The organism is Flavobacterium sp. I3-2, assembly GCF_013389595.1.
In the GTDB taxonomy this organism is placed as follows: Bacteria; Bacteroidota; Bacteroidia; order Flavobacteriales; family Flavobacteriaceae; genus Flavobacterium.
Genome location: NZ_CP058306.1, coordinates 2,306,563 through 2,537,248, shown reverse-complemented (window position 1 = coordinate 2,537,248; position 230,686 = coordinate 2,306,563). Strand labels below are relative to the sequence as shown.

The 230,686-nt window shown below is 29.8% G+C and carries 228 protein-coding genes, 1 other RNA gene and 3 pseudogenes (1 of these 232 cut by a window edge); 163 read left to right on the top strand and 69 right to left on the bottom strand.

The window, feature by feature from the left end; translation table 11 throughout:
• Positions 1–431 precede the first annotated feature (431 nt).
• From HW119_RS12060 to uvrB, 3 genes are all read left to right on the top strand, one after another.
• Entirely contained in the window at positions 432–2,012 is a 1,581-nt protein-coding gene (locus HW119_RS12060) for a glycoside hydrolase family 10 protein (protein WP_177764741.1), read from the top strand.
• Positions 2,013–2,247: 235 nt separating this feature from the next.
• Positions 2,248–3,672 (top strand): glycosyltransferase, encoded by a 1,425-nt coding sequence (locus HW119_RS12055; protein WP_177764739.1) that lies wholly within the window; start codon positions 2,248–2,250, stop codon positions 3,670–3,672.
• Positions 3,673–3,839: 167 nt separating this feature from the next.
• The gene (gene uvrB / locus HW119_RS12050) at positions 3,840–5,843 is read left to right on the top strand and encodes an excinuclease ABC subunit UvrB (protein ID WP_177764737.1); all 2,004 of its coding nucleotides are present in this window, start codon (positions 3,840–3,842) and stop codon (positions 5,841–5,843) included.
• 25 nt (positions 5,844–5,868) lie between these two features.
• On the opposite strand, the gene HW119_RS12045 is transcribed toward uvrB, so the two are convergent.
• Genes HW119_RS12045 through HW119_RS12035 form a run of 3 tightly spaced genes read right to left on the bottom strand, consistent with a single transcriptional unit; the run spans position 5,869 to position 7,257 of the window.
• A complete protein-coding gene (locus HW119_RS12045) occupies positions 5,869–6,012 on the bottom strand; it encodes a hypothetical protein (protein ID WP_177764735.1) in 144 nt (47 codons plus the stop codon).
• A 59-nt stretch (positions 6,013–6,071) separates the two neighbouring features.
• Positions 6,072–6,470: a hypothetical protein gene (locus HW119_RS12040; protein ID WP_177764733.1), complete on the bottom strand. Its 399-nt coding sequence runs from the start codon at positions 6,468–6,470 to the stop codon at positions 6,072–6,074.
• Positions 6,471–6,489: 19 nt separating this feature from the next.
• Positions 6,490–7,257: a hypothetical protein gene (locus tag HW119_RS12035; RefSeq protein WP_177764731.1), complete on the bottom strand. Its 768-nt coding sequence runs from the start codon at positions 7,255–7,257 to the stop codon at positions 6,490–6,492.
• Between the two features lie 104 nt (positions 7,258–7,361).
• Here HW119_RS12035 and HW119_RS12030 point away from each other — a divergent pair, with 104 nt between their 5' ends.
• The 8 genes from HW119_RS12030 (at position 7,362) to HW119_RS11995 (ending at position 16,904) form a co-directional block, all read left to right on the top strand.
• On the top strand, positions 7,362–8,132 hold the full coding sequence (locus tag HW119_RS12030) for a sulfite exporter TauE/SafE family protein (RefSeq protein ID WP_177764729.1): 771 nt from the start codon (positions 7,362–7,364) through the stop codon (positions 8,130–8,132).
• A gap of 98 nt (positions 8,133–8,230) precedes the next feature.
• Positions 8,231–9,898, top strand: coding sequence for an OstA-like protein (locus HW119_RS12025; RefSeq protein ID WP_177764727.1), 1,668 nt, complete (start codon positions 8,231–8,233; stop codon positions 9,896–9,898).
• Between the two features lie 2 nt (positions 9,899–9,900).
• Positions 9,901–11,088, top strand: a complete 1,188-nt coding sequence (locus tag HW119_RS12020) for an aspartate aminotransferase family protein (protein ID WP_177764725.1) — start codon at positions 9,901–9,903, stop codon at positions 11,086–11,088.
• An 89-nt stretch (positions 11,089–11,177) separates the two neighbouring features.
• On the top strand, positions 11,178–12,572 hold the full coding sequence (locus HW119_RS12015; RefSeq protein WP_177764723.1) for a tetratricopeptide repeat protein: 1,395 nt from the start codon (positions 11,178–11,180) through the stop codon (positions 12,570–12,572).
• Positions 12,573–12,614: 42 nt separating this feature from the next.
• The gene (locus HW119_RS12010; RefSeq protein ID WP_177764721.1) at positions 12,615–13,343 is read left to right on the top strand and encodes a shikimate dehydrogenase family protein; all 729 of its coding nucleotides are present in this window, start codon (positions 12,615–12,617) and stop codon (positions 13,341–13,343) included.
• A gap of 99 nt (positions 13,344–13,442) precedes the next feature.
• Complete coding sequence (locus HW119_RS12005) at positions 13,443–15,314, top strand: DUF349 domain-containing protein (protein WP_177764719.1); 1,872 nt, start codon at positions 13,443–13,445, stop codon at positions 15,312–15,314.
• Positions 15,315–15,349: 35 nt separating this feature from the next.
• The gene (locus HW119_RS12000; RefSeq protein WP_177764717.1) at positions 15,350–15,892 is read left to right on the top strand and encodes a C40 family peptidase; all 543 of its coding nucleotides are present in this window, start codon (positions 15,350–15,352) and stop codon (positions 15,890–15,892) included.
• A gap of 49 nt (positions 15,893–15,941) precedes the next feature.
• Positions 15,942–16,904 carry a hypothetical protein gene (locus tag HW119_RS11995; RefSeq protein ID WP_177764715.1) on the top strand — a complete coding sequence of 321 codons (963 nt, stop codon included), beginning with the start codon at positions 15,942–15,944 and terminating at the stop codon, positions 16,902–16,904.
• 39 nt (positions 16,905–16,943) lie between these two features.
• On the opposite strand, the gene HW119_RS11990 is transcribed toward HW119_RS11995, so the two are convergent.
• The 11 genes from HW119_RS11990 to HW119_RS11940 all read right to left on the bottom strand — a co-directional run bounded on the left by HW119_RS11990 (position 16,944) and on the right by HW119_RS11940 (position 30,910).
• Positions 16,944–17,510 carry a PD-(D/E)XK nuclease family protein gene (locus tag HW119_RS11990; RefSeq protein ID WP_177764713.1) on the bottom strand — a complete coding sequence of 189 codons (567 nt, stop codon included), beginning with the start codon at positions 17,508–17,510 and terminating at the stop codon, positions 16,944–16,946.
• A gap of 710 nt (positions 17,511–18,220) precedes the next feature.
• On the bottom strand, positions 18,221–18,730 hold the full coding sequence (locus HW119_RS11985) for a hypothetical protein (protein ID WP_177764711.1): 510 nt from the start codon (positions 18,728–18,730) through the stop codon (positions 18,221–18,223).
• Between the two features lie 2 nt (positions 18,731–18,732).
• Positions 18,733–21,939: an ADP-ribosyltransferase gene (locus tag HW119_RS11980; protein ID WP_177764709.1), complete on the bottom strand. Its 3,207-nt coding sequence runs from the start codon at positions 21,937–21,939 to the stop codon at positions 18,733–18,735.
• Between the two features lie 418 nt (positions 21,940–22,357).
• On the bottom strand, positions 22,358–22,921 hold the full coding sequence (locus HW119_RS11975) for a hypothetical protein (protein ID WP_177764707.1): 564 nt from the start codon (positions 22,919–22,921) through the stop codon (positions 22,358–22,360).
• A 286-nt stretch (positions 22,922–23,207) separates the two neighbouring features.
• Positions 23,208–23,768 (bottom strand): hypothetical protein, encoded by a 561-nt coding sequence (locus HW119_RS11970; protein WP_177764705.1) that lies wholly within the window; start codon positions 23,766–23,768, stop codon positions 23,208–23,210.
• A complete protein-coding gene (locus HW119_RS11965; protein WP_177764703.1) occupies positions 23,768–25,120 on the bottom strand; it encodes a PKD domain-containing protein in 1,353 nt (450 codons plus the stop codon). The genes HW119_RS11970 and HW119_RS11965 overlap by 1 nt, the downstream gene beginning before the upstream one ends.
• A 104-nt stretch (positions 25,121–25,224) precedes the next feature.
• A complete protein-coding gene (locus HW119_RS11960) occupies positions 25,225–25,563 on the bottom strand; it encodes a hypothetical protein (protein ID WP_177764701.1) in 339 nt (112 codons plus the stop codon).
• A gap of 426 nt (positions 25,564–25,989) precedes the next feature.
• A complete protein-coding gene (locus HW119_RS11955) occupies positions 25,990–26,880 on the bottom strand; it encodes a helix-turn-helix domain-containing protein (protein WP_177764699.1) in 891 nt (296 codons plus the stop codon).
• A 208-nt stretch (positions 26,881–27,088) separates the two neighbouring features.
• Positions 27,089–29,065 carry a KUP/HAK/KT family potassium transporter gene (locus tag HW119_RS11950; protein ID WP_177764697.1) on the bottom strand — a complete coding sequence of 659 codons (1,977 nt, stop codon included), beginning with the start codon at positions 29,063–29,065 and terminating at the stop codon, positions 27,089–27,091.
• 101 nt (positions 29,066–29,166) lie between these two features.
• On the bottom strand, positions 29,167–29,847 hold the full coding sequence (locus HW119_RS11945) for a response regulator (RefSeq protein ID WP_177764695.1): 681 nt from the start codon (positions 29,845–29,847) through the stop codon (positions 29,167–29,169).
• Positions 29,840–30,910 (bottom strand): ATP-binding protein, encoded by a 1,071-nt coding sequence (locus HW119_RS11940; RefSeq protein ID WP_177764693.1) that lies wholly within the window; start codon positions 30,908–30,910, stop codon positions 29,840–29,842. Before HW119_RS11940 ends, HW119_RS11945 begins: the two co-directional genes overlap by 8 nt.
• Before the next feature lie 290 nt (positions 30,911–31,200).
• Here HW119_RS11940 and HW119_RS11935 point away from each other — a divergent pair, with 290 nt between their 5' ends.
• Positions 31,201–31,380, top strand: a complete 180-nt coding sequence (locus HW119_RS11935) for a histone H1 (RefSeq protein WP_177764691.1) — start codon at positions 31,201–31,203, stop codon at positions 31,378–31,380.
• Positions 31,381–31,520: 140 nt separating this feature from the next.
• Positions 31,521–32,372 carry an alpha/beta fold hydrolase gene (locus HW119_RS11930; protein WP_177764689.1) on the top strand — a complete coding sequence of 284 codons (852 nt, stop codon included), beginning with the start codon at positions 31,521–31,523 and terminating at the stop codon, positions 32,370–32,372.
• Positions 32,373–32,375: 3 nt separating this feature from the next.
• On the opposite strand, the gene HW119_RS11925 is transcribed toward HW119_RS11930, so the two are convergent.
• Positions 32,376–33,104, bottom strand: a complete 729-nt coding sequence (locus HW119_RS11925) for a biotin--[acetyl-CoA-carboxylase] ligase (protein WP_177764687.1) — start codon at positions 33,102–33,104, stop codon at positions 32,376–32,378.
• Positions 33,105–33,202: 98 nt separating this feature from the next.
• Between HW119_RS11925 and rsfS the strand changes: the two genes are divergently transcribed.
• The 9 genes from rsfS (at position 33,203) to HW119_RS11880 (ending at position 39,973) form a co-directional block, all read left to right on the top strand.
• Positions 33,203–33,580 (top strand): ribosome silencing factor, encoded by a 378-nt coding sequence (gene rsfS, locus HW119_RS11920; RefSeq protein ID WP_177764685.1) that lies wholly within the window; start codon positions 33,203–33,205, stop codon positions 33,578–33,580.
• A gap of 2 nt (positions 33,581–33,582) precedes the next feature.
• The gene (gene ftsH, locus HW119_RS11915) at positions 33,583–35,499 is read left to right on the top strand and encodes an ATP-dependent zinc metalloprotease FtsH (protein ID WP_177764683.1); all 1,917 of its coding nucleotides are present in this window, start codon (positions 33,583–33,585) and stop codon (positions 35,497–35,499) included.
• Positions 35,500–35,613: 114 nt separating this feature from the next.
• Complete coding sequence (locus tag HW119_RS11910) at positions 35,614–36,222, top strand: LUD domain-containing protein (protein ID WP_177764681.1); 609 nt, start codon at positions 35,614–35,616, stop codon at positions 36,220–36,222.
• 1 nt (position 36,223) lies between these two features.
• Positions 36,224–37,021, top strand: a complete 798-nt coding sequence (locus tag HW119_RS11905; RefSeq protein ID WP_177764679.1) for a phosphatidate cytidylyltransferase — start codon at positions 36,224–36,226, stop codon at positions 37,019–37,021.
• 3 nt (positions 37,022–37,024) lie between these two features.
• Positions 37,025–37,678, top strand: coding sequence for a phosphatidylserine decarboxylase family protein (locus HW119_RS11900; RefSeq protein WP_177764677.1), 654 nt, complete (start codon positions 37,025–37,027; stop codon positions 37,676–37,678).
• 18 nt (positions 37,679–37,696) lie between these two features.
• Complete coding sequence (locus tag HW119_RS11895) at positions 37,697–37,954, top strand: acyl-CoA-binding protein (RefSeq protein ID WP_177764675.1); 258 nt, start codon at positions 37,697–37,699, stop codon at positions 37,952–37,954.
• Complete coding sequence (locus HW119_RS11890) at positions 37,951–38,718, top strand: superoxide dismutase (protein WP_177764673.1); 768 nt, start codon at positions 37,951–37,953, stop codon at positions 38,716–38,718. The genes HW119_RS11895 and HW119_RS11890 overlap by 4 nt, the downstream gene beginning before the upstream one ends.
• Positions 38,719–38,996: 278 nt before the next feature.
• Complete coding sequence (locus HW119_RS11885) at positions 38,997–39,305, top strand: hypothetical protein (RefSeq protein ID WP_177764671.1); 309 nt, start codon at positions 38,997–38,999, stop codon at positions 39,303–39,305.
• A 65-nt stretch (positions 39,306–39,370) separates the two neighbouring features.
• Complete coding sequence (locus HW119_RS11880) at positions 39,371–39,973, top strand: hypothetical protein (RefSeq protein WP_177764669.1); 603 nt, start codon at positions 39,371–39,373, stop codon at positions 39,971–39,973.
• A 40-nt stretch (positions 39,974–40,013) separates the two neighbouring features.
• On the opposite strand, the gene ung is transcribed toward HW119_RS11880, so the two are convergent.
• Positions 40,014–40,679: a uracil-DNA glycosylase gene (gene ung, locus HW119_RS11875; protein ID WP_177764667.1), complete on the bottom strand. Its 666-nt coding sequence runs from the start codon at positions 40,677–40,679 to the stop codon at positions 40,014–40,016.
• 91 nt (positions 40,680–40,770) lie between these two features.
• Between ung and HW119_RS11870 the strand changes: the two genes are divergently transcribed.
• From HW119_RS11870 to pheT, 3 genes are all read left to right on the top strand, one after another.
• Positions 40,771–42,945, top strand: a complete 2,175-nt coding sequence (locus tag HW119_RS11870; RefSeq protein WP_177764665.1) for an endonuclease MutS2 — start codon at positions 40,771–40,773, stop codon at positions 42,943–42,945.
• A gap of 5 nt (positions 42,946–42,950) precedes the next feature.
• Positions 42,951–43,355 carry a thiol-disulfide oxidoreductase DCC family protein gene (locus HW119_RS11865; protein ID WP_177764663.1) on the top strand — a complete coding sequence of 135 codons (405 nt, stop codon included), beginning with the start codon at positions 42,951–42,953 and terminating at the stop codon, positions 43,353–43,355.
• Positions 43,356–43,424: 69 nt separating this feature from the next.
• Positions 43,425–45,860: a phenylalanine--tRNA ligase subunit beta gene (gene pheT, locus HW119_RS11860; RefSeq protein ID WP_177764661.1), complete on the top strand. Its 2,436-nt coding sequence runs from the start codon at positions 43,425–43,427 to the stop codon at positions 45,858–45,860.
• 126 nt (positions 45,861–45,986) lie between these two features.
• Here the strand turns inward: pheT and HW119_RS11855 are convergent, their stop codons facing one another.
• Together HW119_RS11855 and HW119_RS11850 are read right to left on the bottom strand one after the other, a co-directional pair.
• Positions 45,987–46,820 (bottom strand): restriction endonuclease, encoded by an 834-nt coding sequence (locus HW119_RS11855; protein WP_255497867.1) that lies wholly within the window; start codon positions 46,818–46,820, stop codon positions 45,987–45,989.
• Positions 46,821–46,831: 11 nt separating this feature from the next.
• Positions 46,832–47,233: an acyl-CoA thioesterase gene (locus HW119_RS11850; protein WP_177764659.1), complete on the bottom strand. Its 402-nt coding sequence runs from the start codon at positions 47,231–47,233 to the stop codon at positions 46,832–46,834.
• Positions 47,234–47,347: 114 nt separating this feature from the next.
• Here HW119_RS11850 and HW119_RS11845 point away from each other — a divergent pair, with 114 nt between their 5' ends.
• Positions 47,348–47,929, top strand: coding sequence for a PhnA domain-containing protein (locus HW119_RS11845; protein WP_177764657.1), 582 nt, complete (start codon positions 47,348–47,350; stop codon positions 47,927–47,929).
• A 109-nt stretch (positions 47,930–48,038) separates the two neighbouring features.
• Positions 48,039–48,467, top strand: a complete 429-nt coding sequence (locus tag HW119_RS11840; RefSeq protein ID WP_177764655.1) for a hypothetical protein — start codon at positions 48,039–48,041, stop codon at positions 48,465–48,467.
• A 76-nt stretch (positions 48,468–48,543) separates the two neighbouring features.
• On the opposite strand, the gene HW119_RS11835 is transcribed toward HW119_RS11840, so the two are convergent.
• Entirely contained in the window at positions 48,544–49,086 is a 543-nt protein-coding gene (locus HW119_RS11835; RefSeq protein ID WP_177764653.1) for a HutD family protein, read from the bottom strand.
• A gap of 3 nt (positions 49,087–49,089) precedes the next feature.
• Positions 49,090–49,704 carry a trimeric intracellular cation channel family protein gene (locus HW119_RS11830; RefSeq protein WP_410503957.1) on the bottom strand — a complete coding sequence of 205 codons (615 nt, stop codon included), beginning with the start codon at positions 49,702–49,704 and terminating at the stop codon, positions 49,090–49,092.
• Between the two features lie 127 nt (positions 49,705–49,831).
• On the opposite strand from HW119_RS11830, the gene HW119_RS11825 reads away from it, so the two are divergent.
• From HW119_RS11825 to HW119_RS11795, 7 genes are all read left to right on the top strand, one after another.
• A complete protein-coding gene (locus HW119_RS11825; RefSeq protein WP_177764651.1) occupies positions 49,832–50,632 on the top strand; it encodes a TrmH family RNA methyltransferase in 801 nt (266 codons plus the stop codon).
• 91 nt (positions 50,633–50,723) lie between these two features.
• Positions 50,724–51,401, top strand: a complete 678-nt coding sequence (locus HW119_RS11820; protein ID WP_177764649.1) for an outer membrane beta-barrel protein — start codon at positions 50,724–50,726, stop codon at positions 51,399–51,401.
• A gap of 111 nt (positions 51,402–51,512) precedes the next feature.
• Entirely contained in the window at positions 51,513–53,720 is a 2,208-nt protein-coding gene (locus HW119_RS11815; RefSeq protein WP_177764646.1) for a RelA/SpoT family protein, read from the top strand.
• Between the two features lie 74 nt (positions 53,721–53,794).
• Positions 53,795–54,250 carry a Fur family transcriptional regulator gene (locus HW119_RS11810; protein WP_177764644.1) on the top strand — a complete coding sequence of 152 codons (456 nt, stop codon included), beginning with the start codon at positions 53,795–53,797 and terminating at the stop codon, positions 54,248–54,250.
• A 21-nt stretch (positions 54,251–54,271) separates the two neighbouring features.
• Entirely contained in the window at positions 54,272–55,543 is a 1,272-nt protein-coding gene (locus tag HW119_RS11805) for an adenylosuccinate synthase (protein WP_177764642.1), read from the top strand.
• Between the two features lie 64 nt (positions 55,544–55,607).
• On the top strand, positions 55,608–56,348 hold the full coding sequence (locus HW119_RS16855; protein ID WP_177764640.1) for a methylated-DNA--[protein]-cysteine S-methyltransferase: 741 nt from the start codon (positions 55,608–55,610) through the stop codon (positions 56,346–56,348).
• A gap of 4 nt (positions 56,349–56,352) precedes the next feature.
• Positions 56,353–56,892: a DUF1697 domain-containing protein gene (locus HW119_RS11795; protein ID WP_177764638.1), complete on the top strand. Its 540-nt coding sequence runs from the start codon at positions 56,353–56,355 to the stop codon at positions 56,890–56,892.
• 16 nt (positions 56,893–56,908) lie between these two features.
• Here HW119_RS11795 and HW119_RS11790 read toward each other — a convergent pair whose 3' ends face one another.
• Positions 56,909–57,391, bottom strand: coding sequence for a hypothetical protein (locus HW119_RS11790; protein WP_177764637.1), 483 nt, complete (start codon positions 57,389–57,391; stop codon positions 56,909–56,911).
• A 166-nt stretch (positions 57,392–57,557) separates the two neighbouring features.
• Here HW119_RS11790 and HW119_RS11785 point away from each other — a divergent pair, with 166 nt between their 5' ends.
• The gene (locus HW119_RS11785) at positions 57,558–58,055 is read left to right on the top strand and encodes a hypothetical protein (RefSeq protein WP_177764635.1); all 498 of its coding nucleotides are present in this window, start codon (positions 57,558–57,560) and stop codon (positions 58,053–58,055) included.
• Positions 58,056–58,107: 52 nt separating this feature from the next.
• On the top strand, positions 58,108–58,548 hold the full coding sequence (locus tag HW119_RS11780; protein WP_177764633.1) for a hypothetical protein: 441 nt from the start codon (positions 58,108–58,110) through the stop codon (positions 58,546–58,548).
• A 54-nt stretch (positions 58,549–58,602) separates the two neighbouring features.
• Here the strand turns inward: HW119_RS11780 and HW119_RS11775 are convergent, their stop codons facing one another.
• From HW119_RS11775 to HW119_RS11760, 4 genes are all read right to left on the bottom strand, one after another.
• Positions 58,603–59,517 (bottom strand): tetratricopeptide repeat protein, encoded by a 915-nt coding sequence (locus HW119_RS11775; RefSeq protein WP_177764631.1) that lies wholly within the window; start codon positions 59,515–59,517, stop codon positions 58,603–58,605.
• 105 nt (positions 59,518–59,622) lie between these two features.
• A complete protein-coding gene (locus HW119_RS11770; RefSeq protein WP_177764629.1) occupies positions 59,623–61,791 on the bottom strand; it encodes a S9 family peptidase in 2,169 nt (722 codons plus the stop codon).
• Between the two features lie 100 nt (positions 61,792–61,891).
• A complete protein-coding gene (locus HW119_RS11765; RefSeq protein ID WP_177764627.1) occupies positions 61,892–64,321 on the bottom strand; it encodes a YfhO family protein in 2,430 nt (809 codons plus the stop codon).
• 124 nt (positions 64,322–64,445) lie between these two features.
• The gene (locus tag HW119_RS11760) at positions 64,446–64,745 is read right to left on the bottom strand and encodes a DUF4834 family protein (RefSeq protein ID WP_255497866.1); all 300 of its coding nucleotides are present in this window, start codon (positions 64,743–64,745) and stop codon (positions 64,446–64,448) included.
• 178 nt (positions 64,746–64,923) lie between these two features.
• On the opposite strand from HW119_RS11760, the gene hemN reads away from it, so the two are divergent.
• The gene (gene hemN / locus HW119_RS11755) at positions 64,924–66,285 is read left to right on the top strand and encodes an oxygen-independent coproporphyrinogen III oxidase (protein ID WP_177764625.1); all 1,362 of its coding nucleotides are present in this window, start codon (positions 64,924–64,926) and stop codon (positions 66,283–66,285) included.
• 186 nt (positions 66,286–66,471) lie between these two features.
• On the opposite strand, the gene mazG is transcribed toward hemN, so the two are convergent.
• The 3 genes from mazG to def (HW119_RS11740) form a co-directional block, all read right to left on the bottom strand.
• The gene (mazG, locus tag HW119_RS11750) at positions 66,472–67,245 is read right to left on the bottom strand and encodes a nucleoside triphosphate pyrophosphohydrolase (RefSeq protein WP_177764623.1); all 774 of its coding nucleotides are present in this window, start codon (positions 67,243–67,245) and stop codon (positions 66,472–66,474) included.
• 75 nt (positions 67,246–67,320) lie between these two features.
• Positions 67,321–67,827, bottom strand: coding sequence for a DUF5606 domain-containing protein (locus HW119_RS11745; RefSeq protein WP_177764621.1), 507 nt, complete (start codon positions 67,825–67,827; stop codon positions 67,321–67,323).
• A gap of 58 nt (positions 67,828–67,885) precedes the next feature.
• Positions 67,886–68,473: a peptide deformylase gene (def, locus tag HW119_RS11740; protein ID WP_177764618.1), complete on the bottom strand. Its 588-nt coding sequence runs from the start codon at positions 68,471–68,473 to the stop codon at positions 67,886–67,888.
• 165 nt (positions 68,474–68,638) lie between these two features.
• On the opposite strand from def (HW119_RS11740), the gene HW119_RS11735 reads away from it, so the two are divergent.
• The 3 genes from HW119_RS11735 to HW119_RS11725 all read left to right on the top strand — a co-directional run bounded on the left by HW119_RS11735 (position 68,639) and on the right by HW119_RS11725 (position 72,943).
• Entirely contained in the window at positions 68,639–70,849 is a 2,211-nt protein-coding gene (locus tag HW119_RS11735) for an FUSC family protein (RefSeq protein ID WP_177764616.1), read from the top strand.
• Between the two features lie 370 nt (positions 70,850–71,219).
• The gene (locus tag HW119_RS11730) at positions 71,220–72,263 is read left to right on the top strand and encodes a sensor histidine kinase (protein ID WP_177764614.1); all 1,044 of its coding nucleotides are present in this window, start codon (positions 71,220–71,222) and stop codon (positions 72,261–72,263) included.
• Positions 72,260–72,943 (top strand): LytR/AlgR family response regulator transcription factor, encoded by a 684-nt coding sequence (locus HW119_RS11725; protein ID WP_177764612.1) that lies wholly within the window; start codon positions 72,260–72,262, stop codon positions 72,941–72,943. The genes HW119_RS11730 and HW119_RS11725 overlap by 4 nt, the downstream gene beginning before the upstream one ends.
• Before the next feature lie 166 nt (positions 72,944–73,109).
• Here the strand turns inward: HW119_RS11725 and HW119_RS11720 are convergent, their stop codons facing one another.
• Genes HW119_RS11720 through HW119_RS11705 form a run of 4 tightly spaced genes read right to left on the bottom strand, consistent with a single transcriptional unit; the run spans position 73,110 to position 76,450 of the window.
• Positions 73,110–73,772 (bottom strand): DUF2461 domain-containing protein, encoded by a 663-nt coding sequence (locus tag HW119_RS11720; protein WP_177764610.1) that lies wholly within the window; start codon positions 73,770–73,772, stop codon positions 73,110–73,112.
• Between the two features lie 6 nt (positions 73,773–73,778).
• Complete coding sequence (locus HW119_RS11715) at positions 73,779–74,672, bottom strand: bestrophin family protein (RefSeq protein WP_177764608.1); 894 nt, start codon at positions 74,670–74,672, stop codon at positions 73,779–73,781.
• 3 nt (positions 74,673–74,675) lie between these two features.
• Positions 74,676–75,182 carry a metallophosphoesterase family protein gene (locus HW119_RS11710; protein WP_177766637.1) on the bottom strand — a complete coding sequence of 169 codons (507 nt, stop codon included), beginning with the start codon at positions 75,180–75,182 and terminating at the stop codon, positions 74,676–74,678.
• Positions 75,179–76,450: a M64 family metallopeptidase gene (locus HW119_RS11705; RefSeq protein WP_177764606.1), complete on the bottom strand. Its 1,272-nt coding sequence runs from the start codon at positions 76,448–76,450 to the stop codon at positions 75,179–75,181. The genes HW119_RS11710 and HW119_RS11705 overlap by 4 nt, the downstream gene beginning before the upstream one ends.
• A 79-nt stretch (positions 76,451–76,529) precedes the next feature.
• Between HW119_RS11705 and truA the strand changes: the two genes are divergently transcribed.
• The 11 genes from truA to HW119_RS11650 all read left to right on the top strand — a co-directional run bounded on the left by truA (position 76,530) and on the right by HW119_RS11650 (position 88,241).
• Complete coding sequence (truA, locus tag HW119_RS11700; protein ID WP_177764604.1) at positions 76,530–77,264, top strand: tRNA pseudouridine(38-40) synthase TruA; 735 nt, start codon at positions 76,530–76,532, stop codon at positions 77,262–77,264.
• The gene (locus HW119_RS11695; RefSeq protein WP_177764603.1) at positions 77,264–79,012 is read left to right on the top strand and encodes an ABC transporter ATP-binding protein; all 1,749 of its coding nucleotides are present in this window, start codon (positions 77,264–77,266) and stop codon (positions 79,010–79,012) included. The genes truA and HW119_RS11695 overlap by 1 nt, the downstream gene beginning before the upstream one ends.
• 160 nt (positions 79,013–79,172) lie before the next feature.
• Complete coding sequence (gene lpdA / locus HW119_RS11690) at positions 79,173–80,564, top strand: dihydrolipoyl dehydrogenase (protein ID WP_177764601.1); 1,392 nt, start codon at positions 79,173–79,175, stop codon at positions 80,562–80,564.
• A 99-nt stretch (positions 80,565–80,663) separates the two neighbouring features.
• Complete coding sequence (locus HW119_RS11685; protein ID WP_177764599.1) at positions 80,664–81,965, top strand: serine hydrolase domain-containing protein; 1,302 nt, start codon at positions 80,664–80,666, stop codon at positions 81,963–81,965.
• Between the two features lie 3 nt (positions 81,966–81,968).
• Positions 81,969–82,424 (top strand): hypothetical protein, encoded by a 456-nt coding sequence (locus tag HW119_RS11680; protein ID WP_177764596.1) that lies wholly within the window; start codon positions 81,969–81,971, stop codon positions 82,422–82,424.
• A 113-nt stretch (positions 82,425–82,537) separates the two neighbouring features.
• Positions 82,538–83,131, top strand: coding sequence for a glutathione peroxidase (locus tag HW119_RS11675; RefSeq protein ID WP_177764594.1), 594 nt, complete (start codon positions 82,538–82,540; stop codon positions 83,129–83,131).
• A gap of 48 nt (positions 83,132–83,179) precedes the next feature.
• Positions 83,180–84,835 (top strand): 2-succinyl-5-enolpyruvyl-6-hydroxy-3-cyclohexene-1-carboxylic-acid synthase, encoded by a 1,656-nt coding sequence (menD, locus tag HW119_RS11670; protein WP_177764592.1) that lies wholly within the window; start codon positions 83,180–83,182, stop codon positions 84,833–84,835.
• Between the two features lie 41 nt (positions 84,836–84,876).
• Positions 84,877–85,605 carry a DUF4197 domain-containing protein gene (locus tag HW119_RS11665; RefSeq protein WP_177764590.1) on the top strand — a complete coding sequence of 243 codons (729 nt, stop codon included), beginning with the start codon at positions 84,877–84,879 and terminating at the stop codon, positions 85,603–85,605.
• Positions 85,606–85,973: 368 nt separating this feature from the next.
• Positions 85,974–86,309, top strand: coding sequence for a hypothetical protein (locus tag HW119_RS11660; protein WP_177764588.1), 336 nt, complete (start codon positions 85,974–85,976; stop codon positions 86,307–86,309).
• A 2-nt stretch (positions 86,310–86,311) separates the two neighbouring features.
• Positions 86,312–87,169, top strand: a complete 858-nt coding sequence (locus HW119_RS11655) for a hypothetical protein (protein ID WP_177764586.1) — start codon at positions 86,312–86,314, stop codon at positions 87,167–87,169.
• A gap of 1 nt (position 87,170) precedes the next feature.
• Positions 87,171–88,241 (top strand): adenylosuccinate synthetase, encoded by a 1,071-nt coding sequence (locus tag HW119_RS11650; protein ID WP_177764583.1) that lies wholly within the window; start codon positions 87,171–87,173, stop codon positions 88,239–88,241.
• 49 nt (positions 88,242–88,290) lie between these two features.
• Here the strand turns inward: HW119_RS11650 and glmM are convergent, their stop codons facing one another.
• Positions 88,291–89,679, bottom strand: a complete 1,389-nt coding sequence (glmM, locus tag HW119_RS11645; RefSeq protein WP_177764581.1) for a phosphoglucosamine mutase — start codon at positions 89,677–89,679, stop codon at positions 88,291–88,293.
• A gap of 87 nt (positions 89,680–89,766) precedes the next feature.
• On the opposite strand from glmM, the gene HW119_RS11640 reads away from it, so the two are divergent.
• The 4 genes from HW119_RS11640 (at position 89,767) to HW119_RS11625 (ending at position 95,875) form a co-directional block, all read left to right on the top strand.
• Positions 89,767–90,369: an ACP phosphodiesterase gene (locus HW119_RS11640; RefSeq protein ID WP_177764580.1), complete on the top strand. Its 603-nt coding sequence runs from the start codon at positions 89,767–89,769 to the stop codon at positions 90,367–90,369.
• A gap of 71 nt (positions 90,370–90,440) precedes the next feature.
• Positions 90,441–92,222 carry a chloride channel protein gene (locus HW119_RS11635; protein WP_255497863.1) on the top strand — a complete coding sequence of 594 codons (1,782 nt, stop codon included), beginning with the start codon at positions 90,441–90,443 and terminating at the stop codon, positions 92,220–92,222.
• 81 nt (positions 92,223–92,303) lie between these two features.
• The gene (uvrA, locus tag HW119_RS11630; protein WP_177764576.1) at positions 92,304–95,135 is read left to right on the top strand and encodes an excinuclease ABC subunit UvrA; all 2,832 of its coding nucleotides are present in this window, start codon (positions 92,304–92,306) and stop codon (positions 95,133–95,135) included.
• A 14-nt stretch (positions 95,136–95,149) separates the two neighbouring features.
• Positions 95,150–95,875, top strand: a complete 726-nt coding sequence (locus tag HW119_RS11625; protein ID WP_177764574.1) for a TIGR00730 family Rossman fold protein — start codon at positions 95,150–95,152, stop codon at positions 95,873–95,875.
• A gap of 68 nt (positions 95,876–95,943) precedes the next feature.
• On the opposite strand, the pseudogene secF reads toward HW119_RS11625, so the two are convergent.
• Positions 95,944–97,101: pseudogene (secF, locus tag HW119_RS11620) on the bottom strand (protein translocase subunit SecF); the annotation flags it as partial.
• 233 nt (positions 97,102–97,334) lie between these two features.
• Between secF and HW119_RS11615 the strand changes: the two are divergent.
• Genes HW119_RS11615 through HW119_RS11590 form a run of 6 tightly spaced genes read left to right on the top strand, consistent with a single transcriptional unit; the run spans position 97,335 to position 100,473 of the window.
• Positions 97,335–97,625, top strand: coding sequence for a DUF2089 family protein (locus tag HW119_RS11615; protein WP_177764572.1), 291 nt, complete (start codon positions 97,335–97,337; stop codon positions 97,623–97,625).
• Positions 97,615–98,187, top strand: a complete 573-nt coding sequence (locus HW119_RS11610; protein WP_177764570.1) for a YIP1 family protein — start codon at positions 97,615–97,617, stop codon at positions 98,185–98,187. The genes HW119_RS11615 and HW119_RS11610 overlap by 11 nt, the downstream gene beginning before the upstream one ends.
• Before the next feature lie 23 nt (positions 98,188–98,210).
• A complete protein-coding gene (locus HW119_RS11605; RefSeq protein ID WP_177764568.1) occupies positions 98,211–99,194 on the top strand; it encodes an alpha/beta hydrolase in 984 nt (327 codons plus the stop codon).
• Complete coding sequence (locus tag HW119_RS11600) at positions 99,194–99,619, top strand: DUF3784 domain-containing protein (protein ID WP_177764566.1); 426 nt, start codon at positions 99,194–99,196, stop codon at positions 99,617–99,619. The genes HW119_RS11605 and HW119_RS11600 overlap by 1 nt, the downstream gene beginning before the upstream one ends.
• 6 nt (positions 99,620–99,625) lie before the next feature.
• The gene (locus tag HW119_RS11595) at positions 99,626–100,123 is read left to right on the top strand and encodes a DUF1648 domain-containing protein (RefSeq protein WP_177764564.1); all 498 of its coding nucleotides are present in this window, start codon (positions 99,626–99,628) and stop codon (positions 100,121–100,123) included.
• Between the two features lie 5 nt (positions 100,124–100,128).
• Positions 100,129–100,473: an SdpI family protein gene (locus HW119_RS11590; RefSeq protein WP_177764562.1), complete on the top strand. Its 345-nt coding sequence runs from the start codon at positions 100,129–100,131 to the stop codon at positions 100,471–100,473.
• 76 nt (positions 100,474–100,549) lie between these two features.
• Here the strand turns inward: HW119_RS11590 and HW119_RS11585 are convergent, their stop codons facing one another.
• The 7 genes from HW119_RS11585 to HW119_RS11555 all read right to left on the bottom strand — a co-directional run bounded on the left by HW119_RS11585 (position 100,550) and on the right by HW119_RS11555 (position 109,290).
• Positions 100,550–101,884 carry an MFS transporter gene (locus tag HW119_RS11585; RefSeq protein ID WP_177764560.1) on the bottom strand — a complete coding sequence of 445 codons (1,335 nt, stop codon included), beginning with the start codon at positions 101,882–101,884 and terminating at the stop codon, positions 100,550–100,552.
• Between the two features lie 91 nt (positions 101,885–101,975).
• A complete protein-coding gene (gene cmk / locus HW119_RS11580; protein ID WP_177764558.1) occupies positions 101,976–102,665 on the bottom strand; it encodes a (d)CMP kinase in 690 nt (229 codons plus the stop codon).
• A 24-nt stretch (positions 102,666–102,689) separates the two neighbouring features.
• Entirely contained in the window at positions 102,690–103,706 is a 1,017-nt protein-coding gene (gene porQ / locus HW119_RS11575) for a type IX secretion system protein PorQ (protein ID WP_177764556.1), read from the bottom strand.
• A 99-nt stretch (positions 103,707–103,805) separates the two neighbouring features.
• Positions 103,806–106,259, bottom strand: coding sequence for an endopeptidase La (gene lon / locus HW119_RS11570; RefSeq protein WP_177764554.1), 2,454 nt, complete (start codon positions 106,257–106,259; stop codon positions 103,806–103,808).
• A gap of 185 nt (positions 106,260–106,444) precedes the next feature.
• On the bottom strand, positions 106,445–107,035 hold the full coding sequence (locus tag HW119_RS11565) for a hypothetical protein (RefSeq protein WP_177764552.1): 591 nt from the start codon (positions 107,033–107,035) through the stop codon (positions 106,445–106,447).
• A 92-nt stretch (positions 107,036–107,127) separates the two neighbouring features.
• Positions 107,128–108,432 carry an MFS transporter gene (locus tag HW119_RS11560; protein WP_177764550.1) on the bottom strand — a complete coding sequence of 435 codons (1,305 nt, stop codon included), beginning with the start codon at positions 108,430–108,432 and terminating at the stop codon, positions 107,128–107,130.
• A gap of 48 nt (positions 108,433–108,480) precedes the next feature.
• A complete protein-coding gene (locus tag HW119_RS11555) occupies positions 108,481–109,290 on the bottom strand; it encodes a M48 family metallopeptidase (protein WP_177764548.1) in 810 nt (269 codons plus the stop codon).
• A 181-nt stretch (positions 109,291–109,471) separates the two neighbouring features.
• On the opposite strand from HW119_RS11555, the gene HW119_RS11550 reads away from it, so the two are divergent.
• The 9 genes from HW119_RS11550 to HW119_RS11510 all read left to right on the top strand — a co-directional run bounded on the left by HW119_RS11550 (position 109,472) and on the right by HW119_RS11510 (position 118,015).
• Complete coding sequence (locus HW119_RS11550; RefSeq protein ID WP_177764546.1) at positions 109,472–110,572, top strand: DUF695 domain-containing protein; 1,101 nt, start codon at positions 109,472–109,474, stop codon at positions 110,570–110,572.
• A gap of 47 nt (positions 110,573–110,619) precedes the next feature.
• Positions 110,620–111,930, top strand: coding sequence for a short-chain dehydrogenase (locus HW119_RS11545; protein ID WP_177764544.1), 1,311 nt, complete (start codon positions 110,620–110,622; stop codon positions 111,928–111,930).
• A gap of 9 nt (positions 111,931–111,939) precedes the next feature.
• Positions 111,940–112,329 (top strand): hypothetical protein, encoded by a 390-nt coding sequence (locus tag HW119_RS11540; RefSeq protein ID WP_177764542.1) that lies wholly within the window; start codon positions 111,940–111,942, stop codon positions 112,327–112,329.
• Between the two features lie 8 nt (positions 112,330–112,337).
• A complete protein-coding gene (locus tag HW119_RS11535) occupies positions 112,338–113,198 on the top strand; it encodes a DUF4240 domain-containing protein (protein ID WP_177764540.1) in 861 nt (286 codons plus the stop codon).
• A gap of 56 nt (positions 113,199–113,254) precedes the next feature.
• Positions 113,255–114,265, top strand: a complete 1,011-nt coding sequence (locus HW119_RS11530; protein WP_177764538.1) for an ATP-dependent Clp protease proteolytic subunit — start codon at positions 113,255–113,257, stop codon at positions 114,263–114,265.
• 74 nt (positions 114,266–114,339) lie between these two features.
• Positions 114,340–115,188 carry an RNA 2'-phosphotransferase gene (locus HW119_RS11525; protein WP_177764536.1) on the top strand — a complete coding sequence of 283 codons (849 nt, stop codon included), beginning with the start codon at positions 114,340–114,342 and terminating at the stop codon, positions 115,186–115,188.
• A 47-nt stretch (positions 115,189–115,235) separates the two neighbouring features.
• Positions 115,236–115,610 (top strand): hypothetical protein, encoded by a 375-nt coding sequence (locus tag HW119_RS11520; RefSeq protein WP_177764534.1) that lies wholly within the window; start codon positions 115,236–115,238, stop codon positions 115,608–115,610.
• A 38-nt stretch (positions 115,611–115,648) separates the two neighbouring features.
• Complete coding sequence (locus tag HW119_RS11515; protein WP_177764532.1) at positions 115,649–116,665, top strand: TQO small subunit DoxD; 1,017 nt, start codon at positions 115,649–115,651, stop codon at positions 116,663–116,665.
• Between the two features lie 102 nt (positions 116,666–116,767).
• A complete protein-coding gene (locus HW119_RS11510; RefSeq protein ID WP_177764530.1) occupies positions 116,768–118,015 on the top strand; it encodes a hypothetical protein in 1,248 nt (415 codons plus the stop codon).
• 72 nt (positions 118,016–118,087) lie between these two features.
• On the opposite strand, the gene HW119_RS11505 is transcribed toward HW119_RS11510, so the two are convergent.
• The 4 genes from HW119_RS11505 to HW119_RS11490 are packed head-to-tail and all read right to left on the bottom strand — an operon-like array spanning position 118,088 to position 122,073.
• Complete coding sequence (locus HW119_RS11505; RefSeq protein ID WP_177764528.1) at positions 118,088–118,801, bottom strand: response regulator transcription factor; 714 nt, start codon at positions 118,799–118,801, stop codon at positions 118,088–118,090.
• 26 nt (positions 118,802–118,827) lie between these two features.
• Positions 118,828–120,426, bottom strand: coding sequence for a sensor histidine kinase (locus HW119_RS11500; RefSeq protein ID WP_177764526.1), 1,599 nt, complete (start codon positions 120,424–120,426; stop codon positions 118,828–118,830).
• Positions 120,427–120,481: 55 nt separating this feature from the next.
• Positions 120,482–121,075, bottom strand: a complete 594-nt coding sequence (coaE, locus tag HW119_RS11495; RefSeq protein ID WP_177764524.1) for a dephospho-CoA kinase — start codon at positions 121,073–121,075, stop codon at positions 120,482–120,484.
• 2 nt (positions 121,076–121,077) lie between these two features.
• Positions 121,078–122,073 (bottom strand): glycosyltransferase, encoded by a 996-nt coding sequence (locus HW119_RS11490; RefSeq protein ID WP_177764522.1) that lies wholly within the window; start codon positions 122,071–122,073, stop codon positions 121,078–121,080.
• 97 nt (positions 122,074–122,170) lie between these two features.
• On the opposite strand from HW119_RS11490, the gene HW119_RS11485 reads away from it, so the two are divergent.
• The 5 genes from HW119_RS11485 to HW119_RS11465 are packed head-to-tail and all read left to right on the top strand — an operon-like array spanning position 122,171 to position 126,334.
• Positions 122,171–122,740 carry an anthranilate synthase component II gene (locus HW119_RS11485; RefSeq protein ID WP_177764520.1) on the top strand — a complete coding sequence of 190 codons (570 nt, stop codon included), beginning with the start codon at positions 122,171–122,173 and terminating at the stop codon, positions 122,738–122,740.
• Between the two features lie 10 nt (positions 122,741–122,750).
• On the top strand, positions 122,751–124,301 hold the full coding sequence (locus HW119_RS11480) for a bifunctional response regulator/alkaline phosphatase family protein (RefSeq protein ID WP_177764518.1): 1,551 nt from the start codon (positions 122,751–122,753) through the stop codon (positions 124,299–124,301).
• Positions 124,301–124,708 (top strand): tRNA (adenosine(37)-N6)-threonylcarbamoyltransferase complex ATPase subunit type 1 TsaE, encoded by a 408-nt coding sequence (gene tsaE, locus HW119_RS11475; protein WP_177764516.1) that lies wholly within the window; start codon positions 124,301–124,303, stop codon positions 124,706–124,708. Before HW119_RS11480 ends, tsaE begins: the two co-directional genes overlap by 1 nt.
• Before the next feature lie 8 nt (positions 124,709–124,716).
• Positions 124,717–125,913: an alanine dehydrogenase gene (locus HW119_RS11470; protein ID WP_177764514.1), complete on the top strand. Its 1,197-nt coding sequence runs from the start codon at positions 124,717–124,719 to the stop codon at positions 125,911–125,913.
• A 46-nt stretch (positions 125,914–125,959) separates the two neighbouring features.
• Complete coding sequence (locus HW119_RS11465; protein WP_177764512.1) at positions 125,960–126,334, top strand: DUF4258 domain-containing protein; 375 nt, start codon at positions 125,960–125,962, stop codon at positions 126,332–126,334.
• A 149-nt stretch (positions 126,335–126,483) separates the two neighbouring features.
• Here HW119_RS11465 and katG read toward each other — a convergent pair whose 3' ends face one another.
• Positions 126,484–128,691: a catalase/peroxidase HPI gene (gene katG / locus HW119_RS11460; protein ID WP_177764510.1), complete on the bottom strand. Its 2,208-nt coding sequence runs from the start codon at positions 128,689–128,691 to the stop codon at positions 126,484–126,486.
• A gap of 200 nt (positions 128,692–128,891) precedes the next feature.
• Here katG and HW119_RS11455 point away from each other — a divergent pair, with 200 nt between their 5' ends.
• Positions 128,892–129,629, top strand: a complete 738-nt coding sequence (locus HW119_RS11455; protein ID WP_218620355.1) for a dienelactone hydrolase family protein — start codon at positions 128,892–128,894, stop codon at positions 129,627–129,629.
• Here the strand turns inward: HW119_RS11455 and rnpB are convergent.
• An RNA gene (gene rnpB, locus HW119_RS11450) (RNase P RNA component class A) lies at positions 129,622–129,941 on the bottom strand. The genes HW119_RS11455 and rnpB overlap by 8 nt on opposite strands.
• 105 nt (positions 129,942–130,046) lie before the next feature.
• Between rnpB and murQ the strand changes: the two genes are divergently transcribed.
• The 4 genes from murQ to HW119_RS11430 are packed head-to-tail and all read left to right on the top strand — an operon-like array spanning position 130,047 to position 132,287.
• Complete coding sequence (gene murQ, locus HW119_RS11445) at positions 130,047–130,859, top strand: N-acetylmuramic acid 6-phosphate etherase (RefSeq protein WP_177764508.1); 813 nt, start codon at positions 130,047–130,049, stop codon at positions 130,857–130,859.
• Positions 130,859–131,101 (top strand): DUF6095 family protein, encoded by a 243-nt coding sequence (locus tag HW119_RS11440; RefSeq protein WP_177764506.1) that lies wholly within the window; start codon positions 130,859–130,861, stop codon positions 131,099–131,101. Before murQ ends, HW119_RS11440 begins: the two co-directional genes overlap by 1 nt.
• Before the next feature lies 1 nt (position 131,102).
• On the top strand, positions 131,103–131,477 hold the full coding sequence (locus HW119_RS11435; RefSeq protein ID WP_177764504.1) for a DNA topoisomerase IV: 375 nt from the start codon (positions 131,103–131,105) through the stop codon (positions 131,475–131,477).
• A 3-nt stretch (positions 131,478–131,480) separates the two neighbouring features.
• Complete coding sequence (locus HW119_RS11430) at positions 131,481–132,287, top strand: TerC family protein (protein ID WP_177764501.1); 807 nt, start codon at positions 131,481–131,483, stop codon at positions 132,285–132,287.
• Between the two features lie 39 nt (positions 132,288–132,326).
• On the opposite strand, the gene HW119_RS11425 is transcribed toward HW119_RS11430, so the two are convergent.
• Positions 132,327–133,403 (bottom strand): tyrosine-type recombinase/integrase, encoded by a 1,077-nt coding sequence (locus HW119_RS11425; protein WP_177764500.1) that lies wholly within the window; start codon positions 133,401–133,403, stop codon positions 132,327–132,329.
• A 668-nt stretch (positions 133,404–134,071) separates the two neighbouring features.
• Here HW119_RS11425 and HW119_RS11420 point away from each other — a divergent pair.
• The 15 genes from HW119_RS11420 to HW119_RS11350 all read left to right on the top strand — a co-directional run bounded on the left by HW119_RS11420 (position 134,072) and on the right by HW119_RS11350 (position 150,585).
• Positions 134,072–136,579, top strand: coding sequence for a cation-translocating P-type ATPase (locus HW119_RS11420; protein ID WP_177764498.1), 2,508 nt, complete (start codon positions 134,072–134,074; stop codon positions 136,577–136,579).
• 203 nt (positions 136,580–136,782) lie between these two features.
• Positions 136,783–137,484: a DUF6994 family protein gene (locus tag HW119_RS11415; RefSeq protein WP_177764496.1), complete on the top strand. Its 702-nt coding sequence runs from the start codon at positions 136,783–136,785 to the stop codon at positions 137,482–137,484.
• A gap of 210 nt (positions 137,485–137,694) precedes the next feature.
• The gene (locus HW119_RS11410; protein ID WP_177764494.1) at positions 137,695–138,393 is read left to right on the top strand and encodes a hypothetical protein; all 699 of its coding nucleotides are present in this window, start codon (positions 137,695–137,697) and stop codon (positions 138,391–138,393) included.
• An 811-nt stretch (positions 138,394–139,204) separates the two neighbouring features.
• The gene (locus HW119_RS11405) at positions 139,205–139,639 is read left to right on the top strand and encodes a hypothetical protein (protein WP_177764492.1); all 435 of its coding nucleotides are present in this window, start codon (positions 139,205–139,207) and stop codon (positions 139,637–139,639) included.
• Positions 139,640–140,273: 634 nt separating this feature from the next.
• Entirely contained in the window at positions 140,274–141,005 is a 732-nt protein-coding gene (locus tag HW119_RS11400; protein ID WP_177764490.1) for a hypothetical protein, read from the top strand.
• A gap of 231 nt (positions 141,006–141,236) precedes the next feature.
• Complete coding sequence (locus HW119_RS11395) at positions 141,237–141,701, top strand: GNAT family N-acetyltransferase (RefSeq protein WP_177764488.1); 465 nt, start codon at positions 141,237–141,239, stop codon at positions 141,699–141,701.
• Between the two features lie 214 nt (positions 141,702–141,915).
• Positions 141,916–143,439, top strand: coding sequence for a hypothetical protein (locus tag HW119_RS11390; protein ID WP_177764486.1), 1,524 nt, complete (start codon positions 141,916–141,918; stop codon positions 143,437–143,439).
• A 213-nt stretch (positions 143,440–143,652) separates the two neighbouring features.
• Positions 143,653–144,036: a hypothetical protein gene (locus HW119_RS11385; protein ID WP_177764429.1), complete on the top strand. Its 384-nt coding sequence runs from the start codon at positions 143,653–143,655 to the stop codon at positions 144,034–144,036.
• Between the two features lie 236 nt (positions 144,037–144,272).
• Positions 144,273–145,343 carry an adenylate/guanylate cyclase domain-containing protein gene (locus HW119_RS11380; protein ID WP_177764484.1) on the top strand — a complete coding sequence of 357 codons (1,071 nt, stop codon included), beginning with the start codon at positions 144,273–144,275 and terminating at the stop codon, positions 145,341–145,343.
• Positions 145,344–145,637: 294 nt separating this feature from the next.
• Positions 145,638–146,183 (top strand): hypothetical protein, encoded by a 546-nt coding sequence (locus HW119_RS11375; protein ID WP_177764482.1) that lies wholly within the window; start codon positions 145,638–145,640, stop codon positions 146,181–146,183.
• Positions 146,184–146,438: 255 nt separating this feature from the next.
• On the top strand, positions 146,439–146,897 hold the full coding sequence (locus tag HW119_RS11370; RefSeq protein ID WP_177764480.1) for a hypothetical protein: 459 nt from the start codon (positions 146,439–146,441) through the stop codon (positions 146,895–146,897).
• Positions 146,898–147,115: 218 nt separating this feature from the next.
• Positions 147,116–147,541: a DUF1493 family protein gene (locus tag HW119_RS11365; RefSeq protein ID WP_177764478.1), complete on the top strand. Its 426-nt coding sequence runs from the start codon at positions 147,116–147,118 to the stop codon at positions 147,539–147,541.
• A gap of 188 nt (positions 147,542–147,729) precedes the next feature.
• Positions 147,730–148,260, top strand: coding sequence for an O-acetyl-ADP-ribose deacetylase (locus HW119_RS11360; protein WP_177764476.1), 531 nt, complete (start codon positions 147,730–147,732; stop codon positions 148,258–148,260).
• A gap of 682 nt (positions 148,261–148,942) precedes the next feature.
• Complete coding sequence (locus HW119_RS11355) at positions 148,943–149,842, top strand: DUF1837 domain-containing protein (RefSeq protein ID WP_177764474.1); 900 nt, start codon at positions 148,943–148,945, stop codon at positions 149,840–149,842.
• Positions 149,809–150,585, top strand: coding sequence for a DEAD/DEAH box helicase (locus tag HW119_RS11350; RefSeq protein ID WP_177764472.1), 777 nt, complete (start codon positions 149,809–149,811; stop codon positions 150,583–150,585). The genes HW119_RS11355 and HW119_RS11350 overlap by 34 nt, the downstream gene beginning before the upstream one ends.
• On the opposite strand, the gene HW119_RS11345 is transcribed toward HW119_RS11350, so the two are convergent.
• A complete protein-coding gene (locus tag HW119_RS11345) occupies positions 150,506–151,414 on the bottom strand; it encodes an IS1595-like element ISBbi1 family transposase (protein WP_005807145.1) in 909 nt (302 codons plus the stop codon). The genes HW119_RS11350 and HW119_RS11345 overlap by 80 nt on opposite strands.
• A 12-nt stretch (positions 151,415–151,426) precedes the next feature.
• On the opposite strand from HW119_RS11345, the gene HW119_RS11340 reads away from it, so the two are divergent.
• The 41 genes and pseudogenes from HW119_RS11340 (at position 151,427) to HW119_RS11140 (ending at position 184,332) form a co-directional block, all read left to right on the top strand.
• Positions 151,427–153,097, top strand: coding sequence for a helicase-related protein (locus tag HW119_RS11340; RefSeq protein ID WP_177764470.1), 1,671 nt, complete (start codon positions 151,427–151,429; stop codon positions 153,095–153,097).
• Between the two features lie 230 nt (positions 153,098–153,327).
• Positions 153,328–153,795 (top strand): DUF4265 domain-containing protein, encoded by a 468-nt coding sequence (locus HW119_RS11335; RefSeq protein ID WP_177764468.1) that lies wholly within the window; start codon positions 153,328–153,330, stop codon positions 153,793–153,795.
• A gap of 321 nt (positions 153,796–154,116) precedes the next feature.
• A complete protein-coding gene (locus HW119_RS11330; protein ID WP_177764466.1) occupies positions 154,117–154,554 on the top strand; it encodes an N-acetyltransferase in 438 nt (145 codons plus the stop codon).
• 237 nt (positions 154,555–154,791) lie between these two features.
• On the top strand, positions 154,792–155,007 hold the full coding sequence (locus HW119_RS11325) for a hypothetical protein (protein WP_177764464.1): 216 nt from the start codon (positions 154,792–154,794) through the stop codon (positions 155,005–155,007).
• 46 nt (positions 155,008–155,053) lie between these two features.
• Positions 155,054–155,311, top strand: coding sequence for a hypothetical protein (locus tag HW119_RS11320; RefSeq protein ID WP_177764462.1), 258 nt, complete (start codon positions 155,054–155,056; stop codon positions 155,309–155,311).
• Positions 155,304–155,651 (top strand): hypothetical protein, encoded by a 348-nt coding sequence (locus HW119_RS11315; protein WP_177764460.1) that lies wholly within the window; start codon positions 155,304–155,306, stop codon positions 155,649–155,651. Before HW119_RS11320 ends, HW119_RS11315 begins: the two co-directional genes overlap by 8 nt.
• A gap of 230 nt (positions 155,652–155,881) precedes the next feature.
• Positions 155,882–156,373, top strand: coding sequence for a hypothetical protein (locus tag HW119_RS11310; protein ID WP_177764446.1), 492 nt, complete (start codon positions 155,882–155,884; stop codon positions 156,371–156,373).
• A gap of 224 nt (positions 156,374–156,597) precedes the next feature.
• Positions 156,598–157,047, top strand: coding sequence for a hypothetical protein (locus HW119_RS11305; protein WP_177764458.1), 450 nt, complete (start codon positions 156,598–156,600; stop codon positions 157,045–157,047).
• Positions 157,048–157,268: 221 nt separating this feature from the next.
• Positions 157,269–158,033 carry an RDD family protein gene (locus HW119_RS11300; RefSeq protein ID WP_177764456.1) on the top strand — a complete coding sequence of 255 codons (765 nt, stop codon included), beginning with the start codon at positions 157,269–157,271 and terminating at the stop codon, positions 158,031–158,033.
• A 667-nt stretch (positions 158,034–158,700) separates the two neighbouring features.
• Positions 158,701–158,928 carry a hypothetical protein gene (locus tag HW119_RS11295; RefSeq protein WP_177764454.1) on the top strand — a complete coding sequence of 76 codons (228 nt, stop codon included), beginning with the start codon at positions 158,701–158,703 and terminating at the stop codon, positions 158,926–158,928.
• Between the two features lie 17 nt (positions 158,929–158,945).
• Positions 158,946–159,347, top strand: a complete 402-nt coding sequence (locus tag HW119_RS11290; RefSeq protein ID WP_177764452.1) for an SMI1/KNR4 family protein — start codon at positions 158,946–158,948, stop codon at positions 159,345–159,347.
• A gap of 225 nt (positions 159,348–159,572) precedes the next feature.
• On the top strand, positions 159,573–159,860 hold the full coding sequence (locus tag HW119_RS11285; RefSeq protein ID WP_177764450.1) for a CPCC family cysteine-rich protein: 288 nt from the start codon (positions 159,573–159,575) through the stop codon (positions 159,858–159,860).
• A 374-nt stretch (positions 159,861–160,234) separates the two neighbouring features.
• The gene (locus HW119_RS11280; protein ID WP_177764448.1) at positions 160,235–160,966 is read left to right on the top strand and encodes an SMI1/KNR4 family protein; all 732 of its coding nucleotides are present in this window, start codon (positions 160,235–160,237) and stop codon (positions 160,964–160,966) included.
• Positions 160,967–161,212: 246 nt separating this feature from the next.
• Complete coding sequence (locus HW119_RS11275) at positions 161,213–161,704, top strand: hypothetical protein (RefSeq protein WP_177764446.1); 492 nt, start codon at positions 161,213–161,215, stop codon at positions 161,702–161,704.
• A 213-nt stretch (positions 161,705–161,917) separates the two neighbouring features.
• Complete coding sequence (locus HW119_RS11270; RefSeq protein WP_177764444.1) at positions 161,918–162,421, top strand: hypothetical protein; 504 nt, start codon at positions 161,918–161,920, stop codon at positions 162,419–162,421.
• Positions 162,422–162,595: 174 nt separating this feature from the next.
• Positions 162,596–163,141: a hypothetical protein gene (locus tag HW119_RS11265; RefSeq protein WP_177764441.1), complete on the top strand. Its 546-nt coding sequence runs from the start codon at positions 162,596–162,598 to the stop codon at positions 163,139–163,141.
• A 210-nt stretch (positions 163,142–163,351) separates the two neighbouring features.
• Positions 163,352–163,897, top strand: a complete 546-nt coding sequence (locus tag HW119_RS11260) for a hypothetical protein (RefSeq protein ID WP_177764441.1) — start codon at positions 163,352–163,354, stop codon at positions 163,895–163,897.
• Positions 163,898–164,122: 225 nt separating this feature from the next.
• Complete coding sequence (locus HW119_RS11255; RefSeq protein WP_177764439.1) at positions 164,123–164,740, top strand: hypothetical protein; 618 nt, start codon at positions 164,123–164,125, stop codon at positions 164,738–164,740.
• Positions 164,741–164,949: 209 nt separating this feature from the next.
• Positions 164,950–165,240 carry a hypothetical protein gene (locus tag HW119_RS16755; RefSeq protein WP_255497862.1) on the top strand — a complete coding sequence of 97 codons (291 nt, stop codon included), beginning with the start codon at positions 164,950–164,952 and terminating at the stop codon, positions 165,238–165,240.
• A gap of 416 nt (positions 165,241–165,656) precedes the next feature.
• Complete coding sequence (locus tag HW119_RS11245; RefSeq protein ID WP_177764437.1) at positions 165,657–166,211, top strand: hypothetical protein; 555 nt, start codon at positions 165,657–165,659, stop codon at positions 166,209–166,211.
• Positions 166,212–166,399: 188 nt separating this feature from the next.
• Positions 166,400–166,798, top strand: a complete 399-nt coding sequence (locus HW119_RS11240; RefSeq protein ID WP_177764435.1) for a hypothetical protein — start codon at positions 166,400–166,402, stop codon at positions 166,796–166,798.
• Positions 166,799–167,016: 218 nt separating this feature from the next.
• Entirely contained in the window at positions 167,017–167,499 is a 483-nt protein-coding gene (locus tag HW119_RS11235) for a hypothetical protein (protein WP_177764433.1), read from the top strand.
• A gap of 220 nt (positions 167,500–167,719) precedes the next feature.
• Complete coding sequence (locus HW119_RS11230; RefSeq protein ID WP_177764431.1) at positions 167,720–168,190, top strand: hypothetical protein; 471 nt, start codon at positions 167,720–167,722, stop codon at positions 168,188–168,190.
• 239 nt (positions 168,191–168,429) lie between these two features.
• Complete coding sequence (locus tag HW119_RS11225; protein WP_177764429.1) at positions 168,430–168,813, top strand: hypothetical protein; 384 nt, start codon at positions 168,430–168,432, stop codon at positions 168,811–168,813.
• Between the two features lie 257 nt (positions 168,814–169,070).
• Positions 169,071–169,379 (top strand): hypothetical protein, encoded by a 309-nt coding sequence (locus tag HW119_RS11220; protein ID WP_177764427.1) that lies wholly within the window; start codon positions 169,071–169,073, stop codon positions 169,377–169,379.
• A 213-nt stretch (positions 169,380–169,592) separates the two neighbouring features.
• The gene (locus HW119_RS11215; protein ID WP_177764425.1) at positions 169,593–170,468 is read left to right on the top strand and encodes a hypothetical protein; all 876 of its coding nucleotides are present in this window, start codon (positions 169,593–169,595) and stop codon (positions 170,466–170,468) included.
• 326 nt (positions 170,469–170,794) lie between these two features.
• Positions 170,795–171,445 carry a hypothetical protein gene (locus tag HW119_RS11210; protein ID WP_177764423.1) on the top strand — a complete coding sequence of 217 codons (651 nt, stop codon included), beginning with the start codon at positions 170,795–170,797 and terminating at the stop codon, positions 171,443–171,445.
• A gap of 230 nt (positions 171,446–171,675) precedes the next feature.
• Complete coding sequence (locus tag HW119_RS11205) at positions 171,676–172,491, top strand: ankyrin repeat domain-containing protein (RefSeq protein ID WP_177764421.1); 816 nt, start codon at positions 171,676–171,678, stop codon at positions 172,489–172,491.
• A gap of 302 nt (positions 172,492–172,793) precedes the next feature.
• Complete coding sequence (locus HW119_RS11200; protein ID WP_177764419.1) at positions 172,794–173,243, top strand: hypothetical protein; 450 nt, start codon at positions 172,794–172,796, stop codon at positions 173,241–173,243.
• 253 nt (positions 173,244–173,496) lie between these two features.
• Positions 173,497–174,495 carry a hypothetical protein gene (locus tag HW119_RS11195; RefSeq protein WP_177764417.1) on the top strand — a complete coding sequence of 333 codons (999 nt, stop codon included), beginning with the start codon at positions 173,497–173,499 and terminating at the stop codon, positions 174,493–174,495.
• A 237-nt stretch (positions 174,496–174,732) separates the two neighbouring features.
• Positions 174,733–175,593 (top strand): toll/interleukin-1 receptor domain-containing protein, encoded by an 861-nt coding sequence (locus HW119_RS11190; RefSeq protein WP_177764415.1) that lies wholly within the window; start codon positions 174,733–174,735, stop codon positions 175,591–175,593.
• A gap of 317 nt (positions 175,594–175,910) precedes the next feature.
• Positions 175,911–176,249: a DUF4844 domain-containing protein gene (locus HW119_RS11185; protein WP_255497861.1), complete on the top strand. Its 339-nt coding sequence runs from the start codon at positions 175,911–175,913 to the stop codon at positions 176,247–176,249.
• Positions 176,250–176,470: 221 nt separating this feature from the next.
• A complete protein-coding gene (locus tag HW119_RS11180) occupies positions 176,471–176,938 on the top strand; it encodes a hypothetical protein (RefSeq protein ID WP_177764413.1) in 468 nt (155 codons plus the stop codon).
• Between the two features lie 212 nt (positions 176,939–177,150).
• On the top strand, positions 177,151–177,606 hold the full coding sequence (locus tag HW119_RS11175; RefSeq protein WP_177764412.1) for a DUF5063 domain-containing protein: 456 nt from the start codon (positions 177,151–177,153) through the stop codon (positions 177,604–177,606).
• A 312-nt stretch (positions 177,607–177,918) separates the two neighbouring features.
• Positions 177,919–178,827, top strand: a complete 909-nt coding sequence (locus HW119_RS11170; RefSeq protein WP_005807145.1) for an IS1595-like element ISBbi1 family transposase — start codon at positions 177,919–177,921, stop codon at positions 178,825–178,827.
• A 71-nt stretch (positions 178,828–178,898) separates the two neighbouring features.
• Positions 178,899–179,714: a sulfonamide-resistant dihydropteroate synthase Sul2 gene (sul2, locus tag HW119_RS11165; protein WP_001043260.1), complete on the top strand. Its 816-nt coding sequence runs from the start codon at positions 178,899–178,901 to the stop codon at positions 179,712–179,714.
• A gap of 1 nt (position 179,715) precedes the next feature.
• A pseudogene (locus tag HW119_RS11160) lies at positions 179,716–180,216 on the top strand (IS1595-like element ISBbi1 family transposase); the annotation flags it as partial.
• A 220-nt stretch (positions 180,217–180,436) separates the two neighbouring features.
• Positions 180,437–180,742 carry a hypothetical protein gene (locus HW119_RS11155; RefSeq protein ID WP_177764411.1) on the top strand — a complete coding sequence of 102 codons (306 nt, stop codon included), beginning with the start codon at positions 180,437–180,439 and terminating at the stop codon, positions 180,740–180,742.
• 219 nt (positions 180,743–180,961) lie between these two features.
• On the top strand, positions 180,962–181,303 hold the full coding sequence (locus HW119_RS11150; RefSeq protein WP_177764410.1) for a DUF4265 domain-containing protein: 342 nt from the start codon (positions 180,962–180,964) through the stop codon (positions 181,301–181,303).
• 470 nt (positions 181,304–181,773) lie between these two features.
• A complete protein-coding gene (locus HW119_RS11145) occupies positions 181,774–183,225 on the top strand; it encodes an ATP-binding protein (RefSeq protein ID WP_177764409.1) in 1,452 nt (483 codons plus the stop codon).
• A 237-nt stretch (positions 183,226–183,462) separates the two neighbouring features.
• Positions 183,463–184,332, top strand: a complete 870-nt coding sequence (locus tag HW119_RS11140; protein ID WP_177764407.1) for a hypothetical protein — start codon at positions 183,463–183,465, stop codon at positions 184,330–184,332.
• Positions 184,333–184,587: 255 nt separating this feature from the next.
• On the opposite strand, the pseudogene HW119_RS16750 reads toward HW119_RS11140, so the two are convergent.
• Positions 184,588–185,043, bottom strand: a pseudogene (locus HW119_RS16750) (IS982 family transposase); the annotation flags it as partial.
• Positions 185,044–185,193: 150 nt separating this feature from the next.
• On the opposite strand from HW119_RS16750, the gene HW119_RS11135 reads away from it, so the two are divergent.
• From HW119_RS11135 to HW119_RS11075, 13 genes are all read left to right on the top strand, one after another.
• Positions 185,194–185,370: a WG repeat-containing protein gene (locus HW119_RS11135; protein WP_177764405.1), complete on the top strand. Its 177-nt coding sequence runs from the start codon at positions 185,194–185,196 to the stop codon at positions 185,368–185,370.
• 81 nt (positions 185,371–185,451) lie between these two features.
• Positions 185,452–185,658, top strand: coding sequence for a WG repeat-containing protein (locus tag HW119_RS11130; protein ID WP_177764403.1), 207 nt, complete (start codon positions 185,452–185,454; stop codon positions 185,656–185,658).
• Positions 185,655–186,197, top strand: a complete 543-nt coding sequence (locus HW119_RS11125) for a DUF4375 domain-containing protein (protein ID WP_177764402.1) — start codon at positions 185,655–185,657, stop codon at positions 186,195–186,197. The genes HW119_RS11130 and HW119_RS11125 overlap by 4 nt, the downstream gene beginning before the upstream one ends.
• A 155-nt stretch (positions 186,198–186,352) precedes the next feature.
• On the top strand, positions 186,353–187,054 hold the full coding sequence (locus HW119_RS11120) for a fatty acid desaturase family protein (RefSeq protein ID WP_177764401.1): 702 nt from the start codon (positions 186,353–186,355) through the stop codon (positions 187,052–187,054).
• Between the two features lie 122 nt (positions 187,055–187,176).
• The gene (locus tag HW119_RS11115; RefSeq protein ID WP_177764400.1) at positions 187,177–187,815 is read left to right on the top strand and encodes an RDD family protein; all 639 of its coding nucleotides are present in this window, start codon (positions 187,177–187,179) and stop codon (positions 187,813–187,815) included.
• A gap of 7 nt (positions 187,816–187,822) precedes the next feature.
• On the top strand, positions 187,823–189,184 hold the full coding sequence (locus tag HW119_RS11110) for a tetratricopeptide repeat protein (protein WP_177764399.1): 1,362 nt from the start codon (positions 187,823–187,825) through the stop codon (positions 189,182–189,184).
• 219 nt (positions 189,185–189,403) lie between these two features.
• Positions 189,404–190,141, top strand: coding sequence for a hypothetical protein (locus tag HW119_RS11105; protein ID WP_177764398.1), 738 nt, complete (start codon positions 189,404–189,406; stop codon positions 190,139–190,141).
• 4 nt (positions 190,142–190,145) lie between these two features.
• The gene (locus HW119_RS11100) at positions 190,146–190,637 is read left to right on the top strand and encodes a hypothetical protein (protein WP_177764397.1); all 492 of its coding nucleotides are present in this window, start codon (positions 190,146–190,148) and stop codon (positions 190,635–190,637) included.
• Between the two features lie 14 nt (positions 190,638–190,651).
• Entirely contained in the window at positions 190,652–191,149 is a 498-nt protein-coding gene (locus HW119_RS11095) for a hypothetical protein (protein ID WP_177764396.1), read from the top strand.
• A gap of 20 nt (positions 191,150–191,169) precedes the next feature.
• Positions 191,170–191,745, top strand: a complete 576-nt coding sequence (locus HW119_RS11090) for a hypothetical protein (RefSeq protein ID WP_177764395.1) — start codon at positions 191,170–191,172, stop codon at positions 191,743–191,745.
• Positions 191,746–191,783: 38 nt separating this feature from the next.
• Positions 191,784–192,749 carry a hypothetical protein gene (locus tag HW119_RS11085; protein WP_177764393.1) on the top strand — a complete coding sequence of 322 codons (966 nt, stop codon included), beginning with the start codon at positions 191,784–191,786 and terminating at the stop codon, positions 192,747–192,749.
• Positions 192,750–192,802: 53 nt separating this feature from the next.
• Positions 192,803–193,606 (top strand): class I SAM-dependent methyltransferase, encoded by an 804-nt coding sequence (locus tag HW119_RS11080; RefSeq protein ID WP_177764391.1) that lies wholly within the window; start codon positions 192,803–192,805, stop codon positions 193,604–193,606.
• Between the two features lies 1 nt (position 193,607).
• The gene (locus tag HW119_RS11075; RefSeq protein ID WP_177764389.1) at positions 193,608–194,399 is read left to right on the top strand and encodes a hypothetical protein; all 792 of its coding nucleotides are present in this window, start codon (positions 193,608–193,610) and stop codon (positions 194,397–194,399) included.
• Here HW119_RS11075 and HW119_RS11070 read toward each other — a convergent pair whose 3' ends face one another.
• The 4 genes from HW119_RS11070 to HW119_RS11055 are packed head-to-tail and all read right to left on the bottom strand — an operon-like array spanning position 194,400 to position 197,935.
• Positions 194,400–195,062 (bottom strand): DUF4328 domain-containing protein, encoded by a 663-nt coding sequence (locus HW119_RS11070; protein ID WP_177764387.1) that lies wholly within the window; start codon positions 195,060–195,062, stop codon positions 194,400–194,402.
• Positions 195,063–195,095: 33 nt separating this feature from the next.
• Complete coding sequence (gene def, locus HW119_RS11065; protein ID WP_177764385.1) at positions 195,096–195,692, bottom strand: peptide deformylase; 597 nt, start codon at positions 195,690–195,692, stop codon at positions 195,096–195,098.
• A gap of 2 nt (positions 195,693–195,694) precedes the next feature.
• Positions 195,695–196,168: a glutathione peroxidase gene (locus tag HW119_RS11060; protein ID WP_177764383.1), complete on the bottom strand. Its 474-nt coding sequence runs from the start codon at positions 196,166–196,168 to the stop codon at positions 195,695–195,697.
• Positions 196,169–196,171: 3 nt separating this feature from the next.
• A complete protein-coding gene (locus HW119_RS11055; RefSeq protein ID WP_177764381.1) occupies positions 196,172–197,935 on the bottom strand; it encodes an MFS transporter in 1,764 nt (587 codons plus the stop codon).
• 102 nt (positions 197,936–198,037) lie between these two features.
• On the opposite strand from HW119_RS11055, the gene HW119_RS11050 reads away from it, so the two are divergent.
• Both HW119_RS11050 and HW119_RS11045 read left to right on the top strand, forming a co-directional pair.
• On the top strand, positions 198,038–198,973 hold the full coding sequence (locus HW119_RS11050; protein ID WP_177764379.1) for a hypothetical protein: 936 nt from the start codon (positions 198,038–198,040) through the stop codon (positions 198,971–198,973).
• Between the two features lie 9 nt (positions 198,974–198,982).
• Positions 198,983–200,041: a hypothetical protein gene (locus HW119_RS11045; RefSeq protein WP_177764377.1), complete on the top strand. Its 1,059-nt coding sequence runs from the start codon at positions 198,983–198,985 to the stop codon at positions 200,039–200,041.
• 44 nt (positions 200,042–200,085) lie between these two features.
• Here HW119_RS11045 and HW119_RS11040 read toward each other — a convergent pair whose 3' ends face one another.
• From HW119_RS11040 to HW119_RS11005, 8 genes are all read right to left on the bottom strand, one after another.
• Positions 200,086–200,784: a sulfite exporter TauE/SafE family protein gene (locus tag HW119_RS11040; protein WP_177764375.1), complete on the bottom strand. Its 699-nt coding sequence runs from the start codon at positions 200,782–200,784 to the stop codon at positions 200,086–200,088.
• Between the two features lie 4 nt (positions 200,785–200,788).
• Complete coding sequence (locus tag HW119_RS11035; RefSeq protein ID WP_177764373.1) at positions 200,789–201,238, bottom strand: FixH family protein; 450 nt, start codon at positions 201,236–201,238, stop codon at positions 200,789–200,791.
• Between the two features lie 12 nt (positions 201,239–201,250).
• Positions 201,251–202,669: a cytochrome c oxidase accessory protein CcoG gene (gene ccoG, locus HW119_RS11030; protein ID WP_177764371.1), complete on the bottom strand. Its 1,419-nt coding sequence runs from the start codon at positions 202,667–202,669 to the stop codon at positions 201,251–201,253.
• Positions 202,670–202,777: 108 nt separating this feature from the next.
• Positions 202,778–203,722 (bottom strand): cbb3-type cytochrome c oxidase N-terminal domain-containing protein, encoded by a 945-nt coding sequence (locus HW119_RS11025; RefSeq protein WP_177764370.1) that lies wholly within the window; start codon positions 203,720–203,722, stop codon positions 202,778–202,780.
• Positions 203,723–203,724: 2 nt separating this feature from the next.
• Positions 203,725–203,916 carry a CcoQ/FixQ family Cbb3-type cytochrome c oxidase assembly chaperone gene (locus tag HW119_RS11020; protein ID WP_177764368.1) on the bottom strand — a complete coding sequence of 64 codons (192 nt, stop codon included), beginning with the start codon at positions 203,914–203,916 and terminating at the stop codon, positions 203,725–203,727.
• 11 nt (positions 203,917–203,927) lie between these two features.
• Positions 203,928–206,105, bottom strand: a complete 2,178-nt coding sequence (gene ccoN, locus HW119_RS11015; protein ID WP_177764366.1) for a cytochrome-c oxidase, cbb3-type subunit I — start codon at positions 206,103–206,105, stop codon at positions 203,928–203,930.
• A 2-nt stretch (positions 206,106–206,107) separates the two neighbouring features.
• On the bottom strand, positions 206,108–206,314 hold the full coding sequence (ccoS, locus tag HW119_RS11010) for a cbb3-type cytochrome oxidase assembly protein CcoS (protein WP_177764364.1): 207 nt from the start codon (positions 206,312–206,314) through the stop codon (positions 206,108–206,110).
• Positions 206,315–206,376: 62 nt separating this feature from the next.
• Complete coding sequence (locus tag HW119_RS11005) at positions 206,377–208,776, bottom strand: heavy metal translocating P-type ATPase (protein ID WP_177764362.1); 2,400 nt, start codon at positions 208,774–208,776, stop codon at positions 206,377–206,379.
• A 113-nt stretch (positions 208,777–208,889) separates the two neighbouring features.
• Between HW119_RS11005 and HW119_RS11000 the strand changes: the two genes are divergently transcribed.
• The 5 genes from HW119_RS11000 (at position 208,890) to HW119_RS10980 (ending at position 213,375) form a co-directional block, all read left to right on the top strand.
• Positions 208,890–209,579 (top strand): Crp/Fnr family transcriptional regulator, encoded by a 690-nt coding sequence (locus HW119_RS11000; RefSeq protein WP_177764360.1) that lies wholly within the window; start codon positions 208,890–208,892, stop codon positions 209,577–209,579.
• Positions 209,580–209,654: 75 nt separating this feature from the next.
• A complete protein-coding gene (locus HW119_RS10995) occupies positions 209,655–210,668 on the top strand; it encodes a DHH family phosphoesterase (protein ID WP_410503956.1) in 1,014 nt (337 codons plus the stop codon).
• Between the two features lie 2 nt (positions 210,669–210,670).
• A complete protein-coding gene (gene gldI, locus HW119_RS10990) occupies positions 210,671–211,219 on the top strand; it encodes a gliding motility-associated peptidyl-prolyl isomerase GldI (RefSeq protein ID WP_177764358.1) in 549 nt (182 codons plus the stop codon).
• Between the two features lie 6 nt (positions 211,220–211,225).
• Positions 211,226–212,296 (top strand): peptidylprolyl isomerase, encoded by a 1,071-nt coding sequence (locus tag HW119_RS10985; RefSeq protein ID WP_177764355.1) that lies wholly within the window; start codon positions 211,226–211,228, stop codon positions 212,294–212,296.
• A 2-nt stretch (positions 212,297–212,298) separates the two neighbouring features.
• The gene (locus HW119_RS10980) at positions 212,299–213,375 is read left to right on the top strand and encodes a peptidylprolyl isomerase (protein WP_177764353.1); all 1,077 of its coding nucleotides are present in this window, start codon (positions 212,299–212,301) and stop codon (positions 213,373–213,375) included.
• Between the two features lie 138 nt (positions 213,376–213,513).
• Here HW119_RS10980 and HW119_RS10975 read toward each other — a convergent pair whose 3' ends face one another.
• The 4 genes from HW119_RS10975 to glyA form a co-directional block, all read right to left on the bottom strand.
• On the bottom strand, positions 213,514–216,657 hold the full coding sequence (locus HW119_RS10975; protein ID WP_177764351.1) for a S41 family peptidase: 3,144 nt from the start codon (positions 216,655–216,657) through the stop codon (positions 213,514–213,516).
• Positions 216,658–216,715: 58 nt separating this feature from the next.
• Positions 216,716–217,879: a carboxypeptidase-like regulatory domain-containing protein gene (locus HW119_RS10970; protein WP_177764349.1), complete on the bottom strand. Its 1,164-nt coding sequence runs from the start codon at positions 217,877–217,879 to the stop codon at positions 216,716–216,718.
• A gap of 2 nt (positions 217,880–217,881) precedes the next feature.
• A complete protein-coding gene (locus tag HW119_RS10965) occupies positions 217,882–219,012 on the bottom strand; it encodes a hypothetical protein (protein ID WP_177764347.1) in 1,131 nt (376 codons plus the stop codon).
• A gap of 114 nt (positions 219,013–219,126) precedes the next feature.
• Complete coding sequence (gene glyA / locus HW119_RS10960) at positions 219,127–220,401, bottom strand: serine hydroxymethyltransferase (RefSeq protein ID WP_177764344.1); 1,275 nt, start codon at positions 220,399–220,401, stop codon at positions 219,127–219,129.
• Positions 220,402–220,513: 112 nt separating this feature from the next.
• On the opposite strand from glyA, the gene fahA reads away from it, so the two are divergent.
• Both fahA and HW119_RS10950 read left to right on the top strand, forming a co-directional pair.
• Positions 220,514–221,803, top strand: a complete 1,290-nt coding sequence (fahA, locus tag HW119_RS10955) for a fumarylacetoacetase (protein WP_177764342.1) — start codon at positions 220,514–220,516, stop codon at positions 221,801–221,803.
• An 83-nt stretch (positions 221,804–221,886) separates the two neighbouring features.
• Positions 221,887–222,582 carry a hypothetical protein gene (locus tag HW119_RS10950; RefSeq protein ID WP_177764340.1) on the top strand — a complete coding sequence of 232 codons (696 nt, stop codon included), beginning with the start codon at positions 221,887–221,889 and terminating at the stop codon, positions 222,580–222,582.
• A gap of 35 nt (positions 222,583–222,617) precedes the next feature.
• On the opposite strand, the gene ytxJ is transcribed toward HW119_RS10950, so the two are convergent.
• On the bottom strand, positions 222,618–222,947 hold the full coding sequence (gene ytxJ / locus HW119_RS10945) for a bacillithiol system redox-active protein YtxJ (protein ID WP_177764338.1): 330 nt from the start codon (positions 222,945–222,947) through the stop codon (positions 222,618–222,620).
• A 217-nt stretch (positions 222,948–223,164) separates the two neighbouring features.
• On the opposite strand from ytxJ, the gene clpB reads away from it, so the two are divergent.
• The 3 genes from clpB to HW119_RS10930 all read left to right on the top strand — a co-directional run bounded on the left by clpB (position 223,165) and on the right by HW119_RS10930 (position 226,737).
• Positions 223,165–225,750 (top strand): ATP-dependent chaperone ClpB, encoded by a 2,586-nt coding sequence (gene clpB / locus HW119_RS10940; RefSeq protein WP_177764336.1) that lies wholly within the window; start codon positions 223,165–223,167, stop codon positions 225,748–225,750.
• Between the two features lie 111 nt (positions 225,751–225,861).
• A complete protein-coding gene (locus HW119_RS10935; RefSeq protein ID WP_177764334.1) occupies positions 225,862–226,086 on the top strand; it encodes a DUF2007 domain-containing protein in 225 nt (74 codons plus the stop codon).
• Positions 226,087–226,242: 156 nt separating this feature from the next.
• Positions 226,243–226,737 carry a hypothetical protein gene (locus HW119_RS10930; RefSeq protein WP_177764332.1) on the top strand — a complete coding sequence of 165 codons (495 nt, stop codon included), beginning with the start codon at positions 226,243–226,245 and terminating at the stop codon, positions 226,735–226,737.
• A 177-nt stretch (positions 226,738–226,914) separates the two neighbouring features.
• Here the strand turns inward: HW119_RS10930 and HW119_RS16940 are convergent, their stop codons facing one another.
• Both HW119_RS16940 and HW119_RS10925 read right to left on the bottom strand, forming a co-directional pair.
• Complete coding sequence (locus HW119_RS16940; RefSeq protein WP_410503994.1) at positions 226,915–227,124, bottom strand: hypothetical protein; 210 nt, start codon at positions 227,122–227,124, stop codon at positions 226,915–226,917.
• Complete coding sequence (locus HW119_RS10925) at positions 227,096–227,257, bottom strand: hypothetical protein (RefSeq protein WP_410503993.1); 162 nt, start codon at positions 227,255–227,257, stop codon at positions 227,096–227,098. The genes HW119_RS16940 and HW119_RS10925 overlap by 29 nt, the downstream gene beginning before the upstream one ends.
• 589 nt (positions 227,258–227,846) lie before the next feature.
• On the opposite strand from HW119_RS10925, the gene HW119_RS10920 reads away from it, so the two are divergent.
• Both HW119_RS10920 and HW119_RS10915 read left to right on the top strand, forming a co-directional pair.
• On the top strand, positions 227,847–228,455 hold the full coding sequence (locus HW119_RS10920; protein WP_177764330.1) for a flavin reductase family protein: 609 nt from the start codon (positions 227,847–227,849) through the stop codon (positions 228,453–228,455).
• Positions 228,452–230,686 carry the 5' portion of a bifunctional salicylyl-CoA 5-hydroxylase/oxidoreductase gene (locus tag HW119_RS10915; protein WP_177764328.1) on the top strand. It continues 18 nt past the right edge of the window, so the window shows 2,235 of its 2,253 coding nt (coding positions 1–2,235); its start codon is at positions 228,452–228,454; the stop codon falls past the right edge of the window. Before HW119_RS10920 ends, HW119_RS10915 begins: the two co-directional genes overlap by 4 nt.

Below are 230,686 nucleotides of genomic sequence, written 5' to 3'. Positions count from 1 at the left end.
TAGTCAATAAAAAATACTCAAAAAAATAATTTTTTGAGTATTTTTTTTATCCGTTTGGGTCTTGAATTAAACTTTTTTCAATGTAATAAAGAACGAAATTCAATGTTTTTTTGTTTCAATTTAATTCAAAATTTATTTCTCTTTTATAATTTTTATGGTTTCAATACAAGATGAACAGTAAACCAAATATATTTTTTTGAATATTAAACATTTTAATAATTAGTAACTGGTAAATTAGATTAAACAAAAACTTTAAAAAAAATAAATTAATCACTAGTAATCAATACTTTACCCAATAACAATAACTTAAAAAAAGCATTTCTAAACCAAAAAAAATTTTGTCAAATCAAGGTTTAGAAAAAAGTAAAACAAATTTTAAAAATATTTTATATAATGCATGTAACTTACTATTTTTGAAGATATTTTTTAAAATGAAATCATATATATTAAAAATAACAACTTTAATAGGGATTGTTGTACTTTCAACAGTTTCATGTTCTGTTCAGAAGAACGAAGTTAAACTATATTCAGAGAAAAATTATGATAACGATTACTACATTCGTAATCCTAAAGAATTAAATATTGAAGAGTTTTCTAATTATAAAGTTCAATTACCTGAAATAAATCGTGAATTTAGAGGCGTTTGGATTGCGACTGTTGCCAACATCAACTGGCCTTCTAAACGTAATTTAACTGTTTTAGAACAAAAGTCAGAAGCCGTAAAACTACTTGACATGTTAGAAGAAATGAATTTCAATGCTGTGATTTTACAAGTTCGTCCTTCTGCAGATGCTTTATATCAAAGTAAACTTGAACCTTGGTCTTATTTTTTAACTGGAGAAATTGGAAAAACTCCAATTCCTTTTTACGACCCTTTGCAATTTTGGATTGAAGAATCTCATAAAAGAGGAATGGAATTACATGTTTGGTTAAACCCGTATCGGGCGCATCACTCAAATGGTGGAAAAGTTACCAATGAAGCAATGCCAAACAAAATGCCTGATGATATTGTTCGTTTAAAAAATGGTATGTATTGGTTTGATCCATCGAGCAAGAAAACTCAAGATCATGTTTCTAATGTGGTTAACGACATTGTCAAACGTTACGATATTGATGGTGTTCATTTTGATGATTATTTTTATCCGTATGCTTCATATAATGGTGGTGCCGATTTTCCTGATAATAAAACTTGGAACGAATACGTAAATTCAGGTGGAATTCTAAAAAGAGCTGACTGGAGACGACATAATGTAAATATTTTTATAGAACGTATTTATAAAGAAATCAAAGCTGAAAAAAGACATGTCAAATTCGGTATAAGTCCGTTTGGAATTTGGAAACCTGGTTATCCCGAAGGAACCGTTGGTTTATCGCAATATGATGAGCTTTATGCTGATGCTAAACTTTGGTTAAACAACGGCTGGATTGATTATTTTACACCACAATTGTATTGGCCAATTGATTCAAAAAGACAAAGTTTTACCAAATTATTAAATTGGTGGAAAAGTGAAAATACAAAAAATCGACATTTGTGGCCGGGATTAAATACTGTTGAAGTAAATTCCAAAGACAGAACAGTTGAAATTTCAAATCAAATTAATTTGACAAAAGAAATTTTATCAGAAAGTGCTGGTGTAGTTCATTACAGCATGGCCGGATTAACACAAAATCCATCTTTAATGAAAAATTTAAAAGAAAATATTTATAAAGAAAAAGCGTTAATTCCTGCTTCAGGTTGGTTACAATCTGAATATATTTATAAACCTACGTTGAGTATTCATAAAAACAATGAAAATGTAGCTGTTGATTGGTCGATAAAAAATCCAAAAGTCGTTGATAAATGGGTTTTATTTAAAAGATATGGTGATCAATGGGAAATGGAAATCTTGAAATCCAATCAAGTAACTTCGAATTTAGAAAATTATAAAAACGGAAAAAAACTAAATACTGTTGCAATTCGCGCTATTGACCGTCTAGGTAACGAAAGTGAATATGATGCTAAATCAATTTAATTAAAAAAAATGAAACTCTTTATTTTTGAACGTTAAGTCATCCAAAAATAAAGAATTTTTTTATTCAAATCTTGAGTACATTTACTCGAATTGATGACAAATGCAACACAATTCTACAATTGTTAAAAAACATAAATATTTAAAAAACAACAAGTTACACACAGGAACAACTTTTGAAAATTGATAATTGAGATAAAATCACAAAAATCGTCAATCCTATCAAAATATATTTCAAATGTTAGAAAATGTTCCATACAAAAGCAATTCTAAATCAGAAACTATTGATTTGTCAAATAAATTTAATGCTTCTTTATTTAGAAAAATAGATAAAAATAATTTTAGGTCTAAAGATTATTTCATCTTTTCGGTTACAGCATTCACTATTTTAGTAAGTCTTTTTTTGATTTACTATCTACAACATGATTTTGAAGAATTACACCTTTCAAGAACCAAAACAATTTGGGGACAACTGTTATTGGTTTTATCCTATTCATTATTGATTTATCAAATCATATTTATTTTTTACATCATCTATAAATTTTCAAAATACAAACCAATAGAATCTGTTTCAGATACTGAATTACCAACTTGCACAGTAATTGTTCCTGCTTATAACGAAGGTAAATTAGTTTTAGAGACTTTAAGAAGTTTAGTTGCCAACGATTATCCAAAAGAAAAACTTCAGATTATGGCTATTGATGATGGCTCAAAAGACGATACTTGGAAATGGATGGTTGAAGCAAAAAAAGAATTAGGTGATCGAATCGAAATTTTACAACAACCAAAAAACATGGGAAAACGACATGCCTTGTATCGTGGTTTCACAACCGGAACAGGTGATGTTTTTGTTACAGTTGATAGCGATTCGATTGTTAAACAAGATACATTAAGAAATTTGGTTTCTCCATTTGTCACAAATAAAAATTGTGGTGCTGTTGGTGGAAATGTTCGTGTATTAAATAAAAAGCAAGGATTAATTCCTAAAATGCTAAACGTTACATTTGTTTTTAGTTTTGAATTTATACGATCTGCGCAAAGTGTTTCTGGTTCTGTACTTTGTACACCAGGTGCATTAGCAGCCTATAAAAGAACAGCTGTTTTGAGCTGCTTAGAAAGTTGGATTAATCAAACATTTATGGGAAAAGCTTCTGATATTGGAGAAGACCGTGCCTTAACTAATATGATCTTAAAACAAGGATTACATGTACTTTTCCAAAGCAATTCGTTTGTTTACACAAATAGTCCTGAGAATTATAATCAATTAAACAAAATGTTTATTCGTTGGGAAAGAAGTAATGTGAGAGAAAACATTGAAATGACAAAATTCGCATTTTCAAATTTTAGAGAAGAACGTAAATTTGATGCACGTTTTTTACTTATTAATCAATGGATTAAAGTGATTTTATCAATACCGTTTACTTTATTGATGTTTTATTTGATAATTTCAAATCCAATTTTGTTCTTAAGTTCAACTTTTTTTGGAATCTTCATTTTCTCAACTGTTCAAGTTGTTCTATATTCAAAAAAATATAACTTCTTAGAATCCTTATGGTTCTATACATATAGTATTTTTTACACGTTTACCCTATTCTGGATAACACCTTACGCAATAATTACTGCTGGTAAAAAAGGCTGGTTAACACGCGAAATCACAAATTAAAACTTATGAAAAAGAGTTGAAATCTGCATTTGTTTTATTTACTCTGAAAGCTGTTTATTAAATTAAGCAGCTTTTATTATTTTTAAGATTTTAATGAATAAACCATTTTTTGAAATACTTTTTTTATTGTACAACAAATTGTAATTTTGTGAACATTAGAAAAAAATATGGGATTTCAACTAAAATCAGAATATAAACCAACTGGTGATCAGCCAGCTGCAATTGAAAAATTAGTAAACGGAATTGACAATAAAGAACAATTTCAAACTTTACTTGGAGTTACGGGTTCTGGTAAAACTTTTACAGTTGCAAATGTGATTCAAGAAGTGCAAAGACCAACATTGGTTTTAGCACATAATAAAACATTGGCAGCTCAATTGTATTCTGAATTCAAGCAATTTTTCCCGGATAACGCAGTAGAATATTTCGTTTCCTATTACGATTATTATCAACCTGAAGCTTATTTACCAGTTACAGGAACATATATCGAAAAAGATTTATCTATAAACGAAGAACTCGAAAAACTGCGTTTAAGCACAACCTCTTCTTTACTTTCTGGAAGAAGAGATGTTTTGGTTGTAGCTTCTGTTTCATGTTTATATGGTATTGGAAATCCTGTAGAATTTCAAAAAAATGTAATCACTTTAGAAAGAGATCAAGAAATTACCAGAACAAAATTATTACATCAGTTAGTTCAAAGTTTATATGCTAGAACAGAAGCTGAATTTTCTCACGGAAATTTTAGAATTAAAGGTGATACCGTTGAAATTTTTCCTAGTTATGCAGATGATCCATATCGAATTCATTTTTTTGGTGATGAAATAGAAGAAATTGAAAGTTTTGATAGAGAAACGTTGAAAGTTATTGAACGCTTTCCGATGTTAAATATTTATCCAGCAAACATGTTTGTTACTTCACCTGATGTTTTACAAAATGCAATTTGGGAAATTCAGCAAGACATGGTTAAACAAGTTGACTATTTCAAAGAAATCGGAAAACATCTAGAAGCAAAACGTTTGGAAGAACGTACCAATTTTGATTTAGAAATGATTCGCGAATTGGGTTATTGTTCTGGAATCGAAAACTACTCGAGATATTTAGATCAACGTTTGCCTGGGACGCGTCCTTTCTGTTTGTTGGATTATTTTCCAAAAGATTATTTGATGATTATCGATGAAAGTCACGTTACAGTTTCTCAAGTTCATGCGATGTATGGTGGCGATCGTTCTCGAAAAGAAAATTTAGTCGAATATGGATTTCGATTACCCGCTGCAATGGATAACCGTCCATTAAAATTTGAAGAATTTGAATCATTACAAAATCAAGTTATATTTGTTTCTGCAACTCCAGCCGATTATGAATTACAAAAATCAGAAGGTATTTATGTGGAACAAATCATTCGTCCAACTGGTTTATTGGATCCAATCATTGAAGTTAGACCAAGTGAAAATCAAATTGATGATTTAATTGAAGAAATTCATCAACGTGTAGAAATTGACGAACGTGTTTTAGTTACAACTTTAACCAAACGAATGGCCGAAGAATTAGCGAAATATTTCACAAAAGTTGGAATTCGTTGTCGTTACATTCATTCAGATGTAGATACATTAGAACGTGTTGAAATTATGCAAGATTTGCGTAAAGGAATTTTCGATGTTTTAATTGGAGTTAACTTACTTAGAGAAGGTTTAGATTTACCAGAAGTTTCTTTAGTTGCTATTTTAGATGCAGATAAAGAAGGTTTTTTACGTAGCGCACGTTCTTTAACACAAACTGTTGGTCGTGCAGCTCGAAACGTAAATGGAAAAGCTATTATGTATGCTGATAAAATTACGGCAAGCATGCAAAAAACAATTGATGAAACCAATTATCGTAGAGGCAAACAAATAACTTACAACGAAAAAAACAATTTAGTTCCTAAAGCATTAAATAAAAAGATTGATGATAGTATGAGTCGAGCTATTTCTGGAAAAGCTTCAAATTACAATCAAGATGATAATCAAAATTTAGCTGCAGAACCTGCAATACTTTACGACAACAATAAAGACATTGAAAAAGCGATTCGTGAAAAACGTAAAGCTATGGAAAAAGCAGCAAAAGATTTGGATTTTATGCAAGCTGCTAAATTGAGAGATCAAATCAAAGACTTACAAAATGCTCTTGAAAAATAAAAAATAACGATCTCAATTGAGATCGTTATTTTTTATCATACTTCTTTTCAGTTCCATCAGCATTGAAATCATCAGGAAAATACTCTCTTTCTTTCTTTTTACGAGTTAATGCTCTGTAAGCAAACATAACAACTACAACGACAGCCAAAGTTAAAAATACGAATTCCATTTCTTTATAATTTTTATCAAATTTAATGAATTTATAAAAAATACAATACAGATTAATTGTTATTCTACATAAATTATTTTAGTTATATATTCAGAATTAGAAGTATAAAAATTTAAAGTATAAACACCAGCTTCAGCAGATCTAAAGAAATACGTTTCTTGAAGATTTCCAGCTATTTCATTACATTGACAACCTTCATATTTTGCTTTCACTCTAATATTATAAACTTTATCATTGCGCTCTACTTCAAAACTGTAGAATGAACCACAAGAATTTTCAATAAAAAAACTCAAATCAATTGGTAAATCTTCATTCTTATTAATTGACATTTGTTCTGAGTACACAGTAGTGATAAATGCATGTTTGAAATCCAAACAATTTTCAGCTTTATCATCAGAATTACTACAACCGAATAATGTCAAACTTATAAACAAACTTAAAAGTACTATTTTTCTCATTTTTAATATTTTATATTTCCTAATTTAAAGTAATTCTCAAAAAAGTTTCATCACTTGAATCATCCGCATTCATTCGGTCAATTTTCAAATAAAAACTTCCATCATTTCCCCAAAAAGCATATTTTTCAAAATCAACAACCTGCCAATTCGTAAAAATTGCTTTAAAAGCATTTTTATAAAAACCGTTTGAATAATTATAAATTTCAAAATACGTTTTATTTTCAAATTCATTTGTTTTGCAAACTGTAACAAAATTTCCGTTCTGTGAAATAATCGGATAATCTATAAATGAATATTTAATTTCGCCCGAATTTTTATCTATCATTTTATAATCTAAACTATCTAAATATTCTCCTCGAATTAAATATTGATTCATTATCGGAAAATACCCCAAATAATTGTAAAATTCAGAACTTCCGTCTGTTGCAGATTTATCTGTTAAAACCGTTTTACCAATTTTAATTGAATTTTTAATTTTGATTAAAGCCAAAGTATCTTTCAAATAATATCTGTTTTTTTCTTGATTTGCCGATTCATATTCTTTTCCAGAAATAGTTTCAATCAATAAACCTTCATTCAGTTTAAAAGAATCTAAATTTTCCACTTTTTTCAGATTACCAATCTGATAATAATGAACTTGATATAAATCATTTTCATCCCATTGCGAAGGAGTTTTCTTTAAATAAGAAGATTTTTCTTGATTTTCATTTGTTATTGAAATTTCTTCTGAACAAGAAAATAAAAATCCAAAAGCAACCAAACTAATTACAGTTTTTAATAAATTCATTTTCAAATTGATTTAAAAAAACTAAAATACGAAATAAGTACAAACTTTAACCATAAATTCAAAAGTAAATCCAAACGATGCTGTAAATTTGCATTTTTATTATTATGACATTTGATATAATTGCGATTTTATGCTTGATTGCGTTCATCGCAGGTTTTGTTGATTCAATAGTTGGTGGTGGTGGATTGATTCAAACACCTTTATCTCTAAGTTTATTACCACAAATTCCGGTTGCAACTGTAATTGGAAGTTTAAAAATACCCGCATTTTCGGGAACTGCAATTGCACTTACTCAATATCTAAAAAAAGTTAAAGTTCATTGGAAACTATTTGTTTTGATGGCAATTGTTGCTTTTTTTTCGGCATATTTAGGTTCGTATTTTCTGACCATAATAAATAATGATTTCATGAAACCGTTGTTGCTTTTCATCTTAATCGGAATGGGAATTTTTACATTTCTAAAAAAGGATTTTGGATTAGCGACTGCACAAACAATTGAGAAAAAGAAATTGATTTTTTATTCCATTCTAATTTGTTTTATTGTTGGGTTATATGACGGTTTTATTGGTCCAGGAACAGGAACTTTTTTTATGGTTTGCTTTGTTACTTTTTTAAAAATGGATTTCTTGAGCGCCAATACACATGCCAAATTAGTAAATTTAGCAACCAATTTCGGTTCGATTTGTTTATTCTTAATCAAAGGAAAAGTGATTTGGGCAATTGCAATTCCAATGGCAATTTCTAACGGATTTGGTGGATATGTTGGTTCAAAATTTGCAATCAAAAAAGGAAATTCTATTGTTAGAAGCTTTTTGATATTCGTAATTTTTTTATCTATTTTACGTTTTGGATATGACATTTATCAAACTTTTTAATAATAAAAAAAACAAACTTCTACATTATAAGTATAAATTCTTCTTAATGAAAAATTAATCCCATTTTTTTCTGTAATTTTGAAGAAATTTTGACAACCTTGAAAAAACTATTTTTAGCTTATATATTTTTACTATTTAGTGGATATATTTCTTTATTCGCTCAGAATCAAACTCCTGTAAACAAAGGAAAAAAAATTGAAATTATTCATGCAGATTTTACAAATGCGGATCAAAACGAAATTCCAGGAGCAATTATTCTAACTGGAAACATCGAAGCTCAGCACGACAGTTTATATATTTATTGCAACAAAGCATATCTTTTTCAGGCTGAAAATTATATCAAACTGTTTGGGAATGTACATTTGATTCAAAATGATACACTTTCTTTAGATAGTAAATATGCAGAATATAACGGAAAAGACGGTGTTGCTTTTGCACAAGGAAACGTAGTTATGCGTTCTCCTGAATCTTCGTTGACTTCTGAAACTGTTTATTATGACAAAATAAATGGTGTTGCCTATTACAACAATCACGGAACTATTGTTAATAAACAAAATACGTTGAAAAGTAAAGTTGGAAAATATTTCACAACAGATCAACGTTATGAATTTAGAGAAAAAGTAGTTTTGACTAATCCTGAAAATGTTATTGAGACTGATCATTTAGATTTTTATGAAGTTTCTGGACATGCTTATTTATTTGGACCCTCAACAATTACAGGAAAAGAAGATTTTATTTATACTGAGAACGGTTTTTATGACACCCAAAATGATGTTGGTAAATTAATCAAAAATTCATACATCCTTCATGATGAAAAACGAATTGAAGGTGATGAAATTTATTATGATCAGAAAAAATCATATTCAAAATTAGTGAACAATGTAAAAGTTACTGATCCAAAAAACAAGATGATCATGACGAGTCATTTTGCTGAAGTTTTTCAAGATAAAGATTCTATTTACATTACAAAAAAACCACTTGTAAAAAGTTTAGTTGAAACCGATTCTGTTTATTTCTATGCAAAAAACATCATAATTACAGGACCTGATAAAGAACGACAAATTAGTGGTTTCAAAAATGCAAGAATGTTTAGAACACCCGATTTTAGTGCAAAAGGAGATTCTTTACATATGACTCAAAAGATTGGATTAACTGAATTATTTGGTAATCCAATTATATTTAAAGGCGAAAGTCAAATTACAGGAAAATTGATTCAAATTCTTAATAATCCTGAAACCGAAAAATTAGATTCATTAAAAGTTTTAACCGATGCGTTTGTAATTGAACGAGATACACTTGGCACAGGTTATAATCAAGCAAAAGGGATTAATCTGTACGGAAAGTTCAGAGATAATAAAATCTCTGAAATAGATTTAGTTCAAAACTCTGAAATGATTTATTATTTATACGATGAGGACGATGAATTAAGCGGAATAGACAAAGGCATTTGTAGTAAAATTCATTTAGAATTAGAAGATAATAAAATCACGTCTGCAACTCGATTCGTCAATCCTGAAGCTATGACTTATCCACCAGAAGAATTCCCAGAGAGCATTCGAAAACTCCGAGGTTTTAATTGGCGTGGTGATGAAAAAATAAATTCGGCTGAAGAAATTTTTCCTCCAGATGAGCTCGATGCAGAAATTGTAATTCAAGAAAAAGCCGAAGTTCAACAAGAAAATGCCGAAAAACCAATTGAGATACAAAAAGAAACTAAAAATTTCAAATCAAAAGGTAAAAAGAATATTATTAAAAAAGTTAAATAACAATGAAGCAAGATTTTTTTAAATATCAAGCTCAGACAACTTTATATCCGTTAGAAGTCGAAATATCTCACGCAAAAGGAAGTTATATATATAGCACCGATGGTAAAAAACATTTAGACTTTGTAGCTGGTGTTTCTGCTTGTACTTTAGGCCACAGTAATCCTAAGGTTTTAAATGCCATTACAGAGCAAATAAATAAATATATGCATGTTATGGTTTATGGAGAATATATCCAAAAACCTGCGGTGGAATTCTGTAAATTATTAGCAGAAAATTTACCGAGTTCATTAAATAAAACTTACTTAGTTAATTCAGGAACTGAAGCCGTTGAAGGTGCTATGAAACTTGCAAAACGAGTTACTGGTCGCAGTCAAATTATTTCGTGCGTTAACGCTTACCACGGAAATACGCAAGGCTCAATGAGTGTTTTAGGAAACGAAGAACGCAAAGGTGCTTTTCGTCCGTTGCTTCCGAATGTAGATTTTATTACATTTAATAACGAAGCTGATTTAGATAAAATTACAACAAAAACTGCCGGAATCATTTTAGAAACCATTCAAGGAAGTGCCGGATTTATTACGCCTAAAAATGATTTCTTAAAGAAAGTTCGTGCAAAATGTGACGAAACCGGAACTTTATTGATTCTAGATGAAATTCAACCTGGATTTGGTAGAACCGGAAAACTTTTCGGATTTCAAAACTACGATATGGTTCCTGATATTTTGGTTATGGGAAAAGGAATGGCTAGCGGAATGCCTGTTGGAGCTTTTACTGCTAACGAAAAACACATGGATTTGTTAGCTCACGATCCTAAATGTGGACATATTACAACTTTTGGAGGACATCCTGTAATTGCCGCAGCAAGTTTAACAACTTTAAAAGAATTGTTAGAAACCGATTTAATGGCGCAAACTTTAGTAAAAGAACAATTATTTCGTAAACATTTAATTCATCCATTAATAACCGATATTCATGGTTTAGGATTGATGTTGGCAGTTATGACTCCGTCTGATGAAATTACAAACCAGGTCATACTGAAATGTAAAGAAAAAGGATTGATTTTATTTTGGTTGATGTTTGAAGGAAAAGCGATTCGTATCACACCACCATTAACCATAAGTGAAGAAGAAATAAAATTAGGTTGCGATATGATTATCGAAGCTTTAAACGAAGTACAACAAGAATTATAATTGTTGATTATTTTGTTTATAAAACAATTTAAAATGCTAAGTCAAGCTATTGTTATTTTGTAAATTTAAAAAAAGCTAAAAGAGAAAATATGTTCATGAACGACGAAGACGAAAATCTAAATTTATCTTTATCTAGATTTGAATCCATGCTTAAAACTAATAAAGTGTTATTTTTTGATTCAGAAGAATTTGAAAATATCATCTTACATTATATGGATTCAGGTAAATTGAATTTAGCTAAAAAAGCTTTGAAATTAGCTTTAGAACAACATCCAAACTCAATCGGACTTAAATTAGTTCAGATAGAAATGCTTGTTTTTAATGATAGACTTGACGCTGCAGAAAAACTAATTCAAGAAATTTACAGAATAGATCCTAAAAATGAAGAAGCTTACATTCAACATGCAAGCATTTATTCAAAAAAAGGAGAACACAAAAAAGCCATTGATACACTGAATATCGCACTCGGATTAACGGATGATTTAGCTGACGTGTATTCTTTGATTGGAATGGAATATTTGTATATTGATGAATTAGAAAATGCTAAATATTATTTTATTAAATGTTTAGAAAATGACGATGAAGATCAAAGTGCTTTGTACAATATTGTGTATTGCTATGATTTTTTAGATCAGCCAACACAAGCGATAAAATTCTTAAATGAATTTATTGATCAACAACCTTATAGCGAAGTTGCTTGGCATCAAATTGGTCGCCAATATATGAATATAAAGGATTATCAAAAAGCTGTTCAAGCATTTGATTTTGCCACCATTATTGACGAACAATTTATTGGAGCTCATTTAGAAAAAGGTAAAGCTTACGAAAATTTAAAAGAATATAAAAAAGCTATCGAAAGTTACAATATTACGTTGGAAATCGATGATGCATCTTCATATGTTTTTCTAAGAATTGGAACTTGTTATGAAGCTTTAAATCAAAATCAAAAAGCTTTAAAATATTATTTAAAAACAGTTCACGAAGATCCACTTTTAGATAAAGGTTGGATTGCAATCACGGATTTTTATATCAAATTAGGTAACTTTCAGAAAGCCTTATTTTATGTCAACAAAGCAATTGCTATTGATGAACAAAATAAATTATATTGGAGAAGATTTGCTGTAATCAATAAAGAATTAAATTTCTTCGAAGAAGCTGTTCATGGATATTCAAAAGCAGTTGAATTAGGCGATTTGTTTTTAGACACCTGGTTATTTTGGGCAGACACTTTACAAATTTTAGGTGAATTTGAAGCAGCAATACAAAAACTTTTAGAAGCTTCTGAAATTCATAACGACGAGTTTGAAATTGAATATCGTTTAGCTGGTTTATATTTTATTGAAGAACAAAATGAAAAAGCATTTTATCACTTAACAAATGCTTTACATTTAAACTTTAAAAATCACACAATACTTGAAGAAAATTTTCCAAGTGTTTGGATAAATCCATTGGTACAAGAACATATTCAAAAACATAAAAACTAAATTAATGGTTATACAAAAAAAGTATAACCATTTCTAATTAAAATGAAAATATTTGGCTTAATAGGAAAAAACATCGATTATTCTTTTTCGAGAAATTATTTCAATACAAAATTCGAATCAGAAAAAATAAACGATTGTAATTATATAAATTTTGACATTCCTAAAATTGAAGATATCAAACTGGTTTTTGAAAAACAAAATCAAGGATACAATGTTACAATTCCATATAAAGAGTCAATAATTCCTTTTTTGGATAAACTGGATAACGATGCTCAAGAAATTGGAGCAGTAAACACCATCAAAATTCATACAGATGGAACCTTAGAAGGATTCAATACCGATTTTTATGGTTTTTATAAATCTTTGAAACCTCTTTTAAAAACACATCATAAAAAAGCTTTAATTTTAGGTACAGGTGGCGCAAGTAAAGCAGTTGCATTTGCTCTAAAAAAACTAAATATCGAATATCTTTTTGTGTCTAGAAATCCAAAGGTGAATGAAATTTCATATAACGAAATTTCAAAAAAAACATTTGAAGAAGCGACAATTATCATCAATACAACACCAATCGGAACTTTCCCAGATGTTGAAAACTCACCAGATATTCCCTACTCCTATTTTACGGAAAATCACATTGCCTATGATTTGATTTATAATCCAGGAGAAACTAAGTTCTTACAAAAAGCAAAAGAAAAAAAAGCAATCACAATAAACGGATTCGAAATGTTAGTATTTCAAGCTGAAAAGGCTTGGGAAATTTGGAATAGCTAAATTTTAATAAAAATTAACATAAATGAACTGTTTCCTTTGATAATAAAATTTGATTTATTATCTTTCAAAAAAATAATGTTAAACTTAAGCATTTAAACAATGTTAGAAGAAAGAAATGATAACCTGTTAAACACAGACGGAAGTGAAAACGAACAAAGTAATGTTCAAAATCTAGATGCCATTGAGTCAATCAATGAATCAAATGCTGAAGATCATGAAAATGAAGAAAGTATAGAACATGTAGATATTCCTACAAAAGATTACGAAACACTTTCGCTTGAAGAATTAGTTACTGAATTGGACAAATTAGTTACTAATTATAATGTTATGACGATTCGCGATCACGTTGAACAAATTAAAAAAGTATTTTCTAATAAATATTATATTTTCATTGAAGAAAAAAAACAAACTTTTCTTGATGAGAACGCTGAAAATACCATATTAGATTTCGAATACAATTCAGTTGTAAAAAATAATTTTGATGCTATTTTCAATACATATAGAAATAAGAAAAACAAGTATTTTCAATCTATTCAAGATAATTTAAAAAACAATTTAGCGAATCGAAAAGCTTTAATTGAAGAATTAAAAAACTTGATTGATAACACAGATAATATTTCAACAGCTTTAAAAGATGTTCAAAATATTAGAGAACGTTGGGGAAAAGCTGGTGCGATACCGCGAGATAATTACAACCATGTTTGGAATAATTATCATTTTTACATGGAACGTTTTTACGATCAATTACATTTAGATCGTGAAGCCCGCGATTGGGATTTCAAACAAAATCTTGAGAAAAAACAAAATTTAATTGAATCAGCTAAAAAATTATTAGAACAAAACGATATTCATAAAGCATTCAAAGAATTGCAAATTTATCACCGAATTTGGAAAGAACAAATTGGTCCAGTTTCAAAAGAACACAGAGATTTAATTTGGAATGAATTTAGTGATATAACCAAACAATTACATGACAAACGCGAAGCAATTTATGTAGAATTACGTTTAAAAGAAGAACAGAATTTAAACATAAAGGTTGAGTTTATAGCACAATTAAACGATTTAGCAAAAAACAACTCAAAATCGCACAATCAATGGCAGGATGCTATTGCTAAAGTTGAGGAATTAAGAGCTAAATTTTTCAAAACTGGAAAAGTGCCTACTGAACATAACGAGCAAACTTGGGATGCTTTTAAAGAAGCAACTCGCCTATTCAATGTTCAAAAAAATGCTTTTTATAAAGATATAAAACGTGACCAACAAGAAAACTTGAATCTAAAAATGGCATTGATTGAAAAAGCAAAATCATTAAATACAAGTAATGATTTTGATCGAGTAACGCCAATTATGAAACAAGTTCAAGAAGATTGGAAAAAAATTGGACACGTTCCAAAAAAATATTCTGACAAACTTTGGAAAGAGTTCAAAGAAGCATGTAATCATTATTTTGATCGTTTACATCAAGAAAGAAACAAAAACATTTCGGAAGAAATGGAAAATTTCGATAAGAAAAAAGCATATTTAGAAGATTTAAAAGATTTTCAATTGGTTGGAAATCACAAAACAGATTTAGATGCGATCAAACAACATATCGAAAATTGGAAAGCTATTGGTTCAGTTCCTCAAGTTCGAAGACATATTGAAGGCAAATTCAATAAGATTTTAGATGCTTTGTTTGACAAATTAAGCCTTTCTAAAAAGGAAACAGAATTGGTAAAATACAACAATCGTTTAGAGCAAATGGTTGAATCTGGTGATAAGCGAAAGTTGCAAAATGAAATTACATTTGTTCAACGTAAAATTGAGGAAATCACTTCTGAAATTTTCCAGCTTGAAAACAACATGCAGTTTATCTCAAATGCGAAATCAGACAATCCTTTTATTAAGGAAATAAACAAAAATATCGAAAAGCACAGAGATGAATTAAACATCTGGAAAGATAAATTGAATCAATTAAAAGAAATTTTATAAACACAAACCGGTTTTATGCCGGTTTTTTTTGCTGTATGAAAATATCAAACTTTATAAAAATATTTGTTTTATTAATACTTTTGAGTAGTTGTGTTTCTAAAAAAAACGCAACAGCTACCAAAAATACTTCTAGTTCAAATTATGTTTTAAAATCTAAGAAAAATAGTTTAGATGATTTTGCAAAATTTATGAATATTGAAAAAAAAGATTTAAAAAACGAAAAACTGTATTTTTATATTGACAATTGGTTAGGAACACCACATAAAATGGGTGGAACAACAAAATCTGGAATTGATTGTTCAGGATTTGTTAGTAACGTTTATACAGAAATTTATAACGAAAAACTTCCTCGCACTTCGCGAGAAATGGCTGATCAAATAAAATCAAAAAAACAAGACAAACTCAAAGAAGGAGATTTAGTTTTTTTTGCTTTTGGTGGTGGAAAAATTGATCATGTCGGAATTTATTTACATAACAATAGATTTGTGCATGTTTCTAGCAAAAAAGGAGTAATCATTTCAAATCTAGAAGAGAGTTGGTATTCGAAATACTTTGTTAAAAGCGGAAGTATTCTTTAAAATTTATTTTGTATATTTAGTCTTATTAAATAAATTTTAGATTAAAAAAATGAGATATATAAACATTTTTATCATTTTTATTTCGATAATATCACTTAACTCTTGTGCTACAGTTTTTAACAAAGATGAAAAAAAAATAACTGTAACATCTAAATATAAAGATGCGAAAATTATTTATAAGGATACGGTTCTAAACCTACCCACTCAAATTTCAGCAAAAAGAAAACGAGAAAATCTAAAATTAGAACTTATTACAGATTCAATAAAAACACCAATTGAGATTCCTTATTCACTTGATTCAAAATATAAATACGCTAATATTGGTGGATTATTATTTTCTCCAGTAGCTTATATTGTCGATTATTCTGGGAATAGAAAATTCAATTATCCATCAAAAATCGAATTAGATTTAAACAATAGTGAAATTAATTTAGCTTTAAAAAAACGAATAGAAAAAGACAGTTTAAGACAAACTAAATTTAAGAGAACAAAGGGAGATTTTATATTAAACATAAATTTACCTTCACCTCATTGGTTTAATATGGGAACTGAAAATAAGAATAGATATAAAGCTTCTGGTCTTCTTGGAACTGGATTAGGTTTAGATTATTATTATAGGGATAAAAAATTTTTAAATTTAGAATTTTCCGTAAAAACAAATGCATTCGATATTTTAATTTCTTCAATTAGTATTCAAGATAGATTTTATATTTATAGTTTAGTGTTTACTGATAATTATCGTTATAAATATTTTGAGTTTGGATACGGATTAAACACTTCTTTTAGTCATTTAAAAATTTATTCTAAAAATAAACAAATAGATTCATATTTATCACAAAATAGTAATCAATTTCATCTGGGTGTTTCTACTAGAGCATCTTATCAAATAATTGGAATATTAAATGTTGGTATTTTCTACAAACCAACATTTATAAAAATTACAGATTCAAAGACTCAAAATATTTTTGAATCTGTATATGGATTTGATTTACGATTTAAACTTAAATTATAAACAAAACGTAATTAAATTATGATTACCAAACGGTTCTGTCTAATAAAATTTGAACCAAAATTCATCAAATAAATCATTACCTGTAAATGGTTCATTCTCAATTAAGGTTTTTAAATCCTCAAAAGTTTCTATTCGGTAACCAAAGGTTTCACAAACTTCTCTGTTTTCTTCAAGTTTAGTAAAATCAGGAAACAACACAACAGAAATAATTTTGTTATTTGAATTACTATAAACATCAGATAAAACCCTAGAATATTTTTCTAACTGAGAAGCAGCAACGCTAGAATACCATTTATTTTCAATATTCAAAACATAATTTTCAATTTCATTTTTTTTGTTTAAAACTGTTATTTCTACTAATAAGTCAATATATCCAAGTTGCTTTTTGGTCTTGACACAGTCTATTTTACATGATCTAAACGCATCTTTAAAAAGTAAATACAGAAGAATTTGCTTGGCATAATTTTGAACTTTTTCATCAACCATTGCATACTGATCAACAGCACAACGCAAAGTCCAGCTCAAGAAAAAATCATGAATAGCTTCATATCCGTTATCTACTTTGTTTTCTTCATAATTAAAAAATTGGGGTAAAGAAATTGACATAATTGTTTTTTAGTTTTTGGTTAAGTTTTTTTTTGTGGTTTATAATTTTTAAAGAAAAGTTGCCTAATAATAAATCATTTGACAACTTTTCTTACTGTAATAAAAATGTGTAATAGATACAGTAAATGTAAAAGAAACAAAAAAAAAAGCATTAAGGGTTTACCCTGATGTTTAGTTAAATTTTCATTTATTAAATGTAAATTTAGTTAGTCTATCCAATCTTACAAAAAAATATAAAATAAACTAAACTTTATACAATTGACACTATTAATATCATATATCAAATTAAGACAGGATGTATCATAAAAAATCTATGATCTTCATGTCATAATTTTGCTTCCTTTAATATGGAGTTACAAAAATGCTGGTTGATTTTGAACCAATAAATCGGTGGCGTTTAAATGACGGGGCGTCCACGAAAAAATGATGTTCTTTTTCTTTTATCTGGGCAAACCATCCACTGCGTTCCTGACCGGGCTGTACGCACTCGCTTTTTACAAATTTACATTTGTAAAAGAGCTCAAACAAAGCTGCCATCCCTTTTGCACAAAAAAAACACAGACTTCTTTGAATGGAAGTCTGTGTTTTTTAATATCTATGGTTTAAAAACTTACAAAGTTTAATGTAAGCACGGATTGCACTCGAGGCTTTAACCGACTGAACAAAGTTAAATCCGCGCGATCGGGTCATATTCACAATTAAATTTAAATCTATTCATAAGGTTTTTCTAAAAATAAACTATACATTTTTTTATATGTTTCTAAAAGCTCACCTAATTTATATTTTTTATATTCTTCTGTGTCTTTCACTTGTTCGATTAACGGTTCTAAAATAAAAACTGGAATATGTCCTATTTTTTTTAAATCTTTATACATACATAAAAATTCAATTTCACAGAAAAACATAGAATACAACCTAAATAAATACTGGCTATCAATATGAAAGTTTTTATTAAAATGTATATTATCTAAAATATTTTTGAAAGACAAATGTATTTCATATACAAGTTTCAGATATGTATATTTTTTTTCTTGTATTAAATCATTATTAAAATGTTTTTCAGTATATAACATATCCTTACGTCTATACTCCAACTTCTCGTTTTTACTAAGAGAATTCCATCTTTCAATACTCTCAAGAAACCATAAAAAGGATTTTTCACCTCCAATTTCATTGAAATTATTTTTATTATATCCTGATAAAATATCATTTATGGTCATATCTATAATTCTTCTAAAATAAATAATTTAAATTTAATTGGAACTGCCCCATCTATTGCAACATCATCTAAATTTTCAATAAAGTTGGGATCAACTCCTTTTAATTTAAATTTACTTTTACTTTTAAATAAAATTTCCCACTCTGTTGCATCAGAAAATTTATCAATTTTTTTTCCATTTTTAGAAATAATTTCTATCATGGCTCCTTCTCCTGTTTTATCAAGATTGTTGAAATAAAACTCTAAGGCTTTTTCTCTTTCACTTGAAGTCGATATAAAATTGTTATACGAAACATCTTCTCCAATTTTTAATTTAGCTAATTTAGCTATTTCATCTTTACCAATTCCTCTATAATATGTACCAGGCGATGAAGGAATTTTGTCTAATGCTTGGTTTAATAATTTTTCTATTTCTAGAATATCATCCGCTTTACTATTAGCAATTAGAGCTTGATTAAATTTATAATATGATGTATTTGTATAAAATTTAAATACGGCTTCTTGCTCTAACGTTAATTCATTTAAAAATCTTCTTGGTGTTACTCCATTTTTTAAATCATTATAAATTTTCTTAAAATCATCGTTCTTTAAAAGTTTTACGATATCTATTTCAGAAATTGTATTAACAACACTCTTCCACCAATCTTTACCTAATTTGGTTTTGCTATAAGCTTTTAGCTCGGCTTCTACATCTAGTATTTTTTGCGCATCCTCTGAACCGTTTCTAGCCTCTGCAACTATTAAATTTTTTACAACAGGATTATCAGCCTCTTTAAAAAATCTTGCAACGATATTTTTACCAACACCTCCAGCTAGTGTAGTTATATTTACAATAGCTGTTACATTATTATATGTTTCAAGCGCTCCTTTTAGCTCTGGTTGTTCATTTAATGGACTATTTTTTATAGCTAAATTTGCACCAGCATTTACTTTACCCCATTTTTCAACAAAGGTGAACGTTTTCGCAATCCATTTTGGACCAGTAACTACTTTTGATATTGGTACTAGTAAAGTTACTACATCTAAAGTATTTTCAACATACGATTTTATATTATTATTTTCACCTTTACTACTTGCATAGTAAAGTAAAATTGCTGGCACAACCGATACTTCTTTGTCTACTCCTGGTAATCCTTCGATTAAATTAAAATCAGAATCGTTTGCAATTACTGTAACATCAAAAGGTTTAAGATATACAGGCTCTTGTCTTACAATCTTTTGAGTTGTTTCACATTCTTCATAACTACTATCTCCAAAACCTGATGTCCATTTACAATTTTGAGTTACTTCCCATACACCTTGAGAAATATATAATTTAGGACTGTTATATTGAAAATAAATATTAAATATTTTTTCATTATTTTTTGGTAATAGATAGCTATTTTGAACAACCGAGAAATTATCATAATCATTTACATTAACTCCATTATTTACGAGGTTTTTATTGGCACTATTAAACATAGTAACCAATGCTCCCATGAAATTGGCATAATTTTCTTTATCTTTCCAAAAATAAATTGAAACATCATCGATTTCAGCTATTAAATGCTTTAATAACTGGTTGTTATTTTGTTCTAATAATTTAAAAAAGGTCTGATAATTTTCAGAATCAATCGCTGTCATTAACCTCAGAATAGCTAATTCTGAAGCCTCTATTAACCTATCTTGAGAAGCTATTTTTGTAATTAAATCTTCTTTTTTATTATGATTTAGTTCTCTCAATGCACTTAAACAAACTTGATTTACAAGTTCTGCAACTTTTTCGCCATCCGTTTTTGTCAGAGCTGTTTCTAAAATAGCCAAACCTTGTGTTACATTTTCCAAAGAACAGGGTTGTCTATCCCTTGATAATATTTCTTGAGAAAAATTATTACTACACGACACATCTCTAACATCATAAGGCGATGGCAACCAACCTGTAAATGATGATGATTCTAATTTATTTTCTATTAATTCAGATGTGTTTGAAGCCTTCTCATTTTCAGATGTCCATTCAATTAAAGTATAATCATAGATACATTTATCATTATTTCTAGACTGATATACATTAACTTTATTATCTATTGTTACTTTAATTTTCTTAGTAGTAATAGTTACTTCTCCATTAACAAAAGCATCTTTACTTGTATTCCATTCATAAGTAATATTATCATACTTAATTGAATTAATTGTATAATTAGCAGAAATTAAATATGTAACACTAATTCTATCATTATTTAAGAAGAATTGGTCAAATATTTTTCCATTAGGAGTAATTCCTAAATGACCTAATGGATTATGTTCCCCATCACTCTGACTTTGGAACGCATATAATTTAAAGGCTGGGTCGTTTATTTGTTTCCAATCGGTAAACAAGAATTCAGTTGTTGGCGGATAATCCATTAAACTTTGAGTCGTTCCTTGGTTTACGCCTTTGTTTTTAAATTTATTAAACGGATGTTCTAACTTAAATGCGCCGTGAGCTAATTCGTGTGCAATGGTTGTTGCATTTTGGTCAAACACAAAACCAAATTGTCCGTTTAGTTTCATATAACCACTTTGCCCTGTACTTGAAGCTTTATCGGTTACAAAAACATAATAAGCTTGTTCAATTGTTCTATTCGGATGATTTTTAAATGCATCGATGATTGTGTTTTGCTCTTTACTGTAAGTTGATAAATCTCCAAAAGCATCTTCTGTGTCTATAACTTTTTTCTGAGTATCTTGTATTAAATCATTTATATCAAACTCATTAACTACAGAAACATCAACATCAATAGCTAATTGTTTGTAAATAGCTTTGATCTCCGCTTTCTTATCGTCAGAAATAGAAACGCCTTTTGTTGGAATTAAATTTAATTTCAACGTTTTTGGCGTAATGTGAACCATAGTAAACACACCGGCAATTTTGTATTTATCGCCTTGTTTTATGGTTGCTTGTACTTCTTCTAACGCAAATTTTTGTGCGCCTTTTAAGGTTAATACAAAATGGTCGCCTTCTTTTACTGCATCTACTTTTATTCCGTTTTGGGTTTTAAAGAAAATGCTGTCTGCCACAACATCGGTTCCTGTGATGGTTATTTTTGCCCAAAGTTTATCGGTCAAACCGTTTGGTACTGCTTTAAATGTAACAAAAGCATCATTCACTTTTTTGTAATCGCTTGTTAGCTCTTTGTTGTAAGCTATTGGGTCAAAAGCATATTGTGTATCGATATGTTTTTCAAAAACCACACGAACGCCTTCGGCTGTAAGTTCGGTTACTTCGCCGTTTTTGTTTACACCATCGGTGTTTTCTGGGGTTGGTTTTCCTCCGTTTGCAGTTTCTAATGGTCCAGAAACTTTACCATCTGCATCGACATAATAGTTTTTACCTTCACTATCGGTAATTACGGTGTCTTTTCCTCCAGGGAAGGTTTCGGTTTGTCCGTTTGGACCAGTAACTACAATGTCACCGCCATTATTTACAGTAATATCATTTGCGCTGTTAATTGGGAAATTTATAGTTTATGTCAATGAACGTGTGAAAATTTTAAAATAAAAAAAGCATCTTAAAACGTTATTTTAAAATGCTTTTTTGTGTTTTTTATAAATATAGTTTCTCCGTCGTCGTTCCGTCATCTCTCCGTCGAAAAGAGTTTTGTTTTTAGTTCTAAATAGTTTCTGTTTTTTCGGATAAATTATCTGGAATATCTGTTGCTTGAATGGTGATTTTGTCACCTGTTAAATCGCTATTGTTTGCCGTTGCAATATATACCCATTTTGTTCTTTGAAGTGTTGCATTGCCTTGTTCTACCAAACTACCATCTGCATTATTGATTATAACTTTGACAACTGCCACTTGAAAATCATCTATTGCGGTAACTACAATTGTATCGTTGATGTTACCATTATAATTACTCAGGTCGATTTCTTCAATTTTTGGTGCATTTAATAAATCTGCAACTGCAACGTTATAGGCACTAATGCCTTTTTCTGGTTTTGCTACTGCTGTATATAATGCTTTAGTAGTTTGGTCTTGTAAAGCTGTTTTTGCATAAATTACTGCTTGTTGAAATTTTGTAATTTGTTCTTTTTGCTTTTCAGAAGCTTCGCCTTTACGTTCTTTAGGTGCTTTTGACACTATGGTTTTTCCGTTTCGTTGGCTAAATACTAAGATGTCTCCAACTTTTCCACTCAAGCCGTGGGTTACGATATTATTTTTACTTTCTGCCATAATGGGTTGGTTTTTAAAATTATACAGAACTTAAATTACTCTTTTTCTTTAAAAACCAAACACTAATTTACATTATTTTAACAAAAAAAACACAGACTTCTTAAATTAGAAATCTGTGTTTTTTTTAATTTGAATGTATTGAAAAACCGCGTGGACAAGAAAGCTTTACTCTAAACTATAACTTACAAATTCTTCTCTTTTATCGTAGGGAATATCATAATGCAGAGATTTTAAGGTTAAAGTATTCCATGGTTTCCAAACATCTGAAAGCTCTGTGTGGGTTATTTTATAATGCTCTAAAATCCCTTCTACAAAATAATCTCTTAAAGGCATATTTAATTCTCTTTCGACCCCATCTTTGGCCAAGACTATCGTTTTGTTCTACGGCTTTTAAAAGTCTTCCACCCATAGCTTGATACTTAAATTTACCTTTTGGTGTAAGATCTACTCCAAGTCCACGAAACGGGTGTCCATTTAATGTATAATCAGAAAAAGTCATGGCGTTATCTCCGATATAAGCTTGAACCCATTTATATTTTGGACTTAAACTAAATCGATTAAAATCAAAAGGAACATTATAATCAAACAAACTTCCTTGATTAGTTAATGTATAACTAAAAGGCATGCTGAATGTCATATAACTAAGATTTACAGTACCTGTTAACATATAGGTAAAAGGATCTCTGTTTTGATCAGCATTCGAATTAAAAAACATGGCATTGGCATTAATTCCACCATTTACACGAAATTTTCGATCATTCATAACTGCTTCGAAATCGATATGCTGTGAAAAAACATTCAGACTTATCACAAAAAAGCCAAATAATAAAACTACCTTTCTCATCATTATTTCTGAACTTTTATATCGCAAACCATATAGGATTGATTGTTTCCAGCAGATACAAATTGCTTAATTTTAATAGCACCTTTTCTACCATCTTGAGTTTTGAATAAAACTATTCTCGGTAAATTATTTCCAAATTGTTGCTGACCAGCAATTGAATTTGGTATATTTAGATTTAGAAGTGGAGCTGCATTTGTGATTGCATCAAATTGCGCCTCACTAATATTTAAACCGCAATTACATATTTCTTGAGAATTTATAAATAAAGTTTGCGTTGCATTTGGAATTGAAGCAAAACCGTACTGATTGACTTCTGTTGGAGAAATAAATTTATTAAATGTAAAAGTGCTATTTTGCCCTTGAAAAGCAATATCAATTAATGGAGCAATAATACTTGTTATTTGATTGGCAGTAAAAGATTGTCGGAGTTTAGTTGAATAAAAAGCACCGAAAGTATTTGTATTATGTGCATAATTAATTCCTAATTTTACATTCTCTAAAATGTAAATACCAGAATCTGGAAAAATAGTAACTTGTTTTTGTAAAGTTTGGGAAGTTTTTCCGTTTGAAGCTATTAATGTGATTTGATATGTACCTGGTTGTGAATATATAACTTCAAGATTCTCGACTGTTGAACTTGATGGATTTCCTCCTTGAAAAGTCCATTGATAACTGATTGCATTTTCAGATTCGTTTTGAAAATGTAGTTTTACAGGTGCTTGATAATCGTAATCTTCCCAAGCTGTTTCCCATTCAAATGATGTAATTATATTTTCTCTGACAACAATAGAATCTTTTTTTACAAAAGATTCAAATCCATTAGAAACTGTTAATGAAACTAAATGTGCACCTGGATTTGGAAATATCACATTTTCAGGATTCTTTTCTGAAGAAGTATTAGGAATTCCGCCTTCGAATTCCCAAAGATAAGTTAAACCAACACCTTCTGTTTCGTTCGTAAATTTGACCTCAACTGGTGGATAATCACTTTGAATGATTTCTTTTCTAAAAACAATATTTATTGCATCTTTAATTTCTAACTGTTGTTCAAAAACATCAATTTCTCCATCAATATTGCTTACTGTAAGTTTGATTTTATAAGTCCCAGGTTGAGTGTAAAAAATATCTTTTGGATTTTTCTCTGTAGATGTTTCAGGAGTTCCACCTTCAAAAGTCCATTCATAAGTATCAGCTCCTTTAGAAAGGTTTTTTATTTCAATGTATACTGGAATTGACTCGTCTTGATTTAGAAACGAAGTGGTAAATTTTGCTTCAACAGGTATATAAGATTCTTGATAACAAGAATATAATAATAACGTAATTGCAAAAGATAGAATTGCAAATATTTTTTTCATTTTCGATAAGTGTTGGTTGGTTTGGTAAAGTATTTTTATTTCATATTTAAAAATTATTATGTTAAAAAAGTGTATTACTATAATGAATATAATTTCTTTTGTAATTACATCTTTCTAAATACGTGTTTTAATGCAACAACATTTCGGTCGTATTCTTCTTCTTGAGCTTTAGATAAAGGAGCTTGAATAATAAATTCAGAACTAGTTCCTTTCTTAATTTGATAAGCATATTCGAATTTACCATTTGGAGTTGAAACTGTTAAGGTTAATGTACTTCCAGATAAACTCCAAGTTTCGTGATTTACATTTCCAGAACATTGATTCGGATTTGTAGAAAAATCGTAATCTGTATTAAGAAGAACACCTTGTTCTCTAAAATCAAAAACGTCTAATGGACATTGTCCATTATCTTCAATATAAGTAGAAACAACATCATCGTTCATATCAATTGCTTCTTCACTGATATAATTCCATTTTCCAATTAATTGACTTGAATCTGAGAAACTACTATTCTCTTCATCCGAACACGATAGTAATGTTACTACTGAAGTTAAAACAAATACAAAAAAAAATCTTTTTCATTTAAATTAATCAATTAACTATATTTTTTTAACAAAATTAACATATTTTACAACATAAAAAAGCAAAAAAAATATTTTTTACTTTTAACAACTTTGCAAAACTATAAGAACAGTTTTACTTTGTACAAATTCATATTGAAGATTCTTAACTCAGCTAAAAGTACAAGTGTCTGTTTTTCTTTTGTAGAAAATGTTTTTTTAAATTTATTATTAGATTTATTTATTAGATTTCACATTTTCAAATAAAAAAACTGTCTGTAAAATAATTACGAGACAGCTTTATTATATTTAATTCGATGAATTGAAAATTATAGATGGTTTACGATTTAAGATTTTTTCTCGATATTGAGAAACCGTCATTTGGGTTAACCGTTTAAAAAAACGTAAAAAATTACTTATATCACTAAAATTAAAATAATTCGAAATTTCTTTAATAGATAAAGTTATGCTTTCTAATTTGTACTTGATTTGATGCAAGCATTTCAAATCTAAATAGTTTTTAACGCTAACTCCATAAGTTGATAAACAAAGTTTATTTAAAACACTATATTCCACACCAATCTTATCGCAATAATATTTTACACTTCGATTGTTTTTTACATTATCAACGATACTTTCATTAAACAATTTAAGAATTTTTTCTGCAAAAGTTTCTGATTTTGTATGATTGCATTTTGGAATACTACTATTAAAAATTGAAATTGATAATAACAATATTTGCTGTATTGTATTTTGCGTTAAAAGATGATTAAAGCTAGTTCGTTCATTCAACTGTAGATTAAAAAGTAACTCTAAATAATGATTGATAATTAATGTATGTTTCTCTTTTAATGATATTTTATTAAACATTTTTTCGGAATCAAATAATTTAGAACTCTTAATCATCATATTAATATCATAATTTTTGTCTATACAAGAATCTTTGAATTGAACAAAAGACAATTGAAAATCATCCATTGAACTTATTATCAAAGAAACATTCCGATTTATAAACAGACATTGATTTTTTTTCAATAAAATATTCAAACCATTAAACGTAATCTTAACTAAACCACTTTCAACTCTCAAAACTTTATACACATCGTTTTGTTCCATTGAAAACTTTGAAGCAAAATCATGGTTACTTATTGTTCCAGCAGAAAATCCTAAAAAATCATCTACAACGATTGAATTTATCATAATCTTTGACTTTTAAAATTGTTAAATTATTTGATATTAAAAGTTTTCTTCTAATAAAAAAATGTAAATAATCTTTCGTAGCTATAGCTAATCCAGATTTTTTAAATCCTTTTTATTATTGAAATAATCTTATAAGGCAAATTAATTCCAATTATAAAGTCGTCAATGTAGAACAATTTATAGTCGCTTGTAGAATTTGAACTACATTCTATTTTTTACGTTGCAAATTAAATGTTTTTGCTGGCTGATAAATCAAAGGAACATATTCTGTAATCACGTTATTTCTGTCTAAACCGAAAGCTTCTTGATCTTTTTGAGCAAATTGCTTCAAGAAGAAATATGATTTTAAAACGACACTTTCATTAAGCGAAAACACATTATCAACAGAAAGATAAGCTTGTAAAATAATAAACTTAAAATCAATTGTTGGATTGTATTTAGAGCTTGCATTATTTTTTAAATGTTGGTTTAATTCTTCGTTTTTAATCAAATCTTCGATTACTTTTTCGAAATACAATTCGGTTTTAGGTTGAATTTTAAATCCAATATTTAAAACAACTTTAATAACTTTATCATCAACTAATTCAGAAACTTCATAATCCAGAGTATATGGATTATTTGTTCTATTAATATGAAAAAACCAATAAACATCAGCTCGTTTAGGTTTTTTATCAAAAATCGATTTAATAATTCGGTCTTCAATTTGTTCTCGGCGGTCCGCTTTTGTTAAGTAAATTAAATGTGTCGCATATTTTGGAATATCTTGATCATTACTCAATGCAACAATCATTTTTGAAAACTTTCCTAAATCTTCAAATTTAGTATATGAATTATTAATCTTTCTTGCAAAATAACTAGAATACATTACAAAGAAAAATAAACCTCCAGCAATTACTGTTATATATCCACCTTCTTTGAATTTAACAACATTGGCAATGAAAAACGAAATTTCAATCATTAAAAAAATAGTTAAGAAAATTCCAACTAAAAATTTATTCCAATATAATTTAAACAATAAAAAATAAGAAAGTAAAATAGTAGTTGTAATCATTGCCAATGTAATAGCTAGACCGTAGGCAGCTTCCATATGAGAAGAATCCTGAAAATATAGAATTATTAAAATACAGCCAATCCACAAAATAGCATTTACACTCGGAATATAAATTTGTCCTTTAGTATCAGAAGGTTGCTTCACTCCTACTCTTTGCCAAAAATTCAAGTTCATTGCTTCGTTAATCAAAGTATATGAACCACTAATTAAAGCTTGAGCAGCAACAATTGCGGCTAAAGTTGCAATGGTAATTCCGGCCAGTAAAAACCATTGTGGCATCATCTCGAAGAATGGATTACGTTCATTTAAGAATGCTCCAGCATCATTTAGTAGCCAAGCGGCTTGTCCTAAATAATTAATAACCAAACATAATTTTACAAATCCCCATGTAATTCGAATGTTGTTTTTACCACAATGTCCTAAATCAGAATAAAGAGCTTCTGCACCAGTTGTACATAAAAAAACAGCTCCCAAAATCCAAAAACCATTTGGATAATATGTTAGAAGTTGATAAGCATAGTATGGATTTAATGACTGAATCACAGAAGGTGCTTCAATGATTTGTAAAATCCCCATAATCATAAGTAACAAAAACCAAATGGTCATTATTGGACCAAAGGCTTTTCCTACACAATGCGAACCAAATCTTTGAACGAAAAAAACTAATGAAATAACCAAGATAACAATTGGCACAACCGGAATGTGTTCAAATCCTTTGATACGCTCTAACCCTTCAATTGCTGATGTTACCGATATTGCTGGTGTAATCATACCGTCAGCCAAAAGTGCTGCTGCACCAATCATAGTTGGAATTACCAAGCGTTTACCAAATCTACGCACCAATGAATACAACGAAAAAATACCACCTTCTCCTTGATTATCTGCCTTCAGGGTCAACCAAACATATTTTACAGTAGTTTGTAAAACCAAGGTCCAAAACACACAAGAAACCCCTCCTAAAACTAACATTTCAGAGATTTCTTTTGTCCCAATAATTGCTTTAAAAGTATATAACGGACTTGTTCCGATATCGCCATAAATAATTCCTAAAGCCACCAATAACGATGCAAAAGTGACTTTACTTGTTATTTGATTTGAATTGTTTTTAGAATTTGCATTTAAAACCTCACTCATGATTTGTATTTTTAATCAAATACAAAGTTGCTCCAGAAAGTATCAAGAACGTATAAATTAAAACCAAGAGATATAAAGAAAATATAAAGAAAAATCAATTGTTATTGAAAACGATATCCAATTCCATTTTCTGTAATGATGTGAACTGGCTGATTTGGGTTATTTTCAATTTTTTTACGCAAAGTACCCACAAAAACTCTCAAATATTGTGTTTCTGTTTGATTGCCAACGCCCCAAATTTCTTTTAAAATAAATTGATGTGTTAAAACACTACCTTCGTGTTTTGCAAAAAGTGCTAATAAATTATATTCAGTAGTAGTTAATTTGATTATGATGTCATCTTTTTTTAATGTTCGAGAAATTAAATTCAACTCTAAATCATCAAAAGCCAATAGATGTTCTTTATTATCTATGTTTTGATATCTTCTAATCGCAGCGCGCATTCGAGCTAATAATTCGGCTGTTCTAAAAGGTTTACATAAATAATCTGTAGCGCCGTTATCTAATGCTGTTACGATGTCTTTTTCGGTATTTTGTACAGATAAAATAACAATTGCTTTATTAAACCATTGTCTAAGAGCCAACAGAACTTCATGTCCGCTAATATCAGGTAAACCTAAATCCAAAATTATAATTTCGGGTGCATGATTTGCAGCCAACAAAATACCTTGCTTTCCCGTTTCTGCTTGAAAAACTTTGTAATCGTTATTCAATAAAGTGATTTCTAAAAGTTTTCTGATTTGAGGTTCGTCGTCAATAATTAAAACTTCAACTTTATTCATTCTTTAATTTATTAATGTAACTTGTTTCTGCAGGAATTTTTATTGTAAATTTCAAACCGCCTTCAACATTATTTTCGGCAATAATAGATCCATTCAAAGCTTCAGTAAATCCTTTAACAATGGACAAACCTAAACCACTTCCACCAGATTTAGAATTAGAAATTCGATAAAATTTGTCAAATATAAATCTTAATTCATCTTCAGGAATTCCAGGTCCATTATCGCTTATTACAATCCAACAACAATTAGAATGATGTTCAATGTTCAAATTTATCCGAGTTTCATTTGGAGTATATTGAATGGCATTGTACAAAATATTAAATAAGATTTGCTCCATAAAACCAACATCAATTTTAAATAAAGGCAATTGATCAGATGAATTATACACTATTTGATGTCGATGTGAAGTATCCATTTTTTGAATAATCATGTAAGCTAATTCATCTAAATCACACCAATCTAATTTAGGACATAATATACCACTTTCCAACCGACTCATATTCAATATGTTTTCAACTTGTTTATTCAATCGAATACTTGCCAAATCAATATCGTTCAACAAATCGAACTGTTGTTCTTTATTCAAGCTGTTATTAAATGCTTTTAATGTATCGACCGTGCCTATTATTGTAGCAATTGGAGTTTTTAATTCATGTGACAACGAATTAAATAAAGTACTATAAAGCTTAATTGTTTTTTCTCTTTCTTCTTTATCTCTAGCTTTTTTCTCAATTTGTCTGATTTTAAAATTTAAAACGGCGTTTAATAAAGCAACAAAAAAATAAGATAAAAACATTAATAAATCTTCAGCATTACTTATGTCTAAAGTGAAAATGGGAGGAATAAAACAATAATTCCAAATAAAAGCACTTAAAATAGCTGATATCAAAACTGGTAAAATATCGTAAACCATGGCAATTATAGAAACGGTTAATAATAAAATCAATGCAACAATTCTATAATTTAAATGTGCTCGTAAAACAAAACATGCAAATGAGACAATTAAAATGCTTAAAATCCCTACAATATATTGCCTTTTATTGTTTGATAAAATAAAATCCATTTATTAATATTTTTACAAAATTAACTAAATATCTATAAAGAATTCATAAAGATTTACTATCTTAAAAATGTTTTTTTTACTTGGATTTTAATTTTTTTAATTAATTTATGCCAGAATAAATTCACAAAAAGACGAATTTCTAATTATATATTTACCTAATTCATATTATACATAAGAACGTCAAAAAAAAGTTAAAAAACTCAATTTAATAGCAATAGATGTGAATATTAAAAATTATCGTTTATATTTGCGAACCCTGATATTTAAAGGGAATTTAAAAATATAGTAAAATGGAAAAATTAAATTTATTAACTGAATTACACAATCAGGCTCAAAAAGAAGCGGAATCGTTTTATACTCAAGGAAATAAAGCTGCTGGAACTCGTTTAAGAAAAGTTATGTTAGAAATCAAAAAACTAACTGACGATGTAAGAAAAGATGTTCAAGCTATCAAGAACGAAGAGAAATAATATTACAAAAGATGAAATCAATCGTACTGATTTCATCTTTTTTTTTGAATTGTTCCGTTTATATGATTAAAAAAATTTAATACATAATCACATATAAACAAAAAACATTTAAATAAATTTGCATTAAACATGTAAAAATAATGACAAAGCAAAAGAAATCGCTTGAAACACCAAAATACATAAAAAAATCAGCTAAAGTACTTTCTTTTTTTTCTGAAAAATTAGCCACTCAGTTTTCCATGAAATTATTTGTAACTCCGATTAAATTTCCTACACCAAATAGAGAATTAAATATGGAAAAAAAATCAAATATTTTTCCGCTAGAACTACCAAAAGCTAAAAAAGATTTTGTGGTTTATGAAAATGGCAAAGGTAAAAAAAAGGCTTTACTCATTCATGGCTGGAACGGTCGCGGAACACAATTGGTTTCGATTGCAAAAGAATTATTAGATTTAGACTATACTGTCATTAGTTTTGACGCTCCTGGCCATGGAAAATCTTCTAAAAACATAACGGTTATGACTGAATTTATGGAAGCTGCTTTTGTTTTAGAACGTTATTACAAAGGATTTGATTTAATAATTGGTCATTCTTTGGGAGCGATGACAACAATCAACGTTTTGGGGCGTGGTTTTAAAGCCGAAAAGGCAATAACTATTGGAAGTGGCGATGAAATTATAAATATCATTAAAGATTTTGTAAAAAATATTGGTCTTAATGAAAAAATGGCTCCAAAACTTAAAGAAGCTTTTGAAAGTAAATATAATGAGAATATTGAAAATTATACGGTTCACGAACAAATAAAGAAAATTGATATTCCAGTTTTAATCATTCATGACAAAAACGATTTAGATGTTCCATATACTGCGTCAGAAAACATTCATAAATGTGCTAAACATTCAGAATTGTTGTTAACCGAAAAACTGGGGCATCGAAAAATTTTAGGTGATACAAAAGTAATTTCCAAAATCAAAAATTTTGTAACTAATTAGCAATTAATACAACATTTTAATTTCTTTCAAATTATAATAAATCAAATCATCAGCTTCATTTAAAACACCAAGCTGTCCCAATTGATTTACATCAGATATCATCCCAGTGAACTTTGTTTCGTTAATGGTTTCAAAAGTTACTGGGATATTTTTTTTAAATAAATATTGATGATAATAATTCCATTCATTCGTTTTATTTGCTTCTAAATTTAAAACCACTTCTTTAAACAAAGTTACAATCTGAATCATTAATTCATTTTTATCAACTAAAACACCATGCGATTTCAAAATTGAACTAGCTTGAGGCAATCCATCAAAATTCATTTGGCTTACATTAAGACCTACTCCAATAATAGATTGAATATCTCCATTAGCTTTAAGTTGATTTTCGATTAAAATTCCGCCAATTTTTTTATTATATGACATAATGTCGTTTGGCCACTTTATCCTAATCATATCTAAACCAAAACTTAACAAAACTTTATGTATTGCATTTGCAATTGAAACATTCAAAGTAAAAACATCTTCAACAGAAAACGTCCCATAACCTAACAAAACACTGAAGGTTAAGTTAGTAGAAGGTTCAACTTGCCATACAGAACCCATCTGTCCTTTTCCTTGCGTTTGGTTTTCAGCTACTACAATCGTGAAATCATTCAAAACATTCGAAACTGCCAATTCTTTAAGATAATCATTGGTTGAAGGTATGGCATTGAGTTTGATTATATCCATTAAGAAAATATTAAATGTATATTGAGACAAAATTAAACTTAAATACCATTTGATTTTAATAAATTTGCATAAATTACGTTTTTGTTAAAGAATTATAAATGACTAGAAAAAATAACCACGACGAGCTTTTGGCTTTAATTATTGATGGAATAGAAAATGTAAAAGGAGAAAATATTACGATAATGGATTTAAGACATATCGATAGTAGATCTGCAGATTATTACATTATCTGCGATGGAAATTCAAACACGCAAGTAAATGCCATTGCAGGTTCAATTCAAAGAACTGTTTCAAAACAAACAAGTGACAAACCTTGGCATGTAGAAGGAACAGAATTATCAAACTGGGTTTTAATGGATTACGTAAACGTTGTAGTTCATATTTTTCAGAAAGAAACAAGAGAATTTTATAACTTAGAAGATTTATGGGGTGATGCACTTATCACAAATATCAAAACTGATCAAACAATAAATTAAATATGTCGCAAATAAAAACAAATAAACCTCGCTATAATCCTTGGATGCTTTATGCAGTAATCATTCTGATAATAATAGGAATTAGTTATACATCAGGCGGATCAGGAAGCACAAAACAAATTAGCCTTTCTAAGTTTTATAATTTATTAGATCAAAACAAAGTTGAAAAGGTAGTTTTCAATAAAAATACTGCAAAAATTTATCTAAATAAAGAAGCAAAAGAAGAAACTGACAATAAATCAGAAAACCTTCCTAATCTTTTTGGCAGAAAAAATGACAGCCCTCAATATATTGTAGATGTTGCAAGTCCAGATTTATTTCAAAAGAAATTAGACGAAGCGCATTTATCTGGTAAATTAAAAGAATTTGGATCGGAAGCAGAAAGTAATTGGGGAGAAATTTTAACCATGTTATTACCCGTTATTTTAATAATTGCTTTCTGGTTTTTCATGATGAGAAGAATGTCAGGCGGAGGAGCTGGAGGTGGCGGAAGTCAGATTTTTTCAATCGGAAAATCGAAAGCTAAACTTTTTGACGAGAAAAATGATACTCGAGTTACATTTAAAGATGTTGCAGGATTAGAAGGTGCAAAAGAAGAAATTGAAGAAATTGTTGAGTTTCTAAAAAATCCCGAAAAATATACATCAATCGGAGGAAAAATACCAAAAGGGGCTTTATTAGTTGGTCCTCCTGGTACTGGAAAAACATTATTAGCAAAAGCAGTTGCAGGCGAGGCTAAAGTTCCATTCTTTTCTTTATCAGGATCAGATTTTGTTGAGATGTTTGTAGGTGTCGGAGCTTCTCGTGTAAGAGATTTATTCAAACAAGCAAAAGAAAAATCGCCAGCAATTATATTTATCGATGAAATTGACGCTATTGGACGTGCTCGTGGAAAAAGTAATATGTCAGGTTCAAATGACGAAAGAGAAAACACGCTTAACCAGCTATTAACTGAAATGGATGGTTTTGGTACAAATACTAACGTAATTGTTCTTGCAGCTACCAACCGCGCAGAAATTTTAGACAAAGCTTTAATGCGTGCTGGACGTTTTGACAGACAAATTTATGTTGACCTTCCGGACGTTCGTGAACGTAAACAAATTTTTGAAGTTCATTTAAGAAACATCAAAAAAGTTGAAGATTTAGATGTTGACTTCTTAGCAAAACAAACTCCAGGGTTTTCGGGAGCTGATATTGCTAACGTTTGTAACGAAGCTGCTTTAACTGCTGCTCGTAAAGACAAAAAAATGGTTGATAAGCAAGATTTCTTAGATGCAGTTGATCGCATTGTTGGAGGTTTAGAAAAGAAAAATAAAATCATTTCACCTGAAGAAAAATATGCAATTGCTATTCACGAAGCTGGTCACGCAACTGTAAGCTGGTTAACAGAACACGCAGCTCCACTAATCAAAGTAACAATTGTACCACGTGGAATGAGTTTAGGAGCAGCATGGTATTTACCTGAAGAAAGACAAATCGTCAGAACCGAACAAATGCTTGACGAAATGTGTGCAACAATGGGCGGAAGAGCTGCTGAAAGAGTAATTTTTGACAAAATTTCTACAGGAGCTTTAAGCGATTTAGAAAAAGTAAACAAACAAGCAAAAGCAATGGTTACTGTTTATGGGTTGAACGAAAAATTAGGAAATATCACTTATTATGATTCGTCTGGACAAAGTGATTATAACTTCTCAAAACCATATTCAGAAGATACTGCAAAGCTAATTGATAAAGAAGTTTCAGATTTAATCGAAAGTCAATACCAAAGAGCAATCGATCTATTAACAGAGAATAAAGATAAATTAATTCAGCTTGCAGATTTACTTTGCGAAAAAGAAGTAATTTTCAAAGAAGATTTAGAAACAATTTTCGGAAAAAGACCGTTTTCTAAAGAAGAAATTATTGTAGAAACAGTTTAAAAACAACTACATACACTTAGTTATAAAAAATCTTAGTTTAACATCTTGTTAAGCTAAGATTTTTTTTATCTTTGAATATTACAATATCTCCAAATAATTGAAGATTAACTAGACATGAATTTTTTTAAAAAGATATTAGGGAACATTGTACCATCTATGAAAGAAGAGAATTCTTCTGATAAAAATGAGAGTAAATACCTTCCCGAACCAGAAATACCGGTTGATGAACTTTTCACCTTTAATTTTAAAAATAATGGTGGGAAATTTATCTATTGCGAAAATGAATTGGAATTACAAGAATATTTTATTAGCATATTACAAGAAAATGATTGGTTTGAAAAAGAAGCGATTACTTTCGAAAAAAAACTACATCCGTTTTTGATTGAAAATAGAATAATTTTCCACAACGTTGTTGATCCAGTATTTTTTCTTTGTTCTTGTGAAAGTTTAATAGCTGATGACGGTTCTATTTTATTTTCATCACATCAACTTCTACATCACAAATCAAATGAACTTCCAAAGGACATCATTGTTATAGCAAAAACAAGCCAAATAACTCGTTCAAAAAGTGATGGCTTAAGAGGTATAAAATATAGGTATAGCTCAAATATACCTTCAAATATTACAACCTTACAAAATTTTAAAGAAGTTATAAACGACAATTTTTTACAATACGGAATTGCTCCTAAAAACTTATATTTATTACTATTAGAAGATTTATAATATGTCTGAAACTTTAACGAGATCAATTTCCGGAATTGTTTATATTGTATTATTAATCGGAGCAACTTTATTTTCCTATTGGACATTCAATACATTGATGCTCTTTTTTCTTTTTGTAGGAACTTATGAATTTAGTAAAATCTATAAAATTAATCTTGTAGGTAGTTTCTTAACCGCTTTGTTTTTTTCAATTCCGTTACTAACTAATAGTAGTGTTTTTGAAAAAATTATTCCTTATTCTTTACTTTTTGAAATTCCTTTTCTTGCTTTTTTGATTTTCGATTTATTTAGAGGTGAATTCAAAATCTACAAAAGCACTTTAGTAAAGTACCTATTTTTAATCGGTTATGTTATTTTACCTTTTATCATTCTCACACAATTACCTTTAATTAAAAATCAATTTGAACCAAAGATTGTTATCGGTATGTTTATTTTAATCTGGAATAACGACACTTTTGCTTATATTTGCGGAAAATCTTTTGGAAAGAGAAAACTATTTGAAAAAATGTCTCCTAAAAAAACTATCGAAGGTTTTCTTGGTGGGTTATTTTTCACTTTAATTGCTAGTTATATTTTAAGTATTTATTTCACCTTTTTTGATTTAGAAACTTGGTTACTAACAGCCATTTTAGTCAGTTCATTAGGTACTATTGGAGATTTAGTTGAATCAAAGTTCAAAAGACAAGCGAATATTAAAGACAGCGGTTCTATCATGCCAGGTCATGGCGGAATATTAGACCGTTTAGATAGCGTTATATTCGCAACACCATTTTTATTTTTAATTTATTTAATTCTGTAAATAATGTTTCACAAAGAAGGAGCAAAAATTATATTAGCCTCTGTATTTATTACAGTTGTTGTCATACTTTTAAGTGATTTTTTAATTCCAATTGATTGGTTAAAAAAAACCATCCAAGTACTTGCAGCAGCTTTCTTGATTATTGTTTTACAATTTTTTAGAAATCCTAAACGTCATGTTGATGACATCAAAGATCACACAATACTAGCACCTGTTGATGGTAAAGTTGTTGTTATCGAAGAAGTTTATGAACCTGAATATTTCAAAGATAAACGTCTAATGGTTTCGATATTTATGTCACCAGTAAACGTTCACGTTACGCGTTATGCTTTAAACGGAATTATTAAATACAGTAAATATCATCCAGGAAAATACTTAGTAGCTTGGCATCCTAAAGCAAGTGAAGAAAACGAAAGAACAACTGTTGTCATTGACAATCCTGTTTTTGGTGAAGTTATGTACCGTCAAATTGCTGGTGCATTAGCAAAACGAATTGTAAACTACGCCAAAGAGGGACATCGAGCAATACAAGGTGAAGATGCAGGTTTCATCAAATTTGGTTCGAGAGTGGATTTATATTTGCCAATCGGAACAAAAGTGAACGTTGTGCTAAACCAAAAAGCAAAAGGAAACAAAACCGTTATCTCTTTTAAATAATCTTTAAATTTTAGATAAATGGATATTGAAAAAGCTTTTGAGGAAGCATATGAAAGAGCATCTAAAACAGAAAAAGAATTAGCAGTAGATATTAAATTGTTAATTTATGCTTATTACAAGCAAGCTACTTCTGGTAGTGTTCATCAATTTAACTTCCCTAACAACAAAGATATCATTAGAGCTTTCAAGTTTAATGCATGGCAACAAATAAGTCATCTTACAAAAGAAGAAGCTAAAATAAAATACATCAATCTGATTAATTCAATCGATTTATGAAAACCAACCGTTTCTTATTAATCTATATTATTTCAACATTTATTATTTCTTGTGGTAAAAAAGAAGAACTATACGAAGTTGAAATCCCTGACAGTGTTTATATATCAGAAGAAGAAGTAGAAAATTCTCCTTCAAAAATTATAGCTAAAGATGGTTCGTTTAAAATGAAAGGTTTATCTTTTGAATATTCTGACTTAGAACCTATGATAGATGCACAAACCGTTGAAATTCATTATTCAAAACATCATTTGGCTTATCTAGAAAAATTAAATGAATTAATCAAAGGAACTGATTTAGAAGAAAAATCAATTGAAGAAATTATGACTTCGTTAGATTCTGATAAAAAAGCTTTAATAGAAAATGCTGGAGGTTATTTCAATCATAATTTATACTGGGAAGTTTTAACTAAAGGAAAAGAAAAAAAACCAACTGGTAAAATTGCCGATTTAATTAATCGTGATTTTGGTTCGTTTGAAGCTTTTAAAACTCAATTCAAAAAAGCTGGTATCGATTTAAATGGCTCAGGTTGGGTTTGGCTAATTCTAACTGATGACCAAAATTTAAAAATAAGTACAACAATCAATCAAAATAATCCATTAATGCCTTTTGAAACAATTAAAGGTTATCCGTTAATGAATTTAGATATGTGGGAACACGCCTATTATTTGAAATACAAAAACAACAAAAAGGATTATATCGATAACTATTTTAAACTTATAGATTGGGATAAATTAAATTACCGAATCGAACTAAAATCGAACTAAAAACCTCAAAGATTTAAAAACTTTGAGGTTTTTAAATTCTATACTACCAATAAATTGATTAACATGCATTTCTTCCAATAGAAATAAAACACTACTTTTAAAATTGATAAAAACAATCAACACTTAAATATGTAAATTTTCATATCAATAAACTCATATTTTTCATTAAATTTAAAGTTAATAAAGTTTGTTCTTTTTTTATTGAAGCTTTATCTTTCTTAATTAGTAAATTTTAAAAAATTAGCACTATTTTATATTTATTTTTAATTTAAAAAATAATGAAAAAAAAAGCATTTTATTTAATCATTTTCACCTTTATCTTAATAATTTCTTTTACTTCTGTATTTGGAAACATTTGGCTTTTACTAACTGAAAAAGGATATGAAATACCAAAAGAAAGTTCAATATTTACATTTGAAGCAACAAAAATGAATGATGGTTCTGGTGGTTGGTGGGTTTATGGCGAGGATAATGAAAAATATTATGCGCTTTCAACAGATTCAATAAATTCAATTTTATTTATAGATAAACTCCAATCTAAAAAAATTGAAAATTTTGATAAATTTAATTATGAAACTTGGAAATAAATAAAACATTTTGATGATTTATTTTTTTCAAACATTATAAAAATTTGTTTTTTATGAAATCAAAAATGATACTATATTTTCTGTTTTATGTATTTTTAGTTTCTTGTAAAGAACAAACTAAAAAAATTAATGAAATTGAAAACTCAAATCTAAACGTAGAAATTCCAAAAGTTGAAGCGAAATCAAAAAACAATGATATTGAAGAAGATACAATATCTGAAATTAACGAACAGATAATTCATAAAAAACAATTAAATTTTGACAAATTTAAAACCGATAAATATCATTTTACCAAAAAAGCAAATTTAGATTTTTCAAGTAATGAAGGTGCTAAATATTTTAAAACAAGGATTATTGATGCATATAAATCAAATGAAGTAGATTTTGCAAGTTATTATATTGGAGTCCTTTTTGGATGTGGAGCAGATTGTATTTATGGATATATTATAGATGTTAGAGATGGTAAAATTTATGATTTGCCATTAGGAGAAAGTTATTCTTGTTCTTATTCACAAGATAAAGCAATTTGCAAAAAAAACAGTAGATTATTTATTTCTAATGTTTGTAAAAATAACGAGGAAAATGATGAATTATATTATGACGCTTCATTATGGAATGAATCTAAAAAGGTTTTCGAAAAAATAGATGAAAAAGATATTACTTTATAAATCAAAAAAAGCTCGATTAAAAATGAATCGAGCTTTAATTTTACCAATCAATTGGTTTTCGTTTATATTTCTTCAAATATTTATTTGCTTTACTAAAATGCTTATTTTCAAACCAATGTCCCCGATTCGCACTTAAAGGCGACGGATGTCCAGTTTCTAAAATCAAATGTTTTTCGGCATCAATCAAACTAGCTTTTTTTCGAGCAAAACTTCCCCAAAGCATAAAAACAATGTGATTATAATCTGCTGATAATTTTCTGATGACTTCATCAGTAAAAACTTCCCAACCTTGCTTTTGATGACTTCCTGCTTTTGCTTCTTCAACGGTTAAAGTTGTATTTAAAAGCAAAACACCTTGCTCAGCCCAACGTTCTAAATTACCAGAAATAGGTAAAGGCAAATCTAAATCAGCTTCAATTTCTTTAAAAATATTAATTAATGAAGGCGGAAATTTTACGCCATCGTAAACCGAAAAACACAATCCGTTTGCTTGAGAAAAACCATGATACGGGTCTTGTCCTAAAATTACCACTTTTACATCTTGTGGTTTACAATAGTCAAAAGCAGAAAAAATAACTTCTTTTGGTGGATAACAAGTCGATTTTGAATATGCGTCCGATACAAATTCATTAATCATATTAAAATTATTTAGTTGAATTTCTGTATCTAAAACAAATTGCCAAGCATCTGGAATCTTTAAAAACATAAGTAAAATATTATCCTAGCAATATACAATTAATCTGTAATTCTCTCGTAAATTAATAGTATTTTTGTACTTATTTGATTTAAATTAAAGCATGAAATCTATTCATCAGAAAACCTTACAAGATTTAGAATTTTTAACTGTATTAGAAACCATTTCAAACTATTGTACCACTGAAATGGGTAAAGAATTGGCTCTTGAAATAGAACCTTTTCCTAATCAAGAAATATTAGAATATAAGTTAGCACAAACATCAGAATACAATTCGAGTTTCACGAATAATAACGTCATTCCGAATCATTATTTTGATGCCATTTTACACGAAATAAAGTTTCTGAAAATTGAAGATAGTTATTTAGATGCAAGTAGTTTCAAGAAAATTGCAACTTTAGTAACCACAACGAATGAATTGATTTTGTATTTAAAAAAATTCGAAGATTACTATCCTAAATTAAATCAAAGAAGCAGTGAATTAGAAGTCAATAAGATTATTCTTCAGAAAATTGACCAAGTTTTAGATAAATACGGAGAAATAAAAGATAATGCATCTGTTAATTTACAAAGCATTCGTCAAAATATAAATATCATTCGCGGAAAGATTAATCAAAGCTTTGGAGTTGCGTTACAACAATATAATAACGCCGGCTATTTAGATGATATCAAAGAAACTATTGTTGATAATCGTCGTGTTTTAGCTGTTTTAGCGATGTATCGCAGAAAAGTTAAAGGTTCGGTTTTAGGTCAATCTAAAACTGGAAGTATTGTTTATATGGAACCTGAAACTACTTTTCAGTTTTCTCGCGAATTATCGAATTTGGAATTCGAAGAACGCGAAGAAATTATGCGTATTCTTAAAAATCTTACAAATGATGTTCGTATTTATGTCAATGAATTAGAAGATTTTCAAAACTTCTTAGCTGAAATTGATGTCATTTCTGGAAAAGCAAAATATGCGACTCGAATCAATGGAATTTTACCGAAAATCAACAACGAAAAACGTTTGTATTTCCGTGAAGCCTTCCATCCTATTCTATATTTAAACAACAAAGCCAAAAAGAAAGTTACTTATCCGCAAACCATTGAATTGGCAAAAGATAATCGCATTATTGTAATTTCTGGTCCAAATGCAGGTGGAAAAAGTATCACTTTAAAAACCATAGGATTATTGCAATTTATGTTACAATCTGGTATTTTAATTCCGGTTCATGAACGAAGCGAAACTTTCTTTTTCGATAGAATTTTAACGGATATTGGAGATAATCAATCTATCGAAAATCATTTAAGTACTTACAGTTACCGACTTAAAAACATGAACTATTTTTTAAAGAAAGCCAATAAAAGAACGCTTTTTTTAATTGATGAATTCGGAACGGGTTCTGACCCAGAATTAGGAGGTGCTTTAGCCGAAGTTTTCTTAGAAGAATTGTATGACCGCGAATCGTTTGGAATTATCACCACGCATTACAGCAACTTAAAAATGTTAGCTAACGAATTACCGAATGCTACAAATGCTAGTATGCTTTTCGATGAAAAATCATTAGAACCGATGTATAAACTGAGTTTAGGTCAAGCCGGAAGCTCATTTACATTTGAAGTTGCTCAGAAAAATGGAATTCCTTATGGATTAATAAATCGTGCAAAAAAGAAAATCGAAACAGATAAAGTACGTTTTGATAAAACGATTGCCAATCTTCAAAAAGAGCGTTCGAAACTTGAAAAAACATCGCAAACATTAAAAGAAGAAGAAATTAGAGCGCGCGAAGAAAGTAAAAAACTTGAATCTACCAATACTAAAATTCAAGATAAATTAGAACGTTATCAAGAACTTTACGATGCCAATCAACGCTTGATATATTTAGGACAGCGATTAGATGATTTATCTGAAAAATATTTTAATAATAAGGATAAAAAAACACTTATTGGTGAAGTATTAAAAACAGTTGAAATTGAGAATTCCAAACGTAAAAAAATCACCGTTAAAGAAAAGAAAGCTAAAGAAATAAAAGAAAAAGAAATTTTAAAAGAAGTAGAAGTTAAAGTTGAGCAAATTCGTGTTGAAAAGAAAGAGAAAAAGGTTAAATTAGCCATTGAAGAAAAAGCGAATAAAACCAATTTTATTTTGAAAGTTGGTGACCGAGTACGAATGATTGACGGAAAAGCTGTTGGTACAATTGATAGTATCGAAAAAAATAAAGCAACAGTCAATTACGGAATTTTTACTTCGAAAGTAGCTTTGGAAGAACTAGAAATGGTTGAACGAAAAAAATAAGTAAAATGGAATTTCCAAAAGATAAACAAATCATTCTGTTTGATGGAGTTTGCAACTATTGTAACGACACCATAAACAAAATTATTGAAGCAGATACTAAAGATATTTTCCGATTTGTTGCCATTCAATCGCAAACCGGACAAGAAATAATTAAGTACATTGGAATGAATCCAAATATAGATAGTATTGTTTTATACAAACCGGGTTATGCATATTATGTAAAAAGCGAAGCTATTTTTAAAATTGTAAATCAACTAAAAGGATTTACTTTATTGAAGATTTTAAGCATATTTCCAAGCAGTTTAGCTAATTTAGGTTATAACTTTTTTGCCAAAAACAGATACAATTGGTATGGTAAAAAAGACGCTTGTATGATTCCGACTCCAGAAATAAAAGCTAAATTTTTATAAAATAATTACACCAAATAATTTCTATTAAAATAAGGCAATGCGTATATTTGCCTTTTAAAAAACAAATCGATGCAAATTTCATATAACTGGTTAAAACAATTCATCAAACTAGAAACATCAATCGAAGAAACAGCTGCTTTATTAACTGATTTAGGTTTAGAAGTAGAAGGTATTTATCCTTACGAAAGCTTAAAAGGTGGTTTAAAAGGTGTAGTTGTTGGACACGTTATTTCGTGCGAACAACATCCGAATGCTGACAAATTAAGAATTACAAAAGTTGATTTAGGAAATGGTGAAGCACCAGTACAAATTGTATGTGGAGCGCCAAATGTTGCTGCAGGACAAAAAGTTGCTGTAGCTACAATCGGAACGACTTTATATGACGAGAACGGAGAATCTTTCCAAATTAAAAAAGGAAAAATTAGAGGTGAAGAAAGCTTTGGTATGATTTGCGCTGAAGACGAACTTGGTTTAGGTAAATCTCATGACGGAATTATGATTCTTGATGCTGATTTAAAACCTGGAACTCCAGCTGCTGAAGTTTTTGAAATTGCTACAGACGAAGTTTTAGAAATTGGATTAACGCCGAACCGTGCCGATGCTATGAGCCATTTAGGTGTAGCTCGTGATTTACGCGCAGGAATGTTACAAAATAATCCAAATCAACATATTTCTGAATTACTAACGCCATCGGTAACTAAATTTAAAGTCGAAAAAAGAACTTTAAAATACGACATCGAAGTAAACGATAGTAAACAAGTTCCAAGATATGCTGGAGTAACAATTTCTGATATCGAAGTAAAACCATCGCCAGAATGGTTACAAAATCGTTTAAAAGCGATTGGAATTACGCCAAAAAATAATATTGTTGATGCTACTAATTATGTGTTACATGATTTAGGACAACCTTTACACGCTTTTGATTCGGCCAGAATTAAAGGAAATAAAATTTACGTTAAAAATCTACCAGCAGGAACTAAATTTGAAACATTAGACGGTGTTGTTCGTGAATTACACGAAGAAGATATTGTTATTTGTGACGATAAAGGTGCTTTAGCTTTAGCTGGGGTTTTAGGCGGAAGTTATTCTGGTGTTTCTGCAACAACAACTTCTATTTTCTTAGAAAGTGCTTATTTCAATCCGGTTTCGATTCGTAAAACAGCAAAAAGACACGGAATCAGTACCGATGCATCTTTCCGTTTTGAAAGAGGAATCGACCCAAACATTACAGAATATGCATTAAAACATGCAGCTTTGTTAATTATGGAAATTGCAGGTGGTGAAATTACTTCTGATATTATTGATATTTACAACAAAAAAGTAGAAGATTTCAATGTTTTCTTAAACTTTAATAACGTTAATCGTATTTTAGGTGAAGAAATATCTAAAGAAACAATCAAGAAGATTTTAGTTTCATTAGACATCAAAGTTAATAGTATTTCTGATTTAGGATTGGGTTTAACCGTTCCTTCATATCGTGTTGATGTACAACGAGAAATTGATGTAATTGAAGAAATTTTACGTGTTTATGGTTTTAATAACATCAAGACAGGTTCAAAATTAAATGCAACTATTTCTAACAGTTCAAAAACAGAAGATTATAAAGTACAAAACATTGTTGCCAATCAATTAGTAAGTCAAGGTTTTAATGAAATTATGGCAAATTCATTAACCACACCTACCTACTCTACTTTGGTAAACGAATTAAATGAAAACAATCAAGTAAAGATTTTAAATCCGTTAAGTAACGATTTATCAATCATGAGACAATCATTATTATTTGGAGGTTTAGAATCGATTGCATTTAATATTAATAGAAAAAATACAGACTTAAAATATTTTGAATTCGGAAAAACTTATGCTAAATCATTAGTCGGTTACGAAGAATTTAAACATATGGGATTATTTGCAACTGGGAATATAACGCAAGTAAGCTGGAATACCAAAGCAAATGCAATGGATTTCTTTACATTTAAAGGATATATCGAAGCTGTTTTAGAACGATTAGGAATAAATAAAACAAATCCAAAACCAACAGAAAGCGACATTTTTGCAGAAGGAATGGCATATTATATTGGAGATAGAAAAATCTTAGATTTTGGATTGGTTAAAAAAGCAATCACCAAACATTTTGATATTAAGCAAGACGTATTCTTTGCCGATTTTAAATGGGATAATGTATTGACACTAATCTCTGCAAAAATCAAATTCGCTGAGATAAATAAATTTCCGGTAGTAAAACGTGATTTAGCGCTTTTAATCAATTCGGATGTAGCTTTTAATCAAATCTATCAAACCGTAAAATTAGTTGACAAAAACATCATTACAGACATTTCGTTATTTGATGTTTATGAAGGGGACAAACTTCCAGAAGGAAAAAAATCATACGCAATTAGTATTAAACTTCAAGATGCCAACAAAACTTTAACCGATACTCAAATTGAGAAAATCATGTCTAAAGTTCAATCGCAATTAGCAACAGAAGTTGGTGCAGAATTAAGATAATAACAATAAAAGTCAGCCTTTGAAGCTGACTTTTGTTTTTTAAATTGAATATCATTTCATAAAAAAATTTAAAAATAAAGTTTTAAAAAATATAAATTATGTTCAATGTTAGAAAATCAATTATGCTTAATAATCGATAACTAAATCGTTTGCTTCTTCAAAAATGATTTTTTTTCTTTCGGAATCAAATTTGAAATGATCCATCAAAACAGGATTTGAAACAATATCTTTAATCAGAATACAATTTTTTTTAAGTAAAATATTTCTTTCCTCAATCGTCAAATTTGTCAAACAAGTTACAGGATAAAATTTATAATCATCAACCAATTGCTTGATATTTAGCTTTTCTGGATAATCCCAAGAAATCAATTGAATTCCGTATTTCTCTGCAAATGCAATACTGTCAGTAGTCATGTAAGCATTTGTTACCATATAACCTTCTGTCGGATTCAACTCTTTTCCAAAATATTCAAATTTTAAATTTTTCAAATCGTTAAATCGAGATAAAAAATACATCGGTGTAGTTACACTAATTTTGGCATCTACATCGTTTCGAAATTTACATTCGCATAAAACCAAACGTTCGTCCTTTGAGGCAACAACATCGATTTCATGTTTTACAGCTTCTCCTTGCAAATTTTGACCAGAAACAGCATGAAAACCTTGCGCTTGAAATAATTTTGTAACCCATTTTTCAAAATAATAACCTTCTGGTCCAAGATCTCGAAGTGCTTTTTTCAAACTATATCTCGCAGCATAAGAATGTTTTAAACTTCGTAATAATTCAAATGCTTTTTCATAAAGCATTCCGGTTGGAATTCCATCATAAAGAATTTTATTAATTTCTTCCATTACCGTTTCTATTTGTTCCTCGCTAGCACCAGATTTTTGAAGTGAACCTTTCAAACTTGATTCATCATAAGGTAAAAGTTCTCCAGATAATTTTTTCACATACAACATAACAAGCCGAATTAAATATTTGATTTATTTGCTAAACGTTCACTTACATACTCAACATTAGTTTTACCATGTGCTTTTGGTTTTCCATTTTCATCTAAATTGACCATCGTAATTTTATCAACCGTAATAATAGTTTCATGCGTCATTTTATTACGAACTTCACATTTCAAAATCAAAGATGAATTCCCAAATTTGACAACTTCCAATCCAATTTCAACAATATCACCTTGAACAGCAGAACTCATAAAATTGATTTCAGACATAAACTTAGTAACCACATGCGAGTTTTCTAATTGAATGATACTATACAATGCAGCTTCTTCATCAATCCAAGCAAGTAATTTACCTCCAAACAATGTTCTATTAGGATTTAAATCTTCGGGTTTAACCCATTTTCGTGTATGAAATTTCATAGTTTTATTTTTTATTTACAATTTAAAACTATTTTGTTAATTTTTACTTTCTTTTTTGATTTTCTTAAATCGATTTTATCAATTATATTTGATCTATATTTTATTTTATAAACCATGAAAATCGAAGAAAAATTAGCCGCAAGAAGTGGAAATGTTTGTGAATTATGTGAAGCATCAACAACATTAAATGTTTATGATGTTCCGCCAACTGCAAGTAATTTACCAAATCGTGAAATATATATTTGCGATACTTGTTTAAATCAAATTGAAAAAAAAGAAGAATTAAATAGTTCACATTGGTCGTGTTTATCAACATCAATGTGGAGCGAAGTCCCTGCAGTACAAGTAGTAAGTTGGAGAATGCTAAATCGTTTCAGAAATGAAAGTTGGGCTGCTGACAATATAGAAATGATGTATCTTGATGACGAAACTTTAGAATGGGCAAAAGCAACTGGTGATCATGAAGGTGATGGTTCGATTGATTTACATAAAGATTGTAACGGTAATATTTTAATTGGTGGTGACACAGTTACTTTGATTAAAGATTTAGATGTAAAAGGTTCTACAATCAATGCAAAAATTGGGACAGCTGTACGCAATATTCGATTAGTTCACGATAATACAGATCAAATTGAAGGAAAAATCGACGGCCAACAAATTGTGATTCTTACAAAGTATGTTAAAAAACAATCTTAAACAGATTAATAATCAACATTTTAAAGACTTAACCGAACGTTAGGTCTTTTTTTTGGCATAACCTTTGGTTACTTTTCTATAAAAGAACAACATTTAAAAGATTTTTACTATGAAAAGTTTCATTACAATCGCATTTTTAGCAATAGCAACAATTGCAAATGCGCAGCCAGGTCGTCACAAAGAAGAAAGAAGAGATTATAACAGAAATTCAAATAACGGTTATCAACATTCAAAGCACAAAAAAAACGATTACAAAAAAGGTAGAAAATACGATAAAAAACATAATCATAGAGATTGCGATTATCGAGTTGAACGAGAATTAAGCCGTTATGATTTTTTAAACCTTTCTAGAGATCAAAGATCAAGATTGCAAGTTTCTCTAAATTTCATGATTACAAACGATTACAATCAAAGAGAATACGAAAGAAGATTAAGATCAGATTTATATCATATCTTGAATAGAAATCAATATAGAAACTGGGAAAATAGAGCTTATAACAATTCTGGAAATACTTTTATTTTCAATTTCAATAGCTAATAATACAAACTAAAGTTTGAATTTTGTACAGAAATATCTAGATACAAAATTCAAACTTTTTTATTTTTGATGTCATTTAACTGTATAAAGTTGCAAAAATTAACTTAGCAGAAATTCTAATTTCAATTTCTAATTTTTCAGAATTTTCAATCAGTAAACAATCATTAGATATTAGTTTTTGTTCGATTTGATTAATATAAACAACTGTTTCACTAAGTGCAAAAAGAATAATCCAATCAGCATTAACAACTTTACTTCCTTGAAAAACGATCAAATCATGCTCTTGAATTCGATTAGAAATCATCAAATTAAAATCGTTACCTAAAGAATTAGAAATGATTTTTTCGTTTGAATGAAATTCGAAAATTTCGAGTTTCCCATATTCTTCAATACGATTGTTTCTTAAGATTTGTAACGAATTATCAAGCATTACCAAATATCTGAAATAGCCTTGAAACTGTGTAAAATTTGAAGGAATCTTTTCGATGGTTGCAGAACTAATTCGAAAATCAAAATTTCGGTTTACGTATTGAGAATCTTTTGGATAAATAAAATATTCGTAAGTCAAACCGCCATCCCATTGATTTGGTTGAATTTTTTGTTTCGAGATTTTAAGCATCTTTTATTTCATTTCGATTGGAGGAAATGACCATTTTTTTACAACAGCCAAAATGCGGATCACAATAACGGTTGCAGCTGTAAGTAAGTAAATTAAATCATCATTTAAGTTTAAATAGCGAAGTCCAAAAAAAACAAAACCTCCAACAATACAAGCTGTTGCATAAATTTCTTTACGAAAAATCACAGGGATTTCGTTACATAAAATATCGCGTAAAACACCTCCAAAACAAGCCGTTATAGTTCCTAACGAAATACAGATGAATGGATGTAAATTAATTTCGACACCTTTTTCCAATCCAACAAGCGTAAAAAGACCGATTCCGATTGTATCAAACAAAAATAAAGACGTTCTGAAAATACGTAATCGCTGTCTAAAAATTGTTGCCAAAATAGAACTACCTACAATTATATAAAAAGTATTTAAATTTAGTAACCAAGAAACTGGTGTATTACCAATTAAAACATCTCGTAAAGTTCCACCACCAATCGATGTTACTAAAGCAATAGTTAATACACCAAAAAAATCTAAACGTTTTTCAATCGCTGCTAATGTTCCAGAAACTGCAAACGCTACGATTCCCAAGAAGTTTAATATATCAATAAAGTTAAATATCATTGTAAAATTGAATTGCAAAGTGATAAAGATAAATCAAATGTTTGAAAATTAGAATTACTAATCTATAAATTCATTTTAGAATTAAAGTTTATTTAAATTTGCATTCTAAAATAAGTGAAAACCTAAAATGAAACAAATTTCAAGCATCCAAAATCCGATTATAAAGAATCTGGTTCAACTACAAGAAAAATCAAAAGTTCGTAAAAACACAGGAACTTTTATAATTGAAGGTCGTCGTGAAGTTTCATTAGCTTTGATAGGTAATTTTAAAATTCAAACGGTTTTATTCTGTTCAGATTATATTTCAGAACATGAAATCGTAACACTAATAAAAGATTCACAAACAATTTCACTTATTGAAATTACTAAAGAAGTTTATCAAAAATTAGCTTACAGAGATACCACTGAAGGTTTAATAGCGGTTGCAGAAAATAAATCAAATCAATTAAGCAATTTAAATCTTAGAGAAAATCCATTGATATTAATTGCAGAATCTCCAGAAAAACCTGGAAATATAGGTGCTTTGTTACGAACTGCCGATGCTGCAAATATTGATGCAGTAATCATTGCAAATCCAAAAAGTGATTTATATAATCCAAATGTAATTCGGTCAAGTGTTGGATGTGTTTTTACGAATCAAATCGCAATGGCAAGTTCAGACGAAGTAATTGCTTTTTTGAAAACTAAAAAAATTGACATTTATAGTGCTATTTTACAAGAAGCACAACCCTATTATACTCAAAATTTCAAACAAGCTAGTGCTATAGTTGTTGGAACTGAAGCTACTGGATTGAGTGAAATTTGGAGAAATGAATCTAAACAAAACATTATTATACCGATGGAGGGCGCCATAGATTCAATGAATGTTTCGGTTGCTGCAGCAATTTTGCTATTTGAAGCTAAAAGACAACGCGATTATTCCAAGTAAAGTTTGATTTTTAAAGATAAAAATATAAATTTGAGAATCGATTTTTTTTAATACTTTGAAATTAACTTTAAACATAAACTAAACTATAAATATGAAAAATAATTCTATTACATTAAAGTCAGGGAGTTTTATAAGAAAAAATTGGGGTAAAATAGCACTTACTGCTTTTATTTTTGGGAGCTCATTAAATACAAATGCGCAAGTTATTCATAAAGAAGAACGTTTTCTTAGTGATTACAGATGGAAATTAGGATTATCAATGAATAGTGTTAATGTCAATTTCGATAAAAGTGATCCATTAAAAACTTCAGATTTTAGTACAATGGCAATTCCATCAAAAGTTACTTTAGGATATGAGTTTGTAAATAATTTATCAGTTGAGGCTGCTTTTTCTTTTAATAAATTAAAACCAGGAAGTTTCACTAATGGAGTTCCTTTATATTCACATAAAGATATTTATACATTTAGTGGATCTCTTTTGTATAGTCTAGGTGGTTTATTTAATATTCCTGTTGTAGATCCATATGTAAAAGCTGGAATTGGTTATTTAAGTTTTGGAGAGCGTAACTATACTACAGGAGATTTTGGTGGAGGAATTAACTTCTGGATAGCAGATTTTGGATTTATGCAAGATTATAGATATCCAGCAGAAGCATGGTATAAACGTTTAGGAATTAATATAGAAGCTATGGCAAAGAAAAATATTACGAATAGTAAAGCCCTTGGATCTCATGTTCAATTTTCTGCAGGTGTTTTTTATGCTTTCTAAAAAGTAACTCTCATAGATTAAAAGCAAAGTTTAAAAGCTTTGCTTTTTTGATTTTTGTATTGCCAACCTACTAATAAAATACTATATTTAATACTTCAACCAAAAAGGATTATGACAGAATTAGAAATAGAACAAGAAAATAAAGCTATAGCTCGAGAATATAAAGAATTATTGAGCATAAGTTATCAAACACTTAACGACGACGAAAAAAAACTGATTCGAAAAGCGTTTGACGTCGCTGTTGATGCGCATAAAAATCAGCGCAGAAAATCGGGTGAAGCTTATATATTTCATCCAATTGCTGTTGCAAAGATTGTAGCTTCAGAAATTGGATTAGGTCCGACTTCTATTGCTGCTGCATTGATGCATGACGTAGTTGAAGATACTGATATTACAGTTCAGGATATTGAAAAGATGTTTAATCCAAAGATTGCTAAAATCGTAGAAGGATTAACAAAAATATCGAAATTAGAACCAGACCCTGAAGTTTCCATGCAAGCTGAAAATTATCGTAAAATGTTACTTACATTAAACGATGATGTTCGCGTTATTTTAATTAAAATTGCCGACCGCTTGCATAATATGCAAACTATGGAAAGCATGGCAGCTTATAAGCAAGCCAAAATTGCGTCAGAAACTTTATACATTTATGCGCCTTTAGCGCATCGTTTAGGATTATTTAATATTAAAACACAGCTTGAAGATTTAGGTTTAAAATATACCGAACCTGAAGTTTACAACGAAATAGTTAGTAAAATCAAAGAAACTAAACAAGAGCAAGAAGCTTATATTGAATCGATTACAAGTGTTTTAAAAGAATCTTTGACAAAAGAAGGTGTCGAATTTACAATTAAAGGCCGTCCCAAATCTATCTTTTCAATCCGTAAGAAAATGAAAGTTCAAAATGTGAGTTTTGAAGAGGTGTATGATAAATTTGCAATCCGAATTATTTACCATTCTTCACTTCATGATGAAAAATTCATTGCTTGGAAAATATATTCAATTGTAACAGATTTTTACCGTCCAAGTCCGAGTCGTCTTAGAGATTGGATTTCTTCTCCAAAATCAACAGGATACGAAGCCTTACACATTACTGTAATGGGACCAAGAGGACGTTGGGTTGAAGTTCAAATTCGAAGTGAACGAATGGACGAAATTGCAGAAAAAGGTTATGCTGCTCATTACAAATACAAACAAGGTGTTACGGAAGAAAACAGTTTGGACATTTGGTTAAACCAACTAAAAGAAACACTTGAAAATCAAGATGCTAATGCTATTGATTTCGTTGAAGACTTTAAATTGAATTTATATTCAAAAGAGATATATATTTTTACTCCAAAAGGAGAAATCAAATCATTACCTAAAGGTGCTACAACTTTAGACTTTGCATTTAGTATTCACTCTGAAGTTGGAATTCATACACGAGGTACAAAAGTAAACGGAAAATTGGTTCCATTAAATCATGTTTTAAACAGTGGAGACCAAGTTGAAATTATTACATCTCAAAATCAAAAACCAAGTATTCATTGGCTTGAATTTGTAACTACTGCTCGCGCTAAGAACAAAATCAAAAATGTTCTGAACGAGAATATGAAAAAAATTGGTGAAGATGGCAAAGAGTTATTGATGCGAAAAATGCGCCATCTAAAAATCAATTTGGATGAAAAAACAATTAATGAACTTGCAAGTTTCTTTAAATTAAAAACAAGTTTAGATTTATTTTATCGCATAGGAATTGGTGCCATTGACAATCAACAATTAAAAGAATTTGCAAATCAGAAAAACAGTAATGCGTTCTTCAACTTCTTTAAGAAAACAATCAAAAAGGGCGAAAATGTTGAAGTAATATCACCGTTTTCAAACTTAGATTTATTGGTTTTTGGTAAAGACGAAGATAAATTAGATTATAAATTATCAACGTGCTGTAATCCAATTCCAGGTGATGACGTTTTTGGATTTATTACGATTAACGAAGGAATTAAAGTACATAAAAAAGATTGTCCGAATGCCATAAGCATGCAATCAAATTACGCTTATCGAATCATTCAAGCCAAATGGATAGATTCGTCTGCACAAGAATTCAATGCAACTTTAAAAATTCGTGGTATTGACAGTATGGGATTAACCAACGAACTTACCAAAGTGATTTCTAACAACATGGCTGTCAACATTCGTAGTATTTCGTTGAGTTCAGACGCTGGTATTTTTAATGGAGAAATTACAGTAATTGTCAATAATATTTCAACTTTAAATAAATTGATTGATAATATTCAAAAAATAGATGGCATCGAAAAAGTATCGCGAGTAAACTCAAAATAACATAAGTTTTTATTAATAAAATTTTACTCTCAAAAAATAACACATATATTTGCAATTGATTAAGGAAGCATTCCATGGAAATAAACAAAAATCAAGATATTGTTAAAAACGTTTTTACGAAATATTTAGAAGATAAAGGGCACAGAAAAACTCCTGAACGCTACGCTATTCTTCAAGAAATATACGAAAACGAAGAACATTTTGATATAGAATCTCTTTATATTAAAATGAAAAATAAAAACTATCGCGTAAGTAGAGCGACACTTTATAACACGATAGAATTGTTATTGGAATGTGGCTTAGTTCGACGTCATCAATTTGGTCAAAATCAATCACATTACGAAAAATCGTATTTTGACAAGCAACACGACCACGTAATCATGACAGATACAGGTGAAGTTGTAGAATTTTGTGACCCAAGAATTCAGACTATAAAAAAGACAATTGAAGAAATCTTCAATATCGATATCCATAATCATTCGTTATATTTTTATGGAACAAAGAAAAAAGACAACACAACAGAAAATTAACACAATCTAACATACTAAACCATGACAGTAGATTTACTACTTGGCCTTCAATGGGGAGACGAAGGAAAAGGAAAAATTGTAGACGTTCTTACATCTAAATACGACATTATTGCTCGTTTTCAAGGTGGACCAAATGCAGGACATACATTAGAGTTCGACGGAATTAAACACGTTTTAAGAACGATTCCATCTGGAATTTTCCATAAAAATTCAATTAACATTATCGGAAACGGTGTGGTTATCGACCCTGTTGTTTTCCAAAAAGAAATTGAAGGACTTGAGAAATTTAACATCGACATTCAATCGCGTTTATTCATTTCAAGAAAAGCACATTTAATTTTACCAACACACCGTTTATTAGATGCAGCATCTGAAACTGCAAAAGGAAAAGCGAAAATTGGTTCTACACTTAAAGGTATTGGTCCAACATATATGGACAAAACTGGAAGAAATGGTTTACGTGTAGGTGATATTGAATTAGCTGATTTTAAAGAAAGATATCAAGCTTTAGCTGAAAAACATATTGAAATGATTGACTTTTATAAAGTTGATTTACAATATAACTTAGCTGAAATGGAAGCTGAATTTTTTGCTGCAATTGAAGATTTAAAAAAATTAAAATTCATTGATTCTGAAGCTTATTTAAATCAAGCATTAAAAGATGGAAAATCTATCTTAGCTGAAGGAGCTCAAGGTTCGTTATTAGATATCGATTTCGGAACATATCCGTTTGTAACATCTTCTAACACTACAGCTGCTGGTGCTTGTACAGGTTTAGGAATTGCTCCTAATAAAGTAAAAGAAGTTTTTGGAATTTTCAAAGCCTACACAACTCGTGTTGGTTCAGGTCCGTTCCCAACAGAATTAACTGACGAAATTGGTCAAACAATGGCTAAAGTTGGTAACGAATTCGGTTCTGTTACAGGACGCGCTCGTCGTTGCGGATGGTTAGATTTAGTTGCTTTAAAATATGCAGTTCAAGTAAACGGAGTTACAGAATTATATATGATGAAAGGTGATGTTTTATCTGGATTTGATACTTTAAAAGTTTGTACAGGTTACGAATATAAAGGTCAAAATATTGAGCATTTACCTTACAACATTGAACCAGAAAACGTAACACCTATTTACGTAGAGAAAAAAGGTTGGAAAGCAGATTTAACAGGTTTAACTTCATATGAAGAATTACCTGCTGAATTAAAAGAATATATTGAGTTTATTGAAAAAGAAGTTGAAGTGCCAATTAAAGTAGTATCAGTTGGACCAGACAGAAAACAAACAATCATAAAATAATACAAAGCCGATTCGAAATTGAATCGGCTTTTTTTATAAATTTAGATTTCTAAAATAAATGGCTATGAATACATCGATATTAGATATTTTAAAACAAATGAATTTACCTATTCGTAGTTTAAATCAAAAACTATTTGAACAACCGTTTCACGATGATTTAAAAGTACATTTAATGCAATTAAATATTACAAATTCTGAAGATTTTATACAAGAAATTTCAGTTGTGAAATCCATCGATAAATTAAAATCATTTGCTTTTACAGATTCGAATCATAACTTTAAATTAGTTCCATTTTCAAAACAAGGAGAAAATGAGTTAGATATTTCATACGAATATTATCAAACAAAAATTGGAACTCTTTTAATAGCTTCTACAAATTTAGGTATTTGTTATGTTGCCTTTGAAACAAAGGAAAAACCAGCGCTACCCTATTTAAAAGAAATTTATAAAAATGCTTATTTCAAAATAGAAAAAAATAAACAACATCAATACGTTCTAGATTTTATAGATGGTAATGAAAGTCAAGAAATTACATTTCATATAAAAGGAACAGATTTTCAAATGAACGTTTGGAACGCATTACTTGACATTCCGAAAGGTAGTTTAACTTCGTATGGTGAAATCGCAAAAAGAATAAATAAACCTAAAGCTTTTAGAGCCGTCGGAACCGCTATTGGAAACAATCCAATTAGTTTACTAATTCCGTGTCATCGTGTAATACAATCTAACGGAAGTTTTGGCGGTTATATGTGGGGATTACCTACAAAGTTTTTATTGATTGGCTGGGAAGGATTACAAAAATAAATTTATGAAAACCTATATTGCTTTACTTCGCGGAATTAATGTGTCTGGAAAAAACATCATAAAAATGGATGCTTTGAAAACATTTTTTTTAAATTTAGAATTTGAAAATGTTCAAACCTATATTCAAAGCGGAAATGTGATTTTTTCTACTAATAAAAATGACTCTCATTTGCAGCTAGCAGATTTAATTTCGGATAAAATTAAAGAAACGTTTGAATTAAATGTTCCAGTTTTAGTTTTAGAAAAGAACGAATTAAAAACTATTCTAAACCAATTACCGTTTACAGATTTTGATGAGAAAAATATGTATTTCACTTTTTTAAATCAAACTTCTAAAATAACGGATTATTCAAAAATCTTAGAAAAAAAATCTGCATCTGAAAAAATACAAATTTCAGATAAAGTTGTTTACTTAGATTGTACCATTGGATACGGAAATACCAAATTATCAAACAATTTTATAGAAAAACAATTAGACGTTTTATGTACTACTCGAAATTTAAAAACTTGTAAGAAGTTGTTGGAACTAGCGAACACAATATAATCTGATAAAAATTGAATTAATGAGATTTCTTAAATAAATTTTGAATTTTATCAGTTAACTGCTTGGGCGGATAAAGATGAAGCAACGAAAATGCAACAACAAACCATCCAGAAATGCTACATAATATATTTGGAATTTCTTTCAACACTTCGCCATCTTCGGTTTGATAACTAATATTTTCTTTAAGATTTGGAATAAATGCTAAAAATATCAAAACAAAACCTAGCAAAAGTCCAATTAAAGAAACGTAAAAATGATTTCTTAGCCAATTATTTATTTTAGAATTTAGACGAATTGGAAGTCCAATCAACGAACATAAAAAAATCGTAATTCCAGAAATCAGAATAGCAAAAATGGGCTGAATAATAAATAATCCGAAATAGTTTTCAAATCCAGAATCACTATCAATTAAAGCAAATATCATATAAATGTAAAAAAGAATTGCAAATGATGAAAACAATTGGATAACTAAAACAATTACGCTAAGAATTTTGTTCATTTTTAGAATAACTTAAAATTTAAGTTCGAAATTAATTTTCATGGCAATTTATTAGAAAAGTCAATAAAATCCAAACCACGTTGAATAATATAATTTATTAAGATTAAAAAAATATTTTATTAAAAAATTTATTATATTTATCTGTCTTTTAATCAAATACAAAAAAATGAGAACAAAAGTTTCGATAGTTTTGATGTTATTAATTTCGAATTTAATGCTTGCTCAAAATAAAAAAATCATTGAAATTTTAAACAAGCAATTACTTTCGGAATACAATAATTATTATGATGAATTTGAAAAAGAATCTTTTAAATTAATTGAGCCTTATAATATTGATACAAAAGGTATTTTAAGTTATAAATTTTCTGAAACACCAAATGATTATAATGGAAAATCGATTACAAAAAGAAGCGTTCCTTTGAACAAGATTATAAAAATAGATAAAGATATGAATCTTGTTTTCTTTACTGAAGGTGGAGATGTTTTAGAAGAGATTGAGGTTTTTGATGAAAACAACAAATTGATTGAAGAACGAATTAACCAGATTACTATTTTTCAAACTTACATTAACAAAGAAAAAAATAACGAACGTTTAAAAAAATCTATATTAAAAGCCTTTAAAAAAGCTGGTTATAAAGTTACAAATGAATATTGGTACGATTAAGAAACTAGAAAACCAACCAAAATATAATTTATATTAATTAAAAAATTTACACATGAAAAACTTATTTTATTTAATGCTTTCATTGTTTGTCCTAACAGGATGTTCAAACGATGATAACGATGTAATCGCAAACGATGTACAATTTACGACTGTCGGAAAAAACAGTTTAAACGGTGGCGAAAATATTCCGCAATCTAATTTTGTGTTTAATAACCAAGCAGATTGGAATAATTTTATTAATCAAGTTGATGCTATAAACAGTTTAAGCGGAACTTTTAATGAAACAAATATTGATTTCAATGCATTTACAGTTATTGCAGTAGTTGAAGAAATTAAAACTTCAGGATCAGAAATTAATATTGTTAATGTAATGGAAAACACCAACAATATTCATATTTCAAGCGAATTGACCATGTACGCTTCTACTGTAATAAGTCAACCGTTTCATATTATTAAAATTCCAAAAACAAACAAACCAATTATTTTTGAATAATTACAAAAAAAGGAAATTTCGAGATGAAATTTCCTTTTTCCATTTAATAAAAATTTATAAATTTTCTAAGTCTTTCAGTAAATTTTTGGAATCATACTCATATTCTTCAGGTAGAGAATCATTATTTATAAAATATTCATAATACAATGGAGGTAATCCTACTTCTTTTCGTCTTGTATCTAAGTTTTTTATGTCTTGAAAATTTTGTCCCGAACCTAAATTTCCTAGTCCATGTAATGTATAAATAGAACCATTATTAATGTCTTTAATTTTATTGGAAAATTCTTCAAAATCAACAAAAAAATCTTTTTCCAAATTTCCAGATTTAATTTCATTTCTTAAATAACTTTTAAAAAATTGCCAATAGATATTAGATTCATCACTATAAACTCCTCTTTGATGCCATAAAATCAACCATGATCTTGGTTCAAATCCATATTTTTGTGTTAAGATCATTAATTCATTAATATTTTCTTCGTCAATTTCATGAGTTAATTCGTCAAAAACTTTTTCATTCTGCCTTATTAATTGATCCTTAGTTATAAGATTCATAATACTTAAATAAGCAGCTGGATTTTTAAGATTCTGAAAATATTCTTTTTCATAGATATTGTAATCCTTCAAAACTACTTTAAACTCATTTAATTTTTTATAATCGCTCAATTTTTCATAAGAATCAATAAAATTATACGGAGCCAATTGGTAAGTAATACTTTTTACTAAAATTTCTTTTGCTTTTTTATTTTTTTTCAATTGAAAAGCAATAGCAGCAGCATTTAAATAATCGTAAGAATTTACAGAATTTGGACTCATTTTTATTGCTTTCAAATAGCAATCTAGTGCTTTTTTGTCGTTATTTATTTTGTGATAATATTCAGCTAAATAAATATTTTTTTGTGCAAAAAATACATTTTGAGAATAATTCTTTTGAATAAAAAACAATAAAACAAGTAATATAAGTTTTTTCATAATTTTCAACATATTCATTTTTAATTAAATATACAGTTTTTAAATTAATCATCTTATAAAACAAAAAAGGAAATTTCGAGATGAAATTTCCTTTTTATTTATTTTTTACTGTAAATGTAATTTAAAATAATCTGCAATTTTAGCATTTAAATGTATGCGATCTTTACCAGAAACGTTGTGTTCGTGTGTTGGATACAAGAAATAATCTACTTGCTTACCAGCTTTGATACAAGCTTCGATAAATTCCATACTGTGTTGCTGAACAACTACCGGATCTTGCGCTCCGTGAATCATTAGCAAACGTCCTTCTAAATTATTTACTTTATCTAATGTACTTGTTAAAGCATAACCTTCTGGATTATCTTGCGGTGTATCCATATAACGTTCGCCGTACATAACTTCATACCATTTCCAATCAATAACAGGTCCTCCTGCTACGCCAACTTTAAAAGTCTCAGGATAATTTAACATTAAAGAAGTTGTCATAAAACCACCAAAAGACCAACCGTAAACTCCAATTTTATCAGCATCTACAAATGATTTCGATTTTAAAAATTCAACACCTTTCATTTGATCTGCCATTTCGTTCTGACCTAAATTACGGTGAATAACCTGAACAAAATCTCGATCTCTCGCATCACTTCCACGATTATCTAAAGTAAACACCACAAAACCTTGTTGTGCCATATAATAATCAAACAACGAAGCACCTCCTAACCATTTATTTTGAACCAATTGAGCATGCGGACCTCCGTAAACATAAACCATAACTGGGTATTTTTTGTTCGGATCAAAATTAGCTGGATAAATAATACGTCCGTTTAAATCTGTTTTTCCGTCGGCTGCTTTGATTTTTACCATTTCCATTGTTGGAAGTTCTGCAACTCCTTGATATGGATTTTTAGAATCAACCAAAGTGGTTTCTTTTTTAGATTTTGCATCTACAATAGCAATCTTATTCGGAGTTTGCGTATTTGAGAATTGATCGTAATAGAACGTGTTGTCTGAATTAAACTTTGCGTTATGAAAACCTGAACCTGTGGTTATTTGTGTAGTTTTACCCGATTTTAAGTCAACATTAAACAACTGACGATCTAATCCATTATTCGTTACTCCAATGTATGAAACTGAATTTCCTTTAGCATCAAAATCTAACAAATCTTTTACAACAACGTTATTGTAACCTAATTTTTTAATTAACTTTCCGTTTGTATCATACAAATACAATTGATTAAATCCATCTTTTTGAGATTGATACAAGAACTGTTTTCCGTTTGGTAAGAAAGTTAATGGATTTTGAGGTTCTACCCATTTCGTCGATTTTTCTTCAAATAAAGTTGCAACTAATTTCCCATTAGCAGCATCATATTTATTCAATTTTAAATGATTTTGATCACGATTTAAAACTCCTATATAAATGTATTTACCAGACGGATCCCAAGTAATTTGAGTTAAATATTGTTCTTTTGGCTCACCTGTTTGAATGGTTACTGTTTTACCCGTATTTACATCGTAAATATTTAAAGTAACCTCTTCACTTTTCATACCTGCCATCGGATATTTTGTATTCTTTACTTCGGCAATACGAGTATCAAATTGAACTAATGGATAATCAGTAACCATGGTTTCATTCTTTCTGTAAAAAGCCAATTGACTATTTACTGGATTCCACCACATGCCTTTATCAATACCAAATTCTTGACGATGTGTATAATCACTTCCGTTTACTATTCCTTCACCATCATTTGTAACCTGAATTACTTTTCCGTTTGCATCAGTAATAAAAATGTTATTACCTTTAAGCCAAGCCATTGCATTTCCTTGTTCAGAAACAACCTGATTCAAAGCACTTCCGTCCATTTTAAAATAAGAAATAACCTTTTTTGAAGGAACATCAAAAGTTATTACATAGTTTGCTTCTGCTCCAGTTGCGTTGAATACTAGAGTGTTCGCATCTTTCCATTGGTAATCATACGGAAAAATTCTGAATTTAAATTGTTCGTCTTTAATTGTATTATTTAAAGCGTCAATCAAATCAGACTTTGAAAGCATTGTAGCTTCTGTCCAATTATTTGAAGCATTTCTACTCAATAAATTTTGATATGTACGATCTAAATATGTTAATGTTTTAGGATCTTTCCATTGCGCTGCAACCAAATTTTCAGGAGCAAATGTTGTATAGCTTCCAGAAGTTGCTTCTTCAATTGTTAAATTGCGTTGAGCAAATGTAAATTGAGCCGCAATTAAGAAGGCAAAAAGTGAAATTTTTTTCATTATTAGTTGAATTTTGGCTAAGGTAAAAATACTAATGTAAAACACAAAATTTGCACTGAAAAAAAGCTGTTACAAATTTTGCAACAGCTTTTTATGAATTTTAATTAATATCTTTTTTTCTCTTTTTAAACAAATATACTAAACTTCCGATTATTGATAATAAAATCAAAATACTTGAAATTAAAGCTATTTTGCTTCCTTTAGAAACAACTTCTGGATCAAACTTAAACTCAATGGTATGTTTTCCTCCAGGAATTAAAAGCGCACGTAAAACATAATCAGCTTCAAACATTTCTGTTTCTTCACCATCGATTGTAATTTTCCAACCTTTAGGATAGTAAATTTCAGAGAAAACAGCTACTCCTTCGTTCGGATTATTACTTTCGTATTTTAAATAATTAGAACGAGAATCTACCAATTTAATCGTCGCTAAGCTGTCAACAGTATATTCTGGTTTTAGAATTCTTGATGTATTACCTGTTTCGATTAAAGCTGTCGTTTTAGTTTTTACTTTTGATAATTCAATCATGATTTCATCAGCAGAAGGAAGCGTTTTTATTTCAGATACGAACCAAGCATTTCCGTTTGCTTCAGGATTTTGTAATGAAATAGGATTTTGATTTTCATCTTGAGAAATTACATATTTCACATTAAACATATTCAAAATCTCATAATTCTGTTTAGTTATCTGATAATCATAAAGCTCTTGAACTTTCTTAGGTTTAGCCGCATGATAACCGCCTAAAGCTTGATGGAAAAATACAGTTCTTCCACTGTTAAAAGGACTTTGCATATCAAAAACTCTAAAGTTTGATTTGTCTTGTAGAATTTTATCATCAACAATAGTTTTCACAAATGGATTTTTAACCTGAGAAGCATTTACGAAGTTTGATTTATTAACATAATTCCAATCAATCATAATTAAATCAATAATCATAACAATTCCAATGATAATTAAAGCTGATTGTTCTGATAACTTTTGCTTGATAAAGAAATATAAAGCTGCTGCAGCTAATGTGATAAAAAATAAGGTTCTGATTAAATCACTTACGTACATCGATTGACGATCTTCAATCAAAGCAGTGACATAACTTGGTCCAATTTCACCATAAACTTGCATGATATAGTCATCATTCGCACCTTGGAAATCTAAAAACAATTTACAAGCAAATAAGAAAACAACAATGGCACCTGAAACAATTCCTGATTTTTTTAAGGCATCTAATTGTTCTTCTTTTGATGACTTAAAGAAACTAGCTAAACCAATAATTGCTAAAGCCGGAATACATAATTCGGCAATTACTTGTATCGAGGTTATTGCTCTAAATTTATTGTACATCGGGAAGTTATCAATCATAAAATCGGTTAACGGGAAATTTTTTCCCCACGATAATAAAATAGATACAATTGCTCCAATTACAAAAATGTATTTGAATTTTCTTTTTTCAGTAAAAAGAGCTAAAATAAATAAGAAAATAACGATTGCTCCAATATAAGCTGGAGCTGCCACAATTGGTTGATCTCCCCAATAAGTCGGAGCTTGTTTGGTAAAACCTTCAACATCAGCAGGAGAAGCTCCTAAAGATGTAATAAAATCTCCAACATTCGAATCTGTTCCAATATCTTCAGCATTACCACCACCTAATAATCTTGGAACAAATAAATTAAATGTTTCAAAAACTCCATAACTATATTCGGTAATATATTCATGAGACATCGCGTTAGCTCTATCTTTTTCAGTACCATCTGGATTAAAAGTTAATTCACTTTTACTTCTTGTACTAAAATCAGAATATTCGGCAGTTGCTAACAAGTTTGTTGCATTTGCACCTATGGCTAAAATACCAGAAACAATGAAAATACCAATTATTTGAACTAACGATTTAAAATCTTTTTGTTTGATGTAAACTACAGTATAATAGATTGCGACAATCAACAAAAGAAGCAATAAATAATAAGTCATCTGAAAGTGATTGGTACTTATTTCAAGTGCAGCGGCAATAGTTGTTAGTATAAACCCTGTCAAATATTTTTTTCTAAATACTAAGAAAACACCAGCCAATACCATCGGCATATAAGCAATTGCATGAGCTTTTGCGTTATGACCTGCTCCAATAATTACGATTAAATAAGTTGAAAAACCAAATGCTAATGCACCAAAGAAAGCTTGTAAAGGCTTAATTCTAAACGAACAAAGTAAAATATAAAAACCAATGAAATAAATAAATAAATAATCTGCTGGACGAGGTAAAAAACGGATTACACTATCTAATGCTTTAATATAATTGTGCGGATATTTTGCTCCCAATTGATACGTTGGCATACCACCAAATGCACTATTATTCCAATATGATTCTTCGTTGTAGGTTTCACGAAATTCAACTTGTTCTTTTGACATGCCGGTATATTGAACAATGTCTGATTGGAAGATTTCTTTACCTGAAAGTACAGGCGAAAAATAAGCTAAAGCAACAATAATAAATCCGATAATTACAAGAACATGCGGAATAAAATTCTTTAAATATTTCATTAATTAGTTTTTAAAAAATGTATGCTAAAATAATAATAAAAGTTTAGTGATTAAATTTTTTCTACATTAAAAAAGCCTTATCCTAAATTTAGAATAAGGCCATCAATTATAGATAAACTTAAAATTATTTTATTTCTTCAAAATCAATATATTCTCCGACTTTTCGTTTCTCACGAGGAATGCCATTTTTAAAATTATCAGATTGATTTGTATTTGAGTTTGTATAAGTATTATCGTACGATTCATTATTTTGATTATAATAATCTTGTGTTCTTTGTTGAAAGTTTTGTTCGGCCTTACTAATCGCTTTTTTGATTAGAATTGGTCCAAAAAATCGAAATGCGAATTTAAAGAAATACCATATCGCAACGATAATGATAAGTGTTTTCAAAAATGCCATGTGATAAATTTTATATTTATTCAAATATACTATTTTAAATGTTTTTTTTAACAATCAAAATCTTAAAAAAAGTATAAAATATTCGAAACCGGTTCTTGAATAGTTTATTCAATTACAAATTTCAAACAAAAAAACTTGATATGATAAATATCATAAATTATAATCCTTTGTTTAAATACATTTGATTAAAATATTTAATACAATGTCTAGCTTAATTCAAAAATACAATGTTCCTGGTCCAAGATACACAAGCTATCCAACTGTTCCGTATTGGGAAGCAGCTTCTTTTTCTTTAGATTTATGGAAAAAAAATTGTAAAAAATGTTTTGATTTAACCAATTTCAAAGAAGGTATTTCTATTTATATCCATTTGCCTTTCTGTGAAAGTTTGTGTACGTTTTGTGGTTGTCATAAACGAATTACAAAACGCCATGAAGTTGAAATACCATATATAGATTTGTTGCTAAAAGAATGGCAATTATATTTAGATTTATTTGAAAACACACCCATTATTAAGGAAATTCATTTAGGTGGAGGTACACCAACTTTTTTTTCTCCAGAAAATTTGGAACAATTAATAACGGGACTTTTTGAAAAATCAATCATTCATAAAGATTGTGAAATGAGTTTTGAGGCTCATCCAAATAATACAACAAAAAAGCATTTAGAAGTTTTATATAACCTTGGTTTTAGAAGATTGAGTTTAGGAGTTCAAGATTATGATCCAATTGTTCAAAAAGTGATAAACAGAAATCAAACTTTCCATTCTGTTGCAAAAGTGACCATTTGGGCAAAAGAAATTGGTTATACATCTATTTCTCATGATATAATTTACGGTTTACCTTTTCAAACTTTAGAATCAATTAAAGATACAGTCGAAAAAACTAAATCTTTAAACCCAGACCGATTAGCTTTTTACAGCTATGCACATGTTCCGTGGATCAAAGGAAATGGACAACGTGGTTTTAATGATGAAGATGTTCCGAAAGATGAATTCAAAAGAGAGCTTTATGAATTAGGAAAAAAATTATTGCTTGAAAATGAATTTATTGAAATTGGCATGGACCACTTTTCTACATCAGAAGATGCTCTTTATCAATCATATATAAACAATGATTTAAACAGAAACTTCATGGGTTATACCTCATCAAAAACAGAAGTTTTGATTGGTTTAGGTGTTTCATCAATTAGTGATTCGTGGAATGCTTTTGCTCAAAACTCAAAAGATTTTAAAGAATATGAAGATTTAATTCATCAAGGAAAAATTCCTGTTGTCAAAGGTCACATTCTTAATAACGAAGATTTAATCATCCGAAAAGTTATTTTAGATTTGATGTGTCAATTTAAAACAAATTTAGGTTTGATTCCACATCATTACTTTGAAGAATTTAAAATTTTAGAAAATTTAGAAGAGTTTATACAAGATGGTTTAGTTGAAATTAAAGATACGGAATTATATATTTTAGAAGAAGGAAAACCATTTATTAGAAATATTTGTATGGTATTCGATTTTAAACTAAAACGAAATAAACCTAATACGCAATTATTTTCAATGACTATTTAATAAAAAAAACGAAAACACTTATAAATAATTTACGATTTGTTCAAATATTGTTTGTTTATTGTTGTACGGAACAAATCGGAGTAAATATTCGTTCTGAAATTTACTCAACTATTTTGACATTTTATTTTTCCTTAAAAAATGTCTGTAAAAAGAAAATCCTTCAATAACGAAGGATTTTCTTTTAGTTTATATTTTTTTAGCTTCATTCCAATAAACATCCATTTCTTCTAATGTCATATTTTCTAAAGACTTTCCATCAAGTTTTGCTTTTTCTTCTAAATACTGAAATCGTTTAATAAATTTAGCATTGGTTTTTTCAAGTGCATTTTCTGGATTAATGTTTACGAAACGTGCATAATTAATCAAAGAAAATAAAACATCTCCAAATTCAGCTTCCATATTTTCATGATTTTTAGCTAAAACCTCATCTTGAAATTCAACCAATTCCTCTTGAACTTTTTCCCAAACTTGATCAGCATTATCCCAATCAAAACCGACTCCTCTAGCCTTTTCTTGAATTCGATTTGCTTTAACCATTCCCGGTAAACTTTTTGGAACTCCGCCTAAAACAGATTTATTACCTTCCTTTAATTTTAGTTTTTCCCAATTTTGTAAAACCTGTTCTTCGGTTTCAACAATTTCATTTCCGTAAATATGTGGATGACGAGCAATTAATTTATCAGAAATTGCATTGGCAACATCAGCCATATCAAAAACTTTTTGTTCGCTACCTATTTTAGCATAAAAAACAATGTGCAACAACACATCACCTAGTTCTTTTTTGACTTCATTCAAATCGTTTTCGATAATTGCATCACCAAGTTCGTAAACTTCTTCGATTGTAAGATTTCTAAGCGATTCTAAAGTTTGCTTTTTATCCCATGGACATTTTTCTCGAAGTTCATCCATAATGTCTAACAAGCGATTAAATGCTTCTAGTTGTTGTTGTCTTGAATTCATAGCTTTATTTTTTTATGTAAAAATAAGAAATCCTGCGCAATTGGCAGGATTTCAATAATTATTTAGAATATACAATTATTCTTCTTCTTTTTTAGCTTTTGGTTTAGCAGCTTTTTTAGCTTTTGGTTTTTCTTCAACAGCAACTTCTTCTACAACTTCAGCTTCATCAAATACTGAACTTGTTTGAACTGGACCATTGAAAACAGCAACCATGTTAGCTTTTTGCATCATATTGTACCAGCTAAAAACTTTTTTAATATCCGAAACATATACTCTGTCTGCATCGTAATCAGGAACGATTTCAGAGAAATAAGCTACTAACTCAGGATCAGTTGCTTTATGTGAAATTGCAGGTCCGTTTGATTCTTTTCTTGCAATTTTTCCGAAGATTTCAAATAATTTAATTTCTCCAGTTTGAGTATATATTGAGATTTCTGATAATAAACTTACGTTACTTCTTAAACCAACTGTTAACTTTTTTCCATCAACTAAAGATTCAGCAATAAATCCTGATCTAGTTTGAATTTTTAATTCGTATAAACCTGGTTTCCCAGAAATAGCTAATACTTTTTCTACGCTCATTTTTCTTCTTTTATTAATACGGTCACAAATATCTTAATTTGAAATTAAAATGCAAATATTATCGACCTTTTTTGTTTATGAATTTCATTTTGTAATCAGGATGAACCTTCCCATCCATGATATTTTGTAATCTTTTAGCATTTAATTTCTTCTTCAATGTAGAAATTTTATCTGTAAATAATATTCCTTGAATATGATCGTATTCATGCTGAATCACACGCGCAGCAAAACCATCGTAAACTTCAGTGAATTTTTCAAAATTTTCATTAAAATATTCAATCGTTATAATTGGCTTACGCATAACATCCTCTCTCACATTCGGAATACTTAAACAACCTTCATTAAACGCCCATTCTTCTCCTTCTTCTTTCGTGATTTTGGCATTGATAAATGTTTTTCTAAGTGTTTTTAGAACATTTCTCTCTGCTTCAGATAAATCCTCATCTTCTCCAAATGGACTACAATCAATAACAAACAAACGGATTGCTAAACCAATTTGCGGTGCTGCTAAACCAACTCCTGAAGCATTTTCCATCGTTTGGAACATATTTTCAATAAGTTCTTGTAAATTTGGATAATCTTTTGCGATTTCTATTCCTTCTTTACGTAATACGGGATCGCCGTATCCAACTATAGGTAATATCATTTCGATTTAGTTTAAATTAAAACATCTAAAAATTTTAGACCGTGCAAAATTAAACATTTTTTATTGGATTGTTATTTGAATATGGATATAGTTTATAAAATATAATTGTTATATATTTCAAAAACGAAATTATATAATTCAAAATACCACTTTTTTAACAAATTTATGTACCAAAAAATAGTAAAAAAAATAAGCGATAATCATTTGTATGATGCTATAAAAATAGCAGTTGCAGGTAGTATTCCATTTATCTTTTTTCACGAACCAGACAATTTTTCAATTGCTTTTGCTATCTCTTTAGGAGCTATTTTAAATGCGCCAACTGACATTCAAAGTAGTTTAAAACATAAAATAAACGGTTTAATACTTGGAAGTTTTTGCATTGCTTTAATTACATTTTTACTAGGAGTAACTAAACCGTATCCTATTCTTTTTTATCCGGTTTTTATTACTATTATCTTTTTTTCGACCATGCTTTCGGTTTACGGTCATCGTGCAAACTTGATGTCATTTGTTTGTTTGTTAACTGTAAGTTTAGCCTTTATCAGAGATTATCAAGGTTGGGATTTGATTAAAAACAGCTTACTATTATTAGCTGGAGGAATTCTATATTTAATTGTTTCGTTGCTCTTTTATTTTTTTAAACCTAAAAGATATATTTTTTTAGAAATTGCTAATTGCATCGAAAAGACTGCCGAATATCTAGATTTAAGAGCTTCGTTATGGAACACAAATAGCAATAAAAACAAAATCATAGAAAAACAACTTGAGATTCAAATCAAATTAAATGAATATCATGAAAGCATACGCGAATTTCTTATCCGAAATAATGCAAATACGAGCAACTCATCCAACAATAGAAAGTTATTAATTTCACTTACATCGTTAATCGAGATTTTAGAAATTGCAACATCAAACTCATTTGATCACGATCGCATTCATAAATTATTCAAAGACGACCCTTCATTAATTAAAGAATATCAAAAATTAGCAGAAGATTTTGCTCTAAGTTTACATGCTTTATCTTACAGCATTAAAGTAAATAATGTATACCACTCACCTGTTTCATTAGGAAATCAAATTAAAGCAATCAAATTACATTTAGATGAATTTCAGAAAAAACAAAATTGGTCTGACGTTCAAGAAGAAATTGTAACATTCAATAACGTTTTACATTATGCAGAACGTCAAGTTGAAAAAATTAAAGGAATTGAACGCGTTTATAAAGGTCGTGTAAATACAGATGAACTTCGTGGAAAATATAAAGATTTAGAAAAATTCTTAACTCCTCAACATTATCGATTTGCAACATTAAAAGAAAATTTAAACTTTTCGTCAACTACGTTTAGACATGCAACCAGACTAACATTAACGCTTTTAATTGGCTTTTTACTTGGCAAAATTTTACCCTTGCAAAACGAATATTGGATATTAATGACCTTAGTTGTAATTATGAAACCTGACTACGGTTTAACTAAAAGTCGTTCGTTAAGCCGTGTAACCGGAACCATTTTAGGTGGAATTATTGCATTTAGTACTTTATATTTTGTTGACAATGTAACTGTATTATTAATTCTGACTTTCGTTGCAATGATTATTGGAAATTGGTTAACCTATTCTGATTACAAAATTGGAGTTATGTTTTTAACCATGTATGTCATTTTTATGTACGGAATTTTAACACCCGATTACAACAACATGCTATTGTTCCGAATTATAGATACCGTAATTGCAGCTATTCTTGCCTTATTAGCAACACAATTAATTTGGCCATCTTGGGAACATTTACACGTTAAAAAATTCTTATCAAAATGTATTGTTGCTAACCGAAAATATGTCGAAGCAATTAAACAATATTATATAGTTAAAGGTGAACCTTCATTAGAATATAAATTAGCACGTAAACATGCGTTTATTGAAGTTGGTAATTTAATGGCTTCTTTTCAACGTATGAATCAAGAACCAAAATCAAAACAAAAAAACAAAGCCGAAGTTTATGAATTAACGGTATTAAATCAAACATTAATTTCAGCAGCTGCATCCGTCGGAATATACATTCAATCACATCAAACAACCGAAGCTTCTCAGGCGTTTGGAGTTGTAATGGATAAAATATTATACAATTTAGATTTAGCAGATAAATTTATTCATCGAAATGCACATTATGATTTGATTTCTGAAAACGAGTTAAAAAAATTTGAAGGTAGTTTTTTACAAATCAAAAAATTAAGACGCGAAGAAATAGAAAATAGTGATTTATCTCCAGAAGAACGCATTCGCAGATTGGAAGAATCTCAATTAATTATTGACCAATTAATTTGGATGATTAATATTTCTGAACAAATTGTAAATACATCTAAAAAATTTCAAAACTAAAAAAGGTCGCTCATGTATTTGAGTGACCTTTTTTGAGATAACAATTTTATGAATATATGTTTCATGTAATTGTTCAGAATTAATAATCTATTTAGCGATTATTTTTAAAATTATTTAAATTTAAAATCAATAAATATGCTTTTTATTAGATTTTAAAAAAGTTTATTTTTTAAATTTCTTTCAAAAAGAAAGGGTTTTAAAACGAAATTTCAATATTATTTATTTCTATTTTGAAACTTCGTTCGCGAATATACAATTTTTTGTTCATAAAATAAAAATTAATTTACACAATTTCATATAAATACAAAATCAAACATTTTCGGTTAAAAGATTTAGTACTAAAAAAAGGTTTATTATTTTTACAATAAAAATGACTTACAAGCCACGTCAATTAGCGTTAATTATATTTGTTTCGATTGTTTTAATTTGCATTCCAATCATCGGTTCGCACGAATTTAAAACAGGCGAATCTATTTTTGATTCCATTTTTTTTCAACGAAGATTTACGGCTTCAATCCTAGTAGTCATTTTTTTTTATTTGAATTATTTTTATTTCATTCCTAAATTTTATTTCACCAAAAAATATTTCATTTACTATTCGATTGTAATTTTATTTTTCATTTTTGTAATAAAAGTTCCAGAATTTATAATACCAGATATCGGAATACGTCCAGAAAATTTTCCAATGCGAAAAAAAGGTTTCAAAGGCGGAAGAAAAAACGATTCGGAATTGGTACGCATTTTAATGGATAGAAATACATATCAATTTATAATTTCGTTTTGTATTTCAATTTTACTTCGTTTAAACATGCAAATGTCAGCGATAAACGATGAAAAATTAAAATCAGAAGTTTCGTATCTTAAAGCACAAATAAATCCGCATTTTCTATTTAATACATTAAACAGCTTATATGCATTATCTTTAGAAAAATCTGATGAAGCACCTGATGCCATTTTAAAACTTTCAAGTATTATGCGTTATGTGGTTACCGAAAGTTCAAATGATTTTGTTTCATTAAATAAAGAAATGAAATACATCGAAGATTATATTGATTTACAAAAACTACGCATGGTTGATTCGACAAATTTTAATTTTATTAAAGAAGGAAATTTCAATCAAAATAAAATCGCTCCTTTGATATTAATTCCGTTTATCGAAAATGCTTTTAAATATGGATTGAATCCTGAGAAAGATTCTTTTATTTCAATTCAAATTCAAATTTTAGAAGGCTCTTTAAACTTAAATGTTTCCAATTCAAAAACAGTTAATAATGTTCACGAAAAAGCTAAAACCGAAACTGGAATTGAAAACACCATTTTAAGACTAAACTATATTTATCCTGAAAAACATAAATTGGTTATTGAAGAAACAGAAGACGTTTATAATTTAAATTTAAAAATAAATTTACAATGATAAAAGCAATTGCCATAGATGATGAACCATTAGCATTGAAAATTTTAGCACATCATTGTGACAAAATTGAAGAAATATCTCTTGAAAAAACGTTCACAAATCAATCTGAAGCTATCGATTTTATAAATAATAATAAAGTTGATTTACTATTCTTAGACATTGAAATGCCACAACAAAACGGCATTGATTTTTATAAAGCATTGGATAAAAAAATAATGGTTATTTTCACAACAGCTTATGACCAGTACGCTTTAGAAGGTTTTAATGTAAGCGCAATTGATTATGTAATGAAACCAATCAGTTTTGACCGTTTTAAAGAAGCCATTGATAAAGTGATAAAAATTAAAAAGCTAATCAATAATAAGGACGAACAACCATTTATTATGATTCGAGCAGATTATAAACTAAACAAAATCTATCTTAAAGATATTCAATACATCGAAGGTCTTGATGATTATATTCAAATCCATATTGACAATCAATCAAAAATTGTAGCCCGAATGTCCATGAAAGCGATACTAGAATTATTACCCTCAAAAGAATTTATTCGGGTACATCGGTCGTTTATCATTCCAATTAAAAGAATAAAAAATATTCAAAACAAACAAATTGAGACAGATAGCGTAACAATTCCTATTGGTGAAACTTATAAAACAGAAACTCTAAAAGCATTAAAATAAATTTAACAATAAATTATAAAGACTTTCTTTGAATTAATTTGGAAATTACAATTTATTATTACTATCTTTGTATAGCTCAAAAAGAAATAAATTTATTTTTGAGTTTTTCATAAGTGTTTTTTTTGGTTATAAAAGCGGAGTCATTTTCATGATTCCGCTTTTTCTTTTATACATTTCGTTCACCGTTAGCATTAGTCAATAAAACGTCAGTCATATAATCGAAAAACGGACGTAATTTTTCAAAGGCTTCAATCACTTTTACATCAAAATTCTTAGCTAAAACTTCTTCATCGCTAAACGATTTGGTAAACAAAAATTGTTTTTTGCGCAACAAATCAATTCTTTCGTGATTTTTATCAAATCCTTTTGGAGCTGTTTTTAAACTTTCGCCTTGCATTTCGCCATAAAAAGCTTTAAAACTAGTTTCATTTAAAATTTGTTCGAGTTCATCATCCAAAGCAATTTCTTGTCTAACACGTAATAAATCTTCTGGATTTGGTCCCCAAAAACCACCACCAACAAATGATTTGTTACCAGGTTCAATTTGCAAATAATAACCGCCTCGATTAAAAGGTTGTAATCTACCAGCGTACATCGAAAAATTTGTTTTGTAAGGAAGCTTATCTTTAGAAAAACGAACGTCTCTATAAATACGATAAACTTTCATAGGTTCTAAAGCATCGTTTTGTGCAAGCAGATTATAAATATTTTTGAAATCAATTAAAATATTTTCTTTACAATCTTCATAACGATGTTTGTTTTCTGCAAACCAAACTCGGTTATTATTTTTTTCGATATCATTCAAAAAATCAAATACTTCTTGTTTCATAGCGTATTATTTAAAATTTGACATTAAAATATTATTTGTGTTTTTACCAATGTTAAGAGCCATTTTCTCCGTCGGAATATCATCAGAACCACCATTAAACGGATCTTCTATTTCTTCGGCAATCAATTCTAACGAAAGTAAAACATAAAAAATTACCATAACTAAAGGTACAATGTAATAACCTGTTGTAAAAACATATCCCATCGGTAAGGTAATTACATAAACAAAGATAAATTTCTTTAAAAACAAAGCATAAGCAAACGGAATAGGCGTATTCTTGATGCGTTCACAACTTCCGGTAACATCAATAAAACCTTCAAGAGAATTTTCTAAAATCAATTTATCTTCAGGTTTTATAATTCCTTCAACAGATAATTCTTGAATGCGTTTTCTTATTTTTCCAACAATAAAAACAGGCGGATGATGCGTTTTTAAATACTCGTCATATTCCGGATGGTCTACTTCATCCAACATATATTTTGTAGATTCGTTGGTTAAATGCGTATGCAGAACTTTTGCAAACATTTTGATTTTATTTGCAAAAAACGAACGATTTTTTTTATCATCTTCAGGTAAAAGTACATCGATTTTTGTAGCAAAATTTCGAGAATCATTTACTAATTTTCCCCAAGATTTTCGACCTTCCCACCAACGGTCATAAGCCGTGTTCGTTCTAAAAACCAATAATAAGGACAAAACAAAACCAATAACTCCATGCAAAACGGACATGTTTTTAAGTGCTGAATTTTGAGTTAATTCTAAATAATCGATTTCTATATAAGCAACAACCCAAGAGAAAAATCCCATCAATAAAACAGTTGGCCAAAGTTTTTGAATGGTATCTGATTTATGGATTCTAAAAACCATATTCAACCAATCTTTTGTATTGTAAACTTTCATAAATTATTTAATTTTTGCTCTTAAACCTAATTCAATAACTTCTAAATTTGATATTTTACCTTGATTAATTTCAAAACGTAACATGGAGCGCATTTGATGAAAACCATGAGTTCCGGCAGCACCAGGATTTAAATGCAAACAATTTAGTTTTTTATCAAATTGTACTTTTAGAATGTGTGAATGTCCGCAAATAAAAATTTGAGGCGGATTTTGTTTAATTTCTTCACGAATTTCAATATTGTATTTATCCGGATAACCGCCAATATGCGTAATCCAAACATCCATTCCTTCACATATAAATCGATTGTTAAGCGGAAATTCTAAGCGAGCTTCTTTATCATCGATATTTCCGTAAACCGCGCGTAAAGGTTTTATCTTTTTTAAAGCATCGGTAACTTTTAAATCTCCAATATCTCCAGCGTGCCAAATCTCATCTGCTTGTTGTGCATAACTAATAATTCGGTCATCAATATAACTGTGCGTATCGGAAAGTAATAAAATTTTCATTATTGTTGTTTTGTATAAAATTCAATTAATTGGTTGATTGCTCGCGAGCAAACCGGACAAAAATCTGTAGCTTCGTTGGTTTTCATTCTGCAATCATGAGAAGGAATATATAATCCATTGCCTTTTAAACCTTCGAAAACTCCTATGCGATATTTCTTTAGATCTTTTGTTTCTGTCGGAATTGGAGTTTGTTTTTGAAGCATATCTTTCCATTTCAAATCAAAACTTGCTAACGAAGTAATGTTTTGTTCCCAAGGTTCAATTTTAGAAGTTCCTGTATTTTCAAAAACATCCGATTCATAAAAATATTCATCGGCTAAACCAGCAAAACTATGACCGAATTCATGAACCACAACTGGGGCAAATTTTTTATGATTTGAAGTAGTCAACGTGTACGCGTTAAAAATTCCGCCACCGCCATAAATATCGGTATTTGCAAGAATGATAATATGTTCGTAATCCGTTCCAGCTAATTGATTATGTAGATTCTTAATTCTTGAAGTCGTTAAATATCGTTCCGAATAAAAAGTTCCGAAATTAGATTGAAGAATCGAATTTTTCCAAACATTTACATGCGGATTACTCACACCACTTTCTTCAGATATCGTTTCAACTGCAATAATATTGAACGCATTTTCATTATCTTTAAAAGCCTTGTGTTTGAATAATTCGGAAACCACATCGTTTGCTTTTGTCAAAAAAAGTGGCATTTCAGCTTCAGTAAAACCTTCTGCTACAATGGCAACACGAATCGGATTTTCGATTTTTGCTTTATGTAAAACTTGCGTTTTAAGTTCTGGAGTTTGTGGTAATTTCTTAATTAAAATATCGTTCGGATTAACTTGATGGCTTAGCAAAACGACTTCGTTTCGATTGCCATCAAAAGTGATAACTTCAACTAAAATTTCAGATTTAGGAAACGGAACTAAAAAGGTATTTTCAAAACTTTTATTTTCAGATTTAGCTTCATCTAAAGTCAACCATTCATGAAATAACGTACTGTAACTTTGCTGATAAATAATTTGATTCGATTTTAAATCTTTAACTCGAATTTGACCATTACCTTGCAAGAGCAATTTATCTAAATTTACTTTTCTACCGTTCCATTTGTTGTATGCAATCAATTCATCCAAAAAAGCATATTGTTGTTTATTATTTCCTGCAAAAATATAATCTAAACGTAGCGTCTTATCTTCAAAATAGGTATCAAAATTTTGCGCATTTACAATTATCACGAAGAATAAAAAATAGAAATAGATGATTTTTTTCATGTTAATTTGCTCTGAATAGGTATAAAGTATCACGCTAAATTAAACTATATTTGTCAATTGAAAAATAAGATTACAAAAATTGAGATATTTTATAGAATTCGCATATAAAGGCACAAATTATCACGGTTGGCAAATGCAACCCGATGCAATTTCTGTGCAAGAAGTTTTAACCAAAGCTACAAACATCATTTTAAAAGATTCGTTTGAATTGGTCGGAGCTGGCAGAACCGATGCTGGAGTTCACGCTGCACAAATGTATGCACATTTTGATACCGAAACAGTTTTTGATCCTCAGGAAATCGTTCGCAAATTGAACTCCTTTTTACCTGAAGACATCGCAGTTTTTTCGATATTTGAAGTTAAAGATGAAGCACATACACGTTTTGATGCAACAGCAAGAACTTATGAATATCACATCCATCTTAAAAAAAATGTTTTTTCTAAAGATTTGAGTTGGTATCATTATAGAAAATTAAACATCGATAAAATGAACGAAGCTGCGAAAATCCTTTTAGAATATGAAGATTTTGAATGCTTTTCAAAAACACATACCGATGTTTTTACGTTTAATTGTACACTAACCGAAGCTTTTTGGCAATTAAAAGACGATAATTTAATTTTTACAATTTCGGCCAATCGTTTTCTACGAAACATGGTTCGAGCAATTGTCGGGACTTTAATTAATATTGGATTAGAAAAAATTAAAGTTGAAGAAATGCGTAACATCATTGAAAGCAAAAATCGTGGAAAAGCAGGATTTTCTGTACCTGCACACGGCTTATATTTAACAAAAGTGACCTATCCTTATATATAATGGCAAAATTTAAAAGCACAACTTTAAAAAAAGTATTACAATACGCAAAACCATACAAATCTAAATTGTATTGGGTAGTTGTTAGTTTAATAACTTTATCGGTGTTTGCAGCGGTTCGTCCGTATATGATTGAAGTGGTTGTTGACAAATACATTTCGAAACACGACCAAACTGGATTGCTTTTATTTGTGAGTTTAATGGGAATTGTTCTGTTGTTAGAAATTATTTCACAATATGCTTTTACATATATTTCTAGTTGGTTAGGACAAAATATTATTAAAGATATCCGCCAAGAATTGTTTCATAAAATGTTGCGTTTTCGATTGAAATATTTCGATAATGAACCCGTTGGAAAATTGGTAACCAGAAATGTTTCCGATATCGAATCCATAGCGAGTATTTTTAGTCAAGGTTTATTTATGATTGTGGGCGACGTTTTAAAAATGTTAGTCGTTTTAATCATCATGATTTACATGAACTGGCAAATGAGTATTATCGTGATTTTTGCGATGCCAATTTTGGTTTACGCAACTCGAATCTTCCAAAAACACATGAAAACGGCATTTGAAGAAGTTCGAGCGCAAATCGCTAATCTAAATACATTTGTTCAAGAACGTGTAACTGGAATGAAAATCGTACAATTGTTTAACCGCGAAGAAATTGAATATAAAAAATTCGAAGCCATCAATAAAAAACATAACGATGCTTGGCAAAAAAACATTTTGTATAACTCCATCTTCTTCCCTATTGCCGATATTATTTCGCAATTAACTTTAGGTTTTGTGATTTTATATGCTGGTTTTAGTATTGTTGGTGGTGATAAATTTACTACGGTTGGAGCTTTATTTGGATATATTTCAATGATTCCGTTATTATTTAATCCATTACGACAAATTGCAGATAAATTTAATGTCATGCAAATGGGAATTATTGCAGCCGACCGTGTTTTTGAAATTATGGATGCAACCGATTTAATCCAAGAAGAAGGAAAACAAATAGCGCCTACTTTTAGAGGAAAAATCGATATGAAAGATATTCATTTTAGTTACATCAAAGGAACTGAAGTTTTAAAAGGAATTAATCTTTCTGTCGAAGCAGGAAAAACCATTGCAATTGTTGGTGGTTCGGGAGCAGGAAAATCGACTATTATAAATCTATTGAGTCGTTTTTATGAAATCCAAAAAGGAACCATTTGCATCGATAATCAAAATATAAATGATTTTACATTAAATAGTTTACGTTCGCAAATTGCGGTTGTACTTCAGGATGTATTTTTGTTTAGCGATACCATTTACAACAACATCACACTTAATAATCCGAATATTACGGAAGAAGAAGTTTATGAAGCAGCAAAAATTATCGGCGTTCACGATTTTATTCAAACACTTCCAGAAGGCTATCAATATAATGTAAAAGAACGCGGCGCGATGTTATCATCTGGGCAACGTCAATTAATTGCATTCTTACGTGCTTATGTAAGTAAACCAAGTATTTTAATTTTAGATGAAGCAACTTCATCAATCGATACGTATTCAGAAGAATTGATTCAGAATGCAATTGGTACGTTAACCAAAGATAGAACTTCGATTGTTATCGCACACCGTTTAGCTACGATTGTTAATGCAGACCATATCATTGTTATGGACCAAGGCGAAATTGTAGAACAAGGAACTCACGCTGAATTAATAGAATTTGAAAACGGATATTATAAAGGTTTGTACGAATCACAATATGCCGTAAATTATTAAGTAGATTTCTTTTTCAACTAACAATCTTTTAATAAAACGAATCATAACATTTAAGATTATTAATTAATAGATAAATTATAAAGTTTTTATTGACAATATAATAATCTATTAAATATTTTGATTATTTTAGACAACTCAAAATCATACTGAAAATTTATATATGAAATTCGATATTATTGTATTAGGAAGTGGCCCTGGAGGTTATGTAACTGCAATTAGAGCTTCTCAATTAGGCTTTAAAGTTGCTGTTGTTGAAAAAGAAAATTTAGGTGGAATTTGCTTAAACTGGGGATGTATTCCTACAAAAGCATTATTAAAATCAGCTCAAGTTTTTGATTATTTAAAACACGCTTCTGATTATGGTTTAACAATTTCTGGTGAAGTTGATAAAGATTTTAACGCAGTAATTGCACGTTCTCGTGGAGTTGCTGAAGGAATGAGCAAAGGAGTTCAATTCTTAATGAAAAAAAATAAAATCGAAGTTATCGACGGTTTTGGAAAAGTAAAACCAGGTAAAAAAGTTGATGTAACTAAAGCTGATGGTTCGGTTATCGAATTAGCTGCTGACCATATTATTATTGCAACTGGTGCACGTTCTCGCGAATTACCTAATTTACCTCAAGATGGGAAAAAAGTAATTGGTTACCGCCAAGCAATGACTTTAGCTGAACAACCAAAGAAAATGATTGTGGTTGGTTCTGGAGCTATCGGTGTTGAGTTTGCTCATTTCTATAATTCAATGGGAACAGATGTTACGATTGTTGAGTTTATGCCAAACATCGTTCCGGTTGAAGACGAAGATATCTCTAAACAATTCGAGCGTTCTTTAAAGAAATCTGGAATTAAAATCATGACAAATTCATCTGTTGAAAAAGTTGACACAACTGGTGAAGGCGTTAAAGCTTTCGTTAAAACAGCTAAAGGTGAAGAAATTTTAGAAGCTGATGTTTTATTATCTGCTGTTGGAATTAAATCTAACATCGAAAATATTGGTTTAGAAGAAACAGGAATCGCTACAGATAGAGATAAAATCTTAGTTAACGATTTCTACCAAACAAATATTCCAGGTTATTACGCAATTGGAGATGTTGTTCCTGGACAAGCTTTAGCACACGTTGCTTCTGCTGAAGGAATTTTATGTGTTGAGAAAATCGCTGGTTTACATGTTGAACCTTTAGATTACGGAAACATTCCAGGTTGTACCTATGCAACTCCAGAAATTGCTTCTGTTGGTATGACAGAGAAAAAAGCTAAAGAAGCTGGATATGAAATTAAAGTAGGAAAATTCCCATTCTCTGCATCAGGAAAAGCGAAAGCCGCTGGAACTCCAGACGGATTTGTAAAAGTTATTTTCGATGCTAAATATGGCGAATGGTTAGGTTGCCACATGATTGGTGCTGGTGTTACAGATATGATTGCTGAAGCAGTTGTAGCTCGTAAATTAGAAACTACAGGACACGAAATCTTAAAAGCAGTTCACCCTCACCCTACCATGTCTGAAGCTGTTATGGAAGCAGTTGCAGAAGCTTACGGTGAAGTTATTCACTTATAAGAATCACAAAAATTATAAATATAAATCAGCAGTAATATCTATTATTGCTGATTTTTTTTATTCAATATTTTGTATCTTCCGAACCAACTAAATTCTGTTATGAAAAAAAATATCTATACTTTAATTTTCTTTATTTCATTTGTATTAACAACTTTTTCGCAAACTTTCAATTTGAGAAAAACAGATGCGTTTATTGAATTTATAGAAATTAATGACCGTGCTATTGGTAACGTTTCTATTTATCAAAACGGTAAAGAAATCTACCAACGTAAATTTGGAAATAACGAAATGAATCGTTCTAATGATTCATATCGAATTGCTTCTGTAACTAAATTGATTACAGCTACTTTAATTTTTAAATTAATCGAAGAAGAAAAATTAAGTTTAAATGATTCACTAATAAATTATTTTCCTGAAATCAAACAAAGTAATAAAATTACTATTGAACAAATGTTGAGTCACACCAGTGGTTTGGGAGATGTTAATTTTAGAGGAAAAGACCCATTTTGGCTACAATATCGAGAATATTCAAAAGACGAAATTTTACAAAATATCGTAATCGAAGATTTATTATTTGAACCTGGAACTGATTTATCCTATTCAAATTCAGCCTATTTTTTATTAGGTCAAATTTTAGAAAAAAAGTATAACTTACCTTATTCAGAAATTATTGAACAAAACATAACAAAACCGCTAAATCTAAAAACCTTAAAAGCAGGAACTGCAGAACGTAAAAATGTATATCCATCTTTAAAATATAAAAATGGAAAATGGATTTTAGAAAATGAGAAATTTTATATCAATTCTTTAGGTTTCGGAGATATAACAGCTTCTACAAACGATTTAAATATCTTTATAAATGCTTTGTTTGACGGAAAAATCATAAGTCAAAAATCAGTTGAGATGATGAAACCAAAAGGAAATATATTTTTTGGATTAGGTATGTATGCAACACCTTATTATGAAAATATTTTTTTAGGACATGGTGGAGATAGTTTTGGAAGTCATACATTTCTGGGATATAATGAAAAAGATAAAACTTCAATCGCAATAAACATCAACGGTAATAGAAATAGTAAAAGTGATTTTTACGTAGGAATTATAAATAGTTTATACGATGCTAAAATTCCGTATCCAATTTATTTAAATGATGCTATTTTAAATAAATATGTAGGAATTTATGAATGTGAAAATTACCCATTTCCTATTAAAATATTTAATGAAAATGGAGATTTATTTGGAGAAGGTCAAGCTGAAGGGCAAATTTCATTTCCATTACAACCAACTTCAGAAAAAACATTTAAATATCATGTTCAAGTTGAATTTGTGCCTGAAGAAAACAAAATGATTTTTATTGAAAATGATGAAACATACACATTTTATAACAAAAGTAAAAAATAAGTTTTGAAACCAGTACCTTTTATTTTATTCCTTTTTTTACTTTGTTCTTGTAATAATCAAAATGAAGAAGAAAAATATTACCGAGCTGTTTCTTTCGACAAAAAAGATACCGCTTATTTAAAATTATCTGAATTTGACAACCAATTTTATGGAAAACATTTAATTCGATATGCAGATAAAACTTATGATTTAGGAGATGTTTCTGGTGAAATTATTGGAGATACTTTAAAAGGAAGATTCAAATATATTTCTCGAAGAAATTCAAAATTCACAAAACCATTTGCAGTTTTAAAAACTAAAAATGGCTTAAAATTGGGAAACGGAATGGTTTCGTATTATGCACAAATTCCATTCTATGCAAATGGAAGTATTCAATTCCCTGATTCGTTATTCTATTTTACACCTATTAATAAAAATGAAATTTCAAATTCAAATGAAAAATTATATTTTCAAAATTGAAATATTCAGTTATTTAAAAAAAAAAAAAAACGCTCAATTTTTTTTGATATAATATTAACACTTTTATATTCTGCAGAGAATAGTTTTTTATCTAACTTTATAAAAACAAAAAAATGAAATCACTACTAATTTTAGGAAGTTTACTTATTTTAAGTTGTTCAAACATGAACAAAGAGTTAACTCCAAAACCAACTTCTAATCAGGCAGAAAAAATGAATAAAGAAAATATTTATCAATTCAAAGTAAAAGACATTCAAGGAAATGATTTTGATTTAGCTTCCCTAAAAGGAAAAAAAGTAATGATTGTAAACACAGCTTCGGAATGTGGTTTAACACCACAATTTGAACAATTACAAAGTTTATATTCTGAATTCAAAGATCAAAATTTTGTAATAATTGGTTTTCCTTCAAACGATTTTATGGGACAAGATCCTGGTTCTAATCAAGAAATTGCAACATTTTGTCAGAAAAATTATGGTGTAACTTTCCCGATGATGGAAAAAATTGAAGTCAAAGGAAAAAACAAAAATGAAGTTTATAAGTTCTTGACTGAAAAGTCAAAAAATGGTTTGGGAGATTTTGACGTAGAATGGAATTTTCAAAAATTCTTAATCAATGAAAATGGTGAATTGGAACGTGTTTTCGGTCCACGAATTTTGCCAAATGACAATGAAATTAAAAATTGGATAAAAGGAAGTAATTCTTAAAGTAAATATCAGGTTTGTTTGTATCTTTGAGTATCAAATAAAGATCAAATGAAATATCCTGAAATTCCTTTAGCTCAAAGTATTTTACAAATCTGCAAAGCCAAAGGTCTAAAAAATATAATCATATCACCAGGATCGAGAAATGCTCCGTTAACCATCGGATTTTCTATCGATCCTTTTTTTAATTGTTACAGCATTGTCGATGAACGTTGTGCTGCTTTTTTTGCTTTAGGAATTGCTCAACAAAATCACGAACCTGCTGTTTTAGTTTGTACTTCGGGCTCAGCTTTATTAAATTATTATCCAGCAATTGCTGAGGCTTTTTATAGTCAAATTCCTTTAATTGTAATTTCTGCAGATCGCCCAACCAGCAAAATCGATATTGGCGATGGACAAACAATTAGACAACGAAATGTTTTTGAAAACCACTCGTTGTTTAATGCAAATTTAGAAGACCAAGCTTCTTCTAAAAATGATTTGTTGATTCAAGAAGCTATTCAAATTTCATATTCGCAAAAAGGACCTGTTCATATCAATGCACCTTTTGAAGAACCTTTGTATAACACAATTGATGAACCAACTTACGAATCGCATATTGTAAATTACAAACCAGAACGTAAACCAGTAATCGATTTCAATTTATATCGTGAAGTTTTTCAAAATACAAAGAAAAAATTAGTTTTGATAGGCGTTCAAAATCCTGATTTATTAAGTGAAGAAATTATTCAAAAATTAGGAAATGATCCTTCTGTGGTTGTGATGACCGAAATTACTTCAAATGTTCATCATCCCAATTTTGTTTCAAATATCGACACCTTAATTACAACATTTTCTGAAGATGATTATTTAAATTTTCAACCGGAATTATTGATTACAATAGGTGGAATGATAGTGTCTAAACGCATCAAAGCTTTATTAAGAAAATACAAACCAAAAGCACATTGGCATGTTGATGAACTTAGAGCTTATGATACTTTTCAATCTTTGACGAATAAATTAGAATGTCAACCGCAAACTTTTTTTAAAGCGGTTTATGATGATTCAAACTTTGCATCAAGTACATATAATTTTTCGATTCAAAACATTATGAAAAATCGAGCAATTGGTCATGAAAAATATGTAAAAGAAATTCCATATTCAGATTTTATGGTTTTTGATTACATTTGGAAACAATTTCCAGATAACATTCTACTACAAATCAGTAATAGTTCTGCCATTAGATACGCACAATTATTTAGAACTCCAAAAGATATCGATGTGTTTTGTAATCGAGGAACAAGCGGAATTGACGGATCAACCTCAACAGCAATTGGAGCAGCGGTAACTAATAAAAAACCGACTGTTTTGATAACCGGTGATATTAGTTTTCTATATGATAGCAATGCACTTTGGAATAATTACATTCCTGAAAATTTTAAAATCATATTACTAAATAATGGCGGTGGAGGTATCTTTAGAATCCTTCCTGGACATAACGAAACTCCTGTTTTTAATACGTTTTTTGAAACTGAACATTGTTTAACGGCTGAACATTTAGCAAAGATGTATCGTTTTGATTATGAAACAATTTCTAATGAAAATGACTTAAAAACAAAATTAAAATCTTTTTTCGAAAAGAAAAACAAAACTATTTTAGAGATTTTTACTCCAACAAAAATAAATCAAAACATTCTAAAACAATACTTTAACTCTTTTAATTATTAGGTATAGTTTTTGGTTAGAAACTATTTTAAAAAAAAGAAATCATGAAAAAAATAATATTACCTGTCTTAAGCATTATGTTTTTATCAAGTTGTGCAGAGTTACAACAAGCAACAAAACAATTAAATGAAATGCAAGGTCAAACTCAAAATGGAGCAATTGGTCAAACTCAAATAGCAAATGCGTTAAAAGAAGCTTTAGAATTAGGAATTTCAAAACAAGTAGTTAATTTAACTAAGACCAATGGATTTTACAACAATTCTTTAGTTAAAATACCAGTTCCTCAAGAACTTCAAAAAGTTGAAAAAGCTTTGCGAGCAGCTGGTTTAGGTAGTTTAGCAGACGAAGGAATCAAAGCGATGAATAATGCAGCAAGCGTAGCAGTAAAAGAAGCAACTCCAATTTTTGTTGATGCTATCAAAGACATGACCATCACGGATGCAAAAAATATTTTAATGGGTGGAAATAACGCAGCAACTCAATATTTACAAAAATCGACAACAAAATCATTATATGGAAAATTTAATCCAATTATAAAATCTTCATTCAATAAAGTGGGTGCTGATAAAGTTTGGAAAGAAATTATCACAACATACAACACTTTACCGATGGTTCAAAAAGTTAATCCAGATTTAACAGATTACGTTACTAACGAAGCTTTAGACGGTGTTTTCACCATGATCGGAAAAGAAGAAGTTGATATTAGAACAAACATAAATTCAAGATCTACAAATTTGTTAAAATCTGTTTTTGCAATGCAAGATAAAAAATAGCAAAATTTAACATTTAGGTTAAAAATAATTTGTTATTTTTGAAATTACTTGCAGATTTCATATAACTAGGATTAGTTGCAAAGTAAAAGAAAAGGATTGATTTTCATCAATCCTTTTCGATTTCAAGGACAATATTGTTTAATAATATCAAAATTTCAAGTTTTAGAGTTAAATTCTAAAAAAAAGTCAAAATTACAATCCAGCATTTTTTTTAATTTCTGAAATCATTTTTAATGTTAATACATCTGCAAGTTCTTGTGCTTTAGATTCGGAATAAATTCAGATAATTAATTTTTAATTTATTAACCCAATTTCTTAATTCTTTTTTTATTTATAAAAAAAGTTCTTTATTTTTATATAAAAAAAATATGGATAACGATTTAAAACCACGTTTTATTGAATCTCTAAAGAGAAACAATGATCAGATAAGAGCTGATAGAGCAACTGCTATTGGAGAGGATTCTGAATTAATTTATAGAAGAAAAGTAGAGGATTTAGAACTAAAAATTAAACGATTGGAACGTGAACAAGAAGGATTAATTGACATAAGTCCTTTGGATAAAAACAGCTTAACCTTTGCTGATTTTGATTGCGAAACATTTGTACAAAAAGATTTAGAAATTTCATTAACACTTAGGAACCTGTCTATCCAGTTTGAAATTGCAAAAAAAAGATTTGAATATTTATTTGGTAAAAAGTTTTAAAGATGGGAAGTTCAAAATATGATTTTGATGCTCGTTCTGCTCGAGCAAAAAGTGCAGGTTTTAATACAAAATCCGCAAATGAAATTTTTACACAAAATGCAAAAAGAAGAGCTCATGAATCAATGATTCCAAAAGGAGTTAAATATAGAGAAGCATGCGATTCGGAATCGCATCCAAATTCTTTTCCAATTATCTTAGGTTTAGATGTAACTGGAAGCATGGGCCATATTCCACATGAATTAATAAAAGAAGATCTACCTAAACTAATGTCTGGTATTATTGAAGGAGGTGTACCTGATGCCACCCTTTTATTTATAGGAATCGGTGATCATGAATGTGATAATTATCCTTTACAAATTGGTCAATTCGAATCAGGAGACCAAGAATTAGATATGTGGTTAACAAGAAGCTATATTGAATCTGGGGGTGGAGGTAACGCTGGCGAAAGTTATTTACTTGCTTGGTATTTTGCAGCTTTTCATACCAAAACAGATGCATTTGATAAGCGTAATCAAAAAGGAATTTTATTTACAATCGGAGATGAACCTTGCTTAACCAGTTTACCTGCAATTGCGATAAGAGAAATAATGGGAAGTGGCGAAAAAAGTTATACACATAAAGATTTATTAAATGAAGCGAAAAAACGATACGATGTTTATCATATTAATGTTTTGCACTCAAATCAAGCAATAGAAGCTAATATTGAATGGAAAAATCTTTTAGGTGAAAATTGTATTGCCATCGAAAATCATAAGGAAATTCCAAATGTTATCACTAAAATCATTTGCAACAAATTCAAAAATATCAATCACATTTCAGAACAAAATTTAGGAGATTTAAATAATATCGAAATGTTATAAAATGAAAAAAGCCCAAATTGTAATTGGTTTAGGATTCGGAGATGAAGGAAAAGGAATTACAACAGATTATTTAGCTTCACAAAAAAAAGAAGCAATTGTAATTAGATTTTCAGGTGGTCAACAAGCTGCGCACACCGTGATGATTGAAAACAAAAAACACATTCATTCTAGTTTTTGTAGTGGTGCACTTAGAGGTTTACCTTCATATATTAGCGAATTCTGCACTTTTTATCCGATTTACATGCTTAATGAAAAAGAGGAACTTGAAAAACTTAACGGAAATACTAAAATGTTTATACATCCGTTAGCAAAAGTGACTACACCTTTTGATATTTATTACAATAGAAAAAATAAAAAAAATATTGAGGATGGTACTTGCGGTAAAGGAATTGGAACAACTATGAAACGTAATGAAAGTCCATTTAAACTTTTTGCTACAGATTTAATTGGACCGAAATCAATGTTAATCGAAAAATTAAAAAGCATTTCAAACTATTACGGTTTAGACAATTCTGAAGAAATTAAAGAAGAACTAGAATTTTTTCTTTATGCTATTGAAAAATTAGAATGGAACATAAAAGATTATACTTTTTTATTAAATTATAACCATTTGATTTTTGAAGGTAGTCAAGGAATTTTATTAGATATGGATCATGGAATTTTTCCGAATGTTACGTATTCAAATACAACTTCTAAAAATGCAATAACGATTTGCAATCTATTAAAAATCAAAGATATTGAGATTTTTTATGTTACACGAATATATTCTACAAGACATGGAAACGGTTGGATGAGCAATGAAACAAATCTGACTCTAAAAAACAATCAAGAAGAAACTTGTATTTATAACGATTTTCAGAAAGGATTACGAATAGGAAATTTAGATTATGAATTATTAAATTATGCGTTAATTATTGATGGTGCTTATAATTTATATTCCAAAAAAAATTTAGTTGTAACCTGTTTAGACCAATTGGATATTCCTTTCGATTCAAAAAAAATCAAAATCAACTTTGATTCAATCATAGGTTCATATTCACCTTATTCTAAAGATTTTAAAATATTATTATAATCAAAAAAAGGAAATCTATTTTTAAGATTTCCTTTTTGATTTATTTTAATTACAATCCTGCAATTTCTTTAATTTCTGCAATAACTTTTAAAGCTAATGCATCTGCAAGTTCTTGTGTTTTAGCTTCGGTATAAATACGAATAATTGGTTCTGTGTTCGATTTTCTCAAATGTGCCCAATTTTCAGCAAAATCAATTTTTACACCATCAATTGTAGTAATTTCTTCGTTGGCATATTTCTCAGCCATTTTTTCTAAAATCAAATCAACATCAATAGAAGGCGTTAATTCAATTTTATTTTTGCTCATAAAATATTGTGGATACGAAGCCCTTAATTCAGCAACCGTAAGATCCATATTAGCCAAATGCGTTAAAAATAAAGCAACACCAACTAACGAATCGCGACCGTAATGTGTTTCTGGATAGATAATTCCACCATTCCCTTCACCTCCAATTACAGCATTTGTTGCTTTCATCATTTCTACAACATTTACTTCACCAACTGCCGAAGCTTTATAACTTCCGTTGTGTTTTTCGGTAATGTCACGCAACGCACGAGAAGATGACATGTTTGAAACTGTATTTCCTGGAGTTTTACTTAAAACGTAATCAGCAACTGCAACCAAAGTATATTCTTCACCAAACATTTCACCATCGTTAGAAATAAAAGCTAAACGGTCAACATCCGGGTCAACTACAATTCCAAAATCTGCTTTTTCTTCAACTACCAATTTACAAATATCACCTAAATGTTCTTTTAAAGGTTCCGGATTATGAGGAAAATGTCCGTTTGGTTCGCAATATAATTTCACAACTTCAACGCCCATTTTTTCTAATAAATCAGGAATCACAATTCCACCAGACGAATTTACTCCATCAACAACAACTTTAAATTTCTTAACTTTAACAGCATCAACATCAACTAATTTTAAATTTAAAATTTCGTCAATATGCTTGTCCATATAATTTGTGATTGGAGTAATTGTACCTAAATCATCAACTTCAGAAAAAACAAAAGCTTCAGATTCAGCGATTTCTAAAATCACAGCACCATCGGCACCACTTAAAAATTCACCTTTAGCATTTAATAATTTTAAAGCATTCCATTGTTTTGGATTGTGAGAAGCTGTTAAAATAATTCCACCATCCGCTTTTTCTAACGGAACAGCAATCTCAACTGTTGGCGTAGTTGATAATCCTAAATCAATTACATCAATTCCTAATCCGATTAACGTATTCACAACCAAATTATGAATCATTGGACCAGAAATACGAGCATCTCTACCAATTACAACTTTTAATTTATCTTTTGATATATTATTCTTCAAGAAAGTTCCATATGCCGATGCAAATTTTACTGCATCAACAGGAGTTAAATTATCACCAACAATCCCTCCAATTGTTCCTCTAATTCCTGAAATAGATTTTATTAATGTCATATCTTAAGTGTATATTTTTCAAATTCTTTTACAAATATAAAAATAAGCAATTCAAAAAAACACAGTTTTATTCATTAACTTAGTGAAATGAATTTTTTAGCCCACATTTATTTATCAGGAAACAACGAACGTATTAAAATAGGCAATTTTATGGGAGATGGCGTTCGTGGAAAAGATTACAATAATTTTCATCTAGATATTAAAATAGGAATACTATTACATCGTGAAATAGATACTTTTACTGACAATCATGAAATATTCAGAAAGTCTAAAAGACGCTTTTCAGCTAAATACAATCATTTTTCGGGAATTATTACTGATATGATTTACGACCACTTTTTATCTAAAAACTGGAATCATTATTCGGATGTTGCGCTAAAAGATTTCGCTCATAATTTCTACGAAAGTCTTAGAAAACATTACGATGAGTTAAACGATAAAACCAAATATCTTTTACCTTATATTTCTGAAAGAGATTGGCTTTACAATTATCAGTTTTTAGAAGAGCTACAAATTATTTTAGGTCAAATGGATAAACGTTTTAAATTCGATTCTAACATGAAAGATTCTATCTTTGAACTTCAACAAGATTATGATTTATTTGAAAATGAATTCACACTTTTTTTTAATGAGTTAATCCAATTTTCCGACTTAAAACGAAAAGAATTAGAAAACACATTTTCTGTTTAATTTAATTTTTTTTATCAAAAGATGTCAGATATTTTTGCAGAATGAAAGAGAATACAAAATCAATAAAAAATATGCTTGCAAGAACCTTCAGATATTTTGAAGGCGCTTTATATTTACTCAAATCGGTTTTAACAGACCGACAATTTTTGTATTTATCGTGTGTGATTGTAGGTGTTTCATCAGCTTTAGCTGTAATTGTACTTAAAACATTCGCACACTCAGTTCATAAATTTGCTTCAAATATCGATAGCTATTTAAAACTTCCTTATTTAAATAGTATTTTACCAATAGTCGGAATTCTACTAACTGTTTTTATCATCCGAAAATTTTTAGACGGTTCTATCGAAAAAGGAACAAGCCAAATTATGATTGCGGTTGCAAAAAAATCTGGAATAATGCCACGCAAACAAATGTATGCGCAAATTCTTACAAGTTCCTTAACTGTTGGTATGGGTGGTTCAGCTGGATTAGAATCTCCGATTACCATCACCGGAGCAGCTTTTGGTTCTAACTTTGCTCAAAATTACCGTTTAAATTACAAAGACAGAACGCTATTACTTGCTTGCGGTGTTGCAGCTGGAATTGCAGCTGCATTTAACGCACCTATTGCTGGAGTGCTTTTTGCAATCGAAGTTATTTTAGCAGATATGAGCGTTACAGCTTTCATTCCTATTATGATTTCGTCTGCAACTGGCGCAATCATATCGAATGTTATTCTTAAAGAAGATATTTTACTTTCATTCAAAAATCAATTAAACTTTACGTACGATAATATTTTCTATTACGTTTTATTAGGTGTTTTTACTGGACTTTTTGCCGTTTATCATGCCAGAATGTTCCGTAGAGTGGAACATAAAATGGCAAATGCTAAACTTAAACCTTACCGAAAAGCTTTAGTCGGAGCTTCGATTTTAGGTATTTTAATTTTCTTATTTCCGACTTTATTTGGTGAAGGTTACGACAGTATCAAAGCACTCGCAGATAATAAAGCAGGAAACATTCTAGAAAATTCATTGATCGAAAACTTCAAAAAAAACCAATGGATTGTTTTGCTTTTTGTAACTGCAACGGTTTTAATTAAATCGGTTGCAACTGGTTTAACTTTAGGAAGCGGCGGAAACGGTGGTAACTTCGCTCCTTCTCTATTTGTTGGTTCGTATTTAGGATTTATTTTATCAAAATTTATATCATTAATCGGTCTGAAAGAATTACCAATTAATAATTTTACAATTGTTGGAATGGCTGGAGTTCTAAGTGGTTTATTCCATGCTCCGTTAACAGCGATTTTCTTAATTGCTGAAATTACAGGCGGTTACGGATTATTACTTCCTTTATTAATTGTTTCATCGATTAGTTTTGCGATTTGTAAGCGTTTTGAAAAATATTCGATGGATATTATCGGAATTGCAGATAAAGGAATTGTTTTTACTTCTGACAAAGATAAAAATCTTTTAAACCGAATCGAACTTCAGAATATCATAAAAAACGATGTTGAAACCATTTCTGATTCAGCTAATATTTATGAGGTAAAACGTATTTTTTCAGAAACACATCAAACATTTATTCCGGTATTAAATGCGGATAAAAATATCGTTGGAATCATTTATTTAGATGCTGTTCGGAAATTTATTTTCAGTGGTTTTCAAATTAAATTCACCAATTACAAAGATGTTATTCAGGCTGCTCCTACTTGCTCGATTACAGAAAATACAGGAAATGTAATTAAAGAAATGGATGAAAATAAAAACATTCATATGCTTTTAACTCGAGAAAATAAATATTTAGGTTATGTCGATAAAACAACTATTTTGGAAGTTTATCGTGAAAATCTGAAAAATTTACGAATCGAATAATTTCATAATTCAAAAACATTTACAACTTTTTTAAGTCCCTAAAAATAAGGAAAATTGTATATTTGCGGTTTGACTAATTATATGCAAAATTCTGAAGATAAAATAGAAGTTTATGGCGCTCGCGTTCATAACTTAAAAAATATAGATGTTATAATTCCTCGCGAAAAACTAGTTGTAATTACTGGTCTTTCAGGTTCTGGTAAATCATCCTTAGCTTTCGACACAATTTATGCCGAAGGTCAAAGAAGATATATCGAAACTTTTGCTTCGTATGCACGCCAATTTTTAGGTGGTTTAGAACGTCCGGATGTTGATAAAATCGAAGGCCTTTCTCCTGTAATTGCAATCGAACAAAAAACTACAAGTAAAAATCCTCGTTCAACCGTGGGAACCATTACCGAAGTTTACGATTTTTTACGTTTACTTTATGCCCGTGCTTCTGATGCTTACAGCTACAACACAGGTAAAAAAATGGTTAGCTATTCAGATGAGCAAATCAAAGATTTAATTCTTAAAGATTTTAGTGGAAAACGAATCAATATTTTGGCTCCGGTTGTCAAATCGAGAAAAGGACACTATCGAGAACTTTTTGAACAAATTGCAAAACAAGGATTTGTAAAAGTTCGTGTTGATGGCGAAATTAAAGATTTGGTTTCTGGAATGAAAGCCGACCGTTATAAAACGCACGATATTGAAATTGTTATCGACCGAGTTGCAGTTGACGATTCGGAAGCTACTTTGCAGCGTTTAAACGAAAGTATTAAAACGGCAATGTATCACGGTGATGATATTTTGATGGTTTTAGAAAACGATAGTAACGAAGCTAGATATTTCAGTCGTCATTTGATGTGTCCGGAAACTGGAATTTCTTATCCAAATCCAGAACCAAATAACTTTTCATTCAATTCACCAAAAGGAGCTTGTCCGCATTGTAACGGATTAGGAACGGTGAATGAAATCAATTTAGAAAAAATCATTCCTAACAAATCTGTTTCTATTAAAGCTGGTGGAATTGTTCCGATTGGTGAGCAAAAAAGCTCTTGGATTTTCAATCAACTTGAAATCATTGCATTAAAATTCAATTTTAAATTAACCGAAGCAATTGACAAAATTCCAGCCGAAGCTTTAGATATGATTTTAAACGGAGGAAAAGAAAATTTTTCTGTTGCATCAAAAGTTTTAGGAATTACCAAAGATTATAAAATTGATTTTGAAGGAATTTCAAATTTCATACAAAATCAATACGAAGAAAGTGATTCGGCAACAATAAAACGTTGGGCAAAAGAATTCATGGACGAAAACAATTGTAGTGTTTGTGAAGGAAGCCGTTTACGAAAAGAATCGTTATTTTTTAAAATCAACGAAAAAAATATTGGTGAATTAGCGGCGATGGATATCGACCAACTTTTTCATTGGTTTGCCGATTTAGAAAATCATTTAGATGCCAAACAATTAATAATTGCCAAAGAAGTCGTTAAAGAAATAAGCACACGTTTGTCTTTTTTATTGGATGTTGGTTTGAATTATTTGAGTCTAAGCAGAAGTTCAAAAACACTATCTGGTGGCGAAGCGCAACGTATTCGTTTAGCAACTCAAATCGGTTCGCAATTGGTTGGCGTTTTATATATTTTGGATGAACCTAGTATTGGTTTACATCAACGTGATAACGAAAAACTAATCAAATCATTAGAGAAATTACGTGATATTGGAAATTCGGTTTTAGTTGTAGAGCACGATAAAGACATGATTGAAATGGCAGATTATGTTATTGATATCGGTCCGAAAGCTGGTGCAAATGGTGGTGAAATTATCAGTGCCGGAACTCCAAAAGAAATGTTGCTTGAAGATACGCTTACTTCAAATTACATCAACGGTAAATTAGAAATTCCTATTCCGAAAAAACGTAGAAAAGGAAATGGTAAAACATTGAAACTAACTGGTGCTGCAGGAAATAATTTAAAAAATGTAACTGCCGAATTTCCGTTAGGAACGTTGATTTGTGTTACTGGAGTTTCTGGAAGTGGAAAATCAACATTGATTAATGGTACGCTTTATCCAATTTTAAACGAACATTTCTTTAATGCGGTAAAAGTTCCTCAGCCTTACAAAAAAATCGAAGGATTAGAACATATCGATAAGGTTATTGGAATTGACCAAAGTCCGATTGGAAGAACACCACGCTCGAATCCGGCAACTTACACCGACGTTTTCTCAGAAATTAGAACACTTTTTACAAAAACTTCAGAAGCAATGATTCGTGGTTACAAACCCGGACGTTTCAGTTTTAACGTAAAAGGCGGTCGTTGCGAAACTTGTGAAGGTTCTGGTTTACGCAAAATTGAAATGAGTTTTTTACCTGATGTTTATGTAGAATGTGAAACTTGTCAAGGAAAACGCTTCAATCGAGAAACATTAGAAATTCGTTATAAAGGAAAATCTATTGCAGATATTTTAAATATGACGATTGATGAAGCTGTTCCGTTTTTTGAAAACATTCCTAAAATCTATCGTAAAATAAAAACGATTCAGGATGTTGGTTTAGGCTATATTAAATTAGGTCAGCAAAGTACCACGCTTTCTGGAGGTGAAGCGCAACGAATTAAATTAGCTACCGAACTTTCGAAAAAAGATACCGGAAATACCTTTTATATTTTAGATGAACCAACGACTGGTTTACATTTTGAAGACATTCGTGTTTTGATGGAAGTTATTCAGAATTTAGTTGATAAAGGAAATACCGTTTTAATCATCGAACATAATATGGATGTAATTAAAATTGCCGATTATATTATTGATGTTGGTTATGAAGGTGGAAAAAATGGTGGTGAAATTGTTGCAAAAGGTACTCCTGAAGAAATTATAAAAAATAAGAAAAGTTATACCGCTAAGTTTTTGAAAAAAGAATTATCTTAGAAAAAAGTAAAATTATGAGTGAAGAAATTTTAAATGACGATGATGCTAAAATCAAAGAGAAATTAACGCAGAAATCTTGGAATGAAATAAAAACAAACGATTCTTGGGCAATTTTTAAAATCATGTCTGAATTCGTTAACGGATACGAAAAAATGGGGCGCATTGGACCTTGTGTTTCCATATTTGGTTCGGCAAGAACAAAAACTGACGACCCGTATTATAAATTAGCTGAAGAAGTTGCTTATAAAATCAGTAAAGCTGGTTATGGTGTTATTACTGGTGGTGGACCAGGAATTATGGAAGCTGGTAATAAAGGTGCTCATCGCGGAGGTGGAACTTCGGTTGGATTAAATATCGAACTACCTTTTGAACAACATTTTAATCCGTATATCGACCACGATAAAAATATTCAATTTGATTACTTCTTTGTTAGAAAAGTAATGTTTGTTAAGTATTCACAAGGATTTGTGGTTATGCCTGGAGGATTCGGAACTTTAGATGAATTATTTGAAGCGATTACTTTAATTCAAACCAAAAAAATAGGTAAATTTCCTATCATTTTAGTTGGAACTGATTTTTGGTCTGGATTGATCGATTGGGTTAAAAATGTATTATTAGAAAAATACAACAACGTTTCACCAAACGATATGAATTTGATTAAGATTGTAGATTCAGCAGACGAAGTAGTTGAAATTTTAGATACTTTCTATAAGAAATATAACCTAAAACCAAACTTCTAAAATAACAAGAGCATAAAAAAACCGATTGAAAATTCAATCGGTTTTTTAATTGCTAAATTTAAATAGATTTATACAATTTCTGTATTATTTTCTTCTTCTTCTTGAGCTTTAGCTATAGCTTCTGCTCTTTCTTTTTCAGCAGATTTCTGAATTGTATCTACCAAAATTGGAGTCGAAATAAATAATGAAGAATATGTTCCGACACCAATACCTAATAACATCGCGAATACAAATCCGCTTAAAGTTTCGCCTCCAAAAATGAACATAACTAATAAAACTACAATAACTGTAGCCGACGTATTAAATGTTTCTAGAAAGCGTAGTATTAATAGATTGGTTTACTACATCAAGAAAAGTACCTTCTGTTTTACCTTTAACATATTCACGAACACGGTCAAATACAATTACGGTATCGTTTAACGAATATCCAATTACGGTTAATAAAGCCGCAACGAAGATTGATCAACTTCCATGTTAAAAGGCGCCCATCTGTAGAAGAATGAATAAACACCTAATACAAAAATAATGTCGTGAACAACTGCTGCAACAGCACCTAAAAAATATTGCCATTTTCTGAATGATAAAGCTAAATATATAAACACAATTGCAAGTGAACCAATAACAGCCCAATATGCATTTGTCTTAACATCTTTTGCAACAGTTGGTCCAACTTTAGAAGCTTGTAAAACTCCAATTGTTTTACCATCATGAGATTTAACAAATTCATCATAAGTTAAATCGTTAGAGAAATGCTTCTTTAATGTTGTATATAAAAGTTCGTTCACTTCTTTATCAACTTGAACTCCTTCCTCTTCAACGCGATATTTAGTTGTAATCTTTAATTGTTCATCGTTACCAAAAACTTTAGCCTCAACATTACTATCGAATACATTAGATAAATCTTCTGAAACGACAGCCGGATCAACAGGTTTTTCAAACTTAATCAAGAAAGTTCTACCACCTACGAAATCAGCTCCCATATTCATTCCATTAATAACAATTGAAGCAATACATGCAATCATTGTAATTGACGAAATAATATAAGAGGCTTTCTTTTTACCAACGAAATCAAAATTCATATTGGTAAACCAATTTTTAGTAATACCAGTTGTAAAAGCTAAATCTTTATTTTTTCTAACAGCACGATCCACTAAAACTCTTGTAATTACAATAGCTGTAAATAATGAAGTAGGAATACCAATCAATAAAGTTACAGCAAAACTTTCTCAAGAAGAAATAAAGTTTACATATCTATGATTTTCTAATAATTCTTTTACACAATTCAGCTTAAATGCTAAATTGTATCTTACTTTTCTTTCCATAAAAATTCTCTCAAATAGTGTCTAACTTTCTGGGGGCAGTGTATTCCATAGATTTTTTTTTGCATCATATTAAAATATAAATTATTTTTTATTATATTTGACTTAACAAAATTAAACCACACTTAAATAAAATTAAAATGAACTTTAAATTTCCATCAAGTTGTCCCAGTTGTGAAGAAACCCTCCAAGTTTCGCAATTGAAATGTAATCATTGTGAAACTACAATAAACGGAAATTATCCGTTACCCATATTTTTACAACTAACTCCGAAAGAACAAGAATTTATTTTACAATTTTTTCTTATGAGTGGAAGTTTAAAAGAAATGGCTTCGCAATTAGGAATTAGTTACCCTACGGTCAGAAACCAACTAGATGATATGATTGAACACGTAAAACAACTTCAGAAAACAACAGAAAATGAAAAATAATATTTTACTAAATCCATTTGCAATTTTAAGCGATAAAAAACAAACAATTATTGGTCTTATTAGTTTAATTTTTGGAATACTAATAGCACATTTTATGACTATCAATATTCAAATTTTAAGAATAGATCCAGTAGAAAATGTAAGCCTTTTGAAATCGTTTTTGAATTTAATTATTTGTATTCTTTTTTTATCATTAGCATTTTTTGGAATTGGCAAAATCATCAATAAAAAAACCAGATTCATCGATATTATAAACACCGTTTTATTGTCATTTATTCCTGTATATATAAGTTTATTTCAAAATCTAAATCATTTTTTAAACAACGAAATCGATAAATTAATACAAACCTTAAAAAATGGAGACATTTATAATTTGTCACCGCCAATTCTTTTTTTAATAGTGGGTTTAGTTGGATTTGTTTTTTTTATCTATTATGTTTATTTACTTTTCATCGGATTTAAAACAGCTACCAATTCAAAAAAAGCTTGGCATTATGTTTTGTTTTTTGCAACATTAATTATCGTAGATTTATTAACTTCATATATTATTAATTCCTTTTAACACAACTTAATAACAAATTAATTATGAAAAAAATTTTATATTTATTATGTTTCGTTTCAGCATTTGCTTCGAATGCGCAGAATGCACCAATTAGCAATGTAAACGAAAAAACTACTCCTAATCGTGAAAAAAATACTTTAAATAGTCCAAAACATGAAATAAAAATTTCTGAAGAATTAGTTGGTGATTTTTATCGTGGTAAAGATAAAGAAACTATTATTCTTTTAATTGCCGGATCAGGTCCAACAGATAGAAATGGAAATTCTTTGGGAATAGCAGAAAATAATTCATTAAAATTCTTAGCTGAAGATTTATCTAGTAACGGATATAATGTTTTTACTTACGATAAACGTGTAGTAAACTTACTTCAGAAAAAGGCAGAAATTCCGAATCTAGATTTTCAACACGGAATCGATGACGCAATTACCATTGTTTCCTTTTTAAAAGAAAAATTAAAATTTAAAAATGTAATTATCGCTGGACATAGCGAAGGTTCGTTAGTAGGAATGATTGCTGCTCAAAAAAATGCAGCCGCTTTTATTTCGTTAGCTGGAGCTGGAAATTCAATAGATGTAATTCTGACGGAACAATTAGATAAAAGAGCTCCAATGTTTAAAGATGAAGTTTCACGAATCATTTCGCAACTTAAAAACGGAAATAAAGTAACTGACGTAAACCCAATGTTGCAAAGTTTATTTGGAGAACAAAATCAAACTTTTTTAATTGAATGGATGAGTTTTAATCCTACAGAAGAAATTGCCAAATTAAGAATGCCGGTTTTAATTATTAACGGAACAAAAGATATTCAGGTTAGTATGACAGAAGCTGAAATTTTACATCAAGCAAATTCAAAATCTGAGGTTGCAATTATTGATAACATGAATCACATTTTCAAAACTATAAATAATGACGATGAAAATATAAATTCATACAACAATCCTAAATTACCTATCAATAAAGAATTAGTTCCAATTATTGTAAAATTCCTTAAAAAGAATAAATTATAATGTTAACACCTTGTTTAGTTATTGCTTTTATTTTGGTATTTGTAGCCGGAATTACAACTGAAGAATCTGCGCCGAGTTTACTTAGCGGCTACAATACCATGAGCGATGAGAAGAAAAAAAATGTCGATTTTAAAGGACTTGTAAAAGTATTTCATAAAGTTTTTTATGGTATTGCTGTTACATTAACTATAATAGGAATTTTAAGTTACTTCTTTGAAAACGATAATCTTTGGGCTTCTTTAATTTCAATTATTATGACTTGGGGATTTTTGCCTTTATTTTTTCTAGGAAAGAAATATGATCCAAATGTTTATTCTAAATGGCAAAAAATAATAAACTATTTTGTTATGTTTTTTTTAATTGCTTTAGGATTAATAATTGCTATTTCGGCTTATTATCATGAAGGAAGTTTTGTAATTGAATAATCAAAAATGAATCAAAATCCAAAAATAAAAGTCAAACCAAAGAAGCTTACAAAACAATTAGAAATTATAAATTATGTTTTAATTGTGGCTTTTTGGATTATTACTCTTTTAGCTTACAAACATTTACCTGATGAAATTCCAACTCATTATAATGGTTTAGGTGAAGTTGATGCATACGGCGATAAAATTACTATTTTCTTTTTGCCTTTAATAGCAACTGTTTTGTTTGTTATTGTAAGTATTACAGCTAAAAAGCCTCATTTATTTAATTATTCAGAAACAATAACATCTGAAAATGCAGAAGCGCAATATAAAAATGCAATGCGTTTTATGCAGTTGATTAATTTATTTATGCTTCTAATTTTTATTTTTATCGATTATAAAACCATACAAATTGCATTAAATAAATCAGGAAATTTAGGTATTTGGTTTCTTCCTTTAACAGGAATCGTTGCAGTTTTAATTATTGGATTTAATTTTTTAAAATCTAAAAAAACAAAATAAAAATTATGGATAAAATATTAGAAATTACCAATCCAATGCTTTCGGGAGTAGGTTTCATTTTTATAATTATGGGAATTATTATGTACAAATTTCCACCAAAAAAGATTAACGGTTTATATGGATACCGTACCACCAGTTCAATGGAAAGTCAAAGTAAATGGGATTTTGCACAAAAATATAGCGCAAAAGTCATGACTTTTATTGGAATCGGTATGTTCATCTTTTCATTTACTAGAACACTACTTCCTTTTGATGATGATCAAAATGCTATTTTTGGAGTCGCTATTTTACTAATAAGTGTGATTATTCTTATTGTAGTTGTTGAAAAAAAATTGAAGCAAATAAAATAATTAAAACGTTTTTTCTACATAAAAAAATCCCCCAAAAAGTATTGAACTTTTTGGGGGATTTTTTTGTTTTTATGTCTTAATGAGAAACATTTTCTACATCTTTTGGATTGTGTTTATATTTAAATAAAACAGCAAATAATATCGTAACAACTAATGCGTAAGCCGCAAAAATATACCAAGACGTTCTCCATCCTTCTAATTGTTGCACCACATCTGTATGACTATAAACATAATGATTTACTACAAATTGAGCAGCAATCATACCAATTGTGGCACCAAATCCGTTTGTCATCATCATAAAAACGCCTTGAGCTGATGAACGTATTTTTTTATCTGTTTCGTTATCTACAAATAATGAACCTGATACATTAAAGAAATCAAAAGCAATTCCGTAAACAATCATCGAAACAATAAACATCCAAACACCAGTTCCTGGATTTCCGACTGCAAATAATCCAAAACGTAAAACCCAAGCAAACATAGCCATTAACATTACTTTTTTAATTCCGAATTTTTTCAAAAAGAAAGGAATCAATAAAATACACAAGGTTTCTGAAACTTGAGAAAGTGAAATTAAAGCATTTGCATTATTTGCTCCCCAACTATTTAAATATTCTGGCATTTCGTTAAAACTAGATATAAACGGATTTGCATAACCGTTGGTAATTTGTAACGAAACTCCTAATAACATTGAAAAGATAAAAAAGATTGCCATCTTTCTTTGTTTGAATAAAGCAAAAGCTTTTAAACCAAGAGCATCGGACATTGAAATTTTTCCTTCTGTTTTATTAATTTCACACTTAGGTAATAAAAATGAAAATAAAAACAATAAAATTCCTAAAACTCCAGAAACATAAAACTGCTCATAACCGTTTTGGAAACTAAAGAAATTTTCATCGCTTCCAAAATTAAAAGCAAAAATTCCATCTTTAAATCCAGCAAAATTGACAAACAACATCGCGCAAATAAATCCGACAGTACCTAAAGTTCTAATTGGAGGAAAAGCTTTAATTGTGTCGTAATTGTTGTTTGTTAAAACAGTGTAAGCAACAGAATTAGACAACGCAATAGTTGGCATAAAGAAAGCAACACTTAAAGAATACAACAAAAACAAAGTTGAGAATTCGGCGTTTTCTCCAGCAGAATAACCATAATATCCGGCTGCAATAATAAATATTGCTGCTAAAGCGTGGCAATATCCTAGTAAACGTTGCACAGGAATCCAACGGTCAGCAATAATTCCCATAACTGCAGGCATAAAAATAGAAACTATACCTTGCATTGCGTAAAACAATCCAATTTTAGAAGCTAATCCAATAGAAGCTAAATAATTTCCCATTGAAGTTAAATAAGCTCCCCAAACTGCAAATTGCAGAAAGCTCATTATAGTTAAACGAAGTTTTAAGCTCATTTTTTAAACTAAATAAAAATTAAAATAGTTTGTAAAAGTACCATTAAAATCTTAGTTCGCAAACAAAAAAAAGAAGGAATGAATCCTTCTTTTAATTTTTAACTCGTTCATTTACCAATTTGATAACTTTTTCAAATTGTTCATTTCTATTCAAATGAGAATTATCAATTTCTATAGCATCGATGGCTTTTATTAATGGTGAATCTTTTCGGTTTGAATCTATTTCGTCACGTTCAACTACATTTTTGTAAACTTCTTCAAAAGTTACATTGTCACCTTTTGATTTTAGCTCTTGAAAACGACGTTCGGCACGAATTTGAGCAGAAGCTGTCATAAACAATTTTAATTCGGCATCCGGAAAAACAACCGTACCAATATCTCGACCATCCATTACTACGGCTTTATCTTTCCCAAATTCTTTTTGTTGCTCTACCAATTTTGAACGAACTTCAGAAACTTCAGCTATCTTACTTACTAAATTAGAAACTTCGATTTTTCTAATCTCATTTTCAACATTTACATCGTTTAGATAAATTTCTCCGAAGCCTAAATCAGCATTAAAAATAAATTTTAGATTGATATTAATTAATTCATTTTTAAGTTTTTCGACATCAAAATGTGTTGTTGAAATCAAGTTATTTTGCATTGCGAAATATGTTACTGCACGGTACATTGCACCAGTGTCAACATAAACATATCCCAAATATTTTGCTAATTGTTTTGCTAACGTACTTTTCCCTGTAGAAGAATGTCCATCGATAGCAATGGTTATTTTTTTCAAATCTTATGTTTTAATACTGCAAAGTTATTTCAGATTTAGCGATAATCCAAACATACTTGTGTTTGCTGCTAAAGTAAATCGAGAATACGAATAATCAAATCGTAATCGGTTGTAACGGAAACCAAAACCAGCACTAAATCCAGAGAAATTCTTTTGCTCTAAGATTTTCATTTCGTAACCTTTACGGAAATTATAAGCTAAACGAATATTAAATTTTTTATCCGGAAAAAGTTCAGCACCAATAATTATGTGACGCATTGCGTTATTAAACACACTTACTTTTTCTTCTTTAACTTCGCCATCTAAACCAACTTCTCCTCTATTTGGATTTGAAAAACTTACATCCCATTTTTGTAAATTCTCTAAAGTTAAATGCCAACGTAAAGGAACATTTTCTAATCTTTTAGAGATACCAGCTGTAATTTCAAATGGTAAATTTTCGTTGATATCATTATATGAATCAAGTTGAGTCCCGACATTACGTAACGAAAGTCCAGCATTAAAACCTGTTTCTGGATTTACATACATCCCTCCAAAATCAAATCCTGCAGCAAAAGAACCATAACTTTCTAATTTAGATGAAATCACTTTAAGATTAGAACCTACATAAAAATTAGTTCCTGTGATATGATGCGAATATCCAACAGAAAAAGCAAATTCATTTCCGGTAAAAGACCCCGTTTCATAACCATTTTCGTCATATCCGTCGATAGAACCGTAATTTAAATATTGAACTCCAACCTGAAATTGATGTTCATTTTTAAACTTTTTAGAATAAGCCAAGGTTCCGTAATTTAAATCTCCGTAATATTTCGAAAAATTTAAAGAAACATTATTATCCATTTCTTCATTGATAGAAGCCGGATTCATGAAAGCTTGATTGACATCGTAATTATAAACAGTAACATTTTTTCCGCCTAAAGCAGCTTGTGCAGGAGAAACTGGAAGATTCAGAAACTGATATGTTTCTCTACCTCCTACTTGAGCAATTACAAATTGCCCTAAAAGTAAACCGATTACTGTAAATATCTGTTTGTTCATTTACTCGTTTTTAACTTTAACGAATATATCAATTTTATTATTGTTATAAAACAAAAAAGCACACAGAAATTTTGTGTGCTTTGATTGATTATATAAAAACTAATTTAGCTTTTTTGCGTTCTTTACTTTTTGATTGGTTAAAGCGATTTCTAAAACTTCGCTCATACGGTCAACATAATGAAAAGTCAATCCGGTTAAATAATCAGGTTTTATTTGGTCAATATCACGTTTGTTTTCTTTACACAAAATAATCTCTTTGATATTAGCTCGTTTTGCAGCTAGAATCTTTTCTTTGATTCCACCAACCGGAAGTACTTTTCCGCGTAAAGTAATTTCACCTGTCATAGCCAAATTCTTTTTCACTTTACGTTGTGTAAAGCTCGAAATCATTGATGTTAACATGGCAATACCAGCAGAAGGTCCATCTTTTGGAGTTGCGCCTTCAGGAACGTGAACGTGAATTTTATAATTATCAAAAATCTCATCATTTAAATCAAGTTCTTTTGCATTTGCTTTGATGTATTCAAGCGCAATTGTAGCAGATTCTTTCATGACATTTCCTAAATTTCCGGTCATGGTTAATCCGCCTTTTCCTTTAGAAATAATAGATTCAATATACAAAATATCACCACCAACACGCGTCCAAGCTAAACCTGTAACCACACCAGCAGTATCGTTGTTTTCGTACTTATCGTATTCAAAACGTGGTGCTCCAAGAATTTCGATAATATCTTCGTTTGTTAATTTTTCATTGAATTGCTCTTCTAAAACAATCGATTTAGCAATAAAACGAACCACTTTTGCGATTTGTTTATCTAGATTACGAACTCCAGATTCACGTGTATAGTTCGTTACAATGAACTCCATTTGTTTTTTTTCGATACTGAAAATTTTCGAATCAACACCATGTTCTTTCAATTGTTTTGGAAGTAAATGTTGGCGACCGATTTCTACTTTTTCTTCAATCGTGTATCCGTTCATTTCAAGAATTTCCATACGATCCAAAAGTGCAGGTTGAATTGTATTTAAACTATTTGATGTTGCAATAAACATGACTTTAGATAAATCAAATCCCATTTCTAGGAAGTTATCATAGAAATCTGAATTTTGTTCAGGATCTAAAACTTCTAACATCGCCGAAGAAGGATCACCGTTATGCGAAGTCGATAATTTATCAATCTCATCTAATAAAAAAACTGGATTCGATGATTTTGCTTTTTTAATCGATTGAATAATTCGACCTGGCATTGCACCAATATAGGTTTTTCTATGTCCGCGAATTTCTGCTTCGTCACGTAAACCACCAAGTGAAATACGAACGTATTCACGACCTAACGACTTAGCAATTGATTTTCCGATTGAAGTTTTACCAACTCCTGGAGGTCCGTACAAACAAAGAATTGGTGCTTTCATATCGTTTCTTAATTTAAGAACCGCCATGTGTTCGATGATACGTTTTTTAACATCTTCAAGTCCGTAATGATCTTTGTCTAAGATTTTTTGCGCATTTTTTAAATCGAAAATATCTTTCGTATATTCATTCCAAGGCAATTCTAAAAGTAATTCAAGATAATTTCTTTGAATTGAAAATTCTGCAACCTGTGGATTCATACGTTGCATTTTAGCCAATTCTTTATCGAAATGTTCTTTTACTTTTTTATCCCATTTTTTAGCTTTCGCTTTTTTCTTTAATTCTTCGAATTCTTGTTCGTGAGAAACGCCACCCAATTCTTCTTGAATGGTTCTGATTTGTTGATTTAAGAAATATTCTTTTTGTTGTTGGTCTAAATCGATACGAACTTTATTTTGAATATCGTTCTTCAAATTTAATTTTTGAAGTTCTAAATTCATTTTACGTAACGTTTCTAAAGCGCGATCTTTCAAATTATTAACTTCAAGAATCGCTTGTTTTTCTTCAACTGATAAGTTCAGATTAGAGCTTACAAAATTGATTAAGAAAGAATCGCTTTCGATATTTTTAATTGCAAAAGAAGCTTCTGAAGGAATATTCGGATTTTCTTTGATCATCTCGTATGAAGTTTCTTTAACCGATTCTACAATCGCTTTGAATTCTTCATCGCCTTTTTCAGGACGAACCTCTTCAACTTCTTTAACAATCGCTTTTAGATAAGGTTCTGTTTGAGATAATTGATCAATCTCAAAACGCTTTTTTCCTTGTAAAATAACGGTGATATTTCCATCAGGCAAGTTTAAAATTTTGATAATCTTAGCAACTGTACCGATTTTATGAACATCATCTAAATTAGGATCTTCTGTATTTTCGTTAATCTGAGAAACTACTCCAATGGCTTTTCCATGTTCGTTCGCTTCTTTTAATAACTGAATCGATTTATCGCGACCAGCAGTAATTGGTAAAACAACACCTGGAAATAGAACCATATTTCTAAGTGGTAAAATTGCTAAATCTTCTGGAAGTATTTCTTTATGCATTTCTAATTCGTCTTCTGAAGACAAAAGTGGAATTATTTCTGAATTAGAATCGATTTCTTGTAATGACAAATTGTCAATTGTAAATATTTTTTCTTGTGACATAATTTTTTCAAGTCAAATTGTCATAAATATTTTATATTATCTAAAAATAACATTTCAAATATTACATAACAATCTATTTATTAAACATTTAGTATCGTTTTAATTAATAGTCTAAGCTGTAAGTTCAATCTTTATGCCATAAAAAAATCCCGATTAATTCGGGATTTTTTAATATCTTTTTTCTTTTAATAGTATTTTAAATATTGAAATGCACCATTTCTAATTCTAATTGGAGGAACTGTATTATTAGGATTTTCTCTTTTAGGTGGATAAATATCATATTCAAATTCACCTCCAAAATATTTAGCTTTATCATTAATATCAGATATTACTAAATTACCAGTTTGCAAATTAACACTTGGAGTAGTAACTGGATCCAAATCTAAATTATCAGTAGAATATGACCAGTTTTTACCAGATTGTTGATAGTTTGCATTTGAAACTCCTAATGTTTCATCAATAACAACATTTCCTAAAGAAGAAATATAATTTCCAGGACTCAATCTACTAAAGTTTATTGTAAAAGTATCGTATTTAAATTTTTTACTTTCAAGCGTATCACGGCTTAACAAAAAAGCTGTTACAGAAACACTTCCGCCAGTAAAAGAGACATTAACACTATCTGTCACTCTTGTTATACCATCTACCTCGCATCTAAAAATTGGCTTACCAGTTAAATATTGATTAGTAATATCCTCGTCTGCTTTTTCTGCTTCACAAGAAAACAAACCAATTGAAATAAACAAAATTAACGATAGTTGTTTTAATCTTTTCATAATTATAGAATGGGATGTTATTTTTTTCAAATATAGAATTTTATTTTACAAATTGTATTTTTTTATAATTGAAATATAATATTTTTTTAAAATTAGACTTTAGTAACTTTTTTTAAATTGAAAAGCAATACTACTCCAACGATGAAAAAGATTGCTAAAAACAAAATAGCATTTTGAACTTTTCCTGTAATTTGTGTTACCAAACCATACATCATCATACCAATTACGATTCCAATTTTTTCAGTTACATCATAAAAACTAAACAATGAAGTTGTGTCTATATTTTCTGGTAACATCTTTGAATAAGTTGACCGTGAAAGTGACTGAATTCCTCCCATTACCAAACCAACACACGAAGCTGCGATATAGAATTGAACAGGTGTTTGAACCGTATAAGCATATATACAAATCAAAATCCATAAAATGTTTATCGAAATCAAAGTATTTACATTTCCGAATTTTGCTGAAATTTTTGAGGTCAAAATCGCACCTAACACTGCAATTAATTGTATCAATAAAATACTTATGATTAAACCGCTTGTACGTTGTTCATCAGATTCCCAAAGAACTTCTTTTTCACCAAAATAAGCTGCAATAATCATTACAGTCTGAACGGCCATGCTATAAACAAAAAAAGCAGTCAAATATCGTTTTAATGCAGGAAAATCTCCAAGTTTATGAAATACTTTTTTTAATTCTTTAATTCCCGAAAAGAAAACATGACGTTCAATTTTTTTATCGTTTCTGAAATCGGGTAAATATTTATAGGTAATTTGGCTGAAACCTAACCACCAAATACCTACTAATAGGAAAGAAACGCGCATTGCTTCTAATTCATTTTCAAAACCAAACGATTCATATTTCATCAACATTGCTAAATTAATCAAAAGTAAAATTACACTTCCGATGTAACCTAATGAATATCCTTTTGCGCTAATAGCATCTTGTTGTTCTGGAAAAGCTAAGTCTGGTAGATAGGAATTATAAAACACCAAACTTCCCCAAAAACCTACTAATGCAGTTGTATAAAAAAACAATCCTAGTGTTAAACTTTCTAAATCAAAAAAATACAAAGCCATACAAGAAAGTGAACCAATTGTACAAAATAATTTCAAGAAAAACTTTTTATTACCCAAATAATCAGCGACACCAGAAAGAATTGGCGATGCAAAAGCAACAAACAAAAATCCAATGGCTGTAACGTAACTGATTATTGATTCACTTGGTGTTTCGATTCCAAAAAAAGAAGCTGTATTTAAACCTTTGATTCGAAATAAAGCACCATAAAACAATGGAAAAATCGAAGACGAAATCACCAATGCGTAAACGGAGTTTGCCCAATCGTAAAATGCCCAAGCATTCAATGTTTTTTTATTACCTTTTATAAATTCTTTCATATAAATAAATTAAAAAGCAGTCGCTTTTTGACTGCCAGAATATAGTAATTATTTCATTTTATATTTTGCTGCATCTCTTTTAACAATAGGAATTTGTTCTTTCAAATTATTAATACGCGTTGTATTACTTGGATGCGTACTCAAAAATTCTGGTTGTGAACTTCCACCTTGTTTTGCCATGCGTTCCCAAAAAGAAACTGCGTCTGAAGGATTATATCCAGCGATTGCCATTAATAACAAACCAATATCATCCGCCTCCGTTTCGTGTTTTCTACTAAAAGGTAAAACTCCTATCAAATTTGACCCTCCACCGTAAGCAGCCATAGCCAATTCTTGGGTTTGAGCACTCGAATTTGCAGTGGCTGCACTTAAACCTGCTGCGCCTAATTGTTGTACTACATTAGCACTCATACGTTGCTGGCCATGATTTGCCAAAGCATGAGCAACTTCATGTCCCATAACAGTTGCTAAACCAGATTCTGTTTTGGTAATTGGTAAAATACCCGTGTAAACAACAATTTTTCCACCAGGCATACACCAAGCATTTGCTGCTTTATCTTGTACCAATTTATATTCCCATTTGTAATCTTTTAGATAATTTGAATATCCATTAGCTTTTAAATAAGTTTCTGCTGCTTTTTTAATTTTCTCTCCAACTTTATTAACCAACTGAGCATCTGCTGTTCCAGTAACTACTTTATTTTCTTTAATAAATTCTCCGTATTGTTGAAAAGATGAAGTAAATAATTCATTATTTCCAACCAAAGCCATTGTTTTTTTTCCAGTAAAAGGATTCGTTGCACACCCAATCATCAGTGTACCAAGCAACAACATTAGGGTAATTTTATAATTTTTCATAGTCCTAAATTTTAAATCAAATTTAAAAGAATTAAATCAATATTTAAAAATATATTTCCCTCTAAAAAAAATATTAAAAAAAATAACTATAAATAAAAAACAAGAAAAAAAAATAATAAATCGTAAAGTTTTTTGTTATTTTTATACTTTAAAACTCAAAATCAACCCAAAAAAATATAAAATGGATATTTTAAAAACCTTATTAAATGAAAATCAAAAGTTATACGATAATCAAGCTTATGAAAACTTTTGGAATTGGTTCATTAAAAATGAATCTACTTTTTTTGAAACCGTGAAATCTCGTGAAAATATAGAATCCGATTTTTTTGAATTACTTTCTCCTGAACTAAATAAAATAAACGAAGGCATCTATTTCTTAACTGGTATGTTTAACGAAAATAAAGCGGAACTTATTTTAACTCCGGATGGTATTTTAAAAAACTTTTTTTTCATTGAAGAACTTATTAAAAAAGCACCCGAATTACCCAATTGGAAATTTACAGCGCTTAAACAACCAAATGAAATTGACAATATCGGAATCAAAATGGGTGATTATACTTTTGATAGCGAAACGCTTTCGTTCTATCCGATAGAACATCCTGCTTATCCAGATGAAGTAGAATTGGTAGTTGTACATAATGACTTCAAAGAAGAAGACAAAAGACAAATTGGAAATGGTACTTTTATCTTTTTAGACAATTTTCTTGGCGAATTAAATTCTGTTACCACGATAGATTATTTAACAGTTACATCAAAAGACAAAGCTGAAAAAGAATTAATTCCAATCGAAAAACTAAAAGATTATTTAATTTGGAGAGAAAAAGAATTTATCGAAAAGTACCACGGCATACGTTACAACACAGAAAATGATAATTATTCGAGCTTGAAAGCAACATTAGAGAATGGATTACCTTTGATTGCTATTGTAAATTCTACCTTATTAAATTGGGACAGTAAAGCTTCGCATCCTTGGATTTTAAAAATTACTATCAAATACGATGGTTCCGAAAACAATGGATTTCCAGAAGAAGATACTTATCAATTGATGGATGTTTTTGAAGATGAAATTAATCTAGAACTAAAAGATTTTGAAGGTTATCTTAATATCGGAAGAGAAACTGCTGATGGAGAACGAATTGTCTTTTTTGCTTGCAATGATTTCAGAAAACCGTCTAAAGTTTTAAATAATTTAACTAAGAAATTTTCTGATAAATTAGATGTTTCATATGATATCTATAAAGATAAATATTGGCGTTCACTTGAACAATATAGACCAAACTAAAGATTTAATATAAAAATCTATGATTATTATAAAAATCATTAATTGAAATGAAGTTCATAAATAAAATCATCATTATCATTTTTATTTGTTTAAGCATAAGTTGTTCAAGCGATAAAACAGATGAATTTTTACTTGAAAAAGACCGAATCGAACTTGAAAAAAGTTTAGATTCTTATCAAGTAACTACCTATAAATTCGGAAAAATATTATTGCGAGCTTCCATTGAAAACGACACGATTTCAGAAGATTTTCAGAAATTTAAATCGGATTTAGATCGTATTTTTAATATCATCATAAATAAAGAAAAAAACAACGAAAACATTTCTTTGATAGAATATATTTCTATTTATCGGGATTTTAAAAAAATGCAAAATTTCATTTTAAAAACAGATGAAGATGTATTTCCAACATTGACCGACGCAATTAGGATTGCATATGGCGATACATTAAATCAAAGAAAAAAATTTTACGAAGGTGACGAAAAAGAATATGTTCAAAACATGGAACATGCCGTGCTTAGTGCTGTTGTAATTCTTAGCAAAGATTTAGGAAAAGAAATTTCGCTTTATGAATGTTCAAAAACCAAACCTGAATTTCTACCCGATTCTGAAATTAAAACTTTACTTCAATTTTATCGTGGTTTTCTATTTTTTGAAAAAGGATATTTATATTTATCTGAAGACGAATTTTCTAGAAACATCGAATGGTTAAACAAAAATAAAAATGTAGAATTACCTTATACTAAAGCCTTTTTTCAATGGGGAAATTTGAATAATACGCAAACACATATTGCTTTTCATTCCATGAATCATCTCTTCAGAGGAATTGACCGTTTACGAATGGAACGCAAAATAGATGAAGAAAGAGCTCTTGAAGATTTTGAAGTTTTTATAAATGATGCAAATGAAATTGGTTTAAATAACGAAATTGTTTGGTCAGTTGAAACCTATCTGTATCTAAAAAAAGAAGACAACGAAAAAACAATCGCAGCTTTAACTAAATTAAAAAGTAGTGAATTACTAACTGCTGATGAAAAAAAGGGAATTGATGAATCTATTGCATACATCAAAAATAGAAATCCAGAAAAGGTTTTGAACGGATTTTACGACAAGTTTTTTATTGGTAAAATAGCAACTAAATACATATTCAATGTACTTTCTAAAATCGATTGGAAAAAAATTCTAAAAGAAAACAATGTTCCCAAAACAGACGAAATGTTCCAATTGATTGATAACTTCAAAGAAATTAATAACAAAATCACAAATTATTCCAATAAAGAAACCTTAAAAGAAACATCTGATGAGGTAAAAAAAGCAGGCGAAAATGTTTTGGATAAAATTGGAGGTTTAATAAAATAAACAAAAAAAATGGAAAACTCAAAAAATTCTTCTTCAAACAACTTTCTTGTAGGCCAAATTTGGAATTATGAAACAAGAAGCAATGAAGAAAATTCAACGCTACAAATTTTAAAAATTGATAAAGCTGAAAACAACATCATACATATTGCAATTTTTGGATTAAAAATCAAAAATAATAAAACAGGCGATTTGAATGAAGTAATCGGACATATTCCTATTTCAGAAGAAAGTTTGATTAAAAGTGTTACTACTTTAAAGAATAATCAAATGGAATTACCAGATTTCGAAAGTGGTTATTTACAATGGAAAGCAGCTTTTGAGGAAAACAAGGCAGGATATTTTACAATTCTTGTAAAAGACATTGTTCACTCAATTGATGAAATCATCAATAAAAATTAAAAAAAAACATGAAAAGAAATTTTATTAATCAATCGGAACTTTCCAATAAATTTTGGAACATTGAATACGAAGGAAAAATACAGAAAATAACTTTCGGAAAAACAGGTACCAAAGGACGAGAAACAATCAAAGAATTTGAAACATCTAAAAAATGTAGTGAAGAATCTGAAAAATTAATCAAACAAAAAATAGGTAAAGGATATTTTGAATTAAATGAAACAGATGAAATTCCAGATAAAATAGAACTTTCACAAGAAGAAAAATCCGAAATTTATTTTTGGGATGCCATCGAAAAATCAAATAAAAAGAAAAATGCAAAATGGAATGAATATGATGTAGATGAGCATTTAGAAAACCTTACAAATTATCTCTCAAAATTCGGAAAAGAACGATTAATACTATTTGAGAAAACACTTCAAGAAAAACTTAGTCAACTTTATACAGCAGAAATTGCAGAACTTTCAATCATTCTAGAATGCGATTTCAAAAAAGAAAATGAGATTTATATTTTTGATGATTATCTTTCTGATGATGGATTTATTTATTTTAGATGTTGGTTGATTTTGAAAGGTAAAGATTTTTTCAGTGAAATCTCAAAAGATATTCAAGCCTTTGTAAACGGAAAATATAGTTTTAATATTGGAGATACTTGGGCCGAAGGTTTGTTATATGTTGCTGATGAAGCATATTCTGAAAATCATGAAAACGAAGATGAATCCGAAATCAGAGATGCAGTTTTTAAAACAAATCCTGAGATAAATTATGATAGCTTAGAGCGAACAATGAATCGTGAAATTTATAGCGGAGAAAAGTTACATTCTAAATACAAAAAACTTGTAGAAGAAATATGTGAACTTAAAAGTAAATAATCAGATTTTTTGTATATTCATAACGAATATCAAACCAATCCTTAATAAAAAAACAAATGGAAAAACAAAACGAAAAGGTGGAAATCAAAACACCTCCAAAATTATTTAACGAAACGCAATCTGTAATTAACTCTATTTCAGAAATGATTGATGGAGATTTTATCAGTTATTGGATTTCAGTTAACAGTTCAATCGTTCGAGATGATGTTATCGCATTTTACGAAATTCTAAAAAACAATCGTAAAAGAGATAAACTTTATCTATTTATCAAAAGTAGCGGAGGTTCAGGCGAAGCTTCTTTAAGAATCGTAAACTTACTAAGAAAATACTACAAAGAAATTGTGGCATTTATCCCTTTAGATTGTGCTTCTGCTGCAACAATGTTGGCACTTGGAGCAGATTCTATCAAAATGGGACCATTAGCATATTTGACTGCAATTGACACTTCGATTACGCATCATTTATCACCATTAGATAATTTCAACAATAGAGTTAGCGTAAGCCAAAATGAATTGAGTCGTGTTTTAAACCTTTGGGATTCGAACAAAAATGAAAACGATACCAATCCGTTTTCTGTAATTTATAATCACATTCATCCTTTGGTAATCGGTTCTGTTGACCGAGCAACGTCGCTGTCAATCAAATTAACTACAGATATTCTTTCATATCACATGAAAGATATCAACGAAGCAGAACGAATTAGTAATACGTTAAATGCAGAATATCCATCGCATTCTTATCCAATTACGATTGTCGAAGCTCAAAAAATTGGATTGAACGCACAAGAATTACCTGATGAGGTTAATACAAAATTATTCGAATTGAATCAATTGTACTCTGAAATGGCGCAACTTGCTTATACAGATTATGATGAAGTTAATTATCATGACAACGAAATTCTAAAAATAATTGAAGGTGCAAATGCAAAATTGTTTTATCAAAAAGATAAAGATTGGCATTACCGAACTGAAGAAAGACGTTGGGTTCCAATGAACGACGAAAGTAGTTGGAGAAAAATGGAACTTGAAAATAATGAAATTACAGAGAAAAGTTTCTATGTAGGATAACTTCTATAATCTATAAAGCGAAATCAATATTTTTATAAAATTTGGTTTCGCTTTATTTTAAATTTTAAATAATATTGAAATCAACCCAAGAAAAAACGAGTAAATTAATCAGTTATTGGTTACGTCACAATCCTGAAGATGCAAACATTTCTGTTGATGCATTTGGTTGGGCAGAAATTAATGATGTTTTAAAAGCTTTAAATCAAAACAATATCGAAATAAACACCAATCAATTACTAGAATTGAATCAATCTTTTGATAAAATACGATGGGAAATCGATTTAGAAACACATAAAATTAGAGCAACGCACGGACATTCGTTTTCTGTTATTCTAAATGAAACTGAAGAAATTCCGCCAGAAATCTTATATCACGGAACAGCCGTTACTTCATTATCGAGTATAATCCAAAATGGCATTTTAACCATGAACAGACAATACGTTCATTTGTCCGAAACTCTTGAAATGGCTACCAAAGTTGCCAAAAGACATGGAAAACCTTTTATAATCGAAATTGATACCGAAGAACTTTTAAAAGCCGGATTTAAATTTTATAAAACCAGTGAAAATGTTTGGCTTACGAAAAAAATTCCACCTCAATATCTCAACTTCGAACCTTGGTGTTCAACAAAGGACGAAAATAATCATTATATAAACGAATTAAAAAGAGAAATTGGGAACAGAATTTTACATAAATTATATTTTCATTTAAATGATTTAGAATTAGTTTGGACAACTGGCACTTGTGACGATACTTTATTTAGAGATAACAAAACCGGAAAGCATTATATGGTTCATTTGACATATACAAATAAAGCACAAGAAATTAAAGGTTATCCAAGTTTTGATACCTACAAATCATTTGAAGATTGGTTAGAAAATGGATTGTACAAAGACCAACAATATTATTATAATTTTGAATAATTTATAAAAACACTTATCTTTATCAAAATCAAAAGATGGACTTAAAAATGAAAATACAATCAAATCTAAAACATATAAAGCACGTCGCTTTTTTTTGTTTGATTGTTTTTACTTTCATTCCCTGTTCTGTAAAAGGATTTTTAGCAGATAGTATTCAAACTATTTATTCAAAACCAATTTCAAATCCAAAGGTTTTAAATAATGTTAATTCGTGTACATATTCTGATTTAACTTCACATCAAAATCAAATCGTTCAGAAAAAAACGATAGAGAAATTCAGTTTGTATGAAAATTTTTCAAAAACAAAATTCATACAAATTGAAAACAAAATTTCATCAGAAAATCATTTCGAATTTTCTGGAAATAGCCCACCAAAGTACATTTTATTTAAGCGTTTAAAGATTGCTGTTGCTTATTCTTAGAATTGAGTAACATAATTTTTAACATTAAATAATTTAAAATGAAATACAACATTGAAAATCCTGCTACAAAAGCTGGTCTTTATACTTTGGCATTACGTTGGGTAATCGGCTGGACCTATTTTTCTGCATTTTGGCGCCGTTTAATTTTAGAAAACAAACTAATTCCTGACGAAGCTGGTTATATCGGAGAAAAATTCAATCATTTTCTTCCCAATGCGTTAGGCATAAAACCAATAATTGAATATCTAGTTTCAAATCCAGATGCTTTACTCTATTCAATGATTTCGTTTACCATCATCGAAGCCATTGTAGGATTATTTATAATTTTAGGATTATTCACACGTTTAATGAGCATTGGTGTTATGATGCTCGCATCCGGAATATTATTAGGTTCTGGTTGGCTGGGAACAACCTGCTTAGATGAATGGCAAATTGGAGTTTTAGGAATTGCAGGTGGTTTTGCAATCTTTCTATCAGGAAGTGGAAAATATTCATTAGATCAATATTTAATCAATAAAAAATTCAGCTTTTCAAACAAAAAATGGTTTTCAATTTTAGCATCAGGTAATTTACCTATCAACAAAATCAATCGTTTTGTTTTGATTATTTCCATCGGAATAATTGGATTAACGCTTTACACCAATCAATATTTTCATGGAGGTGTTTTTGGAAAACTTCACAATAAATCTGTTAAACCAAAGGTTGAAATTTCAAATGTGTATATCGAAAATTCAAAATTAAATTTTCAATTATTCAGAGTTGAAGGCGCAGATGTTTATGGATCATTCTTGATCGGAATACAACTTTTAGATGATCAAAATAGAATCATCAAGGAATTAAACCAAAATGATTTATCAAAATTTCCGATTCAACATATTTCAAATCATTACGTTTCAAAAATTAAACCAGGAAAACACAGTTTAGTTTTACCGCTTGGTGCAAAAGCAGATTTATTTATTGAACTTTCTGAAACAGAAATTAAACAAATTCAATCGATAAAATTAATTGATATCAGCGGAATTGAATGGACTGAGAAAATAAATTCTAAACAATAAATCAAAAAATATCCAAACTCAAATTTTTTAAGTTTGGATATTTTTTGAACTTAAATTTCCTTTTCGTAAATTGAAAGTTATAAAAACCAATAATTTATATTTATGAATTCAATAGAAAGCATTCAAAAAGAATGGAATGAAAAAGGTGAAAAGTACGCTCGAGAAATCAACGAAATGGTCGAATTTGGCGAGAAAAATGGTTGGGAAAATTGGAAGGGAGATGATCCACAAGATTTACGAGAACATTTATCTGAAAACATTTTACAGTTGTTAAAAGAAGCCAATTTAAATAATACAGTTAGCACATTTAGAGAACAATTTGCACCTTCGGATACAGCTTATTTTTCAATTTTAAAAGAAAAAGGTCAAAGTATTGAACAATTACATTTTATTGACAATCAAAAAATCATATTTATAACGGGTTCTGCTTTCCAAAAAAGACAAGCTTATATTTTAGATAATGACAAAGTTGTTACCTTAGATGAAAATATTTTAGCTTTTGGAAAATCAAACTTGCATAATATTTTTGCAATTGCCACAAAAGAAAAAATCACAACTATAAGTGGTTGGGAAGGAGAAAAAATCAATGAATTTAAGTTAGATAAATTAAAAAACATTGATATTTCTTACCTAATTCCTTTTAATAATGGAAACAAAGTTTTAGTTGTAACTTCAGAAGGAATTTATATTATCAATACAAATTCAGAAGTGATGATTCATCCTGTTCCTGATGAAAACGATGATGAATGGGAATCTTACCTTGCAATGGAAAACGCAACTCTTTCTCATGATAATAAATATATTGTAGTTGGTGATCAAGATTTTAATCATCGAATTTTGGATTCAGAAGGAAATCAAATTGGAACGATTGGCCCACAATCAGAATATCCTCATTTTTGTTTGTTTGCAAAAGATGACAGTCAATTGATTACGAATTCCTGTCATTTTTATAACGGTATTACTATTGGAATAAATTCGGACAAATTTGTTGGAGCTCAAATCGAAGCTTACTCAGAAAGTGATGATTTTACAAATATCGATGAAGAAATGCGCGTTTATGCAGGTTTAGCAACAAAAGATTATTACATTCTTGGTGATGCTTATGGTTACATCAAAGCAATTGATAGAAACGGAAATAAAATCTGGAGACATTATTTAGGTTCTTCAATTTCTGGAATGACAATTTCTGATGACGAAACCATTTTATGGGTTGGTTCATATAGCGGAGCTTTACATAAAATAATTTTAGATAAACCTGTTAGAGATAAACATACTATTGGTAATGGTAATTTGTATGAAACTTTTAGATTATTCTTTTGGAAAGACGAACCGCAAATTTGGAAATGGTAAAATATTCTAGACCATAAAAAAATCCTCGATTCTAAAAAATTGAGGATTTTTTTATTTACTTAAAATAGATTACTATTCTTTATTTTTTACTACTAATCTAAAACCTTCACCGTGAATGTTTAAGATTTCAACGTTTTCATCTTGTTTCAAATACTTACGTAATTTAGCAATATAAACGTCCATACTACGAGATGTAAAATAATTATCGTCTCTCCAAATTTTAGTTAATGCAACTTCTCTTGGCATTAAATCATTTTCGTAAAGCGCTAACATTTTTAATAATTCATTCTCTTTAGGAGATAATTTTATTGGCTCATCATTTTCGAAAGTTAAGAAACGAAGCTTAGAATTCAAATGAAATGCTCCAATTTGGAATTCAAATTTCGTATTATCAGATTTAACTTCTGACGTTTTTCTTTGCATAATAGCTCTGATTTTCATCAATAAAACTTCAGAATCAAAAGGTTTGTTTAGATAATCGTCAGCTCCTACTTTGTAACCTTTTAATACATCTTCTTTCATTGTTTTAGCTGTTAAGAAAACGATAGGAATTTCTTTATTCTTATCTCTAATCTCTCTAGCTAGCGTAAATCCATCTTTATAAGGCATCATTACGTCTAAAATGCATAAATCAAAAGTATCTTTTTTAAATTTTTCAAAACCTTCCATTCCATTTTTAGCAAGAGTGACATCAAAATCATTCATTACTAAATAATCTTTTAAAATAGCTCCGAAATTTGGATCGTCTTCTACAAGAAGAATTTTTTTGTTAATTAATGTTTCCATTTAGATATATAAATTTGTTGTTGTTTCTATTCTATTGTTGGAAGTTTTATTGTGAAGGTACTTCCTTTACCTTTCTCACTTTCTGCATAAACTTGACCGTTATGCTCATCTATAATTTGTTTTACATATGAAAGTCCTAAACCATGACCTTTTACATTATGTAAATCGCCAGTGTGCTCACGATAAAATTTTTCGAAAACACGTTTCAATGCTGCTTTTGACATTCCTGAACCATGATCTTTAATTTTGATTAAGATAAAGTTTTTAGCGTTTTCTGTAGAAACTTCAATCTTTGGTGCATCGGGCGAATATTTTGTAGCATTATCTAAAATATTTACAAGAACATTAGTAAAATGCATTTGATTTACTAAAACAAAACTATTGTTAGCCTTAAGATAAGTATCAACTTCCCCACCTCTATCTTCAACAATCAAATAAACATGATCAAGAGCTGCTTCAATAATTTCATTTACATCAAATCTGTCTTTTTGTAAATCTAATTCTTTCTTATCTAGTTTAGAAATTCTTAAAATATTTTCGATTTGAGCGTGCATTCGTTTATTTTCATCACGAATCATTTGTAAATAACGTGTTACCTTTTCGGTATCAGAAATTACTTTCGGATTCTTTATTGCGTCTAAAGCTAAATTAATTGTTGCAATTGGCGTTTTGAATTCATGCGTCATATTATTAATGAAATCGGTTTTGATTTCTGAAATCTGACGTTGTAAAATCAATTGTTTTATTGCGCTAAAATAAGCAGCTATAATTACAAAAGTAAACAGTAACGAAATAAGAACGAATGGTAATAAATCAGAAAATAAAAATTTAGACTTTTCTGGAAAACTGATATATAGTTGATATTTACTATTGTGATCTAAATCTTCGAAAAGTGGAGTCACAAATGTTTTACCTTCTATGTATTTAAATTTATCAGACTTAATTGATGTTGATAAACCATTACTAAAAATTGCAAATTGAAAATCAGTATCGATTTCGTTTTGATTTAATTCTTGCTTTAATAAACTTTCAATTAACTCTTTTGTTACTCTATCTTCGATTGGATAAGTTGCAACCAAATCGTTATATGCAAGTTCTAAAGAAGCTTTATCTAAAAACCCAACACCACCTTGTTTATTAATCGTTTCATCTGGAGATTGTCCATCTACAAAACTGTTATCTAAATCCAGATTATCTACGTTAGATTTTCCTTTATAAACTTCTGTTTTGCGATCAGCTGAAAAATTTTTATAAGATACATTTGCATCTTTTTTGTTAAAAAAATTCCCTTTAAGATTATAATCTTCTAAAACGATTGAACTTGAATAAATAATTTCATCATTGGTTCTTGAATCTCGTTCTACTAAATAAAATTCTTTGAAATCTTTTTTATCTGGGTACTTCCCAGTTTGATTTTTTAAATCAATAATACGTTTATAAAAATCTAACTTCTCTTTATCTTGAATTTTATCAGCAACTAAACTTATAACCTGAGTTACGTGATGTTTAAACTGAGTTTCGTTATTTTGATATGATGTATTAATCCAATGTAACTGAACGAGTATTATCCCTATTAGAGATAAACTCATAATGATTACTAAAAACTTAAATCTAAACTTATTCATTTACGATGCGAATTTAACATAAAAATTTTGAAATAAAATAACAATTAAGGAAAAATTAACAACAGATAGTATTAATATTTTTCAAAATCTTTGCGATTTCTTCAAAAGATTTATTCAAAGTCAAATTATTTATTATATAATCTGATTTTTCTTTTTTAATTTCATCAGATATTTGATTGTCAATCCTAATTTTAACCTCATCAAAAGTGCTATTATCTCTAGTCATAACGCGCTGAATACGCACTTCTTCAGGAGCTGTAATTAAAATAACTATATCGCAATTTTCATTTGATTTACTTTCAAACAAAATGGCGCTTTCTTTTATTACTAATTCGTTTTCTTTTAAATTTTTAAGAAAATTATCAAAATCTTTTGCAACCGCAGGATGAACAATTTCATTTAAAGCTTGTAATTTATCAGAATCTACGAATACGATTTCAGCAATTTTCTTTCGATTTAATGTTAAATCCTCATTCAAAACATCTGAACCGAACAACAAAACGATTTGATCAATAATTTCTTTTTGTTGCATTACTTTTTTTCCAGCATCATCAGCATAATAAACTTTATAACCTAAAGTTTCAATATGCTTCATAATACTTGATTTGCCACTTCCAATTCCGCCTGTTAATCCGATTATTTTTGCCATAATTATCTAAAAAACATTTCTGGCATTCCAATCTCTGGTTTCTGCTTTAAAACTTTTAGTTTAAAACTAGAAATCAAAAAACCTTTGCCATAACCATAAAACTGAATTAGTGTTGAAATTATTGTTAAGAAACCAATTTTTATTTTACGTTCTTTATAAACTGCTTGTACAAACAACAATACAAAATAAAATATTCCGATAAAAAACAATGTTTTGTAATTAAAAAATAACAAAAAAACAGAAACACATAAATAAATCAAAAATAAAGTCGGAAACCAATATGTAATTTTTGCAAATTCTGGATAACGTTGATTTAAAATAGGACGTGCTTTTCCGAACTTATTTACTTGAGTATAAAATTTTTTCCAATCAATACGTCTTTTATGATAGACAAATGCTTTAGGAAATAATTTGGTTTGAAATCCTAATTTCCATAAACGAATTGTCAAATCTGGGTCTTCTCCTGGATGAATTTTCCCAAAGCCTTTAGATGCTTCAAATGCTTTTTTGGAAATTCCCATATTAAAACTCCTTGGTTGAAACTTTGATAATTTCTCAGATCCACCACGAATTCCGCCTGTTGTCAAAAACGAAGTCATGGTAATATTAATAGCTTTTTGTATATCTGAAAAAGAATCTAAAGCTGCATCTGGACCTCCAAAACAATCAACATATTCAGCATTTAAATAACGGTCAACTTCGGTCAAATAAGGACTTGGGATAATACAATCAGAATCTAAAATGATAAAATAATCACCTTTTGCATGATTCATCCCATAATTTCTTGAATCGCCTGGTCCTGAATTTGCTTTAAAAAAATAAGAAATATCTAACTTATGTATATATTTTTCAATAATATGTTTGCATGTTATCGTTGACCCATCTTCAACAACCACTACTTCAAATGAATTTTCGAAATTTTGATTCATCAAACTTTCTAGTAATTCATCGATTTCATCAGGTCTATTATAAACAGGAATTATAAAGGAATAATTCATTTATCTCACAAAAATTTAGTCGACAAAGTTAAAACTTAGTATTGTATTAATAAAATATCTTACTAATTTTATCGATATTTTTCTAAAAAACCCTTTAATGAATAATATTTTATTGATTGACAATTTTGATAGCTTCACGCACAATATTGAACATCTGATAACAAAACTTGGTTTTCAAGCTGAAACAATAAGAAATAATGATTTTTCCATTGAATATGTTAATAATTTCGAAAAAATAATTATTTCACCTGGACCAGGTCTTCCTAATGAATCACATCAAATTATTGAGATTATTCAGCAGTATTCTAAAAACAAATCAATTTTAGGAATCTGTTTAGGTCATCAAGCAATTTCAGTAGCATTTCAAGGAAAACTTAAAAATTTATCAAAAGTTTATCACGGTGTTTCTTCTGAAATAACTATATTAGATTCCGATGAAAAAATCTTTAAAAATCTTCCGAATAAGATAGAAGTTGCACGATATCATTCTTGGGCAATCGACGAAAATGATATTGGAGATGGTTTAAAAGTTACTTCAACTACAGAAGATGGAACCATAATGTCTATTAAACATGAAATTTACGATGTTCAAGGAATTCAATTTCATCCAGAAAGTATATTAACACCGCAAGGGGAACAAATTATGAAAAATTGGTTAGAAAAATAGAAAATAAACTATGAGTCAAATAAAAATTTTATGGGTTGATGATGAAATCGACTTACTGAAACCACACATTCTTTTTTTAGAAAAGAAAAATTATCACATCACAACAGCAAATAATGGACAAGATGCACTTGATTTATTTGATGAAGAAAATTTTGACATTGTTTTCTTAGATGAAAATATGCCTGGAATTAGCGGTTTAGAAACACTTTCTGAAATGAAAGAAAAAAAATCTACTGTTCCGATTATAATGATAACTAAAAGCGAAGAAGAATTGATTATGGAAGAAGCTATCGGTTCTAAAATTGCAGACTATTTAATCAAACCTGTAAATCCAAATCAAATTTTATTGAGCTTAAAGAAAAATCTGGATCATTCACGATTGGTTTCAGAAAAAACATCTTTAGATTATCAGAAAGAATTCAGAAAAATTGCTATGGATATGATGCAAACCAATTCTTATGAAGATTGGTCGGAATTATATAAGCGTTTGATTTTTTGGGAAAAAGAATTAGAACAAATTGATGATCAAAACTTATTTGAAATTCTAGAAAGTCAAAAACAAGAAGCCAATATTCAATTCGGAAAATTTGTAGAAAAGAATTATGAATATTGGATGAATAATCCTGATGAAGCTCCTTTGTTTTCGCATAATTTATTTCGTAAAAAAGTTGTTCCTGAACTTAGAGATGACAAAAATGTGCTTTTTATTGTGATAGATAATTTGCGTTATGATCAATGGAAAGCTTTTGAATCAATTATAAACAATCATTATAAAGTTGATAAAGAAGAAAGTTATTTTTCAATTTTACCAACGGCAACGCAATATGCCAGAAATGCTATTTTTTCAGGATTAACTCCGCTTGAAATGGAAAAACAATTGCCTCAATATTGGAAAAACGATACGGATGAAGGCGGTAAAAATTTATACGAAGCTGAGTTTTTAAATGAACAACTAAAACGTTTAAGACTTAATATCAAACAAGAATATTTTAAGATTACGAATCTTAGAGATGGTAAAAAATTTGTCGAAAACTTCAAATCTTTAAAAGAAAACAAATTGATTACTCTGGTTTACAATTTTGTGGATATGATTTCGCATGCCAAAACCGAAATGGAAGTCATCAAAGAATTAGCTTCAAATGACAAAGCTTATCGATCATTAACTCAAAGTTGGTTTAAAAATTCTCCTTTAATTGAAATTATTCAACAAGCGCAACATGCTGGTTATAAATTAATTATCACAACCGATCACGGAACAATTAATTGCAAAACACCTTCAAAAGTTATTGGCGACAAAAACACCAGTCTAAATTTAAGATACAAAACGGGTAAATCTTTAACCTATGAAGACAAGGATGTTTATGTAGTAAAAGATCCAAAAAAAGTTGGTTTACCAGCAATTAATATGAGTAGTTCCTACATTTTTGCAAAAAATGATATTTTCTTAGCTTACATAAACAATTACAATCATTATGTAAGTTATTTTAAAAACACTTATCAACATGGAGGAATTTCGTTAGAAGAAATGATTATTCCTTTTGTTGTTTTAAATCCTAAATAATGGAAATTTTATTTAAATTAACTGATATTCAAAATATTGCCAATAAAATTATTAATCAATCAAAATTTAAAGTAATTTTATTCGATGGACAAATGGGTGCAGGAAAAACCACATTAATCAAAGCCATTTCAAGAGAATTAGGCGTTGTTGATGTTGCAAATAGTCCAACTTTTTCAATTGTAAACGAATACAAAACTTCGACAAATCAAACGATTTTTCATTTTGATTTATATCGATTAGAACAAGAAGAAGAAGCATATGACATGGGTATTGATGAATATTTTGAATCTGGAAATTGGTGTTTTATTGAATGGCCTGAAAAAACGCCTAATTTAATTCCAGATGACCATCATGTCATTCAATTTGAATGGATTGATGAAAACACGCGAAAAATTATTTTTAAATAGTAAAAATCATGGGAATTAAAACACCTTTTTCAAAAAGCGAATTAATACCGCAAGAAGAAACTTTAGAAATACGAAAACATCGTAGTCAATTGTTTATTGGAATTCCCAAAGAAAATTTCAAATTTGAAAAACGCGTTTGCTTAACTCCAGAAGCGGTAAAAATGTTTATCAACGCTGGTCATCGAATTTTAATAGAATCGAATGCTGGAATCGAAGCAAATTATGCAGATAAAGAATATAGTGAAGCTGGTGCAGAAATCACAAAAGATACCAAAAAGATTTTTGAATGTCCGATTATTTTAAAAGTTGAACCTCCAACTTTAGAAGAAATTGGTTATATGAAGCCTAAATCTTATTTGATTTCTGCAGTTCAAATCAAAATGCAAAATAAAAATTATTTTGAAGCATTAACCAAAAAGAAAATTACAGCTTTGGGATTTGAATCGATTCAAGATCAAGATGCAACACATCCGTTTTTGAGCGCTTTGGGACAAATTGCTGGTGTTGCTTCCATTCATATTGCTTCTGAATTGATGACCAAATGCACCAACGGAAAAGGACTTTTGTTCGGAAATATTACAGGAATTCCGAATACTGAAGTTGTTATAATCGGAGCTGGAAATGTGGCTGAAAATGCTGCACGAACTGCCTTAGGTTTAGGAGCGAATGTAAAAGTTTTTGATAATTCCATTCACCGTTTAAAACGTTTGCAAGAAAACTTACCACATCGAATTTTTACTTCAACGATTCAAGAAACTGTTCTTCTTAAAGCTTTAATGCGATGCGATGTTGCGATTGGTGCCATTCGTGGTAGAAATCGTTCGCCAATTATCGTATCCGAAATCATGGTTCAACGTATGAAACCAGGAGCAATTATCGTTGATGTTTGTATTGATAACGGTGGTTGTTTTGAAACTTCTGAACTAACAACACACGAAAAACCAACGATTATTAAGTCAAATGTGATTCATTATTGTGTTCCAAATATAACATCGAGATATTCAAAAACAGCAACTTTAGCAATCAGTAATATCATTTCGCCTTTCTTATTAGATTTGGCAGAAAATGGAGGTTTAGAGAACGTTTTATTATATGATAAAAATATTCGTGCAGGAGTTTATATGTATCAAGGAATTTTGGTAAATCAATCGATTGGAGAATGGTTTTCGCTAGATTACAAAGACATTAATTTAATAGTATTTTAAGTTTTTCTAATAGTTTTATTCTTATTTTTGCTCAAAATTATTTAGAATGAAATTTCAACAAAGATTAGCATATTACTTATTAGGATTAATGATTGGTGCTTTTGCAGTATATTTCTTTATGCATCAAAAAGATACCACCTTTTGCTATTTACCAAACTGTCGCGTTTTAAAAGATTTAAGAAACAAACCTTTAACTTTTTCAAAAGATACTCAAACGTTATTAGATGAAAAAACAATAACTTTAGATGAAGTAAAAAATTGTTTAACACACGGTGATATTGATTTTTCTAAAAGTAACAAAGTAGTCGAAGGTGGAAAACTTTATGTAATTGAAGGTAAAGACAAAGATATGAAAGACATAACTATCGAAATGGTTAATTATGACAATCGTGTTTTATTCAAAAGTTTTATCCCAAAATAATACTTCAATAGCAATTGCTTTTTTGTTGCAAATGATTAAAGTTCTAAAATCATGGAACAATTTTAACTGAAAGAAAAAAATATTCTTAAATAAAAAAACTACCTTAAAGTATGAGCTATAAGGTAGTTTTTTTTATTGAAATTTATCTTTTATTTTAAATCAAATCGATCAGCATCCATAACTTTATTCCAAGCAAGAACAAAATCGTTTAAGAATTTATCTTTTGCATCTGCAGAAGCATAAACTTCAGCAATTGCTCTTAATTCAGAATTCGAACCGAAAACTAAATCATTACGAGTTCCTGTCCATTTAGCTTGTCCTGATTTTCTATCTGATCCTAAATACAATTCTTTGGTATCGTCCATAGCTTTCCATTGTGTAGCCATATCCAATAAATTAACAAAGAAATCGTTAGTTAATTGACCTGGTTTATCTGTAAAAATTCCATTATTTGAACCGTTGAAATTAATATTGATGGCTCTAAAACCTCCAATTAAAACAGTCATTTCAGGAGCTGTTAACGTCAATAATTGAGCTTTATCAATTAATAAAGATTCCGTTGAAACATGAGGATTAGGGTATTTTCTGTAATTTCTAAATCCATCTGCAACTGGTTCTAACCATTTAATAGAATCGATGTCTGTTTGCTCTTGAGATGCATCTGAACGACCTTGAGTAAAAGGAACAGAAATTTTAGATCCAGCATTGCTAGCTGCTTTTTCGATTCCTGCAGCACCTCCTAAAATAATTAAATCAGCAATAGAAACATTCTTACCAGAAACTTTCATCTCAGCTTGAATTTTTTCGTAAACAGCTAAAACTTTGGCTAACTGAACTGGATTATTCACTTCCCAATTTTTCATTGGTTCTAATCGAATACGAGATCCGTTTGCTCCACCTCTTTTATCTGATCCACGGAAAGTAGACGCAGAAGCCCAAGCTGTTCCAACTAATTCAGAAACAGATAAACCTGAATTTAAAATTGTTTGTTTTAATGAATTGATTTCTGATTCACTTAATACAGTATTTTCTTGTTTAGGAATTGGATCTTGCCAAACAAATTCTTGTGTTGGAATATCTTTACCTAAATAACGAGATGTTGGCCCCATATCTCTGTGAGTTAACTTAAACCATGCTTTTGCAAAAGCATCAGCAAACTCATCTGGATTATTTAAAAATCTACGTCCAATTTTTTCGTATTCTGGATCTAAACGCAAAGCAATATCAGATGTTAACATGGTTGGTTTATGCTTTTTAGTAGCATCATGTGCATCTGGAATAATATTCCCTGTGTCTTTAGCAACCCATTGATGAGCACCTGCTGGAGATTTAGATAATTCCCACTCAAATCCAAATAAATAAGTCAAGAATAAATTAGACCATTCGGTTGGTTTACTTGTCCATGTAACTTCTAAACCAGAAGTTATCGTATCACCACCTTTTCCTGTTCCATATGAATTAGCCCAACCTAAACCTTGCATTTCCAAACCTGCATCTTCAGGGTCAGCACCTACATGATCTGCCGAAGCAGCTCCGTGTGTTTTTCCGAATGTATGCCCACCTGCAATTAAAGCAACTGTTTCTTCATCGTTCATTGCCATACGAGCAAAAGTATCGCGAATATCTCTTGCAGAAGCAATTGGGTCAGGATTTCCGTCTGGTCCTTCTGGATTCACGTAAATCAATCCCATTTGTACAGCTGCTAAAGGATTCTCTAAATCTCTATCACCTGAATATCTATCATTAGCACCACCACTTGGCTCTAACCATGTTTTTTCAGATCCCCAATATACATCTTGATTTGGTTCCCAAACATCAGCACGACCACCAGCGAATCCTAAAGTTTTGAATCCCATTGATTCTAAAGCTACATTTCCTGTTAAAATCATTAAATCTGCCCAAGAAATCTTTTTACCATATTTTTGTTTAATCGGCCATAATAAACGACGAGCTTTATCTAACGAAACATTATCAGGCCAAGAATTTAATGGTGCAAAACGTTGTTGCCCTTCTCCTGCTCCACCACGTCCGTCTTGAACACGATAAGTTCCTGCACTATGCCATGCCATACGAATAAATAAAGGTCCGTAATGACCAAAATCTGCTGGCCACCAATCTTGAGAATCTGTCATTAAAGCTTTTAAATCAGCTTTTAATGCTTCTAAATCAAGTTTTTTAAATTCTTCAGCATAATCAAAATCCTCACCCATTGGGTTTGTTTTGGTATCATGTTGTTTTAATATATTTAATTTCAATTGATTTGGCCACCAATCATTATTTTGAGTTCCACCACCACCAACTGTGTTTCCTTTCATAGTTCCATTGTGAAATGGACATTTACTGATATCGTTTTCCATACTTCTATAATTGAATTAATTATTTTTTGTTTTTTTATATTTATAAAGTTAGTTATTTTTTAGCAAAATACTTTAGATAAATTATGTTAATTATCTATTAAGATATAAACAAAAACTATTAAAGCATGAAAATTTTATCGTTATACAAATAAATATCAGTTAAATAACATATAAAATGTAAATTAGTAAAAATATGAATCATGAACAAAATCTTTATTTTTATCATCTTATTAATTACAGTAAAAAGTATGTCTCAAAATTTAAATGAAATTCGTTATTTCGATAATCAAACCGAATTAAACGGATTAATTACATCAAACACAGAAAAAAATAAGCCTGCAGTACTTATTCTACCAGCTTGGATGGGAATTGATAACGAAGCAAAAAAGGCTGCTTTAGATTTAGCAAATCGTGGTTATTTAGCAATGATAGCTGATATTTATGGAAAAGGAAATATCCCTACAAATATCGATGAAGCTCGAAAAATAACAACCTTTTATAAATCGGATTATAAAGCATATCAAAACCGAATTCAAATTGCTTTGGAAACGTTGATTGCTGACGGAGCGAATCCAGATAAAATTGTTATTATTGGGTATTGTTTTGGTGGAACTGGAGCTCTTGAAGCTGCGCGTGGAAATTTAAATGTAAAAGGAGTTGTTTCTATTCACGGAAATTTAACTGATGGTTTAAACCGAAATAACACAATAAAACCACAAATTCTGATTGAAAATGGAGCTGATGACGAAATGGTAACTCAAGAAGATATTTTAAATTTCATGAAAGAAATGAAACAAACCGAAGCAGTTTGGCAATTTAATAATTACGGAAATTGTAAGCATACTTTTACAAATCCGGATTCGAAAGATTATAACGAAAAAATGAGTAAAAAATCTTGGTTAGATACAGTAGAATTTATAGATAATTTAATAAAATAGTAGACCTATAAGCCGGGTTCTGTAAAAGCACTTCACAAATTTGAGGTGCTTTTCCTTATCATTTATCTAGACTTTCAATTACTCAAAAGTTCCATCTGCCTACCCTCCAACATCAAGCGAGTAGCCCTCAAACGTTGGTTTACATGGCATTTCACCGCAAAGAGTTTACCTGGTTTCACTACAGCATTACCTGTACATACTTTCTGTTGCACTTGTCCTCACCTCACGATGGGCGGGCGTTACCCGCTAAGCTTACTCTATGGTGCCCAGACTTTCCTCTGATTTAAAACCAGCGATAAGGCGGTCTACTATTGAGGTGCAAAAGTAGTCATTTTAAAAGAAAACACTATTAAATATTAGTTATTTAACATCATAAACATTATTATTTGTGTAAATTTGTTGTTCATATTTATACTTATGAGTTTTAATAAAATAACAGAATCGGCATCGAATTATCAATCATTAGAAAAAATGTCTGTAATTGAGCTGCTTACAAATATAAATAATGAAGACCAAACGGTTCCGATTGCGGTTGAAAAAGCTTTACCTCAGATTGAAAAAGCTGTAGTAAAAATTGTTTCGCAATTAAAAAATGGCGGTCGATTGTTTTATATTGGAGCAGGAACTTCTGGAAGATTAGGTATTTTAGATGCTTCGGAATGTCCACCTACTTATGGAGTTCCGTTTGATTTGGTTAACGGATTAATTGCAGGTGGTGATGTTGCTATTAGAAAAGCAGTTGAAAATGCCGAAGATAATACCCAACAAGCTGCGATTGATTTACAAGCTTTTAAAATAAACTCGAATGATTTTGTTGTCGGAATTGCTGCTTCAGGAACAACACCTTACGTTTTAGGTGGTATGCTTTTTTGTAAAGAAAACAATATTCCAACCGCTTGTATCACCTGTAATCCGGGAAGTCCGTTAGCTTTAGCAGTTGATTATCCGATAGAAGTCGTTGTAGGTCCAGAGTTTGTTACAGGCAGTTCAAGAATGAAAGCCGGAACAGCTCAAAAATTGATTTTAAATATGATTTCTACGACTACGATGATTCAACTTGGGAAAGTAAAAGGAAACAAAATGGTACACATGAAACTTTCTAACGATAAATTGGTTCATAGAGCACAAATGATGTTGGTAGATGAATTGCAAATCGATTTAATCGAAGCTAAAAAATTATTAGAAACATACGGAAACGTAAATAACGTTCTCATAAATTATAAAAAATAATGGCAGCACCAGAATTTGACAAAGAAACCGTATTTAAAGGAATTAGAAAAGTTTCAATGGCAATTCCTTTAATGTTTTTGGGACCTGTAATTATAAACTCGTCGTTTAAAAATCAAAACCATCCATTTTATTATGTTGTTTTAATAGTTGGAATTTTGATTTGTTTATTTTCGATGTTTTTATTTTTTAAAGGAATAACAACAATGGTAAAAGGATTTTTTAATGATAATTTAAAAAAATAAAATGAAGAAATTACTTTTTGGAATTGGATTAATCAGTTTAACATCATGCTACAATCAAGAAAGAAATTGTTCTGATTTTAAAACAGGAACTTTTGTATTTGAACAAGAAATTGATGGAGTAAAACACAGTTCGACTTTTGTGAGAAATGATTCGATAGAAATTGAAACTTATAATGGTAAAACAGACACTGCTTCGATACGATGGATAAATGATTGCGAATATGTTTTGGAAAAATTACATCCAAAAAATATGCAAGAAAAAAAGGCAGTCCATATGAAAATATTAAGCACCAACGGCGATGAATACATTTTTGAATATGGAATTGTAGGAGCTAAAACTAAAGAAAAAGGAACAATTAAAAAAACTTCAAGTTAATCAATGGATTTTTCAATTTTTTTACAAGCTGATGCGTTAATTGCACTATTTACATTAACTATGTTAGAAATAGTTTTAGGAATAGACAACATTGTATTTATATCGATTCTTTCAGGAAAACTTCCAAAAGAACAACAAAAAAAAGCACAACAATTAGGTCTTTTCTTAGCCATGTTTACGCGAGTTTTACTTTTATTTTCATTAAGTTGGGTAATGAGTTTAACCACACCTATTTTTAACTTAGGAAGTTTAGTTGGTATTACAGACCCAGAATGGTTAGAAAAATTGGCAATTTCCGGACGAGATTTAATTTTATTAATTGGAGGTTTGTTTTTAATTTACAAATCAACAGTTGAAATTCATCATAAAATTGAAGGTGTTGCAGAAGAAGAAGGAAAAGTTAAAGTACATTCATTTGCAGGAACCATTGCTCAGATTTTGGTTTTAGACATTGTTTTCTCTTTAGATTCTGTAATAACTGCGGTTGGAATGGCTGAACACATTGAAGTAATGATTGCAGCAGTAATAATTGCAGTTGCTGTAATGATGTTATCCGCAAGTTCGGTTTCTAAATTTGTAAATGAACATCCTACAGTAAAAATGTTAGCATTATCTTTCTTGTTATTGATTGGAGTTTCGTTACTAGCAGAAGGATTTGACCAACACATCTCAAAAGGATACATTTATTTTGCGATGGGATTCTCAGTTTTAGTCGAATTCTTAAATCTTAAGATGAAAAAGAAAAACGAAAATCCGGCGAGTATCCGAAATATAGTCGGAAACGAAAAGGAACAAAATAAAAATATTTAATACAAAAACGGTTTTGAAATTTCAGAACCGTTTTTTTTTTTACAATTCATCTAAAGGACTTTTTATCTTACTAAAAATGGTATTGGTAACCTTTGCATAAACATTCGTAGTTTTAACGCTATTATGACCTAAAAGTTTTTGAATAATGGACATGTCCGTTCCGTATTCTAATAAATGTGTGGCATAACTATGTCGTAAACCATGAACTCCGACAGTTTTTTTGATGTTAGCTTTTTCTTTAGCTGATGTAAAAATCAATTGTATAGAACGAGTAGAAATTGCATTTTTAGGTTTCGTTTCAAACAAATATAACTGAGGTTTAAATTGTTTATAATACAAACGAAGGTCATCTAAAATAGTACGAGGTAAAGGTACATATCTATCTTTTTTCCCTTTTGCATTTTGAACATGAACCAACATTCTATTCGAATCAATATTTAAAATTTTCAAAGCTGCAATTTCACTAACCCGAAGTCCTAAACCATAACCCATTTTTAAAATCATTAGATGTTTTAAATTTGTAGTCACTTCAAATAAGCGTCGAATTTCGTTAGTTGACAATACTTTAGGTAAAGAACTTGTTTTTTTAGGACGCGGAATATCAAAGAAAAAAGATTCTTGCATCAACACTTTTTCGTAATAAAATTTTAAAGCATTCAAACGAGAATGAATTTGATTTTCGGATAATTTAAGTTCCGTAATACAAAATAAAAGATAGCTACGAAGTTGTTCAGAATTGGAATTTAAAACGGGAAAATCTTTTAATGCATAAAGCCACTGAGCAAATTCAATGGTGTAGGTTTTAATTGTACTTTCGCTGTAAGCTTTTAGTCGAAGTTGTTCGATGTAACGTTTTAATTCGAGGTGATTAATTGGAGCGATTTTAGCGTAGAGAGACTTTCCGTCGTATTTTTTTTGTTCGATTTGAAGAAAATTTCTGTTTGCAAAAGAATCAATAACATACCAACATTTATAAGTATTAGACCAACGAGCTGTTGAAATATTAGTTTTTAGAAAATTTTTAAATAATTGATTATTTGGCATGCGAACCCAAAGAACATTTTTATTTCGATGTTCGCCCACATAAACTTTAATATTTAAGAAAAACTCATTCATTGTAAAATAACTTCGCTTATATTTCTTCAACAATACAAAATACGCAACGCGCAAAAACCACTTATCTACCTAATATTATGCAAGTTAATAAATAATTTTGATATTTAAATATTAATTGTATCTTGCGTATATATAAATGTTGTACGCAATTTTAGGACGTACTTTCCGAATAAAAGTTTGGTAATTTTAATAAGAAGGAGTTGTTTTAAAGGCAAAAAATAAGGATTATTTTGCCTGCTAAGCTTTGCAAAAGATTTTGCTGAAAACTCGTTTTCAAAGCGAAACGCTAAAAAGCTTAGACAATTTAATGAAAAAAAATGACAAAGTCAAGTAATTGACTGTTTTTCATTAATTTAAAACAACAAGATTCTTATATTTACCAAACATAAGTTTAAATGACGTTCGCAAATCGGGGATTTAGCGCAATAATTTAAACTTATTTTATATGGAAAGGAGTCCAAAACTGTTCAAGTAAAAACTTCGTACAACATCGTATTGGCAAAATTGCGAGCATAACTAAACGCAACTGTTATCTATATTTTCTCGCAACTTCGCCAATACGTCCAACGTTACAGGCAAGCGTGGAAAAATGCACTAAAATCACAAAAACGCTTTTCACAGTAATTTAAATAAATCTAACAGTTTTATGTTTTTAAAAAATTAGACTGATGCAGTATAATGTCCCCAAACACATTAAAGGTCTCACAACTGAGGAATTAAAAACCTCTCGAAAAAAATTTGGTTTCAATCAAATAGACGCTATTAAAAAAAATGCGTGGTATAGGATGTTGCTCGATATTTTGAAAGAACCAATGCTGCTTTTGCTTATTGCGGTAACAGTTATTTATATAATAGTTGGCAATTATTCCGAAGCTATTTTTATGTTGGGCGCTATTATTGTCGTTTCTGGCATTTCATTCTATCAAGACAATCGCAGTAAAAAAGCACTGGAAGCTTTGAAAAAATTGAACGAACCGTTAAGTTCTGTTATCAGAGATTCAATCGTGATGCAAATTCCCACAAACGAAATTGCCGTTGGCGATTTATGCATTGTCGAAGAAGGAAAAATGATTAGTGCTGATGGCGAAATTGTGCACAGCAATGATTTTTCAGTTAATGAAGCCTCACTAACAGGTGAAAGTTTTTCAGTATTTAAAAGTCAAGAAACCGAAGATAGAAAAATATATAGCGGAACGCTGGTAGTATCTGGTTTGGCCATCTTTAATGTAGAGAAAATTGGAGCAGAAACCAAACTAGGGAAAATCAGTCAATCCATTCAAGATATCAAAGAAGTTCATTCGCCACTGCAAATTCAGATTACCAAATTTGTAAAGGGAATGGCGATTATTGGTGTTATCGTGTTTCTGATGGTTTGGGGATTTAGTTACTGGAAATCAGGAGATATCATACAAAGTTTACTCGCTGGATTAACCTTGGCCATGTCTGTGCTTCCAGAAGAAATCCCTGTAGCCTTTACTACTTTTATGGCTTTAGGTGCCTGGAAATTAATGAGTGAAGGTGTGATAATTAAACGTAGTAGTGTGGTCGAAACATTGGGCAGTACTACAGTGATCTGTACGGACAAAACGGGAACTATTACTGAAAGCTCCATGCGACTGAAACTTTTATTTGATTACAAATCAAACAAGGTTTTTGAGGATACGCAATTCAATACACCTGAGCTTTCAGAGCTTATTCGTTTCGCTATGTGGAGTAGTGAACCCATTCCGTTTGATCCCATGGAAAAAACACTGCATCAAATTTATGAGCAAACACAATCCAATGATGAGCGGAAGAATTTTCAAATGATACACGAATATCCATTAGAAGGGAAACCTCCAATGATGACGCATCTTTTTGAAAATAGTTTAGGTGAAAGAATTATTGCAGCCAAAGGTGCGCCCGAAGCCATTCTTGCCGTTTCTAATCTTACGGAAAGCGAGAAGGACAATTTACGACAACATATCATCAATTTCGGAGCGCAAGGGTACCGAGTACTGGGCGTGGCTAAATCTAATTTTGAAGGCAATCACTTTCCTGAAAAACAACAAGATTTTTCTTTTGACTTTTTAGGATTTACCGTTTTCTACGATCCTCCGAAAGCGAACATTCAAGAAGTATTTAAAAAGATATATGCTGCAGGCATCAAGGTAAAAGTCATCACAGGAGACAATGCAGATACGACAAAGGCTATTGCGCATCAAGCAGGCATTATAAACGAAACACCAGCGGTAAACGGAACGGAAATCGTTCATCACACAGAAACAGAATTGATGGAACTTTCTAAAAGCACCACACTGTTTACGCGTATGTTCCCCGAGGCAAAATTGGCAATTGTAAACGCTCTTAAAAAGAACGATGAAGTGGTGGCCATGCTGGGAGATGGCGTGAATGATGCACCTGCTTTGAAAGCAGCTCATATTGGTGTAGCGATGGGAAATAAAGGAACAGAAATCGCAAAAGCAGCGGCAGCATTGGTTATTGCAAATGATGATTTAGACAAATTGATCACTGGAATAGCGGCTGGAAGAAGAATTTATTCCAATCTCAAAAAAGCCATTCAATATATTATATCCATTCATATTCCGATTATTCTAACGGTTTCTTTACCCTTGTTTTTGGGTTGGATATATCCGCATATTTTCACACCGGTACATGTTATTTTCTTGGAGCTAATAATGGGGCCAACCTGTTCTATTGTCTATGAAAATGAGCCGATGGAAAAAAATACAATGCTAGAGAAACCACGTAAAATGACCGAGACATTCTTGAGCTGGAAAGAATTAAGCATTAGTATTATTCAGGGATTGGCCATTACCGCAGGCGTTCTAACTGCATATCAGTATGCTGTACAAAACGGTAGTAATGAAGCAACTACACGTTCAATAGTTTTCACAACTTTAGTATTTGCAAATGTGTTTTTGAGTATGGTTAATCGCTCATTCATTTACAGTGTATTTGATAGTTTTAAAAATAAAAATACATTGTTCCCATTAATACTTGGAGCATCTTTGGTTTTACTTATTGCAATACTCTATATTCCGCCATTCGCTTCTTTCTTTCAATTGAGTAGTATAAATTTCCAGCAATTCTTAATCTCAATTTTAATTGCTGCCGTGTCGGTGTTGTGGGTCGAAGTGTATAAATGGGTTAAAAGGTTGAAAATAAATAGCTAAAATTACACAGTTAACGAAAACGCCAGCCTGTAACATGGTATTGCCAAAAGCGGGGCTGAAGTTCTTCGATTGAGCATTTGTGCAAAGTTCAACATTCGTTCTTCGATTAAACTTTAGTACTAAAAATCCCCGCCTTCGGCAATACCCGAAACGTTACCTGCAATGCCTCCAAAGCTCCGGTAAATAAATTCTAATCGGAAATTATGATTGAAATTGATATAAATTTTGACTTCAGAAAAGATAGTCTTTGTGGAGATCCTGATACTGACAGTCCAAAACTTTATGAAAATCACAAATTTTTATGGTCGAAGAATTTACCCAATGAAAGTGAGTTTCAATTTGAGATGCTTACAATTGGCGGTAAATATGGAAGAATTCTTCTAAAAAGTAATTTATACGATAATTTATCAAGCGATAGAATGTGTCCTCATTTTGTCGGAAAATATAAAGGAAAATTCGATGGTTGGTTAACCGAAGAGGAGAATGAAAACTTCAAACATATTGTGAGAACTATCGGTGGACATATTGTTTTTCCTGCTCATAAAAAGAATGGATTCACAATAAATCAAGCAAGAGGTGTTAATAGGAAAATATGCGATAGATTTGATTTAACACTTGAATGTATTAGATTATTTTATCTGAATGAACAAAGCCCACTTTTCGATGCAATTAATCGTTACCAAGACTTTTTCAATCTCTTCGAAAATTTTGAAAATTATGTAAACTTTTTTTTGCTTCAAGATTTTGTAAACGAAAAATATGATGTGAAATTTGCTTTACCATTCGATAATTTTGAGCGTTCTCCTCTTCCTCAAAGTATTGAAGAGTATAAATCATATAAAGTAGAAACCATCTACCAAATCACTAAAAGAAATAATCGAATATTAACTAGGCACAGCAGGTAACAAGGTATTGCCAAAAGCGGGGTTAAAGTACAAAATTCAAAGTTTGTAATTCTATTACCGCCAAAAACGAATATAATTCGTTTTTTTCATAAATTTATCTCATATAAATTCGTTTTGGCTCACCTCGGTGCAAAATCGAAACTTTTCGCTTCGATTTCCCCGCCTTCGGCAATACCCGAAACGTTAGCGGCAATGCTACCTACATAACGTATGAAAGAATTTATAGACGAAAGAAATATTGTATTATGGAATCAACTCAATGAAAAGTTTAACATTGAAATTGAATCATCATTCAATAATGAATATAGCTGTTTTACACAAAATGAAAAAGCTATAATTTATGTAGATTATCAAAATATTTCTAAAGATTCGTTTACACACGAATTACTTCATATCTACCTAAAATTTAAAGAATTCTATTTAGGTTCATCATTAAAGGTGGCAATATTTCAAAGTAATATTTTAAAAAAATACTTATCTGATAATTTACTTGAACATATTGGAAACTGTTTAGATCATCTTAAGATGTTTAAAATGTATAAAGAGTTAGGATTTGATGAGAATTTGTTTCTCCTAGACTATAACGAATACAAATGTAATTCATTTGAACTAGGAGAATTAAAAGCCAATTTTAGAATTAAAAAAAATATAAACCCTTTAGCTATTGATTTTTATATTGGAAAATTAATAGCAATGTTATGTGACCCAAACAAAAATCATAATTATATTACTCAACTCTCTGAATTTAAAAAACTAGATATAGGATTATATACTATAGTCGAAAAATTAGTGAATGAAACTAAAGAATTTGATATTGAAACTAATGACATTTTAATTAGTTACAGAGATATTTCAACTGCATTTTATTCGAGACTCGTAAAATGGATTCATAATAATCATATAAAATAAAAAGCACAGCCGCTAACAAGGTATTGCCAAAAGCGGGGCTAAAGTGATAAATTCAAAGTTTGTAATTCTATCACCGCCAAAAACGAATTATATTCGTTTTATTCTTAAATTTAACTCATATAAATTCGTTTTGGCTCGCCTCGGTGCAAAATCGAAACTTCTCGCCTCGATTTCCCCGCCTTCGGCAATACCCAAAACGTTACATGTAATTAAAGTGAAATTTCGTGCTTCAATTTTTTTCTGAATATTCTGAAATTATTGAAGCAAAATATCGTGAAAACTGAACTTTGAAAAATTCTATTTTTAAGAAAAACATTACGAAAAATCTTGTTTTTAAGTTGACGAATTAAAATGTTTTAAAAAGAAATTGAAACAAATTAAATCGAAAACTGAAAAAGAAATTAAATCGAAAACTGAAAAAGAAATCAAATCGAAAACTGAAAACGCAATGAAATAACTCAGATTGAAAAATTTTAGTTTTGAAATTGAATCGTTAAATCAGAAAAAAATGAAATTCGTTTTGAAACTTTTCGGAAGTTCTTGACGTTCAAATAGAAATCAATTTTTATGTACTTTTACTACATGTAACATCAGTTTTGCAAAATGCGGTGTAAAGGCTTTTTTTTAAGTTTTGGCTTTTTAAGTCGCAAATACATTTCGTTTTGTAAAAAATATTAAATTTACAAAAGCCAAAATGTTTTGCTCGTGTTTTGGAATTTCTTCAAACTTTGTTTTGTGAAATTCCCGCACTTCGCAAAGCTGCGGCGCGTTATGTGTCATTTGTCTAAAAACTTCTTTTGAAATATAAAATATGAATCCTGAATTGAGAATGAATATTCGCTTAAGATGGTTAGAAAGTCTTTTTGAATTAGCACATCACGAATTTCAGAAAAAAGTTTGGATTGAAGCTTCAATAGAAAATTATGTTAGCGATTTTACAGAAGTAGTTTGCACATATTTTGACGATTTGAATTTAAAAAGTGGTTTGGAAAAATTTGCAAAAGAAGGTTTTATAACAGAAATGGAAGTGAAAATATTTCTGAAGTTCCATAAACAATTTGAAGAGTACGTAGACAAATCAGAAAAGAAAACATTAAGTGATTACAAAGTTTTACGAGATATTGAATGGGTTAATTTGACAAAGTTAGCAAAAGAAAATTGGATAGAACTCAAAGGTGTCTTAACTGACAAAACAGAAATTGATTATGTGATTGAATTGGAAAATAAATATTCAAACGTCACATAACACAAGTTTGGTGCAATGGCGAGTAAAGGCAAATCTCGAAGTTGGTTTTCTTTTTTGCCGCACTCGCCTATTTCATTTTTTATTATTAAATTTAAAAATCAAAAAGGCGTTGCTTAGTTTTGGTTAATTGTAAAGTTTCGACTTTATTTTTTCGTCACATGCGCCAAGCTTCGTCACGTTGTACGCAATTTTAGGACGTACTTTCCGAATAAAAGTTTGGTAATTTTAATAAGAAGGAGTTGTTTTAAAGGCAAAAAATAAGGATTATTTTGCCTGCTAAGCTTTGCAAAAGATTTTGCTGAAAACTCGTTTTCAAAGCGAAACGCTAAAAAGCTTAGACAAGTTAATGAAAAAAAATGACAAAGTCAAGTAATTGACTGTTTTTCATTAATTTAAAACAACAAGATTCTTATATTTACCAAAGATAAGTTTAAATGACGTTCGCAAATCGGGGATTTAGCGCAATAATTTAAACTTATTTTATATGGAAAGGAGTCCAAAACTGTTCAAGTAAAAACTTCGTACAACATCGTATTGGCAAAATTGCGAGCATAACTAAACGCAACTGTTATCTATATTTTCTCGCAACTTCGCCAATACGTCCAACGTTGGCAGTAATTATAAAATCCCGAAAATGAAGAAATTTACATTTTTAATCTTAATTATTTTTAATCTTAACGCATTTTGTCAAAACAATCTAAAAATAGGAATTGATAATCCAGAACCAAGAGTTGGAGAAAGTGTTTTGTTTTCAATAAATATTGACTTTTTAAAAGACAACATACAAGAGAAATTAGGCTCTGAAATAGAATTGACACGTTCAACTTCTGTTCACGGTATGCAATCTGATGATTTTGAAAGAGTAATAGTATTTAATAAAGTTGGTTTAAATAAAGTTGGTCCATTTGAATTTGAATTTAATGGAAAAAAATATGTGACAAACCAAATTAAGATTAATGTTCAGCCTAAAATTATACTTGAGGAAAGCTTAATAGTAAGAGTTGCTGAATTTAATGACCAAAAATATATTGTTATAGAACAATTAGTTAAAAATATAGCAAAAACTGAACGAAATGAATTTGGCGAAATTACAACTTATTTAGGAGGTTTAGCACCTGATAATTTTGAATTTGCAAAGCTGAATGAAGAAATTAAAAGAAGTATCGAACTTGACGATTTGAATACATTAAGTAAAACCTTAATGCCCGAAAATTCAAAATATGGAGAAATTGGATTTTCATATTCAAGAATTAGATACAGAATAAATTTTAGCAAAGAATTTAAAGATGAATATATATTAACTGAAAAAGACTTTATAAACTTGCCTAAAAATTATAAACTTAAACCAATAATCATAAAAAAATAACTACTGCCAACAAGGGTTTTGCAAAATGGCGGGTTTTCGTCTAAGTTGAAAGTTTCGGCTTCGTAATCCGCAAAAAGCCAATTTTATTGGCTTTTTTTCATAAATTAGCAAATAGAAATTGGCTTTTGCTACGTGTCGTCTAAATCGAAACTTTTCGCTTCGATTTACCGCCACTTCGCAAAGCCCCGAACCGTTAGCTGCAATTGTACAAAAAAATTCGTATTACTAAAGATGCAAAATATTGAAACAAGATTTGGAGAATATTTAATTTCTACAGATAAAAATAAACTAGACTTAAATGCGATTCATGACTTTCTATCAAATCATTCTGGTTGGAGTGATGGAATTCCATTGGAGAAAGTAAAAATATCAATAGATAACTCACTAAATTTTGGAATATATCATAAGGAAAATCAGATTGGCTTTGCAAGAATAATTTCGGATTTCTCAACAATTGCATATTTAGGTGACGTTTATTTATTGAATAAACATCGAGGAAATGGAATTTCTAAAAAATTGATGGACTTTATAATGGAACATCCAAATTTACAAGGTTTGAGAAGATGGATACTATTAACTTCAACAGCAGATTGGCTTTACGAAAAATATGGATTCGTTAAAATTCCACATCCCGAAATTTATATGGAATTATATAATCCAAAAGTATATGAAAAAATTAATAACAACTGCAGCTAACAAAGTATTGCCAAAAGCGGGGCTAAAGTGCTAAATTCAAAGTTTGTGCTTTTATCACCGCCAAAAACGAATTATATTCGTTTTTTTTCTTAAATTTATCTTATATAAATTCGTTTTGGCTAGCCTCGGTGCAAAATCGAACTTTCAGCTTCGATTTCCCCGCCTTCGGCAATACCCAAACCGTTAGCTGACATAGTAAAAAACAACCCTACAAATGAAACTCCCACAAGGAATTTTAGAATCAGACGAATTAAATACTTTTCTGGAAAATAGTATTGACTACCATCTTAAAGTATTCTATGACAAAATTTCAGAATATGAACCAATAAGTTTATTCAATAATTGGAAAGAATTAATTCGTTGTGTTGACGAAATTATTAATATACCAATAGAAGTGAAAAATTGTGATGAGCTTAAAATTTTTCTTCAATCACATATTAACTTTGATGATTTAGACAATAGTTTAATTTCTATAAATAGGGTAAAAACATTTTTATCAAGTAGATTTGATAATGAAGTTGCAAATAGATACATTCAATTAATTATGATGACATCTGCTATACATAAAGCATTTATTAATCATAATTATTATGAAAATTCAGGAAGTTCTTTAAATCTTCAAAATGTTAGTTGTAGTATAGATTTTCTTCAATCAAGACGAATATATCTTGTTTCAACATTATTTTTAATACCAAAAATTGCAAAAGGAATTAAAGAATCTTCATTTAAAGATCTTCTTAACGATTTTTTACAAATAATAGATAGTTGTCTTGTAAACATAACAACATCATATCACAACCTAATAATAAACAATTCTTTATCTGATTTTGAAATGGAATTTGATGTTAAAAAAGGTGAAGGTAACTTTAAATTTAATCAATTAGAACTTTTTTTTCTGAATCCTCAAAGATTATCTTTAATAGACCAATTAGAATTAAGAAAAGAAAATATTACAATTGACGGTTTATTAGGTAAAAATCCCAAAAAGATTTTTTCTTTTAATGAAATTGTAGATACAATGGCATTATTGTCATCAGCATTTAAAAAATATGACGTTGAGAATAATAAAAATTTAGAATATTTAAACATTCTATTTCAAAATGTTGCAAGATTTATAATTGATGATTATCACATTGTAATAGAGCAAGATGATTTCAATCCAATTCAAGAACAAGTTAAAGATTTAAAACTCTATGATGAATCTAGTGATTATTTTGAAATTCTTAATTCTGTATCACCATTTCAAAAGTCAAATAATAAATATTACACCACTGTTGTTCTACTAAATAGATATGCATATAATTTAATTCTAAATGATTTGTTATCAAATAAGAAATTCCAAATAAATTCAGGATTTATATTTGAAAATAGAATCAGTGAAATTTTAGAAAATAACGGATTCATTGATACTAAAATTACTAGAATAAATAGAAAGGAATTTGATGTGGTTACTATAAAAAATAATAAAATTTATAACTTTCAGTGTAAAAATAATTATTACAATATTTGTGATGTTAACAAAAATTACAAAATAATAGCTAACTTAAATAGAAGATTGTGTAAATATTATGAAAAAGCAATTTTAAAGGAGAAAAAAAGAGAAAATTTATTAATTGATAAACTTAATATTACAGATATTGAACATTTCGTGATTTCCAGATTCCCTGTTATTACAAGAGATAAAAACATAATAAATTACAATAACCTTGAAAATTGGTTAAAGAACTACGTCAGCTAACAAGGGTTTGGCGCAATGGCGGGTTAAGGCTAAAATTGAAGTTTCAGCTTTCTATTTCGCAAAAAGCCAATTATATTGACTTTTTTCTTAAATTTAATCAATTAATTGGCTTTTGCTTACGGTGTCGCTAAATTGAAACTTTTCGCTTTAATTTCCGCCACTGACGCCAAGCCCAAAAACGTTAGTGGCAATTTTACCAAACCTTACACGCAATTGAAAAAAGTAGTTTACATTCTAATATCTATAATTTTATTGTCGATTGTTTCACTTATTATATATTGGATTTTACCATTTGAAGTAACTAGAAAATCAGATATAAATTTTGGAAATAAATTAATCGAAAATATTAATTCTTATAAAATTGAATATGGTAAGCTGCCGGAGAATGACGATTGGAAAACTTTGGAAAAAATTGGTTTTAAAACTAAAATGTTAGGAACAACTCCAAGTTATGAATCTAATGGAATTGACGAATTTGAAATTATTTTTCTTGAAGGTTTCGATGGACCGTATTTAATGTGGAATTCAAAAGAAAATAAATGGAAAATTGATTTTCCGAAAATTTATACAAAACCTAAAGCGGAAAATACGAAATAATTACAATAAAAACTGCCACTAACATAAGTTTGGCGCAATGGCGAGTAAAGGCAAATCTCGAAGTTGGTTTTCTTTTTTATCGCACTCGCCTATTTCATTTTTTATTATTAAATTTAAAAATCAAAAAGACGTTGCTTAGTTTTGGTTAATCGTAAAGTTTTAGCTTTATTTTTTCGCCACATGCGCCAAGCTTCGTCACGTTAGTGGCAATTCTTTTCAAAACCAAACAAATAATTATGGAAGAAAACTCAAAGGATAATCCTAAGAACTATAAAAATAATACAAATCGCGATAGAATTCAGAAAATAATCTTAACTGAAAATAAGGAAAAAATAATCGATATAGACAATTTCTTCGAAATATTCAGTAAAGACATTAATGAAACTGAAAATTTAAAAGAAATTAAACTTAAAAAAAATAAATTTTTTGGGTTTACAGATGATGAATCATTTGAAAAAAGACTAAACTTAGAAGACGAAATTAATGAATTGAGAAGAAAATTGCGTAACGCTTTAATTGATATTGATAAAGTAACAACAGACAAAGAAACAAAAATCCAAGAATTAAAGGATTTAAAAAAAGAACTTACAGAAAAAGAAAAAATAAATCACATTCTACCAAGAATTTGTCAAGATGCTAGAGAAAAATTATTTGGTGATGACAAATTTAAAGCACTTTTTGAAGATGCAAAAAGCTGTGAAGCTGTTGTTGTTTCAATAGATATTAGAAGATCAACTGAACTTATGTTGAAAGCTCGGAAACCAGAACTTTTCTCAAAATTTATAACTGAATTAAGTAGAAAACTTTCAGAGGTTATTCTTAATAATTTTGGAATTTTTGACAAGTTTACTGGAGATGGTATTTTAGCTTTTTTTCCAAAATTTTACAGCGGAGACTCTGCAATTATAAGAGCTTTAATTGCAGCTGAAGAATGTCATAAAATTTTTAATGAACATTACAATGAGTCAAGAGAATGTTTTAATGTTTTTATTAAAGATGTAGGTCTCGGAATTGGTATCGATTATGGTAATGTGACTCTTGTTAATTCAAGAAATGATTTAACTGTTGTAGGTATACCTGTTGTTTATGCTTGTAGAATGTCTGGTGCTAAAGCTGGTGAAACATTATTAAATCAACCTGCCAAAGAAGAGGTGTTAAATGTAACTACAGACAATATAAAAATTATTGAAAGCGAAATTGAAATTAAACACGAAGGAAGTGCTTTAGCATATAGAATTGAATTTATTAAAGGTATAAGTGATTTAAAAGCCCCAGATTGGTTAAATATAAAGGAGTCAAAAGAATAGAACTGCCACTAACAAGGGTTTTGCAAAATGGCGGGGTTTCGTCTAAGTTGAAAGTTTGTGCTTCGTAATCCGCAAAAGCCAATTTTATTGGCTTTTTTTCTTAATTTAGCAGATAGAAATTGGCTTTTGCTACTTGTCGTCTAAATCGAAACTTTCGTCTTCGATTTACCGCCACTTCGCAAAGCCCCGAACCGTTGTAAGCAATTTATGAAAAGTCAAAAACTAAAAATAATATTCCTGATTTTTATATTTTTCATTTCTTGTGAAGAAAAAAAAGATGTTATTGAGATTTATTTGACAAAAAATAAAATAGAAAGTTATGACGGAGTTCCTTTAAGAGTTGCAATAAAGGATAGTACAATAATTAATAATGTACTTGAAAATTACGGAGAAGAAATTAGAATTGATACTATCAAAAATAAGCCTATTTTTTTGGGACATTTTTTAGCTGAACAAAAAGATTTAGAAGAGAAACCTTTTATAAATGATTCTGAAATAATTGGCTTTGATTTTGAAAATTCAGAAATACATTTTAATAAAAGCGTAGCTGAAAAGATTTATAATTCAATTCCAAAATGGAGAAATTCAAATTATTTTGGAAAACAATTTGTATTGTGTCATAATGGTAAAATTATTTTGAGCGGTTATTTAACAGGCTCAATGTCTAAATTTCAATCAAATACATATCAAATTAGTTATTATAAGTATCTAGAACATAAAAATAACAATGAAATAAAAAGTTTTGCATATAGGATAAGTGATAGTTTAAATTTTGAAAAGAATAATCTGAGAAAAAATAAAGTGCTTTTTGAAGCTTTTAAAAATAGACTAATAAATTAAACTGCTTACAACACAAGTTTGGCGCAATGGCAAGTAAAGGCAAACTATTAAGTTGGTTTACTTTTTTGTCGCACTCGCCTATTTCATTTTTTATTATTAAATTTAAAAATCAAAAAGGCGTTGCTTAGTCTTGGTTAATCGTAAAGTTTCGGCTTTATTTTTTCGCCACATGCGCCAAGCTTCGTCACGTTGTGCGTCACTTTTGAAAGTGAATTCGAAGCACTTCAAGTATTGACTAGTCCTGTTTTTAAAAATATGAAAGCAAAAATCCATACAAATTACACTATCTTACTTTTGACATTAGCGACTTTACTTAGTAGTTGCGAAGGTTTTAAGATTTTAACTGTTTATAACAAGACAGGTCAAGAGATAACTGTTCAAACAAAACCTGAATTGCCAGTTTTCAAACGCACTTCATTGGCAGACACTGTTGACATTTTATCTAACGCTAAGGAATACAAAATACCTGCTGACAGTTCGTTCACACTTTTGGCGACTTTTGGTCCCCTTCTTTTTAACGCTAAAATCAAAGAGAACGATTTAGCAACCGACTACGTGAAAATAATGACGCCTAAAGACACAATCATTGCAAAAAACAGGACTGAAATTTTAAATCTAACAAAGGACGACAAAACTAAATACAAGAAAAAGATTGATAAGAGTTTTGCTATTGACGACAACAAAAACATTGAAGCAATCATTATTAGACAATAAAGCGAACGCACAACACCAGTTTGGCAAAATAGCGAGTTAAGGCAAAAATTAATGTTTGTTTATTTTTTTGTCGCAATCGATATTTTTATTTTTCAATCAATTAAATTTAAAAAATAAAAATGCGTTGCTCAGTTTTGGCATTTTTTGAAGTTTGTGAATTTTTTCTTCGCTACTTCGCCAAGCTGCGGGACGTTACATGCAATACTAAATCAAAAGAGATGTATAAAATTGAAGACATAATTTTATTTATCAATAAAGAAATTTCACCATCAATAAAAGTACATGCTGATACTGATTTAGAAGAAGATATTAGAATTACAGGCGATGATATTTCTGATTTTTTAGAAAAATATTCTTTAGAATTTAACGTCAATATGAAAAACTATTTGTGGTATTTTCATCAACACGAAGAAGCTTATCGAGGAATTGGAGGTTTGTTATTTAAAACTCCAAAAGATAGAGTAAAACATATTGGAATAACTCCTAAAATTCTGTTAGAATCTGCAAACGAAGGCTATTGGAATGTTAATTATCCAGATCATAAACTCCCTAAATTTCGTTACGATGTAATTACAAATTGTATTATCGCAATTGTAACTGTAATATTTTTAGGAATTATTATATATAAAAAGTACTGCATGTAACACAAGTTTGGCGCAATGGCTAGTTAATGCAAATCTCGAAGTTGGTTTTCTTTTTTGTCGCACTCGCCTATTTCATTTTTTATTATTAAATTTAAAAATCAAAAAGGCGTTGCTTAGTTATGGTTAATCGTAAAGTTTTGGCTTTATTTTTCGCCACATGCGCCAAGCTTCGTCACGTTAGCTGTAATATGAAAACATCAAACCGCAAAATAGAAATTATAAAAGGAGATATCACAAAAATTGAAGTCGATGCAATAGTTAATGCTGCAAATACTTCACTTTTAGGTGGCGGAGGAGTTGATGGAGCAATTCACAGAGCTGGTGGAAACCAAATTTTAGAAGATTGTCGAAAAATAATAGCAAAACAAGGTGGTTGTAAAGTTGGTGAAGCTGTTATAACAACGGCTGGAAAATTAAATGCAAATTTTGTAATTCATACTGTCGGACCAGTTTGGAATAATGGATTAAAAAATGAAGACGAGAAACTTGAAAATTGTTATCTAAATGTCTTAAAACTTGCAACTCAAAATAATTGTAAAACAATTGCTTTTCCTTCAATAAGTACAGGGATTTATAAATTTCCGAAAGAAAGAGCTGCAAAAATTGCAATTCAAACAATTTCTAAATATTTAGAAACAGATAATATTATAGAAAATGTTATTCTAGTTAGTTTTGATGATGAAAACTACAAGATTTTAAACGAAGAACTTATGAATTAAAATCATACTACAGCTAACATCGGCTTGGCAAAATGCGGGGTTAAGTGCTAAATTGAACTTCTCGCCTATTTATCCGCCAAAAGCTGTTTGCTTTTGTTTTTTTATTAAATTTACCAAAAGACTCACAGCTTTGGCTCAGTTTCGGACTGAATTGAACTTTCGCTCAATTCAAGCCCGCACTGTCGCCAAGCCGCAGCCCGTTGTACGCAATTTTAGGACGTACTTTCCGAATAAAAGTTTGGTAATTTTAATAAGAAGGAGTTGTTTTAAAGGCAAAAAATAAGGATTATTTTGCCTGCTAAGCTTTGCAAAAGATTTTGCTGAAAACTCGTTTTCAAAGCGAAACGCTAAAAAGCTTAGACAATTTAATGAAAAAAAATGACAAAGTCAAGTAATTGACTGTTTTTCATTAATTTAAAACAACAAGATTCTTATATTTACCAAACATAAGTTTAAATGACGTTCGCAAATCGGGGATTTAGCGCAATAATTTAAACTTATTTTATATGGAAAGGAGTCCAAAACTGTTCAAGTAAAAACTTCGTACAACATCGTATTGGCAAAATTGCGAGCATAACTAAACGCAACTGTTATCTATATTTTCTCGCAACTTCGCCAATACGTCCAACGTTAGGCGATATGCTATGAACCAACGTCATATTAGAAACCAATAAACTCCTGAATGAGAAAAACTCTACTTGATTTAATTGAAAATACAATAATTCATCAATATGATTTACCAAATTCTACGACTGGAGTTTCAAAAACCATATTTTCTATTGATGACGACAAATGTTTTAAAACTACCAATAATAATGACTTTGCTGAAATTATTTATAATTCTATTTTAGAATATTGTTTTAATGAATTTGAAATAGAAAATAAAGACTTTGACAAATTACATTTTATTGCCCTACAAACTCGATTAAAATACAATTCTACTGCCGATTTAGGGACAAAAATCAAATACGGATTTTTAGGAGAAGTCGTTTTATTTAGCGTACTATATTCACTTTTCAAGTCAAAACCACTCATCGCAAGAGGGTATTTTTATAATCCTCTAGAAAATTCAGAGACAAAAGGATATGACTCCTATCACTTGGTTGAAAATAATGGACAAACTGAGTTATGGTTTGGAGAAGTTAAATTCCATAAGGATTATAAAAGTGGAATAAAAAGTGTGTTTAAGAATATAAGCAAAGCTATTTCAGATGATTACCTACAAGCCAATGTTTTCGCTATTTCCAATGAAGTAAATAATCTTCAATATAAGGGTTCAAAAATTGAAACCGTAATAAATGACTGGAAGGAAAACCCATATCTGTCAATAATTGAGGAAATCAAACAACATAATATGAAGTTAGTTTATCCTGTGATGTTATTATATGAAGAAGATGCGACAGGATATGATGATAGTATAAAAAATATTCCGACACATATTCAAAGTGAATATACATCAACTAGCTATAGTCTGTCAATTCCATATTCAATATTTTTCATTTTAATTCCGATGAAAGATGTTAAACTAATAAAAGAAGATGTAATAAAATGGATAGAATCGAAGAAACCACTTATGTCCTAAAACAGCTTAATAGATTCAACACGAAACAGATTACCAATGAATCATTGGTAAAGTCAGTCTGTGATTATTTTGATATTATAAAATCGGACAATTTAAATCAGTCGGATTTAATGTTTCTCAAATATTTATCCAATGCCTCAGGAATACCTCATTACTATGATTTATTAGATAGTTTTAATCAAAAAACAGAGATAGAAAATTTCAATTTAAATACATTTGCCTCTCTCTTATACGAAAGCACTTTACATACATCAGAAACAAAAAAAGTTCACAGGTATCAAATGGATATTTTAAATCTATTTGAACTAGGCAAAGCAAATAGATATTTTCTTTCAGCTAGTACATCTTTTGGAAAAACACATATTGTTTTTGAAATCATCAAAAAGATGAATTATACAAATGTGGTTTTAATTTTCCCTACAATTGCATTACTATCTGAAAATCTAGAAAAACTTATTTCAGAAGAATCATACTTATATTTTAGAGAAAAATATAACATTCATACTTTAAGCGAGGTAACAGAGTTTGGAACTAATAATATGTTCATTTACACTCCCGAGCGTTTTTTATCTTTCAAAGAGAAAAACCCAAATACAATAGCTTTTAATTTTGCATTCATTGATGAAATATACAAAATTGACAACGAATATTCTGATTATCCGTTTATGCACCTGTTATATTCGCAATTACTAGTCTGTCAAAGAGTTTGTCTCCAAAATACCGTCTGTTTAATTTGTAAATAAACTCGTTGAGATACAACTGTAAGTATTTCCTTTTGATTTTATGGTAGTTGCCCAGCAATGTCCGTTTTGCATTACTGATTGCGATATGCACCCATTTGAGTGTTTCCTTGGTGGTTTTGGCGTCTGATTTCTCGGTGACGTGCAATTCCACCAGATCGGAGATGTCAACGTAAGAAGTGCTTTTGTCCGAAAATACGATGGCATCATCCTCCATGCAGTCCCTGACCACGCCGTTGATTCCTTCACTTTGATGGCTATCCAGTACCCTGGCCTTGAAATAACGCACATGCTTCTCCTTTTTGCCCGTTTCGATATCTTCCAACGGGGTGCTTTCGGCCATCACCGCAACGTTCTGCTTTCCCTCGGCTCCCCGGCCACGTGTACCCTTGCCTCGCTCGATTTCCTTACTGGCCACCGAAAAGTAACCCTCATCCAGTTCTATCATCCCTTCCAGTGTATACCTTGCATCCCGGTTGCCCATCGCCCTGCGGAGTTTGTGTACCATCGCCCATACCGGTTCGTAACGCTTCAATCCTAATTGCTTCTGGAGTTCGTTGGTGGAGAATCCCTTTTTTGTGCAACTCATCAGGAACATCGTTTTGTACCACACCAGAAACGGCAGCTTGGAGCTCTCCATGATCGTACCGCTGCGCAACGAGGTGCGGAAACGGCAACCTTTGCATTCATAACTCCATTTACCCTGTAACCAATAATGGGAAGTGCCCCCGCATCGCTTGCAGACAACCCCTTCCTTATCACGCTGCTCCTTGAAATGCAAACGACAATCTTCCTCCGAACCGAAATGAGCCGTAAAACTGAATATGTTCATAATCCCTGCTTTTTGAGCGCTAATATACTAAAAATATTAGGTGTGTTTGCGGAGAATCAGAACGAATATTTATTAGATGAAGAAATCAAAGAAAACGAAAGAGATGTTGCCTATAGATTATCTGTTTTCTATGCATTAGACAAAAATGTAGATGTTCTTCTTGCTGGTCCTTATATTGAATTTTACGACATGCAAAAAAATGGCTACAACAATTCATTCGACAATTTTCTCTCTAAAAATCAGATTGGTCTATTAAATTATAATCAATTTGAAATTGTAAGCAAGACTTACAATAATATCAAAACAAGAAGACAAATTAAAGTCGATAACCAACTTCAATTTGATTTTCAAACAACTGGCAAAAACGAGAGGCTAATAGAAATACTAAAACAAATAAAATCAATTAATGAAAATTCTATTATTTATTGCTCTACAAGAGCATATACGGAAAATTATGCTAAAAACATCTTAGATTCAGGTGCTTTTGAAGAACATTCACACACAGATTATTCAGATTTTATTACCCATATTTCTAAAAACTTTAATAAAGATTGGGTAGTTGTAAAATCGCTACAGAAAGGAATTGGAATACACCATGGATTAGTTCCAAAATACATTCAAAAAGAAATTATTTCACTCTTTAATAATAGCTACTTAAACACTCTCATATCCACAACAACTATTACTGAAGGAGTTAATACATCGGCTAAGAACTTAATTGTATTACATAGCAAAAAAGGAGATAAAGAATTAAAAAAGTTTGATGCTAAAAATATTGCGGGAAGAGCAGGTAGATTTTTATATCATTATTCAGGCAGAGTTATTGTGCTTCAAAATGATTTTATGAAAGCAATTGAAGCCGAACCAGAAGGCATCAAACACAAAAATTATGACTTACAAGCCCCTAAAGATGAGATTGATTTATTTTATTCGAGTGATGAGTATCTATCAGAATCTGACAAAACTAGAAAGCTGAATATTAAAGTAGAGCAAGATAAAAGAGGAATCCCTGATGAAATTTTTAATTTATATAAAGTAGTGAGCAGACTTGATAAGATTACTATTTATGATGAGCTTAAAAAGCTGACCAATATTGAAATTGACAATATTAAAGTGTTAATTAGAACCATAAATAATAAAATGGATATTGATTACGATGGTTTTCAAGTTGTTTTGAAAGTCATTCGTCCCATAGTGAAAAACCAAAAACTTCAATTCTTGATAGACTATAAGGGTGAAGCTAATGAATACTCTACATTAACTCATTTAACTCATTTTTACTTAACAGGTGGCTTTTTAGGCTCTGTAAAATATAAAATGTCGAGTATGTCTGTTGATAAAGCAATTTCTGAAACAGCAGAATTTGTATATAATACATTAAAATATCAAGTTGTCAAATACCTAGGAGTATTTAATATTATGTATTGCTTCATCCAATCTCAAGAAACTAATAAATCATTTGATGAAGTTACTGGCATAGATAGACTCTTAGTTAAACTTGAATACAATGCATTGACCGATTATGGAAGAATAGCAAGCGATTATGGTGTTCCTTCAAACGTTCTTGACTATTATGAAAACTTAGAAAATAAAGCCAAATCCGAAGAACTTAAATCAAACTTTGACAACTATGAAAAGAGCATATTTGATAAAGTCGAAAAAATCATAAAAGGCGCTGATTAGAAGCACAATCGCCTAACAAAGGTTTTGCAAAAGAGCGGGTTAAGTGGTTAATTCAAGGTTCGTGCAATTAATCCGCAAAAACATTTTTTATTTGCTTTTAAAATGTAAATTAGCAAATAGAAAAAATGGTTTTGCTTACATTGGTGCTAAATTGATAGTTTAGTCTTCCTAAACCGCTCCTTCGCAAAGCCTCGAAACGTTACCTGCAATGTTATCCAGCTAACCGTATAATGGAAAGAAATTTTGAAAAAATTTTAACAAGATATTACAGTGACGTTCTTGAAAAAGAAATTGTTGAAACTTTATGGGCGGAAATAATTGACGAAAACAAAGGACTTTTTAAAATTGATAATATTCCTTTCTATGGACCAAAATTTTCTTGTGGCGATATAATATATGCAGAATACGACAATTATGAAGAACGCTTGACTTTCAGAAAAGTTGTTAAACCAAGTGGAAACTCAACAATTCAAATAATTATGATGGATGAAAAGCTTGACTTCCAAAAATTACGTAATGAATTTAAAAATTTAGGATGTGATAGCGAAGCAACTGGAGGGAATTATTTTGTAATGGAAATTCCTTTTGAACAAAATTATACTGAAATATTTAAAAAATTAACGGAATTGGAAAATAACGGAACAATTGGATTTGCAGAACCAGTGATTTCTGACAAACATAATTCTGAAAAAATATAAAACACTGCAGGTAACACAAGTTTGGCGCAATGGCAAGTAAAGGCAAACTATTAAGTTGGTTTTCTTTTTTGTCGCACTCGCCTATTTCATTTTTTATTATTAAATTTAAAAATCAAAAAGACGTTGCTTGGTTTTGGTTAATCGTAAAGTTTTGGCTTTATTTTTTCGCCACATGCGCCAAGCTTCGTCACGTTGTGTACAATTTTACCTAAAATCTCACCAAGATCAAATCAATTTAAAATAGAAAATTATAAAGTTGAAGTACAAAAAAATCGGAATAATTCTGCTTTAACAGCACATCTCTTTTTAGAATAAAATGCAATGAAAATTAGAAAAATGGAAATCAGAGATGTATCAATGTTAGCTGATTTGTGGCTAAAAACATCTTTAACAGCACACAGTTTTATTCCAGAGAAATACTGGATTGAGAATAAGATTCTAATGGTAGAAAAATATCTTCCAAATTCAGAAGTGTATGTCGCAGAAGAAATGAATAATATTTTGGGATTTGTTGCTCTAATTGAAAATCAAATTGCATCTATTTTTGTAGATGAGAGGCAACAAGGTAAAGGTATAGGAAGTTTACTTTTGGATTATGTCAAAGATTTACGTTCTGAAATGACTCTAAATGTTTATCAGAAGAACCAAAAAAGTGTTAATTTTTATAAAACAAAAGGATTCAATATTTTGGAGGAAACAATTGACGAACCCACTGGAGAAAAAGAGTTCAAAATGCAATGGAATAAAAATGTAGAATAAAAAACTGCACACAACAAGCAGTTTGGCAAAAGAGCGGAGTAAATGCTAAGTTGAACGCTTCGTCTTCCCTATCCGCAAAAACCGTTTGGTTTTTGCTTTTCTTTTTGTAATTTAGCAAAAAACAAAACGGTTTTGCTAATGTTCGGAGCAAAAAGAAAACTTATCGCTTCCTTTTCCGCTCCTTCGCCAAGCTGCCGAACCGTTGTGTGCAATTATTGAAAACCGATATACCTTAAAATGATAAATGAAACATTTAAAAAAATCCTTTCTTTAAATGGGGTTTCAATTCTTATTGGAATTATTGGTGGAGTTGTTGGTTTACTATCAATTTTTATTGATTGGAATTGGACTATAAGTATAAAATGGTTAGCAGCTTCAATAATATTCTTTTCTTTCTTATTGCTAATATCTATACTCGTTGTATTCGAACTTTATAAAAAAAATAAGCAGTAAACTAAACACAAAAATTCAAGTAATTAAATTTTCTACAGAACATTCAATGATTTTAGTTGAAAATTCAAATGATTTAGAGTTTTCTCAAACAGTAAGTATTTACTATGTTTTAAATAACTTTCAAATCCCATTAGCACTTGGATTTATCGAAAACATTCAAGAAAAATTTACACAGATTAAATTAGTTAATTTTGACGAAGATTTTGTAAGACTTCATAAGACTGAATACAAAAATTTACTTAATAACAATAAAGAAAGCCTTGATTCGATTCTTATAAAAAATTATTATAGATACAATGGATAACAAGAATATATATATTGTAAAAAAGATTGACAATTACCAAATTGTTATCAATAAAGGAACTCAAAATGAAATTAACTCATTTATGAGGTTTTTGGTTTACGAAGAAGGTGAAGAAATCATTGACCCAAATACAAAACAAAGCTTAGGTAAACTGGAAATTCCTAAAGGTTTTTTTAAAGTTCAACATATTCAAGAAAAAATGACGACTTTAATATCTGAATTAAAAAAAGATAAGAGAATTATTCCTGTATTAGATGTATTTGGTGAAATTGACGCCGAAAAAGATTTACTAAATTCAATAAAGGTTGGAGATAGAGTTAAAATTATAAATGAATTATAACTGCACACAACACAAGTTTGGCGCAATGGCGAGTAAGTGAAAATCTCGAAATCGGTTTTCTTTTTTGTCGCAATCGCCATTTCAATTTTATTTATTAAATTTAAAAATCAAAAAGGCGTTGCTTAGTTTTGGTTAATCGTAAAGTTTTGGCTTTATTTTTTCGCCACATGCGCCAAGCTTCGTCCCGTTAGGCGTCATTTTAAAACAACAATCCATATTAAAAATTTAAAATGGGATTATTCGATTTTTTAAAAAAAAGCAAAAAGGAATTTGCAAAATCTTTAGTGGTTTATATCAGTTCTGAATTAAACAAAATTTTAATTGCACCACATTATGTAGATGAATCTTGGATTAAATACGAACAAGAAGAAATTGAAATATTAGAGTTTAATTGCAATGATGAAATACTTGGAGAATCTGTAAAAAGAAATTTCAACAAATTCGCTGAAAAAAATATGGAAAATCGAAACAGAACTTCGAAAGATTGGTCATCTTATCAAGCAAGTAAACTAAAATCAATGAAAGAATTTGAAAAAAAATATTCCAGAATTTTTATTTCAGGAGCGAATGAAGCAAATATCATAATGACTTTTGAAGCGGATATGAAATCCAAATTAAAAATTAATTTAACAAGTTCGATTTCAACCTTTGCTGAAAATCAAAAAATGGGAGCTTTAATAAAAAAAATGTACGATATTCAAATGAATCGAATAATCGAATAAAAAACGAACGCACAACACAAGTTTGGCGCAATGGCAAGTTAAGACAAATCTTGAAGTTGGTTTTCTTTTTTGTCGCAATCGCCTATTTCATTTTTTATTATTAAATTTAAAAATCAAAAAGGCGTTGCTTAGTTTTGGTTAATCGTAAAGTTTCGGCTTTATTTTTTTCGCCACTGCGCCAAGCTTCGTCCCGTTACACGAAAGCTTTTCCAAACTTTACGCAAATGAAAAAAACTATTATAATTTTATCTTTATTCTTCAATTTTACTTTATATGCTCAAGAAAGTATAAGTAAATTGAATTATGCAAAAATTGAAATTTCTGTGCCGGAAAATTGTGTTGCTAAATCTGAATACGAAATAATTGATTGTAATGGATTTTCTGCGCAATGGTTATTCTTTAACGAAGAAATGATAAAGCAAAAAGTAAACGAACAATTCCAAGCTCAAATCGAAGAACAATTTGAATTTAAAAAGAAGAAAAGTATTGAATTTACATCGCAAAATCAAAATTTTAAAGGAACTAAATACGAATTAAAAAACGGAACTTATAGAATAATTGGATTTGGTCGTATAAATGATATTCCACTTTTATTGAATTTAGGATTCAATAAAGACCCAAAAGATAATAATAATCTAACTGAGTTTGAAAAAAACTTTATTAACTTAAAATAAAGCCTTCGTGTAACATCGGCTTGGCGAAATGCGGGGTTAAGTGCAAAATTGAACTTCTCACCTATTTAGCCGCCAAAAGCTGTTTGCTTTTGTTTTTTTATTAAATTTACCAAAAGGCTCACAGCTTTGGCTCAGTTTCGGTCTGAATTGAACTTTCGCTCAATTCAAGCCCGCACTATCGCCAAGCCGCGGCCCGTTAGCACCAATTTTACAAAACAACAATGACAGAACAATCATCAGATTTGACTTTTATAAAATCAAGCAGAAAAAGAAGAATAGCTGCCTTTTTAATTGACCACTTCGTAATGACATTTTTAATGGTTTTAATTGTATTTATTGCACTTGGACCAAATTTTATGGACGAAAACAATCCAAGCAAAATGATGACAACAATATTGCTTGTTATGATACCTAGCTTTCTTCTATATTTTGCAAAAGACAGCTTGAAAGGAATTAGTGTCGGAAAATGGATTATGGGAATTATGGTTCGTGACGAAAATAACCAAAATGAGATACCTTCATTTGGTCGACTTTTTTTGCGAAACTTATTTATTATTATTTGGCCTGTTGAATTTATTGTTTTGGCAACTAATGATAAAAAGAAAAGACTTGGCGACCAAATTGCAAAAAATGTTGTAGTGAAAAATCCTAATAAACCAACGAAATTACCTCGGATTTTAGCTTTAATTGGTGTAGGTGTAACATTTTCCGTGTTTGTGTTTTTATTTGCAGGCAGTGCTATGAAAAACTCTGACGCATATAAAGTAGCTACAAAAGAAATCGAACTAAATAAAGAAATAATCGCAGAAACTGGTGGAATAAAAGGATATGGAATGATGCCAACAGGAAATGTTAGTATATCAAATGGGCAAGGACAAGCGCAACTTGAAATAAAAGTTTTAGGTAATAAGAAAGACCTAAATGTTAGTGTTTACTTGGAGAAAGAGCCAAATGCAGAATGGAAACTAATAGAAATACAAAAATAAAAACTGGTGCTAACATGGGTTTAGCGCAATGGCGGGTTAAGTGATTAATTGAAAGTTTCGGCTTTCTATGTCGCAAAAAGCCAATTACATTGACTTTTTTTCTTAAATTTATTCAATTAATTGGCTTTTGCTTACCGTGTCGCTAAATTGAAACTTTTCGCTTCAATTTCCGCCACTGCGCCAAGCCCCGAACCGTTGTACGCAATTTTAGGACGTACTTTCCGAATAAAAGTTTGGTAATTTTAATAAGAAGGAGTTGTTTTAAAGGCAAAAAATAAGGATTATTTTGCCTGCTAAGCTTTGCAAAAGATTTTGCTGAAAACTCGTTTTCAAAGCGAAACGCTAAAAAGCTTAGACAATTTAATGAAAAAAAATGACAAAGTCAAGTAATTGACTGTTTTTCATTAATTTAAAACAACAAGATTCTTATATTTACCAAAGATAAGTTTAAATGACGTTCGCAAATCGGGGATTTAGCGCAATAATTTAAACTTATTTTATATGGAAAGGAGTCCAAAACTGTTCAAGTAAAAACTTCGTACAACATCGTATTGGCAAAATTGCGAGCATAACTAAACGCAACTGTTATCTATATTTTCTCGCAACTTCGCCAATACGTCCAACGTTAGCGGTAATTATAAAATAACGCCCCTAAACTAATTGACAAATGGAACTACAGAAAGACAGAGTAATTATTACAAGTGATGTTAGTGGCGACCGAGATGGTATTGGAGTCGAAATTTACCGCGATGACAAACTAATTGTTGAAATATTTCGCGATGACACAAAACGAACAAGAATTGTAACTTTATTCCAACAAGATATTTCATTAGAATTGATTGAAGAAAGTATTCAAATTTTCAAAAAAGAAATTCCTTGGAACTTTATTGATTAATTTAAAAAAATAGAAAAATGCCATTCCCAATAGATGAAAAATATATCATAGAAACCGAGAAGGAACTTGGAATTCTTTTCCCATACAATTTTAAACTTAAAATGATTAAAGAAAATGGCGGAGAAATGGTGAATGAGGACGACGATTGGAATTTATATCCATTTTTTGATAAATCAAATAAAAAAAGAATTAGCAGAACTTGCAATCATATCGGATTAGAAACTAAACAAGCAAAAAATTGGGGTAATTTTCCTTTAAACGCAATTGCAATTGCTTCAAATGGAAGTGGCGACCATTTAGTATTATTGCCGACAAAAGAAAATAATGAAATACTAAGTGATGAAATTTTTACTTGGTATCACGAAACTGGAAAAACTGAAAAAGTTGCTGACAAAATTGACGAGCTAATAGACAATTAATTATAACTACCGCTAACACAAGTTTGGCGCAATGGCGAGTTAAGGAAATCGCGAAGTTGGTTTTCTTTTTTATCACAATCGCCTATTTCATTTTTTATTATTAAATTTAAAAATCAAAAAGGCGTTGCTTAGTTTTGGTTAATCGTAAAGTTTTGGCTTTATTTTTTAGCCACATGCGCCAAGCTTCGTCACGTTATAGGCAATATTTCCAAAAATTGCGTAAAAATGAATGAAGAAAATTTCAAAGTCGAAAATAAATTTTTCTGTAGATGTTGCTTTTACAATACTCTATCTAAATTTCCAAAAGGAACTTATGAAATATGTGAAATTTGTTTTTGGGAAGATGATTGGTATCAAACAGAAAATCCTTTCGATGATGGAAGTCCAAACACAGTATCTTTAATTCAAGCAAGACAGAATTTTGAACAATTTGGAGCTTGCGAACTTGAAATGAAAAAAAACGTTAGAAAACCAACAAATAATGATATAAGGAAAATAGATGTTTACAATTGATAATTTAACAAATCAAATTACTTCTAAGAAAATTAAATAATAATTTCTTTGCTGTAGATTTTTAAGCAAACTGATTTTTAAAGAAGAAATATAGATTGTTAAAACGGATGGAATCACGAATGGCAAAATCTTTAAAAAAATACTGCCTATAACACAAGTTTGGCGCAATGGCGAGTAAAGGCAAATCTCGAAGTTGGTTTTATTTTTTATCGCAATCGCCATTTCAATTTTATTTATTAAATTTAAAAATCAAAAAGGCGTTGCTTAGTTTTGGTTAATTGTAAAATTTTGGCTTTATTTTTTCGCCACATGCGCCAAGCTTCGTCACGTTACCTGCAAGCATTTCTGAAAAGACGCAACTTAGAAAGAAAAATATGACTCCATTAGAAAAATTAAAATCAATCCTAAACGAAAAGTATATTTCAGAAGATAATGAGGAATATCAAGTGCAACTATTGGAAGGTTTATCTGAGGAACAGATAAATACTTTAGCCGAAAGGTTTCCTTCAAAATATATTCCTTTAGAAATTAAAGAATTATTAAAATTCGCTCGTGGTTTTGAATTTTATGGATTAGAAGAAATAACTTTTGACGGAATTGAACAATTCGGATTTGAAGAATTTTTTCCTCATTCTGTTCAACTTGCAGGTGATGGATTTGGAAACTTTTGGATTTTAGACGTAAGTAAAAATGGAAATTGGGGAAATGTTTTTTATGTATGCCACGACCCAGCTGTAATTATTAAGCATTCTGACAATCTAACGCAATTTATTGATCACGTAAATGAATTTGGAAAGTACGGAAACAAATCCAACCTTGACATAATTCACGAAAAAGTTGTTATGGATATTTGGAGTAAAAACAACAGTTTTACAGAACTTGAAAACGCAAGTCAATCTAACGATTCAACTTTGAAAAACTTTGCATTATCACTTCCAGATAATTTTGTTATTGCAGACATAAGAAACAAACCTATTCAAAGTGGTTTTGCGTGGGGGAAATTTGGACCAAATATTGATAAAACTATACGTCACGAATCCGAACTACTTTGGGGAATCGAAAAACAAACTAAAAAGAGTTTTTTTGCCAAACTTTTTGGTAAATAACAAACAATGCCAGCAGGTAACAAGGGTTTGGCGCAATAGCGGGGTAAGTGATAAATTGAAAGTTTCGGCTTTCTATGTCGCAAAAAGCCAATTACATTGACTTTTTTTCTTAAATTTATTCAATGAATTGGCTTTTGCTTACCGTGTCGCTAAATTGAAACTTCTCGCTTCAATTTCCGCCACTGACGCCAAGCCCCGAAACGTTGTGCGTCATTTTGAAACAACAATCCATATTAAAAATTTAAAATGGGATTATTCGATTTTTTAAAAAAAAGCAAAAAGGAATTTGCAAAATCTTTAGTGGTTTATATCAGTTCTGAATTAAACAAAATTTTAATTGCACCACATTATGTAGATGAATCTTGGATTAAATACGAACAAGAAGAAATTGAAATATTAGAGTTTAATTGCAATGATGAAATACTTGGAGAATCTGTAAAAAGAAATTTCAACAAATTCGCTGAAAAAAATATGGAAAATCGAAACAGAACTTCGAAAGATTGGTCATCTTATCAAGCAAGTAAACTAAAATCAATGAAAGAATTTGAAAAAAAATATTCCAGAATTTTTATTTCAGGAGCGAATGAAGCAAATATCATAATGACTTTTGAAGCGGATATGAAATCCAAATTAAAAATTAATTTAACAAGTTCGATTTCAACCTTTGCTGAAAATCAAAAAATGGGAGCTTTAATAAAAAAAATGTACGATATTCAAATGAATCGAATAATCGAATAAAAAACGAACGCACAACACAAGTTTGGCGCAATGGCAAGTTAAGACAAATCTTGAAGTTGGTTTTCTTTTTTGTCGCAATCGCCTATTTCATTTTTTATTATTAAATTTAAAAATCAAAAAGGCGTTGCTTAGTTTTGGTTAATCGTAAAGTTTCGGCTTTATTTTTTTCGCCACTGCGCCAAGCTTCGTCCCGTTGTGTGTAATTTTTGTAGAATGCAATATAAAGATATCTTAACTCATAATCAAGTTATTGAAATAATTGAATTTATACTTTCCGATTCCAATAATGAGCTATACGAATCTTATTCTGAAATGGGAAAAGAAATTATTAAGTTTAAAGATTTAAATCATTTTGAAAATTATCTTTCGAATGCAATTACTAATAATTTAAGAAAACTGTCAATTGGTATTTATAATTCAAAATCGAAAGGTAAATTTTTCATATCAAAAATTGAATTAAATCCTAAATTTTGTAAAGGGAATACTTTCAGATATAGAATTGATGGCTGGGCTATAATTTTCATAAATTTAATTTTAAACTCAAATAAGATTGAGTTTAGAGTTTCTGTTAATACCAAAAAAAGAGCCGAAAAATGGTTCGAAATAAAATCTGAATTTGGGAATCCAGAATTATGGGAATGGAAAAATGTTGAAATCATTACTCGAAAAATAATTCATAAAATTAAAACTACACACAACAACAGTTTGGCAAAATAGCGAGTTATGGTAAACTATAAACTTTGTTTCTTTTTTTGTCGCAATCGCTATTTTTATTTTTCAATTTATTAAATTTAAAAAATAAAAATGCGTTGCTCAGTTTTGGCAATTTATGAAGTTTGTGAACTTTTTTTTCGCTACTTCGCCAAGCTGTGGCACGTTACCTGCAAGCTTATGACAGACATACAAATAAAAAATTTCGTTGAACAAGCACTTACTACATTTCTACAAACTTCTGACACTTGGCTTTTAAGAAATGATTTGAGTGAACAAAGCATATCACATAGAATTGCTTTTTATTTAGATCCATTATTTGAAAATTATAATGTAGACTGTGAGTATAATGGTGATATTGATAGAGAAAATAACAGAAAAGCAATCTCAATTCTAAAAGATGAACTCCAACAATTTGGGTTATTACGTGAAAAAGAAGCTACTGATTTAGAAAAGGAATTTACTAATAGAGCTGTTTTTCCAGATATTATTATTCATAATCGTGGTACAAATGAGAATAATCTGTGTATTATAGAAGTTAAAAAAAGTACAAGTACTGTTCCTTTCGATTATGATTTTATCAAATTGCGCTCATACACATCAAACAATTATGATAATAATTTAAAATATCAGCTGGGTATATTTATTGAAGCAGTTACTAACAACAACCCTGAATTTAATTTAAGATTTTATAAGGATGGACAAAAAATAAACTTTGCTGAATAAAGCCAGCAGGTAACAAGGTATTGCCAAAAGCGGGGCTAAAGTTCTAAATTCAAAGCTTGTACTTCCCTACCCGCCAAAAACGAATTATATTCGTTTTTTTCTTAAATTTATCTCATATAAATTCGTTTTGGCTAGCCTCGGTGCAAAATCGAAACTTTTCGCTTCGATTTCCCCGCCTTCGGCAATACCCAAAACGTTACCTGCAAGCTTATGACAGACATACAAATAAAAAATTTCGTTGAACAAGCACTTACTACATTTCTACAAACTTCTGACACTTGGCTTTTAAGAAATGATTTGAGTGAACAAAGCATATCACATAGAATTGCTTTTTATTTAGATCCATTATTTGAAAATTATAATGTAGACTGTGAGTATAATGGTGATATTGATAGAGAAAATAACAGAAAAGCAATCTCAATTCTAAAAGATGAACTCCAACAATTTGGGTTATTACGTGAAAAAGAAGCTACTGATTTAGAAAAGGAATTTACTAATAGAGCTGTTTTTCCAGATATTATTATTCATAATCGTGGTACAAATGAGAATAATCTGTGTATTATAGAAGTTAAAAAAAGTACAAGTACTGTTCCTTTCGATTATGATTTTATCAAATTGCGCTCATACACATCAAACAATTATGATAATAATTTAAAATATCAGCTGGGTATATTTATTGAAGCAGTTACTAACAACAACCCTGAATTTAATTTAAGATTTTATAAGGATGGACAAAAAATAAACTTTGCTGAATAAAGCCAGCAGGTAACAAGGTATTGCCAAAAGCGGGGCTAAAGTTCTAAATTCAAAGCTTGTACTTCCCTACCCGCCAAAAACGAATTATATTCGTTTTTTTCTTAAATTTATCTCATATAAATTCGTTTTGGCTAGCCTCGGTGCAAAATCGAAACTTTTCGCTTCGATTTCCCCGCCTTCGGCAATACCCAAAACGTTGTAGGCAATGCTGAAAAACGACACCGAATGAAACAATTAACAATTTTATTTTTTTCGATATTTTTAATCAGTTGCAAACAAAAAGCACAGACAAAAAATAACAGCAAACCTAAAATGACTATGGAAAAGTCCGACAGTATTTATGGAGAAAAACTCATTGACAATGACTTCCTAAAATATGCCGACATTTCAAAAATTGATAGTTTAAAAGTTCAACTCATAAACAACTTTGACATTTACAATGAAGATAATCTCAAAATAGCTCATATAGACGCAGAAGAACTTGCGGAATTTAGTTTTAATTTTTTCCTTCCGCAACTAAATAATATATTGGAAAAAAGAAACGTGAGTTTAACCGTAAAATCGGCAGATGATTATGAAAAAACAAATGACATAATAATCAATGATGAAAAATTAAATCTTTACACAAAAAAAGAGCTTGATAATCAAACATTTTGGAACACAGCACCCAGAAATTTTTTTAGAAAAATAAATGAAATTTTAAAAATTCAAAATATAGACGAACAATTTTATTTGCTTTATGGTGGTAATGATTTACAGACAATACTATTAACAGATAAACAGTTTTCAATCATTTCCGAATACTATAAAGACAACGAAAAAGAGAAACCATACAAACCATAAAAGCACTGCCTACAACACAAGTTTGGCACAATGGCGAGTAAAGGCAAATCTCGAAGTTGGTTTTCTTTTTTATCACACTCGCCTATTTCATTTTTTATTATTAAATTTAAAAATCAAAAAGGCGTAGCTTAGTTTTGGTTAATCGTAAAGTTTCGGCTTTATTTTTTCGCCACATGCGCCAAGCTTCGTCACGTTAGCTGTAATATTTAATGAAATATCTGATAAAAAATATAATTTACGTTTTTAGTATAATAACTACCTCTCTAGTTTTAATAAATTGTGGAGGTTCTATTGAATCAGTAGAAAGAGATGAACTTATTTCAACATTTGAAAGTAATTTTGGCTTTTCACCTCCAAAATCGGTTAAAGAAATTAAATTAAAAAATTGGGGTTTATACGACACAGATGTTCATTGGTTAGCCTTCACATATGATTCTATTGTATTGTCTAAAATAATTTCAAATGAACAAAATTTAAGTGTCGTTTTAAATAATTCTTGAGAATTTAAAGTAATAACAGAAACAATTAAAGAAAATAGACATAATCCTAAATGGATAGAGTTACCTGATAATAAAACTATCCAGATTTATTTTAAAAAAGATTTCATTGAAAAAAAAACTTTTAGTGAATACTATCTATGGGTAAATACTGAAAATAGAATGGCATATCTTTACGTTCATTCGTTTTATTAAATCAAATACTACAGCTAACATAAGTTTGGCTCAATGGCAAGTAAAGGCAAATCTCAAAGTTGGTTTTCTTTTTTGCCGCAATCGCCATTTCAATTTTATTTATTAAATTTAAAAAATTAAAAAGGCGTTGCTTAGTTTTGGTTAATCGTAAAGTTTTGGCTTTATTTTTTCGCCACTGCACCAAGCTTCGTCACGTTAGCTGTAACCTTAGAAAGAAAATAAAAATGAAAATACCAAAGGATTTAAAAATAGACATTCAATGTTTTACATATTTTTTATTCAAAGGAACCTTTCATTCAGAGTTGATTTTTTTAAAGGAAGATTATTTACCACACCTTTTAAATAATAATGAACTTCTTTTTAATTGTTTTAAAATTTTTGCTGTTAAAAAAAACAATGATTATAAAGTCAATCCAGAAAATGAAATCAAAGATTATATCATCAACTATATCAAAAATAAAAAATTAGAAAAAATTGAAATAAATAAATTGAATGATTTTTGGATTAATTTTTTAAAACTTTCTGAAGTTTTCTGTTATAATGAATTTACTCAAAAAGTACCTGATTTTAATTTGTGGGATTTTAACTGTGTAGGTTCAGATGCTGTTCCTTATTTTGCTGTTTGGACAAATATTGTAGAAATTGATGAAAATTATAATGTTTTAAATAAAGAATTTGCATTAAAGAGAGCTAATGAACGTTTACTACTTTATGATAATAGTTTGAAATTAGCAATTCCTAAATTCGAAAGTTGGGAACTTGAACAAGAATTATATTAAAGGCTACAGCTAACACAAGTTTGGCGCAATGGCGAGTAAAGCTAAATATCGAAGTTGGTTTTCTTTTTTGTCGCAATCGCCTATTTCATTTTTTTATTAAATTTAAAAATCAAAAAGGCGTTGCTTGGTTTTGGTTAATCGTAAAGTTTTGGCTTAATTTTTTCGCCACTGCGCCAAGCTTCGTCACGTTGAAGAAAGAGCACACCGAAATAATAAAACATATTGTTACCTATTTGGAAGAAAATCCAACTCAAAGATTTGGTCAAGCGTTGTTTAATCTTGGAATAAACGAATTTAAAAAAAATGAAAGTGAGTTTGAGTTAAGAGATATTTACAATGATGCTGACAATGAAATTATTAAACGAATTAACAATAATTTGAATTGGTTTAAATTTCAAGAGAAAGTAAATAATCAAATTGAAATTCATAAGGAAAAACTATCAGGAATGACAGTGAATGAAAAACTATATGTTACTGAACTTATGTCTGATTTTGATTATTATCGAATTAAAAATAAAAAATATTCTGAATTTATACTTGTCCGTTTGAATGTAGATTATAAATCAATTGAACAAATTTTAAAATAAAAGTTACATATAACACAAGTTTGGCGCAATGGCGAGTAAAGGCAAATCTCGAAGTTGGTTTTCTTTTTTATCACAATCGCCATTTCAATTTTATTTATTAAATTTAAAAATCAAAAAGGCGTTGCTTAGTTTTGGTTAATCGTAAAGTTTCGGCTTTATTTTTTTCGTCACTGCGCCAAGCTTCGTCACGTTAACTGCAAGCGTATAACGAAAATGTTATGAAGAAAATATTCTTTCTTTTAATTCTTATTTTAAATATTTCGTGTCAAAATGAAAAATTTGAATTTGATTCAATTTATCATTATCAAAATAAAATTTCAGATGAAAACTTTTTTGATTTGTTGAAAGAATCTGAATCAAGTGATAATAGTGCCGCTTTAGAAGAAATATTAACTGAAAATCATATTTCAGATTTCTATAAAACATTTGAATTTATTGAAAAGAATTATACTGAAAAGGAATTAGTAAATTCACAATTATATTCAGAAATAAAAGAAATTTACAAAAACGATATTTCGTATGAAGATTCAAAATGTATTCCAATTTATAGAGATGTTTTAGTTTTCAAAATGAATGATTCTATCGTCGCTATTTCAAAAATTTGCTATGATTGTGATAAACAATATACTTTAAAGTCGAATTTAGAAACAATTGAAATAGATAACGAAAAAATATTAAAATTAAAGAACTTACTAAAATAGCGTCAGCAGTTAACACAAGTTTGGCGCAATGGCGATTAAGGTAAATATCGAAGTTGGTTTTCTTTTTTGTCGCAATCGCCTATTTCATTTTTTTTATTAAATTTAAAAATTAAAAAGGCATTGCTTAGTTTTGGTTAATCGTAAAGTTTCGGCTTTATTTTTTCGCCACATGCGCCAAGCTTCGTCACGTTAGCTGTAATGCCACAAAAACCATATTCAAATGAGCTTACATTTTCAAATTGACATAGCTTTTGATCTTAAAGACAATATTTCTAACGAAATAACTTCAAATCTTGAAAAAATTTTTAACGAACAAATACTAGATGATAGTGAATTTAAAGATATTCCTAAAATTATAAAGAATGAAATAGCCCGTAAAAAAGACAATTTATCATTTTTAGGAAGAGACATATTTTATTTTAAGAGACATTATCGCTATACTGAAAATAAAATGGATATATACAGATGGACAATCCATTTTCGAACAATGCTTTCCGATGATATTTTTTATGAGGAAGGATATCCATTAATTGCTTGGTTTGCTATTTTATCTGAAACAAAGGGATTTGTCGGATACATAAAAGAAGAATTAGAATTAGAACCAAGGTTAATTTATTTTGAAAATAATGAAGTTGTAATTAAGGAAAACTCACAAAAAAAAATTAAATTTATGTATACTGATTTCTCGTAATAGATAACTTGGCACTACAGCTAACATCGGCTTGGCAAAATGCGGGGTTAAGTGCAAAATTGAACTTCTCACCTATTTAACCGCCAAAAGCTGTTTGCTTTTGTTTTTTTATTAAATTTACCAAAAGGCTCACAGCTTTGGCTCAGTTTCGGTATGAATTGAACTTTCGCTCAATCCATGCCCGCACTATCGCCAAGCTGCGGCCCGTTAGTGGCAATTTTACCAAACCTTACACGCAATTGAAAAAAGTAGTTTACATTCTAATATCTATAATTTTATTGTCGATTGTTTCACTTATTATATATTGGATTTTACCATTTGAAGTAACTAGAAAATCAGATATAAATTTTGGAAATAAATTAATCGAAAATATTAATTCTTATAAAATTGAATATGGTAAGCTGCCGGAGAATGACGATTGGAAAACTTTGGAAAAAATTGGTTTTAAAACTAAAATGTTAGGAACAACTCCAAGTTATGAATCTAATGGAATTGACGAATTTGAAATTATTTTTCTTGAAGGTTTCGATGGACCGTATTTAATGTGGAATTCAAAAGAAAATAAATGGAAAATTGATTTTCCGAAAATTTATACAAAACCTAAAGCGGAAAATACGAAATAATTACAATAAAAACTGCCACTAACATAAGTTTGGCGCAATGGCGAGTAAAGGCAAATCTCGAAGTTGGTTTTCTTTTTTATCGCACTCGCCTATTTCATTTTTTATTATTAAATTTAAAAATCAAAAAGACGTTGCTTAGTTTTGGTTAATCGTAAAGTTTTAGCTTTATTTTTTCGCCACATGCGCCAAGCTTCGTCACGTTAACTGTAATTTTATTAAAACTTCTGGTAATTAGAAAAAACTTTAAAATTCATATTTTGAAAAAAATAAATTCCTTGTTTTTTGTTTCAGTCTTAATCATTTTATTTTTCATAAATTTTTTCTGGATTGGAACAGAAGAAGAAAAAATAGAATTAATTGAACAACTTCCAAACTCATTTTTCAAAAGATTTTTAATTTTGTCATTTTTGGGATTTGTATTTATTTGTTTCTTAGTACTGATTAATTACGTAGTAAATAGAATTGTTAAGAAAGAAGAATTTAATCTAAAAAAAAATGTTTTAACAAGGTTTATAATTGTTATTTGTGTTTCTCTAATTGGAACATTAATTTTCTTTTTTATTTAAAACTACAGTTAACACAAGTTTGGCGCAATGGCGAGTTTAGGCAAATCTCGAAATTGGTTTTCTTTTTTGTCGCAATCGCCATTTCAATTTTATTTATTAAATTTAAAAATCAAAAAGGCGTTGCTTAGTTTTGGTTAATCGTAAAGTTTTAGCTTTATTTTTTCGCCTCTGCGTCAAGCTTCGTCCCGTTATGTGTAATTTTAAATATTGTGAATGAAGTATTTAATTCTAATATCTTTTTTAATTATTCTGGGAAGTAAAACCGAAATAGACAATTTAAAAATAAAATCAATTACAAAAACAATAAATGGAAATATATTAGAAATTAAAGAATTTGATGAAAATCAAAATTTAGTATTTGAAAAGCATAATCAGATCGATTTTAATGTAGAAAACAGCATCATTTTTATGACTGCTTATGTTTATGATACAATTAATTTAAAAACATTTAAATATTATGCAAATTCCAATACAAAATTAGAATATTCTATTGATTCCTTAAGTAAAAATATGATTTTAATTAAGGAAAAAAAAGCTTTTTTTAAAGATGTTGGTGAGAGAAAAAAATACAGAAACACATTATTAAAGATTAACAATAAAAATAGTTTTTTAGATTATTTCAACTCAATTAAGCCTAATAAAATAGTATTTGATTATGAATATTCATATAGTGATTCAATTACAACAAGCATTAAACAAAAGCTTATAAATGATACTATCATAATTGAAACTATAAAAAAACAAGACGATTATATTAGATTTTTTTCTAAAATATATACATCTCTCGATGGAAGGAAACTTAAAGAATTTACCAAAAGTGAAGATGATAGAAACCTTGAGTTAATTTACAATGATAAAGAGCAAATAATATTTCAAAAAGAAATTGGACAATATTATAAGTTTATTTATCGAGACGATAAATTAATTAGAAAAAAAATGTATCACGGAAAGTCATTAGCATTTATGAATGAATATTTTTATAAAGATGACAAAATCATTAAAGAAATAAAATATAAAATAACTGAATCTGAATATTTTTCAGAAATACCGAAAGTTCAAACTGTTTTATATAAATATAAGTATTATTAAAAACTACACATAACACAAGTTTGGCGCAATGGCGAGTTTAGGTAAATCTCGAAGTTGGTTTTCTTTTTTGTCGCAATCGCCATTTCAATTTTATTTATTAAATTTAAAAATCAAAAAGGCGTTGCTTGGTTTTGGTTAATCGTAAAGTTTCGGCTTTATTTTTTCGCCACATGCGCCAAGCTTCGTCCCGTTGTGCAACATTTGACCCGAAAATGAAAAAACGAATTTTAACAATATTATTTTTAATAACGAATCTGGCTTTATTTGGACAAGAATCTGAAGATTGTTATAAAATAAAGTATCTCGACTTTTTTTGTTTAGACAAAATGGAAATTATAAAATGGTCTGAATCTGAACTTGATGGTCTATCGAAAATGGATTTTGCTAACGATAGAGGTCAATCTGAAATTAAAACCAATTTCATTATTCCAATAATTGTTTATCAATTAAAAGAATATCATCCAAATTGTAAAAAAAATATTGATTCAACTTATTTTAATAAAATTTCAGAAATCTATTTAAAAATTAGAGAAATTGATTCAACTGAATTTCCACAAAAATCAATCGCAGAAAAAATTGATTTCTTACGTGCTGACTTCTATTCTCAAGTCGAAAATCTGGAATATCTGCCTAAAATGACAACAACTTTTGATGACGGACCTTTTTATGGAGTTGACTTTACAGAAAATTCGGCATTAAAACTTATCAAAACGCAGGAAACTAAATTTGGAACTTTAGTTGTTTCAAAAGCTAATGATAAAACAATACTTACAAGTAAAGATAAAAACGGAAACATAATTTGGCAGAAGTCAATTACTGGGTTGTCAGACAGAAATTTAACTGAATTACATTTTACCGAAAACCCAATAGAATACAATTCCGTTGCGACTGTTGCTCATATGTATTCGGAAGGAGAAAGATTTACACTATATTTAAAAAGCGATGGAAGTTTTATGTATTACTTTCATTCGTGGTAAAGAAAGTATAAAACGTCGCACAACAAGGGCTTGGCGCAATGGCGGGTTAAGTTATAAATTGAAAGTTTCGGCTTTCTATATCGCAAAAAGCCAATTACATTGACTTTTTTTCATAAATTTATTCAATGAATTGGCTTTTGCTTACCGTGTCGCTAAATTGAAACTTTTCGCTGCAATTTCCGTCACTTACGCCAGGCCCCGAAACGTTAACTGCAATTATATCATAAAAAATGGATAAAACGAATGAATATAATATAGAAAAATTTTCGGTTATGTATCGTATAATTGAAGATGCTAAAAAATCAAAAAATTGGGAGATTTTTAAATCTGAAATTGAGAAATTTGATGTTTCTATTACAAATGGTGATAATGAGACAATTTTACATAATTTAGTATATAACGTCCCTGTCGAAATTACAGAACTAGTTTTGAAAAAAGGAGGCAATCCAAATATTGCAAATTCACGATACGGAAGAAATCCTAGCTTTTATGCCAATTCACTAGAAACTCATCAAGTTTTAGTCAAATATGGTGCAGATATAAATTATCAAGATGAAAGCGGTTGGACCGCAGCACAAATGAATATGTCAATTAATGAACTATTGTTATTTTATATCGAAGAAGGCTTAAATATCGAATTAAAAGACATAGCAGGTCGTACAATGTTATTTGAAACTATCTTTAATAGAGATGAAAAAAATTTTAATTTTTTGTTAGAAAAAGGTGCTAATATTGATTCTGTAGACAATTTTGGTTTATCACCGCTCTTTTATGCTATTATTGGTAACAATGAAAATATATTATTTACATTATTGAAAAATAATGCATCAAATAAAATATTAACAATTAAAGACTATGATATTGGTATTGCTGAAACCCCTCTTATTCTTCCTAAAGAATCTTCAGTATTCGATTTGACTAAACTCATTAAAGATTGGATTGACACAGCGAATGATTCTGAAGAATGGATAGCTGAATTTAAAACTAATTTCTACAATAGATGTAAAATAATAGAAAAATTTATGATATTAAAATTATTAATTTAGAATTAGAAAAAGCAAAAAAATTTCCTTGGTATAAGAAAATATTTAAAAAATAACTGCAGTTAACAAGGGTTTGGCGCAATGGCGGGTTAAATGATAAATTGAAAGTTTCGGCTTACTATTCCGCAAAAGCCAATTACATTGACTTTTTTTTCTTAAAATTATTCAATGAATTGGCTTTTGCTTACCGTGTCGCTAAATTGAAACTTCTCGCTTCAATTTCCGCCACTGACGCCAAGCCCCGAAACGTTACCTGCAACTGTAAACCGAATAAATAGCATATTAAAATCCTAAAAATAATCGACATGAACAAACTTCTATTAATTGCTATCTTATCAATTTTAAGTATCTCAAGCTATGGACAACAATCCAATCCTGATGAATTGATTAAAAAATTCTTTACCGAATATCCGAAAAACTCAGGAAAAGCTTTAGACGAACTATACGAGACTAATCCATGGAATGTTAGAATAAAAGATGGAATTGAAACCATAAAAAAAGAAGTAAACAGTTATAATGTCGACTATGTGGGGAAATATTATGGTTACGAACTAATAACGAAAAAAAAATTATCTGAAAGCTTTGTTCTTTACTCATATATGGTAAAGTACGATAGACAACCTATGAGATTTGTATTTAAGTTTTATAAGCCAAATGACAAATGGATTTTATTTGGTTTTGAGGTTGACACCAACCTTGATGATGAACTTTCAGAAGCGGCTAAAATTTATTTTCTTAAACTTGACGATAAATAGTTAGATAAAAAAATAACATCTGCAGGTAACATAAGTTTGGCACAATGGCGAGTAAAGGCAAACTATTAAGTTGGCTTTCTTTTTTGTCGCAATCGCCTATTTCATTTTTTATTATTAAATTTAAAAATCAAAAAGGCGTTGCTTAGTTTTGGTTAATCGTAAAGTTTTAGCTTTATTTTTCGCCACATGCGCCAAGCTTCGTCACGTTAGCAGAAATACTATGAGCGACCTTTCCGAATTTAAACAAAATTATTTGAAGCATCTGAAGGAAGAAGCCGAACGTGAATTAAAAGAAAACGAAAACGTAATTCTAAATTTTATAGACATTTCAAAAAACAAAGGAATAGAGCTTACTAAAGAAAATTTTAGTTACATTCAAACAATTGGAATCGTTGTTAGCTCTAAGGATATTCTATTAAAATTAAATGAAGACATTGTTTTAGATAAAGATAATTTAATCGATTATAAATTTATTTGTTCCAAATTTGAAAAACGATTATTTGCAAAGGGCTATTTGTATTCAGAAAATTACATATCAATGGCTAGTCCTTTTTTCAGAAGAGGTTTTCATTTTGTAAATGATTTTCAACCAAGATTTATAGAAAAATTTTGGGAAATAAAGCCAGATGATTATGACGAACTAAAGATTAGTCTTGACCATGATCATTTAAGAATTAATGTAGATAATAGCGCGTTTTTAGAATTAGATACATGGTATGGTGTAAAATTCGATAAGAATATTGAAAATATTTCTGACCAGCCAATAAAATTGAGACCGTCATTTGAGTTTGATTCAACAGACATTTCATTTTTTTTCGCAGATGCATATTGTTTAGATATAAAATGGTCAACTAATCAAAACATTAAGACTTTTCAAGCAGAAGAAATTAAAACAGAATCTGTTACTACAAATATTGATGGTATTGAATATTTTCCTGTACGATATATTCATGCAGAATTTGATACATTAAGTAAAACATTTAGACATTTTGATGGAGCAATCCACTTTTACACTATAGATGAATACTATCAAAGAAGGGATTCTGATTTAAATTTTAATTCTAAGATTTCAAATCCAATAAAATCAAAATCCAAGAAGATATTTAAGATAAATGGAGAAATAAATATTGATGTATGGGTTGATTTTTGTTGTCAATTTTTCTCACATAATCCATTAGCCATAGAATATTTTGAAGGAGAATATCCTAAACATATAAAAGAGATGTTAGAAAAAATACGTAAATCTGAATAAGTACTTCTGCTAACATGCAGTTTGGCAAAAGAGCGGAGTAAGTGTTAAGTTCAAAGTTTCGGCTTTCTATTTCGCAAAAACCGCTTGGTTTTCGCTTTTCTTTTTATAATTTAGCATCAACGCAAGCGGTTTTGCTTCGGTCGGTACAAATTGGACGTTTTGTCCTTCAAAACCGCTCCTTCGCCAAGCTGCTGGAACGTTAGCAGAAAGGCTATTCCCAAAAAACGTTAATAAATTATGAGTATTCAATCTATAACAAATTCAATAGCAAGTTTAGATAGAGATATTAAAAATATCGAAAATCAATTAAATACGGTAAATAATAACCTTAGCCGAAAAGAAAAAGAAGCGAATTCAATCTTTGAAAAAATAAGTAAGGAAAAAGATTTAAAAAAAATTGTCAATCTTCAGAAAGATTTGACAAGAAAAAATGATGAAATCAATAGAATTACAAAAGACAAATCTACAAAGACCAAAAATCTATCAGATAAGCAAAACAAAAGATTGAAACTATTACAAGATTTAAATAAAGAAGAGCAAAAAGAAAGAGATAAAACTAAAAGAGAGCAAAAAGAAATGCTTTCTCTTCAGCAAAGCATAACCAGAGAAATGCAATTACAGAAACAATTAGCCTCAGAATCTTTTTCTAAAAGCAAGGAATTAAATAATAAACATGAAACAATAAGCAAAAACTATGATGTTTTTGTTTCACACGCATCAGAAGATAAAACAAGTTTTGTGCGACCTTTTGTAGAGTCACTTAAATCTAAAGGTGTTGAAGTTTGGTACGATGAATTTGAATTGGATATTGGAGATAGTCTTAGACGTTCAATTGAAAATGGTTTAAAAAAATCCAAATATGGCATAGTTGTCCTTTCAGAAGCATTTTTTAGTAAAGAATGGCCACAAAGAGAATTAGATGGTCTTTTTGCTAGAGAAGTAAATGGAGAAAAAGTAATACTTCCTATTTGGCATAAGATTTCTAAAAATGAAGTATTAAATTTTAGTCCAATAATCGCAGATATGTTAGCTATAAATACAACTGACTTCACAATTGAGGAAATATCAGATAAAATAGCCAATAGATTACGAAGATAAAAAGCCCTTCTGCTAACAAGGGTTTTGCAAAATGGCGGGGTTAAGTCTAAATTGAAACTTTGTGCTTTGTAATCCGCAAAAGCCAATTTTATTGGCTTTTTTTCATAAATTAGCAAATAGAAATTGGCTTTTGCTACATATCGTCTAAATCGAAACTTTCGTCTTCGATTTATCGCCACTTCGCAAAGCCCGGAACCGTTACATGCAATTTTACCAACATCATGTATAAAATAAAATTCTGTTTAATAATTCTTTTTCTATCTACAATTATTTCTTGTGGACAGAATAAAATTAAAACTCCTCCAAACTCAAAAAACATGTTTGAAAATTTTATAACTAAAGAAAAGTTTAAGGAAGATTCATCATTATTTTACCCAGGTTTATCTGATGAAAAATTAAATCCTTTATTAACTAGTTTAATTAATGAATCTGCAAAGGATTTTCAATTAATAGCGGAAAAAGGAAACGCAACTGAAGCGGAATATCAGAACGCTATTAAAAGTGGTCTGAATAAATTTTCTTTAATATATCTTGAACTTGATACTGAAGATAGAGAACGTATATGTAGTTATTATGAAGAACTCATGGATATTGTAGGTCTTGAAAGTTCAGGTGGACATTTAAATGACTTTATGTACGGATTTGATCCAGAATAAAAAAAAACTGCATGTAACATCGGCTTGGCGAAATGCGGGGTTAAGTGCAAAATTGTACTTCTCGCCTATTTATCCGCCAAAAGCAGCTTGCTTTTGTTTTTTTTATTAAATTTACCAAAAGGCTCACAGCTTTAGTTCAGTTTCGGACTGAATTGAACTTTCGCTCAATTCAAGCCCGTACTATCGACAAGCCGCGGCCCGTTAGCTGCAATTGAAAAATCATGATGGAAATAACACAGAAAAATAATCATTTCGATTTCTTCGATGGAAAGAAAATAATTTCAAATTGTAATACTAAAACTCTTTATTATTTTGGTAGTGATTTAGCTACTGACTTTATTAATTCTTACATTATATTCAAAAATGGTCAGAATAAAATTAATATTGGTGTTTTTGGTGAATATAAAACCTGCTGGAAATATTTATCAAACTTTCAGCCACCAGCACGTGGTTTTGAACTTAATGACCTTATTACTTTATGCAAAATTTTAGACATTGACCTGATTAAACAATTTGATAATAACTTTTCGACTGGTTTCGAAGTACTATTTAAAAATAGTTATCCGCATGACGTTGTTGTAATCACAGAAGTTTATGGAGGAAGGCAACCAGAAGGAGTTTATATTCACTCAATTCTCTTTGTAAATCATGAATCAACATTTAAACAAAAATATTTCAACTGCAGCTAACAAGGGTTTGGCGCAATGGCGGGTTAAGTAATAAATTGAGAGTTTCGGTTTTCTATGTCGCAAAAAGCCAATTACATTGACTTTTTTTCTTAAATTTATTCAATGAATTGGCTTTTGCTTACCGTGTCGCTAAATTGAAACTTTTCGCTTCAATTTCCGCCACTGACGCCAAGCCCCGAAACGTTAGCTTTAATATTTACAAAACTCCGTCTATGAAAGAACTTTTAGATCCAATCAATGAAATTTCGAAATACGGATTATTAGAAAATCTAAACGAAAAAGACAAAACAAAAAATCTTGAAAGAAATCTTGTGAAAATTTATGATTTGTATTTTGAAAATGAATTTGAATTCGACGAAACTGAATATCCAGAATTTAACAAAAAAGATTTTTCAAATATTCGTGAAAATATAGCATCTAATTTTCCAAAATTTGGATATTATAAAATTGCGACTTTAATAACTGAAATCGAAAACGAAGTTGAAAATTTAATAGCCGATTCTATTGATGATCTAAATGATATAATTTTAGATTTGCAGGAAGTAAAATGGAGGACTGAAAATACGAGTGTAAATGATGCAAAATGGTTTTTTAATCTAATTTTCGAATCTCATACAAAAAATCATATTATAAATTTACTGAACTATTTAAGGGAAACCGAAGACTAAAAAATACTGCAGCTAACATTGTATTGGCAAAATGCGGGGTTAAGATGTGAATTGAAAAATTCCCCACATTTATCCGCCGCTATTTTTCCATTCACATTTTTTTAGTAATTTAGTTCATGGAAAAAATATCGGCTCCGTTTGGTCTAAACTTGAACACTTGTTCAAATTAAGCCCGCACTTCGCCAATACTTTTTCCGTTATGTGCAATGTTATAAAGAATACTGTAGAAATAGATGGAATTGATAAATAATACTGATTCTCCGCAAACACACCTAATATTTTTAGTATATTAGCGCTCAAAAAGCAGGGATTATGAACATATTCAGTTTTACGGCTCATTTCGGTTCGGAGGAAGATTGTCGTTTGCATTTCAAGGAGCAGCGTGATAAGGAAGGGGTTGTCTGCAAGCGATGCGGGGGCACTTCCCATTATTGGTTACAGGGTAAATGGAGTTATGAATGCAAAGGTTGCCGTTTCCGCACCTCGTTGCGCAGCGGTACGATCATGGAGAGCTCCAAGCTGCCGTTTCTGGTGTGGTACAAAACGATGTTCCTGATGAGTTGCACAAAAAAGGGATTCTCCACCAACGAACTCCAGAAGCAATTAGGATTGAAGCGTTACGAACCGGTATGGGCGATGGTACACAAACTCCGCAGGGCGATGGGCAACCGGGATGCAAGGTATACACTGGAAGGGATGATAGAACTGGATGAGGGTTACTTTTCGGTGGCCAGTAAGGAAATCGAGCGAGGCAAGGGTACACGTGGCCGGGGAGCCGAGGGAAAGCAGAACGTTGCGGTGATGGCCGAAAGCACCCCGTTGGAAGATATCGAAACGGGCAAAAAGGAGAAGCATGTGCGTTATTTCAAGGCCAGGGTACTGGATAGCCATCAAAGTGAAGGAATCAACGGCGTGGTCAGGGACTGCATGGAGGATGATGCCATCGTATTTTCGGACAAAAGCACTTCTTACGTTGACATCTCCGATCTGGTGGAATTGCACGTCACCGAGAAATCAGACGCCAAAACCACCAAGGAAACACTCAAATGGGTGCATATCGCAATCAGTAATGCAAAACGGACATTGCTGGGCAACTACCATAAAATCAAAAGGAAATACTTACAGTTGTATCTCAACGAGTTTATTTACAAATTAAACAGACGGTATTTTGGAGACAAACTCTTTGACAGACTAGTAATTGCGAATATAACAGGTGCATAAACGGATAATCAGAATCTTTAAACATCCTAATTAACTACCTGCGGATTTTAGGTATTATTATAGAAGCCCCCATGAATAAATCGCTCATCATTTTCGGCATCGTCAACATAACCTCGGACAGTTTCTCCGATGGAGGCCGGTATCTGGCGCCAGACGCAGCCATTGCGCAGGCGCGTAAGCTGATGGCCGAGGGGGCAGATGTGATCGACCTCGGTCCGGCATCCAGCAATCCCGACGCCGCGCCTGTTTCGTCCGACACAGAAATCGCGCGTATCGCGCCGGTGCTGGACGCGCTCAAGGCAGATGGCATTCCCGTCTCGCTCGACAGTTATCAACCCGCGACGCAAGCCTATGCCTTGTCGCGTGGTGTGGCCTATCTCAATGATATTCGCGGTTTTCCAGACGCTGCGTTCTATCCGCAATTGGCGAAATCATCTGCCAAACTCGTCGTTATGCATTCGGTGCAAGACGGGCAGGCAGATCGGCGCGAGGCACCCGCTGGCGACATCATGGATCACATTGCGGCGTTCTTTGACGCGCGCATCGCGGCGCTGACGGGTGCCGGTATCAAACGCAACCGCCTTGTCCTTGATCCCGGCATGGGGTTTTTTCTGGGGGCTGCTCCCGAAACCTCGCTCTCGGTGCTGGCGCGGTTCGATGAATTGCGGCTGCGCTTCGATTTGCCGGTGCTTCTGTCTGTTTCGCGCAAATCCTTTCTGCGCGCGCTCACAGGCCGTGGTCCGGGGGATGTCGGGGCCGCGACACTCGCTGCAGAGCTTGCCGCCGCCGCAGGTGGAGCTGACTTCATCCGCACACACGAGCCGCGCCCCTTGCGCGACGGGCTGGCGGTATTGGCGGCGCTGAAAGAAACCGCAAGAATTCGTTAACTTTTCGGTGGCCAGTAAGGAAATCGAGCGAGGCAAGGGTACACGTGGCCGGGGAGCCGAGGGAAAGCAGAACGTTGCGGTGATGGCCGAAAGCACCCCGTTGGAAGATATCGAAACGGGCAAAAAGGAGAAGCATGTGCGTTATTTCAAGGCCAGGGTACTGGATAGCCATCAAAGTGAAGGAATCAACGGCGTGGTCAGGGACTGCATGGAGGATGATGCCATCGTATTTTCGGACAAAAGCACTTCTTACGTTGACATCTCCGATCTGGTGGAATTGCACGTCACCGAGAAATCAGACGCCAAAACCACCAAGGAAACACTCAAATGGGTGCATATCGCAATCAGTAATGCAAAACGGACATTGCTGGGCAACTACCATAAAATCAAAAGGAAATACTTACAGTTGTATCTCAACGAGTTTATTTACAAATTAAACAGACGGTATTTTGGAGACAAACTCTTTGACAGACTAGTAATTGCGAATATAACAGGTGCATAAACGGATAATCAGAAATAATATTTTAAAAAACAAGATAAATTACTTTTTTATTTTAATTTTTATTATTCTTTATATACGTCAAGAAAACAGAATTTTAGATTTTCCAAATTATTTAAATTATACATTTTTTTTTATATCCTTTTTTATACTTTTCTATATAAACAACAAACTAAGTAAAGGAAATACAAGAAAAAATTTTCTTTATCAAATTTTTAATATTTTGGCATTAATAGTTTTTGGCATTTTCTTTACAGCTATGTTAAAAATACCATTAAACTTTGCCATAGTTAAATTAACATATGGAAATCATAATGTAAAAGTTTGTCAAATAAACAATTTTATCTCAGCCAGAACTACGAAAATATATTTTATACTTGATGGCGAAAAGCAATCAATAAACTTTAAAAATGAAAAACATCTTACGAAAGAAGAAATTATTAAAAATTATATGATTAAATTGAATTATAAGAAATCTATATTTGAAACAAAAGTTATTGAAAGTTACAACCTAATAGAAAAATATTAACACTGCACATAACACAAGTTTGGCGCAATTGCGGGTAAAGGCAAATCTCGAAGTTGGTTTTCTTTTTTGTCGCACTCGCCTATTTCATTTTTTATTATTAAATTTAAAAATCAAAAAGGCGTTGCTTAGTTTTGGTTAATCGTAAAGTTTTGGCTTTATTTTTTGCCACTGCACCAAGCTTTGGAACGTTACATGCAATGTTATCCAACTAACCGTATAATGAAAAGAAATTTAGAAAAAATTTTAACGAGATATTACAGTGACGTTCTTGAAAAAGAAACTGTTGAAACTTTATGGGCGGAAATAATTGATAAAAACAAAGGACTTTTTAAAATTGATAATATTCCTTTCTATGGACCAAAGTTTTCTTGTGGCGATATAATATATGCCGAATACGACAATTATGAAGAACGCTTGACTTTCAGAAAAGTTGTTGAACCAAGTGGAAACTCAACAATTCAAATAATTGTGATGGATGAAAACCTTGACTTCCAAAAATTACGTAATGAATTTAAAAATTTAGGATGTGAAAGTGAAGCAACTGGAGGAATTATTTTGTAATGGAAATTCCTTTTGAACAAAATTATACTGAAATATTTAAAAAATTAACGGAATTGGAAATAACGGAACAATTGGATTTGCAGAACCTGTGATTTCTGACAAACATAATTCTGAAAAATTATAAACACTGCAGGTAACACAAGTTTGGCGCAATGGCGAGTTTAGGCAAGTCTTGAAATTGGTTTTCTTTTTTGTCGCACTCGCCTATTTCATTTTTTATTATTAAATTTAAAAATCAAAAAGGCGTTGCTTAGTTTTGGTTAATCGTAAAGTTTTAGCTTTATTTTTTCGCCACATGCGCCAAGCTTCTTCACGTTGTACGTCATTGCACCAAGAGACACTGCAAAAAACATATTCCCGAAATAAGAAGTTTGATTTATTTTATCGTAGCATATTTTGATATAAAAAATACAAATTAAATAGATTTAATTCTGCTTATTTTAGCTATATTTGTAAAAACAAATAAAAGTATGAGTAGTCCAAGTCTTATTCCAACAGAAAAAATAATTGAAAGATTACGATATGAAAACCCTTGGTGGATAAATAAACAAATACCAGAAACTTATAGTTCAATGTCAAAGCGTTTGTATTTTAGTCTGTTTTATCCAAACGTAACAGAGAAAAGTATTCGTAGGGCTTTGGTATTGATGGGACCTAGACGTGTAGGTAAAACTGTAATGCTTTTCCATAGTATAGAACAATTAATAAGCGAGAACATAGATCCACAAAAAATTTTCTTTATAGGAATTGATAACCCGATCTATGTTCACTTAAGTTTAGAAGATATTTTAGATTTATGCAAACAAGCATTAAATCTAACTAATTTAAATGGTTGCTATGTCTTTTTTGATGAAGTTCAATATTTAAAAGATTGGGAGAGGCATCTTAAAGTTCTTGTCGACTCATTTCCTGATACGAAATTCATTGTTTCGGGGTCAGCCGCTGCTGCATTAAAATGGCACAGTACAGAAAGTGGAGCTGGAAGATTCACTGATTTTATGCTACCACCATTAACGTTTCAAGAATACATTTATTTAAAAAAAATGAATCATTTAATTTTTGATGGGAATATTAAATATGGTGGTAAAGAAATAAATTATTGTTTGACACATGACATAAAAGCATTAAACAGAGAATTTATTCATTATTTAAATTTTGGTGGCTATCCAGAAGTTGTACTTTCTGAGAAAATTCAAAGTGATATGGGCAGATATGTGAAAAATGATATTGTTGATAAGGTTCTGTTACGAGATTTACCTAGTCTTTACGGAATCAAAGATGTACAAGAATTAAATCGTTTTTTTACTTATATAGCTTACAACACTGGAAATGAATTTTCTTATGAAACAATGAGTAGAGAAAGTGGTATTCAAAAGGATACCCTAAAAAAATACTTAGAATATTTAGAAGCTGCATTCTTAATCAAAGTATTAAACAAAGTAGATGTAAATGCCAAACGACTTAAAAGAATTACTAGTTTTAAAGTATACTTAACAAACCCGTCTTTAAGAACTGCATTATTTTCACCTATTAGTGAAACGGATAATGAAATGGGGAACATTGTTGAAACAGCTGTATTATCACAATGGATGCATCGTGAAAAATTGGATTTAACATACGCAAGATGGAAAGACGGTAGAAACGATGGCGAGGTAGATTTAGTTTTAGTTGATGATAAAAAATATAAACCAGTATGGGGCGTTGAAATAAAATGGAGTAATCGTTATTTTGATAAACCTCAAGAATTGAAAAGCTTAATCCAATTTTGCAAGTCTAATTCATTCGATAAATCTTTGGTAACTTCAATAGATCAGTTAGGTGTCAAAACTTTTGAAAATATTGCGTTATCATTTTTACCAGCTTCAATATATTGTTATAATATTGGTGATATTACACTTAAAATGAAAAATAACAATATTTAAGCAACGAACGTACAACATGGGTTTGGCGCAATGGCGGGATAAGTGATAAATTGAAAGTTTCGGCTTTCTATTCCGCAAAAAGCCAATTACATTGATTTTTTTTCTTAAATTTATTCAATGAATTGGCTTTTACTTATCGTGTCGCTAAATTGAAACTTTTCGCTTCAATTTCCGCTACTTACGCCAAGCCCCCAAACGTTGTGCGTCATTTTAAACAAAGCCTGAAAACAAAAGAAATTGAGTTGGATAAATAAAATATTTGGAACTAAAAAAGCAGAGGAAATTCCTAACCGAAAAATTGATTATATCAAAATAACAAAAGATTGGAACGCTGACCCAGTTTCACCTGAAATTCAATTGGAAGTGGACGGAACTGACTTAATAATGGATATTTATCTCAATCATTTTCAATTCGACAAATATCTAGAAGACGACAAAGTTAAAATTCGATTTAAAAACTGTGCGGAATATTCTCTGAATACCTGTAATGACGAAGGCTTTTATTATGGTCAGTACAGAATTAAACCAACAGAATTAGACTGGGGAGAATTCTATGAAATTAAAAATGGATTAGATAGAAAATTACCGGATCCAATTAATATAATTCAAAACGATAATTCAGACAGAAAACATTTCATATTCTTTTTTAAAGACGAGACATTCGAATGCCTTGCTTCCAACTATTATTTAGATTTTTACAACGAAAATGTACTAAATAATTGTAAAACTTATAAAGTAATTTTGGATGAAAAAGAAATTGGAATTTCAAAACTAGAAAAGGCAGACGCACCAATGGGAGTTGCTTTTGGACTAATTGAATTCAATGGAATTGAAAATTCGTACAAATACTTCAAAGAATACTGCTTGAAAAATAATATTGTAGTAAATACTGACGACCCAGAATTTGAATTTATTTATACACATGTCATACCAGAATTAAAAGTAATTAGACAAGATGGTCTTGAAATAAAAGGAGTTGCAGGAAATGCAATTGCGGGTATGAAAGATGAAGGATATGAAATTTCTATTTTGGGAATAACTTATCCATTTTATGAAGAGGAATTTTCTCATCATGTAGAATATTATAGAAATAGGTTTAGAAAATAAAAAAAAAACGAAAGCACAACAAGGATTTGGCGCAATGACGGGTTAAGTGATAAATTGAAAGTTTCAGCTTTCTATGTCGCAAAAAGCCAATTACATTGACTTTTTTTCTTAAATTTATTCAATGAATTGGCTTTTGCTTACTGTGTCGCTAAATTGAAACTTTTCGCTTCAATTTCCGCCACTGACGTCAAGCCCCGAACCGTTGTACGCAATTTTAGGACGTACTTTCCGAATAAAAGTTTGGTAATTTTAATAAGTTTGAGATAAGTAACCCCTGTCTCCAAGTAATACACAATCAGATATTTGTTTTTTTATATTTTTCAAAAAATGAACATAGTGAACATCTGCTTTTGTAATATCTAAAGAATGAAAAATTCCATTTATGGAACAGGCTTCATGAAATTTATACCTGAAAACCAATTGTTTTTGAGAAGTAGAAAATCCTTAGAAGGAGCTGTTTCAAATTCATTTTTCAGATTTTAATTCTTTTATCACGTGCAAATTTGCAATTCTCCAACGGCATACAATTTTCGATGAAATAATTTTCAAATTCTAAAAAAAGAGTGGCTATTTTTGTTCGGATTATTTCAAAAAAGAAAACAATTTTAGTCTTCGCTTATTGAATTGACTTCGCTCAATTAAATTAGATATTTGTTCTTTATTAATTTCCTTAAATAAAGAATTCTCGTTGTCAATTGACATAAATTCAGCATCTTGACCATTATCTAATACATTTATTTTATTAGAAATAGTTACACCCAACGGTTAATTCATAGGGTTTTATAGATAAAAAAAAGAACTATTGTATTTTCGAAGTTTAAAAAAATCGAAAAATACAAATATTTCAACAAAGAATTTGCTTTGGTTAAAAGTATTGCTGGTTTTTATGGTTTAATTAATACTGATGGAAAAATTATTGTTCAACCATCTTATGCAGCCATCGAAGATTTTGGAAAAATACGTAAAGATTGGGCTGAAGTTAAAACAGTTGCCGGAACCATTGGTTGTATAAATATTTCTAGTGAAATAGTAGTTTAACCTATTTATAAAAAAGTTTTTAAATTTAAATACAACCAAGGTAAATATGCATTAGTTGAAAGCATAGTTGGTTCGTTTGGTTTGATAAATTCAGAAGGTAAAGAAGTTGTTCCTCCATTCTACTCAAAAATTGGTACCTTTGGAAAATACCAAAAAGATATTGCTTTAGTAAAAATTCTAGACTTTCAGTTTGGATTTATTGATGTCAACGGAAAAGAAGTAGTACCAGTAAAATATTATCATTTAGAAGAAGCTATCGAAGCATTAACCAATACGTATAAAAAATGAAAAAATTAATTAAAATCATTGTTTCGGATAATTCATTTAAAGATGAAGATCCTTATAAAATAATAAGTTCAAATATCAGCGTAATCAATGTATTACGTGAAGAAGGTGCAGAAATTGACCAAATTCATGACGATGCGATGTTGAGCTATTATGTTGATTTTTATTTAGCACAATATAACAACGGAAATTTTTCGCAATTTGTTTGGAATACCAAATGGTCGGACGAATTAAATGATGAAATAAAAATTGGTTTAGAAAAAATTGGCGCAGTAAAACATTTAGAATTATTTAATCAACAATGCGAAAAAGTTGCCCAGTTATCTGAAGAGGAATTAAATTCATTTTTAGAAAATGAATATTTTGGTGAAAACAAAACAAGAGACTTACTAAAAAACGATGCTTTTTTTGATATTGACGAAAATTTGATTGAATTAAATAGTCAATGGCTTAAAAATCATAAAGATTTATGGGTGCTTTCTATAGACGATATGTTTGAAGAAATTGAAAATTTTGTCGGTCACAAAATCGAAAAATATTAAAAGAAAAACAGAAATTAACTGAAATTCAATCATTTAATTTCTGTTTTTTTTACCTTTAAATAAAAAATGAAAATCACATCGAAAGAAATAAGGGAAAAGTACATTGGAAAGATTTAAATAAACTGACTTTAAAAGGAAAAATAATTGAAAACTTCATGAATTTACCTTGGCTTATTTTGTCTTTGTATGTAGCATCAAAAGGTTATTATTTATTAGCTTTTCCTTTTTCTGTGATTTATTTTCTTACCACTTTAAGACAAGTTCATAACGGAATTCACAACGCATTAGGATTAAGTAAAAAGGCAACCCGATTTTCATTATTAATAAATAGCATTTTCATGGCGGTTTCTGCATCCGCAATTAAATTCAATCATTTACGTCATCATAAATACAACCTTTCTGAAGAAGATTACGAAGGAATTACAGCTAGGATGAAATGGTTCGAAGCCATTTTATATGGACCTATTTTTATGTTTAACATCCATTTAAACACCATAAAAAAAGGAAATAAAATATATAAAAATCAACTGTTTACAGAAACTTTTTTTATCATTCTTTTTGTTTTTTTAGCCTGCTATTTTGAAATAAATTTTTTAATCTATCATATTCTAATCATGTTCTTTTTTGAAGGTTTAATGGCGTTTTTTGCAGTTTGGGCAGTTCATCATGATACCGAAGAAAATCCTGAATTTCCAAGAACTCAACGCGGTTCAGATTGGAAAAGTTTTATATCAGCCAATATGTTTTTCCATTTAGAACATCATCTATTCCCATCTATTCCGACGCATAACTTGAAAAAAATTTCTAAACGTTTAGACGAAAATTTTCCGAATTTATATAAAAAAAATGTTTTCTAAAATAGCTCAACCTAACAAATCATATGTTTTTAACACAAAATAAATTAAATCCATAAAACATAAAGATTTTGAATTAAAATTAGTAAATTAGTTTAACTAAACCACCTATAAAAAATTCAATTATGTTAATAATTTTTGGAACCAAAAATATTAGTTCAACATTTAAAAGAGGTCATTTTGATTGCCCTAGATGCAATACACAAAGAATTTATAATTTAAATAAAAACAGACAATTTTTTTCGTTGTTTTTTGTTCCAATCATTCCTTTACAAAATAATGGCGATACTCTAACTTGTTCAATTTGTAAAACTGATTTTTTTCCAAATACAATTTTAAGTTCAGACGAATATATCTCTACAACCAAAGACATTGATGATTTAGATTTTGCAATTGCATCTCCTGGAAAAAGACTATTTGCATTTGTACTCGATTTGATTTTTTTAATAATTCTGAATTTTCCTTTAGCTTATTTAGCTAATTATCTTCCAAAATATTTCGATAATAAATTTGTTTTAGTTTTTTTAACAGTCTGGATATTTTATTTTTTTATAATGGAAGTACTATTTAAAGGTACAATTGGTAAGAAAATAATTGGCATTGAAACTATTACGGAAACAGAAAATAAATCAATATCAGTAACTCAAAATCTAATTAGAAGTATTGTTAAAATAATTCCATTTATAAATATGGCTTTACTTTTTAATAATAAGAAAAAAGGTTGTCATGATTTTATTGCAAAAACAATTGTTAAAGAAAAATAATAACATTATGAATAAAATACTTATCTCATTTTTTTTCTTTTTTTTTTTTAACTTAATTTCGTTTGGTCAAAATAAATATAATGAAATTGACAATTTATTGAATTCTGAATCCATGCTTGACGCAAAATTGGCAATCGAAAAACTAGAATCAAGTTTTAAATCAGAAAATAAAACTTCTGACTATTGGTTGCGAATGTCAAAAGCAAATTTAAATATTTTCAGATATGAAGACGCACTTACCGACATGGATAAGGCCATTAATTTCGATTCAAAAAATGCAAATTTGTATTATGAAAAAGGTCGTTTATTAAACAATTTAGATAAAAACGAACAAGCTTTAGAAAATTTTTCAAAAGCAATTTATTTAAAACCAGAACCTGAATTTTATTTTTGGAAAGCAATCTGTCATCAAAATTTACAACAACTTGCAGATGCCGAAGCCAATTATAAAAAAGCAATTGATGGTGGTTTAAATTCTCCGGAAGTACATTTCAATTATGCTATAATTTTATATCAAAATAATAAGTTTTCAGAATCTTTAAAACAAAACAATAAAGCCATTGAACTAAATGAAAATTATGCTAAAGCTTATTCTTTCAGAGCATTAAATCATTTAATGAATCTTGATATTGATGCTGCTTATCGAGATAACGAAAAAGCTTCGTCACTAGGTCAAAGAAATACAGTTTATATTCCAGAAGAAATTTATAAAGGCTCAGAAATTATAAAAAATGAATTTTTGGGAGGTTTTTTACTTGCTAACAAAAACTACAAACAAGGTGTTGCGGTTTTTACAAAATTAATAAATGGAAATTCAAATGCTTCAGCTATGTATTTAAATCGAGGTTATTGTTATTTTCAAATTAACGAATACAAAAAAGCAGAAAGCGATTATTACAAAGCATTAGAATTACCTAACGCATCAGTAGATTTACTTTATGATAATTTAAGTTTATTGTATTTTAACGAAGAAAATTACGCAAAAGCAATTGAATGTTCGAGTAAACGAATTGAACTGAATCCGCAAAATCATGTTCCGTATATCGACCGAGGACTTAGTTATAGAAAATTAAAAAAATATAAAGAAGCCGAAGCTGATTTCAATAAATCGTTGGAAATAAAACCTGATTTCTTTCGTGCTTTTGGATATCGAGCGTATCTAAATTTAGAACTTGGTTATTTTTTAAAATCTTATGAAGATGCAAGCAAAGCAATTGAAATAAATCCAACGTATGATTACGCTTATTTGGTTCTTGGACAAGCAAAAATTGAATTAGGAAAAATAGATTATTGCGAAGATTTTTACAAAGCAAAAAAATACGGAAACCCTGAAGCGGATGAAGCTATTCTTAAATATTGTAAAAATTAGCAGATTTTGAATATGAGTAAAAAAACGTTCAAGAAAAAATAGAATTCGATGCGAAACTTCATCAGATACCATTTTTATAACAACATCAAAACCAATATATAAAAACGCATTTACAATTATAATTTCACCGATTCAAAAAAAAGAATTTATTAAAAAGCTAGAGAAAAAAATGAGATGAAAAAATTGATTCAAATTCTATGTCTATTTCTTTTCGTAAAAATGAACGCTCAAAGTAAATCAGATTTTGAACTCGTTAAATTGTATGAAAAATTTAAAACAGAAGAAAAAACAGGTGATTTTTATTCGATTGAAGATAGCTTATGGAATGATTTTATTTTACTTTTTGAAAAAACAATTACATCAGAAGATTTTGATAAAATAGATAATCTCAAAAAAAAGAAAGAGGAATTCGAACAATTTTCGATAATTGAAACTGAGAACAAACAATTTACAATGTATTGTATTTCAAAATATTACAACAACAATTGGAGTTACGTCGTTCAAAGCAAAAACGAATCTAATCGTAAAATCATTTTAAAATCAATTGACAAATTTGAATATTATAAAGATATATATGAATTAAATGCAAATACAATTTTAATTATTCAAAAGTTTAATGAAATGTCTTTTTCTTGTTATCAAGCATTTGTTTTTCAGATTCAATCAAATCGAATAATTCAAAAAAAGGCGTTTAATCAAAATGATAATCTAATCGTTTGTAGTGGGACAAATATTGATGAAAGTAGAATTATAAAAGATCCAATTACTGGATTGCCGAAATTAGAAGATAAAATGGGATATTATAAAGCAGAACCTATTGTTTTCAATCCTAAAAACAAAATGATTTCATTTGAATTTCATAATCCAAGAAATGGAAAAAAAGAACTTAGAAAAGCAAAATATAAAAAAGAAAAATTTAATATAGAGAGTTTTGATGTAAGAACATTTATAGACTAAAAATATGGGTATATTCGATTCAATTAAAGCGATATTTTCAATTTCAGAAAGTGAAAATAAAGCAACAAAAGACAAAATGAAACTTTTCATGAAACAAGCTTTAAAGAAAGATAATCTTGATGGATTTGAACTTGTATATGGAAAATTAGCCGAAAACAAAGACAATTTAGTTGTCAGAAAGACTGAATATCACAATTATGTAATTGCGTTCAACAGACAAAGTTCTGAACTAATTATTTTACCAATTGACCCAAAATTAGCAAGTTGTGGTTGGCCCATTTTCATCAATAACGAAACATTGAAAAAAGCAAAAACAGTAATGTACGGAACCGCTTATTCAATTGATTTAAAAGATGGTGATAACATCATGTTTTCAACTCCAGCACAAAATTATAAAATCGGAAGAATTTTAGGTGCTATGGAAGTATCAATAATTCAAGAAAAAGAAGTAAAATCTTTTAAAGAATTTTTTAATAAAAAGTTTAAAGACAATTAAAAAAATATCAAATTATGAAAAAAAAACTATTCATATTAATTCTTCTAATGGCAAACTGTTTAGAAACTTTTGCGCAAAAAACAGTTGATTATCCTTCTGAATATGGAGAATTTGAATTTTCGTTGTGGTCAAAAATAGTTTTAGAAATCAATGAAACTGAAAACGATAAATTAGAATATCGCATTTTGTCTTACGACGAATATAAAACGCCTTTTTCTTTTGAAAATCGTACGGACTTATTTTCATTAAGACCAAAAGAAAATACGATTGAAATTTTTTTTATTGGTGCATTTTATAATGACGGAAGTGATGACAGTGATTGGAAAACAATATTAAAAATTAAGAATAATCTTAAAAAACCAATTTCATACAAGGCTGAAATCATGTATTTTTTCAATGATAAATTCGAAGAAACAAGTGTTGTTGGCGCATTTCCTGGAACAGAAACAACAGAAATTTGGGCACATAAAATAAACGATATCTTTTTGTTTGATTTTGAATATATGAAATAAATTCAAAAAAATTTTTATCGATGAAAAAACTAAAATTCTTTAGTGCAATTTTTTTAATATTTTCTGTTGTTGCCTGCGATTTTGGTATAAATATGAATTCTGCTGGTGGTACAATATCCCCAAACTATCCATTTTTTATTACTCAAGAACCAACATTAGTAAAGGAAATTTGGGTTCCTTCTGGAACAAAATTAACTTATGAAGAACATTTTTGGAAAGAAGGTCAGCAAACCAAACCATTGAGTGAAAAAAAAATAACATTGATAACTTTACCTGAAAATGAATTTATTTATTGGGGTGGAATTCCCGTTTATGAAATAGAAAAATACTTTAATCCAGAAATGCGTGGATTTACTGTTTATGCAGATTTTGATAAAATCGATACTTTAAAATTAAATGAATTTGGAAAAATTTGGAAAAGCTGTAGTAATCAAATTGGAATAAATATAAATAATATAGATGATTGGTCTTTTAAAACCAAAAATATTACGGATATTGCGAACTGTGGCTCAATACAGCGCTTTTTCAAAGATGATATTGAACAACAAGAGTTTTTGAATAAGCTTTATTTGGCGCTACAAAAAAACAATTTATAATTAATAAACTTAGATTAGCCAATTAATTCGTGATTCGTATGAAAAAAATAATACTTTTCCTTGTTATATCAATGTTTACAATTTCATGTTCTACAATTTTTAACAAGAAAAATTACAATCTAAAAATTCAGAGTAATGAAAAAGATGCTAAAGTAAAAATTCTGGATAGTATTTATGATTTACCAACTACCGTTAAAGTCAAACGTTCTAAAGAAAACTTGAATTTACAATTGATTACTGATAGTTTACAAAAATCTTATGAACTGGAACCAAGACTTACAAACAATTTCAAATACGGAAACTTAGCTTTTATATATTTTGCACCAGCAGCTTATGCAGTCGATTTAACAACTCATAAAAGATATTATTATGGCAAAAATGTTACATTAAATAACGACAGCATTGCAATTACATATCAAAAAAACTTAATATGGAGAAAATATCCAAAGAATAAAGGTGAAATTTATTTTAATGCATCAATTCCATATATAAACATTTTTCAACTACAACCTGAAAATATGAATGTGAAATCGAATACAGGTTTCTTTGGTATTTCTGTGGGAGCAGATTACTTTTATTCAAAAAATAAATTCGCGAATTTTACATTATCACACAATATGGATTTCTTGGCGCCAGTTCCAGCGCCAGTTTCTTACGATGATGGTTTACATGAAACATTCAGTTCAAGCTCATTTATGTTGACAAATAATCATCAATTGAATCGATTTTCATTAGGATACGGAATTACTTATGCGATAAATATCTGGAAACAGCATGATGACACATTAATTGATAATAACTCAACTTATGTGAAACAAGATGACATAAAAAAACAATATAGTGCTTTTGGATTGGCGTTTCCTGCATACTTTCAATTCGGAAGATTTTTTTATGCTGGTGTCATTTACAGACCTACATTTTACACGCCAACATTAGCAAATAAATTTACTTATGAACATGTAATCTCTATTGATTTTAAATTTAAATTCCGAATCAAAAAATAATTAGAGCTTACAAAAACAAAATTTAGTTTTTTTTAATTCACAATTTAACACAAATGAAAATCACTGAAAATTATATAGAAATAAACAAACATTCTTGGAACAACAGAATAGAAACTCATCTAAATTCAGAATTTTATAACATGACTGTTTTTCTTAACGGAGAAACATCGTTAAATGAAATTGAACTTGAGTTACTTGGAGATATTTCTGGAAAATCAATTTTACATTTACAATGTCATTTTGGTCAAGATTCTATTTCGTTAAGTCGATTGGGTGCGAATGTTACTGGTGTTGATTTGTCAGATAAAGCAATTGAAAATGCAAAAATAATCGCTGAAAAAACACAAGCAAACACAACGTTTATTTGTTGTGATATTTATGATTTAAAAAAACATTTAAACAAAAAATTTGATATTGTTTTTACCAGTTATGGAACCATTGGTTGGTTACCAGATTTGGATAAATGGGCAAGCATTATAAATCATTTTTTAAAACCAAATGGTAAATTTGTATTTGTTGAATTTCACCCTTTGGTTTGGATGTTTGATGATAAATTTGAAAAAATTGCTTATCATTATTTCAATGTTGAAACAATAAATGAAACTGAAAAAGGTACTTATGCAGATAAAAATGCTGAAATTACGCAATCATTTGTGACATGGAATCACGATTTAGGCGAAGTTATGACGAGTTTACTAAAACAAAATTTAGAGATTGTTGATTTTCAAGAATACAATTATTCTCCGTACAATATATTCAATGATTCGGTAGAAATTGGTCCAAAAAAATTTCAGGTTAAAAATCTTGAAAATAAGCTTCCGCTAGTTTATTCAATTGTGGCTAATAAAAAAATATAAAATGGGAAATCGTAGTTATCTTTTTTTAACAGAACAAAAAGAATCCATTTGTCTTTTTGAGGCTAATAATTCACTTCCTTTTTTTTGGATTAGTTTATTAGATTTGGATATTTTAAATCAAACATTTCTAAAATGGAATAAAATTGAAACACATGAAGAAGAAATTTTTAAAAAAGATGCTGATGATGCAGCATACAATTCTATTTTATGTGTGATTGACAAACAGAATTTTGATAAAAACTCAGAAAGAACGAAATCCTTTTTAGAAAAACATTTTCCAGAAATAATTCCTTTATACGAAGATTTTGTCTTTTATTTAAACTCAAAATATCAAGAAAATAAAAAAATAGAGATTGATTTTACCGAATATGTTAATTTTTATGATTCAATTTCAGAATTGAAAGAAGAGCTTCAGAATGAAATTAAAGCAATAGAAAATGACAATCCAAATGCAATTCAATTTTTAGATAAAAACGACTTAATTGCTACAGGTTCTGGTTATGAAAATTATAACAATTCTGAATTTAGAGAATTTCCAAATTATAATAAATTACTAATTAGAAAATCTACGTCAAAAGTTGTTGCTCCAAAAAAAATTAACTTTATAAAAGTTTTAGGTACACTTGCAATTCTAATTTTATGTCCTGTTTTTTTGGTTATCATTTATAAAATGTGGCGCGATTTAGGTTTTAATTCTACAATTTTAATACTTGCAATTTCAAATATTGGTTTTTATGTTTATAGTATTTGGTCTATTTTAGAAATTTTCAAAAGCATTAAAGGAAAAAAATAATTATTCTATTGAATTAAAATTTATTTTGTGAAGTTTTTCTTCCAAATAAATATAATCGTTAACAACTTTTAAAGCTAAAAATCCAAGAATAATATTCAACACACTTAAAATTATATTCATAAATGCTAAATTTTGAACTTGTTCTAAAGTTGTAATATTAAATGAATATCTCATTATAGAATTTGATAAAACAGCCGTTAAAATCCAAAATGTCCACCATAAACTAATTATATTCTTCTTGCTTTCAAAACGAACTTTCTTTTCAACTAAAATTTCACTTGTTCTGCTGTAAAGTTCTCGCATGATGCCAACTGGTCGATACAAATTAACAAACGGAACAAACCATGAACCCGAAGCCCAACCTTCAGAACTTTTTAAATTTGTAGATACTAAATGTAAATTGAAATAAGCTCTTCGGAACCATTGAATAAAGAAAATACCCGAAATAACTAAGATTGCCATATAAACAATGGTAAAAATGGTATCTAAATTATCTAAAAAAACAAAATCAGATTCTATAAATTCATCATCATCAAAAAAACCATCTAATAAATTAAATCGTAAATAACTTAAAATACCATTTATAGCTTCTAAAGCTGTTACAATCCAAATTAACAAAATAGTTCGTTTTGATCGACTATCATTTTCTCTTAAAAAAATCATTTTCTTTTCCTTTTTAAAATTAACATTTCTTTTCTACTTAGACAAATAGAACAATTCATTCTTTTTAAAAGCTTCGATATAATTCAATTCAGATTCAAATTGAATTCGATCCGTAAACAATATACCATTCAGATGGTCAATTTCATGTTGAAAAATAACAGCAACATATCCTTCAACAGTTTCTGAATGAATGGCACCATCTAAATTTTCGAATTCAATTGTTACTACCAAACTTCTTTTTACAGGCTGATAGACATTCGGAATAGATAAACAACCTTCATCGCCAACTCGTAATATTTCGGATTGCCAAATAATCCTTGGATTGATGTAAAACTCAAACGGTCGATCTTCTTTATCTACGCGTTGAACCAAAATAACTTGCCGATTAATTCCGATTTGTGGTGCCGCAATTCCAACGCCTTTTGAATTTTCATTGGTTACTGTAGCATACATTCGCTGAATCAAATGTGCTAAATCTAAACTTTTCGTAACTATTTCAGAAGATTGAGATTGAAGTATTTTTAAATCGGTTTCATCAGTAGTTTGTAAAACACGAAATGGAACATCAGAATCAAATGCATTGATTAATTGTAGTTCAGCTTCTGTAAATTGATTTTCATTTTTTTCCATAATTATAAAACCGATTTTATAAAAGTTTCCATTTCTTCTGGTTTTGTAATTGGCGCAAAACGTTTTAGTGGCTTTCCATTTTTATCAATTACAAATTTTGTAAAATTCCATTTGATAAAATTCCCAAAAATTCCAGGTAATTTTCTTTTTAAGAATTTAAAAACAGGATGTGTTTTTGAACCATTGACGTCAATTTTTTCAAATATTGGAAAAGAAACACCATAATTTATCAAACAACCATCTATCGATTTTGAATCGCCAGGTTCTTGCTTTAAAAACTGATTACATGGAAATCCTAAAATTTCCAAACCTTCGTTTTTATACTTTTGATATAGCTTTTCTAAACCATCGTATTGAGGTGTAAATCCACATTTACTTGCTGTATTTACAATGATAACCGTTTTTCCTTTTAGAGATTCAAACGAAAAATCTTTACCTTGTAATGTTTTAGCTTTTAGATTATAAAATTCAGACATAAATTAATCATTAGATTCTTCGATTGAAATTCCTTGCTTTTGTAAAACTCTTTTTACAATAATTGCATAACATAAAATGTAAATAAAACAAACTAACGAAATCAAATACGACCAATGAATACCAATCATATCAGCTAATTTACCTTGAATCGGAGGAATAATTCCACCACCTAAAATCATCATCACCAAAAATGCAGAACCTTGAGCAGTATATTTTCCTAATCCCATTAATGCCAAATTGAAAATGGAAGGCCACATAATACTACATGCTAATCCACCTGAAAGGAAAGCATAAATGGCAACTGTTCCTGTGGTATTTAAACCAACTAATAAAGCTAAAATTCCGAAAACACTGAAAACTACTAAAGTTCTCACAGGCTTATCTTTACTAACAAAAAAAGCAATAATTTGAATTACAACGCAAATCACATAAAAATATAATTGCGACATATCGTAATTTGCTAAGGTATTTGCAACAATAATTATTGAAAAGGCAATAAAAGGCATTAAAATAGTTAGCAGTCGTTTTTTGTTTGTCGAAAATTGAAACGCGCTAATTGCTCCAGCCCAACGACCAATCATCATACTTCCCCAATACATTGAAACATAAGGTGTAATTTCCGAAGCTTGTAGATTTCCAAAATCAGGAGTTTTTAGAAGTTCACCTAAATTACTTCCGATAGCTACTTCAACTCCAACATACATAAACAAGGCAATCATTCCAAGCAAAAGTTGTGGATATTGCATGGCACCCCAACCTTCTGTTTTGTTTCTAGAACGAAAATAGGCACTTGCCAAACTTCCTAAAACAACAAATAATGCAATGGCTAGCCACATCATTCGTTTGTTTTCTAATGGTACTTTAATTAACTTTAAATCTGATTCTAAAGTTTTAATTTCTGACTTTAGTACTTCTGATTTGGTAATATTTGAGATTGCATTTTTTTTTATTTCATCTTTTCTTGAAGTGATTTGTTTTTCAATTTGAAGAACTTTATCATTCTCTACACTTTTATAGGTTTGAAAAACCGGTACCAAACTCAAAAAAAGCAAAACGGTCATTACAATTAAAGTTGTTAAAGCTTTTGTAGATTTCTCAATCGGTTCAGTTGATTTTCCTTCAGGCAACTTTTTAGAAAAATAAAATAAACAAGCTGCAGCTATAAATAAAAATCCAACACATGAATAAAGTAAAACTACTTTATCTAAACTCAAGGTTTTAATTTGTTCGTCATTTACAGCAGCAGTGGTTCCGAATAATGCAAAAGCAACAATTAAAGGTCCAATCGTAGTTCCTAACGAATTTATTCCGCCACCTAAATTCACACGACTTGCACCTGTTTTTGGGTCGCCAAGCAAAATAGCAAACGGATTTGCAGCCGTTTGTTGCAATGAAAAACCAAGTGCCATAATAAATAAACCGCATAACATACCAATATAAACATTGGCTTCAACTGCCAAAATCATTGCACCAGCACCTAAAGCTGAAAACAATAATCCGAAAATAATACTTTTTCGATATCCCCAAAAAGTAATCAAATCTCTTCCTCGAAGCATTCCGAAAGTAAAAAGTAAAAGACCTCCTAAATAATAAGCTGTGTAAAAAGAAAAGTCAATCAATTGCGACTGAAATTGGTCTAAATGAAAATATTCTTTACAAAAAGGAATAAAAATATTATTACCAGCAGCTATAAATCCCCAAAAGAAGAAAACTACAATAAGCGTGTAAAGCGCAGGATAATTGGTTTTTTGAACGTTGTTCGTCATTCTATTTATTATTTATCTTCAAATATAAGAAATCGAATGAATGTTTAAATAAGTTTGCTAAAGTTTATAGAAATAAGTTATTTTTGTTGAAAATTCAATGACATGAAAAAGTTAGCTTTACTATTGTTTATCGGTTCAATACTTACAGGTTGTGATGATGGAGATTTGATTTTTGATGAATTAAATTTCTCTGGGAATGTTCAGAAATGTACAGATAAAGGGATTTATTACAAACTGAATAATAACGAAATGTTGTTTCTTTATCTTTCAAATTTAAATACTGAAAATTTAGTTTTAAATCAAGAATATTCTCATACTATTAGCAATAGTAATGAAATTGTATATCGTTTATACAGTGACAAAGCAATAGCAGGTTCGATTTGTAATGTTATCACTCCAGCATTTCCGCAAGTAGTTGATGAATTTAATGTAAATAATGGAGGTGCAATAAAATATAAACGTATTCGAAAAATTGAACAAAAAGCTGATGATTCAAGAGTTACGATTAATTATGTAGTTTCGTTTAATTTTGAAAATATCATTCTTACGAACGGAGAAAAAGAATTGAAATACGAAAATTATAATTTTGGCGAATATACAAATTCAACTTCAACTTTAGATTTTAATTTATCAAACGGTCCAACTTATTGTACAAATTCAAATATTCTTTTCGCTAAAGGAGAACAAGGTTTTAAAATTATTGGTTCGGATATTCAGTCAGAAATAGAAGTTGGAACTCAAACAATAAATCTAAATACAGATACTTTTGTCAAATTCTATCTTTTGAATCAAGTTGTTGATGCGAATGAATTTTGCGATTTGAATTTTACTGATTCTACTGTTAAAATTAAAGAAGAATGGACAGCAAATCAAGGTGTTATTGAAGTGATTACAACTGCAAATTCAACAATTGAAAACCCAGAAGTTATCATTGGATATTCAACAACTTATGTTCTTAAAAATGCCATATTCACAAATGGAACGGATAGTTTCACGATTAATGAACAGGTTTTAAGCATAGTCACTACTAACACATAAAAATAACAAATGAAAAGAATACTATTATTTGCTTCAGTTTCTCTTTTACTTATACAATGTAAAAAAAATGTTGAGCTGCCTGAATTGGCAAAAGACAATGATTATATCTTTTTTGATTTAAAAGATCGTGTATGCGAGATCAATCAGAAAGTAACCATTCTTGATAAATCAAATTTTACAATTGACGAGAAAAACGCAACTTATATATTTAACTCATTTGGATATTTGGTTAAAGATTCCATTTACAACAATCAAAATGTATTAGTTGAAACAAATACATTTGAAAAACTGAATTTCCCCTTAACAAAAAAACAATTTATTGCAGCAGATAATTTTATTTTGAGCGAAACAATTTATGATTCACTAAATAATATTGCGCATTTTAAAAAATCAACAAATAAAAATCAAATCATCGAAGAACAGAAAAACACATTTTCTGACAACTTTTTGGTTCGCGAAGATTATTTTACCAGTGGAAGTGCTTCACCTCTAAAAGTGGTTAAAATAGTTAGAAATGGTGAAATTATGAAAAGTAAAGTTATCTATTCACAAAGTCTACAGATTTTAGATTCGATTGCTTATGAATATGATAAAAACGAAATAGTAAAAGAAACTCATTTCAACAAGAACAAGCAAATAACCTCATCGCAACTTTTTACTTACGATGGAAAAAAAATTACTTCAGTTATTTATTTAGATGCTGATGGAAAAGAAGAAGCTACTGAAAATTTTAAATACAATCAGAATAACGATTTGATTTATAAATCAAGCTTTGCGGTTTCGGATAATTCGACTTATGAAGAAATAAATGTTTATAACAAGCAAAATAAAATCGAAAAGTCAGAAACAAAATTAAACGGAAATGTTTTGATCAGTACAACTTATCAATATGATGATAAAAACAACATCCTAAAGTATGAAGTCAACAATTTCAATAACAAAGAGAAGTTTGATAAAACTTTTATTTACACTTTTGACAATAAAGGAAATTGGATTTCAAAAGATGTAAGTTTTAATAATATTCCAACTTATAAGGTTACAAGAAAAATTAAATATTGTAACGAATAACAAAAAAACTGAGCTTTAAGGCTCAGTTTTTTTGCTTTAAATTCTTAAAAACAATCTGGGTTAGAACTAACAAACAAATTTAAAGTCCCAGGTGAAACAAATGGGATATTCAAACCTAACCCTCTAAGTATAAATAACGTACCTAATATTACAACAAAAACAGGTACTAATTTTAAAATCTTATTACGCGTTACTACAGTTAATTTATTTGAAATTAGAACAACTAAACTCATTAAAGGAATAGTTCCGATTCCAAAAATCATCATATACAATGCGCCTTGTAATGCGTCTTGAGTTGCTAAAGCTCCAAAAAGTGCAACATAAATCATTGCGCATGGTAAAAATCCGTTTAAAATTCCTATTAGTAAAAAACTGGTTTTGGACTTATTGGTAAGCAATTTTCCTAAACTACTTTTAATTTTAGATATTATTTTAAAAATTGGATTTAAAAATCGAATTTTCTCTAAATTGTTTTTAGGTAATACAACATATAAAATCATTAAAATTCCGATAACGATTGAAAAACGTTGTTGAATTCCAGCAATAAAAAAACCTTTTCCGAAAATCCCAAAAATAAAACCTAAAGTAGTGTATGAAATTATTCTTCCGATATGATACAATAGTGTTTGAATGATTCTTAAAGCTGTATTTTGTCTACTTACAGGAAGCATTAACGCAATTGGCCCGCACATTCCAACACAATGTAAACTGCTCAATAAACCAAACAAAAGAGCTGATAACATGCACTTAATTTAAATTCAACGACTCACTGTTTAAATATGAAATTTCGTCATATGACCAATCTACAGAAATATCCCATCTCCCCGATTCTAACTGATTTTTAGGAATTAAAAAAGCATTTGAAGTCAAAGTTAACGGAACTGTTTGATCTAGTTTTTGATTAGATGGTCTATACAAAGAAATTTCTCCTTTAATCTTAGAAAAATCAAAATCAGATGGAAATTCAACTACTAATCCTTCGGCTACATTTTTTATACTAACTTTTGTAGCAAGATTATTAGCATTTTGTTTTTTTTCATATTTAGAATCTATCAGCGTTTCTGCTTGATAATAATCTTCTGTTACTAATTCATTATCATATCTAGAATCAACTTGAACACGAATTACGTATTGCAAGATAAAAGCCATAAATAAAATAATTCCGATAGTAATACCTGTTCCCCAATTAAATTTCATGATGTATGTTTTTTAATTAAAACTTCTTGGTCCAAGAAAAGTAGTCGTTGTTTTATCAATTACTTCTTCGCCATTTAAAATTTCGATATCTAATCTCGTTTTATCACTTTCGATTAAAACTTCTGGAATCTCAATAAAAATAGTTCCTTGAGCCATGCCTTCCTTACTTAATTTGATTTTATCTTTGGAAACTAAAATCACAGTACCTTGTGGCTTCACTAATCGAATTGAAACATCATCGTAATCTTTTGCTGTTTTATTGATGATTTTAAAGGTGTAAACATTACTTATATTTTCTCCTTTATGTTCAAAAAGTTGACCAGGTAATCTTAAAATTCGAGCTTCAACATCGCTTCTCAAAAACAATAATCCTGTTAAAATACCAATTAGTATAAATAAAACCGCTGAATATCCTTTTAATCTAGGTGTGAATTTAAACTTCTCTTTTTTAGAAATTTCAATTTCAGATGCATATCTAATTAAACCTTTTGGCAAATTAACCGATTCCATCATTGCGTCACATTCATCGATACATGCTGTACAATTAGTACATTCTAATTGCGTTCCGTTACGAATATCGATTCCGGTTGGACAAACGTTTACACATTGTTTACAATCAATACAATCTCCAAAGCCCGTTTCGCTTCGGTTTTCATTCTTTTTAAATTTTGCCCTACCGTTTTCACCTTCTCCACGAACATAGTCATAGGCAACAACGATAGATTTATCATCTAAAAGAACCCCTTGTAATCTTCCGTACGGACAAGCAATTATACAAACTTGTTCTCTGAACCATACAAAGACAAAATAGAAAACTCCAGTAAAAATCAACAATGCAATTAAGGTCGATAAATTGTTTGCTGGACCTTCAGTAATCATTCTTAAAACTTCGTCACTACCCAATAAATAAGACAAAAATACATTTGCAATAACAAAAGAAATCAAGAAGAATATAAACCATTTTGTGATTCGTTTTCTTATTTTTTCTGCGTTCCATTCTTGTTTATCTAATCGGATTTGTGCTCCACGATCGCCATCAATCCAATATTCAATTCTTCTGAAAACCATTTCTAAAAATATGGTCTGAGGACAAATCCAACCACAGAAAATTCGACCGAATGCAACTGTGAATAAAGATACAAAAACTACCCCGATAATTAAAGATATTACAACTAAATAAAAATCTTGGGGCCAAAATTGAATACTAAAAATATTAAATTTTCTATCAAATACATTGAATAGTAAAAATTGATTACCATTAATTTTGATGAAAGGGGCGCTCAATAAAAAAAGTATCAGAAAATAACTAGTGATTTTTCGTTTATTATAAAATTTACCCGATGGTTTTTTAGGATAAATCCATTTACGTTTACCGTCACTATTTATAGTTCCGATACTGTCTCTAAAACTATCATCTATTTCTTTTGACATTTTAACAGTATTTAAATTAATTAAAAGTTTCCTTTAAAAAAAGACCACAACCATAGAAATAGCTGTGGTCAATAAAAAAATAAAACTAAATATAGGTTATTTTCAACCTTAATTTTGAGCTACTTCTGCTGCTGGTTTTTGTAAACTATCATTTACAGCTTCGGTAGTATTTGTTTGTGTTGGAGTAAACAAATCTCCTTCTGGTGCTTTTGCATCTGGTGGATTTGAACCTTGTAATGATAAAATATAACTCGCTACTTTTTGGATATCTGATGGTTTAATTTGTGCTTTCCAAGGTACCATTCCTTTTCCATCACGACCACCTTCCATTATGGTATTGAAAACATCTTTTACATCTCCACCTAAAATCCAATATTCATCTGTTAAGTTTGGCCCGATACTTCCACCTCCATCTGCTTTGTGACAAGCCACACAGTTTGTGTCAAATATTTTCTTACCTGCAGCTAAATCAGCTTGATCTGTTAGTAAGGTAACTTTATCAGCAGTTAACAAATCTGGAGCTGTTTTTTTATATTCTTCAATTTGAATTTTAGCAGCTGCCATCTCTTTATCAAGTTCTTGAATTTGGTTATCACCTCCAAAAAATTGGTATTTTGCAAAATAAATAACACCAAAGATTATTGTACCGTAGAACAAATATACCCACCATGGTGGTAAATCATTATCTAATTCTTTAATTCCATCATAATTATGATCTAAAACAATTAAAGCTTCATCTTCTTGTGGTCTGGTACGTGTTAAAAGTTTCATTAACTTTTTGTATCCTTTAGATTGAGCTAATGGTAAATTATCTAACTTTTCTTTTTCAGCTCTTTCTTCTGGAGTCATTAAAGCCGTTACAACCTTGTTTACAGAAGAAGCAACTACCTCAACTGCAATCTGAACAAAAAGAAACAATCCTAACAATAACAATACAGATGGATATTCTATAAAAGCAGGTTTATCACCAGAGTCAATAAAATATTCAACACATCCAAAAAATATTGCGAAAAGAAGCGGTACTCTTACGTAAACTGGAAAAAATCTTTTCATAACTATTCATTTTTAGAGTTTTGAGTACCTTCCTCAAAAGGAAGGTTACTCAATTGATTAATTTTTTCTTTTTTATAGGTAAAAACCCATATATATAATCCCAAAAAGAAGAAAAAGAAGATTAGTAAAGCGATGATTGGATAAATTTCTATCCCAGAAATATGATCCAAATTATGTTTGATAAACTTTAACATAACTCAACTATTTATTTTTTTACTTTAATATCAGTACCTAAACGCTGTAAATAAGCTATTAAGGCAGTTATTTCACGATCGCTCATTGGCGTAAATTCTTCACCTTTTAACTCAGCAGCTTTTTTACTTGCTTCGTATGATTTAACAAAATCAGGATCATTCATTAAGTTTTGTTCAATTTGCATAGCTTGTGCTTTAAGACTTGCTTGTGCATTTTGAATATCTTCTTCTGTGTAAGGAACACCTAGTTTAACCATTACACGCATTTTAGTTTCAATTTCTGAATGATCCATTGGTTTATTTTCATATAACCATTTATAAGCTGGCATTATTGAACCTGCAGAAGTACTTTCTGGATCGTACATGTGATTGAAATGCCAGTTATCAGAATATTTACCACCTAAACGATGTAAATCTGGTCCAGTTCGTTTAGAACCCCATAAGAAAGGATGGTCGTAAACATATTCCCCTGATTTTGAATATTCACCATAGCGTTCAACTTCTGAACGGAACGGACGAATCATCTGAGAGTGACATCCTACACAACCTTCTCTGATATATAAATCACGACCTTGTAATTCTAATGCAGTATATGGTTTAACACTGTCAATAGTTTGTATGTTTGAATCCACAACTATTGTCGGTACAATCTGAATAATACCTCCAATCAAAATGGCAACTGTTGCTAAAACTGTTAATTGGATTGGTTTACGTTCTAACCAAGAGTGGAAAGCTTCACCTTTAACACGGTTTGGAGAAATTTTAACTAAAGCAGGAGCTTCTGCTAATTCATCTTCAATTGCTGGTGCAGGAACCATTGTTCTAACCAGGTTATAAACCATCACTAAAACTCCAATTATGAAAAGTGTACCTCCAATTGCTCTCATGTAGTACATTGGCATAATTTCAGTAACTGTTTCTAAGAAGTTTCCGTATTTTAAAGTACCATCTGGATTAAAATCTTTCCACATTAAATGTTGTTGGAATCCAGCAACGTATAACGGAATTGCATATAAAATAATACCTAAAGTACCAATCCAGAAATGGAAGTTTGCTAATGATTTAGAATATAATTCTGTTTTAGCCATTCGAGGTAATAACCAATAAGCAATAGCAAAAACCATAAATCCATTCCAAGCTAAAGCTCCAACGTGAACGTGAGCAATAATCCAATCTGTATAGTGTGCAATAGCGTTTACATTTTTAAGTGATAACATTGGCCCTTCGAATGTTGCCATTCCATAACCTGTAACAGCTACAACAAAGAATTTTAATACCGGTTCAGTTCTTACTTTATCCCAGGCTCCTCTTAATGTTAATAAACCATTAATCATACCTCCCCAAGATGGAGCAATCAACATTACAGAGAATACAACTCCTAAATTTTGAGCCCATTCTGGTAAAGCTGTATATAATAAATGGTGAGGACCTGCCCAGATATATAAGAAAATTAAAGACCAAAAGTGGATAATTGATAAACGGTAAGAATAAATTGGTCTGTTTGCAATTTTAGGTAAATAATAATACATTAATCCTAAGAATGGTGTTGTTAAGAAAAATGCAACAGCATTATGTCCATACCACCATTGTACTAATGCATCTTGAACACCTGCATAAACAGAATATGATTTAATAAAACTTACTGGTAAAGCTAAACTATTGAAAATATGTAAAACAGCAACCGTTACAAATGTTGCTAAATAAAACCAGATAGCTACATACAAGTGACGTTCTCTTCTTTTTAAGATTGTCATAATCATGTTGATACCGAAAATCACCCAAACAACTGCAATTGCAATGTCAATTGGCCATTCTAATTCGGCATATTCTTTAGAAGAGGTTATACCTAATGGTAAAGTAACTACAGCTGACAAGATTATTAATTGCCATCCCCAAAAGTTTAAGTTACTTAGTACATCGCTGTACATTCTTGTTTTTAATAATCTTTGAAGAGAATAATAAACTCCACCAAAAATAGCATTACCGACAAAGGCAAAAATAACAGCATTTGTATGTAATGGTCTGATTCTACCAAAACTTAGCCAAGGTAAATCTTGATTTAGCCCTGGAAAAATAAACATAAATGCCAAAACCAATCCTACCAACATACCAATCACTCCAAAAAGTAAAGATGCATATAGGAATTTTTTAACAATTTTGTTATCGTAGTAAAACTGTTGCATTTCCATAGTTAATTAATTTGAGTTGTTTTTGTTTTTTCTGTATTTGTGTTTGATTTTAAATCTGAATTTGATTTCAACTCGTCTTCGAATAGCATCCGTACAGACGGTGTATAATCATCATCGAACTGTCCATTTTTCACTGATTTTATAAACAAAAAGAGGAAAACTGCGGCGACAAATATGCTGATGCATATTAAAATATATATGACTCCCATAACTTATTTATTTGTATCAAAAATACCGCTTGATTCTATTTTAAAAGCTGATATTTATCAGGTTATATACTTTTTTTTAGGTTTTTTTTAACTTTTTTATTTGCGTAAAAATGCGTCATTAATGTCACAAAGCCGATGATTGTTGCTGTACTCAGAGGCATGATGATAGCTGCTACCAATGGAGATAAATTATTTGTTAAAGCAAAAGAAATTCCAACAACATTATAAGTCAATGCAAGTGCATAACTCATTTTAATAGTTTTCATAGCATTTTTAGAATAATTCAAAAAATAAAGGAGTTTTGAAAATTGACTTGCATCTAAAATCGCATCACTCGCTGGAGTAAAAACATTAACATTTTCGGAAATTGAAACTCCAACATTACTTTGAGCTAAAGCTCCTGCATCATTAAGTCCATCTCCCACCATCATTACATTTAAATTTTGAGTTTGAAGATTTTTAATAAATTCCAACTTTTCTTCTGGCTTTTGATTAAAAACTAACGAAACTCCGTTTGGCAAAATACGTTCTAGATTTTTTCTTTCCCCATCGTTATCACCCGATAGCACAAATAATTTATAATTTCTTGAAATCAAATCTCTGAATAAATCGCCTAATCCTTCTCGGTATTGATTCTCAAAAACAAAATATCCTTTATTAATATCATTTATTTGAATATAAACTCGCGTTTCTTTAACTAAAATTTGTTCATCAATTAAACCAACTAATTTAGCTGAGCCGATTTTAAAAGTATTTTCATTTATAAATCCGACAATACCAGCGCCAGCAATTTCTTCAAACATGGAAGGTTTGGTAATTTTTCCTTCTGGTAAAAAATTATACAATCGTCTACTTAACGGATGATTTGAACCACGAACAATATTTCTAATAGCCAATAATTCTTCATTTGTCAAATTTGTTCCTATATATTTTATGCTGTTTGAATCATTAGAAGTTATCGTACCTGTTTTATCAAAAACAATAGTATTAACATTAGATAATTGTTCTATAACAATGGTATTTTTTAGATAAAATTTCTTATTACCCATAATTCGAATCACATTTCCCCAAGTATAAGGTGCAGTTAATGCCAAAGCACAAGGGCAAGCAACTATTAAAACGGCAGTAAAAACGTTAAAAGCACTATTCCAATTCACTGTTCCCCAATAAAATAAACCAACAAAAGCAATAAGTAATAAAGCTGGAGTAAATAATTGACTTGCTCTGTCGGTTATGGAACGAAACTTAAATTCGTTCTTTTTCTGAAAAACATCATTACTCCATAACTGTGTTAAATAACTTTGCGAAACTGTATTAATTGATTCAATTACAATTGCCTCTCCCATTTGTTTTCCGCCTGCAAATATTTTATCTCCAGATTTCTTTTCAACAGGAATCGCTTCACCAGAAACAAAACTATAATCAATATAAGCATGTTCTGAAATCAAAATTGAATCAACTGGAATTAACTCTTGATTTCGAATTAATAATTTATTGTTTTTTTCGATTTCATAAACCTGAATCGGTATTTCTTTATCGTCCTCTAGTTTGGTAACAGCAATCGGAAAATAAGATTTATAATCTCGTTCAAACGACAAAAAATTAAATGTAGTTTGTTGAATTAGTTTTCCAGAAAGCATAAAAAACACCAATCCACACATACTATCTAAAAAACCTTGTCCGTCTTGAAAAAAAATATCAACCACACTTCGAACAAACATCACAATAATTCCTAAAGCCATTGGAATATCGATATTAAAAGTTCTAAGCTTAATACTATTCCATGCCGATTTATAATACGGTGTTGCGGAATATAAAAATACAGGCAACGAAATCAGTAAAATTACATATCTAAAGAAGCTTTTATATTCTTGCATCCAATAATCATCAACATTGAAATATTCAGGAAAAGAAAGTAACATGATATTACCAAATCCAAAAAAAGCAACACCGATTTTAAATACTAAACTTCGATCAATCAATTTGGGTTTAGCATCAAAATTTTCTAAACTTATATAAGGTTCATAACCAATACTAGAAAGTAGTAAAACAATTTCTTTAAGATTGGTTTTTTCGGGATTGAAATTTACGGTAACTTTTTTTTGAGAAAAATTAACTTGAGAAGTTGAAATACCTTCGTTTAATTTGTTTAAATTCTCTAAAATCCAAATACAAGAGCTACAATGAATTTGAGGAATATATATTCGAACAATATGAATTGAATCTTCTTGAAAATCTAGAAGTTTATTGACTATATCCTGATTTTCTAAAAAGTTATATTTTCCAGAAACTTCGTTAGGTGTTGAACCTGGCATTTTTTCAAAATCGTAATAACATTCTAAACCATTTTTTGAAAAAATTTCATAAACAGTCTTACAACCATTACAACAAAATTTTTTATCATCGAACAAAACACGTTCAATTTCAACTATATCATTCCCACAGTGAAAACAATTTGCCATAATTTAGAATTTTATTTAATATTTTCAGTAAAATTCTCTATTACATAGATGAAAAAAAATGATATTTGTCATAAAAAAATTGTATATTTGATAGTCGCTTAAAATTTTTCATCATGGGTAAATGTGAACAATGTATTGTTAGAGAATTAAGTTCTGTAAAAGCACTTAATAAGGAAGAGCTAATCAAAATGTCGGAAACTAAAACCGCATTCACTGTCAAAAAAGGTCAAGCTATTTTTAATGAAGGTGATGTTGTAAATGGCGTTTTTTGTGTTAAAAACGGAACTTGTAAGATTGTTAAATTGGGTTCTAACGGAAAAGACAGTGTTTTAAAGCTTGTTAACAAAGGTAAAATTCTAGGTCAACACGCAGTAATAAGTGAAGAAAAATCAAGTTTAAGTGCCATTGCAGTTGAAGATATGGAAGTGTGTTTCATTCCTAAAACTGAAATCATGGGGTTCTTCAACCATAATAATAAATTCTCATTAGAACTTACAAAAGAAATTTGTCATGAATTAAAAGAAGCTAATGAAGCAACTTCTAATCATTCAAATAAAAACGTAAAAGAACGTTTGGCGGCAGCACTACTTCATTTAAATGATATTGGCGGCATGACAAATTTAGGTGAATTAAACATTCAGCTTTCTAGAGAAGAAATTGCAGGAATGGTCGGAACAGCTACTGAAAGTTGTATTCGTTTATTGGCTGATTTAAAAAAATCTAATCTAATCGATTTAGTTGGTAAAAAAATAGTGCTAAAAGACCTTAAAGCTTTGCAACGTCTTAGTAATTCTGAAAATTAATTTCCAAATCAAACAGATGCAGAATATAAATTATAATTGTTGTAAAAAAATTAAAAAATAGTTTATTTTCGCATTATGATGCAAACAAATGAGAAAGAGTTGGTACAAAACTTATTATCAACTCCAAAAAAAATAGCGATTATTCCGCACAGAAATCCTGATGGAGATGCTTTAGGTTCAACTTTAGGATTATATCACGTTTTAAAACAATTAAATCATGAGGTTAAAGTCATTTCACCAAACGATTTTCCTGATTTCATAGCTTGGTTACCAGGTTCAGAAACAGTAGAAATCTTTGAAAAAGACAAAGAAAATACTACTGATTTCTTAAATACTTCTGAACTTATTTTCACTTTAGATTTCAATGCACTTCATCGAACAGGTGATTTGATGGCAGAAACGCTTGGTAAAATTTCTGCACCATTTATTATGATTGACCATCATCAAATGCCTGATGATTATGCTCAAGTAACTATTTCTGATGTTAATTTTGGTTCGACTTGCGAATTATTATATAATTTCTTGACTGATTTAAAATTGAATCATCTTATCAATAAAGATGTTGCAACTTGTCTTTATACGGGAATTGTGACGGACTCTGGTTCTTTTAAGTTTCAAAAAACTACAGGAAATACCCATCGTGTTGTTGCAGATTTGATTGACAAAGGCGTAAACAATCCAATGGTTCATGAAAGTTTGTTTAATACAAGTTCATACAGCAGATTACAACTTTTAGGTAGAGCTTTAGAAAATCTAAAAGTTTTACCTAACCACAAAACTGCATTTACTACACTTTCTCAAAAAGAATTGTACGAATTTAATTTCCAAAAAGGAGACACTGAAGGAATTGTAAATTACGGATTATCAATCAAAAATATTGATTTCGCAGCAATTTTCATTGAAAATAAAGACGAAGGCATCATCAAAATTTCATTCCGCTCAGAAGGTAGTTTTGATGTAAACGAATTTGCAAGAAAACACTTTAATGGAGGTGGACACATAAACGCAGCAGGCGGAAAATCATTGCTATCTTTAAACGATACAGTTAATAAATTTATTGATATATTAGCACTAGAAAACAAACAATAATTATGAAAAAATCAATCTTATTTTTTGGTTTATTTATTGCTACAATCCAACTGACTTCTTGTGAGAAAGAAAGTCCAAGATATCCAATTTCAAATTCAAGAGGCGAATTTCTAAAAGAGTCTGTTCAAAGAAACAAAGCCTTAGTTGGTTCTGAAGAAGAACAAATTCAACAGGTGATAAAAAATGATTCTACTCACAAATATTATCAATCTGCTCATGGATTTTGGTATAAATATTTAAAGGCAAATATTCACGATACCATTACTCCAAAGACAGGACAAATGGTTGATTTGGTATTTGAAATTCAGGACATCGATGGAAATGTAATTTATAACAAAGAAGAAACAACACCAAGTTTATATCAAGTGGACAAACAAGAAATCATGGTTGGTTTACGCCATGGGGTCAAGTTAATGCGAAAAGGTGAAACCATTTCGTTTCTTTTTCCTTCACATTTAGGTTATGGATATTTAGGTGATAAAGAAAAAATTGGTTTAAATGAACCATTAATATGCGTAGTTACATTAAAAGATATTAAAACTAATCCTTAAAAATTTATGAAAAAACTGCTATTAACACTTTTTTGTGTAGTTTCTCTTTCGACTCAAGCTCAAAAATTAGAAGATGGAATGTATGCAAATTTTGAAACATCTAAAGGAAACATTATTGTTGAATTAGAATATCAAAAAACACCAATGACCGTGGCTAATTTCGTTTCTCTTGCTGAAGGAACAAATTCATCGGTAGAAAAAAAATACGAAAAGAAAAAATTCTATGATGGCTTAAAATTCCATAGAGTAATTGCAGACTTTATGATTCAAGGTGGTGATCCAAACGGAAATGGTTCTGGAAATCCAGGATATAAATTTCCAGACGAAATCGTAGCAGATTTAAAACACGATAAACCAGGAATCTTATCTATGGCAAATGCAGGACCTGGAACAAATGGTTCTCAATTTTTCATAACACATGTTCCAACACCTCATTTAGATGGAAGACACACTGTTTTTGGTCATGTAGTTCAAGGACAAGATGTTGTTGATGCAATTGCACAAGGAGATGAAATTAAATCTGTAAAAATCATTCGTCAGGGAAAAGAAGCTAAAAATTTTGATGCAGATAAAGTTTTCAAAAAAAGTTTAGAGGATATTAAAAATAAAGAAATTGAATCTAACAAACTTTTAGAAAAAGCAGTTAAAGAAAACTTTAACCGAATTAATAAAGCGCGCGAACAAGCAATTGTTTTACCAAGTGGAGTTGCAATTTATGTTTTTGAAAAAGGTAAAGGCGGAAAACCAGTTGATGGCGCAGAAGTATTAATTGATTATGCTGGTTATTTACCAAACGGTTCTTTGTTTGATTCTGGAATTGAAGAAATTGCTACAAAATTCAATAAGTTCGATGCTAGAAGAAAAGAAGCAAAAGGTTATACTCCTATTCCATTTACTTACGGTAATAAAACAGGAATGATTCCAGGATTCATCGAAGGAATTGAAAACTTGAATTACGGTGATAAAGCTTTAGTGTTCATACCTTCAAATTTAGCTTATGGCGAAAGAGGAGCTGGAAACGTGATTCCTCCAAATACAGATTTAATTTTCGAAATGCATATTGTTAACAAAAAATAAAAATGAAAAAAGTACTTTTTTTAATACTTACAGCTGTTACGATTATTTCATGTAACAAGAAACAAGGTGATGAACTTCCTAATGGAATGTACGCAGAGATTGAAACTTCTAAAGGTAATATTCTTATAGAACTTGAATATCAAAAAACACCAATGACCGTTGGTAACTTTGTTGCACTTGCAGAAGGAAATCAAGGTTTTGTAGAACAACAATATAAAGGAAAACCTTTTTATGATGGATTAAAATTTCACCGCGTAATAGCAGACTTTATGATTCAAGGTGGAGATCCAATGGGAAATGGTTCTGGAGGACCTGGTTATAACTTTCCTGATGAAATTGTTGCGGATTTAAAACATGATAAAGCTGGTGTACTTTCAATGGCAAACGCTGGACCTGGAACAAACGGATCTCAATTTTTCATCACCCACAATGCAACGCCACATTTAGACGGTATGCACACTGTTTTTGGTCACGTAGTTAAAGGTCAAGAAATTGTAAATTCAATTGCTCAGGACGACGTAATCAAAAAAGTAACAATCATCCGTAATGGTGAAGACGCTAAAAAATTCGATGCGCCTAAAGCTTTCAAAGATGGAATCGAAAAAAGCAAAAATGCACAAGAAGAAGCTCTAAAAGCAACAGAAGGAATAACACAAGAAAATGCTGTTCGTTTTGCAGACGCGAAAGCAAAAGCAACAAAAACAAATTCTGGATTAGCAGTTTATGTATTCGAAAAAGGAAACGGTGGAAAACCTCAAGTTGGCGATAACATTTTAATTGATTATGCGGGTTACTTTGAAAACGGACGTTTGTTCGATACCGGAATTGAAGAAATTGCTACTAAATACAATATGTTTGATCAACGTAGAAAAGACGCTAATCAATACGCTCCAATCCCTTTTCAATTTGGTAACAAAACTGGATTAATCCCTGGATTCATTGAAGGATTCGAAAACATGAATTACGGCGACAGAGCTTTAATATTCATTCCATCGCATCTTGCTTATGGCGAAACTGGTGCTGGAAATGCAATTCCTCCAAATACCGATTTAATTTTTGAACTTTACTTAACAAAATAAAACAAGAAAACATCTCTTTAATCGGAGATGTTTTTTTTTATGGCGTTACCAAAGGTCGGGCTTTTCGTTACAATCTTTTTTTTCAAAAAAGGATTTTCACTTCAATCCCTAACGCAACTGTGGTAATTAGAAAGACATTTAGTTCTTTTTAAGATCTTTCAGAATTTCTTTAACAGCACGTTCCAATTGAGGATCTTTATTTTCTTGACGATCTAAGAACGTATTTTTGATGTAAATATCAGGTGCAACTCCTGTTTTTTCAAGATTTTTTCCATCTAAAGTATAACTTCCCCAAGCTGGAACACGATAAAACGAATCATCAACTAAACTTTTTCCAGATGTAAAAATAATCCAACGATACGTTTCTTGCCCAATAATCTTACCTAGTTTCAATTCCTTAAAACCAGCAGCTGTCATTTCTGCATCGCTTAATGAATATTCGTTAATCAACAAAACAATCGGTTTAGCAGATGGAGCAAAATTGGGTTGAACCGTAAATTCTCCTTCTCTATATTTCCATTTTAAATACGGTCGTTGCATCAAAAAGTTCAACACTTTATCATGCACATTCCCACCGGTGTTAAATCGTAAATCAAGTATTAAACCTTCTTTGTGATTTTCTTGTTCAACCATATCCAACAAAAACGATTCAAGTTCTGCAGAACTCATATTTTTCATATAAGTATAAGCGATTCGATTATTACTTAAATCATTTACTCGCTTTTTATTATCAAAAATCCATTCATCATACAACAAACCTTTTAGTTGCACATTTGAAATCGGATGAATTTTAGTTATAACTTTACTTCCATTTCTGTCAAATTCTAACACAAGTTCTTCTAATTGATTTGGTGAAGTAAAATAAATTTCTCTATTCTTTGAAACATCAATATTTACGCCATTTACAGCCTTTAAAACATCACCAGATTGTACATCTACGGATTTTATAAAAGCGGGAGATTTACGAACAATACGTTCTACTTCGTAAGGTTTATCTTTCTTGAAAACAATTCCTGTTTCGTTTGTAAAATAACTCAATTTTTTAGTTTCTTCTTTACCTGAAGATGCAAATCCTAAATGCGAAGAATTTAACTCACCCAACAAATCATTTAAAAGAATTCGTAAATCATTTCGGTTGTTTAAATAAGGAAGATATTTGGCATATTGATTCTTTTTTGCTTTCCAATTTAAACCATGAAAATGTTCGTCATAAAAATTTTCTTCGACTCCAGCCCAAGCTTCATCATACATTTGAACAAATTCATCATTTAGATTTTTAGTAAATTCATATTTTATCTTAATCTGATCTGGACTAGAACTTGACAAACTGGTTTTATAAATATTCCCATTACTCAAAAAATAAACAGACTTATCTTTATAGACGATTTGATTTGCAGATTTATTAAATACTTTATCCGTCTTGGTTTCATCAAACTCTACATACGTTTTACGATATAATTGATAACGACCTCCATCTTGATTGGAATTATAAAAAACATATTCTTTTTTACCGTCTTCAAAAACATGCGGAAATTGTTGATTTCCAAATCGTCCAGAAACCAAATCAACACGTTCTAAAATTCCATCTAAATTAACAGTTAATGATTTTGAATCGGGTTTATCTTCTTTATCATTCTTTTTGTCTTTAGATTCATTTTTTTCATCTTTCTTTTCTTCAGCAAATAATTTATCAAATTGATCTGATTTGTAAGGTTCATCAAACCAATCCAAAGAAAAACGATAAACACTCGGATTTTGTAAACCTAACGGATACGATGGATTGATTCGATCGCTTGTAAAATAAATGTATTTTCCGTTTGGCGACCAAAATGGATCTTCTTCAGTAACGCTTGTATTGGTTAAATTTATAACTTCATTTTTTTTTATGTTATATAGTAAAATGTCCAATTCGAAATTACGTTTTGCACTAAACATCACATATTCGTCATTTGGAGAAAAAGATGGTTTTGAATTTTGTAATGCCCAAATTTCATCTTTTACAATAGTTTTTGATTTAAGCGTTTCTAAATCCAACAAACGAACTTCGTCTCTTCCACTCAAATAAACTGCTTTTGTTAAATCATTATTAAAAGTAATATCTCTGTTATTTCTAGAATCGTTAGTTAATTGATCTGGTTTACCTTTACCATCAGCAGCAATTTTAAACCAATTTTGATATCCTTCAACTGTTTGATTAAAAATTAAATTCTTATTATCCTTTAACCATTTTACTTCTAGAACGCGTTCTTTTCCGTCGGTAATTCTATTCACGAATTTCCCTTCGATATCAGAAACGAATAAAACGCCACGACTTACAAAAGTCAGTTTTTTTCCGTCCGAAGAAACATCAAAATAAGAAATTTCGTCTTCGACATTAAAACTTTTATCCTTTGATAAAATATCATTTGAATTAACATTGACAGAAATCAAACTTGTGTTTTTTGAAGCAACATCATAAACAAATAATTGATAATCTTTTTCGAAAATTACTTTTGAACCATTAGCAGCAACAAAAGGCTTTTTGATTGACGAATCAAATTTTGTCAAAGCTGTTTTGATTCCTTTTTCAATTTTATATAAGTTATATTCTCCGTTATTTTCGTCGGAAATAAAATAAATAATGCCGTTTTTATCAACCGTAGCATTAAAATCTTTTCCGTTGTAATCTGTGTATTGTTTGAAGGTTTTCGATTTAGGATGATAAGCTAACAAATCAGGATTATTTTCGCCTTTATATCTTTTTCTTGTAACTTGATTAGCACTTTCTGATGAATTCGTAAAAATCAATTCACCATTTGGAGTTTCCACCAAACCATTTGTTGTATTGAAATAATTTTGAAACAAAGGTTGCGGCGTTTCACCTTTTAAATTGGTTTTAAAACTTCCGAAATTGTTATTTCTACTTGAAGTGAAATAAATGGTTTCACTGTCCCAAGCCCAACTTTCCATTTCGTCTTTTCCTTGATGAAAGGTCAATTGTTTTATGTTTCCACCGTTTATGGGCATTACAAAAACATCATAATTTCCATATTGATTCGAACTAAATGCCAACCATTTTCCGTCTGGTGAAACTCGTGGATTAATTGCTTCGCCTTCTAAAGCAGTGATTCTAGAAGCGTTTCCACCGTTTGAATCGACTTTCCAAATATCGCCTTCAAAACTAAAATAAGCGGTTTGTGCATCTGGACTTAAAGATGGATTTGATAAAAAATAAGCTTTTTCTTGTGCCGATAAAATTGATAGAGAGAAAAAACTTAATAAAGTGAATATTCTTTTGTTCATTATATATTTTTTACTAACAGATAAACAATGTTGTTATTTATCTTAAAGATAGACTTTTTTAATTATTAATTTTTCGCAACATCTCTTCTTCTTTGCTGTTTAAAAGAATTACGTTTTGATTTTCCCAAAATTTAGTTTTAAAATTCTTACCCAGCACATCTAAGGTTTTTTCAAAATAAATTTTATTCGGATCTGGTTTTTCATTTGTAATTGACGAATTAACAGAAATAAGTTCATGAATACCACCAACAGAAAAACGATGTTCTCCAATTTTTACATCTCCTTCAATTCGTCTGGTATCATAAGCTAAAAAATAACGATCATTTACATCATTAAAAATCTGTTTAAAACTAATATCCGTAAACTTCACTTTGTAAACGATTCTACTTTCTTCTTTAAGATTTTTTAAATGTTTAGGCGAAAGTTCAATATTAATTTCTAAAACCAATTTTTTTTCATCGTCAAATATTAAAGTTCCTTTATAATAATTCTCTGTATTAGAATCGGATGGTTCAAAATATAAGATTTTCAATTCTCTGCCGTCTGCAGCTTTTTTACCCGTAACATACAAATCGTAATTTTTATTTTTTACTATGTTCCAAATACGTTCAAACTTAAAAGCCGATGTAATTATCGTTTGTAGATCTAACAAATAAAATTTTATAGGAGCCTGCTCATAATTCTTAAAATCATCATTAAAAACTAAAGCTCTACTTTGTTCAACAATTACATTACTTGTTGCTTTATTTTTAAAATAATAATTCAGCATACCGTCAGCATATGAATAAACTTTTCCATCGATATTCATCATTTCACGATAATATGTATTTAGCTTAACATCTTTTGAGAACTTAGCTTTAGAATTATCGATAACTTCTTTTATAACATCTTTAATCGGACGATTATACATGATCATTTCTTCTAATTCAAAAGAAGAATCGTTTAAATAAATTGTTATATTTTCTGTTTGTTCTGATAAAACGTAATCTAATCTATCATAGCTAAGGTGATTAAAATTAATTTTCTTCGCTGAAGTAGGAACTGTAATTCTAAAACGTCCTTCTGAATTGGTTAATGTGGCAACATTTGAATCATAAACAGAAATACTTACATGTTCAATTGGTTTTCCTGTTGACTTATCTCTAACAACACCAGAATATGTAATGGTTTGCGCAAATGATAAAATAGGAAATAGTAAAAATAAATATGCGATTAGTTTCATTGTTATTTAACGTAGTTTTTGATTAATTCATCATTCCAAAATTCGTATGAATATTTATTTCCGTTTTTGTACAATTGTTTTTTTGTGTAAACTTGATCTTTTGCTGGAAAATTAGAAGTGTTTTCAACTCCCAAAGTTATTATTTCTGAATTTCCTTTGAATCTTTCATTTAACTTTCCTTTATTACGAGAAACATCAAAGTCAAAATATACATCAGAATACGTTACATAATATGAACCATTCACGAAGTTGTATTTAACTTTACGTTTAAGATCGTGAATTTTAATTTTTAATATCAAAGCATTGATTTCTGTATTATACTTTTTAAATTCTTCTGCGAACTTCAGATCTAATTCATAAATCAGTTGTTCAGATTCATTAAAAACAACCTTTCCACTGAATAAAAAACGTTCATTTGCTTCTTCTTTTGGTTCTATATACAAAGTATGCAACGTTTTATCTCCTGCTTTTTTAGAAGTGACAACAAATTCATAATTTTTATCTTTTAATATTTTACGTAATATTTTAAAACGCATTGAAGATTCCATTACATCGTTCACATCAATTGCTGCCGAATATTCTAAATCAACTTCATTTAATTGTTTATTTGTATTTGAATCAACTAAACGACTCTCTCTAACAACGGCATCAATCTTAGTTGATTTATTTTTGATATAAAAATCTACCAAACCATCTGTAAAAAAATATTTCTTACCATCTTTGAAATAATCTTCTTTATAGTAAGTTTGCATCTTTACATTGGTTTTTATCTTCTTTTCTGAATTTGAAATGATGTCTTCAAAAACTCTCTTAATTGGTTGATTATAAACAACCATTTCTTCTAAAGTAAAACTTAATTCGGTCAATTCAATATTAATAAAATTTCCATCGTTTACTTTAATCAAAAAAGGTTCAAAATATATATTATTAACAATTATATTTTTTCCTTTAATATCTGAAAGATTGAATTGAAATTCTCCGTTTTCATTCGTTAACACATAAACGTCAGAATTTTCAATTGCAACAGTTAAAAACGAAATACCTTCTTTTGAAGTTTTCTCTTTAACAATTCCTTTTACAATTTGTGCCTGACCAAAAAAAGGAATAAATAAAAAAAATAATAAATATTTCATGCTTTTCTAATTATAGTTTTAGTATTTGTACATAATAAGAAGATAAAGTTACATTTTAAAACAAAAAAAGACCACTAAAAAAGCGGTCTTTTATGAAAATTTATAAGTGTTTAATTAAAAAACAAACATTGCACGTTCGCCCATTAATTCGTTTACTTCTTCAGCAACTTGCTCAATAATATCTTCATTTGTATGATTCATTAACACACGGTCAATTAACTCAACAATAGTTTCCATATCTGCTTCAACTAAACCACGAGTTGTAATTGCAGGTGTTCCTACGCGAATACCAGAAGTTACAAATGGCGATTTGTCATCAAACGGAACCATGTTTTTGTTTACTGTGATTTCTGCAGCAACTAAAGCTTTTTCAGCATCTTTACCTGAAATATTTTTATTACGTAAATCAATTAACATCATGTGGTTATCTGTTCCTCCAGAAATAATGTTGTATCCGCGTTTTACAAAAGCTTCTGCCATTGCAGCTGCATTTTTCTTAACTTGTAATGTATAATGGAAGAACTCATCTGTTAATGCTTCACCGAAAGCAACCGCTTTAGCAGCAATAATGTGCATTAAAGGTCCACCTTGGTTTCCTGGGAAAACTCCAGAATCCAATAAAGAAGACATCATACGAGTTTCACCTTTTGGTGTTTTTAAACCGAATGGATTTTCGAAATCTTTACCCATCATGATCATTCCTCCACGAGGTCCACGTAACGTTTTGTGCGTCGTTGTTGTAATAATATGACAATGTGGAACTGGATCGTTTAATAATCCTTTAGCAATTAAACCTGCTGGATGAGAAATATCTGCCATTAAAATTGCTCCTACGCTATCAGCGATTTCACGAAAACGAGCAAAATCCATATCACGAGAATATGCAGATGCACCTGCAATGATTAATTTTGGTTGCTCTTTTGTAGCAATTTCTTGAATTTTATCATAATTTAAAACTCCAGTTTCTTGATCAACACCATAAAAAACTGGTGCATATAATTTACCTGAGAAGTTAACTGGCGAACCATGAGTTAAGTGACCTCCATGAGATAAATCGAAACCTAAAATTTTATCACCTGGTTTCAAAACAGCAGCAAAAACAGCAGTATTAGCCTGAGAACCTGAGTGTGGTTGTACGTTTACATATTCAGCTCCGAAAAGTGCTTTTGCACGATCTATAGCAATTTGCTCAACAATATCAACTACTTCACATCCGCCGTAGTATCTTTTGTTTGGATATCCTTCTGCATATTTGTTTGTTAATACAGATCCCGCAGCTTCCATAACTTGGTCGCTCACAAAATTTTCAGACGCAATTAATTCAAGACCATGTATTTGTCTGTCTTGCTCATCTAAAATCAATTCAAAAATTTGTTCGTCGCGTTGCATTTTTTAATATTTCGTTAAAATGAATTCAAATTTACAAAATTCGTTTGTTAAATTCGCAGTTAATTATATATTTGATTCAAATTAATTCTATAACAAACAAAACATATATATTATGCCTATTACAGCAAATAATCCAGCTTTACAATCTTGGATCGAAGTGCCTCAAGATAGCGATTTCCCAATTCAAAATATTCCTTTCGGTGTTTTTTTAACTAATGAAGACGTTGTAACAATTGGTACACGTATTGGTGATTATGCCATTGATTTAAGTGCGTTACAACAATTAGGTTACTTTAACGGAATTGATTTACACGAAGAAATCTTTTTACAAGATACTTTAAATGAATTTATTTCGTTAGGAAAAGGAATGTGGCGAGCAGTTAGAAACAGAATTTCAGAAATTTTTGACGCTAATAACGAAACATTAAAAAATAACGAAGCACATCGTAAAGCAATCATGTTTGCTATTAACGAAGTAGAAATGCAATTACCTGTTTTCATTGGTGATTACACCGATTTTTATTCGAGTAGAGAACACGCAACGAATGTAGGAATGATGTTCCGTGATCCAAATAATGCTTTATTACCAAACTGGTTACACATTCCGGTTGGTTATCACGGAAGAAGCTCTACAATTGTTCCGTCAGGAGTTCCTGTAAAACGTCCATTAGGTCAGACGTTACCAAAAGGTGAAACACAACCTGTTTTTGGAGAATCTAGACGTGTAGATTTTGAATTAGAAACTGCTTTTATTACTACAGATGCAAATCGTATGGGAGAACGCATCGCTATTGAAACTGCCGAAGATCATATTTTTGGAATGGTTTTATTAAACGATTGGAGCGCTCGAGATATTCAAACTTGGGAATATGTTCCACTTGGACCGTTTTTAGCTAAAAACTTTGCTTCATCTATTTCTTGTTGGGTAGTAACAATGGATGCTTTAGAACCGTTCCGTTGCGAAAGTCCAAAACAAGACAATCCAAAACCTTTTCCTTATTTACAACAAGAAGGAAATCATGCATTTGATATCAACTTGCAAGTTTCAATAACTCCGGAAAACGGAACTGAAAATGTGGTTTCAAATTCAAACTTAAAATATATGTATTGGACAATGAGTCAACAATTAGCGCATCATGCAGTTAATGGTTGTCAAATCAATGCAGGTGATTTATTAGGTTCTGGAACAATTTCAGGTCCGACAAAAGACAGTTTCGGTTCAATGTTAGAGTTAACTTGGGCAGGACAAAATCCAATTGAAATGAATGATGGTTCTAAACGTGTTTTCATCAATGATTTTGATACCGTAATTATGAGAGGATATTGTCAAAACGAAAATGTTAGAATCGGTTTCGGAGAAGTTTCTAGTAAACTTTTACCAGCTACACCTTTTGAAAAATAATTTATTACATTTCTTCATTAAAATACAAACGCTTACTAAATATGTAAGCGTTTTTTTTTTATATTTAAGAAAAATCTAATCTTATGAAAAAAATATTACTATTCTCGATTTTGACTCTTTCGTTAATTGCTTGTAATAATGATGACAACAACAATACTCAAAATCCGACAGAGGAAACAACTACAATGAAATTAAAAGAATTTAGAGGAATAACTACATCTAAATATTTTTATCATGAAAATGGCTTTGTCGATTCTATTGCTGTAATTGGTGGCGGAATGATTCAAAACAATATCTATAAAAAATTTATATACGATTCGCAAAATAATTTACAAACAATTGAAATCTTAGTTAAATCAATTACTGAAGCAACTATTGCACACGTAAAAGAAACTTTTGAGTACAATAATTTAAATCAAATTTCAACTAAAACTTCTATAAATCTAATTCTAAATTCAACTTCCACAACGAACTTTACGTATAATTCAGAAGGATATTTGAATAATTCAGGACAAACCTTTTTCAACGGAAATTTAATTCAAGCTGGAACTATTATGTATACTTTTGATGATAAGAAAAATCCATTTTACGAAATGCATCCTGTTGCATACAATAGAATAAATATCACTAATAAAAATAATCAGATTTTAAGTAAAACTGAAACAGAAACTTTAGAAACGATTAATTGGACGTACAATCAAAATGGTTATCCAGTTTCGTTCCAAAAAAGTCCTATTTTACCAGACGATGTTGATTACGCGGAATATATTTATTATTAAAAACAAAATCCACTCTTAAATTTTGAGTGGATTTTTTATACATATTGCTTCAAAACATTTGCATCAATTCCTTCATGCGATTCGTTGTAAATCACAATTCCATTCTTTATTATTAAAATTTGAGGAGATTGATGTTCAATTCCAAAACGATTTGCAATTTCGTTTGAAATATCTCTGTGCGCTATTAAATCTAAATAATAGCATTCAAACGCGTCACCTAAATTATAATCACTTTCAAAACTACGTAAAGCCATTTTACTTATAATACAACGTGTGCTGTGTTTAAAAATAATCACAGGTTTTATTTTTGATTCCTCAATAATTAAATCAAGTTGATTAATATCTGTAAGATTAATCCAATTCATTCTTTTAAATTTTATCAAAAGTAAAGATAAAGATTGAAGTGACAAAACTTCATTCATTTTAACTGTTCAAAATACTTAATAGATGCCATTTTGTCATTAATCAGCACTTTTATTAAAAATAAAACTGCCATTATTTCCGATTTTATCTGATGGAATATTTTTTGTAAATTAGTAAAACATAAAATTGATAATTAATTTAAACACCTATATTACGACTATGAATTTTAATAATTTCACAATTAAATCGCAAGAGGCTATTCAACAAGCACAGATTTTAGTGCAAAGTTATGGTCAACAACAAATCGAAAACGAACACATTTTTAAAGCTATTTTAGAAGTTGATGAAAATGTAACTCCATTTATATTAAAGAAAGTAAACGTAAATGTTGACTTATTTAAACAATTACTAACTGCAACAATAGAAAATTTCCCAAAAGTTGCAGGCGGACAAATTTCACTTTCTAGAGAAGCAGGAAATGCATTAACAGAAGCACAAGCAATCGCACAGAAAATGAACGATGAATATGTTTCTGTAGAACATTTAATTTTAGCAATATTCAAATCAAAAAGTAAAGTTGCACAAATTTTAAAAGACCAAGGTGTAACCGAAAAAGATTTAGAAGCTGCGATTAAAGAAATCCGAAAAGGAGAACGTGTAACTTCAGCTTCGGCAGAAGAAACCTACAATTCATTAAACAAATATGCAAAGAATTTAAATCAAATGGCTAACGACGGAAAATTAGATCCGGTGATTGGTCGTGATGAAGAAATCCGTCGTGTATTGCAAATCTTATCACGTCGTTCTAAAAATAACCCGATGTTAGTTGGTGAACCCGGAGTTGGTAAAACCGCAATCGCAGAAGGTTTAGCGCATAGAATTGTTCAAGGAGATGTTCCTGAAAACCTAAAAGACAAAATGGTTTTCTCTTTAGATATGGGAGCTTTGATTGCTGGAGCTAAATATAAAGGTGAATTCGAAGAGCGTTTAAAATCGGTGGTAAAAGAAGTAACTTCATCTGAAGGAAACATCATTCTTTTCATTGACGAAATTCATACTTTGGTTGGAGCTGGTGGTGGTGAAGGTGCTATGGATGCAGCGAATATTTTAAAACCTGCTTTAGCACGTGGCGAACTAAGAGCCATTGGAGCAACAACTTTAGATGAGTATCAAAAATATTTTGAAAAAGATAAAGCGTTAGAACGTCGTTTCCAAAAGGTATTGGTTGATGAACCAGATACAGAAAGCGCAATTTCCATCTTACGTGGAATCAAAGAAAAATACGAAACGCATCATAAAGTTCGTATCAAAGACGAAGCAATTATTGGAGCAGTTGAATTATCTCAACGCTACATTACCAATCGTTTTTTACCAGACAAAGCTATCGATTTAATGGACGAAGCGGCATCGAAATTACGTATGGAAATCAATTCTAAACCAGAAGAATTAGATGTTCTAGACCGAAAAATCATGCAACTTGAAATCGAAATTGAGGCGATTAAACGTGAAAATGATGAGAATAAATTAAAAATATTAGGTATTGATTTAGCCAATCTTAAAGAAGAAAGAAACGATGTTTACACACGTTGGAAATCTGAAAAAGATGTAGTTGACAACATTCAGAATGTAAAAATTGATATCGAAAACTTCAAACTTGAAGCAGAACGTGCCGAAAGAATCGGAGATTATGGAAAAGTTGCCGAAATCCGTTATGGAAAAATTCAGGAAGCTGAACAACGATTAATTGATTTACAACACGAATTATCCGAGAATCAAAAAGGAAACTCTTTAATTAAAGAAGAAGTTACTTACGATGATATTGCAGAAGTTGTAGCAAAATGGACTGGAGTTCCGGTAACTAAAATGTTACAATCAGAAAGAGAAAAGTTATTGAATTTAGAAGGCGAATTACACAAACGCGTAGTTGGTCAAGAAGAAGCCATCGTTGCTATTTCAGACGCCGTTCGTAGAAGTCGTGCTGGTTTGCAAGACCCTAAAAAACCTATCGGTTCGTTCTTATTCTTAGGAACAACTGGAGTTGGTAAAACTGAACTTGCTAAAGCTTTAGCCGATTATTTATTTGATGACGAAAATGCAATGACACGTATTGACATGAGCGAATATTCAGAACGTCATAGCGTGAGCCGTTTAGTTGGCGCGCCTCCAGGATACGTAGGTTACGATGAAGGTGGACAATTAACAGAAGCGGTTCGACGTCGTCCATATTCGGTAATTCTTTTAGATGAGATCGAAAAAGCGCATCCAGATACGTTTAATATCTTGTTACAAGTTTTAGACGAAGGTCGTTTAACAGATAACAAAGGACGTTTGGCCGATTTTAAAAACACCATCATCATCATGACATCAAACATGGGAAGTCATATCATTCAAGAGCAATTCGAAAATGATCCAACTGAAGAAGGTGTAGAAAACGCAAAAACTGAAGTTTTAAATCTATTAAAACAAACCGTACGTCCAGAGTTTATCAATCGTATCGATGAAATAGTATTATTTACACCGTTAACACAGAGCAATATTAAACAAATTGTTTCGTTACAATTAAAGAGCGTGATTAAAATGTTAGCGCAACAGCACATCACGATGGATGCAACTGACGAAGCAATCACATATTTAGCAGAAAAAGGTTATGACCCGCATTTTGGTGCACGTCCAGTAAAACGCGTCGTACAAAGAGAAGTTTTAAACGAACTTTCTAAACAAATATTAGCCGGTAAAGTTGCTACAGACAGTATTATTTTACTTGATAGTTTTGATGGTAAATTAATATTCAGAAATCAAGAATAAACAATTTTCATAGTTATTTTTTTATTAATGTAGAAAAACGCCTAATTTTTTAAGTTAGGCGTTTTTTTTGGTAGAAATTATATGTACTTTTATCAAAATAAAATAGATATTATGGAAAATCACGTAGAATTATTCGTTGGAACACCTACAACAGCATTAGCGGTTAAAAATTTATTAGAACTAAACAATATCGAATTTGTTGAAAGAAACGATATCAATTCTGCAATTGCAGCAGGTTTTGGAATGGCAGATAAAGCTACACATATTTTCGTTGAACAAGATGTTTTAGAAACAGCAAAAACATTGTTAGCTAAAAACGATTTATTTAACGATTAATTTTTTTAGAGCAATCCCTTCCATTTCATTACAGGTCGGGCTGTCCGCACTCGCTTTTTGCAAATTAAAATTTTGCAAAAGAGCTCAAACAAAGCTTCCATCCCTATTGCGAAGCTTTTTTTTGTTTAATAAATTTAGATTTGAAACATCATAAAAATGAAAATAACACCTAAAAATATCATAAATAATTTATTACCAATGCTAGTTATTAATTCATTTGGAATTCTAATGTTAATCTATATGTTTGAAGATTATGACAATCTTTATATTATATCTTATTTGTTTTTATTCTTCTATTCTATATTACCAACATTAATTTTAACATGGAATTACTATAGAAAAAATCACACAATAGATTTACATTTACATAAGGATGAAATTGAAATATCTTATAATACTTTAAATAAAAAAATTATTAAGATTGAAAAAATAGAATCTATTAAATTTATTGGCCCTAAAAATTATTTTGAAAAATATAATATTAGGTTTTCTACTTTTGATAATAATTACTACGTAGAAATTCATTTAATAGATGGATCTCAAATTAAATTGACTAGTTTGTTAAATCAAAATTTGAGAAACGAATTGTATAAAATTTATTCCAATTTAATTTATAGCTATAAATATACTTCATTTCCGTATCTAAACTAAAAATGAGGTTTAAAAAAAAAGTTGATTTCTTATAGCTTAATTTTTTGCTTTTAGTTTTTTTTAATAACTTATAAAAGAAGGGTACTTTTTTTATAATTTTTAACCCGTTGAGTGTAATTAAATTGTTTATTGGTTCAAAAATGAATTTATTGGAATATTATACCAATGTTAATGCTGTTATTTTTGCCAAAATTGCTTCGCCAGTTCGAGCAAGCTCTCGGGTCTTGTTTTAAAACCCTCAAAAGTTTTACCATAATTGTTTCTAATTCTGAACTGGTCGCATAGTTGCGAAAATAATGTTTCAATTCTTTTTCTTGACTTCCTAAAGATATAAGGTTGGGGTTTGTAATCTTCCTGATTAACTCTTTTTGGTGTTTCTAATTTGATATTTACAGTTTGAAAACAAATCTAATTGAATACTTTGAGATAAGTAACCACTATCTCCAAGTAATACACAATCGGACATTTGTTTTTTATATTTTTCAAAAAATGAACATCGTGAACTTCTGCTTTTTGTAATATCTAAAGAATGGAGAATTCCATTTATAGAACAGACCCAATGTAATTTATCCCCGTAAAACGAATAGTTTAGAGAAGTACAAAATCCTTTAGTAAAGAACTTATAACTTCTAAAACTCTAAAATAATTTCTCACTATCTCTGGCATAGATATTGGTTTACCCAGAGAATCCAAGATACTAAAATTCAATATTTTAACCATTATAAAATCCATTTATTTTATTAAAAATAATTACATCCAATGAGTACCATATCTTATTTTTTCTTGAACAATAATTTGCTTTGTTGAATTCAATACTAGATTTCTCTTAATAGTTGTTATTGTCAAATTACCTGAAACTATTTTTGTACTTCAATAGACAAATAAGGTCTCTTTTACTTTTGTGGTAATTGTTATATTCTTTAATCTCTTTACTATCCCTATAATATTTTCTTAAAATTAAACACTGGAAATTAACATAAAAAAACAAGTCTTCAACTACATACCTATAGCAATTCATTTTTTTTTCAGTAACATTTTTTTAACTGAATTAAGATAAAATTTAGTGTTATAAATATTTTTTGCTTTATTTGTGAATAAATAATTTTTATATGCAAATTTTAGTAGAAAAAACAGAATCAAACACACTTTACAAACTTCTTACAGGTTTAGTAATTCCACGTCCGATTGGATGGATTTCTACTAAAGACGAAAACGGAATAAATAACCTTGCTCCTTTCTCATTTTTTAATATTGTCGGCGAAGACCCGCCTCATATCATGTTTTCAACGGTAAGAACAGGAAACAAAAATAAAGACACCTTAAACAATGTACTAGCTACAAAAGAATTTGTAGTAAATCTGGTTACCGAAGATTTGGTTGAACAAATGAATCTTACATCAAACAATGTAACATCGGATGTAGACGAATTTGAATTAGCCAACCTAACTCCTATTCCATCACAAACTATAAAACCAATGCGTGTTGGTGAATCAAAAGCTCATTTTGAATGCGAAATGGTTCATCATTATTTTCTAGAAAATCATACAAATGGAGGCGCGTGCGTGGTTATTGGAAAAGTAAAAATGATTCATGTAAATGAAGAAATCTTGCTCGATAATTACAAAATCAACTTAGAAACTTATAAACCTGTTGCTCGATTAGCTGGTTCTAATTACAGCAAATTGGGAGAAATTTTTACAATCAAAAGAAACTTATGAAAATAACAGTAATTGGTGGCGGACCTGGCGGATTATATTTTTCTATTCTGACCAAAAAAGCGATGCCACATTGTGAAATTGACATTTACGAAAGAAACAAACCCGATGATAGTTTTGGATTTGGTGTTGTTTTTTCTGACGAAACACTAGGCGAATTTTTAAAGCGCGACATGCAATCGTATGAGCTTATCCGAAGCGAGTTTGCTTATTGGGACGACATTGTTGTAGCTCGAGATGGAAAAAAAGTCAGCGTTGCCGGCAATGGATTTTGCGGATGTTCAAGAAAAACACTTTTAAAATTATTACATCAACGCTGCCAAGAAGAAGGCATTCGTTTACATTTTGAACAAAACATCGAGAACTTAGAACCTTTTAAAGATTCAGATATAATTGTAGCTGCAGACGGAATTGGAAGCGGAGTTCGAACGCAATTTCAAAATCAATTCGGAACACAAATTCAGATGAAAACCAATCGTTTTGTTTGGCTAGGTTCTACAAAACCTTTAGATGCGTTTACATATTTTTTCAGAACTACGCCTTTCGGAAGCATTGTTGCTCACACCTATCAATACGAAGAAGGCATGAGTACTTGGATTTTTGAATGCAGCAACGAAACTTGGGAAAAATTACAATTCGAAGTTGATAACGAAAACGACACGGTTTCTAAACTTTCTGAAATATTTAAAAATGAATTAGACGGACATCCGTTGATTACAAATAAATCGCATTGGCGTCAATTTCCGCACGTAACCAACAAAAACTGGTCGTACAAAAATATCGTTCTTATTGGCGATGCAAAAGCAACTGCTCATTATTCGATTGGTTCGGGAACAAAATTGGCGATGGATTGCGCTATCGGTTTGTCAGATGCTGTGATTGCAAATCCTAGTAATGTTCAAGCAGCATTTGAACAATACGAAAAAACCAGAAGAAATCCGGTTGAAATGATTCAGTATGCGGCAACGGTTTCTTTGGATTGGTTCGAAAATATGGACCGAAACAATCAACATCCTTTTTATCAATTTTCTTTTGGATGTATGACGCGTTCTAAAAAAGTTACCTACGAAAATTTACGTTTACGAGATAAATCATACACCGATAAAGTTTTAAATGAATTCAAAGAAATTAACCAGTTTGAATCGAATTCGGCAGCTTATACTCCTTTTAAATTTCGAGATTTAATCATCGAAAATCGAATAGCGATGTCGGCAATGGGACAATATCAAGCAGAAAACGGATTGATTAACGATTGGCATTTTCAACATTATACATCTCGCGCTCTAGGCGGATTAGGTTTAGTTTTCACAGAAATGACAGCTATTTCTGACGAAGGTCGCATTACTTTAGGTTGCCCAGGAATTTACAACGATGAACAAACCAATGCTTGGAAACGAATCAACGATTTCATTCATAAACATACAAAAACAAAAACGGCGATTCAATTAGGTCATGCGGGTAGAAAAAGTCAAATTTCTAAAAACTTAATAGCTGCTTCTCCGTTACCTTTTTCGGAAAATTATCCAACGCCTTCTGAAATGAATCGTGAACACATGCAACAAATCATAAATCAATTTGTAATTGCAGCTCAAAATGCAGAAAATGCAAATTTTGATATGATTGAACTTCAAGCGCATCATGGCTTTTTGTTAGCAACATTTTTATCTCCATTAACAAACAATAGAACGGATACATATGGTGGCTCGATTGAAAACAGATTACGCTTTCCGTTAGAAGTTTTTGATGCGATTCGAAACGTATTCCCGAAAGAAAAACCAATTTCTGTACGTATTTCTGCAACAGATTGGTCAGAAAATGGAATTTCTGAAAATGATGTTTACGCAATTTCAAAAGCATTTAAAGAAGCTGGAGCAGATATCATAACCGTTTCTACAGGAAATACAGTCGTAAATCAACAACCAAAAGGTGGTAGAATGTGGCAAGTTCCATTTGCTGATGCGATTAGAAATACGGTACATATTCCTACAATTACCGCAGGAAATATCACAGATATCGACCAAATTAACACTATTATTTTAAGTGGAAAAGCAGATTTAGTTGCTTTAGGAAAACCACTTTTACTTGACCCTTATTTTGCAATTAAAGCAAAAGCTTACGAAGCAATTGAAAATATTGAAGCACCGATTTCGTACGAAAAAGGGATTCAAACTTTAGTCAGTTCTGAGCAAACTTCAAGAAAACAAATTGAGAAAATGAAACGCGCATTGAAACCT

Coding starts and splice junctions, on each gene's coding strand:
- HW119_RS12060 (WP_177764741.1), top strand. CDS start 432: ATGAAATCATATATATTAAAAATAACAACTTTAATAGGGATTGTTGTA.
- HW119_RS12055 (WP_177764739.1), top strand. CDS start 2,248: ATGTTAGAAAATGTTCCATACAAAAGCAATTCTAAATCAGAAACTATT.
- uvrB (WP_177764737.1), top strand. CDS start 3,840: ATGGGATTTCAACTAAAATCAGAATATAAACCAACTGGTGATCAGCCA.
- HW119_RS12045 (WP_177764735.1), bottom strand. CDS start 6,012: ATGGAATTCGTATTTTTAACTTTGGCTGTCGTTGTAGTTGTTATGTTT.
- HW119_RS12040 (WP_177764733.1), bottom strand. CDS start 6,470: ATGAGAAAAATAGTACTTTTAAGTTTGTTTATAAGTTTGACATTATTC.
- HW119_RS12035 (WP_177764731.1), bottom strand. CDS start 7,257: ATGAATTTATTAAAAACTGTAATTAGTTTGGTTGCTTTTGGATTTTTA.
- HW119_RS12030 (WP_177764729.1), top strand. CDS start 7,362: ATGACATTTGATATAATTGCGATTTTATGCTTGATTGCGTTCATCGCA.
- HW119_RS12020 (WP_177764725.1), top strand. CDS start 9,901: ATGAAGCAAGATTTTTTTAAATATCAAGCTCAGACAACTTTATATCCG.
- HW119_RS12015 (WP_177764723.1), top strand. CDS start 11,178: ATGTTCATGAACGACGAAGACGAAAATCTAAATTTATCTTTATCTAGA.
- HW119_RS12010 (WP_177764721.1), top strand. CDS start 12,615: ATGAAAATATTTGGCTTAATAGGAAAAAACATCGATTATTCTTTTTCG.
- HW119_RS12005 (WP_177764719.1), top strand. CDS start 13,443: ATGTTAGAAGAAAGAAATGATAACCTGTTAAACACAGACGGAAGTGAA.
- HW119_RS12000 (WP_177764717.1), top strand. CDS start 15,350: ATGAAAATATCAAACTTTATAAAAATATTTGTTTTATTAATACTTTTG.
- HW119_RS11995 (WP_177764715.1), top strand. CDS start 15,942: ATGAGATATATAAACATTTTTATCATTTTTATTTCGATAATATCACTT.
- HW119_RS11990 (WP_177764713.1), bottom strand. CDS start 17,510: ATGTCAATTTCTTTACCCCAATTTTTTAATTATGAAGAAAACAAAGTA.
- HW119_RS11985 (WP_177764711.1), bottom strand. CDS start 18,730: ATGACCATAAATGATATTTTATCAGGATATAATAAAAATAATTTCAAT.
- HW119_RS11975 (WP_177764707.1), bottom strand. CDS start 22,921: ATGGCAGAAAGTAAAAATAATATCGTAACCCACGGCTTGAGTGGAAAA.
- HW119_RS11970 (WP_177764705.1), bottom strand. CDS start 23,768: ATGATGAGAAAGGTAGTTTTATTATTTGGCTTTTTTGTGATAAGTCTG.
- HW119_RS11965 (WP_177764703.1), bottom strand. CDS start 25,120: ATGAAAAAAATATTTGCAATTCTATCTTTTGCAATTACGTTATTATTA.
- HW119_RS11960 (WP_177764701.1), bottom strand. CDS start 25,563: ATGAACGATGATGTTGTTTCTACTTATATTGAAGATAATGGACAATGT.
- HW119_RS11955 (WP_177764699.1), bottom strand. CDS start 26,880: ATGATAAATTCAATCGTTGTAGATGATTTTTTAGGATTTTCTGCTGGA.
- HW119_RS11950 (WP_177764697.1), bottom strand. CDS start 29,065: ATGAGTGAGGTTTTAAATGCAAATTCTAAAAACAATTCAAATCAAATA.
- HW119_RS11945 (WP_177764695.1), bottom strand. CDS start 29,847: ATGAATAAAGTTGAAGTTTTAATTATTGACGACGAACCTCAAATCAGA.
- HW119_RS11940 (WP_177764693.1), bottom strand. CDS start 30,910: ATGGATTTTATTTTATCAAACAATAAAAGGCAATATATTGTAGGGATT.
- HW119_RS11935 (WP_177764691.1), top strand. CDS start 31,201: ATGGAAAAATTAAATTTATTAACTGAATTACACAATCAGGCTCAAAAA.
- HW119_RS11930 (WP_177764689.1), top strand. CDS start 31,521: ATGACAAAGCAAAAGAAATCGCTTGAAACACCAAAATACATAAAAAAA.
- HW119_RS11925 (WP_177764687.1), bottom strand. CDS start 33,104: ATGGATATAATCAAACTCAATGCCATACCTTCAACCAATGATTATCTT.
- rsfS (WP_177764685.1), top strand. CDS start 33,203: ATGACTAGAAAAAATAACCACGACGAGCTTTTGGCTTTAATTATTGAT.
- ftsH (WP_177764683.1), top strand. CDS start 33,583: ATGTCGCAAATAAAAACAAATAAACCTCGCTATAATCCTTGGATGCTT.
- HW119_RS11910 (WP_177764681.1), top strand. CDS start 35,614: ATGAATTTTTTTAAAAAGATATTAGGGAACATTGTACCATCTATGAAA.
- HW119_RS11905 (WP_177764679.1), top strand. CDS start 36,224: ATGTCTGAAACTTTAACGAGATCAATTTCCGGAATTGTTTATATTGTA.
- HW119_RS11900 (WP_177764677.1), top strand. CDS start 37,025: ATGTTTCACAAAGAAGGAGCAAAAATTATATTAGCCTCTGTATTTATT.
- HW119_RS11895 (WP_177764675.1), top strand. CDS start 37,697: ATGGATATTGAAAAAGCTTTTGAGGAAGCATATGAAAGAGCATCTAAA.
- HW119_RS11890 (WP_177764673.1), top strand. CDS start 37,951: ATGAAAACCAACCGTTTCTTATTAATCTATATTATTTCAACATTTATT.
- HW119_RS11885 (WP_177764671.1), top strand. CDS start 38,997: ATGAAAAAAAAAGCATTTTATTTAATCATTTTCACCTTTATCTTAATA.
- HW119_RS11880 (WP_177764669.1), top strand. CDS start 39,371: ATGATACTATATTTTCTGTTTTATGTATTTTTAGTTTCTTGTAAAGAA.
- ung (WP_177764667.1), bottom strand. CDS start 40,679: ATGTTTTTAAAGATTCCAGATGCTTGGCAATTTGTTTTAGATACAGAA.
- HW119_RS11870 (WP_177764665.1), top strand. CDS start 40,771: ATGAAATCTATTCATCAGAAAACCTTACAAGATTTAGAATTTTTAACT.
- HW119_RS11865 (WP_177764663.1), top strand. CDS start 42,951: ATGGAATTTCCAAAAGATAAACAAATCATTCTGTTTGATGGAGTTTGC.
- pheT (WP_177764661.1), top strand. CDS start 43,425: ATGCAAATTTCATATAACTGGTTAAAACAATTCATCAAACTAGAAACA.
- HW119_RS11855 (WP_255497867.1), bottom strand. CDS start 46,820: ATGTTGTATGTGAAAAAATTATCTGGAGAACTTTTACCTTATGATGAA.
- HW119_RS11850 (WP_177764659.1), bottom strand. CDS start 47,233: ATGAAATTTCATACACGAAAATGGGTTAAACCCGAAGATTTAAATCCT.
- HW119_RS11845 (WP_177764657.1), top strand. CDS start 47,348: ATGAAAATCGAAGAAAAATTAGCCGCAAGAAGTGGAAATGTTTGTGAA.
- HW119_RS11840 (WP_177764655.1), top strand. CDS start 48,039: ATGAAAAGTTTCATTACAATCGCATTTTTAGCAATAGCAACAATTGCA.
- HW119_RS11835 (WP_177764653.1), bottom strand. CDS start 49,086: ATGCTTAAAATCTCGAAACAAAAAATTCAACCAAATCAATGGGATGGC.
- HW119_RS11830 (WP_410503957.1), bottom strand. CDS start 49,704: ATGATATTTAACTTTATTGATATATTAAACTTCTTGGGAATCGTAGCG.
- HW119_RS11825 (WP_177764651.1), top strand. CDS start 49,832: ATGAAACAAATTTCAAGCATCCAAAATCCGATTATAAAGAATCTGGTT.
- HW119_RS11820 (WP_177764649.1), top strand. CDS start 50,724: ATGAAAAATAATTCTATTACATTAAAGTCAGGGAGTTTTATAAGAAAA.
- HW119_RS11815 (WP_177764646.1), top strand. CDS start 51,513: ATGACAGAATTAGAAATAGAACAAGAAAATAAAGCTATAGCTCGAGAA.
- HW119_RS11810 (WP_177764644.1), top strand. CDS start 53,795: ATGGAAATAAACAAAAATCAAGATATTGTTAAAAACGTTTTTACGAAA.
- HW119_RS11805 (WP_177764642.1), top strand. CDS start 54,272: ATGACAGTAGATTTACTACTTGGCCTTCAATGGGGAGACGAAGGAAAA.
- HW119_RS16855 (WP_177764640.1), top strand. CDS start 55,608: ATGAATACATCGATATTAGATATTTTAAAACAAATGAATTTACCTATT.
- HW119_RS11795 (WP_177764638.1), top strand. CDS start 56,353: ATGAAAACCTATATTGCTTTACTTCGCGGAATTAATGTGTCTGGAAAA.
- HW119_RS11790 (WP_177764637.1), bottom strand. CDS start 57,391: ATGAACAAAATTCTTAGCGTAATTGTTTTAGTTATCCAATTGTTTTCA.
- HW119_RS11785 (WP_177764635.1), top strand. CDS start 57,558: ATGAGAACAAAAGTTTCGATAGTTTTGATGTTATTAATTTCGAATTTA.
- HW119_RS11780 (WP_177764633.1), top strand. CDS start 58,108: ATGAAAAACTTATTTTATTTAATGCTTTCATTGTTTGTCCTAACAGGA.
- HW119_RS11775 (WP_177764631.1), bottom strand. CDS start 59,517: ATGAAAAAACTTATATTACTTGTTTTATTGTTTTTTATTCAAAAGAAT.
- HW119_RS11770 (WP_177764629.1), bottom strand. CDS start 61,791: ATGAAAAAAATTTCACTTTTTGCCTTCTTAATTGCGGCTCAATTTACA.
- HW119_RS11765 (WP_177764627.1), bottom strand. CDS start 64,321: ATGAAATATTTAAAGAATTTTATTCCGCATGTTCTTGTAATTATCGGA.
- hemN (WP_177764625.1), top strand. CDS start 64,924: ATGTCTAGCTTAATTCAAAAATACAATGTTCCTGGTCCAAGATACACA.
- mazG (WP_177764623.1), bottom strand. CDS start 67,245: ATGAATTCAAGACAACAACAACTAGAAGCATTTAATCGCTTGTTAGAC.
- HW119_RS11745 (WP_177764621.1), bottom strand. CDS start 67,827: ATGAGCGTAGAAAAAGTATTAGCTATTTCTGGGAAACCAGGTTTATAC.
- def (WP_177764618.1), bottom strand. CDS start 68,473: ATGATATTACCTATAGTTGGATACGGCGATCCCGTATTACGTAAAGAA.
- HW119_RS11735 (WP_177764616.1), top strand. CDS start 68,639: ATGTACCAAAAAATAGTAAAAAAAATAAGCGATAATCATTTGTATGAT.
- HW119_RS11730 (WP_177764614.1), top strand. CDS start 71,220: ATGACTTACAAGCCACGTCAATTAGCGTTAATTATATTTGTTTCGATT.
- HW119_RS11725 (WP_177764612.1), top strand. CDS start 72,260: ATGATAAAAGCAATTGCCATAGATGATGAACCATTAGCATTGAAAATT.
- HW119_RS11720 (WP_177764610.1), bottom strand. CDS start 73,772: ATGAAACAAGAAGTATTTGATTTTTTGAATGATATCGAAAAAAATAAT.
- HW119_RS11715 (WP_177764608.1), bottom strand. CDS start 74,672: ATGAAAGTTTACAATACAAAAGATTGGTTGAATATGGTTTTTAGAATC.
- HW119_RS11705 (WP_177764606.1), bottom strand. CDS start 76,450: ATGAAAAAAATCATCTATTTCTATTTTTTATTCTTCGTGATAATTGTA.
- HW119_RS11695 (WP_177764603.1), top strand. CDS start 77,264: ATGGCAAAATTTAAAAGCACAACTTTAAAAAAAGTATTACAATACGCA.
- lpdA (WP_177764601.1), top strand. CDS start 79,173: ATGAAATTCGATATTATTGTATTAGGAAGTGGCCCTGGAGGTTATGTA.
- HW119_RS11685 (WP_177764599.1), top strand. CDS start 80,664: ATGAAAAAAAATATCTATACTTTAATTTTCTTTATTTCATTTGTATTA.
- HW119_RS11675 (WP_177764594.1), top strand. CDS start 82,538: ATGAAATCACTACTAATTTTAGGAAGTTTACTTATTTTAAGTTGTTCA.
- menD (WP_177764592.1), top strand. CDS start 83,180: ATGAAATATCCTGAAATTCCTTTAGCTCAAAGTATTTTACAAATCTGC.
- HW119_RS11665 (WP_177764590.1), top strand. CDS start 84,877: ATGAAAAAAATAATATTACCTGTCTTAAGCATTATGTTTTTATCAAGT.
- HW119_RS11660 (WP_177764588.1), top strand. CDS start 85,974: ATGGATAACGATTTAAAACCACGTTTTATTGAATCTCTAAAGAGAAAC.
- HW119_RS11655 (WP_177764586.1), top strand. CDS start 86,312: ATGGGAAGTTCAAAATATGATTTTGATGCTCGTTCTGCTCGAGCAAAA.
- HW119_RS11650 (WP_177764583.1), top strand. CDS start 87,171: ATGAAAAAAGCCCAAATTGTAATTGGTTTAGGATTCGGAGATGAAGGA.
- glmM (WP_177764581.1), bottom strand. CDS start 89,679: ATGACATTAATAAAATCTATTTCAGGAATTAGAGGAACAATTGGAGGG.
- HW119_RS11640 (WP_177764580.1), top strand. CDS start 89,767: ATGAATTTTTTAGCCCACATTTATTTATCAGGAAACAACGAACGTATT.
- HW119_RS11635 (WP_255497863.1), top strand. CDS start 90,441: ATGCTTGCAAGAACCTTCAGATATTTTGAAGGCGCTTTATATTTACTC.
- uvrA (WP_177764576.1), top strand. CDS start 92,304: ATGCAAAATTCTGAAGATAAAATAGAAGTTTATGGCGCTCGCGTTCAT.
- HW119_RS11625 (WP_177764574.1), top strand. CDS start 95,150: ATGAGTGAAGAAATTTTAAATGACGATGATGCTAAAATCAAAGAGAAA.
- HW119_RS11615 (WP_177764572.1), top strand. CDS start 97,335: ATGAACTTTAAATTTCCATCAAGTTGTCCCAGTTGTGAAGAAACCCTC.
- HW119_RS11610 (WP_177764570.1), top strand. CDS start 97,615: ATGAAAAATAATATTTTACTAAATCCATTTGCAATTTTAAGCGATAAA.
- HW119_RS11605 (WP_177764568.1), top strand. CDS start 98,211: ATGAAAAAAATTTTATATTTATTATGTTTCGTTTCAGCATTTGCTTCG.
- HW119_RS11600 (WP_177764566.1), top strand. CDS start 99,194: ATGTTAACACCTTGTTTAGTTATTGCTTTTATTTTGGTATTTGTAGCC.
- HW119_RS11595 (WP_177764564.1), top strand. CDS start 99,626: ATGAATCAAAATCCAAAAATAAAAGTCAAACCAAAGAAGCTTACAAAA.
- HW119_RS11590 (WP_177764562.1), top strand. CDS start 100,129: ATGGATAAAATATTAGAAATTACCAATCCAATGCTTTCGGGAGTAGGT.
- HW119_RS11585 (WP_177764560.1), bottom strand. CDS start 101,884: ATGAGCTTAAAACTTCGTTTAACTATAATGAGCTTTCTGCAATTTGCA.
- porQ (WP_177764556.1), bottom strand. CDS start 103,706: ATGAACAAACAGATATTTACAGTAATCGGTTTACTTTTAGGGCAATTT.
- lon (WP_177764554.1), bottom strand. CDS start 106,259: ATGTCACAAGAAAAAATATTTACAATTGACAATTTGTCATTACAAGAA.
- HW119_RS11565 (WP_177764552.1), bottom strand. CDS start 107,035: ATGAAAAGATTAAAACAACTATCGTTAATTTTGTTTATTTCAATTGGT.
- HW119_RS11560 (WP_177764550.1), bottom strand. CDS start 108,432: ATGAAAGAATTTATAAAAGGTAATAAAAAAACATTGAATGCTTGGGCA.
- HW119_RS11555 (WP_177764548.1), bottom strand. CDS start 109,290: ATGAAAAATTATAAAATTACCCTAATGTTGTTGCTTGGTACACTGATG.
- HW119_RS11550 (WP_177764546.1), top strand. CDS start 109,472: ATGGATATTTTAAAAACCTTATTAAATGAAAATCAAAAGTTATACGAT.
- HW119_RS11545 (WP_177764544.1), top strand. CDS start 110,620: ATGAAGTTCATAAATAAAATCATCATTATCATTTTTATTTGTTTAAGC.
- HW119_RS11540 (WP_177764542.1), top strand. CDS start 111,940: ATGGAAAACTCAAAAAATTCTTCTTCAAACAACTTTCTTGTAGGCCAA.
- HW119_RS11535 (WP_177764540.1), top strand. CDS start 112,338: ATGAAAAGAAATTTTATTAATCAATCGGAACTTTCCAATAAATTTTGG.
- HW119_RS11530 (WP_177764538.1), top strand. CDS start 113,255: ATGGAAAAACAAAACGAAAAGGTGGAAATCAAAACACCTCCAAAATTA.
- HW119_RS11520 (WP_177764534.1), top strand. CDS start 115,236: ATGAAAATACAATCAAATCTAAAACATATAAAGCACGTCGCTTTTTTT.
- HW119_RS11515 (WP_177764532.1), top strand. CDS start 115,649: ATGAAATACAACATTGAAAATCCTGCTACAAAAGCTGGTCTTTATACT.
- HW119_RS11510 (WP_177764530.1), top strand. CDS start 116,768: ATGAATTCAATAGAAAGCATTCAAAAAGAATGGAATGAAAAAGGTGAA.
- HW119_RS11505 (WP_177764528.1), bottom strand. CDS start 118,801: ATGGAAACATTAATTAACAAAAAAATTCTTCTTGTAGAAGACGATCCA.
- HW119_RS11500 (WP_177764526.1), bottom strand. CDS start 120,426: ATGAATAAGTTTAGATTTAAGTTTTTAGTAATCATTATGAGTTTATCT.
- coaE (WP_177764524.1), bottom strand. CDS start 121,075: ATGGCAAAAATAATCGGATTAACAGGCGGAATTGGAAGTGGCAAATCA.
- HW119_RS11490 (WP_177764522.1), bottom strand. CDS start 122,073: ATGAATTATTCCTTTATAATTCCTGTTTATAATAGACCTGATGAAATC.
- HW119_RS11485 (WP_177764520.1), top strand. CDS start 122,171: ATGAATAATATTTTATTGATTGACAATTTTGATAGCTTCACGCACAAT.
- HW119_RS11480 (WP_177764518.1), top strand. CDS start 122,751: ATGAGTCAAATAAAAATTTTATGGGTTGATGATGAAATCGACTTACTG.
- tsaE (WP_177764516.1), top strand. CDS start 124,301: ATGGAAATTTTATTTAAATTAACTGATATTCAAAATATTGCCAATAAA.
- HW119_RS11470 (WP_177764514.1), top strand. CDS start 124,717: ATGGGAATTAAAACACCTTTTTCAAAAAGCGAATTAATACCGCAAGAA.
- HW119_RS11465 (WP_177764512.1), top strand. CDS start 125,960: ATGAAATTTCAACAAAGATTAGCATATTACTTATTAGGATTAATGATT.
- katG (WP_177764510.1), bottom strand. CDS start 128,691: ATGGAAAACGATATCAGTAAATGTCCATTTCACAATGGAACTATGAAA.
- HW119_RS11455 (WP_218620355.1), top strand. CDS start 128,892: ATGAACAAAATCTTTATTTTTATCATCTTATTAATTACAGTAAAAAGT.
- murQ (WP_177764508.1), top strand. CDS start 130,047: ATGAGTTTTAATAAAATAACAGAATCGGCATCGAATTATCAATCATTA.
- HW119_RS11440 (WP_177764506.1), top strand. CDS start 130,859: ATGGCAGCACCAGAATTTGACAAAGAAACCGTATTTAAAGGAATTAGA.
- HW119_RS11435 (WP_177764504.1), top strand. CDS start 131,103: ATGAAGAAATTACTTTTTGGAATTGGATTAATCAGTTTAACATCATGC.
- HW119_RS11430 (WP_177764501.1), top strand. CDS start 131,481: ATGGATTTTTCAATTTTTTTACAAGCTGATGCGTTAATTGCACTATTT.
- HW119_RS11425 (WP_177764500.1), bottom strand. CDS start 133,403: ATGAATGAGTTTTTCTTAAATATTAAAGTTTATGTGGGCGAACATCGA.
- HW119_RS11420 (WP_177764498.1), top strand. CDS start 134,072: ATGCAGTATAATGTCCCCAAACACATTAAAGGTCTCACAACTGAGGAA.
- HW119_RS11415 (WP_177764496.1), top strand. CDS start 136,783: ATGATTGAAATTGATATAAATTTTGACTTCAGAAAAGATAGTCTTTGT.
- HW119_RS11410 (WP_177764494.1), top strand. CDS start 137,695: ATGAAAGAATTTATAGACGAAAGAAATATTGTATTATGGAATCAACTC.
- HW119_RS11405 (WP_177764492.1), top strand. CDS start 139,205: ATGAATCCTGAATTGAGAATGAATATTCGCTTAAGATGGTTAGAAAGT.
- HW119_RS11400 (WP_177764490.1), top strand. CDS start 140,274: ATGAAGAAATTTACATTTTTAATCTTAATTATTTTTAATCTTAACGCA.
- HW119_RS11395 (WP_177764488.1), top strand. CDS start 141,237: ATGCAAAATATTGAAACAAGATTTGGAGAATATTTAATTTCTACAGAT.
- HW119_RS11390 (WP_177764486.1), top strand. CDS start 141,916: ATGAAACTCCCACAAGGAATTTTAGAATCAGACGAATTAAATACTTTT.
- HW119_RS11380 (WP_177764484.1), top strand. CDS start 144,273: ATGGAAGAAAACTCAAAGGATAATCCTAAGAACTATAAAAATAATACA.
- HW119_RS11370 (WP_177764480.1), top strand. CDS start 146,439: ATGAAAGCAAAAATCCATACAAATTACACTATCTTACTTTTGACATTA.
- HW119_RS11365 (WP_177764478.1), top strand. CDS start 147,116: ATGTATAAAATTGAAGACATAATTTTATTTATCAATAAAGAAATTTCA.
- HW119_RS11360 (WP_177764476.1), top strand. CDS start 147,730: ATGAAAACATCAAACCGCAAAATAGAAATTATAAAAGGAGATATCACA.
- HW119_RS11355 (WP_177764474.1), top strand. CDS start 148,943: ATGAGAAAAACTCTACTTGATTTAATTGAAAATACAATAATTCATCAA.
- HW119_RS11350 (WP_177764472.1), top strand. CDS start 149,809: ATGGATAGAATCGAAGAAACCACTTATGTCCTAAAACAGCTTAATAGA.
- HW119_RS11345 (WP_005807145.1), bottom strand. CDS start 151,414: ATGAACATATTCAGTTTTACGGCTCATTTCGGTTCGGAGGAAGATTGT.
- HW119_RS11335 (WP_177764468.1), top strand. CDS start 153,328: ATGGAAAGAAATTTTGAAAAAATTTTAACAAGATATTACAGTGACGTT.
- HW119_RS11330 (WP_177764466.1), top strand. CDS start 154,117: ATGAAAATTAGAAAAATGGAAATCAGAGATGTATCAATGTTAGCTGAT.
- HW119_RS11325 (WP_177764464.1), top strand. CDS start 154,792: ATGATAAATGAAACATTTAAAAAAATCCTTTCTTTAAATGGGGTTTCA.
- HW119_RS11320 (WP_177764462.1), top strand. CDS start 155,054: ATGATTTTAGTTGAAAATTCAAATGATTTAGAGTTTTCTCAAACAGTA.
- HW119_RS11315 (WP_177764460.1), top strand. CDS start 155,304: ATGGATAACAAGAATATATATATTGTAAAAAAGATTGACAATTACCAA.
- HW119_RS11310 (WP_177764446.1), top strand. CDS start 155,882: ATGGGATTATTCGATTTTTTAAAAAAAAGCAAAAAGGAATTTGCAAAA.
- HW119_RS11305 (WP_177764458.1), top strand. CDS start 156,598: ATGAAAAAAACTATTATAATTTTATCTTTATTCTTCAATTTTACTTTA.
- HW119_RS11300 (WP_177764456.1), top strand. CDS start 157,269: ATGACAGAACAATCATCAGATTTGACTTTTATAAAATCAAGCAGAAAA.
- HW119_RS11295 (WP_177764454.1), top strand. CDS start 158,701: ATGGAACTACAGAAAGACAGAGTAATTATTACAAGTGATGTTAGTGGC.
- HW119_RS11290 (WP_177764452.1), top strand. CDS start 158,946: ATGCCATTCCCAATAGATGAAAAATATATCATAGAAACCGAGAAGGAA.
- HW119_RS11285 (WP_177764450.1), top strand. CDS start 159,573: ATGAATGAAGAAAATTTCAAAGTCGAAAATAAATTTTTCTGTAGATGT.
- HW119_RS11280 (WP_177764448.1), top strand. CDS start 160,235: ATGACTCCATTAGAAAAATTAAAATCAATCCTAAACGAAAAGTATATT.
- HW119_RS11275 (WP_177764446.1), top strand. CDS start 161,213: ATGGGATTATTCGATTTTTTAAAAAAAAGCAAAAAGGAATTTGCAAAA.
- HW119_RS11270 (WP_177764444.1), top strand. CDS start 161,918: ATGCAATATAAAGATATCTTAACTCATAATCAAGTTATTGAAATAATT.
- HW119_RS11265 (WP_177764441.1), top strand. CDS start 162,596: ATGACAGACATACAAATAAAAAATTTCGTTGAACAAGCACTTACTACA.
- HW119_RS11260 (WP_177764441.1), top strand. CDS start 163,352: ATGACAGACATACAAATAAAAAATTTCGTTGAACAAGCACTTACTACA.
- HW119_RS11255 (WP_177764439.1), top strand. CDS start 164,123: ATGAAACAATTAACAATTTTATTTTTTTCGATATTTTTAATCAGTTGC.
- HW119_RS16755 (WP_255497862.1), top strand. CDS start 164,950: ATGAAATATCTGATAAAAAATATAATTTACGTTTTTAGTATAATAACT.
- HW119_RS11245 (WP_177764437.1), top strand. CDS start 165,657: ATGAAAATACCAAAGGATTTAAAAATAGACATTCAATGTTTTACATAT.
- HW119_RS11235 (WP_177764433.1), top strand. CDS start 167,017: ATGAAGAAAATATTCTTTCTTTTAATTCTTATTTTAAATATTTCGTGT.
- HW119_RS11230 (WP_177764431.1), top strand. CDS start 167,720: ATGAGCTTACATTTTCAAATTGACATAGCTTTTGATCTTAAAGACAAT.
- HW119_RS11215 (WP_177764425.1), top strand. CDS start 169,593: ATGAAGTATTTAATTCTAATATCTTTTTTAATTATTCTGGGAAGTAAA.
- HW119_RS11210 (WP_177764423.1), top strand. CDS start 170,795: ATGGAAATTATAAAATGGTCTGAATCTGAACTTGATGGTCTATCGAAA.
- HW119_RS11205 (WP_177764421.1), top strand. CDS start 171,676: ATGGATAAAACGAATGAATATAATATAGAAAAATTTTCGGTTATGTAT.
- HW119_RS11200 (WP_177764419.1), top strand. CDS start 172,794: ATGAACAAACTTCTATTAATTGCTATCTTATCAATTTTAAGTATCTCA.
- HW119_RS11190 (WP_177764415.1), top strand. CDS start 174,733: ATGAGTATTCAATCTATAACAAATTCAATAGCAAGTTTAGATAGAGAT.
- HW119_RS11185 (WP_255497861.1), top strand. CDS start 175,911: ATGTTTGAAAATTTTATAACTAAAGAAAAGTTTAAGGAAGATTCATCA.
- HW119_RS11180 (WP_177764413.1), top strand. CDS start 176,471: ATGATGGAAATAACACAGAAAAATAATCATTTCGATTTCTTCGATGGA.
- HW119_RS11175 (WP_177764412.1), top strand. CDS start 177,151: ATGAAAGAACTTTTAGATCCAATCAATGAAATTTCGAAATACGGATTA.
- HW119_RS11170 (WP_005807145.1), top strand. CDS start 177,919: ATGAACATATTCAGTTTTACGGCTCATTTCGGTTCGGAGGAAGATTGT.
- sul2 (WP_001043260.1), top strand. CDS start 178,899: ATGAATAAATCGCTCATCATTTTCGGCATCGTCAACATAACCTCGGAC.
- HW119_RS11150 (WP_177764410.1), top strand. CDS start 180,962: ATGAAAAGAAATTTAGAAAAAATTTTAACGAGATATTACAGTGACGTT.
- HW119_RS11145 (WP_177764409.1), top strand. CDS start 181,774: ATGAGTAGTCCAAGTCTTATTCCAACAGAAAAAATAATTGAAAGATTA.
- HW119_RS11125 (WP_177764402.1), top strand. CDS start 185,655: ATGAAAAAATTAATTAAAATCATTGTTTCGGATAATTCATTTAAAGAT.
- HW119_RS11120 (WP_177764401.1), top strand. CDS start 186,353: ATGAATTTACCTTGGCTTATTTTGTCTTTGTATGTAGCATCAAAAGGT.
- HW119_RS11115 (WP_177764400.1), top strand. CDS start 187,177: ATGTTAATAATTTTTGGAACCAAAAATATTAGTTCAACATTTAAAAGA.
- HW119_RS11110 (WP_177764399.1), top strand. CDS start 187,823: ATGAATAAAATACTTATCTCATTTTTTTTCTTTTTTTTTTTTAACTTA.
- HW119_RS11105 (WP_177764398.1), top strand. CDS start 189,404: ATGAACGCTCAAAGTAAATCAGATTTTGAACTCGTTAAATTGTATGAA.
- HW119_RS11100 (WP_177764397.1), top strand. CDS start 190,146: ATGGGTATATTCGATTCAATTAAAGCGATATTTTCAATTTCAGAAAGT.
- HW119_RS11095 (WP_177764396.1), top strand. CDS start 190,652: ATGAAAAAAAAACTATTCATATTAATTCTTCTAATGGCAAACTGTTTA.
- HW119_RS11090 (WP_177764395.1), top strand. CDS start 191,170: ATGAAAAAACTAAAATTCTTTAGTGCAATTTTTTTAATATTTTCTGTT.
- HW119_RS11085 (WP_177764393.1), top strand. CDS start 191,784: ATGAAAAAAATAATACTTTTCCTTGTTATATCAATGTTTACAATTTCA.
- HW119_RS11080 (WP_177764391.1), top strand. CDS start 192,803: ATGAAAATCACTGAAAATTATATAGAAATAAACAAACATTCTTGGAAC.
- HW119_RS11075 (WP_177764389.1), top strand. CDS start 193,608: ATGGGAAATCGTAGTTATCTTTTTTTAACAGAACAAAAAGAATCCATT.
- HW119_RS11070 (WP_177764387.1), bottom strand. CDS start 195,062: ATGATTTTTTTAAGAGAAAATGATAGTCGATCAAAACGAACTATTTTG.
- def (WP_177764385.1), bottom strand. CDS start 195,692: ATGGAAAAAAATGAAAATCAATTTACAGAAGCTGAACTACAATTAATC.
- HW119_RS11060 (WP_177764383.1), bottom strand. CDS start 196,168: ATGTCTGAATTTTATAATCTAAAAGCTAAAACATTACAAGGTAAAGAT.
- HW119_RS11055 (WP_177764381.1), bottom strand. CDS start 197,935: ATGACGAACAACGTTCAAAAAACCAATTATCCTGCGCTTTACACGCTT.
- HW119_RS11050 (WP_177764379.1), top strand. CDS start 198,038: ATGAAAAAGTTAGCTTTACTATTGTTTATCGGTTCAATACTTACAGGT.
- HW119_RS11045 (WP_177764377.1), top strand. CDS start 198,983: ATGAAAAGAATACTATTATTTGCTTCAGTTTCTCTTTTACTTATACAA.
- HW119_RS11040 (WP_177764375.1), bottom strand. CDS start 200,784: ATGTTATCAGCTCTTTTGTTTGGTTTATTGAGCAGTTTACATTGTGTT.
- HW119_RS11035 (WP_177764373.1), bottom strand. CDS start 201,238: ATGAAATTTAATTGGGGAACAGGTATTACTATCGGAATTATTTTATTT.
- ccoG (WP_177764371.1), bottom strand. CDS start 202,669: ATGTCAAAAGAAATAGATGATAGTTTTAGAGACAGTATCGGAACTATA.
- HW119_RS11025 (WP_177764370.1), bottom strand. CDS start 203,722: ATGAAAAGATTTTTTCCAGTTTACGTAAGAGTACCGCTTCTTTTCGCA.
- HW119_RS11020 (WP_177764368.1), bottom strand. CDS start 203,916: ATGTTAAAGTTTATCAAACATAATTTGGATCATATTTCTGGGATAGAA.
- ccoN (WP_177764366.1), bottom strand. CDS start 206,105: ATGGAAATGCAACAGTTTTACTACGATAACAAAATTGTTAAAAAATTC.
- ccoS (WP_177764364.1), bottom strand. CDS start 206,314: ATGGGAGTCATATATATTTTAATATGCATCAGCATATTTGTCGCCGCA.
- HW119_RS11005 (WP_177764362.1), bottom strand. CDS start 208,776: ATGGCAAATTGTTTTCACTGTGGGAATGATATAGTTGAAATTGAACGT.
- HW119_RS11000 (WP_177764360.1), top strand. CDS start 208,890: ATGGGTAAATGTGAACAATGTATTGTTAGAGAATTAAGTTCTGTAAAA.
- HW119_RS10995 (WP_410503956.1), top strand. CDS start 209,655: ATGATGCAAACAAATGAGAAAGAGTTGGTACAAAACTTATTATCAACT.
- gldI (WP_177764358.1), top strand. CDS start 210,671: ATGAAAAAATCAATCTTATTTTTTGGTTTATTTATTGCTACAATCCAA.
- HW119_RS10985 (WP_177764355.1), top strand. CDS start 211,226: ATGAAAAAACTGCTATTAACACTTTTTTGTGTAGTTTCTCTTTCGACT.
- HW119_RS10980 (WP_177764353.1), top strand. CDS start 212,299: ATGAAAAAAGTACTTTTTTTAATACTTACAGCTGTTACGATTATTTCA.
- HW119_RS10975 (WP_177764351.1), bottom strand. CDS start 216,657: ATGAACAAAAGAATATTCACTTTATTAAGTTTTTTCTCTCTATCAATT.
- HW119_RS10970 (WP_177764349.1), bottom strand. CDS start 217,879: ATGAAACTAATCGCATATTTATTTTTACTATTTCCTATTTTATCATTT.
- HW119_RS10965 (WP_177764347.1), bottom strand. CDS start 219,012: ATGAAATATTTATTATTTTTTTTATTTATTCCTTTTTTTGGTCAGGCA.
- glyA (WP_177764344.1), bottom strand. CDS start 220,401: ATGCAACGCGACGAACAAATTTTTGAATTGATTTTAGATGAGCAAGAC.
- fahA (WP_177764342.1), top strand. CDS start 220,514: ATGCCTATTACAGCAAATAATCCAGCTTTACAATCTTGGATCGAAGTG.
- HW119_RS10950 (WP_177764340.1), top strand. CDS start 221,887: ATGAAAAAAATATTACTATTCTCGATTTTGACTCTTTCGTTAATTGCT.
- ytxJ (WP_177764338.1), bottom strand. CDS start 222,947: ATGAATTGGATTAATCTTACAGATATTAATCAACTTGATTTAATTATT.
- clpB (WP_177764336.1), top strand. CDS start 223,165: ATGAATTTTAATAATTTCACAATTAAATCGCAAGAGGCTATTCAACAA.
- HW119_RS10935 (WP_177764334.1), top strand. CDS start 225,862: ATGGAAAATCACGTAGAATTATTCGTTGGAACACCTACAACAGCATTA.
- HW119_RS10930 (WP_177764332.1), top strand. CDS start 226,243: ATGAAAATAACACCTAAAAATATCATAAATAATTTATTACCAATGCTA.
- HW119_RS10920 (WP_177764330.1), top strand. CDS start 227,847: ATGCAAATTTTAGTAGAAAAAACAGAATCAAACACACTTTACAAACTT.